The sequence below is a fragment of the uncultured Phycicoccus sp. genome, from assembly GCF_947495705.1.
GTDB lineage: Bacteria > Actinomycetota > Actinomycetes > Actinomycetales > Dermatophilaceae > Phycicoccus.
The window spans coordinates 112333-330845 of the sequence record NZ_CANLZR010000004.1; the positions used below are offsets into that span (position 1 = coordinate 112333).

188 protein-coding genes, 3 tRNA genes and 1 pseudogene (1 of these 192 running past the window's edge) are annotated in these 218513 nt (G+C 72.2%); 91 read left to right on the forward strand and 101 right to left on the reverse strand.

The features are described 5' to 3' along the window. Positions 1-209 carry the final stretch of a S8 family serine peptidase gene (locus tag Q0963_RS07635; RefSeq protein ID WP_299444817.1) on the forward strand. Its footprint begins 1252 nt before the window's first position, so 209 of the gene's 1461 nt are visible here — the last part of the coding sequence; its start codon lies beyond the left edge, outside the window; the stop codon is at positions 207-209. A gap of 68 nt (positions 210-277) precedes the next feature. Here the strand turns inward: Q0963_RS07635 and Q0963_RS07640 are convergent, their stop codons facing one another. The 4 genes from Q0963_RS07640 to Q0963_RS07655 all read right to left on the reverse strand — a co-directional run bounded on the left by Q0963_RS07640 (position 278) and on the right by Q0963_RS07655 (position 3923). After that, positions 278-697 carry a hypothetical protein gene (locus Q0963_RS07640; protein ID WP_299444818.1) on the reverse strand — a complete coding sequence of 140 codons (420 nt, stop codon included), beginning with the start codon at positions 695-697 and terminating at the stop codon, positions 278-280. Between the two features lie 85 nt (positions 698-782). Then, positions 783-1874, reverse strand: a complete 1092-nt coding sequence (locus Q0963_RS07645; protein ID WP_299444819.1) for an aromatic acid exporter family protein — start codon at positions 1872-1874, stop codon at positions 783-785. A gap of 66 nt (positions 1875-1940) precedes the next feature. Beyond that, positions 1941-2669 (reverse strand): methyltransferase domain-containing protein, encoded by a 729-nt coding sequence (locus Q0963_RS07650; RefSeq protein ID WP_367180038.1) that lies wholly within the window; start codon positions 2667-2669, stop codon positions 1941-1943. A 27-nt stretch (positions 2670-2696) separates the two neighbouring features. Then, complete coding sequence (locus Q0963_RS07655) at positions 2697-3923, reverse strand: MFS transporter (protein ID WP_299444820.1); 1227 nt, start codon at positions 3921-3923, stop codon at positions 2697-2699. A gap of 74 nt (positions 3924-3997) precedes the next feature. On the opposite strand from Q0963_RS07655, the gene Q0963_RS07660 reads away from it, so the two are divergent. Next, on the forward strand, positions 3998-4579 hold the full coding sequence (locus Q0963_RS07660; protein WP_299444821.1) for a CGNR zinc finger domain-containing protein: 582 nt from the start codon (positions 3998-4000) through the stop codon (positions 4577-4579). Positions 4580-4758: 179 nt separating this feature from the next. Beyond that, positions 4759-5871, forward strand: a complete 1113-nt coding sequence (mraY, locus tag Q0963_RS07665) for a phospho-N-acetylmuramoyl-pentapeptide-transferase (protein WP_299444822.1) — start codon at positions 4759-4761, stop codon at positions 5869-5871. Positions 5872-6001: 130 nt separating this feature from the next. Here mraY and dnaB read toward each other — a convergent pair whose 3' ends face one another. Together dnaB and Q0963_RS07675 are read right to left on the reverse strand one after the other, a co-directional pair. After that, positions 6002-7372, reverse strand: coding sequence for a replicative DNA helicase (gene dnaB, locus Q0963_RS07670; protein ID WP_299444823.1), 1371 nt, complete (start codon positions 7370-7372; stop codon positions 6002-6004). A gap of 421 nt (positions 7373-7793) precedes the next feature. Then, positions 7794-8069, reverse strand: a complete 276-nt coding sequence (locus Q0963_RS07675; RefSeq protein ID WP_299444824.1) for a DUF2277 domain-containing protein — start codon at positions 8067-8069, stop codon at positions 7794-7796. Positions 8070-8143: 74 nt separating this feature from the next. On the opposite strand from Q0963_RS07675, the gene Q0963_RS07680 reads away from it, so the two are divergent. The 3 genes from Q0963_RS07680 (at position 8144) to Q0963_RS07690 (ending at position 11547) form a co-directional block, all read left to right on the forward strand. Next, the gene (locus Q0963_RS07680) at positions 8144-9370 is read left to right on the forward strand and encodes an acetyl-CoA hydrolase/transferase family protein (RefSeq protein WP_299444825.1); all 1227 of its coding nucleotides are present in this window, start codon (positions 8144-8146) and stop codon (positions 9368-9370) included. A gap of 16 nt (positions 9371-9386) precedes the next feature. Continuing rightward, entirely contained in the window at positions 9387-10109 is a 723-nt protein-coding gene (locus Q0963_RS07685) for a DNA alkylation repair protein (RefSeq protein WP_299444826.1), read from the forward strand. 79 nt (positions 10110-10188) lie between these two features. Beyond that, positions 10189-11547 (forward strand): MATE family efflux transporter, encoded by a 1359-nt coding sequence (locus Q0963_RS07690; RefSeq protein WP_299444827.1) that lies wholly within the window; start codon positions 10189-10191, stop codon positions 11545-11547. A 106-nt stretch (positions 11548-11653) separates the two neighbouring features. On the opposite strand, the gene Q0963_RS07695 is transcribed toward Q0963_RS07690, so the two are convergent. Then, positions 11654-13180 (reverse strand): gamma-glutamyltransferase, encoded by a 1527-nt coding sequence (locus Q0963_RS07695; RefSeq protein WP_299444828.1) that lies wholly within the window; start codon positions 13178-13180, stop codon positions 11654-11656. Between the two features lie 73 nt (positions 13181-13253). On the opposite strand from Q0963_RS07695, the gene Q0963_RS07700 reads away from it, so the two are divergent. From Q0963_RS07700 to Q0963_RS07760, 13 genes are all read left to right on the forward strand, one after another. After that, a complete protein-coding gene (locus Q0963_RS07700) occupies positions 13254-14033 on the forward strand; it encodes an S-methyl-5'-thioinosine phosphorylase (protein ID WP_299444829.1) in 780 nt (259 codons plus the stop codon). Then, a complete protein-coding gene (locus Q0963_RS07705) occupies positions 14030-15388 on the forward strand; it encodes an amidohydrolase (RefSeq protein ID WP_299444830.1) in 1359 nt (452 codons plus the stop codon). The genes Q0963_RS07700 and Q0963_RS07705 overlap by 4 nt, the downstream gene beginning before the upstream one ends. Further along, positions 15385-15885: a cupin domain-containing protein gene (locus tag Q0963_RS07710; RefSeq protein ID WP_299444831.1), complete on the forward strand. Its 501-nt coding sequence runs from the start codon at positions 15385-15387 to the stop codon at positions 15883-15885. Before Q0963_RS07705 ends, Q0963_RS07710 begins: the two co-directional genes overlap by 4 nt. Beyond that, the gene (locus tag Q0963_RS07715; protein ID WP_299444832.1) at positions 15882-16640 is read left to right on the forward strand and encodes an SDR family NAD(P)-dependent oxidoreductase; all 759 of its coding nucleotides are present in this window, start codon (positions 15882-15884) and stop codon (positions 16638-16640) included. Before Q0963_RS07710 ends, Q0963_RS07715 begins: the two co-directional genes overlap by 4 nt. Before the next feature lie 115 nt (positions 16641-16755). Beyond that, positions 16756-17847, forward strand: a complete 1092-nt coding sequence (locus Q0963_RS07720; RefSeq protein ID WP_299444833.1) for a BMP family ABC transporter substrate-binding protein — start codon at positions 16756-16758, stop codon at positions 17845-17847. 194 nt (positions 17848-18041) lie between these two features. Next, positions 18042-19187, forward strand: coding sequence for an ABC transporter permease (locus Q0963_RS07725; RefSeq protein WP_299444834.1), 1146 nt, complete (start codon positions 18042-18044; stop codon positions 19185-19187). A 1-nt stretch (position 19188) separates the two neighbouring features. Beyond that, on the forward strand, positions 19189-20187 hold the full coding sequence (locus Q0963_RS07730; protein ID WP_299444835.1) for an ABC transporter permease: 999 nt from the start codon (positions 19189-19191) through the stop codon (positions 20185-20187). Then, on the forward strand, positions 20187-21824 hold the full coding sequence (locus Q0963_RS07735) for an ABC transporter ATP-binding protein (RefSeq protein ID WP_299444836.1): 1638 nt from the start codon (positions 20187-20189) through the stop codon (positions 21822-21824). The genes Q0963_RS07730 and Q0963_RS07735 overlap by 1 nt, the downstream gene beginning before the upstream one ends. A 180-nt stretch (positions 21825-22004) precedes the next feature. Further along, positions 22005-23162, forward strand: coding sequence for a ferredoxin reductase (locus Q0963_RS07740; RefSeq protein ID WP_299444837.1), 1158 nt, complete (start codon positions 22005-22007; stop codon positions 23160-23162). A gap of 61 nt (positions 23163-23223) precedes the next feature. Next, positions 23224-24516: an acyl-CoA desaturase gene (locus tag Q0963_RS07745; protein WP_299444838.1), complete on the forward strand. Its 1293-nt coding sequence runs from the start codon at positions 23224-23226 to the stop codon at positions 24514-24516. A gap of 193 nt (positions 24517-24709) precedes the next feature. Next, a complete protein-coding gene (locus Q0963_RS07750) occupies positions 24710-25195 on the forward strand; it encodes a CAP domain-containing protein (protein WP_299444839.1) in 486 nt (161 codons plus the stop codon). A 43-nt stretch (positions 25196-25238) separates the two neighbouring features. Then, positions 25239-25994 carry a sulfite exporter TauE/SafE family protein gene (locus Q0963_RS07755; RefSeq protein ID WP_299444840.1) on the forward strand — a complete coding sequence of 252 codons (756 nt, stop codon included), beginning with the start codon at positions 25239-25241 and terminating at the stop codon, positions 25992-25994. A 10-nt stretch (positions 25995-26004) separates the two neighbouring features. After that, positions 26005-27249 carry an NAD(P)/FAD-dependent oxidoreductase gene (locus Q0963_RS07760; protein ID WP_299444841.1) on the forward strand — a complete coding sequence of 415 codons (1245 nt, stop codon included), beginning with the start codon at positions 26005-26007 and terminating at the stop codon, positions 27247-27249. 1 nt (position 27250) lies between these two features. Here the strand turns inward: Q0963_RS07760 and Q0963_RS07765 are convergent, their stop codons facing one another. Next, the gene (locus Q0963_RS07765) at positions 27251-28294 is read right to left on the reverse strand and encodes a Gfo/Idh/MocA family protein (protein WP_299444842.1); all 1044 of its coding nucleotides are present in this window, start codon (positions 28292-28294) and stop codon (positions 27251-27253) included. A gap of 20 nt (positions 28295-28314) precedes the next feature. Beyond that, positions 28315-29382 (reverse strand): LacI family DNA-binding transcriptional regulator, encoded by a 1068-nt coding sequence (locus Q0963_RS07770; RefSeq protein WP_299444843.1) that lies wholly within the window; start codon positions 29380-29382, stop codon positions 28315-28317. 144 nt (positions 29383-29526) lie between these two features. Here Q0963_RS07770 and Q0963_RS07775 point away from each other — a divergent pair, with 144 nt between their 5' ends. Both Q0963_RS07775 and Q0963_RS07780 read left to right on the forward strand, forming a co-directional pair. After that, the gene (locus Q0963_RS07775) at positions 29527-30711 is read left to right on the forward strand and encodes a phytanoyl-CoA dioxygenase family protein (protein WP_299444844.1); all 1185 of its coding nucleotides are present in this window, start codon (positions 29527-29529) and stop codon (positions 30709-30711) included. 159 nt (positions 30712-30870) lie between these two features. After that, entirely contained in the window at positions 30871-31884 is a 1014-nt protein-coding gene (locus tag Q0963_RS07780) for a Gfo/Idh/MocA family oxidoreductase (protein WP_299444845.1), read from the forward strand. 25 nt (positions 31885-31909) lie between these two features. Here Q0963_RS07780 and Q0963_RS07785 read toward each other — a convergent pair whose 3' ends face one another. The 8 genes from Q0963_RS07785 to Q0963_RS07820 all read right to left on the reverse strand — a co-directional run bounded on the left by Q0963_RS07785 (position 31910) and on the right by Q0963_RS07820 (position 40514). After that, complete coding sequence (locus Q0963_RS07785; protein WP_299444846.1) at positions 31910-32953, reverse strand: LacI family DNA-binding transcriptional regulator; 1044 nt, start codon at positions 32951-32953, stop codon at positions 31910-31912. Continuing rightward, a complete protein-coding gene (iolD, locus tag Q0963_RS07790; protein ID WP_299444847.1) occupies positions 32953-34797 on the reverse strand; it encodes a 3D-(3,5/4)-trihydroxycyclohexane-1,2-dione acylhydrolase (decyclizing) in 1845 nt (614 codons plus the stop codon). The genes Q0963_RS07785 and iolD (Q0963_RS07790) overlap by 1 nt, the downstream gene beginning before the upstream one ends. Further along, a complete protein-coding gene (locus Q0963_RS07795) occupies positions 34794-35972 on the reverse strand; it encodes a Gfo/Idh/MocA family protein (RefSeq protein WP_299444848.1) in 1179 nt (392 codons plus the stop codon). The genes iolD (Q0963_RS07790) and Q0963_RS07795 overlap by 4 nt, the downstream gene beginning before the upstream one ends. Further along, positions 35969-36856, reverse strand: coding sequence for a 5-deoxy-glucuronate isomerase (gene iolB / locus Q0963_RS07800; RefSeq protein ID WP_299444849.1), 888 nt, complete (start codon positions 36854-36856; stop codon positions 35969-35971). Before iolB (Q0963_RS07800) ends, Q0963_RS07795 begins: the two co-directional genes overlap by 4 nt. Beyond that, entirely contained in the window at positions 36853-37797 is a 945-nt protein-coding gene (locus Q0963_RS07805) for a deoxyribose-phosphate aldolase (RefSeq protein WP_299444850.1), read from the reverse strand. Before Q0963_RS07805 ends, iolB (Q0963_RS07800) begins: the two co-directional genes overlap by 4 nt. Next, positions 37790-38770 carry a 5-dehydro-2-deoxygluconokinase gene (gene iolC / locus Q0963_RS07810; protein WP_299444851.1) on the reverse strand — a complete coding sequence of 327 codons (981 nt, stop codon included), beginning with the start codon at positions 38768-38770 and terminating at the stop codon, positions 37790-37792. The genes Q0963_RS07805 and iolC (Q0963_RS07810) overlap by 8 nt, the downstream gene beginning before the upstream one ends. After that, positions 38767-39669 carry a TIM barrel protein gene (locus Q0963_RS07815; RefSeq protein ID WP_299444852.1) on the reverse strand — a complete coding sequence of 301 codons (903 nt, stop codon included), beginning with the start codon at positions 39667-39669 and terminating at the stop codon, positions 38767-38769. The genes iolC (Q0963_RS07810) and Q0963_RS07815 overlap by 4 nt, the downstream gene beginning before the upstream one ends. Before the next feature lie 83 nt (positions 39670-39752). After that, positions 39753-40514 (reverse strand): TIM barrel protein, encoded by a 762-nt coding sequence (locus tag Q0963_RS07820; RefSeq protein WP_299445003.1) that lies wholly within the window; start codon positions 40512-40514, stop codon positions 39753-39755. Positions 40515-40667: 153 nt separating this feature from the next. On the opposite strand from Q0963_RS07820, the gene Q0963_RS07825 reads away from it, so the two are divergent. Beyond that, positions 40668-41759: a transaldolase family protein gene (locus Q0963_RS07825; protein ID WP_299444853.1), complete on the forward strand. Its 1092-nt coding sequence runs from the start codon at positions 40668-40670 to the stop codon at positions 41757-41759. A gap of 19 nt (positions 41760-41778) precedes the next feature. Next, complete coding sequence (locus Q0963_RS07830; RefSeq protein WP_299444854.1) at positions 41779-42663, forward strand: sugar phosphate isomerase/epimerase; 885 nt, start codon at positions 41779-41781, stop codon at positions 42661-42663. 64 nt (positions 42664-42727) lie between these two features. Here the strand turns inward: Q0963_RS07830 and Q0963_RS07835 are convergent, their stop codons facing one another. The 11 genes from Q0963_RS07835 to Q0963_RS07885 form a co-directional block, all read right to left on the reverse strand. Continuing rightward, positions 42728-44230 (reverse strand): CoA-acylating methylmalonate-semialdehyde dehydrogenase, encoded by a 1503-nt coding sequence (locus Q0963_RS07835; protein WP_299444855.1) that lies wholly within the window; start codon positions 44228-44230, stop codon positions 42728-42730. Positions 44231-44288: 58 nt separating this feature from the next. Beyond that, the gene (locus Q0963_RS07840; RefSeq protein WP_299444856.1) at positions 44289-45176 is read right to left on the reverse strand and encodes a sugar phosphate isomerase/epimerase; all 888 of its coding nucleotides are present in this window, start codon (positions 45174-45176) and stop codon (positions 44289-44291) included. Next, positions 45173-46201 carry a Gfo/Idh/MocA family protein gene (locus tag Q0963_RS07845; protein WP_299444857.1) on the reverse strand — a complete coding sequence of 343 codons (1029 nt, stop codon included), beginning with the start codon at positions 46199-46201 and terminating at the stop codon, positions 45173-45175. The genes Q0963_RS07840 and Q0963_RS07845 overlap by 4 nt, the downstream gene beginning before the upstream one ends. Further along, entirely contained in the window at positions 46198-47088 is an 891-nt protein-coding gene (locus Q0963_RS07850) for an ATP-binding cassette domain-containing protein (RefSeq protein WP_299444858.1), read from the reverse strand. Before Q0963_RS07850 ends, Q0963_RS07845 begins: the two co-directional genes overlap by 4 nt. Continuing rightward, positions 47085-48122 (reverse strand): ABC transporter permease, encoded by a 1038-nt coding sequence (locus tag Q0963_RS07855; RefSeq protein ID WP_299444859.1) that lies wholly within the window; start codon positions 48120-48122, stop codon positions 47085-47087. Before Q0963_RS07855 ends, Q0963_RS07850 begins: the two co-directional genes overlap by 4 nt. Before the next feature lie 6 nt (positions 48123-48128). Then, positions 48129-49124, reverse strand: coding sequence for a sugar ABC transporter substrate-binding protein (locus Q0963_RS07860; RefSeq protein WP_299444860.1), 996 nt, complete (start codon positions 49122-49124; stop codon positions 48129-48131). Between the two features lie 91 nt (positions 49125-49215). Continuing rightward, positions 49216-51201, reverse strand: a complete 1986-nt coding sequence (gene iolD / locus Q0963_RS07865) for a 3D-(3,5/4)-trihydroxycyclohexane-1,2-dione acylhydrolase (decyclizing) (RefSeq protein ID WP_299444861.1) — start codon at positions 51199-51201, stop codon at positions 49216-49218. Continuing rightward, a complete protein-coding gene (gene iolB / locus Q0963_RS07870; RefSeq protein WP_299444862.1) occupies positions 51198-52139 on the reverse strand; it encodes a 5-deoxy-glucuronate isomerase in 942 nt (313 codons plus the stop codon). Before iolB (Q0963_RS07870) ends, iolD (Q0963_RS07865) begins: the two co-directional genes overlap by 4 nt. Then, a complete protein-coding gene (locus Q0963_RS07875) occupies positions 52136-53026 on the reverse strand; it encodes a deoxyribose-phosphate aldolase (RefSeq protein WP_299444863.1) in 891 nt (296 codons plus the stop codon). Before Q0963_RS07875 ends, iolB (Q0963_RS07870) begins: the two co-directional genes overlap by 4 nt. Next, on the reverse strand, positions 53023-53988 hold the full coding sequence (gene iolC / locus Q0963_RS07880) for a 5-dehydro-2-deoxygluconokinase (protein WP_299444864.1): 966 nt from the start codon (positions 53986-53988) through the stop codon (positions 53023-53025). The genes Q0963_RS07875 and iolC (Q0963_RS07880) overlap by 4 nt, the downstream gene beginning before the upstream one ends. 2 nt (positions 53989-53990) lie before the next feature. Beyond that, positions 53991-55025, reverse strand: a complete 1035-nt coding sequence (locus Q0963_RS07885; protein ID WP_299444865.1) for a Gfo/Idh/MocA family oxidoreductase — start codon at positions 55023-55025, stop codon at positions 53991-53993. 160 nt (positions 55026-55185) lie between these two features. Between Q0963_RS07885 and Q0963_RS07890 the strand changes: the two genes are divergently transcribed. Then, the gene (locus tag Q0963_RS07890) at positions 55186-55926 is read left to right on the forward strand and encodes a GntR family transcriptional regulator (RefSeq protein ID WP_299444866.1); all 741 of its coding nucleotides are present in this window, start codon (positions 55186-55188) and stop codon (positions 55924-55926) included. A gap of 134 nt (positions 55927-56060) precedes the next feature. Here the strand turns inward: Q0963_RS07890 and Q0963_RS07895 are convergent, their stop codons facing one another. After that, a complete protein-coding gene (locus tag Q0963_RS07895) occupies positions 56061-56996 on the reverse strand; it encodes a TIM barrel protein (RefSeq protein WP_299444867.1) in 936 nt (311 codons plus the stop codon). A gap of 276 nt (positions 56997-57272) precedes the next feature. On the opposite strand from Q0963_RS07895, the gene Q0963_RS07900 reads away from it, so the two are divergent. From Q0963_RS07900 to Q0963_RS07915, 4 genes are all read left to right on the forward strand, one after another. Continuing rightward, positions 57273-58724: a lysine--tRNA ligase gene (locus tag Q0963_RS07900; RefSeq protein WP_299445004.1), complete on the forward strand. Its 1452-nt coding sequence runs from the start codon at positions 57273-57275 to the stop codon at positions 58722-58724. Positions 58725-58726: 2 nt separating this feature from the next. Further along, a complete protein-coding gene (locus Q0963_RS07905) occupies positions 58727-58921 on the forward strand; it encodes a lysyl-tRNA synthetase (protein ID WP_299444868.1) in 195 nt (64 codons plus the stop codon). Positions 58922-59061: 140 nt separating this feature from the next. Then, a complete protein-coding gene (locus Q0963_RS07910; RefSeq protein WP_299444869.1) occupies positions 59062-59388 on the forward strand; it encodes an Lsr2 family protein in 327 nt (108 codons plus the stop codon). Positions 59389-59447: 59 nt separating this feature from the next. Continuing rightward, on the forward strand, positions 59448-60053 hold the full coding sequence (locus Q0963_RS07915; protein ID WP_299444870.1) for a (2Fe-2S)-binding protein: 606 nt from the start codon (positions 59448-59450) through the stop codon (positions 60051-60053). Positions 60054-60184: 131 nt separating this feature from the next. Here the strand turns inward: Q0963_RS07915 and Q0963_RS07920 are convergent, their stop codons facing one another. The 3 genes from Q0963_RS07920 to ligD (Q0963_RS07930) all read right to left on the reverse strand — a co-directional run bounded on the left by Q0963_RS07920 (position 60185) and on the right by ligD (Q0963_RS07930) (position 62363). Further along, complete coding sequence (locus Q0963_RS07920) at positions 60185-60451, reverse strand: hypothetical protein (protein WP_299444871.1); 267 nt, start codon at positions 60449-60451, stop codon at positions 60185-60187. A gap of 87 nt (positions 60452-60538) precedes the next feature. Then, positions 60539-61417 carry a non-homologous end-joining DNA ligase gene (gene ligD, locus Q0963_RS07925; protein ID WP_299444872.1) on the reverse strand — a complete coding sequence of 293 codons (879 nt, stop codon included), beginning with the start codon at positions 61415-61417 and terminating at the stop codon, positions 60539-60541. Then, positions 61407-62363, reverse strand: coding sequence for a non-homologous end-joining DNA ligase (ligD, locus tag Q0963_RS07930; RefSeq protein ID WP_299444873.1), 957 nt, complete (start codon positions 62361-62363; stop codon positions 61407-61409). The genes ligD (Q0963_RS07925) and ligD (Q0963_RS07930) overlap by 11 nt, the downstream gene beginning before the upstream one ends. Positions 62364-62424: 61 nt before the next feature. Between ligD (Q0963_RS07930) and Q0963_RS07935 the strand changes: the two genes are divergently transcribed. From Q0963_RS07935 to Q0963_RS07945, 3 genes are all read left to right on the forward strand, one after another. Next, positions 62425-62997, forward strand: a complete 573-nt coding sequence (locus Q0963_RS07935; RefSeq protein ID WP_299444874.1) for an ATP-dependent endonuclease — start codon at positions 62425-62427, stop codon at positions 62995-62997. 126 nt (positions 62998-63123) lie between these two features. Next, positions 63124-64020, forward strand: a complete 897-nt coding sequence (locus Q0963_RS07940) for a Ku protein (protein ID WP_299445005.1) — start codon at positions 63124-63126, stop codon at positions 64018-64020. A 167-nt stretch (positions 64021-64187) separates the two neighbouring features. Next, positions 64188-66305, forward strand: a complete 2118-nt coding sequence (locus Q0963_RS07945) for a hypothetical protein (protein ID WP_299444875.1) — start codon at positions 64188-64190, stop codon at positions 66303-66305. A gap of 19 nt (positions 66306-66324) precedes the next feature. On the opposite strand, the gene Q0963_RS07950 is transcribed toward Q0963_RS07945, so the two are convergent. The 3 genes from Q0963_RS07950 to Q0963_RS07960 all read right to left on the reverse strand — a co-directional run bounded on the left by Q0963_RS07950 (position 66325) and on the right by Q0963_RS07960 (position 72165). Next, positions 66325-66846, reverse strand: a complete 522-nt coding sequence (locus Q0963_RS07950; RefSeq protein WP_299444876.1) for an amino-acid N-acetyltransferase — start codon at positions 66844-66846, stop codon at positions 66325-66327. 321 nt (positions 66847-67167) lie between these two features. Then, the gene (locus tag Q0963_RS07955; protein ID WP_299444877.1) at positions 67168-69687 is read right to left on the reverse strand and encodes an ATP-dependent Clp protease ATP-binding subunit; all 2520 of its coding nucleotides are present in this window, start codon (positions 69685-69687) and stop codon (positions 67168-67170) included. A gap of 219 nt (positions 69688-69906) precedes the next feature. Continuing rightward, a complete protein-coding gene (locus tag Q0963_RS07960) occupies positions 69907-72165 on the reverse strand; it encodes a fibronectin type III domain-containing protein (protein ID WP_299444878.1) in 2259 nt (752 codons plus the stop codon). 283 nt (positions 72166-72448) lie between these two features. Between Q0963_RS07960 and Q0963_RS07965 the strand changes: the two genes are divergently transcribed. Continuing rightward, positions 72449-73321, forward strand: a complete 873-nt coding sequence (locus Q0963_RS07965; RefSeq protein ID WP_299444879.1) for an LLM class flavin-dependent oxidoreductase — start codon at positions 72449-72451, stop codon at positions 73319-73321. 17 nt (positions 73322-73338) lie between these two features. Here Q0963_RS07965 and Q0963_RS07970 read toward each other — a convergent pair whose 3' ends face one another. From Q0963_RS07970 to Q0963_RS07980, 3 genes are all read right to left on the reverse strand, one after another. Continuing rightward, positions 73339-73833, reverse strand: a complete 495-nt coding sequence (locus Q0963_RS07970; RefSeq protein WP_299444880.1) for a hypothetical protein — start codon at positions 73831-73833, stop codon at positions 73339-73341. A 47-nt stretch (positions 73834-73880) separates the two neighbouring features. Continuing rightward, the gene (locus tag Q0963_RS07975; RefSeq protein ID WP_299444881.1) at positions 73881-74708 is read right to left on the reverse strand and encodes an Fpg/Nei family DNA glycosylase; all 828 of its coding nucleotides are present in this window, start codon (positions 74706-74708) and stop codon (positions 73881-73883) included. 70 nt (positions 74709-74778) lie between these two features. Then, on the reverse strand, positions 74779-75471 hold the full coding sequence (locus Q0963_RS07980; protein ID WP_299444882.1) for a DUF305 domain-containing protein: 693 nt from the start codon (positions 75469-75471) through the stop codon (positions 74779-74781). A gap of 183 nt (positions 75472-75654) precedes the next feature. Between Q0963_RS07980 and Q0963_RS07985 the strand changes: the two genes are divergently transcribed. Next, entirely contained in the window at positions 75655-77049 is a 1395-nt protein-coding gene (locus Q0963_RS07985) for an LVIVD repeat-containing protein (protein ID WP_299444883.1), read from the forward strand. 167 nt (positions 77050-77216) lie between these two features. Here the strand turns inward: Q0963_RS07985 and Q0963_RS07990 are convergent, their stop codons facing one another. The 11 genes from Q0963_RS07990 to Q0963_RS08040 form a co-directional block, all read right to left on the reverse strand. Further along, positions 77217-77825, reverse strand: a complete 609-nt coding sequence (locus tag Q0963_RS07990; protein ID WP_299444884.1) for a hypothetical protein — start codon at positions 77823-77825, stop codon at positions 77217-77219. Positions 77826-77865: 40 nt separating this feature from the next. Beyond that, positions 77866-78750 (reverse strand): A/G-specific adenine glycosylase, encoded by an 885-nt coding sequence (locus tag Q0963_RS07995; protein WP_299444885.1) that lies wholly within the window; start codon positions 78748-78750, stop codon positions 77866-77868. A 1-nt stretch (position 78751) separates the two neighbouring features. Next, on the reverse strand, positions 78752-79828 hold the full coding sequence (disA, locus tag Q0963_RS08000; RefSeq protein WP_299445006.1) for a DNA integrity scanning diadenylate cyclase DisA: 1077 nt from the start codon (positions 79826-79828) through the stop codon (positions 78752-78754). 158 nt (positions 79829-79986) lie between these two features. Then, positions 79987-81393: a DNA repair protein RadA gene (gene radA / locus Q0963_RS08005; RefSeq protein WP_299444886.1), complete on the reverse strand. Its 1407-nt coding sequence runs from the start codon at positions 81391-81393 to the stop codon at positions 79987-79989. A 175-nt stretch (positions 81394-81568) separates the two neighbouring features. After that, positions 81569-83305, reverse strand: coding sequence for a BCCT family transporter (locus Q0963_RS08010; protein ID WP_299444887.1), 1737 nt, complete (start codon positions 83303-83305; stop codon positions 81569-81571). Between the two features lie 325 nt (positions 83306-83630). Further along, positions 83631-84077, reverse strand: coding sequence for a 50S ribosomal protein L9 (gene rplI / locus Q0963_RS08015; protein ID WP_299444888.1), 447 nt, complete (start codon positions 84075-84077; stop codon positions 83631-83633). Between the two features lie 21 nt (positions 84078-84098). Beyond that, positions 84099-84335 carry a 30S ribosomal protein S18 gene (gene rpsR, locus Q0963_RS08020; RefSeq protein ID WP_030526145.1) on the reverse strand — a complete coding sequence of 79 codons (237 nt, stop codon included), beginning with the start codon at positions 84333-84335 and terminating at the stop codon, positions 84099-84101. A 111-nt stretch (positions 84336-84446) separates the two neighbouring features. Further along, positions 84447-85025: a single-stranded DNA-binding protein gene (locus Q0963_RS08025; RefSeq protein ID WP_299444889.1), complete on the reverse strand. Its 579-nt coding sequence runs from the start codon at positions 85023-85025 to the stop codon at positions 84447-84449. A gap of 46 nt (positions 85026-85071) precedes the next feature. Next, entirely contained in the window at positions 85072-85359 is a 288-nt protein-coding gene (rpsF, locus tag Q0963_RS08030; protein ID WP_299444890.1) for a 30S ribosomal protein S6, read from the reverse strand. Positions 85360-85389: 30 nt separating this feature from the next. Then, the gene (locus tag Q0963_RS08035) at positions 85390-86625 is read right to left on the reverse strand and encodes a hypothetical protein (RefSeq protein WP_299444891.1); all 1236 of its coding nucleotides are present in this window, start codon (positions 86623-86625) and stop codon (positions 85390-85392) included. Between the two features lie 136 nt (positions 86626-86761). Beyond that, the gene (locus tag Q0963_RS08040; protein ID WP_299444892.1) at positions 86762-88873 is read right to left on the reverse strand and encodes a transglycosylase domain-containing protein; all 2112 of its coding nucleotides are present in this window, start codon (positions 88871-88873) and stop codon (positions 86762-86764) included. 348 nt (positions 88874-89221) lie between these two features. Between Q0963_RS08040 and Q0963_RS08045 the strand changes: the two genes are divergently transcribed. Beyond that, positions 89222-89785 carry a PadR family transcriptional regulator gene (locus tag Q0963_RS08045; protein WP_299444893.1) on the forward strand — a complete coding sequence of 188 codons (564 nt, stop codon included), beginning with the start codon at positions 89222-89224 and terminating at the stop codon, positions 89783-89785. Between the two features lie 87 nt (positions 89786-89872). Continuing rightward, on the forward strand, positions 89873-90964 hold the full coding sequence (locus tag Q0963_RS08050; RefSeq protein ID WP_299444894.1) for an inositol-3-phosphate synthase: 1092 nt from the start codon (positions 89873-89875) through the stop codon (positions 90962-90964). Between the two features lie 256 nt (positions 90965-91220). Here the strand turns inward: Q0963_RS08050 and Q0963_RS08055 are convergent, their stop codons facing one another. From Q0963_RS08055 to Q0963_RS08085, 7 genes are all read right to left on the reverse strand, one after another. After that, positions 91221-93719 (reverse strand): transglutaminase domain-containing protein, encoded by a 2499-nt coding sequence (locus tag Q0963_RS08055; protein WP_299444895.1) that lies wholly within the window; start codon positions 93717-93719, stop codon positions 91221-91223. Next, positions 93716-95161, reverse strand: a complete 1446-nt coding sequence (locus Q0963_RS08060; RefSeq protein ID WP_299444896.1) for a DUF58 domain-containing protein — start codon at positions 95159-95161, stop codon at positions 93716-93718. The genes Q0963_RS08055 and Q0963_RS08060 overlap by 4 nt, the downstream gene beginning before the upstream one ends. Next, positions 95158-96129 carry a MoxR family ATPase gene (locus tag Q0963_RS08065; protein WP_299444897.1) on the reverse strand — a complete coding sequence of 324 codons (972 nt, stop codon included), beginning with the start codon at positions 96127-96129 and terminating at the stop codon, positions 95158-95160. The genes Q0963_RS08060 and Q0963_RS08065 overlap by 4 nt, the downstream gene beginning before the upstream one ends. A 37-nt stretch (positions 96130-96166) precedes the next feature. After that, positions 96167-102517, reverse strand: coding sequence for an Ig-like domain-containing protein (locus tag Q0963_RS08070; RefSeq protein WP_299444898.1), 6351 nt, complete (start codon positions 102515-102517; stop codon positions 96167-96169). A 137-nt stretch (positions 102518-102654) separates the two neighbouring features. Continuing rightward, entirely contained in the window at positions 102655-103356 is a 702-nt protein-coding gene (locus Q0963_RS08075; protein ID WP_299444899.1) for a hypothetical protein, read from the reverse strand. 22 nt (positions 103357-103378) lie between these two features. After that, complete coding sequence (locus Q0963_RS08080) at positions 103379-104830, reverse strand: serine/threonine-protein kinase (RefSeq protein ID WP_299444900.1); 1452 nt, start codon at positions 104828-104830, stop codon at positions 103379-103381. Next, positions 104827-106167: an FHA domain-containing protein gene (locus Q0963_RS08085; RefSeq protein ID WP_299444901.1), complete on the reverse strand. Its 1341-nt coding sequence runs from the start codon at positions 106165-106167 to the stop codon at positions 104827-104829. The genes Q0963_RS08080 and Q0963_RS08085 overlap by 4 nt, the downstream gene beginning before the upstream one ends. 185 nt (positions 106168-106352) lie before the next feature. Between Q0963_RS08085 and Q0963_RS08090 the strand changes: the two genes are divergently transcribed. Next, positions 106353-106913, forward strand: a complete 561-nt coding sequence (locus Q0963_RS08090; RefSeq protein WP_299444902.1) for a 2'-5' RNA ligase family protein — start codon at positions 106353-106355, stop codon at positions 106911-106913. Between the two features lie 31 nt (positions 106914-106944). On the opposite strand, the gene Q0963_RS08095 is transcribed toward Q0963_RS08090, so the two are convergent. From Q0963_RS08095 to Q0963_RS08105, 3 genes are all read right to left on the reverse strand, one after another. Continuing rightward, complete coding sequence (locus Q0963_RS08095; RefSeq protein ID WP_299444903.1) at positions 106945-107754, reverse strand: PP2C family serine/threonine-protein phosphatase; 810 nt, start codon at positions 107752-107754, stop codon at positions 106945-106947. Next, on the reverse strand, positions 107751-108227 hold the full coding sequence (locus tag Q0963_RS08100; protein WP_299444904.1) for a hypothetical protein: 477 nt from the start codon (positions 108225-108227) through the stop codon (positions 107751-107753). The genes Q0963_RS08095 and Q0963_RS08100 overlap by 4 nt, the downstream gene beginning before the upstream one ends. A 135-nt stretch (positions 108228-108362) precedes the next feature. Then, positions 108363-109829, reverse strand: coding sequence for a CCA tRNA nucleotidyltransferase (locus tag Q0963_RS08105; protein WP_299444905.1), 1467 nt, complete (start codon positions 109827-109829; stop codon positions 108363-108365). 133 nt (positions 109830-109962) lie between these two features. On the opposite strand from Q0963_RS08105, the gene Q0963_RS08110 reads away from it, so the two are divergent. The 7 genes from Q0963_RS08110 (at position 109963) to trxA (ending at position 117411) form a co-directional block, all read left to right on the forward strand. After that, positions 109963-110454: an NUDIX hydrolase gene (locus tag Q0963_RS08110; protein ID WP_299444906.1), complete on the forward strand. Its 492-nt coding sequence runs from the start codon at positions 109963-109965 to the stop codon at positions 110452-110454. Then, on the forward strand, positions 110451-112103 hold the full coding sequence (gene murJ, locus Q0963_RS08115; RefSeq protein WP_299444907.1) for a murein biosynthesis integral membrane protein MurJ: 1653 nt from the start codon (positions 110451-110453) through the stop codon (positions 112101-112103). The genes Q0963_RS08110 and murJ overlap by 4 nt, the downstream gene beginning before the upstream one ends. A 75-nt stretch (positions 112104-112178) precedes the next feature. Then, on the forward strand, positions 112179-114440 hold the full coding sequence (locus Q0963_RS08120; protein ID WP_299444908.1) for a protein kinase family protein: 2262 nt from the start codon (positions 112179-112181) through the stop codon (positions 114438-114440). A gap of 12 nt (positions 114441-114452) precedes the next feature. Next, positions 114453-115076, forward strand: coding sequence for an RNA polymerase sigma factor SigM (sigM, locus tag Q0963_RS08125; RefSeq protein WP_299444909.1), 624 nt, complete (start codon positions 114453-114455; stop codon positions 115074-115076). 73 nt (positions 115077-115149) lie between these two features. Then, positions 115150-115965 (forward strand): hypothetical protein, encoded by an 816-nt coding sequence (locus Q0963_RS08130; protein ID WP_299444910.1) that lies wholly within the window; start codon positions 115150-115152, stop codon positions 115963-115965. Between the two features lie 128 nt (positions 115966-116093). Beyond that, complete coding sequence (trxB, locus tag Q0963_RS08135; RefSeq protein ID WP_299444911.1) at positions 116094-117032, forward strand: thioredoxin-disulfide reductase; 939 nt, start codon at positions 116094-116096, stop codon at positions 117030-117032. A 52-nt stretch (positions 117033-117084) separates the two neighbouring features. Beyond that, positions 117085-117411, forward strand: coding sequence for a thioredoxin (gene trxA / locus Q0963_RS08140; protein WP_299444912.1), 327 nt, complete (start codon positions 117085-117087; stop codon positions 117409-117411). 244 nt (positions 117412-117655) lie between these two features. Here the strand turns inward: trxA and Q0963_RS08145 are convergent, their stop codons facing one another. From Q0963_RS08145 to rpmH, 8 genes are all read right to left on the reverse strand, one after another. Beyond that, a complete protein-coding gene (locus tag Q0963_RS08145; protein WP_299444913.1) occupies positions 117656-118702 on the reverse strand; it encodes a ParB/RepB/Spo0J family partition protein in 1047 nt (348 codons plus the stop codon). Further along, positions 118699-119760, reverse strand: a complete 1062-nt coding sequence (locus tag Q0963_RS08150; RefSeq protein ID WP_299444914.1) for a ParA family protein — start codon at positions 119758-119760, stop codon at positions 118699-118701. The genes Q0963_RS08145 and Q0963_RS08150 overlap by 4 nt, the downstream gene beginning before the upstream one ends. Before the next feature lie 575 nt (positions 119761-120335). Beyond that, positions 120336-121058 (reverse strand): 16S rRNA (guanine(527)-N(7))-methyltransferase RsmG, encoded by a 723-nt coding sequence (gene rsmG / locus Q0963_RS08155; protein WP_299444915.1) that lies wholly within the window; start codon positions 121056-121058, stop codon positions 120336-120338. Positions 121059-121095: 37 nt separating this feature from the next. After that, positions 121096-121839 (reverse strand): R3H domain-containing nucleic acid-binding protein, encoded by a 744-nt coding sequence (locus Q0963_RS08160; RefSeq protein WP_299444916.1) that lies wholly within the window; start codon positions 121837-121839, stop codon positions 121096-121098. A 48-nt stretch (positions 121840-121887) separates the two neighbouring features. Then, positions 121888-123057, reverse strand: coding sequence for a membrane protein insertase YidC (yidC, locus tag Q0963_RS08165; RefSeq protein WP_299444917.1), 1170 nt, complete (start codon positions 123055-123057; stop codon positions 121888-121890). Positions 123058-123116: 59 nt separating this feature from the next. Further along, entirely contained in the window at positions 123117-123437 is a 321-nt protein-coding gene (gene yidD / locus Q0963_RS08170) for a membrane protein insertion efficiency factor YidD (RefSeq protein ID WP_299444918.1), read from the reverse strand. Beyond that, positions 123434-123799, reverse strand: a complete 366-nt coding sequence (gene rnpA / locus Q0963_RS08175) for a ribonuclease P protein component (RefSeq protein WP_299444919.1) — start codon at positions 123797-123799, stop codon at positions 123434-123436. Before rnpA ends, yidD begins: the two co-directional genes overlap by 4 nt. 9 nt (positions 123800-123808) lie before the next feature. Then, positions 123809-123946 carry a 50S ribosomal protein L34 gene (gene rpmH / locus Q0963_RS08180; protein WP_010849920.1) on the reverse strand — a complete coding sequence of 46 codons (138 nt, stop codon included), beginning with the start codon at positions 123944-123946 and terminating at the stop codon, positions 123809-123811. A 373-nt stretch (positions 123947-124319) separates the two neighbouring features. Between rpmH and dnaA the strand changes: the two genes are divergently transcribed. The 9 genes and pseudogenes from dnaA (at position 124320) to Q0963_RS08225 (ending at position 134781) form a co-directional block, all read left to right on the forward strand. Further along, positions 124320-125849: a chromosomal replication initiator protein DnaA gene (gene dnaA / locus Q0963_RS08185; protein WP_299445007.1), complete on the forward strand. Its 1530-nt coding sequence runs from the start codon at positions 124320-124322 to the stop codon at positions 125847-125849. Positions 125850-126577: 728 nt separating this feature from the next. Beyond that, positions 126578-127711, forward strand: a complete 1134-nt coding sequence (gene dnaN, locus Q0963_RS08190) for a DNA polymerase III subunit beta (protein ID WP_299444920.1) — start codon at positions 126578-126580, stop codon at positions 127709-127711. An 80-nt stretch (positions 127712-127791) separates the two neighbouring features. Beyond that, a pseudogene (gene gnd / locus Q0963_RS08195) lies at positions 127792-128661 on the forward strand (phosphogluconate dehydrogenase (NAD(+)-dependent, decarboxylating)); the annotation flags it as partial. A 224-nt stretch (positions 128662-128885) separates the two neighbouring features. Next, positions 128886-130097: a DNA replication/repair protein RecF gene (recF, locus tag Q0963_RS08200; protein ID WP_299444922.1), complete on the forward strand. Its 1212-nt coding sequence runs from the start codon at positions 128886-128888 to the stop codon at positions 130095-130097. After that, entirely contained in the window at positions 130087-130641 is a 555-nt protein-coding gene (locus tag Q0963_RS08205) for a DUF721 domain-containing protein (RefSeq protein ID WP_299444923.1), read from the forward strand. Before recF ends, Q0963_RS08205 begins: the two co-directional genes overlap by 11 nt. Positions 130642-130714: 73 nt before the next feature. Further along, positions 130715-131188 (forward strand): nitroreductase family deazaflavin-dependent oxidoreductase, encoded by a 474-nt coding sequence (locus Q0963_RS08210; protein WP_299444924.1) that lies wholly within the window; start codon positions 130715-130717, stop codon positions 131186-131188. Between the two features lie 10 nt (positions 131189-131198). Further along, positions 131199-131999: an enoyl-CoA hydratase-related protein gene (locus Q0963_RS08215; protein ID WP_299444925.1), complete on the forward strand. Its 801-nt coding sequence runs from the start codon at positions 131199-131201 to the stop codon at positions 131997-131999. Continuing rightward, positions 131992-133272 carry a glycoside hydrolase family 32 protein gene (locus Q0963_RS08220; protein WP_299444926.1) on the forward strand — a complete coding sequence of 427 codons (1281 nt, stop codon included), beginning with the start codon at positions 131992-131994 and terminating at the stop codon, positions 133270-133272. The genes Q0963_RS08215 and Q0963_RS08220 overlap by 8 nt, the downstream gene beginning before the upstream one ends. Before the next feature lie 48 nt (positions 133273-133320). Further along, positions 133321-134781: a protealysin inhibitor emfourin gene (locus Q0963_RS08225; RefSeq protein ID WP_299444927.1), complete on the forward strand. Its 1461-nt coding sequence runs from the start codon at positions 133321-133323 to the stop codon at positions 134779-134781. A 21-nt stretch (positions 134782-134802) separates the two neighbouring features. Here Q0963_RS08225 and Q0963_RS08230 read toward each other — a convergent pair whose 3' ends face one another. Further along, on the reverse strand, positions 134803-135501 hold the full coding sequence (locus Q0963_RS08230) for a hypothetical protein (protein ID WP_299444928.1): 699 nt from the start codon (positions 135499-135501) through the stop codon (positions 134803-134805). Between the two features lie 301 nt (positions 135502-135802). Between Q0963_RS08230 and gyrB the strand changes: the two genes are divergently transcribed. From gyrB to Q0963_RS08265, 7 genes are all read left to right on the forward strand, one after another. After that, a complete protein-coding gene (gene gyrB, locus Q0963_RS08235; protein ID WP_299444929.1) occupies positions 135803-137887 on the forward strand; it encodes a DNA topoisomerase (ATP-hydrolyzing) subunit B in 2085 nt (694 codons plus the stop codon). A gap of 52 nt (positions 137888-137939) precedes the next feature. Further along, the gene (gene gyrA / locus Q0963_RS08240; protein ID WP_299444930.1) at positions 137940-140624 is read left to right on the forward strand and encodes a DNA gyrase subunit A; all 2685 of its coding nucleotides are present in this window, start codon (positions 137940-137942) and stop codon (positions 140622-140624) included. Next, positions 140621-141274 carry a DUF3566 domain-containing protein gene (locus tag Q0963_RS08245; protein WP_299444931.1) on the forward strand — a complete coding sequence of 218 codons (654 nt, stop codon included), beginning with the start codon at positions 140621-140623 and terminating at the stop codon, positions 141272-141274. The genes gyrA and Q0963_RS08245 overlap by 4 nt, the downstream gene beginning before the upstream one ends. A 95-nt stretch (positions 141275-141369) precedes the next feature. Then, positions 141370-141446 (forward strand) — tRNA-Ile (locus Q0963_RS08250). A 33-nt stretch (positions 141447-141479) separates the two neighbouring features. Then, on the forward strand, positions 141480-141602 hold the full coding sequence (locus Q0963_RS08255; RefSeq protein ID WP_299444932.1) for a DLW-39 family protein: 123 nt from the start codon (positions 141480-141482) through the stop codon (positions 141600-141602). A gap of 48 nt (positions 141603-141650) precedes the next feature. Then, positions 141651-141723: transfer RNA gene (locus Q0963_RS08260), tRNA-Ala, on the forward strand. A 348-nt stretch (positions 141724-142071) separates the two neighbouring features. Next, complete coding sequence (locus tag Q0963_RS08265; protein ID WP_299444933.1) at positions 142072-143328, forward strand: hypothetical protein; 1257 nt, start codon at positions 142072-142074, stop codon at positions 143326-143328. Between the two features lie 78 nt (positions 143329-143406). Here Q0963_RS08265 and Q0963_RS16555 read toward each other — a convergent pair whose 3' ends face one another. Both Q0963_RS16555 and Q0963_RS08275 read right to left on the reverse strand, forming a co-directional pair. Beyond that, complete coding sequence (locus Q0963_RS16555) at positions 143407-144276, reverse strand: DUF2971 domain-containing protein (protein ID WP_367180041.1); 870 nt, start codon at positions 144274-144276, stop codon at positions 143407-143409. Between the two features lie 252 nt (positions 144277-144528). After that, entirely contained in the window at positions 144529-145503 is a 975-nt protein-coding gene (locus Q0963_RS08275; protein WP_299444934.1) for a site-specific integrase, read from the reverse strand. A 599-nt stretch (positions 145504-146102) separates the two neighbouring features. On the opposite strand from Q0963_RS08275, the gene Q0963_RS08280 reads away from it, so the two are divergent. The 6 genes from Q0963_RS08280 (at position 146103) to Q0963_RS08305 (ending at position 150696) form a co-directional block, all read left to right on the forward strand. Continuing rightward, the gene (locus tag Q0963_RS08280; RefSeq protein WP_299444935.1) at positions 146103-146522 is read left to right on the forward strand and encodes a hypothetical protein; all 420 of its coding nucleotides are present in this window, start codon (positions 146103-146105) and stop codon (positions 146520-146522) included. A gap of 316 nt (positions 146523-146838) precedes the next feature. Continuing rightward, complete coding sequence (locus tag Q0963_RS08285) at positions 146839-148539, forward strand: AAA family ATPase (RefSeq protein ID WP_299444936.1); 1701 nt, start codon at positions 146839-146841, stop codon at positions 148537-148539. Beyond that, positions 148539-148991, forward strand: a complete 453-nt coding sequence (locus tag Q0963_RS08290) for a hypothetical protein (protein WP_299444937.1) — start codon at positions 148539-148541, stop codon at positions 148989-148991. Before Q0963_RS08285 ends, Q0963_RS08290 begins: the two co-directional genes overlap by 1 nt. Beyond that, positions 148988-149197 carry a DUF2997 domain-containing protein gene (locus tag Q0963_RS08295; RefSeq protein WP_299444938.1) on the forward strand — a complete coding sequence of 70 codons (210 nt, stop codon included), beginning with the start codon at positions 148988-148990 and terminating at the stop codon, positions 149195-149197. The genes Q0963_RS08290 and Q0963_RS08295 overlap by 4 nt, the downstream gene beginning before the upstream one ends. An 85-nt stretch (positions 149198-149282) precedes the next feature. Continuing rightward, positions 149283-150071 (forward strand): helix-hairpin-helix domain-containing protein, encoded by a 789-nt coding sequence (locus tag Q0963_RS08300; RefSeq protein WP_299444939.1) that lies wholly within the window; start codon positions 149283-149285, stop codon positions 150069-150071. Positions 150072-150075: 4 nt separating this feature from the next. After that, a complete protein-coding gene (locus Q0963_RS08305) occupies positions 150076-150696 on the forward strand; it encodes a 4Fe-4S single cluster domain-containing protein (protein ID WP_299445009.1) in 621 nt (206 codons plus the stop codon). 616 nt (positions 150697-151312) lie between these two features. Here the strand turns inward: Q0963_RS08305 and Q0963_RS08310 are convergent. The 6 genes from Q0963_RS08310 to Q0963_RS08335 form a co-directional block, all read right to left on the reverse strand. Further along, complete coding sequence (locus Q0963_RS08310; protein ID WP_299444940.1) at positions 151313-152182, reverse strand: hypothetical protein; 870 nt, start codon at positions 152180-152182, stop codon at positions 151313-151315. Positions 152183-152291: 109 nt separating this feature from the next. Beyond that, positions 152292-153197, reverse strand: a complete 906-nt coding sequence (locus Q0963_RS08315; protein WP_299444941.1) for a PD-(D/E)XK motif protein — start codon at positions 153195-153197, stop codon at positions 152292-152294. 161 nt (positions 153198-153358) lie between these two features. Further along, the gene (locus Q0963_RS08320; protein ID WP_299444942.1) at positions 153359-156046 is read right to left on the reverse strand and encodes a Z1 domain-containing protein; all 2688 of its coding nucleotides are present in this window, start codon (positions 156044-156046) and stop codon (positions 153359-153361) included. A gap of 115 nt (positions 156047-156161) precedes the next feature. Next, positions 156162-158318 (reverse strand): DUF262 domain-containing protein, encoded by a 2157-nt coding sequence (locus tag Q0963_RS08325; RefSeq protein ID WP_299444943.1) that lies wholly within the window; start codon positions 158316-158318, stop codon positions 156162-156164. A gap of 211 nt (positions 158319-158529) precedes the next feature. After that, positions 158530-160032 carry a DNA cytosine methyltransferase gene (locus tag Q0963_RS08330; RefSeq protein ID WP_299444944.1) on the reverse strand — a complete coding sequence of 501 codons (1503 nt, stop codon included), beginning with the start codon at positions 160030-160032 and terminating at the stop codon, positions 158530-158532. 64 nt (positions 160033-160096) lie between these two features. Continuing rightward, a complete protein-coding gene (locus Q0963_RS08335; protein ID WP_299444945.1) occupies positions 160097-160576 on the reverse strand; it encodes a very short patch repair endonuclease in 480 nt (159 codons plus the stop codon). Positions 160577-161164: 588 nt separating this feature from the next. Between Q0963_RS08335 and Q0963_RS08340 the strand changes: the two genes are divergently transcribed. From Q0963_RS08340 to Q0963_RS08350, 3 genes are all read left to right on the forward strand, one after another. Beyond that, positions 161165-163585, forward strand: a complete 2421-nt coding sequence (locus Q0963_RS08340; RefSeq protein WP_299444946.1) for a DNRLRE domain-containing protein — start codon at positions 161165-161167, stop codon at positions 163583-163585. Positions 163586-163691: 106 nt separating this feature from the next. Beyond that, positions 163692-165128, forward strand: a complete 1437-nt coding sequence (locus Q0963_RS08345; protein WP_299444947.1) for a sensor histidine kinase — start codon at positions 163692-163694, stop codon at positions 165126-165128. Then, positions 165125-165760, forward strand: a complete 636-nt coding sequence (locus tag Q0963_RS08350) for a response regulator transcription factor (protein WP_299444948.1) — start codon at positions 165125-165127, stop codon at positions 165758-165760. Before Q0963_RS08345 ends, Q0963_RS08350 begins: the two co-directional genes overlap by 4 nt. Here Q0963_RS08350 and Q0963_RS08355 read toward each other — a convergent pair. The 3 genes from Q0963_RS08355 to Q0963_RS08365 all read right to left on the reverse strand — a co-directional run bounded on the left by Q0963_RS08355 (position 165717) and on the right by Q0963_RS08365 (position 172103). Continuing rightward, positions 165717-166028, reverse strand: coding sequence for a DUF6907 domain-containing protein (locus Q0963_RS08355; RefSeq protein WP_299444949.1), 312 nt, complete (start codon positions 166026-166028; stop codon positions 165717-165719). The genes Q0963_RS08350 and Q0963_RS08355 overlap by 44 nt on opposite strands. 82 nt (positions 166029-166110) lie before the next feature. Then, positions 166111-170817, reverse strand: coding sequence for an OmpL47-type beta-barrel domain-containing protein (locus tag Q0963_RS08360; protein ID WP_299444950.1), 4707 nt, complete (start codon positions 170815-170817; stop codon positions 166111-166113). Positions 170818-171302: 485 nt separating this feature from the next. Next, entirely contained in the window at positions 171303-172103 is an 801-nt protein-coding gene (locus Q0963_RS08365; protein ID WP_299444951.1) for an alpha/beta fold hydrolase, read from the reverse strand. A 170-nt stretch (positions 172104-172273) separates the two neighbouring features. On the opposite strand from Q0963_RS08365, the gene Q0963_RS08370 reads away from it, so the two are divergent. Further along, a complete protein-coding gene (locus tag Q0963_RS08370) occupies positions 172274-172582 on the forward strand; it encodes a hypothetical protein (RefSeq protein ID WP_299444952.1) in 309 nt (102 codons plus the stop codon). A gap of 114 nt (positions 172583-172696) precedes the next feature. On the opposite strand, the gene Q0963_RS08375 is transcribed toward Q0963_RS08370, so the two are convergent. Beyond that, positions 172697-173638, reverse strand: a complete 942-nt coding sequence (locus tag Q0963_RS08375; protein WP_299444953.1) for a hypothetical protein — start codon at positions 173636-173638, stop codon at positions 172697-172699. 154 nt (positions 173639-173792) lie between these two features. On the opposite strand from Q0963_RS08375, the gene Q0963_RS08380 reads away from it, so the two are divergent. Together Q0963_RS08380 and Q0963_RS08385 are read left to right on the forward strand one after the other, a co-directional pair. Further along, entirely contained in the window at positions 173793-174311 is a 519-nt protein-coding gene (locus tag Q0963_RS08380) for a peptidylprolyl isomerase (protein ID WP_299444954.1), read from the forward strand. Positions 174312-174373: 62 nt separating this feature from the next. Then, positions 174374-175273 carry a rhomboid family intramembrane serine protease gene (locus tag Q0963_RS08385; RefSeq protein WP_299444955.1) on the forward strand — a complete coding sequence of 300 codons (900 nt, stop codon included), beginning with the start codon at positions 174374-174376 and terminating at the stop codon, positions 175271-175273. Positions 175274-175398: 125 nt separating this feature from the next. Here Q0963_RS08385 and Q0963_RS08390 read toward each other — a convergent pair whose 3' ends face one another. After that, positions 175399-175653, reverse strand: a complete 255-nt coding sequence (locus Q0963_RS08390; protein WP_299444956.1) for a cell division protein CrgA — start codon at positions 175651-175653, stop codon at positions 175399-175401. Between the two features lie 69 nt (positions 175654-175722). Between Q0963_RS08390 and Q0963_RS08395 the strand changes: the two genes are divergently transcribed. From Q0963_RS08395 to Q0963_RS08410, 4 genes are read left to right on the forward strand one after another with little or no spacing between them, the layout of a single operon-like run. After that, on the forward strand, positions 175723-176475 hold the full coding sequence (locus Q0963_RS08395) for a DUF881 domain-containing protein (RefSeq protein ID WP_299444957.1): 753 nt from the start codon (positions 175723-175725) through the stop codon (positions 176473-176475). A 4-nt stretch (positions 176476-176479) separates the two neighbouring features. Beyond that, positions 176480-177157 (forward strand): class E sortase, encoded by a 678-nt coding sequence (locus Q0963_RS08400; RefSeq protein ID WP_299444958.1) that lies wholly within the window; start codon positions 176480-176482, stop codon positions 177155-177157. Continuing rightward, positions 177157-177321, forward strand: coding sequence for a hypothetical protein (locus Q0963_RS08405; protein ID WP_299444959.1), 165 nt, complete (start codon positions 177157-177159; stop codon positions 177319-177321). Before Q0963_RS08400 ends, Q0963_RS08405 begins: the two co-directional genes overlap by 1 nt. A gap of 4 nt (positions 177322-177325) precedes the next feature. Continuing rightward, the gene (locus Q0963_RS08410) at positions 177326-177982 is read left to right on the forward strand and encodes an aminodeoxychorismate/anthranilate synthase component II (protein WP_299444960.1); all 657 of its coding nucleotides are present in this window, start codon (positions 177326-177328) and stop codon (positions 177980-177982) included. A 15-nt stretch (positions 177983-177997) separates the two neighbouring features. Here Q0963_RS08410 and pknB read toward each other — a convergent pair whose 3' ends face one another. Genes pknB through Q0963_RS08440 form a run of 6 tightly spaced genes read right to left on the reverse strand, consistent with a single transcriptional unit; the run spans position 177998 to position 185496 of the window. After that, positions 177998-179878, reverse strand: coding sequence for a Stk1 family PASTA domain-containing Ser/Thr kinase (pknB, locus tag Q0963_RS08415; RefSeq protein ID WP_299444961.1), 1881 nt, complete (start codon positions 179876-179878; stop codon positions 177998-178000). 12 nt (positions 179879-179890) lie between these two features. Next, entirely contained in the window at positions 179891-181345 is a 1455-nt protein-coding gene (locus tag Q0963_RS08420) for a penicillin-binding protein 2 (protein ID WP_299444962.1), read from the reverse strand. Further along, positions 181342-182724: an FtsW/RodA/SpoVE family cell cycle protein gene (locus Q0963_RS08425; protein ID WP_299444963.1), complete on the reverse strand. Its 1383-nt coding sequence runs from the start codon at positions 182722-182724 to the stop codon at positions 181342-181344. Before Q0963_RS08425 ends, Q0963_RS08420 begins: the two co-directional genes overlap by 4 nt. After that, positions 182721-184124: a PP2C family serine/threonine-protein phosphatase gene (locus tag Q0963_RS08430; protein ID WP_299444964.1), complete on the reverse strand. Its 1404-nt coding sequence runs from the start codon at positions 184122-184124 to the stop codon at positions 182721-182723. The genes Q0963_RS08425 and Q0963_RS08430 overlap by 4 nt, the downstream gene beginning before the upstream one ends. A gap of 3 nt (positions 184125-184127) precedes the next feature. Further along, a complete protein-coding gene (locus Q0963_RS08435) occupies positions 184128-184634 on the reverse strand; it encodes an FHA domain-containing protein (protein WP_299445010.1) in 507 nt (168 codons plus the stop codon). 10 nt (positions 184635-184644) lie between these two features. After that, complete coding sequence (locus Q0963_RS08440) at positions 184645-185496, reverse strand: DUF3662 and FHA domain-containing protein (protein WP_299444965.1); 852 nt, start codon at positions 185494-185496, stop codon at positions 184645-184647. 110 nt (positions 185497-185606) lie between these two features. Between Q0963_RS08440 and Q0963_RS08445 the strand changes: the two genes are divergently transcribed. The 3 genes from Q0963_RS08445 to Q0963_RS08455 all read left to right on the forward strand — a co-directional run bounded on the left by Q0963_RS08445 (position 185607) and on the right by Q0963_RS08455 (position 188283). Next, complete coding sequence (locus Q0963_RS08445) at positions 185607-186584, forward strand: pirin family protein (RefSeq protein WP_299444966.1); 978 nt, start codon at positions 185607-185609, stop codon at positions 186582-186584. Between the two features lie 87 nt (positions 186585-186671). Beyond that, positions 186672-186757 (forward strand) — tRNA-Leu (locus Q0963_RS08450). 116 nt (positions 186758-186873) lie between these two features. Then, entirely contained in the window at positions 186874-188283 is a 1410-nt protein-coding gene (locus Q0963_RS08455; protein WP_299444967.1) for a DNA polymerase IV, read from the forward strand. Positions 188284-188314: 31 nt separating this feature from the next. On the opposite strand, the gene Q0963_RS08460 is transcribed toward Q0963_RS08455, so the two are convergent. The 3 genes from Q0963_RS08460 to Q0963_RS08470 form a co-directional block, all read right to left on the reverse strand. Beyond that, on the reverse strand, positions 188315-188674 hold the full coding sequence (locus Q0963_RS08460) for a VOC family protein (RefSeq protein ID WP_299444968.1): 360 nt from the start codon (positions 188672-188674) through the stop codon (positions 188315-188317). A 47-nt stretch (positions 188675-188721) separates the two neighbouring features. Further along, the gene (locus tag Q0963_RS08465) at positions 188722-189201 is read right to left on the reverse strand and encodes a hypothetical protein (RefSeq protein ID WP_299444969.1); all 480 of its coding nucleotides are present in this window, start codon (positions 189199-189201) and stop codon (positions 188722-188724) included. 108 nt (positions 189202-189309) lie between these two features. Beyond that, positions 189310-190122, reverse strand: coding sequence for an alpha/beta fold hydrolase (locus tag Q0963_RS08470; protein WP_299444970.1), 813 nt, complete (start codon positions 190120-190122; stop codon positions 189310-189312). A gap of 49 nt (positions 190123-190171) precedes the next feature. Here Q0963_RS08470 and Q0963_RS08475 point away from each other — a divergent pair, with 49 nt between their 5' ends. From Q0963_RS08475 to bfr, 3 genes are all read left to right on the forward strand, one after another. Continuing rightward, positions 190172-191485 (forward strand): condensation domain-containing protein, encoded by a 1314-nt coding sequence (locus Q0963_RS08475; RefSeq protein ID WP_299444971.1) that lies wholly within the window; start codon positions 190172-190174, stop codon positions 191483-191485. Positions 191486-191557: 72 nt separating this feature from the next. Then, positions 191558-191833, forward strand: coding sequence for a bacterioferritin-associated ferredoxin (locus tag Q0963_RS08480; RefSeq protein WP_299444972.1), 276 nt, complete (start codon positions 191558-191560; stop codon positions 191831-191833). After that, a complete protein-coding gene (gene bfr, locus Q0963_RS08485) occupies positions 191820-192305 on the forward strand; it encodes a bacterioferritin (protein WP_299444973.1) in 486 nt (161 codons plus the stop codon). Before Q0963_RS08480 ends, bfr begins: the two co-directional genes overlap by 14 nt. Positions 192306-192366: 61 nt before the next feature. Here the strand turns inward: bfr and Q0963_RS08490 are convergent, their stop codons facing one another. From Q0963_RS08490 to egtB, 4 genes are all read right to left on the reverse strand, one after another. Beyond that, positions 192367-193152, reverse strand: coding sequence for a 2-oxo acid dehydrogenase subunit E2 (locus tag Q0963_RS08490; protein WP_299444974.1), 786 nt, complete (start codon positions 193150-193152; stop codon positions 192367-192369). Continuing rightward, on the reverse strand, positions 193149-193985 hold the full coding sequence (locus Q0963_RS08495; protein WP_299444975.1) for an SDR family oxidoreductase: 837 nt from the start codon (positions 193983-193985) through the stop codon (positions 193149-193151). The genes Q0963_RS08490 and Q0963_RS08495 overlap by 4 nt, the downstream gene beginning before the upstream one ends. Before the next feature lie 103 nt (positions 193986-194088). After that, positions 194089-195084 (reverse strand): L-histidine N(alpha)-methyltransferase, encoded by a 996-nt coding sequence (gene egtD, locus Q0963_RS08500; RefSeq protein WP_299444976.1) that lies wholly within the window; start codon positions 195082-195084, stop codon positions 194089-194091. Continuing rightward, entirely contained in the window at positions 195081-196385 is a 1305-nt protein-coding gene (egtB, locus tag Q0963_RS08505; protein WP_299444977.1) for an ergothioneine biosynthesis protein EgtB, read from the reverse strand. Before egtB ends, egtD begins: the two co-directional genes overlap by 4 nt. Positions 196386-196587: 202 nt before the next feature. Between egtB and Q0963_RS08510 the strand changes: the two genes are divergently transcribed. Next, the gene (locus tag Q0963_RS08510; RefSeq protein WP_299444978.1) at positions 196588-197622 is read left to right on the forward strand and encodes a thermonuclease family protein; all 1035 of its coding nucleotides are present in this window, start codon (positions 196588-196590) and stop codon (positions 197620-197622) included. Here the strand turns inward: Q0963_RS08510 and Q0963_RS08515 are convergent, their stop codons facing one another. From Q0963_RS08515 to Q0963_RS08530, 4 genes are all read right to left on the reverse strand, one after another. Further along, positions 197623-200433 (reverse strand): RNA helicase, encoded by a 2811-nt coding sequence (locus Q0963_RS08515; protein ID WP_299444979.1) that lies wholly within the window; start codon positions 200431-200433, stop codon positions 197623-197625. 43 nt (positions 200434-200476) lie between these two features. Beyond that, positions 200477-201133 (reverse strand): DUF2461 domain-containing protein, encoded by a 657-nt coding sequence (locus Q0963_RS08520; protein WP_299444980.1) that lies wholly within the window; start codon positions 201131-201133, stop codon positions 200477-200479. Beyond that, positions 201130-201558 carry a DUF1801 domain-containing protein gene (locus Q0963_RS08525; protein WP_299444981.1) on the reverse strand — a complete coding sequence of 143 codons (429 nt, stop codon included), beginning with the start codon at positions 201556-201558 and terminating at the stop codon, positions 201130-201132. The genes Q0963_RS08520 and Q0963_RS08525 overlap by 4 nt, the downstream gene beginning before the upstream one ends. 94 nt (positions 201559-201652) lie before the next feature. Beyond that, complete coding sequence (locus tag Q0963_RS08530) at positions 201653-203068, reverse strand: L,D-transpeptidase family protein (protein WP_299444982.1); 1416 nt, start codon at positions 203066-203068, stop codon at positions 201653-201655. A gap of 464 nt (positions 203069-203532) precedes the next feature. Between Q0963_RS08530 and Q0963_RS08535 the strand changes: the two genes are divergently transcribed. After that, entirely contained in the window at positions 203533-206862 is a 3330-nt protein-coding gene (locus Q0963_RS08535) for an ExeM/NucH family extracellular endonuclease (RefSeq protein WP_299444983.1), read from the forward strand. An 80-nt stretch (positions 206863-206942) separates the two neighbouring features. Here Q0963_RS08535 and Q0963_RS08540 read toward each other — a convergent pair whose 3' ends face one another. Both Q0963_RS08540 and Q0963_RS08545 read right to left on the reverse strand, forming a co-directional pair. After that, the gene (locus Q0963_RS08540; protein WP_299444984.1) at positions 206943-208415 is read right to left on the reverse strand and encodes a DEAD/DEAH box helicase; all 1473 of its coding nucleotides are present in this window, start codon (positions 208413-208415) and stop codon (positions 206943-206945) included. Positions 208416-208637: 222 nt separating this feature from the next. Then, the gene (locus Q0963_RS08545) at positions 208638-209588 is read right to left on the reverse strand and encodes an ROK family protein (RefSeq protein ID WP_299444985.1); all 951 of its coding nucleotides are present in this window, start codon (positions 209586-209588) and stop codon (positions 208638-208640) included. A 97-nt stretch (positions 209589-209685) separates the two neighbouring features. On the opposite strand from Q0963_RS08545, the gene Q0963_RS08550 reads away from it, so the two are divergent. From Q0963_RS08550 to Q0963_RS08565, 4 genes are all read left to right on the forward strand, one after another. Further along, positions 209686-210495: a DeoR/GlpR family DNA-binding transcription regulator gene (locus Q0963_RS08550; protein WP_299444986.1), complete on the forward strand. Its 810-nt coding sequence runs from the start codon at positions 209686-209688 to the stop codon at positions 210493-210495. 154 nt (positions 210496-210649) lie between these two features. Continuing rightward, complete coding sequence (locus Q0963_RS08555; protein WP_299444987.1) at positions 210650-212002, forward strand: extracellular solute-binding protein; 1353 nt, start codon at positions 210650-210652, stop codon at positions 212000-212002. Between the two features lies 1 nt (position 212003). Continuing rightward, positions 212004-212975 (forward strand): carbohydrate ABC transporter permease, encoded by a 972-nt coding sequence (locus Q0963_RS08560; RefSeq protein WP_299444988.1) that lies wholly within the window; start codon positions 212004-212006, stop codon positions 212973-212975. Next, positions 212972-213796, forward strand: a complete 825-nt coding sequence (locus tag Q0963_RS08565) for a carbohydrate ABC transporter permease (RefSeq protein WP_299444989.1) — start codon at positions 212972-212974, stop codon at positions 213794-213796. Before Q0963_RS08560 ends, Q0963_RS08565 begins: the two co-directional genes overlap by 4 nt. Here the strand turns inward: Q0963_RS08565 and Q0963_RS08570 are convergent. Continuing rightward, positions 213789-214496 (reverse strand): M50 family metallopeptidase, encoded by a 708-nt coding sequence (locus tag Q0963_RS08570; RefSeq protein WP_367180044.1) that lies wholly within the window; start codon positions 214494-214496, stop codon positions 213789-213791. The two genes, Q0963_RS08565 and Q0963_RS08570, sit on opposite strands and share 8 nt — an antisense overlap. A 74-nt stretch (positions 214497-214570) precedes the next feature. Between Q0963_RS08570 and Q0963_RS08575 the strand changes: the two genes are divergently transcribed. From Q0963_RS08575 to Q0963_RS08590, 4 genes are all read left to right on the forward strand, one after another. Further along, on the forward strand, positions 214571-215488 hold the full coding sequence (locus tag Q0963_RS08575; protein WP_299444991.1) for an N-acetylglucosamine-6-phosphate deacetylase: 918 nt from the start codon (positions 214571-214573) through the stop codon (positions 215486-215488). 63 nt (positions 215489-215551) lie between these two features. After that, positions 215552-216217, forward strand: coding sequence for an LON peptidase substrate-binding domain-containing protein (locus tag Q0963_RS08580; RefSeq protein ID WP_299444992.1), 666 nt, complete (start codon positions 215552-215554; stop codon positions 216215-216217). Between the two features lie 22 nt (positions 216218-216239). Next, the gene (locus Q0963_RS08585) at positions 216240-216521 is read left to right on the forward strand and encodes a MazG nucleotide pyrophosphohydrolase domain-containing protein (RefSeq protein ID WP_299444993.1); all 282 of its coding nucleotides are present in this window, start codon (positions 216240-216242) and stop codon (positions 216519-216521) included. Between the two features lie 456 nt (positions 216522-216977). Beyond that, a complete protein-coding gene (locus tag Q0963_RS08590) occupies positions 216978-217982 on the forward strand; it encodes a hypothetical protein (RefSeq protein WP_299444994.1) in 1005 nt (334 codons plus the stop codon). The last annotated feature ends 531 nt before the right edge of the window (positions 217983-218513 follow it).

Sequence of the window (218513 nt, forward strand, 5' to 3'; positions counted from 1 at the left end):
TGGCCGCCCCGCACATCGCGGGCATCGTCGCCCAGCTGTTCCAGGCGAACCCGAACGCGACCCCGGCGCAGGTCGAGTCGGCGCTGAAGCGGACGGCGCACAAGTACACCGACGGCGCGCCCTACGAGAGCGGGCCGCTCGGCACCACCTCGTTCGACAAGGGCTACGGCCTCGTCGACGTCGTGGCGGCCGCCGGCGCGCTCGGCTGAGCTCACCGCCGCACGCAGAACGCCCGGGCCGATCGGCCCGGGCGTTCTGCGTGTGCTGGGTCCGACGATCACTCGTAGTCGTGGGCCCACCCGTCGACGATCTTGTTGCCGTTCCCGTCGAACATGACGGCGTGGTAGTCGTGGGCTCCCGAACCGCGGTACCGGTAGACGTAGGACGAGTACTGACCGTCGACCTTGACGGTGGTGTCGGAGTTGCCGTTCCGGGTGCGGATGACGAGCTTCATGTACTTCTGAACGCTGCCGTACCCACCCCGGGCGTACAGGTACGCATTCCCGGCCTCGCTGAAGGTCGGCGCACAGATGGTCGCGACGACCTTGCCGCCGTGCGAGAAGCTGCGCTGGTAGTACGACGACCCGCTGATCTTGCTTGCACAGAAGTCGGCGGCATGCGCCGGCGACGACGCAGCGACCCCCATCCCCAGCGCCAGCGACAGGACGGCCGCTCCAGCGGCACGCGTGAGCTTCATGATGTCTCCCCCTCGATCTGCGGCGGACCCTCCGCCGCCGGGGACCACCGTAGGGCCGGACGCGCAGGGCTGCAGGTCGGGGACGTCAGGTGCGGATCGGCCGGGCCGAGGCCACGTCGTCGACGACCTCGACAATGGCCTGGAGGTCGGCGATGAGGGCGCCGTACAGGGGCCACATCAGGGCGGGCAGGTCGGACCGGGACAGGTCCGCGACGAGGGAGCGCAGGTCCTCGCGCGCCTCGGCCACGTCGGCGTCCGGGTCGGCGACACCGCGACCGACCCGAGCCAACAGGTCGACGTAGCGGTCCCGGAAGGTGTCGTCCCACTCCCGCGCATCCCGGCTGGCACCCCGCAGGTGCCGGGCGATGCTGCGCGCCTGCGCCACCCCGTCCTCGAGCCGCTCGAGGACCGCGGGATAGGCGTGCGGGGCGGTCTCGGGGTGTCGGCGACCGCGGAGGTTCCAGGCCCGGCTCTCCTGCGAGTGCCGCACGAGTGACCAGGCGTGGTCGAGGTCGGCGTCGATCGAGCGGGTCCGGGCGATCCAGTCGTCCTCGTCCTGCTCCGCCCAGGGGCGGCGCAGCTGGTCGGCGATGTCGACGAGCAGCCGCCCGAGTCGGCGGTCGACCGCGTCGACCTGCTCGCGGGCGCTCCGGTCGTCGAGCGGAGGCAGGACCACCGCATTGACGAGCAGGGCCACGGCGACGCCGACCACGGTGGCCAGCAACCGGTCCGGAATGGTGGCGAGCGCTGCCTGGTCCGACGTCTCGGAGCCCGTGGTGATGACGAACAGCGCCGTCGTCGCGATGGTGACGCCTTCGTCTCGCACCCAGGGGAGGCGGGCGAGGACCAGGCCGACGAGGAGGGCTGGGGCGAGCGCCCACGACGTCGTCCCGAGCAGCTGGACGACGCCGAGCGCGAGGACGACTCCCACGCCGACGGCGAGCACGGTTTCCGCGCCGCGCCGGACGGAGCGGCGCACCGTCGCATGGACCGTGAGCAGGGCGACCCAGGGCGCGAGGAACGCCTGCTCGAGGCCGAGGACGTCACGGGTCACGACCCAGGCGAGCACGGCGGCCACGACGGACTTGACCACCTGGAGGGCCTCGGTCTGCGTCACCGGCGAGGTCACGAACGCGGCGACACGTGACCAGGGCCTCCGGTCGGGGAGCATGCTCATCGCTCCAGTCAAGCCCACGACGCGCCCGCGGGCAGCCCTCGTGGGAGCCCTGGTCGGGTCAGCGGCTCAGCCCGGGACGCGCCACACCGACACGTGGGCCGTGCTGTCACCCGTGAACGGAGCGCCGTGCCAGTCCGCGGTCCGGCGCTCGAGCGTCATCCCGGCGAGGCGGGCCATGAGGTCGAGCTCCGCCGGCCAGACGTAGCGGTAGTGGTGCGCCAGGTAGCGGAAGGAGCCGTCGTCCTCGCGGGTGTAGTGGTGCGACACCGCCTCCTGGGTCTCGACGTCGTAGGTGTCGACGGCCACGTGGTCGGCGGAGAGGTCGAAGGGCACCGCGCTCTGCCCTGGGGGGGCGCCGCAGGGGCGGGACGCCCACCTCGACGACGAAGCGGCCCCCGGGAGCGAGGTGGCGGGCGGCGTTCGCGAAGCAGGCGACTGCTCGTCCTGGGTCCGCAGGTTGCCGATCGTGTTGTACACGAGGTAGACGAGAGCGAACCGGCCCGGTGCGACGGTCGTCGCCATGTCGCCGACGACGACGGGGAGGCCGGGCATCGTGACGTGGAGGCGGTCGACCATCGGCTGCGACAGCTCGATGCCCGCGACATCGACGCCCCGGGCCGCGAGCGGGATCGCGACCCGGCCGGTCCCGATGGCCAGCTCGAGCGCCCGCCCGTTCCCGGCCAGCTCGGCCAGGGTGTCGACGACCGGGTCGAGGACCTCGGGCCGGAACATCGCCGCGGACACCTCGTCGTAGCGGGCTGCCCTCGCGTCGTCCCACAGGTCGCTGCTCGTCATCGCTCCACTCTGGTCCCGGACTGCGCCTCACGCCAACGGGTTTCCGCTCGCCGCGGGCGTGCCCGCCCGCGGCCCGCTGCGTTCGAGGTGGGACCTGAGGGCCGGTTGGGCGAGCGCGAGGGCGAGGCTCGCCACGGCCAGCGTGGTCCACGCGGCGCCGGGCCCCCATCGGGCCAGCAGCTGGGTGCCCGCGAGCGGGGCGACGACGGCGGCCAGGCCCCAGCTGACTCCGTAGACGGCCAGGTACCGCCCTCGCGCATCGGGCGGCGCGACGGCGGCGACCAGCGCGTAGGCCCGGCCGAGGAGCACCGCGTCCCCGACGCTCCAGAGGACGGTCGTGACCGTGAAGACGAGGAGGGTGTCGGCGCGGGCATAGAGGAACAGCCCCGCGGCGACGAGCACGTAGCCGGCAGCCATGGCCGTGTGATGGTCGGCGCGGGCGAGGGCGCGCACGCGGGTGAGCAGGGGCTGCGCGGCGATGATGGTGGCGGCGGACGTCGTGAGCAGGATGCCCATGGCCGCTGGAGGCAGGCCCCGCGCCGTGAGCGTGAGCGGGAGGGCGATGGTGATCTGCAGGTAGATGACAGCGAACACCGTGCCGGCGGCGACGAGCGCGAGAAGCCCGGTGTCCGCCCACGGGCGCGCCGGTGCTGCGCCGCCGGTACCGACCCGCCGGGAGGCGTCGCGCCGTGGGAGCAGGAGCGTGACGGCGGCCGCGCACACGAGGCAGGTGGCCGCGTCGACGACGAAGAGCAGGCGCAGGTCCCAGCCGGCGACGAGCGCGGCCAGCAGTCCGGCCCCCATCCCGGCCGCTGCCATCGCGGCGGCGAGCAGGCCGTAGGCCTGGGTGTGCTGGGCGGGTGGGGTGCTGTCGGCGATGAGGGCCTGGCTCGGAGGCTCGTAGATCTCGAAGGCGAGACCGAGCAGGACGACCGCGACCGCCACCACGCCGAGGGTCGGCGCGGCGGCGACGAGGAGCTGGGCGGCAGCCGTGGCACCGAGACCACCCGCGATCGTGACCTTCGCGCCCAGGCGGTCGGCGAGGCGTCCACCGAACAGCCGTGAAGGGATGGTCGCCGCGCCGAACGCCGCGAAGAGGTAGCCGGCCTCGGCGACCGTCGCGCCGAACTCCTGCACCAGGGTCACCGCGAGGAAGGGCAGGGTGAACGCCCCGAGGCGGTTCGCCGCCCGGGCGAGCACCAGCGCCCACACCGTGGCGGGCAGGTCCCGGTAGGAGGGGGTCCCGGTCGGCATCGCGGCCCTTCGGTCGTCATCACTGGTAAACTTGCCGTAGGCAGTTACGACAGGTCGAGGCTACGGAGGAAACGGTGACCGGTCAAGGTGGCTTCGACAGTCACGTCCTGGCGCTCGTCGACGTCGCCGCCCGGCTCGTGAACGCCACGTCCCCCGGCGACGCGGGGGGTCACCCGGTCGCCGCCCCGACGGGAGACGCGCTGCGCAGCGCGGTCGCGGAGGCGCTCGGTGGCCCGGAGCGACGGACGCCCACGGTCACCGCGGCCCACGCAGACGCCCTGGCCGGCATCGCGCTCCGGCTGCGCGAGGTGTTCGACGCCGCAGCCGAGGGGCGCGTCGCGGATGCCGTCACGGTGCTCAACGACGTCATGGCGGCCACCGGGGCGCGCCCGCAGCTGGACCCGCTCCCCGACGGGGGCTGGCACGTCCACTTCCACGGCACGACGGACGACCTCGCCACCGGCTGGGCCGCAGGCTGCGCCGCCGGGCTCGCCCTGGCCGTCGGCAGCAACCTCGCCGGCCGCCTCGGGGTCTGCGCCGCGGACCGCTGTGACCGGGTCTACGTGGACGTCACGAAGAACTCCACGCGTCGGTTCTGCTCGACGGCCTGCCAGAACCGCACCAAGGCGGCCGCGTTCCGCGCTCGGCGGCACTGAGCATCCGGTCCCGGCGAGCCCGTGCGGTGCGGACCCGCCGAGCCGACTAGCCTGCATGGTCGGTGCGGAGCCGACATCGGCCCCGCACGGGGGACGGGTCTGCGGGGGACCGATCGTGCGGCCGTCCCCGGCGCGGTCCTGCACCGTGCCCCATCGAACGCCGTCGCCGAGGAGAGTCGATGCTCAACGTGATGCTCGCCGGCGGTTTCGCCATGGTCGTGGCACTGCTCGGGACGCCGCTGTTCATCCGGTTCCTGGTCCGCCGCGGCTACGGCCAGCCGATCCACGACGACCTCACCCTGCACCACGTCAAGCGTGGGAAGCCGACGATGGGCGGCGCCGTGATCATCGGTGCGGCGCTGCTCGGCTACCTCGGCTCGCACCTGGTCCTGTTCACCGTCGACGGCCGCGGTCTCGCGGGGGTCTCGAGCAGCCGGTTCTCCGTCGGCGCCCTGCTCGTCCTGTTCCTCCTCGTCGGGCTCGGGCTCGTGGGCTTCCTGGACGACTACACGAAGATCCGCAACGAGCGCAGCCTCGGCCTGACCTCCCGGCAGAAGCTCGCGGGTCAGGCCTTGGTGACCGTCGTCTTCGCCGCCCTCGCCTTGTGGGCCCCCGGCGGCGACGGCCGCGCCCCCGCCTCGACCGCGATCTCCTTCGTGCGCGACACGCGGCTGGACCTCGCCGTCGCCGGGCCCGTCCTGGGCGCGCTGCTGTTCCTGCTCTGGGCCAACATCCTCATCACCGGGGCCTCCAACGGGGTCAACATCACCGACGGCCTCGACGGGCTGGCGACCGGCGCCTCGGTCATGGTGTTCGGGGCGTACACGATGATCGGCCTCTGGCAGCACAACCAGAGCTGCGCCGTGGCGCCCGGCCCCAGCTGCTACCCGGTCGCGGACGCCCTCGACCTCGCCGTCGTGGCGGCCGCCGTCGCCGGGGCCTGCTTCGGCTTCCTCTGGTGGAACGCCTCCCCGGCCAGCATCATCATGGGCGACACGGGGTCGCTGGCCCTGGGCGCGGCGCTGGCCGGCCTGGCCATCCTGACCCGGACCGAGCTGCTCCTCGGGATCCTCGGCGGGCTGTTCGTCCTCATCACGCTGTCCGTCATCGTCCAGGTCGCCAGCTTCCGGCTCACCGGGAGGCGCGTGTTCCGGATCGCACCCGTCCACCACCACTTCGAGCTCGTCGGCTGGGCCGAGGTCACCATCGTCACGCGCTTCTGGATCGTCGCCGGGATCTGCGTCCTGGCCGGCCTGAGCCTCTTCTACGGCGAGTGGGTCGTCAGCCTGTAGCCGAGGCCACGTCCGCGCCGGCGCGGTGACTGCCGGGCCCTCGGGACTCGGCGGAAAGACGCCCGCCGGAGAGGCACGACGTCGGCTGCTTCGAGGGACGTCGGCACGTCACAGTGCGTGCCTCTCGACGTCAGAAGCCGCCGTCCTTGGCCATGTTGTTGAAGCGGGAGTAATGGCCCTGGAAGGCCAGGACGATGTCCTTGGTCGGGCCGTTACGGTGCTTGGCGACGATGACGTCGGCCTCGCCCTCGCGCTCGACGTCGCCGCGGTCGCGGTGCAGGAGGATGACGAGGTCGGCGTCCTGCTCGATGGAGCCGGACTCGCGCAGGTCGCTCATCTGGGGCCGCTTGTCGGTGCGCTGCTCGGGGCCACGGTTCAGCTGGCTGATCGCGATGACCGGCACCTCGAGCTCCTTGGCGAGCAGCTTCAGGGCCCGGGAGAACTCCGAGACCTCCTGCTGACGCGACTCGACCTTCTTGCCGCTCGTCATGAGCTGGAGGTAGTCGATGACGACGAGCTTGAGGTTGTGCTGCTGCTTCAGACGGCGGGCCTTCGCCCGGATCTCCATGAGGGACATGTTGGGGCTGTCGTCGATGAACAGCGGCGCGCTGGAGATCTTGCCCATGATCCGGGCGAGCTTGGTCCACTGGTCCTGGTTCTTCAGGCCGCGCCGCAGGTCCTGGAGCTGGATGGTCGCCTCGGCGGACAGGATGCGCATCGTGATCTCGGTGCGGCTCATCTCGAGCGAGAACACCGCCGCCGCCATGTTGTGCTTGATCGCGGCCGCCCGGACGATGTCGATGCCCAGAGTGGACTTGCCGACGGCCGGGCGCGCCGCGACGACGATCATCTGGCCCGGGTGCAGGCCGTGGGTGAGCTCGTCGAGCTCAAGGAACCCGGTGGGGACCCCGATGAGGTCGTCGGTGCGCCCGGAGGCGGCCTCGATCTCCTCCATCGTCTCGTTGAGCAGCTCGCCGAGGACGTGGTAGTCCTCGCCACCGCGCTGCTCGGCGACGCCGTACACCTCGGCCTGGGCCCGGTTGACGATGTCGGCGATGTCGCCCTCACCCTGGGCGTACCCCATCTGCACGATGCGCGTGCCGGCCTCGACGAGCCGCCGCAGGACCGCCCGCTCGTGGACGATCTCGGCGTAGAACCCGGCATTGGCGGCGGTGGGGACCGACTGGATGAGCTGGTGGAGGTAGGCCTGCCCGCCGACCCGGGCGAGGTCACCGCGCTTGGACAGCTCGTCGGCGACGGTGATGGCGTCGGCCGGCTCGCCGCGGCCGAAGAGGTCGAGGATCGCGTCGAAGATCGCCTCGTGCGCGGGCCGGTAGAAGTCGTGGGCCTTGCACTCCTCGAGACAGTCGGCGATGGCGTCCTTGTTCAGGAGCATCGAGCCGAGCACCGACTGCTCGGCGCCCAGGTCCTGCGGCGGGACGCGCTCGTCGTGCCGGTCCGAGGATCCCGAGAAGGCCGTGCTCAGCTCCGCGATGGACACGCGTCCAACCCCTCTCGATGGCTCCGGGTGAGCCGCGACCGACATCTGCGCGGACCGGTCCGGCCGACCGTGGCTTCAGCACACCACGACGCACCGACAACAGGCCGGACCGGGTCCGCCGAGTCACCGTAAGACCGGCAACCCGAGGGATCCAAGCCCGGGACGGCGCCATCGTCCGAACGGCTGGGGATGTCGTGTGGACAACCTGGGGAAAACGCCCGGAATCGTTGTGCACCGACGGTGGAGAACCCTGTGGACCACTCGGCCCGACCCGTCGCAAACACCTCCTGACCTGCGGTAATACCGTCCACCGCATGTGCACGCAAGAAACATCCGGGCGTGTTGCCGTCCACAGGCCGGATCGGCCGATCGGACCACGGCGGGGCCCTCGATGGGCCCCGCGGCGTGCCGGCGCGGGGGCTCAGCCGGTCCGGCCGTAGCGCTCCGCCGCCCGTGCCCGGGCCTTGGCCGCCTCGACCTCGCGGTCCTTCGGCGGGGCCGTCGTCACGAGGTGGTCCAGGAGGCGCGCGGTCGCCTGTGCGACCTCCTCGACGGCGCGGTCGAAGGCCTCGGCGTTCGCCTGCGACGGACGGGTCGACCCGCTGACCTTGCGCACGTACTGGAGCGCGGCGGCACGCACCTCGTCGGTCGTCGCGGGGGGCTCGAAGTTGTGGAGCTGGCGGATGTTGCGGCACATGCCATCCACGGTAGGCCGCCGCGCGGGTGAGCACCCTCTGACGAACACGGGCCTCGAGGGTGCACGATCAAGTCATGCGCATCGTGACTCTGGAACAGCTGGGTCGCCGGCTCGCCGCCCTCCCCGGCACACCGCGGGTCGTCGTCTCCGGCAACTCGGCGGTGCCGTGGGACGCGCTGCGGGTCCTCGACGAGTCGCGTGACGAGTACATCGTCCACGCCCTCAACGCCCCGCCCGGCATCCCGGACCGGCCCGGGGTCACCGCCGAGACCACCTTCGTCGGCGCGGGCATGCGGCGGCATCAAGGGCTGTCCTACGTGCCGTGCCGGCTCTCGCTCGTCCCCATCCTCTACGCCGGGCCGCTGCCGCCGGACGTCGTCATCGTCCACTGCGCCCCACCACAGGACGGGATGCTCTCCCTCGGGATCGAGGTCAACGTCCTGCCGGCCGCCATCGAGGCGTGCCGGGCCCGCTCCGGGCTCGTCGTCGCCGTCGTCAACGACCGGATGCCGTACACCGGCGGCGACGCGCTCGTCGACGTCAGCGCCGTCGACCTCGCCGTCGAGGTGTCGGGCCCCCTCCCGGTGCACGAGCCACCGCCCCCCGCCGACGACAGCCGGGCCATCGGCGAGCGGGTCGCGGCCCGGGTCGCGGACGGCGCGACCCTTCAGGCCGGGATCGGGGCCATCCCGGACGCCACCATCGCCGCGCTGCGCGACCGGCGCGGGCTGCGGGTGTGGACCGAGATGTTCTCCGACGGCGTCGTCGCGCTCGACCGGGCCGGCGCCCTCGACCCCGACCACCCGTTGACCACGTCCTTCCTCTTCGGCTCCGCCGACCTGTACGCCTGGGTCGACGGCAACCCGCGGGTCCGGATGGCCCGCACCGAGACGACGAACGACCCGGGGCTCATCGCCCGACAGCGCGCGATGACCTCGGTCAACACGGCGCTCGAGGTCGACCTCTTCGGCCAGGCCAACGCGTCCCGCATCGACGCCCGGATCCACTCCGGGTTCGGCGGCCAGACCGACTTCGTCGTCGGGGCCCTGCACTCCCCGGGTGGGCAGTCGTTCATCGCGCTGCGCTCCTGGCACCCCAAGGCCGACGTCTCGACCGTGGTGCCCCTGCTCGACGAGCCGGTGACGAGCGTGCAGCAGACCGCCGTCGTCACCGAACAGGGCGTCGCGGAGCTGTTCGGCTACGACCAGCGCGCCCAGTGCCGGCACCTCATCCGCGACGCCGCCCACCCCCGCGTCCGCGAGGAGCTGTGGGAGGAGGCGCGCGCGCTCGGGCTCGCCTGACCCGCGACCGGATCCGATGACGACGCAGCGCCGCCGCTCCGACCCGCCGCTGGCGGCGGCGATGCGGGCCGCGCTGACCGACGTGGGCGACCCCGACCGGGCGGTCGCGTACCAGCAGTACATGAAGTCGGCCCTGCCCTTCCGCGGTCTCGCCATGCCCGAGTTCCGGGCCCTGATGCGGCCGCTGCTCGCCGACCCCGGCCTCGCCCCGGCCGACCGCCCGGAGTGGGAGCGCACCGTGCGAGCGCTGTGGGACGACCCCGAGGTGCGCGACGAGCGCTACGCCGCCATCGCGGTGGCCGGCCACCGCGCCGCCCGGCCCTGGCAGGACCCCGACGCCCTGCCGCTGTACCGCTACCTCATCGAGACCGGCGCGTGGTGGGACCTCGTCGACGCCGTGGCGCCCCGCCTCGTCGGCCCGATCCTGCGCTCGTTCCCGGACACCGTCGCGCCCGTCATCCGCGCCTGGGCCGTCGACGACGACCTCTGGGTGCGGCGCGCGGCGATCATCGCCCAGCTGGGGCACCGGACGGACACCGACACCGCGCTGCTCTCCGACGTCCTGGGCGCCAACCTCGAGGGCTCGCTGCACGGCCGCGAGTTCTTCGTCCGCAAGGCCGTCGGGTGGGCGCTGCGGCAGTACGCGCGCACCGACCCCGAGTGGGTCGTGGCCTGGGTCGCAGCCCACGAGGACCGGCTGTCCGGGCTGTCCCGCCGCGAGGCGCTCAAGCACCTGTGAGCACCGGCGCGGGCACGACACGGGTATCGGCGGCGGGCGCACACGCGCTCCGGCCCGGCGCCGTGCGAGAGTGCTCCGCGTGGGCCAGCAGCCGTCGGTGAGCCAGCACCGCGAGGTGCTCCGGCTGGCCCTCCCGGCGTTCCTCGCGCTCGTCGCGGAGCCGCTGTTCCTTCTCGTCGACTCGGCCATCGTCGGCCGTCTCGGGGTCGCACCCCTGGCCGGGCTCGGCGTCGCGAGTGCCGTGCTCCTCACCGCCGCCAACATCTTCGTGTTCCTCGCGTACGGGACCACCTCGGTCGTGGCCCGTCAGCTCGGCGCCGGCTCGCGGGCGGGCGCGGTGGCCGCCGGCATCGACGGGACGTGGCTCGCCGTGGCCCTCGGGGTCGGCACCACCGCCGTCGTCGCCACCGCCGCGAGACCGCTCGCCGGGCTCTTCGGCGCCTCCCCGGAGGCGCTCGACCAGGCCACGACGTACCTGCGGATCTCGGCCTACGGCATCCCCGCGATGCTCGTCGTCCTCGCCACCACCGGCGTGCTCCGTGGGCTCCAGGACACCCGCACCCCGCTCGTCGCGGCGGTCGCCGGGTTCAGCGCGAACGCCGGGCTCAGCCTGTGGTTCGTCCACGGCCTCGGCTGGGGCATCGCCGGCTCCGCGTGGGGCACCGTCATCGCGCAGACCGGGATGGCGGCGGCGCTCGTCACCGTCCTGGTCCGCGAGGCCGGGCGCACCGAGGTGCCGCTGCGGGCGCACCCGGGCCGGGTGCTGTCGGCCGCGCGCGGCGGGGTGCCGCTGCTCGTGCGCACCCTCGCGCTGCGCGGCGTCCTCGTCCTCACGACGTGGGTCGCCGCCGGGCTCGGTGACGTGCCGCTCGCGTCGTACCAGGTGACCGCGACCATCTGGTCCTTCCTCACCTTCGCACTCGACGCCATCGCGATCGCGGCGCAGGCCATCACCGGGCGGTCCCTCGGCGCCGGGGATCTCGGCACGACCCGGGCCGCGACGAGCCTCATGGTGCGGTGGGGCGTGCTGTCCGGGATCGTGCTCGGGCTCGTCGTACTGCTCGTGCGGCCCTTCGTCGGGCCGTTCTTCACCCCGGACGCGGCGGTGCAGTCGGCGATCGCGGCGGGGCTGCTCGTCGTCGCGATCGGCCAGCCGCTCTCGGGCTTCGTGTTCGTCATCGACGGCGTCCTCATCGGCGCGGGGGACGGCGCGTGGCTCGCGCGGGCGATGGCGGTGACGCTGGTGTTCTACCTGCCGATCGCGCTCGGGCTGCACCTCGCCGGGGACTGGCTGCTGCAGGGCGGGACCACGAAGGGCCAGGCCGACGCCGTGACGTGGCTGTGGGTGGCGTTCACCCTGTTCATGGCGGTGCGCGGCACGTTGATGTGGATGCGGGTGCGCACCGACCGCTGGATGGTCACCGGCGCCACCCGCTGACAACCCCGACTTTTTAGGCTGGCGTCCGCCGACACGCCGTATCCGGGCGCTCAGAACCGGACGCCAGCCTGAAAAGTGCGGAAAGAGCGGGGAAAGGGGGTCGGGGTCAGGGGACGACGGCGACGGCGGCCTCGCGGCGGGGGTCGCCGGCGGCGAGCAGGCGCCCGTCCTCGTGCCGGAACGCGGCTCCGACCCCACCGAAGTACATCGACAGCGGCCCGTGGTCGTGCCCGGGGTACCCGGACGACCGGACCGTCGCCGCGATCCCGTCGTCCGACTCGTGCTCGACGACCGCCGCGCGGTCGGCGTCGAAGCGGATGTGGACGCGGGGCGCCTCGATGGCCGTGCGCAGGTCCGCCCCGTGCAAGCACCCCTGGCCGAGCACCTGCATCAGCGCTGTCGTGATCCGGTCGGCCCCCGGCGAGCCGATGGCCAGGACCCGGCCGTCGTCGGTGCGCCCCGTCGTCGGCGCCATGTTCGACGCGAGCCGGGTGCCCGGGGCCAGCGAGTGCAGCCCGAGCCGGTTCAGCTCGGGCTCCCCGAGGGCGTTGTTGAGGAGCATCCCGGTGCCCGGCACGGTGACCCCCGCGCCGTAGCCCGCCGACATCGTCACCGCGCACGCCAGCCCCTCGGAGTCCACGGCCGACACGTGCGCCGTGGACGCCGACGTCGGCAGCCCCGCCAGCCCCTGCCGGTCGACCGACGCGAGCAGCGCGTGCCCGGCCGCCTCGAGGTCCGTGGCGACGTCGTGCACCTCGAGCCGGTAGCGCAGCACGGCCTCCTGGACCGTGATGACGTCCGCCCAGTCGTAGTAGCCGCGCCGGGCCAGCTCGGCGAGCATCACCGCGAGCATCGGGCCACCTACGGACGGCGGCGGGTTGAACGCGAGGTCCCACGCACCGATGCGCCGGCGCACCGGGTCCCGCACGACGGGAACGTATGCCTCGACGTCGGCCACGGTGACGAGCCCGCCCCGTTCGGCCAGGTCGGCGACCATCGCCCGCCCGACCTCCCCGGTCGTGAGCACCGCCGCCCCCTCGCGCCCGACGAGGTCGAGCAGGTCCGCGAGCGGTCCGTTCGTGGCGGTCTCGCCGGCCCCCAGCGGCGAGCCGTCGGGCCGGGTGACGACGGCGTGCGCCTCGGGGTCGGTGCCGAAGAGCCGGTCGGCGACGAAGCCGAGGTACCGGGCGGCCGCTCCGCCGACGGGGTACCCGTGGCGGCACGCCAGCGCCGCGGGCGCGCACACGTCCGCCCAGGGCGCGACCCCGAACCGCCGCACGGCCTCGGCCCCCGCGAGCGCCGCGCCCGGCGTCGCGACCGAGCCGGGCCCGGCGAACATCGTCACCCCGCCGCCGTACTCGGTGAAGACCTCGCGGACCCCCCGCCCGAAGGCCTCGCGCGCCAGCCCCCGCCCGGGCATCTCGACGTTGCCGTCGACGACGACGGGCTCCTGGCCCACCGGCCACACCGACACGTAGGCGCCCCCGCCGAGCGAGACGATGCCCGGCTCGGTCGCCATCGCCGTCATCGCCGCGGTGATGGCGACGTCGACGGCGTTGCCCCCGGCCAGCGCCATCTCGCGGCCGGCCGCGAGCGACACCGGACCGGTCGCCGACAGCGCCACCTCACCCATAGGACCGATCCTGCCACCGCGACCTCGCGGTCCGCGTCGCCGCTCCACCTCGTGGCCGGTAGCGTTGGCGGGCATGACCCGCCCTCCCCTCGCCGTCGTGGCCGGTACCGGGTTCTACGACCTCGAGGCGCTGGAGGACCGGGTCGAGGAGACCGTCGACACGGTCTGGGGCCAGGCCCGCGTCACCCGCGGCACCTGGCACGGCCTGCCCGTCGTCTTCCTCACCCGGCACGGCGCCGGTCACTCCGTCCCGCCGCACCTGGTCAACTACCGCGCGAACGTCCGCGCGCTCGCCGATCTCGGGTGCGTCGACGTCGTCGCCGTCAACGTCACCGGCAGCATCGACCCCGACCTCGCGCCGGGCGACCTCGTCTGCCTCGACGACTTCCTCGACCTCACCCGGCAGCGGCCGCTGACGTTCTTCGACGGCTCCGGGCCCGAGGGCGTCGTCCACGTCGACGTGGGAGCGCCGTACACGCCCGAGCTGCGCACCGAGATCCTCGAGGCGGCCGCGTCGGTGGGGCAGCCGATGCGCGACGGCGGCGTGTACGCGGCGTTCGAAGGCCCCCGCTTCGAGACCGCCGCCGAGATCCGGCTCGCCCGCCTGGCCGGGGCCACCGTCGCCGGGATGACCGGCGTCCCCGAGGTCACCCTCGCGCGTGAGGCCGGGCTCCGCTACGCCGCCGTCTCGCTCGTCGTCAACCCCGCCACGGGCGTGGGCGACGCCGACGAGCCGATCACGATGGCCGAGATCGAGGCCGTCCTCGAACGGAGCCGGCACGCCGTGCTCGCGGTGCTCGACGAGCTCGTCCACACCCGCGCCACCTTCGCCGAGGAAGAGGAGGCCCCATGAGCCGCGTCGTCATCGAGCGCGCCGCCTACGTCGTCACCGTCGACGACGCCGACACGGTGCTGCGCGACACGACCGTCGTCGTCGAGGACGGCACCATCACCGAGCTGCGCGACGCCGCGGCCGGGCCGGTCGACGGCGACGAGGTGCTCGACGCGCGCGGCCGGCTCCTCATGCCGGGCCTGGTCAACCTGCACACCCACCTGCCGATGACCCTGCTGCGCGGGCTCGCCGAGGACGTCGACCTCCAGGGCTTCCTCACCCGGGTATGGGCCGCCGAGGGCGCCGTCATGGACCCCGACACCGTCGAGCTCGGCGCCACCCTCGGCGCCTTGGAGTCCCTGCTCGGCGGGTGCACGACCCAGCTCGACATGTACTTCCACCACGACGCCGCCCACCGCGGCGCGGTGGCGGCCGGGAGCCGGCACATCATCGGCCCCGTCTTCATGGACGGCCCCGGCCCGGACGGGCTGGAGTGGCAGCAGCGCATCGACCTCCTCCGGCAGTGGCGGGCCGGGCTGGACGACATCGGCGGCCCCTACGTGCCGGTGCCGGCGATGCCGCACGCGACGTACACGTGCTCCCCCGAGAGCCTCGCCGAGGTCGTCACCGTCCTGCGGGAGGTCACCGACGGGCCCGGGCCCGGGGCGCGCGGCCCGCTGCTCACGACCCACGTCTCCGAGAACGCCGCCGAGAACACCGACATCCGCGACCGGTACGACGCGACCCCCACCAGGATCCTCGCCGGGGCGGGCTGGCTCGACGGGCGCATGCCGTTCGTCGCCGGTCACGGGGTGCACCTGACCGGCGACGACCTCGAGCTGCTCGTCGGGGCCGGCGGCGCCGTCGCGCACTGCGCCGGCTCCAACCAGAAGCTCGCCAGCGGCGCCCTGCACTGGGACGAGTACCGCTCCGCCGGGGTGCGGCTCGGCATCGGGACCGACGGCTGCTCGTCGTCCAACGACCTGGACATGTGGCAGGCGATGCGCCAGGGCGCGCTGCTCGCGCGGCTCACCAGCGGACGCCCCGACGTCGCCAGCGCCCACGAGGTGCTGCGCGCCGCGACCGTCGACGGGGCACGGGCCCTCGGCCTCGGCGGGCTCATCGGCTCCGTCGAGGCCGGCAAGCGCGCCGACCTCGTGCTCGTCGACCTCGAGCGGCCCCACCTCACCCCGGTGCACGACGTGGCCGCGCTCCTGGTGTTCGCGGCCGGCCGGGCCGACGTCACCGACGTGCTCGTCGACGGCGACATCGTCGTCCGCGACGGCCGGAGCACCCGCCTCGACACCCCCGACCTGCTGGCCCGGGCCCGCGCCCGGGGCGCCGTCGCCGCGCGCGCGGCCGCGGAGGCGGTATGACCCGGCTGCCCGAGATCCCCGAGGTCGCGCCGCCCGACGAGAGCGCGGCCGAGGTCATCGACCGGCTCGGGATGGTCCCGATCCCCGAGGAGGGCGCCTGGTACGTCGCCGGCCCGCGCACCCAGGGCCTCAACGCCATCACCGTCCTGCTCACCAACGAGCCCGACGGCTTCTCGGCGATGCACCGGCTGACCATCGACGAGGGCTGGCAGTGGCTCGGTGGCGCCCCGGCCGCCCTGCTGCGGCTGCGGCCCGGTGGCTCCGGGGTCCTCAACTACGTGGGCGAGCAGCACGCCCAGATCCTCGTCCGGAAGAACACCTGGATGGGCGCGACGACGCTCGGGCACTGGACCCTCCTGGCGTGCTGGTGCGCCCCGGCGTTCCGGCCCGAGCACTTCGAGCTCGGCGACCGGGCCGAGCTCGTGGCGCAGTACCCGACGTTCACGACCGAGATCACGACCCTGACCCGCGACGAGCCCATGGGGCGGATGCGGTGACCGCCCTGGTCACCGGGGCCAGCGGCGGGCTCGGCCGGGCGGTCGTGCGCGCCCTCGCCGCGGCCGGCCACGACGTCGGCGTCCACTACCGCGGCGACCGGGACGGCGCCGCCACCGCGGTCGCCGAGGTCGAGGCCGCCGGCCGGCGCGCGGTCGCCCTGCACGCCGACCTCGACGTGCCACTGGACGACCCGGCCACCCTCGACGCCCGGTGCGTCGCGCTGCTCGACGGGTGCGCCGACGTGCTCGGGACCCCGGACGTCGTCGTCCTCAACGCGTTCCCGCAGCACCACGTCGCGTGGGCGGACCTCGACGCGGCCGCGTGGGACGCCTACCACCGGGGCGGGCTGCGGCCCACGGCGGTGCTGCTCCACGAGGCGGCCCGGCGGATGGGCCCCGGCGGCGTCGTCGTCGTCGTCGGGTCCATCGAAGGGCTCCGGGCGATGCCGACGCACGCGCCCTACGCCGTGGCCAAGGCCGCCCTGCACCACCTCGTCTCGGCGGCCGCACACGAGCTGGGAGGCCGGGGCGTCCGGGTCACGGGCGTGGTGCCGGGGCTCGTCGACCGCGCGGGCCTCGAGGACGCCTGGCCCGACGGCGTGGCCCGGTACCGGAGCGCCGCCGCGCTCGGCCGGCCGGTCACCCCCGAGGAGGTGGCCGGCGCCATCGCGTTCCTCGCCTCAGGGGTCGCATCCGGCATCACCGGCACCACCGTCACCGTCGACGCGGGCTGGTCCAGCTCCCCCGGCTGGTGACCACGGGGGGATCGTGTCGGTAACGACACCGCAACGAAGCCGAGCCGTGTCCGGCCCGAGGGGTTTTGGGCCTTAGCATCTGCACGTCTGACCCGCCCTCCCGAGGAGATCCTCCATGAAGTCCCCCCGTTACCTCGTCGCGGTTCCCGCGGCCCTCGCTCTGGCCCTCGCGGGCTGCGGCGGCAGCACCGGCACCACCGGCGGTGGCAGCACCGCGACCGGCTCGACTGATGCGGGCGCGCCCACCGACGACTCGAACTGCGGCGACGCCGAGGTGTTCTGCATCGGGCTCGTCACCGACACCGGCAAGGTCGACGACAAGTCGTTCAACCAGTCCGCCCACGAGGGCGCTCTCGCCGCCCAGGCCGAGACCAACGGCTTCTACAAGTACGTCGAGACCCAGGACCCCAAGGACTACGCGCCCAACATGGCGCAGTTCACGAACAAGAAGTACGACGTCGTCGTCACGGTCGGCTTCCTCATGACCGAGGCCACCGCCACCGCGGCCGCGGCCAGCCCGGACACGAAGTTCATCGGCGTCGACCAGTTCTTCGACCCCGAGGCCGTCACGGCCAAGAACGTCACCGGCATCCTCTTCCCCGAGGACCAGGCCGGCTACGGCGCGGGCTACCTCGCGGGCCTGATGACCAAGACGAACAAGCTCGGCCAGGTCCTCGGCCAGGAGATCCCGCCGGTGCAGAAGTTCGCCAAGGGCTTCGAGGCGGGCGCCAAGGCCGCCAACCCCGAAGTGACCGTCTCGACCGTCTACCACCCCGCCGGCGACAACGCCTTCAACGACCCGGTGTGGGGCGCGGGCGAGGCCAAGAAGATGCTCGCCCAGAAGGCCGACATCATCTTCGGCGCCGGCGGCAACACCGGCAACGGTGCGCTCCAGGAGGTCGCCAAGGCCTCCGGTGCGGGTGAGTCGCTCTTCTGCATCGGGGTCGACACCGACCAGTGGGACACCGTCCCGGCCGCACAGCCGTGCCTCATCACCTCGGCGATGAAGCTCATCACCGAGGGCGTCACCGACACGATCATCACGGCCAAGGACGGCGAGTTCGAGGGCCTGACCACGATGGGCGCGGCCGGCCTGGCGCCGTACCACGACTTCGAGGACAAGATCCCCGAGGACGTGAAGACCAAGGTCGCCGACATCGTCTCGCAGATGGAGGCCGGCACGCTCGAGACCGGCGTCACCCTCTGACGACGACGGTCACCGGTCGCCGCGCGTGACCAGCCGTCCCGAGGGGGCGGGCATCCCGCCCGGGGTGCCCGCCCTCTCGGCACGTCACGGCAGACATTGCCCATAGCGTTCCCCGCGAGCCAGCACCTGCCCACTTCCGCCCGTATGCGCCGACCCGCCACACTGTGGGCACCCGAGAGAGTCATTGGAGACCCATGTCCGACACGAAGACGGTGGAGCAGCCGCCGCCGGCCCCGGAGCAGGAGCCCTCGGTACCTCGTGACCGTGGCGGCATGCTCGCCTATCTCATAGGCCACCAGAGCGGCGTCGTCATCGTCGTGGCCCTCGTCATCTCCCTGCTCGTCGGCGCGGCCCTCATCCGCTACCAGGGCGTCAGCCCGTGGTTCGCGTACGAGACGCTGATCCGCGAGGCGCTCGTGTACGACGGGGCCTTCACCCGCACCCTCCAGAAGACCGCCCCGCTCGTCCTCACCGGGCTCGCGGTCGTGCTGCCGCTGCGGGTCGGGCTCTTCAACATCGGCGGCCAGGGCCAGTTCGCCACCGGCGCCATCTTCGGCGCCTGGGCGGCCTACGTCGCCGGCGGTGCGGGCTTCGCCGGTGCCGTTCTCGGCATGCTCGTCGGCATCGTCTGCGGCGCGGCCGTCGGGGTCCTCGTCGGCGTCCTCAAGGCCTGGCGCGGGGTGCACGAGGTCATCTCGACCATCATGCTCAACTACATCGTCGCCGGGATCACGTTCTGGCTCGTCGTCGGCCCGCTGCAGGCGGAGTCCTCCAAGACCAGCGGCATCCCGCAGACCGAGGCCATCCCGGAGGCAGCCCGGGTCGGGTCCGTCGCCGGCATCCCCATCGGCTTCCTCGTCGCGCTCGCCCTGGCCGTCCTCTGCTGGTGGATGCTGTCGCGCACGACGATGGGCTTCCGGCTCAACACCGTCGGCGCGAACAAGAGCGCCGCGGGCTACGCCGGCATCTCGATCCGCACGACCATCGTCCTCGTCATGGCGATGGGTGCCGGGCTGGCCGGCCTGGGCGGCGCGCTCGAGGCCGAGGGCACCCTGCACCGGTTCGAGCCGGCCATCGTCGGCACGCTCGGCTTCGACGGCATCACGATCGCCCTGCTCGCCCGGGCCAACCCGCTCGCGACGATCCCGGCGGCGTTCCTCGTCGGCATCCTGCGCACCGGCGCGGCGGGCCTGCAGTTCAACACCGGTATCGCCCCCGAGATCGTCGACGTCCTGCTCGCGATCATCCTGCTCATGGTGTCGATCCCGGTGCTCGGCAAGTGGCTGTTCCGCAGCCGGGCCGACAAGGTCAGTGTCGCGTCGACGAGCTGGGGGTCCTGACATGACTGCCTGGGTCGCCAAGAACCGCACCACCCTGGTCGTCGCCGCCGTCGTCATCGTCGCGGCCTACGTCTTCTACTACGCCAAGAACGACATCGCGCCGTCGATGTTCGGCGCCGCGTGGGGCTACGCCATCCCGCTGGTGCTCGCGGCGCTCGTCGGTGTCATCGGCGAGCGCTCCGGTGTCGTCAACATCGGCATCGAGGGGCAGATGCTGCTCGCGGCCTTCGCCGGCTTCTTCGCGGCGGCGTTCAGCGGCTCGATGATCGTCGGCATCCTCGCCGGTGTCGGCACCGGCCTGCTCGCCGGCGGGTTCCTCGCCTGGACCACCGTCCGCTGGCGGATGGACCAGATCATCGCCGGTGTCGTCCTCAACATCGTCGCCACGGGCCTCACCTCGTTCTACCTCGTGTCGGGCAAGATCCTGCCGGGGGTCATTCCCAACATCGAGGTGCCCGTCCTCTCCGCCATCCCGCTGATCGGCGACGTGTTCTTCAGCGGGCGCAGCGCCATCGCCCTCGTCGCGATCATCGCCGCCGTCACGGTCCACCTCGCGCTGTTCCACAGCCGGTGGGGGCTGCGCACCCGGGCGGTCGGCGAATACCCCTCGGCGGCCGACACCGCGGGGATCAACGTCGAGCGGCTGCGGCTCGTCAACGTCACCATCGCCGGGTCCCTCGCGGGGCTCGCCGGGGTGTACCTCTCGATGGACGCCTCGAGCTCGTTCGAGCGCGGGATGACCGCGGGCCGGGGCTTCCTCGCCCTCGCGATCATGATCATGGGGGCGTGGCGGCCACTGCGGGCCTTCGCCATGGCCCTGTTCTTCGGCTTCGTCAACGCCGTCGCCTCCCAGCTCCAGCAGACCGGTGGGGTGTCCATCCCGCCGCAGCTCACCGGCACCCTCCCCTACGTCGCGACCCTCGTCGTCCTCGCGGTCGCCGCGGGGCGGGTCAGAGCGCCGGGCGCCGTCGGACAGCCGTACGTGAAGAAGGACCAGTGATGAGCGACGCCACCCCGCACCCCGAGAGCCACTCGGACGCCTCCCGCGAGCACCTGGCGGAGGTCGCCACCACCGACGCCGCCCTCGAGCTGCCGCCGGAGCAGTCCGGCTTCGGCGAGGGCGTCATCGGCGAGGTCCTCCTCGACATCAACGGCCTGTCCAAGAGCTTCGGCTCGGTCCACGCCAACCGCGACATCACGCTCAACGTGCACCGTGGCGAGATCGTCGCGCTGCTCGGTGAGAACGGGGCCGGCAAGTCGACCCTGGTCAACCAGATCTTCGGGCTCATCACCCCCGACTCCGGCACCGTCTCGATCAAGGGCGACACGACCCCGATCAAGGACCCGCGCGACGCCATCCACCGCGGCATCGGCATGGTGCACCAGCACTTCCAGCTGGTGCCCGTCATGACGGTGGCCGAGAACATGATGCTCGGGCACGAGACGACGCGGGCCGGGGTCGTCCTCGACCTCGACAGCGCGCGGCGGATGGTGCGCGAGCTGTCCAAGAAGCACGGTCTGGTCGTCGACCCCGACATCGAGGTCGACGACCTCCCCGTCGGCACCCAGCAGCGGGTCGAGATCCTCAAGGCGCTCTCGCGCCGGGTCGACCTCCTCATCCTCGACGAGCCGACCGCCGTGCTCACGCCCCAGGAGACCGACGAGCTGCTCGGGGTCATGCGCGAGCTCGCGAACTCCGGGACCTCGATCGTCTTCATCACCCACAAGCTGCGCGAGGTCCTCGCGGTCTCGGACCGGGTGTACGTGCTGCGGCAGGGCGCGGTCGTCGGCGAGGTCGCCACCAAGGACACCGACGCCACCGGGCTCGCGACGATGATGGTCGGCCGCGAGGTCGTCCTGTCCATCGACAAGACCGAGGCCACCCCCGGCGAGACGGTGCTCGAGATCGAGGACCTGCACGTCAAGGACGACCGCGGTCTGGGCGCCGTCAACGGGTTCACCCTGTCGGTGCGGGCCGGCGAGATCGTCGGCGTCGCCGGCGTCGAGGGCAACGGCCAGCGCGAGCTCGTCGAGTCCCTCGCCGGGATGCGCAAGATCGTCTCCGGCCGGATGGAGCTCGGCGACGTCGACCTCACCAAGGCCAACCCGCACCGCACCCACCACGCGGGCGTCGGGCACATCCCCGAGGACCGCGAGAAGCACGGGCTCGTCAGCTCCTACTCGATCGCCGACAACCTCGTCCTCAACGAGTTCGACCAGCCCCCGTACGCGAAGTCCGGGGTGCGCCAGTTCGAGGCCATCCGGGCCAACGCCGAGAAGCTGCGCGAGGAGTTCGACATCCGGTCCTCGGGCGTCCTGCAGTCGGCCGGGTCACTCTCGGGCGGCAACAAGCAGAAGGTCGTCGTCGCCCGCGAGATGTCCTTCACCCCGAAGCTGCTCATGGCCGCCCAGCCGACCCGCGGGGTCGACGTCGGGTCCATCGAGTTCATCCACCGCCGCATCGTCGAGGCCCGCGACGCGGGGGCCGGGGTGCTCCTGGTCTCGGCCGAGCTCGACGAGATCCTGTCCCTCTCGGACCGGATCGCCGTCGTCCACGGCGGTGCGGTCGTTGCCGAGATGGACGCCAAGGACGCCGACCGGACCGAGATCGGCCGCCTCATGGCCGGCGACCACTGACCTCCCTCCCCCCGTCTTTCCCCGACTTTTCAGGCTCCGGCCCGCGCGACACGCCGCTCCGACGGCGTTCCGCGCGGACGCCAGCCTGAAAAGTCGGGAGACCACGGGGTGGCTGATGGCTTCCTGAGAAGACAACCTACGGTGTCGTAACTTACGCGAACGTAGGTTACGCTGGCGTACATGTCAGCACCGAGCATCGACCGAGCGACCCCCACGGGTGCCACCCGGCCGCGCCTCGGGGCGCACGCCCCCGGCCCGTTGGGCGGCATCGTCCGCAGCGCGCGCAAGGTGGCCGAGGCCCTGGCCACCCCACTCGTGCCCGCCGACTACCTCGACCTTCTCGACCCGATGCGCACCGGCGCCGACCTGCGCGGCCGCATCGTCGAGGTCCGCCCCGAGACCGCCGACGCGGCCACGGTGGTCATCCGTCCGGGCCGCGGCTGGGCCGGCCACATCCCCGGCCAGTACATCCGGATCGGCGTCGACATCGACGGCGTCCGGCACTGGCGCGCCTACAGCCTCACCCACCGCGCCGACGGCTCGCCCGCAGCCGGCATCCCCGCCGGCTGCATCGCCATCACGACCAAGGCGATCCCCGACGGCACGGTCAGCACCCACCTCGTGCGCTCCGCCGCCCCCGGCACCCTGGTCATGCTCGACCAGGCCACCGGCGACTTCACCCTGACCAGCCCCGCCCCCGCCAAGGTCCTCTTCCTCACCGCGGGCAGCGGCATCACCCCGGTCATCGGCATGCTGCGAAACCACCTCGCCGAGCTGGACGACGTCGCCCACGTGCACTGCGCCCCGAGCAAGCAGGACGTCATCTTCGCCGGCGAGCTCGCCGAGCACCACGCGGCCGGCCGGCTCGCCCTGAGCCTCAACCTCGACGACGTCCACGGCGTCCTCGACCTGGCCCGGCTCGACACCCTCGTCCCGGACTGGCAGGCGCGCGAGACGTGGCTGTGCGGGCCCACCGCCCTGCTCGACGCCGCCGAGAAGCACTGGGCGAACGCCGGGATCCCCGAGCGTCTGCACGTCGAGCGCTTCCGGCCCAGCGTCGTCGAGCCCGGCGAGGGCGGCACGGTCACGTTCCGCAGCACCGGCCGCGTCGTCGAGGCCGACGGCGCCACCGCCATCCTCGACGCCGGCGAGGACGCCGGCGTGATCATGCCCAGCGGCTGCCGGATGGGCATCTGCTTCGGCTGCGTCGTGCCGATGCGCGCCGGCGCCATCCGCGACCTGCGCACCGGCGAGGTCACCGTTCACGAGTCCGACGAGCCCCTCCCCGTCCAGACCTGCGTCAACGCCGTCGCGGGCTCCTGCGAGATCGACCTCTGACCCGCACCCGCTGCCCCACCCGACCCCTGACCGCCGACTGCGCGAGAACGGAAGGACCCTCATGACCCTCGCCCCCGAGCGCCACGCCTCCACCAAGCCCCAGGGCATCAACCCCCGACTGCGCGTCGCCAGCGACGCGCCCCGCCCGCAGCGCCCCGCGCTGAAGAAGTCCGGCCGCCCCAACCCGGCCGCGCACCTCTCGCCGGACCAGATCGAGACGATCGGCCACGAGCTGGACGCGCTGCGCAAGGAGGTCATGGACTCCCGCGGTGCGCGCGACGCCGCGTACATCCGCAAGGTGATCGCGGTCCAGCGCTACCTCGAGATGGGCAGCCGCGCCGTCCTCCTCTTCAGCAACGTCAAGGTGCGCGGCGTCCGCCCGGCCTGGTGGATCGGCACCGCCGGTCTCTCGGTGGCCAAGATCCTCGAGAACATGGAGATCGGCCACAACGTCATGCACGGCCAGTGGGACTGGATGCGTGACCCGAAGATCCACTCGACGGCCTGGGAGTGGGACAACGCCTCCCCCGCGAGCCAGTGGAAGCACAGCCACAACGAGATCCACCACACCTTCACGAACGTGCTGGGTCGCGACAACGACCTCGGCTACGGGATCCTGCGCGTCGACGAGGACCAGCGCTGGAGCCTGTTCTCGCTCTTCCAGCCGATCTGGCACGTGGGCAACGCGCTGCTCTTCGAGTACTCGATCGCGGCGTACGACCTCGAGCTCGGCGGGTACCTCGCGAAGAAGGACCGGATGAGCGAGGAGCAGAAGGCCGAGTTCCGCAAGAACCGGGACGAGGTCCTCGCCAAGATCAAGCGGCAGGCGACCAAGGACTACGTCGTGCATCCGGCGATGTCGGCGGTCACCGGCTCGGCCCGCACGACGCTCACCGCGAACATCGTGGCCAACCTCGTGCGCAACGTCTGGACGAACACGGTCATCATCTGCGGGCACTTCCCGCCCGGGATCGCCACCTTCGAGAAGACCTCGATCGAGGGCGAGACCCGTGGCGAGTGGTACCTGCGCCAGATGCTCGGCTCGGGCAACATCAGCGGGTCCAAGGCCATGCACACGATGACCGGCAACCTCAGCCACCAGATCGAGCACCACCTGTTCCCGGACATGCCGAGCAACCGGTACGCCGAGATCGCGCCGCGGATCCAGGACCTCATGGAGCGCAACGACCTCCCCTACGTCACCGGGTCGCTGTGGAAGCAGGCCGGGTCGGTGTACTGGAAGGTCGTCCAGCTCTCGCTGCCGAACAAGGTCGAGGGCCGGCGACGCCGCGACATCGTGCGTCTCGAGCTGACCAAGGCCTGGCGCAAGAAGAAGCGCGCCCTGCGCGGCTGAGCGACGAGCACGCCTCACCGACCCCGACCGGCCACCGCCGGTCGGGGTCGGTCGTTCGGCCACCGCACGGCGCTCCGGTCGCGGCCGTCGGCAGCGTCGTGTCATCCTCATCGGGACGCGAGCCCCGGCGCGTCGCCCCTGCCCTCCCCGTGACCGTCCCCTGCCCGGCCACGGCCCAGCCCGAGGTGGTCCCATGCCGCTCCCCGTCCGCACCCTGCTCGCGCGTGCCGCCCTGACCGCCATGGTCGCCGCACCCCTCGGCCTCAGCGCTGCCACGTCGGCCAACGCCGCGCACTCCGGGATGGCGGCCGAGGTGATCACCCGGGTCAACGCCGAGCGCAAGAAGGTCGGCTGCTCCCCGCTGCGGGCCAGCGAGGCGCTGCGCAAGGCCGCCCAGTTCCACAGCTACGACATGCGGACGAAGAACTACTTCAGCCACACCTCCAAGGACGGCCGGACCCCGTTCGACCGGATGCGGGCCCAGGGCTACCGCTACGGGTCGGCCGAGAACATCGCGGCCGGGCAGCGCACCGCCCAGGCCGTCGTCAGCGCCTGGATGAAGAGCACCGGCCACCGCAAGAACATCCTCAACTGCGCGAACAAGGCGATCGGCGTCGGGGTCTCCTCGGGCAGCGGGACGTACTCCATCTACTGGACCCAGGACTTCGGCCGGGTCTGAGCAGCCCCGACGCGCAGCGCCGCGCAGGCCGTAGCCTTCGCGGGTGCTCGACCTCTTCGGCGGGACCGTCGCCGGCCTGGCCCTCATGGGCGCGGCTGCGATGGTCATCGGCTACTCCAAGACTGCGCTCGGTGGCCTGGCGGTCGTCTCGGTCGCGATCTTCGCCACCGTGCTCCCGGCGAAGCAGTCCACGGCGGCCATCCTCGCGGTGCTCATCGTCGGTGACCTCGTCGCCGTCTGGCACTACCGGCACGACGCCGACTGGGCCCTGATCCGGCGGCTGTTGCCCGCGGTCGTGCCCGGCCTGGCCGTCGGGTCCCTCTTCCTCGGCCTCGTCGGTGACGAGACGCTCCGCCGCTCGATCGGCGGCGTCCTGCTCGTCCTCCTCCTGCTCCAGCTGTGGGTGCGGTGGCGGGCGGCCGGCGTGGCGAACGACAACCACCAGCATCCCGCCGCCGCGTGGGGCGCCGGGACCGCCGCCGGCTTCGCGACGATGACCGCCAACGCCGCCGGCCCCGTCATGACGCTGTACCTGTCGGCCTCGGGCATCGACAAGCGCCGGTTCGTCGGCACCAACGCCTGGTTCTTCCTCGTCGTCAACCTCGTCAAGGTGCCGTTCTCGGTCGGGCTCGGGCTGCTCCACCTCGACGACGCCGCCCGGGCCGGCCTGCTCGCGCCGCTCGTGCTGCTCGGCGGCCTCCTCGGCTACGCGACGGTGCGGCGGATCAGCCAGCGCGGGTTCGACGTCGCCGTGCTCGCCGCCTCGGCCGTCGCCGCCGCCGCGCTGCTCCTCGGATAGGTTCGACCCGATGGAGTCACCGCGGTACGTAGTCGTCGGGGGAGGCCCGGCGGCCGCCTCCGCGGCTCGGCGCTTCGCCGAGGCGGGGCAGTCCGTCGCGGTCCTCACCGCCGAGCCGCTGCCGCCCTACGACCGCACGGTGCTGAGCGAGGGGGCCCTCGCCGACCCGCCGGCCCCGATCCCCACGCTCTGGCCCGACGACGCGCCCTGGCGGGACCACGTGTTCGTGCGCACCCGGACCCGCGTCGAGTCCCTCGACCCCGACGGCCGCACCCTGACCACCGACGACGGGACGACGTGGGCCTTCGAGGCGGTCGTCCTCGCCACCGGGGCGGAGCCACGTCGTCTCGTCGTGCCCGGAGCCGACGGGCCGGGGGTGCACCATCTGCGGGACGCCGAGGACGCCACCGCGCTGTCGGCGGCGCTCGCGTCGACGCAGCGCCTCGTGGTCGTCGGCGGCGGGGTCATCGGGCTCGAGGTCGCCGCCGCCGCCGTGCAGCGGGGCGTCGCGGTCGACGTCGTCGAGGCCGGCCCGCGCGTGCTCGGGCGGGGCGTGCCGGCCCCGGTCGCCGCCTGGCTCGCCCGAGTGCACGCCGAGCACGGCGTCCGGATCCACGCCGGGCGGACACCCCAGGAGGTGCTGCGCGAAGACGGGCTCGTCACCGGGATGCACCTGTCCGACGGCACCGTGCTGCCCGCCGACACCGTCGTCGTCGGCATCGGCATCACCCCGCGCACGGCGCTGGCGGAGGCCGCCGGGCTCTCCGTGGACGACGGCATCGTCGTCGACCCGTCGATGCGCACGAGCCACCCGGCGGTCCTGGCCGCGGGTGACGCCGTCCGGATGGTCGGCGGGCACGGGGAGCGCGGGGTCCGGCTCGAGTCCTACACCGCGGCCGGGCGGCAGGGCGAGGTCGCGGCCGCGGTCGCGATGGGCGGCACGGAGTCGTTCGACGACGTGCCCTGGAGCTGGTCGGACCAGTACGACGCGACGATGCAGGCCATGGGGGTCCCGCCGCCCGAGGCCCGCGAGGTCGTCGTCGGCGGGCCGGACTCCCCTGTCGTCCTGTCCTTCGACGGGGACCGGCTCGTCGGCGTGTGCGGGGTGGCCCACGGCCCGGGCGTGGCCCGGCCCGTGCGTGCCGCCGCGGGCGCGATCGCCGCGGCCGCTGCCGTCGACGTCGAGGCCGCGCTGGCGGCGGGGGCCGACCTCGGCGCGCTCGCGAGGGTCCTGCGCGACGCCGGCCGCCGCTGAGTCAGCGGTCGCGCTCGGCCCTGGCCTCGTCGAAGTCCAGCCCGGTGGCGGCCCGGATCCGGTCCATGACCTCGAGGGTGGCGACGGTGTCGGCCCAGGGCCGCAGCGGCGAGCCGGTGTGGCCGTCGGCGATACGGCGGGCCGTCTCGGCCGCCTCGAAATGCAGCGCCTCGTGCTCGACCATCGGCTCGGTCCAGGACAGCGTCGGGCCCGAGCGCTGGTGCAGCGACATCGGGCCCGGGAGGTAGTACCGGGTACCGAGGTCGAGCCGGCCCTCGGTGCCGATGATGCTCCCGGTCGTCGCGCTGTCCGCGAGGATCGAGGTGTGCAGCGACCCGATCGCTCCCGCGGCGGTGCGCAGGGCGACGGCCAGCTGCCCGTTGACCCCAGACGGCGCCGGCGTCGCCACCGCGGTCACCTCGTCGGGCTCCCCGAGCACCCAGGTCGCGAAGGTCGCCGCGTAGGTGCCGAGGTCGAGGAGGGGCCCGCCCGCGAGGTCGGCACGGGTGATCCGGTGCGGGGGGTCGAAGCGCTCCCCCATGTCGGCCTGGGCGATGACGACGTCGCCGAGCACGCCGTCGGCGAGCACCTGCCGGACGACGTCGAACTTCGGCAGGAAGAGCGTCCACATCGCCTCCATGCAGAAGACGCCGGCCCGGGCGGCGGCGTCACCGATGGCCCGGGCCTCGTCGGCGTCGAGCCCGACCGGCTTCTCGACGAGGACGTGCTTGCCCGCCTCGATGGCGAGCAGGGCGTGCGGCAGGTGGTGGTTGTGCGGGGTCGTGACGTAGACGACGTCGACGTCCGGGTCGGCCACGAGGGCCTCGTACGAGCCGTGCGCGACGGGCGCCTCCCAGGCCTCGGCGGCCCGGCGGGCGCTGTCCGTCGTCCGGGAGCCCACGGCGTGGACCACCTGGCGGGTGTTGGCCCGCAGGGACCGGACGAAGGTGTCGGCGATCCACCCGGTGCCGAGCACGCCCCACCGCAGCGCGGGTGCCTCCGCGGAGTCGGGGGTGCGCGGCGTGGGGAGCGACGTCATCGGCATGGCAGCCACGCTAGGGCATCTCAGGACGTCCGCACCGGGGCGTCTCGCTCGCCCCGCAGCCGGGGCGGGATGTTCCACGGCGTGACCACCTGGGGCGCCGACGGCGCGTCGGTGGGGGCGCCGGGCAGCAGGCGGTGCGCCCGCAGCAGCTGGGTGAGGGCCGCTCGCAGGTCGGCCCGCAGGTCGTGGTGGAGCACCGCGGTGAGGGTGCCGTCACGTAGCAGGGCGAGGTTGTCGGCATCGAGGTCGTGCCCGACGAACGGCACCGGGTCCCGGCCAGCGGCGGCCAGGGCCCGGGCGATGCCCGCGTTGCCGCCGCCCATCGAGTAGACGCCGCACACCTCGACGCCCCGGCCGACCAGCTGCGCGACGAGCGCCTCGTTGGCGGCGTCGTCACCGTGGACGTCGGCGATCTCCTCGACCGCACGACCCGGGTCTTCGACGGCCAGCCGCTCCCGGAAGCCGGCCCAGCGCTCCTGCTCGCCGAGGAAGGCCCGGTGGCTCAGCCCCGCGAGGACGACGCCGGGTCGTCCCCGTGCGAGCCGGGCCAGGAGGTAGGCGGCGGTCGCCCCGGCGGCCGCGTTGTCGAGGCCCACGTACGCCACCCGCCCCGACCCGCTGACGTCGGTGACGAGGGTGACCGCCGGGATGCCGCGCTGGTGGGCCCGCTGCACCGCCGCGGCGACGACGGGGTCGTCGGGGGCCTTGAGGACGAGCCCGTGGCTCACCCGCCCCGCGGCACCGAGCCCGTCGACGACGCGGGCGAGCTCGGCGGGGGTCGCCCCCTCGCCGAGGCGGAAACGGGCTCGCGCCGTGGCCGGTCGTGCCGAGGCCAGCGCCTCCTCCGTCGCCTCCGTCACCGCGTCGCGGAAGCGCCGGGGCGCATCGACGACGACGTCGACGAGGAGCGTGCGCCGCGACAGCCGCACCTGGGTCTGCTGCCGTTCGAGCTCGAGCACGGCGGCCTCGACGGCCCGCACGGCCCGAGCGCTCACCCCGGGGCGGCCGTGCAGGACCCGGTCGACCGTGGCGGGCGAGACCCCGGCCTGCTCGGCGACGTCGACGACGCGGTGGCTGCGGCGGACCATCCGCCCATCCTCGGCCACGACCGGGCGCCGACACCATGACTGCTGAGGTGTTTCTGAGGTGTTTGCCGGCTTCCGCCGGACCCGCGGGGGGCGCAGGCTGGAGAGCAAACGGCAACGACGCCACCGCCAGCACAGGAGCACCCGATGACCGCGACGAGCACGCCCACCACCGCCCCCGGCTTCCGGCGCCGCGAGGACTGCCGCCTCGAGGACCTCGTCCGGGTGCTGCAGGACCGGACCGACCCGGCCCGCCACCCCCACGCGGCCGGCATCGACCAGGGCGTCCCGCGGTACGAGGCGGCCACGCTGCGCCCCGCCCTCGAGGACCCGGCTCTCGCCGACGTGATCCGTGCCGAGCTCGCCGACGCCCTCGCCGAGGGCCCCGGCATCGTCGTCCTCGCGGGAGCCTTCGACCCCGACGTCGTGGCCCGGGCGACGGCGGCCTTCGAGGACGTCATCGCCCGGGAGAAGGCCTCCGGGCAGATGGCCGGCGACCACTTCGCCAGCCCCGGCGCCAACGACCGGGTGTGGAACGCCCTCGAGAAGCTCGCCGTCGCCGACCCCCAGGCGTTCGTCGCCTACTACGCCAACGACATGCTGGCGCTCGCCGCCGAGGCCTGGCTCGGCCCCGCCTACCAGGTCACCTCCCAGGTCAACGTCGTCAACCCGGGCGGCAAGGGCCAGACCGTGCACCGCGACTACCACCTGGGCTTCCAGTCGCCGGAGGTCACCGGGCGCTACCCCGGGCGCGTGCACGACGTGTCCCCCCTGCTCACCCTCCAGGGCGCCGTCGCGCACTGCGACATGCCCGTGGAGTCCGGCCCGACGTTGTACCTGCCGCACAGCCAGAAGTACTCCCACGGCTATCTCGCCTACTGGCTGCCCGAGTTCCAGGACTACTTCGTCGACCACCACGTGCAGCTGCCGCTGCGCACCGGCGACGCGGTGTTCTTCAACCCCGCCCTGTTCCACGCCGCCGGGTCCAACCACACCGCCGACGTGCGCCGGATGGCCAACCTGCTCCAGATCTCCTCGGCGTTCGGGCGGGCGATGGAGACCGTCGACCGCGACCGCATCGTGCGGCTCGTCTACCCCGCGCTGCTCGCCGCCCGGGCGGCCGGGATGCCGGAGGCGGACCAGCACCGCGTGGTCGCCGCGGCGGCAGAGGGCTACGCCTTCCCGACCAACCTCGACCGCGACACCCCCGTCGACGGGATGACCCCGGCGAGCCAGGCGGACGTCGTCCGCGTCGCCCTCGCCCAGGGCCGCACGCCGGAGTCGCTCGCGACGCACCTCGACGCCGTCGCGCACGCGAAGCTCAGCCACTGACCCCCGCTGCTGTTTCCCGACTTTTCATGCTCCGGTCCGCAGACACGCCGCGACACGCGGGTCGGGCGCGGACGCCAGCATGAAAAGTCGGGGAGTGTTTGTCAGGACATTAGGCTGATAGTCTCTGCTCGACCACGGACCAGAAGGGTGTCACCTCGGATGCGCATCGGACTCATCGGACTCGGCCGGATCGGCGCCTTCCACGCCGACACGCTCGCGGCGCTGGACCGCGTCGACCAGCTCGTCGTCACCGACCCGGTCGCCGCCGCGCTCGACGGCGTGACGAGCAGGATCGCCAAGGCCACCGCCGTCGACTCCCCGCAGGCCCTGCTCGACTCCGGGATCGACGGCGTCGTCATCGCCGCCGCCACGAGTGCGCACGCCGAGCTGCTGCTCGCGGCGGTGGAGCGCGGCATCCCGACGTTCTGCGAGAAGCCGATCGCCGGCTCGGCGGACGAGGCGGTCGCCATCCGGGACCGGCTCCGCGACTCCGACGTCCCCGTCCAGATCGGCTACCCGCGGCGTTTCGACCCCGCCTTCGTCGCCGCCCGCGACGCCGTCCGGTCCGGAGCACTCGGGCGGGTGCACACGGTGCGCTCGACCACCCTCGACCCGGCCCCGCCGCCGGCCGCCTACCTCGCCGTCTCGGGTGGCATGTTCCGCGACTGCGCCGTCCACGACTTCGACGCCGTCCGCTGGGTGACCGGCCAGGAGGCCGTCGAGGTCTACGCCGTCGGCGCCGTCGACCCGGACGCCCCCGCCGAGCTCTATGCCGACAACGGCGACTGGTCGAGCGCGTCGACGCTCATCACCCTCAGCGACGGCACGATCGGGGTCGTGAGCAACACCCGGACCAACGCCCGCGGGTACGACGTGCGCCTCGAGGTCCACGGCGTCGACGACTCCGTCGCCGCGGGTCTCGACGACGGCCTGCCGCTGCGCTCCACGGAGCCCGGTGCCACCTGGCCGGCCGGCCCGCCGCACACCTTCTTCATGGACCGCCTCACCGAGGCGTTCCGCCGGGAGCTCACGACGTTCTGTGCGGTCGCGGCCCACGAGGTCGCGTCACCCTGCACCGTCGAGGACGCGATGGGCACCACCTGGATCGCGGAGGCCGCCACCCGGTCGGCCACCGAGGGGCGCCCCGTCCGGATCGACGAGGTCGCCCGCTGACCCGAACCCGGTCGGTGGGCGGGGCTCAGGCCCCGACCGGGGGTGCGGTGGTGCGGCGCTCGACGAGGGCGGGCCGCAGCAGGGCATGGGCCTCGGCCGGTGCCTCGCCGTCGAGCAGACCGCACAGGTGCGCCGCTGCCCGCATGCCCAGCTCCGCCAGGGGCTGGCCCACCGTCGTGAGCCCGATGGGCCGCATGCCCGCGAGCGCGGTGCCGTCGTAGCCGACGACCGAGACGTCCCCGGGCACGGCGAGCCCGGCATCGGCCACGGCCGCGAGCGCGCCCATCGCGGCGAGGTCGTTGACCACGAACAGCGCCGTCGGCGGGACGTCGGCGCCCAACGCGGCACGGGCGCCGCGGTAGCCGCCCTCGTCACTGAAGGACCCGGGCACGACGGCGGCGAGGTCGCCGAGGCCGTGACGGCGCATGGCCTCCAGGTACCCGCGGCGCCGGTCGTCGGCGACGGCGCTGGCCCCGCCGTCGATGTGGACGATGCGCCGGTGCCCGAGACCGACGAGGTGGTCGACGGCGAGCCCGGCCCCGAGGACGTCGTCGTTGCTGATCGACCCCAGGTGCGGGACCCCTCGGGGGGCGCTGCCGAGCACGACGGCCGGGCAGTCCGCCGAGACCGCCTCCTCCGCGCCGTGCGGCAGCCGGTGGCCGACGGCGAGTATGCCCTCGACGCGGAACTCGAGCAGCTTCTCGAGCTCGGCCCGCTCGGCCGCGGCGTCCTCGCCGCCGACGACGACGATGGTGCGGTAGTCGCGGCGGCGCGCCTCCGCCTGCACGGCGTCGAGCACGTCCGCGGTCATCGGGTTGTGCAGGTCGAGCACGAAGACCCCGATGGTGCGGGTCCGCCGGGCCACCAGGGCGTGCGCGGCGGCGTTGCGCCGGTACCCGATCTCCTCGGCGGCCGCGAGGATGAGCTCGCGGGTCTCGGGCGCGACCCGGGGCGCGTTCTGCAGGGCGAGCGACACCAGCGACTTCGAGACCCCGGCCCGGGCCGCGACGTCGCGGATCGTCGGCCGGCTCGGGCGCTCGAGGCCGGTGTCACCCCCGGCCTGCGACATCACGTGCCTCGGCGCTGGGTGGCGACGCCCGCCTCGTGGGCGGCCCGGGCCTCGCGGACGCCCGCGAGCTCGCTCACCTCGGGCACGCCGACCTGCCAGAACAGCCCACCCTCGGTCCAGTCGGACTCCCGGACGTCGACGACGACGACGCTCGTGCGGTCGTGGCCACGGGCCTGCTCGATCGCGGCTTCGAGCTCGGGGATGGAGGACGCCCGCGTCGCGTAGGCACCCAGCGATGCCGCGTGGGCGACGAAGTCGACCCGGACGTCGCTGTTCGGGCCGCGCGCGTCACGGAGCATGTTGTTGTACGAGTTGCCGCCCTGGTTGCGCTGGAGCCGCTCGATGACGGCGAAGCCCGCGTTGTCGCAGACGATGAGGATGAACTTCTTGCCCGACAGCACCGAGGAGTAGATCTCGCTGTTGAGCATGAGGTAGGACCCGTCGCCGACGAGGCACAGCACCTCGCCCTCGGTCCGCGCGAACGCGGCACCCCAGGCGCCGGCCGTCTCGTAGCCCATGCACGAGAAGCCGTACTCGCAGTCGAAGCTCGCGACGGACTTGCTGAGCCAGTTGACGTTGAGCTCGCCCGGCAGCCCGCCCGCGGCGGTCATCACGTAGTCCTCGGGGGCGGCCGTGCGGTGCAGGGCCCCGATGATCTGCGCGTAGCTGAGCGGCAGCGCGCCGTCGTCGGCGATGCGGCCGGCGACGAACTCCTCCAGCCGGGTGCGCAGCTCGCTGCCGCGGTCGGTCCAGGCCTGCGGGGCGGCCCAGTCGCCGAGCAGCGACGACAGCTCGCCGAGGCTCTCGCGCGCGTCCCCGACGACGGGCGTCGAGAGGTGCTTCGTCGCGTCGAAGCGCGCCGTGTTGAGGGCCACGATGCGGGCGTCGTCGTCGAACAGGGTCCAGGACCCGGTGACGAAGTCGTTGAGCCGGGTGCCGACGGCGAGGACGACGTCGGCCGCCGCGCAGGCCTCGTTGGGCTCGGCCGCACCGGTGACCCCGACCGGCCCGGCGTACCTCGGGTGGTCCGCGACGAGCGAGGACTTGCCGGCGACGGTCTCGACGACGGGGATGCCGTGCCGCAGCGCGAAGTCGGCCAGCTCGGCCTCGGCGAGGGAGTAGTGGACCCCGCCCCCGGCGACGATCACCGGCCGCTCGGCCGCGCGCAGTGCGGCAGCCGCCCGCTCGAGCTCCTCGCGGTCGGCCCGCGGCCGCGGCACGCGGTGGACGACCGGCTCGAAGAAGCTCTCCGGGTAGTCGAACGCGGTGGCCGCGATGTCCTGGGGCAGCCCGAGGAACGCGGGCCCGCAGTCGGCGGGGTCGAGCAGGGTGCGGGTCACCTGCGGCAGCGAGCTGAGCAGCTGCGCGGGGTGGGTGATCCGGTCCCAGTAGCGCACGACGGGGCGGAAGCTGTCGTTGACGGTGGTGCTGGGGTCCCCGAAGTGCTCGACCTGCTGGAGCACGGGGTCGGGCAGCCGCGAGGTGAACGCGTCGCCGGAGATGAAGAGGGCCGGGATGCGGTTCGACATGGCGACGCCGGCCGCGGTGACCATGTTCGTCGCGCCGGGCCCGATCGAGCTGGTCGCGACCATGACCTGGCGGCGCCGGGTGGCCTTGCCGAAGGCGACGGCAGCGAGCCCCATGCCCTCCTCGGTCTGGCCGCGCCAGACCGGGAGCTCGTCGCGGTGCTGCTCGAGCGCGTGGCCGAGGCTCGTGACGTTGCCGTGCCCGAAGATCGCGAAGACGCCGGGGTACAGCGGGACCTCGTGGCCGTCGACCTCGGTGCGCTGGGCGACGAGGTAGCGCACGAGGGCCTCGGCGGTGGTGATGCGGACGGTGCTCATCGGCTCGTCTCCTTCAGGTCCTGCACGGTCTGCCAGCCCCGCGACTCCCACGAGTCGATGAGGGCCTGCTGCACGCTGACGACGTCGACGGCCTCGGCGAACCCCGGGTTGAACGTCGCGCCGGTGGCGAGCGCCTCGAGGAAGGCGAAGTCCTGGATGGTGATGAGGTCCTCGAACCCGATGCTGTTGGCCTTGCCGGGGACGAAGGCGCCGTGGAACGGGAAGCGCTCACCGCCGAAGACCGTCGTGTAGCCGGAGTTCGGGGAGTCGGTGACCGCGTAGTACTGCAGCTCGTTGATCCGCTCGTGGTTCCAGATGAGCGAGCCCTTGGTCCCGTAGATCTCGAAGGCGTTCTGGCTCTCGGGGCCGACGACGGTGCGGCTGGCCTCGAAGGTGCCGGTGGCCCCGGCCTCGAAGCGGCAGAGCATCGAGGCGAAGTCCTCGTTCTCGACCTCCCCGGTCGGGTCCTGAGGGCTGCCGACGCCGTAGTGGCTGGCCGCGCCGGTGGGCAGGGGGCGGCGCGGGATCGTCGTGTTCTTCATGCCGACGACCTCGGTGATCGGCCCGACGAGGAACTGGGCCATCGCCACCGAGTGGCTGAGGATGTCGGAGGTCACGCCGTAGCCGGCCTGGTCGAGGAAGAACCGCCAGGTGAGCAGGCCCATGGGGTCGCTGCCGTACATCGACAGGAAGCGCCCGCGGTAGTGGGTGATCTCGCCGAGCGCGCCGTTGGCGATGAGCTCGCGGGCGTGCAGGACGAGCGGGGACCAGATGTAGCAGTAGCCGACCCCGGTGGCGACGCCGGCCGCCTGCGCGTGCCCGAGGGCGGCGACGGCGTGCTCGGGCTTGCCGCCGATCGGCTTCTCGCTGAACACCGCCTTCCCGGCGGCCGTCGCGGCCTCGATCATCGGCAGGTGCAGCATGTTGGGCGCGGTGATCCAGACGGCGTCCACGTCCGGCGCGGTGACGGCCTCGCGCCAGTCCTCCACCGCCCGCTCGAAGCCGAAGTCCGAGGTCGCCTGGCGACGGCGGTCGGCGACGGGGTCGGCGCACACGACGAGGTGCGGGTCGAAGGAGCGCTCGGGGAAGTGGCTCGGGATGCGCCGGGCCGAGCGGGAGTGGGCCTGGCCCATCCAGCCGAGCCCGAGCACGGCGATGCCGATGCGCGGCTTCATCGGGCCACCCGCCCTGCGGCGGAGGTCATCGGGAGACGGGGGTCCAGGCCCTGCTCGGCCCAGGCCTCGCGGATCCAGTGGTGGTCCGGGTCGTCGCAGAACGCCATGGTGCGGTCCTCGGCGGGGCCGGCGAGCACGTTGAGGAAGTACATCGGGTACTCCGGCTGGGCGGTCGAGGGTCCGTGGTAGCCCTCGGGGACGAGGTAGACGTCGCCGTCGAGGACGGTGACCGTCTCGTCGGAGGACCCGTCGACGGTGTAGACGCGGAACAGGCCCTGCCCGTGCGGGTGGCCGTGCGGCTCGTCGAGGCGTCCCATCCGGAAGTAGTAGATCTCCTCGTTCGTGGGCGCGCAGTCGCCGATGCCGTCGTGCCGGTGCGGGGGCCACGACGAGACGTTGCCGCCGGGGGTCAGCACCTCGCAGACGTTGATCTTGTGTGCGCCGGTGAACGAGTCGGGCGTCGCGATGTTCGTGACCTGGCGCGAGGCCCGGCCACCGCCGCGGACCTCCACCGGCACGTCCTCGGCCGCGGTCACGTGCACCGGGAAGCGCTCGGTCGCCCGGGCCGTGCACAGCGCGACCTCGCCGGAGGCGGCCGTGATCTCGACGGTGGACCCCACCGGCAGGTAGATCCAGTCCGAGACGGCCGCGAAGACGCCGGTGCGCCCGCGCAGGGTGTGGGTCTCGCCGTCGACGGTGACCCGCACGTCGGTGGCCGACAGCGGCACGAGAACGCCCTCGACGCCGTCGAGCACGCGGCCGGCGGCGCCGGCGGCGAGGTCGAACACCTCGAGCCCGCTGTAGGCCCAGCCGGCCTGTTCGGGGGTGACGGTGACGAGGGTGTCGGCGGCGGCCAGGGCGCCGGCGCGGTGGTGGTTGCTCACGGGAGGGGCTCCTCGAGGGACGGGGTGGTCTGGTGGGCTGCGGGGTGGACGAGCGCGCCGGCACGGTCGACGGCGTCGCGCACGGTGAGCACCTCGGGGTAGAGCAGGGCGCGTCCGGGGACGAGGCCGCGGATGTTCGGGACCCGTAGGGCCAGCTCCCAGCCGGAGAAGACCTGCTCGTGGTCGCGGCCGGCGTCGCCGCCGAGCAGCAGGATGGGGCAGGTCGTGGCGGCCGCGACCCTCGCGGGGTCCACGGTGGCGGGGATCTTGAGCCAGGTGTAGGCGGACGAGGAGCCGAGGCCGCTGGCGATGGCGACCATCCGGACGAGGGCGTCCTCCGACGGGTCGAGCTCGACCCCGCCGTCGGCGCGGGCGCGGTACGGCAGCGGTTCGACCAGGGCCATGACCCCGGCGTCGGCCAGGGCCGTCGTGATGCGGGCGACGGTCTCGAGCGTGCGCGGCACGCCGGGGTCGGTCGGCGCGATGCGCAGCAGGGTCTTGCCGCCGTCGAGGCCGAGGGACACGACGTGCTCGACGTCGTAGGCGGTGACCCGGTCGTCGAGCTCCCAGTGGGCCCCGGCGATGCCGCCCCGGTTCATCGTGCCGACGGCGAGCCGGCCGTCGAGGGCGCCGAGGAGGGCGAGCTCCTCGAGGACGTCGGCACTGCCGAGCACCCCGTCGACCCGGGGGTCGGCCAGCCCGGTGACGAGCCGGTCCAGCAGCGAGTGACGGTCGGCGGCGGCCATCGGGTCGGAGCCGATGGCGAGCTTGCCGCGGGAGGTGTGGTCGGCGGCGAGCAGCAGCATCCGGCCGTCCTCGCCCACGAGCGGCCGGCGCCGCCGGTCCGCGAGCGCCCGTGCGAGCCGCCCGGGCTCGCGCACCCGCGCGTCGACGAGGGCCCGGTAGTCGGCGGCGCTGACGGCGTGGTCGTGCTCAGCCATCGGTGGCCACCTCCGCCGGCGCCTGCTCGGCGCCTGCCACGAAGGCCTCCAGCTCGGGCAGCGTCGGCATCGCGTCGGCGCACGTGAGCCGGGAGGTGACCAGGGCGCCGGCGCCGCTGGCGAGCCGCCCGGTCCGGGCCAGCGACCAGCCGCCGACCAGCCCAGCGGCGAGTGCCCCGCCGAAGGCGTCGCCCGCGCCGGACCCGCAGCGCGGGGTGATCGGGACGGGGTCGATGACGACCCGCTCGTCGGCGGTGGCGAGCAGGACGCCGTCGGCGCCCATCTTCACGACGGCGAGGCTCACCCCGCGCGCGAGCAGCGCGTCGGCGGCCGCGTGTGGCTCGGAGGACCCGACGGCCATCGCGCACTCGCTGCGGTTCCCGACGACGACGCTCGAGAGCTCGATGGCCCGGGCGGCGGCCGCCGTGGCTTCCGCGGGGTCGGACCAGAGGCTCGGGCGCAGGTCGAGGTCGAGCACGGTGTGCGGGCGGCGACCGCGCTGCTCGAGCCAGGACATCGCGGTCCGGGCCGTCGCCCCCGCCGCCAGGGTGGCGCCGCTGGTCCACAGGACCCGCGCGGACGCGATGGTGTCGGCGTCCACCGCGTCGGCCTCGATCCTGGTGTCGGGTGCGTCCGCCGCGCGCAGGAAGGTGATCGTCGGCTCGGCGGGGTCCTCGAGCGCGACGAGCACGACCGGGGTGCGGCCGTCCGGGCGGACGGTGACGTAGCGGGTGTCGACGCCGAGCGCCGCCAGCTTGGCGAGGGTGTACTCGCCGAGCGGGTCGGCGCCGACGGCGGTCACGACCGCCGAGCGCAGGCCGAGCCGGGCGGCCGCGACGGCGACGTTGCTCGGGCTGCCGCCGATCGACTTCACGAAGGTCTGCGGCTCCAGGAAGGAGGCGCCCGGCTCCTGCGCGTAGAGGTCGACGCTGATCCGGCCGAGCGCGAGCAGGTCGAGGGCGCCGGCCGTCATGCGTCCTGCTCGAGCAGGGGGGCGACGACCTCGCGGAGGTAGCGCATCGACTCGCGGACCCCGGTGACCGGGCCGTCGCCCTCACCGGGCAGGGTGCCGGTGATGGCGGTGTCCTGCTCGATGACGTACCAGCCCTGGTAGCCGGCTCCCTCGAGCGTGCGGACGACGTCGGCGAGGGCGAGGTCGCCCTGCCCGAGCGCCGGGAACAGGCCGGCCTGCACGCCCTCCATGATCGAGGTCGAGCGGTCGAGCAGGGCCGGGACGAGGTCCATCCGCACGTCCTTGAGGTGGACGTGGCCCACCCGGTCGGCGGCCTGGCGGGCGAACTCCACGGGGTCGGTGCCGCCGATGGCGAGGTGACCGGTGTCGAGGCACCAGTTGACGTCGCAGTCCTGGAGGACCCGCTCGACGTCGCCCGAGGTCTCGACCACGGTCTGCACGTGCGGGTGGAGGACCTGTTGGAGGCCGGCGTCGGCGCAGATGGCGTCCACCTCGCCGAGCATCCGGACGAGGTGGGCATGCTCGTCGCGGTCCAGCGGCCGCGGGACGGACCAGCCGTCGTCCATGACCGGGCAGGAGACGAACGTCGTGGCGCCGGCCTTGCTGAACAGGTCGGCGACGGCGCGGGTGTGGGCCAGTGCGTCTTCCCGGCGGGCGGGGTCGTGCAGCACCAGCGGGGTGAAGCCACCGAGCAGGGACATGCCGTGGCCGTCGAGCACGCCGCGGATGTCCTCGGGGGCGGTGGGAAGGAACCCGGGCGCGCCGTACTCCGTGGCGGTGATGCCCAGGTCCGTCATCTCGGTGAGGACCCGGTCGGTGGGGAGCATGTGGCCCCAGCCCGGGACCTCACAGATACCCCAGGAGATGGGGGCGGACGCGATGCGGTCGAGAAAGGCCACGGGAGGACTCCGATGTCTGCTGGAACGGTCCAGCAATGTTCGCACATGCTCGCCCGCTTGTGCAAGACCCGTGCGGCAGGCCCTCAGCCGTCGACGGTGAAGGCCTCCCGGAAGGCGCGGACCGCTGCGGTCGGGTCGCCACTGGCGAAGGCCTCCATCCCGATCGTGCCGGTGTAGCCCATGGCGGCGAGCGCACGCGCGATCGCGGGGTAGGCGATCTCGCCGGACCCGGGCTCACACCGCCCCGGCACGTCGGCCACCTGGATCTCGCCGAGGTACGGCAGCGCCCGCCGGCACAGCTCGATGAGGTTCCCCTCCCCGATCTGCGCGTGGTAGAGGTCGAGCATCATCCGCAGGTGCGGGCTGTCGACGGCCGCGACGAGCGCCAGGCAGTCCTCGGCCCGCGCGAACGGCACCCCGGGGTGGTCGACCGCGAGGTTGAGGTTCTCGAGGACGAACTGCACCCCGTGCCGCTCCCCCAGCTCGGCGACGCGGGCCAGCGTGTCGCGGGCAGCGAGCCACATCGCGCCGGTGACCTCCTGGACCGGGACGACCGGGAGCCCCTCGCCGTCGAGCCCGGTGCCGTGCAGGTTGAGCCGGGGGATCCCGAGGCGCTGCGCGACGGGGATCGACTCCTCGGCGGTGGCGAGCAGGTCGGCGACGGCGACCGGGTCGACGAGCCCGCCGCGGACGTAGCCGGTCATGGACGAGAACACGGCGCCCTCGTCGCGCAGGGCCACGAGGGCCTCGATGTCGTGCCGGGTCCAGTCCCAGATCTCGACCTGCACGTCGAGAGCGGTGAGCCGGCGGATCCGCTCGGTGATCGGCAGGTCGGTGAAGACCATCTCGGAGCAGACGGCCAGGGTGAACGGGCCCTGGGACCCGCGGTGCTGCGGCACGGCAGCCTCCTTCTCGCTCGAGGGACCGGACCGTTCCCCCTCCTGCATTTGTCGGCTAGTCTATATGTAAGGACATTAGATCAGGCTAGGAGATGACCCATGGTGGACACCACCGAGGCGAGGACCCACGTCGGTTCGCCGCTGCACACGATGACGCAGACGACGCCGACGGCCCTGTGGAACGACAGCGCCGACCCGGCCGAGCTGCGCACCGCCATCGCGTGGGGGGCGGTCGGTGCCACGTGCAACCCCGTCATCGCCCTGGCCGCCATCCGTGCCGACCAGCGGCGCTGGGAGACCCGCATCGCCGAGATCGCCGCCGAGCGCCCGACGGCCGGCGAGTCCGAGATCGGGTGGCGCGTCGTCGAGGAGGTCTCCCTGGAGGCCGCGCGGCTCCTCGAGCCGGCCTTCGCCGAGCACCGTGGACGCAACGGGCGGCTCTCGATGCAGACCGACCCCCGGCTGCGGCGCTCCGCGTCGGCGCTGGCCGACCAGGCCGAGTACTTCGCCTCGCTCGCCCCGAACATCATCGTCAAGATCCCTGCCACGGCGGTCGGAGTGGAGGCCATCGAGGAGGCCACGTACCGCGGCGTCAACATCAACGTGACCGTCTCGTTCTCGGTGCCCCAGGCGATGGCCGCCGGCCACGCGATCGAGCGCGGGCTGCGACGCCGTGAGGACGACGGCCTCGATGTCTCGGGCATCGGCCCTGTCGTCACGATCATGGTCGGCCGGCTCGACGACTGGCTCAAGGAGGTCGTGGCCCGCGACGGCCTCGACATCGACCCCGGGCACCTGGAGTGGGCCGGCGTCGCCGCCGTCAAGCGCGCCTACCGGCTGTTCCAGGAGCACGGGCTGCGCGCGCGGGTCCTGGCCGCCGCGTACCGCAACCAGCTCCAGTGGACCGAGCTCGTCGGGGGCGACCTCGTCCTGTCCCCGCCGTTCGGGTGGCAGCAGAAGTTCCAGGCGTCGGGGATCGAGCCGACCTCGCGCATCGACGTCCCGGTCGACACGGAGATCATCTCCTCGCTCGAGCGGATCACCGACTTCCGCCGGGCCTACGAGCCCGACGGCATGACCCCGAGCGAGTTCGACGACTTCGGCGCCACCCGCAAGACGCTGCGGCAGTTCCTCGCCGCGGACGAGGAGCTCGACCAGCTCGTCCGCGACGTCATCACCCCGGCGCCGTGACCGCCACCGGGAGCTGACCGTGCCGGACCACCCGACGCCGGCGACGGCACCGGGGGACGAGCTGCTCGCCACCTGCTGGAGCTCGGCGGGCGACGCCGCCTCGGACCGGGTGGACCTGCGCAGCCCGATCCCCCTGCGCGAGCGGGTCGAGGCCGCGGCAGCGGCGGGGTTCACCGGGTTCGGCCTGCTGTCCGCCGACCTGCCGGCTGCTGTGGCCCGCTACGGGCTCCCCGGCATCCGCACCCTCCTCGCCGACCACGGCATCGTGCACCTCGAGCTCGAGGGGATCCCGGACTGGTGGGACGACGGCCCCCGGCGCGCGGCGTCCGACCGGGTCCGCACCCTGATGCTCGAGGCCGCCGAGGCCCTGGGCGCCCGGCACCTCAAGGTGACCCCCGACGGCGAGGACCGCCCGTGGGACCGTGGGCTCTGGGCCGCCCGGTTCGCCGAGCTCGCCGCCCAGGCCGAGGGAGTGGGAGCCCGGCTGGGGATCGAGTTCTTCCCCTGGTCGAACATCGGCTCGCTCGCCGAGGCTCTGCGGCTCGTCGAGGACGCGGGCCACGCGGCCGGGGGCGTCGTCATCGACGCCTGGCACGTCGCCCGCGCCGGCACCCCGGTGTCGGACCTCGCGTCCGTGCCGCTGCACCGCATCGTCGGGGTCGAGCTCGACGACGCCGACGAGCACGTGGTCGGGACGCTCTTCGAGGACACCGTGCATCGCCGCCGGTACTGCGGCGAGGGCTCGTTCGACCTTCCCGGCATGGTCGCGGCCCTCCGGGCCACCGGCTGGGACGGCCCCTGGGGCGTCGAGATCCTGTCCGACGAGCACCGCGCGCTGCCGGTGCGCAGTGCGCTGGACCGGGCGGCCCGCACTGCCCGCGCGGTCATCGCCCCCGCTCGCTGAGAGACTCCCGGACCGAGGTCGGGCCGAGTCAAGCAGCACCCCCGACCCGGTACCGGGCGGGACCTCAGGCGTTCTGCGGGAACCCGAGCTCGATGCCGCCGTGGCTCGGGTCGAGCCAGCGCGAGGTGACGACCTTGCCGCGGGTGAAGAAGTGCACACCCTCCATGCCGTGCGCGTGGGTGTCGCCGAAGAGGCTGTTCTTCCACCCGCCGAACGAGTAGTACGCCATCGGGACCGGGATCGGCACGTTGATGCCGACCATGCCGACCTCGACCTCGTTCTGGAACCGCCGGGCGGCGCCGCCGTCGTTGGTGAAGATCGCGGTGCCGTTGCCGTACGGGTTGGCGTTGATGAGGGCGAGCGCCTCGTCGTAGGTCTTGGCCCGCACGACCGACAGCACGGGACCGAAGATCTCGTCGCGGTACACCGACATGTCCTCGGTGACGTTGTCGAAGAGCGTCGGCCGCAGGAAGTACCCCTCGCCGTCGGCGTCGACGTCACCCTCACGGCCGTCGACGACGAGCGTCGCGCCGTCCTCGACCCCGGAGTCCAGGTACGAGGCCACCTTGTCGCGGTGCTGCTTCGTGACGAGCGGGCCCATGTCGCAACCGCGGGTGCCGTCGCCGGTGACGAGCTTGCCCATCCGGTCCTTGATCTTCTCGACGAGCTCGTCGGCGATCGGCTCGACCGCGACGAGGGCCGAGATCGCCATGCACCGTTCGCCGGCCGAGCCGAAGCCGGCGTTGACGGCCGCGTCGGCGGCGAGGTCGAGGTCGGCGTCGGGCAGGACGATCATGTGGTTCTTCGCGCCACCGAGCGCCTGCACGCGCTTGCCGTGCGCGGTCCCGGTCTCGTAGACGTACTTCGCGATCGGGGTGGACCCGACGAACGACACCGACTTGACGTCGGGGTGGGTGAGCAGCGCGTCGACGGCCTCCTTGTCGCCGTTGACGACGTTCATGACGCCGTCCGGCAGCCCGGCCTCGGTCCACAGCTTCGCGATGGCGATGGCCGCCGAGGGGTCCTTCTCGGACGGCTTGAGGACCACCGCGTTGCCGGTGGCGATGGCGACCGGCACGAACCACAGCGGCACCATGGCCGGGAAGTTGAACGGGCTGATGACGGCGACGACGCCGAGGCTCTGGCGGATCGAGTACACGTCGACCTTGGTCGAGGCGTTCTCGGTGAAGCCGCCCTTGAGCAGGTGCGGGATGCCGCACGCGAACTCGGCGACCTCGAGGCCGCGGGTCACCTCGCCGACGGCGTCCGAGAGGACCTTGCCGTGCTCCGCCGTGATGAGCGCCGCGATCTCCTCCTTGCGCTCGTCGAGCAGCTGGCGGAACTTGAAGAGGACCTGGGTGCGCTTGGTCAGCGAGACGTTGCCCCACTCCTGCGCCCACGCCGCCTTCGCGGTGGCCACGACCTCGCCGACGAGGTCGGCCGAGGCGAGGTCGAGCTCGCCGGTCTGCGCGCCCGTGGCCGGGTTGTAGACGGGGCTCGTACGCTCGGCGGTGCCCTCCCAGGCCTTGCCGGCGACGAGGTGGGTGATACGGCTGGGGCTGCTCATCGTACTCCTCCAGGAACTATATGTTCTGACATACTAACATGTGAGTCCGGGCGGCGCCTCAGCGCGGGGACTCCAGCGTCGGTGACGTGGCCCACGTCGACAGGTACTCGTCGATGGTGGCACGCATGAAGCGGCTCGACTCGTGCGCGCGGTCCTCCCACGCGAAGACGCACGACGTGAGGATCCCGTCGAAGCCGTTGCGCTCGAGTGCGGCGAAGAACGCCCCGAAGTCGACCTCGCCCTGGCCGATGTCGAGGTGCTGGTGCACGGTCACCTGCGACCCCGGGGGGTTGACGATGTAGCGCAGCCCCGAGGAGGCCGTGTGGTCGAAGCAGTCGGCGAGGTGGCACATCGTCGTCAGCGCCCCGGCCTTGTCGAGGATCCCGTCGACGTCGTTGCCCTGGTGGAAGGTGTGCGGCGTGCAGTAGAGGAACGAGACGTTCGCGGAGTTGATCGCGCGGACGAGGTCGACCGCCCGCTTGCCGTCCTCCTCGAAGTCGTCGGGGTGCGGTTCGAGGACGAGCCGGATCCCCTCCTTCTCGAACTCGGGCAGCAGCTCCTCCAGCGAGCGCCAGAACTGGGCCTCGCAGACGTCCCGCTCGCGCGGGTTGCCGTTGAACTCGGTGTTCATCGTGTCGACCCCGAGCAGCGAGGCGATCCGGATGGCCCGCTTCCAGTAGCGGACCGCGGCCTGCCGGGCATCCTCGTCAGGGCCCGACCACCGGTAGAGCGGCAGGATGGACGCGACGCCGACGCCGGCACCGTCGAGCGCGCTGCGGAAGGCCCGCACCCCGGCGTCGTCGACCCGCGGGTGGGTGAAGAACGGGGCGAAGTCCTCGCGCGGCGACAGCTCGATCCACTCGTAGCCCAGGTCGGCGACGACCCCGGGCAGGGTCGTCAGGGTCGTGACCTCGCGGAGCATGTAGGGGTCCAGGGCGATCTTCATCCCGCCCCCTCCCGGTCCGCGAGCCGCACGGCCACCGGTTCCCCGGACACCAGCGACTCCATCCCGGCCTCGCAGACGACCGTGGCGGCGTACCCGTCCCAGGTCGTGGGGCCGACGACCACGCCGCGGCGCGAGGCGTCGGCCCAGGCCTGGAGCTCGCGGTCGTAGGCGAGCGCGAACCGGTCCCGGAAGTCGGCCGGGATGCTGCCGCCCCAGGCGCCGTCGTCGCCGCCGGCGGCGGTCGTGTAGAGATCGGCCCACGGCCGGCCCGCCATCGCGGAGCCGCGCTCGCACACCGCCTCGCACCGGACCTCGTAGCCGACCTGGTTCTTGACGAACACCTCGTTCGTCACGACGGCTCCGCCGGCCATGCGGAAGACCGACACCTGGGGGTCCACGACCCCCTCGGCCGCGGCCGAGGTGGGGGTCGGGGAGTAGACGGTGATCTCGGTGATCTCCTCGCCGAAGACGAACCGCGCGACGTCGACCTCGTGGACGAGGCTGTCCCGCACGATCATCTCGGAGCGGAACGAGGCGGGGACGTCCTTGTTCCGGTGCGTGTTGTGCAGCACGAGGAGACGGCCGAGCCGGCCCGAGTCGACGAGCGTCTTCAGCCGTACGTACTCGGGGTCGAAGCGCCGCATGAACCCGAGCTGGACGAGCGGGCGACCGCCCGACTGCTCGGCCCGGACCAGGCGCAGCGAGGACTCGCCGTCCATCGTCAGCGGCTTCTCGCAGAGGGTCGGCTTGCCGTGCTCGAGGCAGGCGAGGACCTGCTCCTCGTGGACGAAACCGGGCGAGGCGATGACGACCGCGTCGACGTCGCCGTCCGCGACGAGCGCGAGCGGGTCGGCGACGGCGCGCACCCCCTCGTACCGCTCGGCGAGGGCCCCGGCCCGGGCGGTGTCCGGGTCGGACACCGCCACGAGCCGGGCGCCGGAGGTGCGGTGGGCGATCCGCTCGGCGTGGTCCGCACCCATCATGCCGACGCCGATGACGCCGACGCGCAGGTCACTGTCGGTCACTGCCGCTCCTCGTGGTCCGGCGCAGCCGCCGGCTCGCGGTCGAAGACGGCCCCACGCTCGACCTCGTGCCCCTCGACGACCTTGCCGGGGTCGGCCCCGGCCAGCTCGTGGCTCAGCTCGTCGAGCTCCTGGCCGCCGGCCATCTCACCGGTCAGCTGCTCGAGGGTGAGCTCGTCGCGGTGCGCGTCGAGGGCGACCCGGCCGAGCTTGAGGATGATGAAGTGGTTCCCGACCAGGTAGGCGTGGTGCGGGTTGTGGGTGATGAAGATGACCCCGAGCCCGGCATCGCGGGCCTTGACGATGTACTTGAGCACGACGCCGGACTGCTTGACGCCCAGGGCGGCCGTCGGCTCGTCGAGGATGATGACCTTGGCACCGAAGTAGATGGCCCGGGCGATGGCGATGACCTGCCGCTGGCCACCCGAGAGGCTGCCGACCGGCCGGTCGAGGTCGGGGATCTCGATCCCCATCTTCGTCAGCTCCTCGCCGGCGACGCGCTTCATCGTCGGGATGTCGAGGAAGGGGCCCTTGCGGACCTCGTTGCCGAGGAAGAAGTTGCGCCAGACCGCCATGAGCGGAGCCAGTGCCAGATCCTGGTAGACAGTGGCGATGCCCATGGCCTGGGCCACGCGCGGCGAGTTGAACTGCCGGACCACGCCGTTGACCTTCATCGAGCCCTCGGTGTACTCGTGCAGCCCCGAGATGATCTTGATGAGGGTCGACTTGCCGGCGCCGTTGTCGCCGAGGACGCACGTGACCTCGCCCTGGCGGACGTTGATGTTGACCCCGCGCAGCGCGTGGACGTTGCCGTAGCTCTTCCCGCAGTTCTCCAGCTCGAGGACCGGGCGGTCGCCCGTGGGGGCGACGGTCTCTTCGACGGTGCTCATCGGCCCTCCGCCTTCCGCTTGACGTACATGTTGACGAGCACCGAGGAGATGAGCATGACCCCGAGGAAGGTCTTGAACCAGTCGGGGTTCCAGCCGGCGTAGGTGATGCCGAGCTGGGTCATGCCGAAGATCAGTGCTCCGACCGCCGCACCGACGATCGAGCCGTAGCCGCCGGTGAGGAGGCAGCCGCCGATGACGGCCGCGATGATGTAGATGAACTCGTTGCCGACGCCCTGCCCGGACTGGAGGTTGTTGTACTCGAAGAGCAGGTGCATCCCGAGCAGCCAGGCCCCGAAGCCCACGCCCATGAAGAGGGCGATCTTCGTGACGACGACGGGGACACCGACGGCGCGTGCGGCCGCCGAGTCACCGCCGACGGCGAAGATCCAGTTCCCGTACCTCGAGCGCAGCAGGAGCACCGCGGCGACGACGGTGAGCAGGAACCAGTAGATGACGGGGATCTTCACCTCGACCGGCCCGAGGGTCAGCGACGAGGCGAAGACCGCCTTGGCGCTGTCGAAGCCGTCGAGGTCGTTGAGCGAGTTCGACGAGACCCCGCCCGCGATGACCCGGGTCATCGCGAGGTTCACGCCTTGGAGCACGAAGAACGTGCCGAGGGTGACGAGGAAGCTCGGGAGGCCTGTCTTGTGGAGCAGCCAGCCGTTGAAGGCGCCGATCGCCAGGGACATCAGCAGGGCGACGCCGACGCCCGCCCACACGTTGAGCCCGAAGTACCAGGCCGTGTGGGCGGCGGTCAGGCCGGAGGTCGTCACGGCCACACCCGCCGACAGGTCGAACTCCCCGCCGATCATGAGCAGCGCGACGACGACGGCCATGATGCCGATGGTCGAGGAGCCGTAGAGGATCGTGCCGACGTTCCCGACACTGCGGAACGCGGGGGCCACCGCGAAGAAGAGCGCCGCGACGGCGATAGCCCCGATGAGGGCTCCCACCTCGGGACGCGCGAGGACGGTGGAGGCCGCCGAGCGAGTTCCGACGCGGTCGTCGGCGGGTGTGGTCGTGACAGTGGACATCTCAGGTCACCGCGTTCCGTTGGCCGCGAACTCGCTGACGGCGTCGATGTTGGAGGCGTCGATGAAGGACGGGCCGGTCGCGACGTTGCTGCCGCCGCCGAGGGTGTTGCCGTTGGTCTTGTAGAGCCACAGCGAGTCGACGGCGAGGTAGCCCTGCAGGTACGGCTGCTGGTCGATCGCGAAGTCCACGTCCCCGTCCTTGATGGCCGCGACGAGCTCCTTGTTCGTGTCGAACGTCCCGATCTTGGCCGAGCTGCCGGCGCCACTGACGGACTTCACGGCGTCGAGGGCGAACTGGGCGCCGAGGGTGAGCACGTAGTCGATGCTCTTGTCCTCGGTGAGCTTGGCCTGGATGGAGGTCGTGACGGCCGAGTCGTCGCGCCCGTTGACGTAGAGCCGCTGGACGTTGGCCCCCTCGGCGCCCTCGGTGACACCGTCGCAGCGGTCCTCGAGCTGCTGCTGGCCCTGCTCCTGGATGACGCAGACGATGTTCTTGCCGCCCTCGTCGACGATCTTCTTGCCCGCGCCGATGCCGGCCTCCTTCTCGCCCTGGCCGAAGTAGCCGAGCGCACCGAGCTCGATGGCGTCGTTGCCGCCCGCGTTGAACATCGTCACGGGGATGCCGGCGGCCACGGCGGCCTTGATGGCACCGCCCAGGGCGCCGGTGTTCGGGTCGGTCACGGCGATGCCGTCGACCTTCTTGTCGATCGCGGCCTGGATGAGCTGGGCCTGCTTCGTCGCGTCCGGGTCGTTGGAGTACTCGAGCTTGACGTTGTCCTTGGCCGCGGCGGCCTCGGCGCCCTTGCGGATGATGTCCCAGAAGGTGTCTCCGGGAGCCTGGTGGGTGATCATCGCGACGGTCATCTCGGGGGTGTCGGCCTTACCACCGGCGGCACCACCGTCACCGGAGGTGTCGCGGCCTCCGGAGGAGGAGCACGCCGCGAGCGACAGGGCCGCGGCGAGGGAGACGGCGACGATCACCGTGGGCTTCTTGCGGATCATGTGGGTTCTGCCTTTCGAACATCACCGCTTCGGTGAAGCGGTGTCCTGTGGAGGGGTGGAGGGGGTGGTGGCGAGCTGGACGCCGGTCGGGTCAGGGACGGAGCCTCCTCCTCCCCCGCCGGCCGGCGACCGGGACGGATGTGGGTGCTGTGAGTGGTCGTTGGGTCGCCTTGTGGCGGGTGTAGGCCTTGTGGGCCCGGGTGGTCGAGGCCAGGTCGCTGACCTCGCTGACGGGGACGTCCCACCAGCTGTCGCTGTCGGGGGCGTGGACGAGGGGGTCGGTTTCGACGTGGATGACGACGGGGCCGCCGTCCTGGGGCCAGGCCCGGGCCTCGGCGATCGCGGCGTCGAGCTCGCTGCGGGAGTGGACCTCGATGACGTGGCAGCCGAGGCTGCGGGCGTTGGCGGCGAGGTCGACGGGCAGCAGACCGCCGTCGAGGCGGTGGCTCCCGGTGCCCCGCATCCGGTACGACGTGCCGAAGCGCTGCGAGCCGAGGCTCTCGGAGAGCGATCCGATCGAGTGGAAGCCGTGGTTCTGGACGAGGACGACGACGACCTTGACCCGCTCCTGGACGGCGGTGACGAGCTCGGTCGGCATCATGAGGTAGCCGCCGTCCCCGACCATCGCGAACACCTCGCGGCTCGGGTCGGCCAGCTTGATGCCGATCGACGCGGGGACCTCGTAGCCCATGCAGGAGTAGCCGTACTCGACGTGGTACGCCTTGCGGTCGCGGACCCGCCACAGCTTGTGGAGGTCGCCGGGCATCGAGCCCGCGGCGCAGAGCACGACGTCGCGGGGGTCGGTCTGCTCGTTGACCGCACCGAGGACCTGGCCCTGGGTGAGCAGGCCCGGTGCGAGGCGCTTGGTGACCGACCGCGGCGGGTCGTAGGTGGCCTCGACGAGACCGTCCCACTCCTTCCACAGGGTGGCCTGCCGGCGGCGGTAGCCCGACGTCACGGACCAGCCGTTCAGGGCCGTGGTGAGGGCGGTCAGCGCCTCGCGGGCGTCGGCGACGACGGACAGCCCGCTGTGCTTGCCGGCGTCGAACGCGGCGATGTTGAGGTTGACGAAGCGGACCCCGTCGGCCTGGAACGCGGTGCGGGACGCGGTCGTGAAGTCGCTGAAGCGGGTCCCGATGCCGAGAACGACGTCGGCCTCGCGGGCGATGGTGTTCGCCGCGGTGGTGCCCGTGGAGCCGACGGCACCCAGCTGCTGCGGGTGGCCGTGGGGCAGCGAGCCCTTCCCGGCCTGCGCCTCGCCGACGGGGATGCCGGTGGCCTCGCAGAAGGCCCGCAGCGCCTCCTCGGCGCCGGAGTAGTGCACGCCACCCCCAGCCACGATCATCGGGCGCTTCGCCGAGCGGATGACGGCGGCGGCGGCCTCGATGCGCCCGGACTCCGGCACCGGGCGGGCGACGTGCCAGGTGCGCTCGGCGAACAGCTCCAGCGGCCAGTCGAACGCCTCGGCCTGGACGTCCTGCGGCAGTGACACGGTCACCGCACCGGTCTCGGCCGGGTCGGTGAGGACGCGCATCGCGCCGAGCAGGGCCGACGGCAGCTGCTCGGGCCGGGTCACCTCGTCGAAGAACTTCGACAGCGGGCGGAAGGCGTCGTTGACCGTGACGTCGCCGGCCCACGGCAGCTCCAGCTCCTGGAGCACCGGGGCGGAGACGCGGGTCGCGAAGGTGCCGCTGGGCAGGAGCAGGACCGGCAGGCGGTTGATCGTGGCGAGTGCGGCGCCGGTGAGCATGTTCGTCGAGCCGGGGCCCACCGAGGCGGTGCACGCCCAGGTCTGGAGTCGGTCCTTCTGCCGCGCGTACGCCACCGAGGTGTGCACCATCGCCTGCTCGTTGCGGGCCAGGACGTACGGCAGGCCGGGCGCCTCGCCGGCGTCGGTGGCGCGGACCTCCTCCTGGAGCAGCGCCTGGCCGATCCCGGCGACGTTGCCGTGGCCGAAGATGCCGAAGCATCCCGCGAAGAGGCGCCGGCGCTCGCCGTCGCGCTCGGTCCACTGCTGCGCGAGGAAGCGCACGGTGGCCTGGGCGACGGTCAGCCGCACGGTGCCGGACGGGCTCATCGGGCGTCTCCTACGGGGAGTCGGGGGTCGACGGGCTGGTCGGCCCAGCGCTCGCGGACCCAGGCGTGGGCCGGGTCGTCGCAGATCCGCCAGGCCCGCTCGGGACCGGGACCGGCCATGACGTTGAGGTAGTAGAGGTCGGCGTCGGGCGCGGCGGTCGCCGGGCCGTGCCAGCCGTGCGGGACGAGGACGACGTCGCCGGTCCGGACCTCGGCGAGCACGTCGAGCGGTCGCTCGGCGGAGGACCCGTAGACGCGCTGGTAGCCGACGGGGTCGGTCCCCCGCTCGTCGATGGAGCGCGCCTCGAAGTAGTAGATCTCCTCCAGCTCGGTCTCGGCTCCGTCGCGGTGCTCGTCGTGCTTGTGCGGCGGCCACGAGCTCCAGTTGCCGGCCGGGGTGATGACCTCGCAGACCAGGACGGAGTCCGCGTCCAGGACGTCCGGCAGGCCGAACGAGCGGACCTCGCGCGAGGCCGTCCCGGCGCCGCGCAGCTCGACCGGGACCTCCCGGGCCGCGATGTGCCGGAACGGCTTGGGCTCGTCCGCCTTCCGGGCCGTCGAGCCCGCGAGCGCCACCCGGGCGTGGCCGTCGGCCTCGCCAGTGACGGTGACCTCGCTTCCACGACCGGCGTAGGCGACGTCGGTGGCGCCGGCGAACACCGAGTCACGACCGGCGAGACGGACCTCGTGGCGCGTGCCGTCGGCCTCGACGACGGCGACCCGCACCGCACCGGCGAGCGGGACGACGAGGACCTCGTGGTCGCCGAGCGCGACGGTGCGCGAGTCGGTGCCGGCGAGCGTGGCCACGTGGAGGCGGGTGTGCTCCCAGCCGGGGTGCGTGGCGTCGACGGCGACGTCCCAGCCGTCACCGCCGGCGCTGCCGAGGGGCAGGACCCAGTGCGCGTTGTCACGCCCGGTCCCGGACGTGCGGGCGGTCATCGCGACCCTCCGTGGACGAGCTCGGCGGCGATGTCGACCGCGGCCGCGACGTCGCCGCCGGGCGGGTAGAGCAGGGCGCGGCCGACGACGAGCCCGCGCACGGCGGGGATGTCGAGGGCCCGGCCCCACGCGGCGTATGTGTCGTGCGGGTCACCCTGGGGGTCCCCACCGAGGAGCAGCGTGGGCAGCGTCGTCGCGTCCATCACCCGGGGGAGGTCGTCGACGACGGGCAGCTTGAGCCAGGTGTGGGCGCTGGAGGCCCCGAGGCCTGCCGCGACGTGGATCGAGCGGATCGTCGAGTCGGGGTCGAGGAGGTTGCGGACCCGGCCGTCCTCGACGACCGACCAGAACGGCTCGACCATCGCCATGAGCCCGCGGGCGGCGAGCTCGGTGACGGCGCGGGCACTGGCCTCGAGCGTGGCGGCGGTCCCCGGGTCCGCGAGAGCCACCCGGGTGAGCATCTTGCCGCCGTCGAGCCCACGGGCGGCGATCTCGGCGGCGGTGTACCCGGTGAAGCGGTCGTCGAGCTCGAACGTCGCGCCCTGGAGGCCGCCCCGGTTCATCGAGCCGATGACGACCTTGTCCTCGAGGGCGCCCATGAGGAGCAGGTCGTCGAGCACGTCGGCGGTGCCGAGGACCCCGTCGACGCCCGGGCGGGACACAGCGGCGGCCAGCCGGTCGAGGAGGTCCGAGCGGCTCGCCATCGCCATCGCGTCGTCGCGGACCCCGAGGGCACCGCGGGCCGGGTGGTCGGCGGCCACCACGAGGAGGCGTCCGTCCTCGCGCAGGATCGGGCGGCGCGAGCGGGCCGCCCAGCCCTGCTCGACGGCGTGCGGGGTCCGGGCGCGGACCTCGGTCAGCTGCGCGGGGCGCACGGCGGTCGTCACGCCATCCCCCGCTCGGCCAGGGCCGCCTCGACCTCGTAGGTCGTCGGCATGGCCGTGGAGCACTCGAGGCGCGAGGCGACGATCGCCCCCGCGACGTTCGCGAACTCGATGGCGCGGCGCAGGTCCCAGCCGGCGAGGAGGCCGTGCACGAGGGCCCCGCCGAACGCGTCGCCCGCGCCGAGGCCGTTGACGACGGTGACGGGGAACGGCTCCACCTCGACCCGCTCGTCGGGGGTCACGGCGAGGACGCCCTTGGGTCCCTGCTTGACGACAGCGAGGTCGAGGCCGCGCTCGAGGAGGGCGTCGGCGGCGCGGTGCGGGTCGGTCTCGCCGACCGCCACCTCGCACTCCTCCCGGTTGCCCACGGCGACGGTCACGTGCTCGAGGGCCTTGCCGACCTGCTCGCTCGCCTCGGCGGGGTCGGCCCAGAACATCGGCCGGTAGTCGAGGTCGAGGACGGTGTGCGCACGCCGGGCGCGGGCCTCCCAGGCCGCGAAGTGCGTGCCGCGCGAGGGCTCCTGCGACAGGCCGGTGACCGTGGCCCAGAAGACCCGGGCGTCGCGGACGGCGTCGAGCGGGACGTCGCCGGGGGTGAGGAGCAGGTCCGGCGCGGAGGGGTATCGGTAGAAGTACAGCGGGAAGTCGTCGGGCGGGAAGACCTCGCAGAAGGTGACCGGCGTGGGCGGTCCGTCGCCCTCGAGGACCGAGATGTAGCGCGGGTCGACGCCGAGACGGGCCGCCTCACGTCGCACGTAGCGGCCGAACGGGTCGTCCCCGACCTTCGTGACGAGGGCGACGTTGCGTCCGTGCCGGGCGGCGGCGACGGCGACGTTGGTCGCGCTGCCCCCGAGGAACTTCCGGAAGGTGTGCACGTCGGCCAGCCCCACCCCGTGCTCGAGGGGGTAGACGTCGACCCCGGTGCGGCCGATGGCGACGACGTCGTGGGCGGGGGTGGGCGTCATCGTCACGCGTCCTGGGTCACGGGCACGGAGGCCGGCACGGTGGGGATCTCGGACATCGCGACGGGCCGGCGCTCGGCCCGGGAGAGCTCGCAGGCCTCGGCGATGCGGAACGCCTCGAGGGCGTCGCGGGCGGTGCACGGGCTGGGGACGCGGCCGGCGGCGACGTCGAAGAACGCGGTGAGCTCGGCGACGTAGGCGGGGCGGAACCGCTCCATGAACGACCAGTGCTGCGGGCCGCGGGGGAAGTCGACGCCCGGCTCGGCCGACCGGAGCGCCAGCGAGTCGTCGAGGCCGACGGCGATCGCGCCGTCCTCGCCCATGACCTCCATCCGCACGTCGTGTCCGCCGCCGGAGTAGCGGGTGGCCGTCGCGGTGACGAGGGTGCCGTCGTCGAGAGTGAGGATCGCGGCGGCGGTGTCGACGTCCCCGGCCGCGCCGAAGAACGAGGCGCCGGTGTTCTCACCGGTGGCATACACGGTGGCGACCTCGCGCCCGGTCACGAACCGGATGATGTCGAAGTCGTGGACGGAGCAGTCGCGGAACAGGCCGCCGCTCGTGGGGATGTAGCCCGGGTGGGGCGGGGCCTGGTCGTGGGTCAGGGCCCGGATGGCGTGGATCTTCCCGAGCTCGCCCGAGGCCACGGCCGCCCGCGCCCGGCGGTACCCCTCGTCGAAGCGCCGCTGGAAGCCGATGTGGACCGGGGCCTCGCTCGCCTCGGCGAGGCGGGTCAGCTCGAGGGTCTCCTCGAGGGTGGCGGCCAGCGGCTTCTCGCAGAAGGTCGGCACGCCGGCGGCGAGGCCCGCCCGCAGCAGTGGGGCGTGGCCCGGCGTGGCGGTTGTGATGACGAACCCGTCGAGGTCGGCGGCGAGCAGGGTGTCGACGTCCGGCGCCACCTCGAGCCCGAGCTCGGCGGCCACTGACCGGGCGAGCGCGGGGTCGGCGTCGGTGACGACGACGGCCTCCACCGCGTCGAGCCCGATGAGGGTCTCGGCGTGGAAGGCGCCGATCCGCCCCACTCCAGCCAGGCCGATCCGCATCCGCACTCCTTCGTGTCGGGCACTCGCCGTGCGAGCGCCACTGGTGGCGGACCCACTCTCGCCCGAGGGAAGACACCATGTCAAGAGTTTGTCCTTACATTCTGATATGAGGACCTCAGGAACGTCGGATTTCCTCACCCTCTGCTCTACAGTTCTGCTCGTGGACCCGCAACTGGTGAGTGTCGAGATCGACCGGGACTCCCCGGTGCCGCTGTACCACCAGCTGTCGGAGCAGCTGAGCGCCGCGATCTCGGACGGTCGGCTCCAGCCGGGTGACGCCTTCGAGAACGAGGTGGCCCTGGCCCAGCGTCTCGGCCTGTCCCGTCCGACGGTGCGGCGCGCCATCCAGGAGATGGTCGACCAGGGGCTGCTCGTGCGCCGCCGCGGCCTCGGCACCCACGTCGCGAACCGCAAGGTGCACCGGCGGGCCGAGCTGACGAGCCTCTGGGACGACCTGCGGCGGGCAGGCCGGCACCCGAGCACCACGATCGTGCGGTTCGAGACCGTCGTCGACGAGCGGGCCGCCTCGGCCCTCGACCTCGACCCCGACACGCCCCTGCTGCTCGTCGTGCGGGTGCGCACGGCCGATGACGACCCCGTCGCCTACATGCACAACTGGCTGCCGCCGCAGTACTCCGACATCAGCGAGGCCGAGCTCGAGGAGACCGGCCTCTACGCGGCGCTGCGCGCCCGCGGGGTGCGCCCCGTCGTCGCCCGGCAGACCTTCGGGGCCCGGATGCCGACGAGCGCGGAGCGCAAGCACCTCGGCATCCGCGGCCAGCACCCGGTGCTGACGATGACCCGGATGGCGTTCGACGCCGCCGGCCGCGCCGTCGAGTTCGGCGACCACTGCTACCGGGCAGAGGACTACTCCATCGACATCATGGTCGACGAGCGCTGACCCCTCCCCCTGCTTCCCGACTTTTCATGCCAGCGTCCGCGGGACACGCCGCCTGAGCGGCGTGCCGCGCGGACCGCGGCATGAAAAGTCGGGGTAGGGCGGGGTCAGGAGAGTCGGGGTCAGGAGAGTCGGGGTCAGGGGAGGCCGAGGCCTAGCGAGGCGAGGTACTCGCGGGTCCGGACGGCGATGGGCAGCGGCTGGTCCTTCGGGCAGCCGTACATGTCCTGCTCGCAGACGACGTACAGCTCCTTGTCGAGGTCGGCGAGCGCCTCGATGAGGTCGCGCATGTCCGGCAGGCCCGCCGGGGGCGCGACGGAGACACCGGCGTGGACCGCCTTGACGAACGGCCAGTCCTCGTCGTGCGCCTGCTGGACCAGCGCCTGGTCCATGGCCTTGATGTGCACGTACGAGATGCGCTCGGGGTACTTGCGGCACAGCTCCATCGGGTCGCCGGCGCCGTAGACGATGTGCCCGGTGTCGAGGCAGAAGCCCACGTACTCGGGGTCGGTGGCCTCGAAGATCCGGTCGATGTCCGCCGGGGTCTCGATGTGGCTATCACCGTGCGGGTGCAGCACCATCTTCAGGCCGTAGTCCTCCTTCATGATCCGGCCCAGGCGGTCGGCGTTGCGGACGTAGAGGTTCCAGGCGTCCGTCGTGAGGACCTTGTCGTCGATGTACGCGCCGGTCTTCTCGTCGCGGAACATCGGGGGCAGGTGGACGACGTACTCGGCGCCGACGGCGGCGTGCGTCTCACCGATCGCACGGAAGAGCGTCTCGGTATCGGCCCAGGCCTCCTCCTTGTGCAGGATGCCCCAGCCGGTGCCGGCGACGACCCGGAAGCCCCGGGCGTCCATCTCGGCCTTGAGCCGGGCCGGGTCGGTCGGGAAGTAGCCGAAGGGGCCGGTCTCCATGACCGAGAAGCCGGCCTCCGCCATCTCGTCGAGGGCGACGCCCCAGTCGATCTGCTTCTCGTCCTGCGGGAACCAGACCCCCCACTGGTCGGGGCACACCCCGAGCGTGAGCTTCGAGTAGCGCGGGTCGGTGGTGTTGCGGGCCTTGGACTCGGGCACGGCGGGGTCCTTTCACGGACGTGCGACAGCAAATGTCAGGTCATACTGTCATAGCCGGGACGCAGATCCCAGGGTCAGGACGAGCCGACCCGGTTTCCCCACTTTTCATGCCCGCGTCCGCGGGACACCCCGCCGGAACGGCGGGTCGCGCGGACGCCAGCATGAGAAGTCGGGGAGGGGTGGACGGTGACGCCGGGCCCTCGGCACCTCGTAGGCTTGACCCTCGTGACCGATGCACCCGCCCCGCCCGTCGCCGAGGCCGACGTCCCCGAGCAGATGCGCGTGCGCCGTGAGAAGCGCGACCGCATCCTCGCCGGTGGCGCGCAGGCGTACCCGGTGTCGGTCCCCCGCACCCACTCCCTCGCCGAGGTCCGCGACGGCTGGGGGCACCTCGAGCAGGGCGAGGAGACCCAGGACGTCGTCGGGGTCGCCGGCCGCGTGGTCTTCATCCGCAACACCGGCAAGCTGGCGTTCGCGACGCTCCAGGAGGGGGTCGGCACCCGGCTCCAGGTGATGCTCAGCCTCGCCGAGGTCGGCGAGGACCGGCTCGCCGCCTGGAAGAGCGATGTCGACCTCGGCGACCACGTCGCCGTCGAGGGCCGGGTCATCAGCTCGCGCCGCGGTGAGCTGTCGGTCATGGCGACCGGATGGGGCATGGCGAGCAAGGCCCTGCGCCCCCTGCCGGTGCTGCACAAGGAGCTGTCGGAGGAGTCCCGGGTCCGGCAGCGCTACGCCGACCTCGTCGTGCGCCAGGAGGCGCGCGACATGGTCCGCACCAAGGCGACGGCGCTGCGCGCCATCCGCGGGGTCCTCGAGGGCCAGGACTACGTCGAGGTCGAGACCCCGGTGATCCAGACCGTCCACGGCGGGGCCGCCGCCCGGCCGTTCCGCACCCACATGAACGCCTTCGACCACCCGATGGTCCTGCGCATCGCCCTCGAGCTCAATCTCAAGAAGGCCGTCGTCGGCGGGGTCGACCGGGTGTACGAGATGGGCCGGATCTTCCGTAACGAGGGTGTCGACGCGACGCACTCCCCTGAGTTCACGATGCTCGAGGCCTATCAGGCCTGGGGCGACCAGCGCACGATCGGCGCCCTGATGCGCGACCTCTACCTCGGGGTCGCCGACGCTCTCGGCTCCCGCCAGGTCGAGACCCCGGCGGGCACGGTGGACCTCGACGGCGAGTGGCGGTGGCTGCCCGTGTACGACGCCGTCAGCGAGGTCGTCGGCGAGACCGTGACGCTGGAGACGCCGAAGGAGACGCTGCTCGGGTACGCCGAGCGGCACGGCGTCGAGGTCGACCCGGCACTGGAGAAGGACAAGATCTTCCTCGAGCTGCTCGGCGAGCTCGTCGAGCCTCGCCTTCTGCAGCCGACCTTCCTGTGCGACTACCCCGCCATCGCCCAGCCGCTGGCCCGCCCGCACCGCGACACCCCGGGCCTCATCGAGGCCTGGGACCTCATCATCGGCGGAGTCGAGCGGGGCACCGGCTTCTCCGAGCTCGTCGACCCCGTCATCCAGCGGAAGGTCCTCACCGACCAGTCCCTGCGCGCCGCCGGCGGCGACCCCGAGGCGATGCAGCTGGACGAGGACTTCCTGCGCGCCCTGGAGTACGGCGCCCCGCCGATGGGCGGGCTGGGGCTCGGCGTCGACCGGCTCGTCATGTTCTTCACCGGGGCGAACATCCGCGAGACCATCCTGTTCCCGCACCTGAAGCCGGAGGCCTGAGCATGGACGCCCTCCTCCCCTATGTGGCCGCCCTCGTCCCGACGATCGTCGTCGCCGCGTTCTTCTACGCGATCATCAAGCGGATGATCGAGGGCGACCGGCGTGAGCGGCTGGCGCAGCGGCGCTTCGAGAAGGGTGCGGACGGGCACGAGAATGCCGGCGACAATGGGCCCGAGACGCCCACTGCCGACGACTGACGTCGCATCTGCGGAGGATTCCGCACGAGATTCCGCAATCCTGCTCTTTACTCCGCCTTTACCTTGCCTATACGCTCTTCATACCCCGATGGTGCATCCTCGATGTGCTCCCACGAAAACCCACCCCGAAGGACACCCAGATGGCCAAGAAGGTGCAGGTCCTGCTCGTCGACGACGTCGACAAGGAGTCGGCCGCCGATGAGACCGTGACGTTCGCCCTCGACGGCGTGAGCTACGAGATCGACCTCACGGCGGAGAACGCCGCCAAGCTGCGCGACTCCCTCGCGCTGTGGATCGGGCACGCCGAGCGCACCGGCGGCCGGCGCACCTCCAGGGCCTCCGGGCGTGGCGGCCGTCGTGACGTCGGCGCCATCCGCGAGTGGGCCCGCGCCAACGGGTACGACATCAGCGATCGCGGCCGCATCTCCACCGAGGTCCAGGAGGCCTACGAGAAGGCCAACTCCTGACCCCCGGACACCCGTCCGACGCGGCGGCGGCTCCCGACCCCGGGGCCGCCGCCGCGCGCATGTCCGCGCAGCAGGCCTGGCTGCACTTCAGCGCCGGCGGCCCACCGCTGCCGCACCGCCTGGACACCGAACCCGAAGCCTGGCAACGGGGCCTGTCCCGGCTCCACGCCCGCTGGTACGACGGGACAGCGCCCCCCGGCGTCGCCGCCGTCTTCGTCCTCCAGTGGCTGCTCCAGCTGCCGGCTCACACCGCGGCGCATGCAGCCGCCGCAGGGCCGTGGCGGGCTGCGGACCTCGCCGACCTCACCTTCACCGTCGGCTCCACCCTCGTCCCCACCGCCGTCCGGCTCGCCCGGATCGTGCCGGACCCCCGCGACGTGGACAGCCGGCTCGACGAGGCGGAACGCGACTACCGCGCCGTGGCGGCACCCCTTGCCGACCGGTACCCGGCGCTCGTCCCGCTCGGGCCGCGGACCCGGCACGCCCTCGTCGACGACATGTGGGCTGCGGCCCGCCAGGAGGCCGAGACCGTCCTCGGACGCGCCCGGGCCGGCGTCCTCGAGCGGGCCTCGTGCTGCCTCATCTACGCCCTCCCCGGCTGCGTCGAATGCGCCGGCTGCCCACGGAACCGTAGCGAATCCGGACCGGGCCGAAAGGCACGCTGACCACCGCGAGGATCGTCCAGACGGTCCCGGGAAATGCCGTGGGAATGGTCGCGGCGCACGATTCCGAAGGCGTCGGACCCGCCGGTGCCGGTGCCGGCGATATGCGGGGTGCGTTCTCGGCGGGCCACCACTCAGCCGGTGTCGTCGCGGACCCACCGGCCGTCATCCCACCGGTGGACGACCGCCCGGACCCCCGTCGACGTCGAGGCCGGGAGGGCCGTCGGGGAGCGGGCGGTGACGACCGGGCGGGGGCGGTCGTCGACGATCCCCGCGGCGGCCGCGGTGGCCGCGGGCAGCGCGACGGTCCCGACGAGCGCGACGGCGGCGGCGGACGTCACCGCCCCGGCGACGCGCCGAACGGTGAGGCGGGCGGATCGGGTGCGGCTGGTCCTGGTCATGGATCCAGCGTCGCGCGCGGACGGATGACCGGCCTGTGCGGCCGCTGTGCGGTGGGTGTGCCGCCCCTGCCCGGGCAGCTATGGCAGCTACGGCAGGTCGGCGATCAGGTCCCCGTGCTCCGCGAGGCGGTCGAGGACGTCGTCGAACATCAGCTGGGTCAGGGCGGCCGGGTCCTGCGCGCCGGCCTCCACCTCGGCCCACGTCCGGGGGGCGGCGACGTGGGGCAGCTCGCGACCGCGCAGCGAGTAGGGACTGATCGTCGTCTTCGCCGCGACGTTCTGGCTCCAGTCGAGGAACACCTTGCCCGGACGCAGGCTCTTCGTCATCTTCCAGAGGATCAGGCCCGGGTGCTTCTTCGTCAGCTCCTGGGCGAGCTGCTGCGCGAGGTCGCGGACCTCCTCGGACGTGAGGTCACCTCCGAGCCCCGCGTACAGCTGCATGCCCTTGCTGCCGGAGGTGACGGGGTAGAGGTCCAGCCCGAGCCGGTCGAGCCGGTCGCGGACGATGAGGGCGACCTGGGCGCACTCGTGGAGTCCCGCGGGCTTTCCCGGGTCGAGGTCGATGACGAGCCGGTTCGGGTTCTCGGGGTCGCCCTCCTCGTCCACCGTCCACTGGGGCACGTGCAGCTCGAGGGAGTTGAGGTTGACGAGGTAGGTCAGCTCGGCGACCCCGGTGACGAGCGGGTAGGTGACGTCGTCGACGGGCACCCTCGGCAGCCAGGACGGCGCCCCCGACGGCAGGTTCTTCTCGAAGAACTGCTGGTCCTCGACCCCGTGGGGCCAGCGGACCCGGGTGACCGGCCGCCCGGCGAGATGCGGCAGCAGGACGTCCGCCACGCGGGCGTAGTAGTCGAGCACCTCACCCTTGGTGGTCTCGGTGGCGGGGTACATCACCTTGTCGAGGCTCGTCAGCCGGAGCCGGCGCCCCGCCACCTCGACCCTCGTGACCTGGGGGTCAGCCGCCATCGCCGACCTCCTGCAGATCCTCGGGCGTGAGGTCGTGGCGGACCCCCAGGTAGCTCGGCTGGCGCAGCCGGTGGGCGGCCGTCAGCTGCAGGGTGCGCACCTCCACGACGACGCGCGGCTCGACCCACGTCGTCCCGGAGGCGTCGACTCGCGGCACCTCGTCGGAGAACGGGGACCCCTGCCGCCCGGCACCACGCAACCGGCGGAGCAGCGCCACACCGGCCGAGCCGGCGAGCCCGGACCCGACCCGCCCTGCGTACCGCCACCCTCCGTCGCCGTCGGGAAGCCCAACGAGGACGGCCCCGAGCCGGTCACCCGACGACGCCCCGGACCCCGCCTCGGGTCGCCATCCCCCGACCACGACCGAGTACGTCCGGCGATGCGCCACCTTGCGCCAGTCCGCCGACCGCCGACCCGGGGTGTACGCCGCGCTGCGGCGCTTGCTCACGACGCCTTCGAGTCCCTGCTCGCCGGTGACCCGCAGCAGCACGTCCCCGTCGTCGTGGACCTCCGGCACCTGCCACGACCGACCGTCGAGCTCGAGCTTCTCGAGGAGCGCCCGGCGCGCGCTCCACGGCTGCCCGGTGAGGTCCTGACCGAAGAGCCGCAGGAGGTCGAACACCATGAGCGTCACGGGCCGGCTGCGCGCGAGCCGCTCGGCCCGGCGCCGTTCCCCCACGTGCATCCGCTCGGTCAGGGCGTGGAAGCTCGGCAGGCCGTCGTCGAGCGCGACGACCTCGCCGTCGAGCAGCAGGTCGTCGTAGGTGTCGGCGAGCGCGTCGAGCTCGGGGAAGGCGGCCGTGACGTCCCGCTCGGTCCGCGAGGTGACGGTGACCCGGCCACCCCGGACGTCGACGAGCACGCGCATGCCGTCCCACTTGACCTCGTGCACCCACTGCGGGCCGTGCGGCGGGGCGTCCGCGGCGGTCGCGAGCATCGGGCGCATGGCTCCATCCTGCCGCCTCGAGCGGCTGACGCGTCGGCGATCGCTCGGCTAGCGTCACGGCATGACTGCCGCGGAGCCGGCACCTCGGCCGGGGCCCCCTGTGGTGCTCGTCGAGGGCGAGAGCGACGCCGTCGTCGTCCGGGTCGTGCTCGCTGCACGCGGGACCGAGGCCGAGGTACGGGCGATGGGCGGGGTCACGAACCTCGCCCGCCACCTCGAGGACCTCGGCGGGCCCGGCCCCGACGTGCTCGTCCTCGTCGACGCGGGTGAGGTGCGGTTCGCGGCCGGCGCCCTGCGCCGGCACGGCGTCCGCGCCGAGACCACCGAGGAGCTCACGTGGCACGGGGTCTTCGCGTGCGAGCGTGACCTGGAGGACGTGCTCATCGGGGCGGTCGGACCCACGGTCGTCGTCGACGTGCTCGCGGGGATGGCCGAGCTGGCGGGGTTCCGGACGTTCGCGCAGATGCCGCAGTGGCGGGACCAGCCGGTCGCCGACCAGCTGCACCGGTTCGCGGGAGCCGGCTCCGGCCGCAAGGCGCGGCTCGCCGCCCGTCTCGCGGAGCGACTCGACCCGTGGGACCTGCCCCCGCCCCTGGACGCCCTCGTGCAGGCGGTCGAGGGCGCGGCCCGCTGACAGCCCGGACCGTCTCCGGCGGTCCGGGCGTGAGGCGCACCGGGACTCCCGCCGGACCGGGCATGGCGCCTACGCTGGGATGACGCCGCGCCGACCCGGCGCGCCGACGCAAAGGACGTGACCACGATGCGTGCGATCTGGAAGGGCGCGGTCTCCTTCGGCCTCGTCAACGTGCCCGTGCGGCTGTACTCCGCCACCGAGAACCACGACGTCCAGTTCCGCCAGGTCCACCGCGAGGACGGCGGCCGCATCAAGTACAAGCGCACCTGCTCCATCGACGGCGAGGAGGTCAGCTACGACGACATCGCCAAGGGGTACGAGACCGAGGACGGCGACATGGTCGTCCTCACCGACGAGGACTTCGCCGACCTGCCGAGCAAGACGTCCAAGGAGATCGGCGTCACGAAGTTCGTGCCCGCCGACCAGATCGACCCGATGTGGCTCGACAAGTCGTACTACCTCGAGCCCGACAAGTCGGCGACCAAGCCGTACGTCCTGCTCCGCGACGCGCTCGAGAAGGAGAAGCGGATGGCCATCGTCACGGTGTCCATCCGGACCCGGATGACGATGGCGGTCCTGCGGGTACGCGACGGCGTCATCGTCATGCAGACGATGCTGTGGCCCGACGAGGTCCGAGCCGCCGACTTCGCCCACGTCGACGAGGAGCAGCAGGCCACGAAGCAGGAGATGGACATGGCGAAGATGCTCATCGACCAGCTCGCCGGCGACTACGACCCCAGCGAGTACGAGGACGACTACGCGATCGCGGTCAAGGAGCTCGTCCGCGCCAAGGTCGAGGGCGGCGAGGTGCAGGTGGCCGCCGCCGAGGAGGAGGAGTCCGGCGAGGTGGTCGACCTGCTCGCGGCCCTGTCGCGCTCGGTCGAGAAGGCCAAGGCGAGCCGGGGCGAGGCGCCCTCGTCCGGCTCGGAGCGGGGCACCGCGAAGAAGACGGCCAAGAAGGCGACGGCCAAGAAGAGCGCGAGCAAGAAGGCGGAGAAGAAGACGGAGAAGAAGGCGAGCTGAGCAGGGGTCGTCCGGGCGGGAGTTGCTGCGCCCGACCGCGACCCGCTCCGCGCGTCGCGCGCACTCGCCCGTCCGGGCGGGGAGTTCGGGTTACGCTCCGCCGTGCCAGTGCTTAGCATCGAGTCACGACCAGGACCGGTGGGCCGGGCGAGGCACACGGAGGAACCATGACCACGAGGCTGCGCCGGGTGCTGGGCCTGGCCCTCGCGGCCGGGGTCGCCGCGGCCTCCGCCGTCGGTGGCGCCGCCTCGGCGGTGGCCTCCGAGGAGGGTCTCACCGTTCAGGCGAGCAGCCGGTACGTCGTCGGGGCGAAGTCCGAGGTCGTCCGCGCGACGATGACCCTCGACCTGCGCAACGTCAGCCCCGACCGTGAGGGCGACGGTGGCGTGTACACGTACTACTTCGACGCCTACGCCGTCCCGATCCCCACCAGCTCGGAGCGCGTCGTGGCCAGGAGCGAAGGGTCGACCCTGCCGGTCTCGGTGCGGGCCACCGACGACCCCAGCACCTCCCTGGCCCGCATCTCCTTCCCCAACCTCACCTACGGCGACCGCCGTCGCATCGAGCTCACCTTCGACATCGTCGGCGAGGCGGCCCGCTCGGCGGACCAGACCCGGGTGGGCCCGGGCTACGCCACGTTCGTCGCCTACGGGCCCGGCGACGAGGGGCGCAACACCGTGCAGGTGGTCGCGCCGGCCGATATGACGTTCACGAGCACCGTCGACCTGTACGACAGCGGCGGCTCCGGGGACACCTCCACCTACACCGCCACCGAGAACACCTTCGAGGGCGGACTGTGGTCGGTCGTGTCGCTGCGCGACCCGAGCCAGACCAGCGAGCGCGTCGTCGACGTCGGTGACCTCTCGTTCGTTCTCGAGAGCTTCCCCGACGACGACCAGTGGGCCGCGTTCGTCGCGGACACCGTCACCGACGGCCTCCCCACGCTCGTGGACCTCGTCGACAACCCGTGGCCCGGCGGGCTGCAGCGCATCCGCGAGGACGCCGCGCCGTCGCTGCGGGGTTTCGACGGCTGGTTCGACCCGACGGGGGACGAGATCGTCGTCGGCGAGCAGCTCGACGACGACCTCATCTTCCACGAGCTGTCCCACGCATGGGTCTCCGGCGACCGATTCGACGAACGGTGGCTGTTCGAGGGTCTCGCCCAGGCCATCGCCGAGCGGGCGGTGAAGGCCACCGGGGGCACGCCCGCGCAGCGTGCCTCGGTGGCGCGCTCGGCCGACGGCGCCGTCGCGCTCAACGCGTGGGAGGGTGACGCCGGCGACCGCTCGGGCGATGTCGACTCCTACGCCTACCCCGCCTCCTACCAGGTGATGACGACCCTGCTGGGTGGCCTGGACGACGACGAGTTCGCCGGGGTGGTGGGAGCCGGCATCCGGGGTGAGCGCGCCTACGACCCGGCGGGCACCGTCACCCCGAGCGCGGGGCGCACGTCGTGGTCGGACTGGCTGGACCTGGTCCAGACCCGGGGCGGAGTCGAGGACGCGCCGGACGTGTTCGTGGAGTGGGTGCTCACCCCCGAGCAGGAGGACCAGCTGGCGGCCAGGGAGCGGGAGCGCGCCGGGTACGAGCAGGTCGACACCGCCGACGGGGCCTGGCTGCCACCCGAGGGTCTGCGCGACGCGCTGTCCTCGTGGGACTTCGAGCGCGCCGGCTCGGTCAGGGCGGCCGTGGCCGATCTCGGCGACGATGCCCGTGCCGTCCAGCAGGCCGCCGAGCGCACCGGCCTCGACGTCCCCGACCGGGTGCGGCTGTCGTACGAGCGGGCCAGCCTCGAGGACGACTACGCCGCGCTCACGACGTCGCTGCCCGCGGCCGCCGACGCCATCACGGCGGTCGGTGCGGCCCGCCGTGCCGCCGACGCCGCCGACGACCCCTTCACCGACCTCGGGGCCACCGTCCTCGGGGTCGAGGACCGGGCCGACCGGGCCGAGGTGCTGCTCGACGGCGGTGAGGTCGCGGAGGCACGAGCCGCCGCTCAGGACGCCACCGACCGGGCCGGCTGGGCCCTGGCCCTCGGGCTCGGCCTGCCGCTGGCCGGCCTGCTCCTTCTCGTCGGCGGTGGCTGGTTCGGTGTGCTCGCGGTCCGCCGTCGGGCGGCGCCCGCACCGCGGCGGTCGCGGCACTCCAGTGGCCCGGGGGTGGCACCGGGCGAGGCGGCCGGCTCCGAGCAGCCACACGCCGAGGAGGACGAGCCCGAGGACGAGACCGAGGACCAGACCGAGGACGAGGCGTCGCGCGAGGCGACCGCCCGGCGACCGTCCTGAGGCCGGGGGTCGGCCCGGCTCAGAGCACCCGGAGCATCCTGGTGTTGCCGAGCGTGTTCGGCTTGACCCGCTCGAGGTCGAGGAACTCCGCCACGCCCTCGTCGTAGGACCGCAGCAGCTCGGCGTACACCTGGGGGTCGACCGCCTGGCCCTCGATGGGCTCGAAACCGTGCCGCTCGAAGAACCGGGTCTCGAAGGTCAGACAGAACAGCCGCGACAGCCCCAGCTCCCGGGCCCGGTCGACGAGACGCTGGAGGATCGCCGCCCCGACGCCCCGGCCGAGCACCGACCGGTCGACCGCCAGGGTCCGCACCTCCCCGAGGTCCTCCCACAGCACGTGCATCGCCCCGCAGCCGACGATCCGACCGTCCAGCTCGGCGACGACGAAGTCCGCGACCGACTCGTAGTAGGCGACGGCCTCCTTCTGCAGGAGGACGCGGGCCTCGGCGAGCGGGGCGACGAGGCCTCGGATGGCCCGGACGTCCGCGGGGCGGGCGGGCCGGACGACGGGGGTCAGCGGGCGGGGATCGGGCGTCGACACGTCGGCAGCGTAGTGGGGTCCGCCGCAGCGGCGACACCGAGGACCGGGCATGGGTGCGGCCCGCCACCGCAGGGGTGGTGGCGGGCCGCTGCAAGAGGCCCCGGAGGCCCTTGCACAAACAAGTGTGCGTGATGTCGGCGTTTGATGGGGTAAAGGAAACGTCAAGTTTTGTTCAGGGACTCCGGTCCGCACGAGATTGATGATCCACGCTCGATGAATTCGGGCTGAAACAAAAGCGTCAGCTTTCAACGACCTTTGTCGCCGACAAACGTCGACGGCCCCCGACCATGCGGTCGGGGGCCGTCGACGAGTGGAGAAACGTCAGCTCTCGGTGGCGTCCGCCGCCACGACCGGGAGCTCGATGCCCCGGCTGTGCGGCGTCCCCGTGAAGGTGAACGTGTCGTCCTTGGTCTCGCCGGTGGCGTCGACCGCGACGATCTCGCCGGACTTCAGCTCGCCGAAGAGGATCTTCTCCGAGAGGACGTCCTCGATCTCCCGCTGGATCGTGCGCCGCAGCGGGCGCGCGCCGAGGACGGGGTCGTAGCCCTTCGTCGCGAGGAGGTTCCGCGCGGCGGGGGTGAGCTCCATGCCCATGTCCTTGTCCTTGAGCCGCTTGTCGAGCTTGGCGATCTCGAGGTCGACGATCTGGACGATCTCGCTCTGGCTCAGCTGCGGGAAGACGATGGTGTCGTCCACGCGGTTGAGGAACTCCGGGCGGAAGTGCTGCTTCAGCTCGTCGATGACCTTGTTCTTCATCCGGTCGTAGTCCGACCGGGTGTCGGGGCCGGCCGAGAAGCCGAGCGTGCCCTTGGAGATGTCCCGGGTGCCGAGGTTGGTCGTCATGATGATGACCGTGTTCTTGAAGTCGACCATGCGGCCCTGGGAATCGGTGAGGCGACCGTCCTCGAGCACCTGGAGAAGGCTGTTGAAGATCTCCGGGTGCGCCTTTTCGACCTCGTCGAAGAGGACGACGCTGAACGGCTTGCGGCGCACCTTCTCGGTGAGCTGCCCGCCCTCTTCGTACCCGACGTAGCCGGGGGGCGAGCCGAACAGGCGCGAGACGGTGTGCTTCTCGCTGTACTCGGACATGTCGAGCTGGATGAGGCTGTCCTCGTCGCCGAAGAGGAACTCGGCGAGCGTCTTGGCCAGCTCGGTCTTCCCGACGCCGGTGGGGCCGGCGAAGATGAACGAGCCACCGGGACGGCGCGGGTCCTTCAAGCCGGCCCGGGTACGCCGGATCGCCTGCGAGAGCGACTTGATGGCCTCGTCCATGCCCACGACGCGCTTGTGCAGCTCGTCCTCCATGTGGAGCAGCCGGCTCGACTCCTCCTCGGTGAGCTTGAAGACCGGGATGCCGGTCGAGGCGGCGAGGACCTCGGCGATGAGCTCCTCGTCGACCTCGGCGATGACGTCCATGTCGCCGGACTTCCACTCGGCCTCGCGCTTGGCCTTCTCGCTGCGGAGGTTCTTCTCGTCGTCGCGCAGGCGGGCGGCCTTCTCGAAGTCCTGGCCGTCGATGGCCGACTCCTTCTCACGGACGACGGCCGCGATCTTCTCGTCGAACTCGCGCAGGTCCGGCGGTGCGGTCATCCGGCGGATCCGCAACCGGGCGCCCGCCTCGTCGATGAGGTCGATCGCCTTGTCCGGGAGGAACCGGTCGTTGACATAGCGGTCGGCCATGTTGGCGGCGGCGACGAGGGCGGCATCGGTGATGGACACCCGGTGGTGCGCCTCGTAGCGGTCGCGCAGGCCCTTGAGGATCTCGATGGCGTGCGCCAGCGTCGGCTCGGCCACCTGGATCGGCTGGAAGCGGCGCTCGAGGGCCGCGTCCTTCTCGATGTGCTTGCGGTACTCGTCGAGCGTCGTCGCCCCGATGACCTGCAGCTCACCGCGGGCGAGCATCGGCTTGAGGATGCTCGCGGCGTCGATGGCGCCCTCGGCCGCGCCGGCCCCGACGAGGGTGTGGATCTCGTCGATGAACAGCACGATGTCGCCGCGAGTGCGGATCTCCTTGAGGACCTTCTTCAGCCGCTCCTCGAAGTCACCGCGGTAGCGGCTGCCGGCGACGAGCGCGCCGAGGTCGAGGGTGTACAGCTGCTTGTCCTTGAGCGTCTCGGGCACCTCGCCCTTGACGATGTCCTGGGCCAGCCCCTCGACGACGGCGGTCTTGCCGACCCCGGGCTCCCCGATGAGGACCGGGTTGTTCTTCGTGCGGCGGGACAGCACCTGCATGACCCGCTCGATCTCCTTCTCGCGCCCGATCACCGGGTCGAGCTTGCCCTCGCGGGCGGCCTGGGTGAGGTTGCGCCCGAACTGGTCGAGGACGAGGGAGCCCGCGGGCGTGCCCTCGGCGGGGCCGCCCTGGGCCGCGCCGGCACCGGCGGCGGCGCCCTCCTTGCCACCCTGGTAGCCCGAGATGAGCTGGATGACCTGCTGGCGCACGCGGGAGAGGTCGGCGCCGAGCTTGACGAGCACCTGGGCCGCGACGCCCTCACCCTCGCGGATGAGGCCGAGCAGGATGTGCTCGGTGCCGATGTAGTTGTGCCCGAGCTGGAGGGCCTCGCGCAGGCTCAGCTCGAGGACCTTCTTGGCGCGGGGCGTGAACGGGATGTGCCCGGTCGGGGCCTGCTGGCCCTGGCCGATGATCTCCTGCACCTGCTCGCGGACTGCCTCGAGGCTGATGCCGAGGCTCTCGAGGGCCTTGCTCGCCACGCCCTCACCCTCGTGGATGAGGCCGAGCAGGATGTGCTCGGTCCCGATGTAGTTGTGGTTGAGCCCCCTGGCCTCCTCCTGTGCGAGGACGACCACCCGGCGGGCGCGGTCGGTGAACCGTTCGAACATGGTGCTACTCCTGACGTCGAGTCCCCTCGATGCTAGTCGCGCCACCTGGGGGCGGTGCCGCCACCGCTCAAGAAGCGGCACGCGGGCGCGTCGACGTACTGGTCAACGCCTACCCAGGTCTGCGGTGTTCCGCCCACCCGGCGCGTTCGCCGAGGGCGGACAGGGACGCGCGCGACGCCCCCGGTCCGGGTGCACCGGGCCAGGGGCGTCGCGTGTGGGTCAGGCCGAGAGCCGCTCGAGGCGCCCGCGCACGAGGACCAGCCCGACACCGAGACCGATCGCGAGGAGGGCGAGGGTGGCGAGCGCCTGCAGCGCGCCGCTCACCCCGGTGGCCGCGAGGGCGACCGGCACGACGGGCAGGGCGGTCACGGCTCGCTCGTCCCCGAGAAGGACGAAGGTGCCGTCCCGGCCGAGGCCGAAGCGCAGGACACCCTGGACGGCCCCGCCGTCGAAGGCGTTCCCGTCGGCGATGAGCCGGTGCTCTCCGCTCTCGAGGGTGCGCGGCAGGACCGCGTCGATCCGGGCCGTGCCGTCAGCGGCGACCTCGACGGTCCCGAGGATCTGCGGGGTCGAGCGGACCGTCAGGGTGAGGGTGCTCCCCGGCTGGAGACCGGAGCCGACCGCCGAGACCGGCGCACCGGCGACCCGGTCGCCGATGGACGCGTCGATCCCGGCCGCGACGTCGGTGTCGACGTCGGCGATCTCGACCGTGCGGCTCGCCGAGCCCGGGTTGGTCAGCCGGTCGCCGTCGGCGTCCGCCGTGACGACGCACGGTCCCGCAGCGAGGGCCACGAGCTCGTCACCGTCGAACGCGCAGGCGCCGGAGGCCGCGAGGGTGACCGGGAGGTCGAACTCGGAGGAACCCGTGACGCCGGTGGTCGGCGCCCCGAGGGTCGGGGCGTCGAAGGCGTCGATCGAGACGACCTGGTCACGCAGCGCGACCTCCTCGGTGCCCACGACCGACTCGGCGGCCGCGGTGTGGTCGTCTCCGGGCTGGGCGGCGGTCACCGTGCAGCCCCCGACATCGGTGACGGTGAGCAGCCCGTTCTCGACGGTGCAGGCTCCGTCACCCGTGAGGGCGACCGGCAGCCCGACCGAGGACGCTGCGGTGAGCTGGACGGGGTCCTGACCGTAGACCAGGGGCGGCAGCGGTGCGAGGACGAGCGACTGCGAGCGCTTGCCCACCTCCGCGGTGGCGACACCCTCCCCGGCCAGGGTCTCCTCGTCACCGGCGGACCGGCCGGTGACGGTGCACGTGCCGACGTCGACGAGGTGGAGCATCGTCCCGTCCCGGACCACGCACGCGCCGTCGGCGGCGAAGGTGACCGGTAGCCCGGCGCTCGAGGTGGCTGACAGCTCGACCGGCGTCCCGGCGTACACGAGGTCCTCGGGCAGTGCCCCGACGGTGACCGTCTGGGCGCGCTTGGCGACGACGACGTCGCCGGAGGCCGCGGACGGGGCGGTCCCGCGCGTGCCGGCGTACTCCGCGGCGTAGGCGTAGGAGCCGACGCCGCGCACGATGTCGGTGAGGACGTCGGTGCCGTCGTCGCCGAGCCGCAGGGTGTGCGCCACGCCGTCGAAGGTGAGGTGGACGGTGCCACCGGTCACGCCGGAGACGGCGACCCGGAGCGCGAACGGCTCGCCGCTGGTCGGCTCGGCGGGCTCGATCGTGACCGTCGTCGAGGTGACCGCCAGCGGAGTGGCCGTCACGGCGTCGGATGCGGGTGAGGAACCGAGGATGTTCTCGGCGGTGACGACGAACTCGTACTCCGTCCCGTTCCTCAGCCCCACGACGTCCATCGACGTCACGGGCGGGGTCCCCCGGACGCTGCCGCAGTCGGACCGGGCGTCTCCGACGGGACCGCAGGAGACGGTGTACGACGTGACGCCACCCGCGGTGTCACTCGGGGCGGTCCACGACAGGGCGGCCGCGCCGTCCTGCGCCTGCGCGGCGACGGCGCGCGGAGCCGACGGCACCCGGGTCGAGAAGGTGAGGTTCACGGTGCCGCGGGAGTACGTCGAGAAGCCGCCCAGACCGATCTCGTACCGCACGCCGGCCTGCAGCGTGACCCTGAGCGCGGCGTCGAGCCCGTACGAGTCGTCGTTCTGGGTGACGAGGCTGCCGCTGCGCCACACCTCGAGGGTGTTGTCCCACCCGCCGGGGCTCAGTGACGTCGCCCGCATGTAGACGGACACGGTCTCAGCCGGCACCCACGAGTACCACGCGACGTTGTTCCAGGACTGCCCGTCGGTGCCCCGGGGCGTCGTCATGTGCGCGTTGCTCGCGACGAACGAGGAGTCCAGGTCGGCGACGGGCAGCGGCACCGCGGTGGTGCGGGTCGCCCCGCCGGGGGTGTTGGCGTGGGCTGCGGTCGCGGGGATCACGAGACCCAGCGCGACAAGGAGGACGGCGAGCACCGGACGCAGGGCCCGGGTGAGACGGACCCGCGCAGCGCGCGCGGGCAGGGGGAAGGGCATCGAGGCTCCTGGGTCGGGTTCACGAGAGTCGTCGTGACCGAGGAGCAGCCGGGGGCGCGGTGCACTCGGCTCGCCGATCCCCCCGTTGCGGCCCGCTCCCGGTCCGACATCGCAGGACACTAGGGCCGACCACCCCGGACGGGCTCCTGCTCAGGCGGATTGGCCGCCGTGTCGCAGAGAACTCGGCCGAACGGACGAGTCGCGACCGACGGGTGGTCGGGGTCAGCGGGTGAAACCACCCGGAAGTGCGGGTCTACCCCCGGGCCGCGGGCACACTGGGCCGATGACCACGCTCGGCACGATCTTCCACCCCGGGCTCGAGCCCGAAGCCCTCCTGCCCTTCGCGCGCTCCGCCGAGGACGCCGGGCTCGACCAGCTGTGGGTCTGGGAGGACTGCTTCCGTGAGGGCGGCATCGCGTCCGCCGCGTCCGCCCTCGGCGCCACGGCGCGCATCCGGGTCGGCATCGGCGTCCTCCCGGTGCCGTTGCGGAACGTCGCACTCACCGCGATGGAGCTCGCGACCCTCGAGCGCATCCACCCCGGGCGGCTCGTAGCGGGCATCGGGCACGGGGTCCAGGGCTGGATGGACCAGGTCGGTGCGCGCCCGCGGTCCCCGCTCACCCTGCTGCGCGAGTACACCGAGGCGTTGCAGCGGCTCCTCGCCGGGGAGACCGTGACGACGGCGGGCGAGTACGTCCGGCTCGACGACGTCCGGCTGTCCTGGCCGCCGCACTCCCCGCTCGCCCTGCACCTCGCGGGTGAGGGGCCCCGCACCCTCGACCTCGTCGGCGCCCTCGGGGACGGGCTCGTCGTCCCCGGTGGCTACACCCCCGAGCGGCTGCGGTCCGTCGTGCAGCGGGTGGCGGACGCCGCGGCGACGGCCGGAAGACCCCGGCCGGAGGTCACGACGTTCCTGCCCTGCGCGTTCGGCGCGGACGGCGAGCAGCGGATCGCCGAGCACCGGCTCCGGCTCGACGTCCCGGCGGACGCGCCGGCCACCGAGGTGTGGGGCGACCCGCAGCGGGTCGCCGAGGGGGTCCTCGCCTACGCCGCCGCCGGGGCCGACGCCGTCGCGCTGCTGCCTGTCGGGGACGCGGACCTGCCGGCGTTCACGGCCGCGGCCGGAGCGGTCAGGGTGGCGCTGGACGCGCACTGACCCGACGTGCAGGCGGCTCAGCCCGGGTGGACCTCGTCGGACACGACGGTGACCCGCAGGACGACCTCGGAGCCGCGCCGGGACTCCAGGAGCACCGGCATCCCGGGGCGGGTGCGGTCGAACCAGTAGGTGTCGACCGCGTCGCCGTCGCTGACGGTGTACCGGAAGCAGTCGAGGTCGCCGAGGGGATGGTCGAGGCGGGCTCGTTGCACCGTCGACCGCTCCCGGGGGAACGAGGCGTGCGCCTGGAGCGAGCGCCACGTCGACCGGTCGCGGCCCGTCTCCGGGCCGGGCCTCCCGTCGGCCCCGAGCGGGGCCCGGACCTGGGTCGTCCCCCTCGCATCCCCGCCGACGAAGGTGACGGTGCGCGTCTGCGGAGGCTGCCCGGCCGGCTCGACCCGGAGAACGATGGTCCGCCCGTCGGGGCAGCCCCGGCGGATCTCCTCGGCGGTGAACGGGGTCGGCAGGTGCCCCGGCTCGACGAGGTGCGCGTCGGCGCCGCGGATCGTCACGGGTCCCTGCCTACCAGTCGCCGGGTACCGGTGTCACGGAGTTGGGGTCAACGACGCCGCTGGCAGTTCCCGCACCAGAACAGGTTGCGCCCCGCGACGACCCGGGTCCGGATCCTCGACCCGCACCGCTCGCACGGCTGCCCGTCCCTCCGGTAGACGTACGACGTCCGCTCCTGAAGACGCGGGACCTCGCCACGGCCCAGCGCCGCCTCGACGGCGAGGACCTGCTCCTCGACGGTGACGATGCGCCCGGTCGCCACCCCCAGCGGCATCAGCCGGACCAGGTCGTCCCACACGAGCCGCCACGACGCCGGGCGGAGCCGACGGCCCTCGGTCATCGGCGAGAGCCGGTGCCGGAAGAGCACCTCGGACCGGTAGACGTTGCCGACGCCGGCGAGCACCGCCTGGTCCATGAGCAGCTCGCCGACGGTCCGTGCCGACCGCGAGATCCGCCGCCAGGCGAGGTCGGGGTCGGCGTCCGGGCGCAGGGGGTCGGGACCGAGCCGGGCGAGGACCGCGGCGACCTCGTCCGGGGTGACGACGGCGCACAGGTTGGGGCCGCGCAGGTCCGCGACGTGCTCGGGGGTCGCGAGGCGCATCCGCACCTGGCCGACGACGGGCACCTCGGCCGTCCAGGGCCGCTCGTCGATGGTGAAGGTGCCGATGAGCCCGAGGTGGACGTGGACCCACAGCTCGCCGTCCACCTCGAGGAACAGGTGCTTGCCGCGGGAGGTCGCGCCGAGGAACGGGCGGCCGCTGACGCGGGCCGCGCCCTCGGCGAAGCGCCCCTGCGGGCTCGTCACCTCGGGGGCGGTGCCGGCGAAGGCGGCGTGCAGGTCGCGCGCGAGCGCGTAGAGCGTGTGTCCCTCGGGCATGCCTCGCATTCTGCGACATGCCGCGGTCGCGGCAGCGGTGCGGGCTCCCGGCTGCGTGGTGGGGGCGCGCTCAGGTGAGGCGTTCGAGCATGTCGTTCATCTGCCCGATCTGCTTGGACTGGGTGGCGGTGATCTCGGCGGCGAGCTCCTCGACCCGCTCGTCCGCAGCCCCCTTGGCGTGCTCGTCGACCATCGTCAGCGCCCCCTCGTGGTGGGCGATCATGAGCGCGAGGAAGAGCCGGTCGACGTCAGACCCGCGGGCCTGGGCCAGGTGCGCGAGCTGGGTCTCGGAGGCCATCCCCGGCATCCCCGCGTGGGCACCGTGGTCGGCGAGGCGCGGGTTGGCCGCCTCGGGGGGCACGTCCTGGCCGCGCGCCTCGAGCCACCCCGCCATCGCCGCGATCTCCGGGCCCTGCTCGTCGCGGATCCGCGAAGCCAGGCTGGCGACCTGAGTGTCCGAGAACCGATTCCCGGCGGTGTCGACCATCACGATGGCCTGCGCGTGGTGGGCGATCATGTCCTGGAGGAAACGGGTGTCCTCCGGGGAGGCGCTGGCGCTGACGACGGGCGTGGCCGCGGGGCCCGTGAGCGTCGTGTTGGGCTCGCCCGGGCTGCCCGGCTGCAGGACGGGGACGCTGCCGGCGCTGGCCGTGACCGCCGGCGCCGCGTCGCCGCCGCTGCACCCGGTGAGGAGGGCGGCGACCCCGGCCACGAGCGCGGCGCCCGCACGGCGGCGTCGGGTCGAGGGTCGGTGGATCGGCACGGCGCCACTGTATGACGCGGAACCGGAGCCCTCGACACCACGTGGCAGGCGCGATCGTTCCTTGCCATTTCTTTACTCACGCCGGGGTCCATCGAGCGCGTCGGCACGGCATTGTGAGCCGGACCCTCCCGAGGACGCTGGACCGCATGGGGCTCCGGCGCCTCCCCAGAGGAAGGGGTGGGTATGTCACGTTTCCGACGCATCGCGGCCATCACCGCGGGAGCAGTCGTGGCCTTGGGCGGCGGGGTGAGCGCGGCGGCCGCCGGTGACGGGCTGGGCCTGTCGGGCACCGACCTCGCCCCGGACCAGGTCGGTCACAGCAAGAACATCGAGCATCTCGCGAACGTCCCGCACGTCGGGCCGTTCACGGGCCAGTTCGGCACCGACATCGCCTTCCAGGGCGACCGGGCCTACGTCGGGAACTACCAGGGCTTCATCATCTACGACATCTCGGACCCTGCGGCTCCGAAGACCCTGAGCCAGGTCAACTGCCCGGGGTCGCAGAACGACGTGACCGTCTCGGGTGACCTGCTGTACCTGTCGACGGACAGCTCGCGCAGCGACTCCTCGTGCGCGTCGACGACCCAGTCGGTGACGCTCAAGAACTCGTGGGAGGGCATCAAGATCTTCGATGTCTCCGACCCGACCGCGCCGCGGTACGTCAAGGCCGTCGAGACCGCGTGCGGCTCGCACACCAACACCCTCGTGCCGGCCGGGGACACCGACTACATCTACGTGTCCAGCTACTCCCCGCGCGCGGACTACCCGGACTGCCAGCCCCCGCACGACGCCATCTCGATCATCGAGGTCGACAAGGACGCCCCGGAGACGGCCTCGGTCATCGCCGCCCCCAACCTGTTCCCCGACGGCGGCAACCCCGGCGGCACCGACTCCGAGGGTCACCGGTACTCGGCGACCACCGGTTGCCACGACATCACCGCCTACCCCGCGAAGAAGATCGCCGCGGGCGCCTGCATGGGCGACGGCGTCATCCTCGACATCTCGGACCCGGCCGCCCCGTCGGTCATCGAGCGGGTCACCGACACCGAGAACTTCGCGTTCTGGCACTCGGCGACGTTCAACCAGAAGGGCACCAAGGTCGTCTTCACCGACGAGCTCGGCGGCGGCGGCGCGGCGACGTGCAACGCCGACATCGGCCCGACGCGTGGGGCCAACGCCATCTACGAGCTGTCCAAGAGCAACGAGCTGACCTTCGCGTCGTACTTCAAGATCCCGCGGCACCAGTTCGACTCCGAGAACTGCGTCGCGCACAACGGGTCGATCGTGCCGGTCAAGGGCCGTGACGTCATGGTCCAGTCCTGGTACCAGGGCGGGGTCTCGCTGTGGGACTTCACCGACACCGAGAACCCGCGCGAGCTCGGCTGGTTCGAGCGCGGCCCGCTGGCTCCGGCCAACGTCGGTGGCACGTGGTCGGCGTACTACTACAACGGTCACGTCTACAGCTCGGACATCCAGAAGGGCTTCGACGTCCTCAAGCTCAACGAGCCCAGCCTCAAGAAGGCGGCGGACGTCCGGCTCGACGAGCTGAACCCGCAGTCCCAGCCGCTCTACCGCTGACCGGCCGCTCGACCGCTGACCGGCCGAGCACACCGACGACGGCCCGTCCCCCTTGATGGGGGGCGGGCCGTCGTCCTGCGCCGTCCCCACATCGACCAATAGGTCACGCCAGGTACACCCCACCCGTCCCCGTATCGACCAATAGGTCACGCCAGGTACGCCGGAGGTCAGGAACCGGCAGGGACGTCACCATCAGGCCGGACGACGGTGACGGTGTCGCCCGGACGGATCCGCCCGGCCGCGACCACGCGTGCATTGAGACCCCGGAGCCGCAGCGGCCGCCCCACGGGGCCGTTGACGAAACGCATGGCGTCGGCTCCGAAGCGTTCGACGAACTTCGCGCATCCCGTGTGCGGCTGCTCGGTGACCTCGATGATCGGGCCGCGGCGCTCGGGCTCGCCGAACACGAGCCGGCTGCCCGCCGGCAGGTTCTCGTGCGAGAGATCGAGGTCGACGTACAGCTGGTCACCGGCGAGGGCCTGCTGGTCGCGGCCCGACGCGAGCAGCCCCACCATCCGAGCGCTCATGACGTTGAGCTGCATGTCGGGGTGGGGACGGCCGTCCGGGGTGCGCTTGCTGCCTCGGACGGCCCAGGTGTCCCCCACGAGACCGGCGGCCGCGTCCAGCTCGCCCTCGGCCAGCACCTCGCGCGCGCCCAGCGCAGGCCGGCGGACCACGAGGTCGAGCGTGCCGACGTCGTGCGGAGCAGCGAGCAGGTGCGGCAGGCAGGCAGTGAGCTCGGCAACGGTGCGGTGCGCACCGGCGGTCGGGGTCACGGTTCGAGTATGTCGGCTGCGAGCCGGGAGCACGTGCTGGTCACACCGGCAGGCGGAGGTGACCGACTCCGGCGGGCTCGACGAGACCGTCCTCGACGAGCGAGGCGATGCACCGGTCGACCTGCTCTGGGTCGTCGGCGACCTGCTCGAGGACGGCCCGCGGCACCGGGTCAGCGCTCTCGCGGAGGGCCTGCACCACCGCGCCGCGGACCTGACGGTCGGTGCCGTGCCAGGCCTGGCCACGCCGGGGCGGTCCCGCATCGGCGGGGCTGCCCGCCGCCACCCAGGCACAGAGGTCGACGAGCGGGCACGCCTCACAGCGTGGCCCGCGCGCCCGGCACACCAGCGCCCCCAGCTCCATGACCGCGACGTTCCAGACGCTCGCCGCCTCAGCGTCCTCGGGAACGACGGACGCCGCGAGCCTGCCCTCCGCTGCGGTGAGCGCCGGCGCCGCCTGGGCGCGCCCCTGCAGCGCACGGACCAGGACCCGTCGCACGTTGGTGTCGACGACCACCGTCCGCTGCCCGTGCGCGAACGCCGCGACCGCGGCCGCCGTGTAGGCCCCGACGCCCGGCAGCTCGCGCAACGCCTCCTCGTCCCGGGGCACCTCGCCGCCATGCCGCTCGACCAGGGCCGCGGCGGCCCCGTGCAGCCGCAGCGCCCGCCGCGGATAGCCCAGGCGGCCCCACGCCCGCACGACCTCCCCGGGGGACTCGGCGGCCAGCGCAGCGGGCGTCGGCCAGCGCCGCAGCCACTCCCGCCAGACCGGCTCGACCCTGCCGACCGGTGTCTGCTGCGACATGACCTCGGAGACGAAGACACCCCACGGGGTGCAGGACGGGTCGCGCCACGGCAGCGGGCGCGCGTGCTCGGCGTACCAGGAGAGCACCCGGTCGTGCAGGACCGGGACCGCGACCGCGCTCACCTCAGACGTAGCGCTCGAGGATGCTGGTCTCGGCGAGCCGCGACAGGCCCTCGCGCACGAGGCGCGCCCGGCCCTCGCCGACCCCGTCGACGTCCATGAGGTCGTCGACGTTCGCTGCGAGGAGCTTCTGCAGCGACCCGAAGTGGACGACGAGCCGCTCGACGATGGCGCCGGGCAGGCGCGGGACCTTCGACAGCAGACGGTGCCCGAGCGGGCTCACCGACGAGTCGAGGGAGTCCCCGACCACGGTGAAGCCCATCGCCTTGGCGCCGGCTGCCGGGTCGAGCAGCTCGGTGCTGTCGATGTCGGTGAGGTTGGCGACGGCCTGGGCGTGTGAGTACCCGGCCTTGGTCTCGGGGAGGTAGTCGCGGATGACGAGCCCCAGGTCGTCGGACAGGCCCCCGGTGAGCTCCTCGAGCTGGAGGCTGAGCAGACGCCCGTCGGTGCCCAGCTGGACGACGTACTCGGCGATCTCGTCCTTGATCCGGCGCACCATCTCGAGGCGCTGGAGGACGTTCGCGACGTCACGGACGGTGACGAGATCCTCGATCTCGAGGGCGGAGAGGGTGCCGGTGACCTCGTCGAGCCGGGACTTGTAGCGCTCGAGGGTCTGCAGCGCCTGGTTGGCCCGAGACAGGATGGCGCTGGAGTCCTCGAGGACCACCCGCCGACCCGCCACGTAGAGCTGGATGATCCGCATCGACTGGCTCACCGACACGACCGGCAGGCCCGTCTGGATCGCGACCCGCTCAGCCGTCCGGTGCCGCGTCCCGGACTCCATCGTCTCGATCCCGGCGTCGGGCAGCAGCTGGGTGGCGGCGCGCAGGATGCGCGTGACGTCACGGTCGACGACGACCCCGCCGTCCATCTTCGCGAGCTCGCGCAGGCGGGTGGCCGAGAACTCGATGTCGAGGCGGAAGCCACCGGTGGCGATCTGCTCGATGACACGGTCGTGGCCGAGCACGATGAGGGCGCCGGTGCGGCCGCGCAGGATCCGCTCGAGCCCGTCGCGCAGCTCGGTGCCGGGGGCGACGGCGGCGAGGGTGGCGCGCAGGATGTCGTCGTCGCTCTGCGGCACGCTCACTCCACATCCCTTCGCCGGTTCGGGCCCGCCACGCACGGCGGAATGCCGGAACGGTCACGCGGAATCCTAACCGGCGCCGGGTCACGGGGAGGTCTCGTTTCGACGTGCCCCCACGGCGGATGCCCGGCGGGCACGCTCGCCCGGTCGGGAGGTCAGGCGACCGGCACCGCGTGCAGGCCTCGCAGGACCGCCTCGGAGACCGTGCCGACCTCGAGGACGGAGATGGTGTCGGGCACCGGCCCGGCGCCGAGGACACCCGGCGGGACGATGGCCCGGGTGAAGCCGAGCCGCGCCGCCTCGGCGAGACGGCGGTGCGCGCCGGTGCAGGGGCGCACCTCGCCGGCGAGCCCGACCTCGCCGAAGGCGACCGTGCCGCCCGGCAGCGGCCGGTCGGTGATGGCACCGGCGAGCGCGAGGGTGACGGCGAGGTCGGCGGCGGGCTCGGTGAGCCGGACACCGCCGACCGTCGACAGGTAGGCGTCACTCCCCCCGATCGGCGCCTCCGCCCGCTTGTCGAGCACGGCGAGCACCATGTTGACGCGGGCGGTGTCGAGGCCGCTCGTGGCGCGGCGGGGGGTGGCGAGGGTGGACCGGGTGACGAGGGCCTGCACCTCGGTGACGAGCGGGCGACGGCCCTCGAGTGTCACCGTGACGCAGGTGCCCGGGACCGCGGCGGTGCGGCCGGACAGGAAGAGCCCGCTGGGGTCGGCGAGCCCGACGATGCCGACGTCGGAGAGGTCGAAGCAGCCGACTTCGTCGGTGGGGCCGAACCGGTTCTTGACGGCCCGGACGAGCCGCAGCCGCGAGTGTCGGTCACCCTCGAACTGGACGACGACGTCGACGAGATGCTCGAGCACCCGAGGCCCAGCGATCGAGCCGTCCTTCGTGACGTGCCCGACGAGGAGGACGGCGATACCGCGGGCCTTCGCGACCTGGATGAGCGAGGCCGCGACCTCGCGGACCTGGGCGACGTTGCCGGCCGAGCCCTCGACGTCACCGCTGGAGATGGTCTGCACCGAGTCGACGACGAGCAGCTCGGGCTGCACCTGGTCGACCTGCCCCAGCACCGTGGCGAGGTCGGTCTCGCTCGCGAGGTAGAGCGTGCGGGCCATCGCCTCGATCCGCTCGGCCCGGGAACGGACCTGAGCCGAGGACTCCTCGCCGCTGACGTAGAGAACGCGACGCTCGCCGTGCTCGCCGGAGCGGGCCGCCCGCCCCGCGACGTCGAGCAGGAGCGTGGACTTGCCGATGCCGGGCTCGCCCGCGACGAGGACGACGGCCCCCGGGACGAGGCCACCGCCGAGGACGCGGTCGAACTCCGGGACGCCGGTGGGACGGGCGACCGCCCGGGTGACGTCGACCTCGCCGATGGGCACCGCGGGCCGCTCGACGGCCCCCGCCGCGGTGGTGCGGGTGGTGACGGCGCCGGCCTCGGCGACCGAGCCCCAGGCCTGACATTCGCCGCACCGGCCGACCCACTTGGCCGTCTGCCACCCGCACTCGGAGCAGCGGAAGGCCGCCTGCCCGCGGGCCCCGCGTCGTGTCGTCGTCCCAGCCATGGCGCCACCGTAGGCGTCGCCCCCGACAGCACGTCCGACCGCCGCGCGGTGGGGAGGGCCGCGGTGCGCCCGGGCTCCCCTGCCGGGCGCGCCCCCACCGGGCCCTGACGGCCGGAGGCCCCACCGACGGGCGTCGGTGGGGCCTCCGGCTGCCCAGCGGGCAGGAGCGGTTCGGTCAGGGACCGGTCGGCACCTCACGGGTCTCGGCCGGGTCCGGGGTGGCGGCCCTGCGGGACCTCGGCGACCCGTTGCCGCTCACCTCCTCGCGCAGGCCGGGGGTGCGCGCGATGTGGCCGGCCACCTCGTCGGCGAGCAGCCGCCGCTCGGCGCGCTCGAGGCGGCCGTGCTCGCGGAGCAGGGCCCGGGTCGTGGCGAACACCATGCCGATCATCACGAGACTGAACGGCAGCGCGAGGAGGATCGCCGCCGTCTGGAGGGCGCTGAGCCCACCACCGCCCGCGAGCAGCAGCGCAGCGGCCACCGCGCCCTCGAGGGTCGCCCACAGCACCCGGCTCCAGACCGGGGGCTCCGGGTTGCCGCCGCTGGCGAGCATGTCGACGACGAATGAGCCGGAGTCCGAGCTCGTGACGAAGAAGATGACGACGAGCACGATGGCGACGACGCTGAGCAGCCCGGACAGCGGGAAGCCGTCGAGCAGCTGGAACAGCGCGCCCTCGGTGTCGACGGCGCCCTCCGGCCCGATGAGGCCGCCCTCGCCGAAGATCTCGCGGTGGATGGCGGAGCCACCGAAGACGGCGAACCACAGGAACGTCACGAGGGTCGGCACGAGGAGGACGCCGGCGACGAACTCCCGGACGGTCCGGCCGCGGGAGATGCGGGCGATGAAGACACCGACGAAGGGTGCCCAGCTCATCCACCAGCCCCAGTAGAACGTCGTCCAGCCCGAGAGCCATGCGGTCCCGTCGGACCCCTCGAAGGAGAGGGTCTGGAACGAGAGGCGGAAGAAGTTCGACACGTAGCTGCCGACCGACGACACGAAGTCGCCGAGCAGGAAGACGGTCGGGCCCAGGATCAGCACGGCGAGCATCAGCGCGCCCGCGAGGCCCATGTTGACGTTCGAGAGGAACTTGATGCCCTTGTCGAGGCCGGTGACGACCGAGACCGTCGCCATCGCGGTGATGCCGATGACGAGCAGGACGAGCAGCCCGGTGCCGGCGGTGCCGACGGCGCCGAGGAACTCCAGCCCGGCACCGACCTGGGTCACGCCGAAGCCGAGGGAGGTCGCGACGCCGAAGACCGTGCCGACGACGGCGATGACGTCGATGGTGTCACCGAGCCACCCCTTGACCCGGTCGCCGAGCAGGGGCTCCAGGGCCCACCGGATCGACACCGGACGGCCCTTGCGGTGGATCGCGTACGCCATCGCCAGGCCGACGATGACGTAGATGCCCCACGCGTGCAGACCCCAGTGCAGGTACGTCACGTCGGTGGCGACGCGGGCCGCCTCGGCCGGGGTGTCCCCGGTGCCCGGCGGCGGCGCGGCGAAGTGGTTGAGCGGCTCGGCGACGCCCCAGAACACGAGGCCGATGCCCATCCCGGCCGCGAAGAGCATCGCGAACCAGGTCCGCAACCCGAACTCCGGCGCCTCCTCGTCGCGGCCGAGGACGATGCGACCCATCGGCGACACCGCGATCCACAGCGCGAACGCGACGAAGCCGCTGACGATGAGGATGTAGTACCAACCGAGGTCACCGACGACGGTGCCGTTCAAGGTGGAGAAGAGGTCGCCCATCGCGCCCGGCGCGGCGAGCGCGAGGACGACGAACGTGACGATGATGCCGAGCGCGGGCCAGAAGACCCGGGGGCAGGTGACGCGCCGGCCGCTGCGTGCCGGGGCGGGCGGCAGGTCCGCGTCGGTGACGCTGGACTCGGGGTGGTCTGAGACGGACACGTTCATGCTCCTCTGTGAGGGGGCGGTTGGGACGTCGCTCAGCCTTCGACCGTAACCGCCCTCGGCGTGTCGCGCCAGCCCCCGCGCCCCGCGAGCGCCTCAACGCGGCCCAGGTCGTAAGGAATTCCCCCGTGACACAGGCGCGTCCGGGACTGAGTCACAAGAGCGTCACGAAGCCACGCTCGCGGGGAAGGACCCCCCGTGCGGTCCGATGAGTCGGACGAGCGCGCGCCTGCGGCTCAGCCTGTTCGCGCCGGATCTACGCATGACGGGGACACACGAGGGCCCCGGACCGTGACGGTCCGGGGCCCTCGTGGTGGCTGCGTCAGCCGGCGACGACGTCGAGGGCGACGGTGGCCTGGACCTCCGGGTGGAGGCGGACGAGCGCGGTGTGCGAGCCGGTCGAGCGGATCGGGGTGGGGACCTCGATCTTGCGACGGTCGAGCTCGGGGCCGCCGCCGTCCTTGACGGCCGCGGCGATGTCGGCGGTCGAGACGGCGCCGAAGAGGCGACCGCTGCTGCCGGCGTGCGCCGTGACCTTGACCGGGGAGGACTCGAGGTTGCCCTTGATGGACTGCGCTTCCTCGAGCGTCTTCACGGCGCGGGTCTCACGACCCTTGGCGATCGCGTCGACCTGCTTCTGGCCGCCCTTGGTCCACTGCGTCGCGAGGTTGCGACGGAAGAGGAAGTTGCGGGCGTAGCCGTCCTTGACGTCGACGACGTCACCGGCGGTACCGAGGCCGGTGACCTCGTGGGTGAGGATGACCTTCATCGTTCTGGCTCCTTCGGCGGGTCAGCGGGACGAGCTCGAGTACGGCAGGAGCGCCATCTCGCGAGCGTTCTTGACCGCGTTGGCGATGAGGCGCTGCTCCTGGACGGAGACGCCGGTCACGCGCCGGGCGCGGATCTTGCCACGGTCGGAGATGAACTTGCGCAGGAGCGCAACGTCCTTGTAGTCGATGTTCTCGACCTTCGCCGCCTTGAGCGGGTTGGCCTTCTTCTTCGGCTTGCGAATGGCGGGCTTGGCCATCGTGGTGCTCTCCTTCTGCCGGGGCGTCCCCGGCGGATGAGCCCTGGTCTCCCAGGGATGGTGTCTGGATCGTTCAGTGGGGTGCCGTCACGGACCGGGAGGTCGTGACGATCAGAAAGGGGGCTCGTCGTAGCTCGGCGCCTGACCCCAGCCGCCGCCGCCCTGCTGACCACCTTGGGGCTGCTGCTGCGGGGCCTGCTGGCTACCGCCCCAGCCGCCGCCCTGCTGCCCGCCACCCTGCGGGGGAGCGGAGCCGCCGGTGGCCCACGGGTCGTTCTGCTGCTGGCCGCCGCCGCCGCCGAAACCGCCGCCGCCGGAGCCGCCGCGCTCGGCCTTGGTGACCTTCGCGGAGGCGTACCGCAGCGAGGGGCCGACCTCGTCGACCTCGAGCTCGACGACGGTGCGCTTCTCGCCCTCCTTGGTCTCGTACGAGCGCGACTTCAGCCGCCCCGACACGATGACCCGGGTGCCTCGGTGGAGGGACTCGGCCACGTTCTCGGCCGCGTCACGCCAGATGGAGCAGCGCATGAAGAGGGTCTCGCCGTCCTTCCACTCGTTCGACTGACGGTCGAACTGGCGCGGAGTGGACGCGACGGTGAAGTTGGCGACCGCTGCGCCGGAGGGCGTGAAGCGGAGCTCGGGGTCGGCGGTGAGGTTGCCGATGATGGTGATGACGGTGTCGCCTGCCATGACGAGTGTCCCTTCTGGGGTAGGTCGTGGACCGGTGACTGCGGGCTCAGGCGCCGGGGCGCATGAGCTTGGTCCGCATGACCGACTCGTTGAGGCCGAGCTGACGGTCCAGCTCCTTGGCCGTGGCCGGCTCGGCGGTGAAGTTGACGACGGCGTAGATGCCCTCGGGCTTCTTCTTGATCTCGTAAGCGAGCCGGCGGCGGCCCCAGACGTCGATCGTGTCGACGGTGCCACCATCGGTCGTCACGACGCCGAGGAACTTCTCCAGCGAGGGCTGGACGGTCCGGTCGTCGAGCTCGGGGTCGAGGATGACCATGAGTTCGTACTGACGCATGCGTTAACCCGCCTCCTTCGGTCTGAGCGGTCACGGTCCTTCCGTGACAGGAGGGTATGCACTGCCGCCCACAGCGCCCCGGGCTTCGTCCACAGGGCGCACGGTGGGCAACCGCTGAAGCGTACCCGCCCGTGGCGGATCCCCCCAACTCGCGCGCGCCCACACGACCCAGCCGAGCCGGGTCACCGCGAGGACCCGTAACGCCAGCGCGGTGGCGTACCAGCCGGCCGGCAGCCCGTGCGCGGCGTCGGTCTGGGCCGAGACCCACCCGAACCAGGCCACGAGGTGAACCGCCTCGGCGCCCGCCCAGACCAGGTGATCGCGCCACGGCACCCCGGCGAGCGCGACGAACGGCACGAGCCACAGCGCCGCCGTGACGGGCGCGGACGGTGCCGTGACGAGCGCGGCGACCAGGCCGACGAGCGCGACCCCTGCGGCCGGCGGCGCGGGCCGGCGCGAGGCCAGGACGACGACGAGAGCGGCGGCGAGCAGGAGCCCGAGGACGGAGATCGCCGCGACCGGACCGGGTCCCAGCGGGTGCAGCGCGAGCTCGGGCACGTAGAGCAGCGAGCCGGGACCGGCGCCCCCGGTCCACCAGGCGCGCAGCGGCCGGACGAGGGTCCCGAGGTCGAGCGCCGCTACCGGCCCCACGACCAGGAGGGTCGTGACGGCGACCGAGGTGAGGAGCCGCCGCACGGCGCGGGGAACCTCGGCTGGCGGGACGACGGCCAGGGCGAGGACGACGAGGAGTGCCTGCGGCCCCCCGAGCAGGGCGAGACCCAGCAGGACTCCGGCGAGCTCGGGGCGGTGCCGGGACCAGGCCCACACGGCGACGACGGCCAGCGCCACCGGGACGAGGTCGGTCGAGAGGAGCACGCTGAGTGCCAGCACCGGCGACAGCGCGAGCGCCACCGGGTCGGCATCGGGCGCCCCCCGGACGGTGCCGACGACCACGACGAGCCCGGCGAGGATGACCGCGGCGAGCACGGTCCACAGGACGAGGACCCAGCGCTGCTCGCCGATGCCGGCGCCGGGGGCCAGGGTTGCGAGTCCCGTCGCCACGACCCCGCGCAGGACCGGCAGGTCGAGGGGCGCCGCACCGGTGAGGTAGGCCCACACCCCGCGGCCGGCGTCGTCCTCGACGAGCGAGGCGAGCAGCGGCGACGCGCACTGCCGCCACACGGGCGCGCGGCCCTCCCAGCCGTGGTCGGCGCAGGAGGCCTGGCGCAGCGCTGCGACGACCAGCGGCAGGCCGAGGAGCAGCACGACCGGCGCTAACCGACCCAGGCCGGTCGCCCGGCTGCGCGCCCGGGCGCCCCGCGGCCCCCCGAGGGCCGTCAGCAGACCCTCGGGGAGCCGCACCCGGGGTCCGGGGGACGCGAGCACGGTGAAGGCGTGCGGCTCAGTCGGGCGGCGGCGACCCGGCGGCCGACGGGCTCCCGCTCGACGACGGCTTGGGCGACCGGCTGGGACCGGGCAGTGTGATCGTCGAGGAGGGGGACTCGGTCGGGCTCGGCGGGGCGCTGGTCGTCGGCGGGGCGCTCGTCGTGGTCGGCGGGGCGCTCGTCGTCGACGGCGGGGCCGAGGACGTGGGCGGCGCGGTGGTCGACGGCGGCGCGGCGTCCTCGTTGATGAACGCAGGCTCCGGGAACTCCTGCACCTCGGTGCCCTCGAGCGCCGCCTTCATGTACGCCGTCCAGATCCGGACCGGGAACGTGCCGCCGGTGATGCTGCCGGCGGTCTCGAGGTCCGTCATGGCCAGCTCGTCGCCGGTCTCGGGGTCGGAGCGGTACATCCCGACGGCGGTCGCCAACTGCGGCACGTACCCGTCGAACCAGGCGGACCGGAAGTTCTCGGAGGTGCCGGTCTTGCCCGCGGCGGGCCGGTCGAGGTTCTCGCCGACGTAGCGCGCCGTCCCGCCGTTGACGGGCTCCTGCATCGCGTCGATGACGTCGCTCATGAGGTCCTCGTCGAAGACCCGCTTGGTCGTCGGCTCGGCCGTGATCGTCGGCAGGCCCTCGTCGAGGAACTTGACCTCCTTGACGAGGTACGGGTCGGAGCGGACACCCTGCGCGGCGATCGTCGCGTAGGCGTTGGCCATGTCCATGACCGTCACGTAGTCGGTGCCGAGCACGTCGGCGACGACGGGCTCGAGCTTGGAGCGGATGCCCGCGTCCTCGGCCGCCTTCATCGTGTTCTCGGCCCCGACGTCGATGTTGACCCTCGCGTAGACGGTGTTCACGGAGTGACCCGTCGCGGTGAGCATGTCGATGTTGCCGAACTGCTCGTCCCCGAAGTTCTTGACCCGGCCCTGCTTCAGCTCGGGGGTCAGCCCGTTGGGGTCGGCGAACTCCTCGAAGAACTGGGGGCTCGCGCCGTTGTACCGGGTCTTGGTGCTCACGTCACCGGACTGCAGGGCGGCGATGAGGGTGAAGATCTTGAACGTCGAGCCCGCCTGCATCTTCGCCTGGGTGGCGTCGTTGAGCGGGCGCTCGGCGAAGTCGTCGCCGCCGTAGAGGGCGACGACCGCGCCGTCCCCGGGGAGGATCGAGACGAGGCCGGCGTGGATCTCGGGCTCGTCCTGCGGGCGCTCCTCGCGGACGGCGATGTTCGCGTCGTACTGCTTGTCCTTGTCGATGGTGGACACCACCCGCAGGCCACCGCGCTGGATGTCGGAGTCGGTGAGCTGGTGCTTGCTCACGAGCTCCTGCTTCACGAGGTCGACGATGTACCCGTTGGTCCCGCCCAGCGCGCGCGGCTTGTAGGCGCGGGGCTCCACGAAGGTCGCGTCGGCGCGCTCCGCGGAGGACAGCCAGCCCTGGTCCACCATCGCGTCGAGGATGTAGGCGCTGCGGCTCTCGGCGTTCTTCAGCTGCTCGTCGCCGAGCTGCGGGTCGTAGAGCGACGGACCGCGGATCACCGACGCCAGCAGGGCGGACTCGGCGGCGGTGAGGTCCTTCGCGGACTTGTCGAAGTACGCCTTCGACGCGGTCTCGATCCCGTAGGCACCGCGGCCGTAGTAGATCGTGTTGAGGTAGTTCTCGAGGATCTCGTCCTTGGACTGCTGCTTGTCGATCTTCAGCGAGATGAGGATCTCGCGGGCCTTGCGGGTGATCGTCCGGTCCTGGGTGAGGAAGTAGTTCTTCACGTACTGCTGGGTGATCGTCGACCCGCCCTGCGTCGCCTGCCCGCCCTTGACAGCCACCCAGACGGCCCGGGCGATGCCGGTGGGGCTGATGCCGTTGTTCTGGTAGAAGTCCCGGTCCTCGGCCGCGAGGATCGCGTGCTGCATGTGCTCGGAGATCTCCGACAGCGGCACCGACTCGCGGTTCCCGCCGTCGTCCGAGAGCCGGGCCAGCTCGGTCTTGCCGTCGCTGTAGTAGACGATGCTCGCCTGGGCCCGCACCATCTGGTTCGGCGCCGGGATGTCGGTCATCGCGTAGGCGATGCCGACCCCGATGAGGCCGAGGACGAACGCCACCAGCGCGCCCCAGAGCCCGCGTCTCGCCCACACCCGCCGCCGCGACGGTCGGGACGCGGCACCGCGCGCCGCAGGACGGGTCCGGGACGCACCGGCTCCTGCGGTCGATCGGCTGCCGCGGGCCTTCTTGGCCTCGGCACGGTTACGTGGCTGTCGCTCGCTCATGGGCCTTCGGGGGATCGGGGCACGAGAAAAGGGGCGCTGACCACGCCCACTGCCCGAGTATGACGGGCGTTCCTGGGAAATCCCGCATTGAGCGACCGGGCTCCTCGGCGCCCACAGGTTGGTGCCGATGTATCGCACCGATATATCCGTGCTAACGTCGAGGTGACAAGGTCCGAGTTTGTCACCCGGACGAACCGCGTACGAGAGGAGCCCGCTGTGGTCAGCCGCCGCTCCCAGCTCCTGGAGTTCGCCGTTCTCGGGCTCCTCCACGAGGGGCCCACCCACGGGTACGACCTGCGCCGCCGCCTCAACACGGCACTGGGGCCGTTCCGTGCCCTGTCCTACGGGACGCTCTACCCGGCGCTGAAGTCGCTGCTCGGCCGCGGGCTCATCGCCGAGGCGGCCGACCCCGTCCACTCCGGCAAGCGGCCGCGCGTCGTCTACGAGCTGACCGCCACCGGCAAGGAGCACTTCGCCGACCTCGTGGCCCGCACCGACGCCACCGCCTACGAGGACGACGGCTTCGACGTGCGGTTCGCCTTCTTCGCGCGGACCGAGCACGATGTGCGGCTGCGCATCCTCGAAGGCCGCCGCTCCCGCCTCGAGGAGAACCTCGAGCGGGTCCGCGAGCAGTCCGTCCGGGGCCGCGAGCGGCTCGATGCCTACACCTCGGCCCTGCAGCAGCACGGCGAGGAGACTGCCGAGCGCGAGGTCCGGTGGCTCACCGAGCTCATCGACACCGAGCGCCGTCACCCCACCGACCCCGGCCCCCAGCCGTAGGTGCTCCGCCGCTCGGCCCCCCGACGTCGGCACCTCCCCCGTCCCCGTCCCCCGTCCACCCCCGCAGCACTTCCGTAGGAGAAAGTCATGGGTTCCATCCGAGTCGCCGTCGTCGGCGTCGGCAACTGCGCGTCCTCGCTCGTCCAGGGCGTCCACTACTACCGGGACGCTGACCCGTCCGCGACCGTGCCCGGCCTCATGCACGTCCGCTTCGGTGACTACCACGTCAGCGACGTCGAGTTCGTCGCCGCCTTCGACGTCGACGACAAGAAGGTCGGCAAGGACCTCGCCGAGGCCATCGACGCCTCCGAGAACAACACGATCAAGATCGCGGACGTCCCCACGACCGGCGTCACCGTGCAGCGCGGCCACACCCTCGACGGCCTCGGCAAGTACTACCGCCAGACCATCGACGAGTCCGGCGCCGAGCCGGTCGACATCGTCGCCGCGCTCAAGGACGCCGAGGTCGACGTCCTGGTCTCCTACCTCCCGGTGGGGTCGGAGCAGGCCGACAAGTTCTACGCCCAGTGCGCCATCGACGCCGGCGTGGCCTTCGTCAACGCCCTCCCCGTCTTCATCGCCTCCGACCCGGAGTGGGCCGCCAAGTTCGAGGCCGCCGGCGTCCCCGTCATCGGCGACGACATCAAGAGCCAGGTCGGCGCGACCATCACGCACCGGGTCATGGCCAAGCTCTTCGAGGACCGCGGCGTGCAGCTGGACCGCACGTACCAGCTCAACGTCGGCGGCAACATGGACTTCAAGAACATGCTCGAGCGCGAGCGCCTCGAGTCCAAGAAGATCTCGAAGACCCAGGCCGTCACGTCCAACCTCACCGGCTCGCTCGCCGGCAAGACCGAGGACCGCAACGTCCACATCGGCCCGTCGGACTACGTCGCGTGGCTCGACGACCGCAAGTGGGCCTACGTCCGCCTCGAGGGTCGCGCGTTCGGAGACGTGCCGCTGAACCTCGAGTACAAGCTCGAGGTCTGGGACTCCCCCAACTCGGCCGGCATCATCATCGACGCCATCCGCGCGGCGAAGATCGCCAAGGACCGCGGGGTCGGCGGCGCGCTGCTGTCGGCGTCCTCCTACCTCATGAAGTCCCCGCCGGAGCAGCGCCCCGACGACCTCGGCCGCGCGCGGCTCGAGGCGTTCATCGCGGGCGACGAGGAGCGCTGACGCGTCGTCACCCCGCAGTGACGGTCGTCATCGCGACCGGTACCGCGTAGCACGCACGGTGGAGCGGGCGGCATCCCACGCAGGGGTGCCGCCCGCTCCGTCGTGTCAGGGGCCCCCGGACGTTCGTGTACCCACCTCGACCAGTAGGTCACGCCGCGTTCGGGGCGGGGCGTACCTGACGTGACCTATTGGTCGATGTGCGGACGGCGGGTGCGTACCTGGCGTGACCTATTGGTCGATGGGGGGACGGGGACGGTCAGGCGGGGGACGGGACCTGCCGGCGGCGCCACCGGCGGGCGGCGGGCGCGGTGCGCTCCCGCGCGACGAGGAGCGGCCGTGGGTCGGCGTCCGAGCGCAGCCGGGTCCACCGGCCGACCCGCGAGCGCAGCGTCGAGCGGGCCGCCTCGGCCCGAGCGTGCAGCGCCGCGCTCGTCGCGGGGTCGCCGTCACCGGGACCGAACACGACCGCGTCGATCGCGACAGCGACCGAGACCACGGAGACCACACCCTCGGGCGGCCGGGCGAACCGGCCGACCTCACCCGGGGCGGCCGTGCCGGTGATCGCCTCGACGACGGCCCCGTCGACCGCCCACGCCTGCTCCCGACGTGTCATGCCTCGCGGCACGGCGACACCGAGCGAGCGGGTCTCGGCGACCAGGTCCCGCCACACCCATGCGGCCCGCTCCGGTACCGGCCCGTGCGACGCGTGGCGCCGGCGCCGGCGCGCCTTGAGCCACCGCAGCACCAGGACGTACAGCGCCGCGAGGAGCAGCGGGACGAGCACCGCGAACACGAGGATCTTGAGCCACAGCGGCCAGGCCGCGACGTCGAACGGGCTCTTCTTGCGCTTCGTGACGTCGGTGGCGTTCTGCGCCTGGTCCGGGCCCTGGAGCACCGACGGCGGGCTGACCCCGGCCGGGGGCGGCACCTGGGCGCCCACCTGCTGCTCCTCGGTGCGCAGCTGCTGCTCGCTCGGGGTCTTGTCGCGGCTCGGCACGAACGTGTCCCAGCCGAGCGGGAACCACGAGCCGTCGCCGAGGCGGACCTCGACCCAGGCGTGCACGTCCTTGCCGCGCACCTCGCCGCCCGCCTCCGGCACGGCCCCCATGACGACGCGGGACGGGATGCCGAGGCGCTGCCCGACGAGCGCGAGCGTGGCCGCGTACTGCTCGTCGTTGCCCGCCAGCTTGCTCGACCCGACGAACCGGGTGAGCCGCGACATGGCGTGCCCGGGCAGGTACACCTTCTCGAAGCTGTTGGGGGTGCCGCCGTCGGTGTACGTGCCCTCGGTGCGCATCGCGGTCGCGAACGCCCGCAGCTTGGCCCAGGAACCGCCCTCGGCGCGGCTCGTCCAGGCATCGATCCGCGAGTCGAGGAAGTCGACGTCGACGCCGGCCGAGGCGCCCGAGGCGACGTCGAGGTCCTCGGGCAGCTCGGCGGCGGGCGCGGCCGGCACGAGGGCGCTCATCCGGTAGGTCTCCCCCCCGACGAGCCCGGCGGGGACGAGCGCGGTGGCGGTGTCGGTGTTGAGCCAGAGGGCGCCGGCGAGGTCGTCGGCCCGCGGCCCGTCGAACTCGATGCGCGTCGGCGCGCCCACCGTCGGCAGCCAGGTGCCCCGGTACCCGCCGTCGGGCACCGCGACCTCGACCTCGACCGGGGTGCCCCGGCCGGACGCGGCGATCCGGGAGCCCACCTGCTGGAAGGGCACCCCGTCGGCGCTCCGGTCGGCGGCGCCCCAGACGAGCCCGTCGTACCGGTCGAGCGTCGCGAAGCGGACGACCTGACCCTGCGGCAGGCCGCGGACCCGGAGCACGACCTCGTCGTACAGGTCGGCCTCGTTCGGCTCGGTGTACTGCCGGTAGCCGGGCAGCGGGCTCGGGAACTGCGACACGTCGAACGGGGGCACGAGCGCGGTCCGCACGACCTCCCGCCGCTCGGCCGCGGCGTACCCGGGCAGGAGGGGGCCGGCGAAGAACCCGCCGAGGAGCGCGACGACCGCCAGGCCGGCGCCGGTGAGGACCCGGGCGCGGGCACCGGCCCCGTTCTGGATCGGCGCCCGGGTCCGGTGCGACCGGACGACGAGCCAGCCGACGAGCACCGCGGCGAACCCGACCCCCTGGACCAGCACGGCGGCCGGCTCCAGGGTGCCGAGGGCGATGGAGGCCGCGAGCAGGCCGAGCGGGGCGAGCGCGCTGAGCGGCACACTCGCCCACCGCCGGGCCACGCCCAGGGTCAGCGCACCCCCGAGCAGGCCGGCGAGCCACGGCAGCGCCAGGACCGGGCCGCGCGCGTCGACCGGCGGCAGCAGGGTGAGCCACTGCTTCCACCCGGTGACCGCCCACGTCGCGAGATCGGCGAACGTCTGCGGCGTCGGGACGACACCGGCGACCAGGGAGTCACGAACCGCCAGCGGCCCACCGAGCAGCAGGTACCCGGCGACCAGGACGAGGAACGTCGTGAGCGCCATCCACCGGAACGCGGCAGCCAGGTGCCCGACGGCCAGCCCGAGGACGAGCCCGGCCCACGCGGCCACGACCCACTCGACGCCGAGGAACCCGGTGCGCAGCCCGAGCAGGGCGATGCTCACGAGGACCGCGGCGAACGCGAGGTCGACGAGCGCGTCCCGGTCGGGCACGGCCCGGCGCAGCACGCTGGGCGCGCCGGGGTCGCGGGGCGCCCGCCGGGCACCCCCGCGCAGCGCGGTCGCGAGGCTCGGCGGGGCCTGCGCCGCCGGCCCGCCGGCGGGCCCGCTCATGCCAGCGCCCCGGAGAACAGGACGCGCCGCACGTCGGTGAGCTCGCGGACGTGGAGGATGACGATGGAGCCCAGGCGCCGCACCCCCACCGGCACGTCGGCGTCGACGACGAGCGCGACGCGCACCACCTCGGGCTCGAACTGGTCCAGGGTGCGCTGCACCTGGATGAACGGCCGGTCGACGCCGGTGACGAGCACCGCGACGCTCGCGTCCGGGGCGAGCCCGGCGGCCTGCCCGACCGAGGCGTACAGGTCGAGCGGCCCGACGTCGGCACGCGCGAGCGCGTCGAGGGTGAGCGGGGCGGTGGTGCGGGACGCGGTCTCGCCGTGGCAGACGACCGTGGTGTCCTGCTCGTCGAGGATCGAGCGCAGGGCAAGCGACGCCGCGCAGGAGATGGCCACCTCGACGTCGTCCTCGCCGCCGGTGTAGACCTCCGGGCTCGTGTCGACGACCACCGCGAGGTGGGACCGGCGGGTGTCGAGGAACTGGCGCACGAGGAGGCGGTCGTGCTTGGCGGAGGAGCGCCAGTGGATGTAGCGACGGTCGTCGCCGGGCTGGTACTCGCGCAGTGCGTGGAACGCGAGGTCGGACATCGACAGATCCGGCGTCACCTGGCCCTCGAGGTCGCGCAGCAGGCCGGCGCCGAGGCTCTCGAGCGAGATGGTGCGGGGGTGCACGACGAGCTCGGTGCGCTCGGTCCAAGCGACGGTGCGTCGGACGAGCCCGAGGGGGTCGCCGTGCACGGTCGTCGCGGGCCCGACGGGGACGACGCCGCGGGCGCCGGTCGGTACGACGAACAGCTCCTCGTGGGTGCGGCCCGCACCGAGCGACGGGAGCGTGAACCGCGCTGCGGTCCGCCCGACGGGCAGCTCGAGGAGCAGCGGCATCGTCCCGCGCGCCGACTCGTTCCGCACCGTCACCCGGCCGGTCGCGGGGTCCCCCACGGTGACCCGGCTCGGCTCGACCTCGGCCCGGATCCGCAGCTTCGCCCGGCCGACGGCGAGCAGGACGCACGCGAGGACGAGGACGAGGCAGGTGGCGGCCACCATCGACAGCTCGAGCCAGGCGTACCGGGCGGTCATCCACCACGCGAGGAGCCCGACGGCCAGCACCGTCCAGCCGAGCGGGGACACCCAGCGCAGGATGTCGAGCACCGGGCGCCACACCGGTCGGGTCTGCTGCGCGAGAGGGCGGATCCGGCTGCCGGTGAGGACGAGGATGCGGGCCCCGGTGTCGGTGAGCGCGGTCGGCACCTGGACCCGCGGCAGCGTGATGGTGCGGGTCTCGCCGTCGGCCCTGCTGCGGCGACGCGGGGGCTGCCCGGGGGCCCCAGCGGCGACGGGGCGCGCGGCAGGCGCCTCCGCCCGCGGGGCGGGGGGAGGGGTCAGGCCGGAGCGACGGACGGTCGACTCGGCCTCGTCGGGCGGACCCACCGTGCTCATGCCGGGACGCGCTCCGTGGGGGGCGACACCTCGGCGAGGATCTGGTCGATGACCTGCGGGGTGGTGATGCCCGCGAACTGCGCCTCGGCGGTGACGAGCAGCCGATGGTTGAGCACCGGCTGGGCGAGCAGCTTGATGTCGTCGGGGACCACGTGGTCCCGGCCCTGGCTGATGGCCCAGGTCTTCGCGCAGCGGACGAACGCGAGGCACCCGCGCACCGACAGCCCGAGCCGGACGCTCACGTGCCGCCGGGTCTCCTCGGCCAGCCGGGAGACGTAGTCGAGGATCGCGGTGTCGACGTGCACCTCGTCGGCGAGCTCGGCCATGTCCGACACGACCTGGGAGGTGACGACCGGCTCGAGCCCGCGGGTCCGGTCGCGCACCTTCGCGTCGCGCAGCACCCGCACGGTCGCCTCGTGGTCGGGGTAGCCGAGCGTCGTCTTCATGAGGAACCGGTCGAGCTGGGCCTCGGGCAGCCGGTACGTGCCCGCCTGCTCGATGGGGTTCTGGGTCGCGATGACCATGAACGGCTCGCCGACGCTGTGCCGGGTGCGGTCGACGGTGACGTGCCCCTCCTCCATCACCTCCAGCAGCGCCGACTGGGTCTTCGGCGAGGCGCGGTTGATCTCGTCGGCGAGGACGATGGTCGCGAAGATCGGGCCCTGGTGGAACTCGAACTGCTTGGTGTTCGGGTCGTAGATCGTCACCCCGGTGACGTCGCTCGGCAGCAGGTCGGGCGTGAACTGGATGCGCGAGTTCGAGCCCTTGACCGTGCCGGCCATCGCCCGCGCGAGCTGGGTCTTGCCCGTGCCCGGGAAGTCCTCGAGGAGCAGGTGCCCCTCGGACAGCATGCACGTCAGGGCGAGGCGGATGACGTGCTCCTTGCCGAGCACCGCCTTGTCGACGTTGGCGACCATGGCGGTGAAGGTCTGGGCGAACCAGGCGGCCTGGTCGGTCGTGACGGTCATGCGAGAGGTGTCCTTCCGTGGGGCTGATGGGCGGGGGCTAGCCCCAGTTGGTGCTGCCGGAGTGCGACCCCGACCCGTTGAAGAGGCGGACGGTGACGGTGCCGACGTTGTTGCCGTACAGGCACCGGCCCGGCCAGGTGTAGCCGTTGCCGCCCGGCCCGACGGTGAGCTTGGAGCTCGAGACGAACCCGCCGGCGTTCGTGCTGCGACACTCGACGCTCCACACCGACCCGCCGGGGAAGTCGCGGATGTCGAAGAGCACCTCGGGGCAGCCCGGGCTGTAGCTGCACGAGCCTTGGCCGTTGGGGTCGACGTAGCGCTGCTGGCTCTTGCGGACGTTGTAGACCTCCGGGGGCGGGTTGGGCACGGTGACGCTGCGGTACGCCGTCCAGCCCGACCAGCCCGCGGCCGAGTGCGCCCGCACCCGCAGCTGGTAGGTGCCGGGGCCGCGGTTGATCGACTCGGAGGTCTTGTTGCCGCCGAAGGTGCCGTTGACCGCGCCGTCGAGCTGGACCTGGTCGACGTTGCGGCCGTTCTCGGGCAGGTTCCACGTCCACGTCACGGTGTCGCCGTTGCGCGACCCGGTGAATGCGGTCGGGGTCAGGGTGTCGCCGTACGGGGTCGCGCCGTCGCTGACCCGGTTGGACTCGTTGCCGCCGGAGTTGACCGTCCACACGGTGACCGTCCGCGGGGTCGTCGGGCTCGTCTGGAACGGCCCCACGGTGAAGGTGACCTGCGACCCGGCGGCGCACCCGCACGTGTGCGTCCCGTTCTGGCCGTCGCTGGCGCGCCACCGGACGGCGGTGAAGCTGCCGGCCCGCGGCTGCCCGACCGAGACCGTCACCTCGATGCGCTTGTTGCTCGCCGGCGTCGTCGCGCGCACCGTCGGCGTCGACGGGATGCCGTTGGAGGTGAACGAGGACGAGTTGCTGCGCGGCGACTCCAGCCCGGCACCGTTGGTGAGCGTCGCGGTGTACCGGTAGGTGCGCCCGTCGTACGGGATGACGACCTTGGCGCTGCGCACGTCGGGCGCGGTGTCGGTGACCTTGGTCCAGGCCCCCGAGTCCACCGACTGGTAGAGGGTGTACCTCGTCGTCGGCGGGCCGTTGGGCGTGCCCTGCTCCCAGGTGACGGTGAGCGTGGCCGAGTCCTGCGCCGGGCCCGGCCCGCTGGCGGCGATGCCGGGGGCGGCGAGCGCGGGCGGGGTGCCGGCCGACTGCATCGTGACGGCCGGGCCGAACGGCCCCGCGCCCAGCTCGTTCCAGGCCTGGACCTGCACGTCCTGCTCGGCCATGTTGTCGAGGCCGGTCACCGTCGCCTGCCGGGTCGGCGCGGCGACGTCCTGGGTCTTGGTCTGCCCGGTGCTCGAGATGAGCCGCACGACGTACTTGCGCAGCGCGCTGCCCTCGTTGACCGGCTCCTCCCAGACGATGGTGAGCGAGCCGTCGCCGCGGGAGACCATGCGCACACCGGTGACCTGCTCGGGCAGCCGGTCCGGGCGCACCGCCGGTGTCGGCGCCGAGGGCTCACCCTCGCCGACGCCGTTGACCGCCGCGACGGTGAAGCGGTAGTCCTGCCCGTTCGTCAGGCCGGTGACGGTGCACGGGGACGCCGTGCACGTCGTGCTGCCCGACGAGCCCCCCGTCCAGCGGACGACGTAGGAGGTGACGACCGACCCGCCGTCGTACGCGGGGGGCAGCCAGGACACCCGAGCCTGGCCGCCCGAGTCGCGGTCCGCGACCGCGGCCACCTGCCGGGGGACCGACGGGCGGCCGAGCATCGTGACGGTGATCCGGCCCGGGGCCTGCCGGCCGGGGCCGTCACTGACGACGATGCCCACCTGGGCGGTCTGGGACGGCTCGGTCCCCACGGCGAGCGTCACCGAGCAGCCCGACGCCGACGCCGTGAGGCCGGAGCCGGACTCGACGGCGGCGGAGGTGACGGTGCAGCGCGGCTCGGGCAGGGGCGAGTCGAGGTACGGGCGGATGTCGACGGTGCGCGACTGCCCCTCCTCGAGCCCCGACACGTCGATGGGCCGCACGCTCGCCGGCGGCAGCGGGCTGTCGTCGTCCCCCGTGGCGTCCGCGGCGCGGCCGACGACCCGCACGGCGATCGTCGACGGCTCGTCGAGGCCGGGCGAGGTGACCGAGAGCGACCCCTGGGAGGTGGAGGCGTCGGGGCCGGCCCGCAGCGTCAGGGTGCGGTTGCCGGGCCCGTCGACGGTGAGGTCGACGTCCGGCTCCTCCTGCCACCGGGTCTCGAACTGCACGTCGTCCAGGGTCATCCCGACGGGCAGCCAGGCGTGACAGAAGGTCGGGATGTCGACGACGCGCTCGAGCCCGCCGGCGGTGACGGTGACCGCGCCGTCGGGGCAGCGCAGGAGCGGGACCTTCGGGCCGATCTGCACCGGGACCGACACGTACGCCGTGCCGTAGTCGGTCTGGTCGACCGCGTCCTGGTCGGTGACCTCGAGCATGACCGCGGCCGGGCCGACGTACCCGTTCGAGGAGGTCAGCTCCAGGGTCCGCTGGTCGGTGAGCGACACCGACAGGTGCTCGGCGGGTGAGGCCGACAGCGTCTCGGCGGTCGTGACCGACACGACCCGGCCCCGCGGGGACCTGACGTAGTCGTTGACCGGGACCGTCCTCGTCGAGTCCGGGTCCATCTCGACGAGCGAGCCGGCGACGACGAACGGCTGGCCGTTGGCGCCCGTGGGGACGTGGATCAGCGCCATCGCCTGGGCGCCGTCCTCGTCCTCGATGACGTACGGCACCGAGTGCGGGTGGTCGAGGATCTGCACCCGGACCTGGTTCGTCGCGGGGTCGTAGGCGGCGTCCGGGGACAGGACCTCGACGATCCGCAGGGTCTCGGGGTCGGAGTCGACGTCGGTGTCGTTGGCGAGCGCGTCGACGAGGGTGCCGGTCTCCCCCGGCTTGGGCGCCGCGACGTCGTCGTTGGCGACCGGAGGGTTGACGTAGCCCGGCACCGGACGGACCAGGATGCTGGCCCGCGAGGGGTCGAAGAGGCCGTCGCTGATGCCGTAGACCAGCTGGTGCAGCGCGGTGACGTCCTCGGGGACCTTCGTCGTCACGGTGTGGTCCTCGTCGACCGGCCACCGCTCCAGGGTGGCGGCGTCGTTGAGCGACTCGGTGTCGACCTCGACGACATCGCCGCGGGCGATGAGGTCGTTGACGAGGGGCCGGATCGTCACGGTCTTGCCCGGGGCGGCGAACACCTCGTCGGGCACCGCCACCGGCGGCTGGGCGTCGCCGGGCTGGACGACCCCGACCCGCACGAACGCACGGCTCGTCGCGCCGAAGCGGTCGTTGACCTCGTAGGTGATGACCTCGGTCCCCGCCGCGAGCGGGTAGGCCTCGTAGCGGATCGTCGTCGGCCCGATCGCGACGACCCGGCCGAAGGTGAGGTCGACGGGCCCGCCGTCGGCCCCCACCACCCCGGCGACCGAGACCGAGTCGCCGTCGGGGTCGACGCCGAAGGTCGGGATCGTCATCGTGATGGGATCGCCGGCGGTGACGGTGGCGGTGAAGGTGCGGGCCACGGGCGACTGGTTGATGCGCTGCGCGGTGGGCAGCGGGGTGACCTGCACCCGGACCCGGGCGGACTGCGCGCGCTCCTTGCTGCCCTCGGCGTACGCCGCGTACTCGATGGTGACGAACGACGACGCCGTGAGGCCCCGGGCCTCCGGCACGTAGCGGACGACGTTGCCGGAGGCGAAGGCCCGTTGCGCGCGACCCTTGCTCACGACCTTGACGCTGGCGGGGTCGAGCCGCAGCGGGATGCCGTCGGCCATCGTGTCGTTGTCGAGCACCGGGATCGAGACGGTGTCGCCCTCCCGGACGGTGGCCTCGTCGTCGACGACGATGGGCAGCGCGTCGGTGAGGGCACCCTGCTGCAGCACCGACACCTGGCCGGTGACGCGCTGCGTCCCGTCGCTCACCGTGTAGCGCACGACACCGCGCCGGCCCTGCTCGCCTGCCGGTGCGGGCTCACGGGCCTCGAGCCGGACCCACCGCCCCTGGTAGATCGAGGGCTGGATCCAGGAGGCGTCCTCGTCCGACTCCACCGACGCCGTCACGAGGACGTCGCCGCGCGGGGAGTAGTCATTGGCCAGCACGTCGACCATGGCGGGGGCCTGGTCGTGCAGGGTCGCGGTGTCGGGCACCGACACCGGCGGCGCCCCCTCGGGCGGGGCGACGAGGTCGACCCGGATGCGACCCGGTGCCGCGCCCGCGCCGGTGACCGCCGAGTACGACAGGTCGTAGGTGCCCGGGGTCGCCCCGGTGACCGTCACCGCGCCGGTGGCGAGGTCGGTGTCGACCTGGAGCGGGCCGACGGGACGCACCTCGCTGCGCAGCGTCAGCACCGCGTCGGGCTCGCCGGGGTCGGCCCCGGCGATGTCGTTGCCGAGCGGCTCGACCTGCAGGGGCTTGCCGACGACGCCGCGCACGGCGTCGGGCTGGGTCCGCGGGGCCACGAACTTGCTCTCGCCGTCGGTGCCGATGACCTGGGCGTTGACCGTGCCCTTCGTCGTGCCGCCACGGCCGTCCGTGACGACGTAGGCGACGGCCTGGCGGCCCACCTCGAGCGGAGCGGTGAGGGTCACCCGGCCGGCGCCGTCGATGACACTGCCCTCGCGGTCGGCCCGGGCGGCGAGGACGTCGTTCTCGGGGTCCCGCCAGTCGGCGAGCACCGGCACCGACAGGCGCTTGCCGGCGATGACGGGGTAGGCCTGCTGGGCCAGCGCCGCGCCCTGCCGCAGCCGCGGGGACCCGTTGACCTCGTCCCCGACGATGCGCACCGACACCGTCGCGGACTCCTTGGACACCGCCTTGCCGTTGTTCACCTTGTACGTGAACTGGAACTGCTGGTTCTCGGTGCCTTCGGGGACCGAGACGTCCACGGCCTGCCCGTCCGAGCTCACCGTCGCCGCCACCCCGCGCAGCGAGGGCGCGCTGACGTCGCGCTGGTCGATCGCGAGGACGGACCCGGCCACGTCGGTGTCGTTGTCGAGGACGTGCAGCTTGCTCGTGCGACCCGGGCGGACCGTCAGGGCGTCGGGCACGGCCTTCGGCGGCTGCTGGAGGCTCGCCTCGTCGAGGAGGTTCTCGTCCTTCTTCTCGTTGTCGTCGTCCTGGCGGGTCGGCGGCGTCAACGCGTCCCAGTTGTCGATCTTCGTCGGCTTGTCCTCGAGGTCCCACACCCCGCCGTTGTCGAGGTCGTTGAGGACGAGCAGCCCGCGGTTGACCCGGAAGGCGACGCCGTCCCGGGTCGGTTCCTCGCCGTCCGCCGGGAGCGTGGCCGTCGGCTGGTCGTCGACCCGGCCGCAGTTGGCGCCGTAGAAGACCCGGTTCTGCTCGGCCCACGCGGCATGGAGGCAGCCGTCGAGGACGACCGGCCGGGTGATGAGGGTCGCTCCCGGCACCCGGTTCACCTGCTCGCCGACGACGACGCCGCCCGGGGCCGCGTCACCGCCGAGCGGCACCCGCGCCGCCCGGGACGTCGACGCCACGACGACGGAGCCGGCCTCGGGCCCCGGCACCTGGAGGGCCGCGAGCCGTTCGCCGTCGACGGTGACCTGCGCGTCGGTGCCGTCCGGGCGTCCCGCCGTGTAGACCGTGTCGGTCTCGGCGTCGTAGGCGACCCAGTCGGCGCCGACCGCGGTGATGTCGGGCAGGTCGCTGCGCAGGGCCGTCTCGACGACGACCGGGGCGGCGAACCCCTGCGGCGTCGGCGCGATGGAGGTGACGGTGCCCTCCGCGCCCGAGACGACGTGGATCACCCCGTCGAGACCGACCGTCAGGGCCCCGTCGCCGCCGACCTCCGCGACCGGCTCGGCGCCGACGGCGAGGCCCGGGAAGCTGTCGGTGCCGGCCTCGGGGTCCACCCGCTCGGCGTACACCGTGCCCTTGGCCGGGTCGAGCATCGCGAGGGTGCCGCCGCGCAGGTCGACCGGTCGCGGCACGAAGCGCCCGCGGCCACCGGGAGCGGCGGGCACGGTGGCGGCCGGGTCGCCGGCGGTCGAGGTCCGCACGTCGATCGGGAGGAGCTCGCCGGTGGCGGTGCCGAGGCCGAGGACGACCGCGCCGTCCTGGAGCACGTCGAGACCGCCACCGGCTCCGGCGTCGGTGGCGACGCCGGTGTCGAGCTGGCCGATCGGGACGTTGGCCCGGGCGAACTTCGCCTGGGCGCCCGAGCTCACCCACACCCCGGCGTCGTGGAGGTCCGCCTCGTGCACGGTGGTGCCGTCACTGGCGACGGCGGCGTAGCCCAACCCGGCGGCGACGAGCACGACGGTGAGCGCGCTGGCGGTGCGCCGCCGCGCGGCGTTCCTCGCCGCGCGGACGCGCGGAGCAGCAGCCCGGCTCACGTCCCACTCCTTGCTCGTCGGTCACCCACGGGGTGATCGGCCCCCCACGTCATCGGTCCCCGCGCCCAGGGTAGGCGACGGGCCCGGCCCAGGTGCCGGGATGGGGCGGGGAGCACTCCCCGCCAGCCGGTCGCTCGCTACGGCACAGCGGGCAGGAGGACGAGGTCGGCCTCGGTGACCATCCGGGTCGAGAGCGCGTGCTCGACGAGGCGCGCCTTTCGGTTGCTCGCGAGCTTCCCCGGCCCGCCGTGCAGCCCGCGGGTGCCGGCGTCGGCCAGCTTCTGGCACACGTTGTCGAGCTTGCGGTTGAACTTCGTGACGGTCCAGCCGAGCCGGGCGGCCGCGTCCGCCGACGACGGGATGTGGCCGCCGCCCGCATAGGTCGTGCGCAGGAAGCTCTCGCAGAGCGCGAGAACGAGCAGCTTCTGGTCCGGGGTCATCGAGACCCGACCCACCGTCGTCTCGGCGGCGCCGTCCTCGGGTGCGAGCTCGGCGGCGGTCTCGACGGACACGAAGGGGGTGTCGGTGACGGCGAGGTCGAAGTCGTAGGTGGTCGGACCCGCGGTGAACCAGACCGTGAACGCCTCGAGGGCCAGGGGGATCCGCGCGCCCGGCGACAGCCAGGCCTGGAACAGCCCCTTGGTGTCGGCGACGGTCGCCGTCAGCGTGGACCCGACGTTCGTCAGCCACCACAGCCCGTGCTCGTGGTGCACCTGGAGGAACACCCGGTGCAGGTACGGGTTGTCGTCGATCTCGACGTCGGCGACCCGCCCGATCGTCAGCGGGCGGTCGTCCGGCGCGACGAACTCCTCGCCGCAGAACTCCACGGTCACGCCCATGGCGCGGTCCTTCCTCCTGGGGTCACCGGGCGGCCTCGCACCGGATCGGGGACCGGGGCGAGGTGATCCCGGACTCGCGGGACACCGTCACCTGGGCGCAGACCGTCGACCCCGGGGCGGCCCGTACCCGGTACGAGCTGTCGTCCCGCACCGTGACGACCTCGGCCCCGGCGAGCTCGGCCTCGGAGTCGCCCACCCGCAGCTGGTAGAAGTCGCCGCTCTCGGCGCCGACGTAGTTCCACGAGAACGTCACCGCACCGGCGGCGGCGCGGGCGTCGATGGCGGGCTGCTCGGGGTAGTCGACGACCCGGCTGGGCGGGGCGGTGCGGGTCACCGTCCCCTGCGCGGGCGCGGGTGGCGGTTCCTCCTCGCCCCGGCCGACCGCCCAGACGACGACCGCGACGGTGACCGCGACGAGCCCGGCGAGGACCCCGAGCACGACCCCGCCGCTGATCGTCGGCGGCTGGTCCGCCGCGTCCTCCTCGGCCGGGCCGGCGGGGGCCGGGGCCGGCGCCGCGGCGGGCAGGGCCACGGCGCGCACGCTCGTGCGGTCGGCGTCATCCGCGCCGCGGCCGGCGGGCAGCTCGCTGACGGCGGTGTTGCCCGTCTCGTCGAGCACGACCACCGGGGTGGTCGCCAGGCGCTGCTCGCGCTCGACGGCCTGGAGTCCCCGCGCCAGCTCGAGGGCGGTGCGCGGACGGGCCTCCGGGCTCTTGGCCATCGCATGGGCGAGGAGGCGCTCGAGCGAGAGGGGGACGTCGGCCCGCCCGGTCGTCGGGACCGGGGTCGCCCGGATCCGCGGCATCAGCGCGTAGGCGGAGTTGTCGCCCCCCGGCTGCTCGAACGGCGAGCGCCCCACCAGCAGGTGCCACAGCGTGGCGCCCAGCGAGTACACGTCGCTGCGGGCGTCGCCGTTGGACTGGCCGTAGAGGACCTCGGGGGCCGACCACGGGACCGAGACGCCGACGTCCTCGTCGACGTCCTCCGCGTGACCGCCGCGCCCGGCGATCCCGAAGTCGGTGAGCCCCGGCTGGCCGTACTGGCTGACGAGGACGTTCGCCGGCTTGATGTCGCGGTGGATGATGCCCGCGCGGTGCGCGGTCTCGACGGCGCTCGCGAGCTGGATCCCGGTGCGCAGGACCTCCTCGACCCCGAGGCGTTCGGCCTTGGCCCGCTGCGCGAGGTTCGGCGGCGGGTAGTACTTCATGACGAGGTACGCGCCGCCGTCCCCGGTCTGCTCGGACCGGAAGACCTGGACGATGTACGGGTGGTCGGCGAGCTGGGCCATCGTGGTGGCCTCGTCGACGAACTGGCGCCGGATCGCGGCGGTCAGCCCCTGCCGCTTCAGCACCTTGACCGCGACGTTCATCCGCGGCGACTGCTGCTCGTACAGGTACACGTCGGCGTACCCGCCCGAGCCGAGCGGGCGCACGAACTCCAGCCCGGGGATGTCCGGGGCAGAGCCATCGATCATGCGTCGACCTCGTAGGTGAGCGAGACCTCGTCGGCGAGGGTGATGACGGCCCCCGGCTCGATGCCCTGGTCCTCCGTGGGGCGCAGGCGCACGGGCTCCTCACCGGGCAAGGTGACGGTGGTCCCGTTCGTCGAGCCGAGGTCGCGCACCAGGACGTGCCAGCCCTCGAGGACCACCTCGGCGTGGTTGCGGCTGATGTCGCGGTCGACGCTGCCGACCCGGATCAGGTGCGGGCGCTGGCTCGGTGCCAGCTCCTCGTTGACCCGTGGCGCGCGCCCGAGCAGGACCCCGCGGTCGAGCGTCACGACACCGCCGGTCGAGATGCGCAGGACCCCGAGGGCCGGGCGCGGGATCGGGACGGGCTGCTGGGGCGGGATCGCGCGCCCGCAGCCGCGGCAGTGCCCGGCGTGCGGCGGTGAGTGATGGCCGGCCGGGCAGAGGACGGCCAGGACGACCGGCCGGTCGAGATCCTCGTCGTTGCGCGGCAGCGACGCCCGGGCGGTCGTGACCTCGACCGGAGCCGGCTCGGCGGGTGTCTCGGTGGCCGCCGGCTCCGGGGGCGCCGCCTCGGTGACGTCCGGCACTGCGGGCTGCTCCTCCGGAACGGGCGCGGCGGCCGGCTCGCCGTCGGGCGCTCCGGGTTCCGTGGCCGGGAGCGCGGCGGTGGCCGGAGCCGCGGGCGCCGGCGCGGCCGGGTGCGCCGCGGCACCACCCGCGCGCCGCCACGGCACGGAGTCGATGAGGGCACTGTCCGGGGCGGGGCCGGGCGGGACCCGGTCGGCCGGGCTGGCGCCGGGGCTCTCTGCGGGCGGGGGCAGGGTGAGGTCGGCCGGCGGGACGGCGGGCGTGCCCTGCTCCGGCGTCGGCGTCGGCTCCGGGACCGGCGCAGGGTCGGGGTCCGGGTCGGGCTCGGGCGCGGCCGCTGCGGGAACGGCGGCAGCAGAAGTGCCCAGACGGGCCGGGCGACGCCAGCCCCGCGCGACGACGGGCTCGGGCTCCGGGGCCGCGAGGGTGATCTCGGCCCCGGGGTCGGGGACGTCGACGTCGGCCCAGGGCTCGCGCTCCTCGGCGGCCAGGACCCGGCCGTCCTTCAGCTCGACGCGCACCACCCCCCGCAGGATGGCGCGCACGGCCGGGCCGTCGGTCGCCACGACGCCGAACGCGGGCAGGACGAGCAGCCCGCGGGAGCAGAGCAGGTCGAGGAACGGCACGAGCCCCTCGGCCGCGGCAGCCGTCAGGGCGTCGACGTGCCGCTCGGCCACCTCGACGACCGCGCTGATGCCGGGCCCGCTGATCTCGACGAAGCCGTCGGGCACCGACGTACGGACCGCGGTCACAGGGGCTCCTCACGGGCTCGAACGGGCGGGGGCGAAACAGCCATCAGCGTAATGGGGTGGGCGTCTCGGGTTCCGGGAGTCGGCGAACCCGTCGCCGTCATACGGTGTCCGCGCATCCTGCCCATCGAAGCGCCCTCGAGGTGCGACGATGTCCGCGACCACCCCGCCCGACCCAGGAGGACCCCGTGCACGTGTCCGTCGCGATCCTCCCCCCCGAGCGGATCCGCACCGACATCGCCGAACTCGTCGGGAGCGTCCTCGGGGGCGACCCGGAGCTCGAACGGGTCACGGCCGACGCGATGCGGCTGCGGCTCTTCGGGCTGGGCAACCTCACCCGCCTCGACGTGGACGCCCTGTGCGAGAACCTCGCCCGGCAGATCAGCGAGATCGGGGTGCGCCCGCGGATCCACCTCGCCGGGGTCTGGGCGCTCGAGGACAGCGCGGACCCGAGCATCGCGCTGCACGTCGCCGGCGACACCGCCGGGGTGGTCACGCTGGCCAACGCACTGCCGCCCCTCGTCATGGCCCACGGCTTCTTCGTGGACCGCCGGCTCTTCGTGCCCCGGGTCACCGTGGCCCGGGTCACCGACGCGACCTCGGTCAAGGTCCTCGAACGGCTCGTCAAGGCCCTCGAGGGCTACCGGAGCCCGGAGTGGGAGGTGGACGCGGTCGACGTCATCAGCCCTGTCCGCCGCGACGGCACCGGGGCCTTCGAGACCGTCTACTCCCTGGCGACCTCGCGCTGACACGGGGCGTCCGCGCACCCCGCCGGCGCCCTCAGGGTCTGGCGAGGCCGGCCCGGGGCTGGGTGTCGCCGTCGGCGTCGTCGTCCCCGGCCGCGACGGCGACGACGACGACCGAGACGTTGTCGTGGCCACCGGCCCGCACCGCCGCCGCGACGAGCGCGTCGGCCGCGCGCTGCGGGTCCGGGTTCTCGCGGGTGAGCAGCATGATGTCGCGGTCGTCGAGCTCCCCCGAGAGCCCGTCGCTGCACACGACGAACGTCTCGCCCGGGGTGGGAGCCAGGACCCACACGTCCGGCTCGGGGCCGGGGTCGGTCCCCAGCGAGCGGGTGATGACGTGACGCAGGGGGTGGCTCGACACCTCGGACGGCTCGAGCAGCCCCGCGTCGACCAGCTCCCGGACCTCCGAGTGGTCCCGGGTGACCTGGTGCATCCGGTTCTCGGCCACGCGGTAGACGCGGGAGTCCCCGACGTTGAACACGACCCAGTGCTCGCGGCCCCCGGCGTCGACGACCGTGACCCCCGTCGCCGTCGTCCCCATGCCCCGCAGCTCGGGATGGTCGGCCTGGGCCCGCAGGATGCGCCGGTTGGCCTCGCGCAGGGCCTCGGCGACGTCGTCGGGGCGGGAGGCCGGGTGGTCCTCGAGCTCGGTGAGCACCTCGACGGCGATCCGCGAGGCGACCTCGCCCGCCGCGTGCCCGCCCATCCCGTCGGCGACCGCGAACACCCGCGCCCCGGCGACGAGGCTGTCCTCGTTGTGCTCGCGCACCCGGCCGACGTGGGTGGCCCCCGCGGCGCGCACGAGCAGCGAGCTGCCGCGCAGGACCCGCCCGGCGCGGGTCATCCGCGCACCTCCTCGACGACGAGGGACTCCAGGACCGCCTGGAGCGCGTCGTAGTCGGCGTCCAGCCCCGCACCGCGCGCCCGGCCCACGGCCAGGACGTGGCGGCTCACGACGTCCGTGGGGTCCAGGGTGGTGGCGAGGTGGACCTCGACGACGGGCGTGCCGTCCTCGTCCCACGAGACGTTGCGGGCGTGCCACTCGCGACCGCCGATCTCGACGACGAACGGCTCCTCCACCTGGCCCGCTCCCCCGGCCACCTGCGACGTCGAGTCCTCCACGAGCACAGCGCTGCCGAGTGCGGGGTCGCCCGTGAGGTGTCGGACGGCGATCTCGACGGCGTCCCCGCCGGCCCCGGACCCGGCGGCCCGGAGCAGGGCGTCACCGGACGGCTGCGGCTGCCAGCCGTCGGGGATCTCGAGCCGCACGGCGGGCGCGGGTGGAGCGCTCGGGCCCGGGTGGGTGACAACGGGCATGTGCGGCTCCCCCTTCGACGACAGCGGTTCGCACGAGCCTAGACGGGCGGTGGGCGCCGCCCCCATGGGGAGCACTCCCCGTCCGGTCCGGACCCCGGACCCGGTGGCCGGGGCCCAGGGTCCGCGGGTGACCGGTCAGGTGCCGGACTCGGGCTGGTCCGCCCACCAGGCGAGGAGGCGCTCCCGGGCCATGTCCTTGCCGACCGGCCCGTCGTCGGTGCGCACCTGCAGGAGGTACTTGTAGGCGCGGCCGAGCACCGGGCCGGGCCGGATCCCGAGCACCTCGGCGATCTCGTTGCCGTCGAGCTCGGGCCGCAGCGCCTTGAACTCCTCGGCCTCCAGGAGCCGCTCGATGCGGCCCTCGAGGTCGTCGTAGGCCGCGCCGAGCCGGCGGGCCTTCTTGACGTTGCGGGTCGTGCAGTCGGCGCGGGTCAGCCGGTGCAGACGCGGCAGGAGGTCGCCGGCGTCGGTGATGTACCGGCGCACGGCGGAGTCGGTCCACTGGCCCTCGCCGTAGCCGTGGAAGCGCAGATGCAGCTCGACGAGACGGGCCACCTGGCGGGTCGTCTCCTTGTCGAAGCGCAGGGCCTTCATCCGCTTCGCCGCGAGCTTGGCGCCGACGACCTCGTGGTGGTGGAACGAGACCCCGCCGCCGTCCTCGAAGCGCCGGGTGGCGGGCTTGCCGATGTCGTGGAGCAGCGCGGCGAGACGCAGCACGAGGTCGGGGCCCGGGACCGACTCCGGCGGCCCCCCGGGCGGGCCCTCGAGGTCGATGGCCTGCTCGAGGACGATCATCGAGTGGTCGTAGACGTCCTTGTGCCGGTGGTGCTCGTCCACCTCGAGCTGGAGCGCCGGCAGCTCGGGCAGGACGACCGCCGCCAGGCCGGAGGCGACGAGCAGCTCGAGGCCGGCCCGGGGGTGCGGGGCCAGCAGCAGCTTGGTCAGCTCGTCCCTGACCCGTTCGGCGGAGACCCGCTCGATGGAGCCGGCGAGGTCCCGCATCGCCTCGAGCACGCCGGCGTCGGGCACGAACCCGAGCTGGGCGACGAAGCGGGCGGCCCGCATCATCCGCAGCGGGTCGTCACCGAAGGACACCTCGGGCGTCGTGGGGGTCCGCAGGATGCGGGCCTGGAGGTCCTGGAGGCCGCCGTTGGGGTCGACGAAGGTCAGGTCGGGCAGCCGCAGCGCCATGGCGTTGCACGCGAAGTCCCGCCGCACGAGGTCGTCCTCGAGGGAGTCGCCGAACGCGACGGCCGGCTTGCGGGTCACCCCGTCGTAGGCGTCGGCGCGGTAGGTGGTGACCTCGACGACGTCGTCGCCCCGCCGGGCCCCGATGGTGCCGAACGCCCGGCCCATGTCCCACGTGGCCGACCCCCAGGCCGCGAGGATCGCCTCGGTGTCGTCGGGGCGCGCCGACGTCGCGAGGTCGAGGTCGGTCGCGGGCCGGCCGAGGAAGGCGTCGCGGACGGGCCCCCCGACGAGGGCGAGCTCGTGGCCGGCCGCGGCGAAGCGCTGCCCGAGGTCGGTGAGCACAGGCAGGGCCGGCGCGAGGTGTGCGACGGCCTGCCGCAGTAGGGCGGCCGGGGGCTGGCGGGTGGACACGAGGGACAAGCCTAGGTGCTGGCGTCCGACCCGCCGTACGTCCCGCCCGGGGCCCGGGCGAGCGGCGGCGAGCCCGTGCGCGTCGTGCCCCGGTCGACGGTTTCGGGGGCACCCGGGTCGTTACAGTGACCAGATGAGCCACGCCGCCGCCGATCCCACCGGGGCGCCCGTGCGGCGGCTCCCGGCGGTCGAGGAGCGCAGCGCGGGCGGCGTCGTCGTCGACGTCCACGAGGGGCAGGCGCGGATCGCCGTCATCGCCCGTCGCAACCGGGCCGGCCGCGTCGAGTGGTGCCTCCCGAAGGGTCACATCGAGGGCGAGGAGACCCTGCCCGAGACGGCCGTCCGCGAGGTGGCCGAGGAGACCGGCATCGAGGGCCGGGTCCTCATCGAGCTCGGCACCATCGACTACTGGTTCGCCGCCGGCGACCGGCGCATCCACAAGTACGTGCACCACTACCTCCTCGAGGCCACCGGCGGCTGCCTGACCATCGAGAACGACCCCGACCACGAGGCCATCGACGTCGCGTGGTTCCTCCTCAGCGAGGCCCACCGGCACCTCACCTTCCCCAACGAGCGCCGGATCGCCCGGCTCGCCTGGCAGCGGTTGGCCGGGGACGCCGGGTGAGCCCGCCGGCCCAGAGCATCGGACGCTCCGGGGCGGTGATGGCGGCGGGGACGCTCGCCAGCCGCGTCGCGGGGATGCTCCGCGCCTCCCTGCTCGCGTCGGTCATCGGCGCCTCCGGCCTGGCCGCCGAGGCGTTCACCGTCGCGAACACCCTCCCGAACAGCCTCTACCTGCTGCTGGCGGGCGGCACGCTCAACGCGGTCCTCGTGCCGCAGATCATCCGGGCCCGGACCCGCCCCGACGCCGGTGAGGACTTCGTCAACCGGCTGCTCACCGCCGCGATCGCGCTCTTCGTGCTCTCGTCGGTCGTGCTGACCGCGCTCGCCCCGCTCCTCGTGCGGCTCTACTTCGACACCGGCGACGCCCAGGCGCTGCAGCTCGCGACGGTGTTCGCGTTCATCTGCATCCCGCAGGTCCTCTTCTACGGGCTGTACACGATCTTCGGGCAGGTGCTCAACGCCAACGGCCGGTTCGCCGCCTTCACGTGGGCCCCGCTCGTCGCCAACGTCGTCGCCGTCGGCGGGCTCCTGTGGTTCCGCGGCGAGGGGCTGCCGCTGCGCGCCGACCCCGGCGCGTGGACGCCGCGGATGATCGGGATCCTCGCCGGGACCGCGACGCTCTCGATCGCGCTGCAGGCCGCGGCCCTCGTGGTCCCGCTGCGCCGGATGGGCTTCCGCTACCGGCCCCGGTGGGGGCTGCGCGGCCACGGCTTCGAGGGCGTCTCGGATGTCGCGAAGTGGAGCTTCGGCTCGATCGTCATCGTCCAGATCGGGTACCTGGTGACGACCAAGGTCCTCACGAACGCCGCGAGCGAGGCCGACCGGATCGGGCTCACCGGCGCCGCCGGCATCGCCGCGTTCAACCCGGCGCAGCTGCTCATGATGCTGCCGCACGGGCTCGTCACGGTCTCACTCGTCACGGCGCTCTACACCCAGCTGTCGGAGGCGGCCAGCCGCGGGGACCACGCGACGGTCATGCGCCACCACGAGCAGGGCCTGCGGATCCCGGCCGCGCTGCTGCTGCCCGTCGTGGCCCTGGTGCTGGCCACGGTGCCACTCGTCACGGCCACGTTCTTCTTCGACAACCCGCTCACCGACACCGAGGCCATCGCGGCCGTGCTCGTCGGGCTGTTCGGCGGCATCATCCCGCTCGGCTGGGTCTACCTCAACGACCGGGTGTTCTACGCCCAGCAGCAGACCTTCTGGTCGTTCCGCACGCAGTTCGTCGTGACGAGCATCTCGATCACCGTGGCGCTCGGGGCCGCCCAGCTCTCGCCGGCGTGGACCGGGACGGTCCTGGCCTTCGGGCAGACCTTCGCCTACGTCGTCGGGGCCGCGGTGGGTTGGGCGGTGCTGCGCCGGCAGCACGGTCGCATCGGGCTGCGCGGCGCGGCCTCGGTCTACCTGCGGATCGGCGTGCCGGCGGCCGTGACCGCCGTCGCGCTCGGTCTCGCCATCCGCTGGCTGTTCCCGGACTTCGGCGTCGACCGCGGCGTCGGGGCGCTGGTGGACGGCGCCGTGATCCTCGGTGTCGCGGGGGTCGTGCAGGTCGTCGTCACCTGGGGTGTGGCGCACCTGCTCGGGGTCCGGGAGATCGCCCGCCTCCTCGATCCGCTCACCCGGCGGGTGCGCGGACTCCGTCGTCGCTGAGGCACCCCCTACGATGGACGGACCCCACCGAGTGACCGGTGGGGCAGCCGTGACGGACGACCGGAAGGAGCCGCGGTGAAGGGTGTGGGACCCGGCACCGTCCTCGGCGGGCGCTACACGGTGCATCGCCGCATCGCCCAGGACCGGGGCACCGAACGGTGGACCGCCGACGACACGACGCTCGGGCGCCAGGTGTCGATCCTCGTCGTCCCGCTCGAGGACCACCGCACCGCCTCGTTCGTCGACGCCGCCCGGCGCGCCTCCTCGGTGTCCCACGCGGTGCTCGTGCGCATCCTCGACGTCGGCCAGGACGACGACGTCGCCTTCGTCGTCGAGGAGGTCCTCGACGACGCCCGCAGCCTCGCCCAGATCGTCACCGACGGGGGTATCCCCGGCGACGAGGTCCGCCGCATCACCGGGGAGGTCGCCGCTGCGCTGGAGTCCGCCCGCCAGCGGGGCATGCACCACCTCGACCTCACCCCCGACGACGTCCTGCGGACCCCCGACGGCGAGGTCCGTCTCAGAGGCATCGAGATCGCCGGCATCCGGGCCGGCGAGGACGCCCTCGACCCCGAGGAGGCGGCCCGCCGCGACGCCGTCGGCGTCGTCGCCCTCGCCTATGCCGGGCTCACCGGCCTGTGGCCGCTCGGGGCCGGCGGCTCCGGGCTCGGGCCTGCTCCGCGGGTCCCGGCCGGGGTGGCGGCCCCCTCCGAGATCGCGGCCGGGGTGCCGCGCGACATCGACGCCATCTGCCGGCTGACGCTCAACGACGACCAGGGCCCCACGACCCCCGGCGACTACGCCCGCCAGGTCGCGCCCTGGCCCTCCCGGCAGGTCGTCGGCCGCCCCGTCGTCCCCGCCATCGCGCAGGCCGAACCGGTCGAGGAAGCCCCGCCGGCCGAGCCGAAAGAGCCCGCCGCTGCCGCCACGGCGGCCGTCGCCGCGCCGCCGGCCCCCGAGGAATCCGAGGAGGCCGAGGGGCAGGTGGCCGAGCCGTCCACCGCCGACGACGGCCTCGCGTCCACCGCGACGCTCCCGGTCATCGCGGCCGGCGGCCCGCCCCCCGCAGCCGCCCCGCCCGCCGCCGAACCGGCCGACCGCACCGACCCGGGCGTGGACGCACCCGCACCTGCGCGACCCGACGCTCCGGCGTGGCTCGCCGCTGGCGACGACCCCTTCGAGACGGCGGCGGTGACGCCCGCAGCGGGTGCGGCGGGCATCGCGGCCGCGGCAGCGGCGTCGTCGGGCGCCGGGCCCGCGGTCGACGAGCCGCCCGCCCGGCGCTCCTGGTTCGGCGGCGCCGCCGGGCCGGGCGTCGACGAGGGGCTGTGGAGCAGCGACTCCGGCTCCGCGGAGGACGACGACGACGGCTGGGACGACACGGCCTGGGGCTCGGGCGACTGGGACGACGAGCGTGAGCCGGCGGCCGTGGCCCGCGCCGACGACCGCGGCGCCGGGTCGGACGACGACGAGGACGGCCACGACGGCCACGACGGCCACGACGCCCGCGGGCAGGCGGCCGCCGCGGGGGCTGCCGTGGCGGAGGCGTTCGGCACCGTCAGCACCCGGGTCTCCGGGTTCGCGCGGCGCGCCGTCGACAAGGTCACCGAGCTCAGCCCCGACACCGAGCGCATCCCGCGCGAGTTCGACGACGAGGCCCCGGCGGCGCTCGTGCCCGCCGAGCCGCTGACCCGCGACGAGTCCAAGCTGGCCATCGGCATCGTCGCGGCCTTCCTCGTGCTCGCGCTCGTCATCGGCATCTGGGGCGTCATGCAGATCGGGTCGCGCACCGACCTCGGCCTCGACGGCCCTGCCGGGACCCCCGCCGGCTCGGCCTCCCCGACCGGGTCGCCCGAGGCCACCGGAGGCGAGGGCGAGGGCGAGGGTGAAGGCGGCGGAGCCGCCGAGCCGCTGGCGATCCTCAAGGTCGAGGCCTACGACCCTCAGGGCGACGGCGCCGAGAACAACAGCCTCACCCCTAAGACCTACGACGGCGACACCTCCACCGGCTGGAACTCCGAGAACTACCGCACCGACCCGTTCGGCGGGCTCAAGAAGGGCCTCGGGCTCATCGTCGACCTCGGGCCGAACAAGAAGCCCCAGGAAGTCCAGCTCGACATTCCCAAGAATGTCGACCTCGAGGTGTGGGTCGGCCCGGACGCCTCCCTCGACGGCGCGACGAAGATCGGCGAGAAGACCGACAGCAAGGGCGGCCTGGATTTCGCGGTTCCCGACGACGTGAGCGGTCAATACATCATCATCTGGTACACCGGCCTCCACCCCGACGAGGACGGCAAGCGCCGGGCGTGGCTCAACGAGGTCGTCGTCACCGGCTGATCGGGAGGCCGCGTGCCCACGGAGAACCGCGACGCGGGTGCGCTCGACGCGCTCGCAGACCTCGACGATGCCGCGCTGCTGGCTCGGCACGTCCGCGGTGGTGACGACGGGGCCGCGTTCGGCGAGCTGTTCCGCCGCCACCGGGACCGCATGTACGCGGTCGCGATCCGCACCACCGGCCAGCGCGAGCTGGCCGCCGACGCGGTCCAGGAGGCGTTCGTCTCGGCCTTCCGGCGCGCCGACGCCTTCCGTGGCGAGGCGGCCGTCACCACCTGGCTCCACCGGATCGTCGTCAACGCCTGCCTGGACCGGCTGCGGCGCGAGAAGAACGCGACCGTCCGCCGCGCGGGCGACGTCGCCGACATCGACCTCCCCGACCGGCACGACCACCACGCGGCCACGGAGACCGCGATCGTCGTCCGGGACGCCCTCGCGCGCCTCCCCGAGGCCCAGCGGCTGGCCCTGGTCCTGGTCGACATGCAGGGGCTGTCGGTGGCCGAGGCCGCGGCCGTCCTCGACGTCGCCGAGGGAACCGTGAAGTCGCGGTGCTTCCGCGGTCGTGAGGCCCTGGCCCGGATCCTGAGGCCGCCCTCAGCCACAGGTCCCGGCCCGGCGGAACCACAGGAGGCCACATGACGTCACACCCTCGACCGGACCCGCACCCCAGGCCCCGGTCCTTCCCCGCCCGTGGCCACCGTCGGAGCAGCTCGTGAATCACCCCCACGACGACACCGACCCGACCGAGCTCGATCCCACCGGGATGCGTGCCCTGCTCGGGAGCCTGCCCGACCCCGCCCCCATGCCCGCCGACCTCGTCGAGCGCATCGAGGCGGCTCTCGCGGAGGAGGCCCGCCGCGGCAACGGCTGGGCCGTCCCCGAGTGCCCGCCCGAGCTCCGGGCCGCGACACCGGACGCCCCGGCCGGCGTCGTCCCCCTGCGCCGCCGCCCCGTCTGGCGGGGGCTCGGCGCGGCGGCCGCCGTCGTCGGCGTCCTGGGCCTCGGTGGGCTCATCCTCGAGACCGCGAGCCCCGGGGGCCTCCAGGCCGCCCTCGGCGTCGCGGACGACCTGGCGGGTGGAGGCACCGTCTCGGGTGCCGAGTCCGACGGCGCGGTTGGCGGGTCCGACGGGTCCGGCAGCCGTGGCGCCCCGGCCCGACTGCTCGCCGCCGACCCCGACCTGCGGGTGCACGTCCTCGACGGCGGCTCGGTCATCTCCTCCGCCGAGCTCGCGGACGCCGCCCGCCAGGTTCCGGTGGCTCCGGGCAAGGCGGCACCGGCGGCCCCCGCAGACGAGGGGGTCTCGGGCGCCCCGGTGGCGACGGCCGAGGGCGCCCGGGCCTGCGCGACCGGGCTCGGGGTGCCACGCGGGGATGCCGTCGTCGTCGAGCTCGTCGTCGTCGACGGTCGGCCGGCCGCGCTCGTCGTCGCGACCTCTCCCAGCGGCGCGCGCACGGCCTGGGCGGCCCTGCGCACCTGTGCGCCGGGCGACCCCGGGGCGCTCGCGGGGCCGGTTCCGGTGGGCTGACGCGACCCGTCGCCAACCGGTCGCACCCCCACCGGCGGGGCGGCACCCGCCCGGGAACATCGCGGCCCTAGGATCGGTTGACGACAACACCGCATATAGCGGTCATCATCTGCTTCCACCACCACAGGATGTGTTCCGTGACCTCTGACGTCCGCAACGTCATCATCATCGGCTCCGGCCCGGCCGGTTGGACCGCTGCCGTGTACGCGGCGCGGGCGAACCTGGAGCCGCTGATCATCGAGGGTGCGGTCACCGCCGGTGGCGCCCTGATGAACACGACCGAGGTCGAGAACTTCCCCGGCTTCCGGGACGGCATCATGGGCCCGGACCTCATGGAGAACATGCGGGCCCAGGCCGAGCGGTTCGGCACCGAGATCGTCACCGACGACGTCGAGCACGTCGAGCTCGAGGGCGACATCAAGCTCGTGCGCGACTCCGCCGGCAACGAGTACCGGGCGCGCGCCGTGATCCTCGCGATGGGCTCGGCCTACCGCGAGCTGGGCCTGCCCGACGAGAAGCGCCTCTCCGGTCACGGCGTCTCCTGGTGCGCGACCTGCGACGGGTTCTTCTTCCGCGACCAGGACATCGTCGTCGTCGGCGGCGGGGACTCCGCGATGGAGGAGGCGACGTTCCTCACCAAGTTCGCGAAGTCGGTCACCGTCATCGTCCGCCGCGACGAGCTGCGGGCCAGCGCGATCATGGCCGAGCGGGCCATGGCCAACGACAAGATCCACTTCCGCTGGAACAGCGCCGTCGAGGCGATCCACGGCGAGAGCAAGCTCACCGGGGTCACCCTGCGCGACACCGTCACCGGCGAGACCAGCGAGCTCGCGGTCACCGGCCTGTTCATCGCCATCGGGCACGACCCCCGCAACGAGCTCGTCAAGGGCCAGGTCGACCTCGACGCCGACGGCTACGTGCTCACCGAGGGCCGCACCTCCAAGACCAACCTCCCCGGCGTCTTCGCCTCCGGCGACCTCGTCGACCACACCTACCGGCAGGCCATCACGGCCGCCGGCTCCGGCTGCGCCGCCGCCCTCGACGCCGAACGCTTCCTCGCCCACTGACCGGGCCTCGCACCTCCACCCCGGCCCGCACGGGCCACGAAAGGAACTCCCCATGGCAGACGTCACGACGACCTCGGACGCCACCTTCGACGCCGACGTCATCAAGAGCGACAAGCCGGTGCTCGTCGACTTCTGGGCTCCCTGGTGCGGCCCGTGCCGTGCCGTGGCCCCCGTGCTCGAGGAGATCGCGCGCGACCACGGCGACAAGGTCTCGGTCGTCAAGCTGAACACCGACGAGAACCCGCAGATCACCGGCAAGCTCGGTATCACGAGCATCCCGACGATGCACGTTTACCTCGGCGGCGAGATCGTCAAGACGATCATCGGCGCCCGGCCCAAGCCGGTGCTGCTCCGCGAGCTCGAGCCGTTCCTCGGCTGAGGCTCACCCGACGTTCTGTCGAGCGCCGACAGGCCCGGACCCTCGTGGTCCGGGCCTGTTGGCGTCCGGCGTCAGTTTGTTTCTGGCGCAACGTGTTTCAGACACCCCTGGGCCGTTCGACGCGGTGCCGATCCCGCGATGTTTCACGTGGAACGTCGTGCCCCAGCCCCGCCCGGTGCCAACAGACGCACGGAGCCGACGGGGTGCTGGACCCCGTCGGCTCCGTGCTGGCCGTCGACTCGCGTCAGGGCTGCTCGCGGAGGCGCATCACGTCGAGGATGCGGTTCAGGTCCTCCACCGACGCGAACTCCACGGTGAGCCGCCCCTTCTTCTGACCGAGCGCGATGCGGACGCGCGTCTCGAGCCGGTCCGACAGGTCGGAGGCGAGCTCGTCGAGCTGGGGCCGGCGCCCGCCGGCCCGCGGTGCGGTCCGCCGGGTGGACGCGGGGGTGTCGTCGTCCCCCATCGCCACGATCTCCTCGACCGTGCGGACCGACATGCCCTCCGCCACGATGCGCTGGGCCAGGCGTTCCATGGCGGCGGCGTCCGGGACCGCCAGCAGGGCCCGGGCATGCCCGGCGCTCAGCACGCCGGCTGCGACGCGGCGCGCCACGGGCGGGGGCAGGCGCAGGAGACGCAGCGTGTTGGAGATCTGCGGTCGGGACCGCCCGATCCGACCGGCCAGCTGCTCCTGGGTACAGCCGAAGTCGTCGAGGAGCTGCTGGTACGCGGCGGCCTCCTCCAACGGGTTGAGCTCGCTGCGGTGGAGGTTCTCCAGGAGCGCGTCGCGCAGGAGGTCGTCCTCGTCCGTCGACCGGACGATGGCCGGCACGGTCTCCCGGCCTGCCGCCCGCGACGCCCGCCAGCGCCGCTCGCCCATGATGAGCTCGTAGCGCACCACACTGTCCGGGCCGGCGTCGGGAGCGGGACGCACGACGATCGGCTGCAGCACACCGATCTCACGGATCGAGTACACGAGCTCGGCGAGGGCCTCCTCGTCGAAGACGGTGCGCGGCTGCTTGGGGTTCGGGCGGATGGCGTCGAGCGGGATCTCGGCGAACTCCGCTCCCGGCACCGGCTGCAGCGCGACGTCGGCCTCCGGGGCCGGCGCCGTGAGGGTCGCCGTGCCGTTGCGGCTCCCGTTGCCGGCAGCAGCGACGTCGGGGACGTCCTCCCTGGTCACCCCCTGCTCGCGCTCCTTGAAGAAGACGTCGACGGGTCGGTCGGTGGCCGGGGTGCTCGGGATGAGAGCGCCCAGGCCGCGGCCGAGGGCGCGGCGCTTCTCGCTCATGCAGACTCCTCCGTGGTCGTGCGGGCCACTCCGCGCTCGGCGAGCTCGACGGCCGCCTCGAGGTAGGACAGGGCACCACTGCTGTTCGGGTCGTAGGTGATGACGGTCTGCCCGTGGCTGGGCGCCTCCGAGATCCGGACCGACCGCGGCACGGTGGCCTTCAGGGTCTGGTCGGCGAAGTGCGTGCGCACCTCGTCGGCCACCTGGGCGGACAGCCGCGTGCGCGCGTCGTACATCGTCAGCAGGATCGTCGAGACGTGCAGGGCCGGGTTGAGGTGGCTGCGGATCATCTCGATGTTGTTGAGGAGCTGCGAGAGCCCCTCGAGCGCGTAGTACTCGCACTGGATCGGGATGAACACCTCGCTCGCGGCGACGAAGGCGTTGACCGTGAGCAGTCCGAGGCTCGGCGGGCAGTCGACGAGCACGTAGTCGAGGGCGTCCCCCGACGCGGTCCGCGTCTCCACATACGCCGCGATCGCCTTCTGGAGCCGGGTCTCGCGTGCCACGAGCGACACGAGCTCGATCTCCGCGCCCGCCAGGTCGATGGTCGCGGGCGCACAAAGGAGGTTGGGGAGGTCCGGGCACGCCTGCACGACCTCGCTGATGTCCTGCCCCTCGACGAGGACGTCGTAGACGCTCGGGACCTCCGCGTGGTGGTCGATGCCGAGCGCGGTACTGGCGTTGCCCTGCGGGTCGAGGTCGACGACGAGCACCGTGCTGCCGGCCTGGGCCAGCGCGGCCGCGATGTTCACCGTGGTCGTCGTCTTCCCGACCCCGCCCTTCTGGTTGGCGACGGTGAGGACCCGGGTGCGCGGTGGTCGCGGCACCGACCGCCCGGTGAGGGTGATGCGCTTGCGCGCGTCCGCGGCCGCCGCCTGGGCCAGCGGGGTGAAGGAGTCGGCTGCTGGGATGGATGCGGCGATGGCTGCACGCTCCTCGCTGTCGTCGGTGGTCTGGGGGGCGGCCGGCGGCGCGGTGGTCGCCGCACCCTCCGGGGCCGTCGAGTGGGCCGTGACGGGCCCCTCCGTTGCGACGTCCGTCAGGTCGCTCTCCGACACCGCCGGGGAGCCGTTGGGGGCCGACTCGAGCGGCGACTGCCACGGGCGCTCGGACGATGTTTCACGTGAAACGGTGGCGGGCCAGCCGAGCGCGCTCGCCGGCTGCCCCTCTGGACGAGGAAACCCCAACCCTGCCGCCACGGACTGCTCCCCCACCGGGTTGGGCGCTGCGTCCACTTCGTACCTCCTCCTGAACCGGCCCCCATCCAACAGCACAGATCGGCGACACGCCAAGCGGACGCACCCCTGTGGACAACGTGTGCATTCTCGCGTCTCCCCTCGCCGACACGCCGTGGCCGTTTCACGTGAAACCCGCGAAACGGCGCGGATTAGGGGGCAAGGGTGATAGGGGAAGGCCTTGGGGACGGCGGAAGCGCCCGGGGGATAACCTGTGGACAACTTCCGGGGGTGGCTCCCCCGGCGACCCCTGGCGTCTTACCCCTCGGGCCTGATTCGGGTCTGCGGTCGGACGCGTTTCACGTGAAACATCTGTCGCGTCGCGGGGTGCGGCGACATTCCCGTTCTGCCCTGAGGGGGCATTCTCGAGCGGGGTTTCACCCCCGCTCCGCCGTGGCTCAGGAGCGACGCGAGCGGCCGCTGGCGCTGCCCGGCCGGCGGCGGCCCGCCGACGCACCCGCGGCCGGCCGGCGTCCTCCTCGGCGGGGCGCGGTCTGCTCGAACACGAGATCCACGGTCAGCACCGGCTCGTCGAGCACAGCGCTCCCGTGACCGGTGACCGTCGCCGAGACCAGTCCGAGCTTGGTCAGGGCCGGTCGGTCGGCCTCGAGCTCGTCCGAGGCGCTGCGTCCCTTCATCGCGACGAGCGTGCCCCCCGGCTCGAGGAGCGGGGTGCACCACCGGGCGAGCTTGTCGAGCCGGGCCACCGCGCGGGCCGTCACCCAGGGGGCTGACAGTGACCCCGCCAGGTCCTCGGCACGCCCGCGGTGGACGGTGACCGTCTCGAGGCGGAGCTGCTCCACGACCCCCGTGAGCCAGGTCGTCCTGCGCTCCATGGGCTCGACGAGGTGGATCTCCAGGTCGGGCCGCGCGATCGCGAGGGCGAGTCCTGGCAGACCTGCCCCGGCGCCGACGTCGACGAGACGCGCGCCCTCCGGGAAGGCGTCCTCGATGACGGCACAGTTGAGGATGTGCCGATCCCACAGCCGCGGCACCTCCCGCGGACCGATGAGTCCGTGACTGACCCCGGTGTCCGCCAGGACCGTGGCGAACCGTTCGGCGAGCACGAGCCGGTCGCCGAACACAGCGGCCGCACCCTCAGGTGCGGCCGCTGGTGTCATCGGGGCGTCCCCCTCATGTTTCACGTGAAACGGGCCCTCACGCCGACGGGCTGATGACGACGTACCGGCGGGGCTCGCTGCCCTCGGACTCGGAGACGAGGCCGGACGCGAGCACCTCGTCATGGACGACCTTGCGCTCGAAGGCCGTCATCGGGGACAGCGACTTCGCTTCGCCCGACTCCTTCACCTCGGCGACGGCCTCCTTCGCGAGGGCGACCAGGGCGGCCCGCCGCTCCGCGCGGTGGCCGGCGACGTCGAGCATGAGGCGGCTGCGCTCACCCGTTTCGGACTGCACGGCGAGCCGGGTCAGCTCCTGGAGCGCCTCGAGCACCTGGCCGTCGGGCCCGACGAGGCGCCGGGGCACCCGCCCGTCCTCGCTGTCGACGATGGCCACCGCGGCCCGGTCGCCGTCGATGTCGACATCGAGGTCACCGTCGAGGTCGCAGATGTCGAGGAGGTTCTCGAGAAAGTCGGCCGCCACCTCACCCTCGCGCACGAGCTGCGCCTTGCGACCACCCGGACGACGGGACCCCTCCTCGCCGTCCTCGCCGTCCTCGCGGTCCTCGGTCGCTTCGGTGGTCTCGGTGTTCTCGTCGGCATCCTTCGCGGCGGCCTCGCCCGTGCCCTCGCCCGCCTCGGGCTCGGCGTCGGTCGGGGCCTCAGCCGAGTGCGAACCGGCCTCGTCGAGGGACGCCGAGTCCGACGGCTCGCTCGTCTCGGTGGGCTCGTCCGTGCTGTCGGCCGAGACGGGCTCGGTCTCCTCGATGCGCTGGTCGCTCATGGGACTCTCCAGGTCTGTCGTGATGGTGCAGGTCAACGGGGCGGTGGGTCAGGACCCGGGCGTCGAGCGCTGGCCCTGGGGGTTCCGCTTCTTCTTCTTCTTGCCCGAGCCGGGGCCCTTCGGCGGCGTCGTGCCGCTGCCCTTGGGGGCGGCCGCGGGGGCATCAGCGGCCTTCGGCCCGTCCGTAGCCGGGGCGGCCGGGGACGCTGCGCCGTCGCCGGCCGCCGTCGCGTCCGACGCCGCGGAGTCGCCCGCGGGCTTCGCGCCCTTGGCGCCCTTGGCCCGCTTCTTCGACTTGGGCTGGACCCGCTGGCCGGTCTGCGGCACCTCGGGCTCCTCGGCCTCGGTGGCGGCCACGGCACCCGGGATCGGCTTGCCCTTGCGCTTCAGGCGCTCGTGATAGGCCCGCTCGGCCGCCGACCCGGGGGCCGGCATCCGGCGGATGACGTAGAACTGCTGGGTCATCGACCACACGTTCGTCGTGAACCAGTAGATGAGGACACCGATCGGGAAGTTGACCCCGGACACGGCGAAGATGACGGGGAAGATGTAGAGCAGCATCTTCTGCTGCTTCGCGAACGGGCTGTCCAGCGCCGACTGCGGCATGTTCTTCGTCATCAGCTGCTTCTGCGTGAGGAACGTCGTCGCAGACATGAGGATGACGAGGATGACGGTGACGATCTGGGTCGAGAGCCCGTCAGCGCCGAGGAAGGTGTCCGACAGCTGCGCGCCGAACAGGGACGCCGACTCCGCCTGGGCGGCCACCGTCTTGGACAACGGCCCGATCGGCTCCGTGGAGCCGGCGGCGACCTCGTCGAGGCCGTTGAGCACCCGGAAGAGGCCGAAGAAGAACGGCGACTGCACGAGGATCGGCAGGCACGAGCTGAACGGGTTCGTGCCCTCCTTCTTGTACAGGCTCATCGTCTCCTGGGTCATCGCCTGGCGTGACTCGGGGTCGGTCTTGCCCTTGTACTTCTTCTGGATCTTCTGGATCTCGGGCTGGATCATCTGCAGCTTGCGCGAGGCCTTGATCTGCTTCACGAAGAGCGGGATCATCGCCGCGCGCATGACGAGGACGAGCCCGACGATGGACAGCGTCCAGGTCCAGCCGGAGGCCTCGGGCATCCCGATCCCGGTGAGCAGCTCGTGGAAGCTGAACATGATCCAGGCCACGAGCCACTCGATGGGGCTCAGGATGCTGTTGAACAGATCGACCATGATGTCCTTCGACGGGCCGGCCGAGGCCGGCAGGTGATGTCACCGGTGGTGACGTGAGGTCAAGGCTGGGACGCGTCCGAGGTGGTCCCGGATCCGGCATACGGTTTCGGCCCGGTCGTCCCCGGCACGGGGCGGCCCGTCACCGGGTCACGGTCGGGGACGTGGTCGACCCCCCCAGGGGTCCACGGGTGGCAGCGGAGCAGCCGAGCCGCGGCCATCCACGTCCCCCGCAGGGGTCCGAACCGCTCGAGCGAGGTGACGGCGTAGGCCGAGCACGACGGGTAGTAGCGGCAGGTCGGCGGGCGCAGCGGGCTGATGAAGCGCTGGTAGAGGCGGATGAGCCAGAGCACCGGCGTGACGAGCACTCGCCCGGGACTCATCTGGTGACCTCGATCTTTCCAATTACCCTGTGCAGCAACGGTTTCAGCGCTGACTCAAGCTCTGCCGACGTGGCCGTGGCAGCGGCCGGGTTGGCTCGCACGACTAGGTCGGCACCGGCCGGCAGGTCGGCCAGCTGTCCGGCCACGACGGCGCGGAGCCGGCGCTTGACCCGGGTGCGCACGACGGCCCCACCGACAGCCTTGGACACGACGAAACCGACCCGCGGCGGGGATCCCGCTCGCGCGTCGGTCCGGGTGGCGTGCACCACGAGGAGTCGTGAGCCGGCGCGAACACTGCTGCGGCCTCGGACCGCCGACGTGAAGTCCGACCGCTGCCGCAGTCGGTTCGGCGCCGGCAGCACCGAACGGCCTCAGGCCGAGAGCTCGGCGCGGCCCTTACGACGCCGGGCGGCGAGGATGGCGCGGCCGGCGCGGGTGCGCATCCGCAGACGGAAGCCGTGCGTCTTGGCCCGGCGGCGGTTGTTCGGCTGGAAGGTCCGCTTGCTCACGATGATCTCTTTCGCACTGTTCGGGCCGGTTGGCCCAGGTGGTCAGGGGTGCCTGGTCGGCGGTCATCGGAGGCCCGGGACGTGTAGATCGCGCGGCACGGACGGGCGAAAACCGCCGACAACAGACCGCATCAAGGTACCGGAGCCACCGGCCGCCGACCAAACCCGCGGATCGGCTGCGCACGATGCCCGGGAACCCTCTACCATCGCACGGAGCATCGACCGGCCGCGGTAACGACACACGAGGTGTCGTCGCCCTATGTCGTTCCCACAACCTGTGGACAATGGTGTGGATGACCCACACCCGCTCGGTGCCTGTGCACCGTCGACGAGCGCACACGGACAGAACGGGGACGACGTGCCGGACACGATGATGGCCCAGCTGTGGAGCGCCACGCTCGACGCACTCGACGAGGACGGCATTCCGATCCAGTCGCGGGCCTTCCTGAGCCTCGCGCGCCTCGTCGGGCTCCTCGACGACACGGCCCTGATCGCCGTCCCGAACGACTTCACCAAGGACATGGTCGAGACCCGGCTCCGGGAGCCGGTCACCCAGACCCTCAGCGCCCGGCTCGGTCGTGAGGTGCGCCTGGCCGTCACCGTCGACCCCTCGCTCGGTGACGTCCAGCCCGAAGCCACGGACCTGCCGGGCCCCGACGGCACCACGGACGGCACCACCGAGGCCCATGACCAGCGGGCCGCCGACCGCCGCCAGCAGATCCACGACCTCGAGCTCGACGACGACGCCGACGGCCACGGGCCGGGCGCGGGCCACGACGGCTCGTCGTCCGACGCCGCCCGGTCGGGGCTGGTCGAGGTGCCCGGCATGCGCCGGCCGCGCCCCGGCACCGCCGTCCCCGAGCAGGTCGAGCTGACCCGCCTCAACCCCAAGTACACGTTCGACACCTTCGTCATCGGCGCCTCCAACCGGTTCGCCCACGCGGCCGCCGTCGCGGTGGCCGAGGCGCCGGCCAAGGCGTACAACCCGCTCTTCGTCTACGGCGACTCCGGGCTGGGCAAGACCCACCTTCTGCACGCCATCGGCCATTACGCCCGCGCGCTCTTCCCCAACGTCAAGGTGCGCTACGTGAACTCCGAGGAGTTCACCAACGACTTCATCAACAGCATCCGCGACGACAAGGCCGCCAACTTCCAGCGCCGGTACCGCGACGTCGACGTGCTGCTCATCGACGACATCCAGTTCCTCCAGGGCAAGGTCCAGACCCAGGAGGAGTTCTTCCACACGTTCAACACCCTCCACAACGCGAGCAAGCAGGTCGTCATCACCAGCGACGTCCCGCCGAAGCTGCTCACCGGCTTCGAGGCACGGATGCGCAGCCGGTTCGAGATGGGGCTGCTCACCGACGTCCAGCCGCCCGACCTCGAGACCCGGATCGCCATCCTGCGCAAGAAGGCGATCCAGGAGCGGCTCAGCGTCCCCGACGACGTCCACGAGTTCATCGCCTCGCGGATCTCGACGAACATCCGCGAGCTCGAGGGGGCCCTGATCCGGGTCACGGCGTTCGCGAGCCTCAACCGCCAGCCGGTCGACATGAGCCTCGCCGAGATCGTGCTGCGCGACCTCATCCCCGACGACTCCATGAGCCAGGTGACGCCGGCGACGATCATCGCCCAGACCGCCGCCTACTTCGGGCTGACCATCGAGGACCTCCAGGGCCAGTCCCGCAGCCGGGTCCTCGTCACCGCCCGCCAGATCGCGATGTACCTGTGCCGCGAGCTCACCGACATGTCGCTGCCCAAGATCGGCCAGCAGTTCGGCGGCCGCGACCACACGACGGTCATGCACGCCGACAAGAAGATCCGCCAGCTGATGGCCGAGCGCCGCGCGATCTACAACCAGGTGACCGAGCTGACGAACCGGATCAAGCAGCAGTCCCGCTGACCCGTTCCACCCCTCCCGTCACACCGGGTCCGGAGACCGCCGGGTGGTCGTCCACAGGCGGAACCTTCGACAGTCCACCGGTCGTCCCCAGGTTGTCCACAAGCCTGGTGCGCCGGAGTCCGTGCGCCACGGCCCTCTCACCCCGCACGGCTCAGCACGTGGGTGACGCGTCGAACCTGTCGGCCAAGGTTAGACAGTGGCTGTCCACGTCTGGGCACAAGCCTGTGGACAACTCCACTGTCACCCGGCCTCGGATGCCCCCGGGACGACCCCGTTGTCCACAGGGGCTGTGGACGAGTGTGGACAAGGGCCCTCGCGCGGTGGACGACAGGCCACGCACCGGTGGACCGGGTGTGAACGCGCGTCGGCCGTTCCCAGGCCGGCCGCGTCGTCCACCGCTGCGTCCCCGGTCCGTCCACACCCACGCCACGCTGCCTGACCTGGGTCGACGGTGCTCCGTCCACAGCGTCCACAGCACCTATGACAACGATGAGACCTATCTAGATATCGATCCACCCCGATCACGACCCTGCTGGTGCCCCGGCCCGAACCGGCCCCGGGGAGCCGGTCGTCCGTTCCCTGCCAACCGGTACCGCCGCCCGGTGCGGTGCACTAGTGTCGTCCTCCCGTCCGACTCGGGACCGCCTCGGCGTGTCAGGGGACGGGGGTTTGCACCACACAGCACGACTTGGTTGGCGCGCGCAGACGCGCCGGATAGGGCGGTATCCGTGAAGTTCCGCGTCGAGCGCGACGTCCTGGCCGAGGCGGTCACCTGGGTGGCCCGCGGGCTGCCGGCCCGCCCCCCGGTCCCGGTCCTGGCCGGCATCCTGCTCGAGGCAGCGGACGACGGCACCCTCACCCTCAGCGCGTTCGACTACGAGGTCTCGGCCCGGGTCACCGTCGCCGCCGACGTCATGGAGTCCGGCACGGTGCTCGTGCTCGGCCGCCTGCTCGCCGACATCTCGCGCAACCTGCCCGACCGCCCGATCGACGTCGTCACCGAGGGCAGCAAGGTCCAGGTCACGTGCGGGGCGTCCCGGTTCAGCCTGCTCATGATGCCCTCGGACGACTACCCGACCCTGCCCTCGAGCCCCGAGCCCACCGGCTCGGTCGACGGGCACCTCTTCACCCAGGCCGTCGCCCAGGTCTCGGTCGCGGCCGATCGCGGCGACACCCTGCCGATCCTCACCGGGGTGCGGGTCGAGGTCAACGGCGACACGATGACCCTGCTCGCCACCGACCGGTACCGGCTCGCGATGCGCGAGCTGCACTGGAACCCCACGGTCACCGACACCAACCACGTCGTCCTCATCCCGGCGCGCACCCTGTCCGAGACCGCCCGCAGCCTCGGCGCCAGCGGCTCGATCGACGTCGCGCTCGGCGCCACCGCCGGCGGCGATGGGCTCGCGGGCTTCGAGGCCGGGCGCCGCCGCACGACGACCCGCCTCCTGGACGGTGAGTACCCCAAGGTCTCCTCGATCTTCCCGACGAGCTCCGACACCGACGCGGTCGTCAAGACCTCCGAGCTCGTCGAGGCCGTCAAGCGCGTCGCCCTCGTCGCCGAGCGCAACACCCCGGTCCGGCTGCGGTTCAGCGACGGCCAGGTCGCCATCGAGGCCGGCACCGGCGACGACGCCCAGGCGTCCGAGGCCGTCGAGTGCACGCTCACCGGCCCCGAGATCGAGATCGCGTTCAACCCCACCTACCTGCTCGACGGGCTCGGGCAGGTCGGCACCGACTGGTCGCGCATCTCGTTCACCCAGGCCTCCCGGCCCGCGGTGCTGTCGGGGCAGCCCGAGCAGGACGGCGAGGCCGACACCTCGTACCGGTACGTCCTCATGCCGGTCCGCTACGCCTCCTGACGACCGGGCACGCCCGAGCCGCCGCCGCGGCCGCCCAGTAGCCTGCTGACCGCGCACGTACTTCCGACGACGCACACGAGGAGCACCGGATGCAGCTGGGACTGGTCGGCCTGGGGAAGATGGGCGGCAACATGCGCGAGCGGCTCCGCCGCGCGGGCCACGAGGTGGTCGGGTACGACCGCAACAAGGCCGTCTCGGACGCCTCGAGCCTCGCCGACATGGTCGCCCGGCTCGACGCCCCCCGCGTGGTGTGGGTGATGGTCCCGCACGGGCCGCCCACCCGCGACACGGTCCTGGCCCTCGCGGACCTCCTCGACAAGGGCGACCTCGTCATCGACGGCGGCAACAGCAAGTGGACCGACGACGTCGAGAACGAGAAGGTGCTCAAGGCGGCCGGGGTCGGCTACGTCGACTGTGGCGTCTCCGGCGGCATCTGGGGTCTCGAGAACGGCTACGGCCTGATGGCCGGCGGCACGAAGGCGAACGTCCGCCGCGCGATGCCGATCTTCGACGCGCTGCGCCCCGAGGGCCCCCGCGACGAGGGCTTCGTCCACGCCGGCAAGGTCGGCGCGGGCCACTACACGAAGATGGTGCACAACGGCATCGAGTACGGGCTCATGGCCGCGTACGCCGAGGGCTACGAGCTGCTCATGCGCAAGGACATCGTCGACGACGTGCCGGGGGCGTTCAAGGCCTGGAGCCGCGGCACCGTCGTGCGGTCCTGGCTGCTGGACCTCATGGTCGACGCCCTCGAGGAGGACCCGACCCTCGAGAAGGTCTCGGACTACACCTCCGACTCCGGCGAGGGCCGGTGGACCGTCGAGGAGGCCATCGAGCTCGCGGTGCCGATGCCCGTCATCAGCGCCTCGCTCTTCGCCCGGTTCGCCTCGCGGCAGAAGGTCTCCCCGACGATGCAGGCCGTCGCCGCGCTGCGGGGTCAGTTCGGCGGGCACCAGGTGATGACTGTCGCCGAGGGCGAGGCGCTGCGGGACGAGAACGCCACCGGCCCCGAGACCGCGGCCGCCGCGTCCCGTGCCGCCGCCCGCAAGGAGAAGAAGCCGACGAAGAAGACGGCCGCGAAGAAGTCCGCCGAGGCCACGACCGCCGGCCCCGCCTCGCCGGGCCGCTCCGGGCCCCCGCGCAAGCGCCCCGCCAAGAAGGGCTGAGCGGGCCGGTGCACGTCCGGCACCTGTCGGTCGCCGACTTCCGCAGCTACACGACGGCAGAGCTGCCGCTCGAGCCCGGCGTGACGACCCTCGTCGGCCTCAACGGCCAGGGCAAGACCAACCTCGTCGAGGCGATCGGGTACCTCGCCTCGCTGTCGAGCCACAGGGTCGCCACCGACGCCCCGCTCGTGCGGTTCGGCGCGGAACGGGCCGTCGTCCGCGGGGCCGTCATGAGCAACGGCCGCGAGACGATGGTCGAGCTCGAGATCACGCCGGGGCGGGCCAACCGGGCGCGGCTCAACCGGTCGCCGGTGCGTCCACGCGACGTCCTGGGGTCGCTACGGACGGTGCTGTTCGCGCCGGAGGACCTCGCGCTCGTCAAGGGGGACCCCGGCGAGCGCCGCCGGTTCCTCGACGACCTGCTCGTGGCGCGGCAGCCGCGCTGGTCGGGGGTGCGCCAGGAGTACGACCGCATCGTCAAGCAGCGCAGCGCCCTGCTGAAGTCGGCCCAGCCCTACCTGTCGCGGCGGGCCCGGGGTCGCCGGCCGCGGCCCGGGGCGGAGTCGGTCGACGCCTCGGCGGAGGCGTCGGCGCTGCACACCCTCGACATCTGGGACACCCAGCTCGCCGGGGTCGGGTCCCAGCTGCTGTACGCCCGGCTGCGGCTGCTTCGCGACCTCGGGCCGTACCTCGCGAAGGCCTACGACGAGGTGAGCAACGGCCAGTCCGACGCGCGGGTCGCGTACCGGTCGTCCCTGCGCGAGGAAACGGCCGAGCGGCTGGCCGCCGGCGAGGTGCCCGAGGTGGAGGAGCTGCACGCGCAGGTCCTGGCCTCCCTCGCGGCGGTCCGGGACCAGGAGGTGGAGCGCGGGGTGTGCCTCGTCGGTCCGCACCGCGACGACGTCGTCCTCACCCTCGGCGAGCTGCCCGCGAAGGGGTACGCGAGCCACGGGGAGTCCTGGTCGTTCGCCCTCGGCCTGCGGCTCGCGGCGTTCCAGCTGCTGCGCACCGACCTCGGCGACGACCCGGTGCTCGTCCTGGACGACGTGTTCGCCGAGCTGGACTCCGGGCGGCGCGAGCGGCTGGCCGCGATGGTCGCCGACGCCGAGCAGGTGCTGGTCACCGCGGCCGTCCCCGAGGACGTGCCGGCGGCCCTGGCCGGCCGGACGTACCGGGTGACGCTCGGCGAGGTCGACGTGGGGACCCCCGATGTCCCCTGACCCCGACCTCCCCGAGCCACAGCAGGACGCGACCCCCGCCGACCCGCCGTCGGACGACGAGGGCCTCGCCGCCGCCGAGGCCCTCGCGCGGGCCCGGGCGGCCGCCCGGGCCAGGGGCCTGCGCCCCGGCCTGAAGCCCCGCCGCCGGCAGCGCGACCTGCCCGGGGACAAGAAGCGCGACGGCGGCCGCGACCCCCAGCTGCTCGGCGACCAGCTGGACCGGTTCGTCGCCGAGCGGGGCTGGGCCGCCGAGGTCGCCGTCGGCTCGGTCATCGGGCGGTGGCCCTCGATCGTCGGCCCCGACGTGGCCGCGCACTCGCACCCGACCGACTTCGCCGACGGCATCCTCACCGTGCGCGCGGACTCCACCGCGTGGGCGACCCAGCTGCGGCTCCTGGAGTCCTCGCTGATGACCCGACTCGCGCAGGACGTCGGGGAGGGCACGGTGACCGAGCTGCGGATCGTCGGTCCGAGCGCCCCCACGTGGTCGCGCGGGTTCCGTCGGGCCCAGGACGGCCGGGGCCCCCGCGACACCTACGGGTGACGGTCTGTTGGACGCGGGGACGGTGCGGTCGCAGACTGGACGGGAGGCCCGTCCACCACCGACCGGCGGCGTGATGACCGTGACCAGGTACCGCTACGTCCCACCGCGGGGTGCCGACCGCGTCGTCAACGGCGCGGTCCGGTGGCTGACGGACCGGGGCGTCAGCATCCTCGGCACGCGGGTCCTGACCGTGCGCGGGCGCCGGTCCGGGATGCCGCGCCGGACCCCGGTGAACGTGCTGACGATCGACGGCGCCCGCTACCTCGTCGCACCGCGGGGCGTCACGGAGTGGGTCCGCAACGTCCGCGCCTCCGGGGGCGGCGAGCTCCGGGTGGGTCGGCGCCGCGAGACCGTCGCGCTCGTCGAGCTCCCGGACGCCGAACGCATCATGGTGCTGCGCCGGTACCTGCGCCGCTGGGGCTGGGAGGTCGGCCGGTTCGTCGACGGACTCACCAAGGACTCCTCGGACGCCGACCTCGCGGCCGCGGCGCCCGACTTCCCGGTCTTCCGGATCGAGTCCGCGGGCTGGCACGGGCGGCGCGGCTAGGGTCGGGGCCGTGAGCGACGACGCGACGCAGCCCGGCCCCGACACCCCCCTCGTCCGCCGCGAGGACGACGACCGGATCGCGGTCCTCACCCTGGACTCGCCGCACAACCGCAACGCGCTGTCGCGCCGGCTCGTCGCCGAGCTCACCGGCCACCTCGACGACCTCGCCGCCGACGAGGGGATCCACGGCGTGCTGCTCCGCTCGTCGCACCGGGTCTTCTGCGCCGGCGCCGACCTCAAGGAGGCGGCCACCGTCGACATGGTCGAGGCGGCGCGCGGCATCATCGGCGTCCAGCGGCGGCTCGCCGTGCTGCCGGTGCCCGTCGTCATCCGGCTCGACGGGCCGGTGCGGGCCGGGGGCCTGGGTCTGGTCGCCAGCGCGGACGTCGTCGTCTGCCGCGACGACGTGACGTTCGCGCTCACCGAGGTCCGGCTCGGGCTGGCCGCCGCCGTCATCTCGATCCCGCTGCGGCACCGGCTCACTGCGCGGGCCGCCGCCGACTGGTTCCTCACCGGCCGCGCCGTCACCGCCGCCGAGGCCCGCGCCGGGGGCCTGGTCACCCAGGTCGTCGACGAGGCGGGCATCGACGAGGCCGTCGCGGCCGTCCTGGACGACCTGCGAGCCGGAGCACGGCAGGGGCTGACCGCCGCCAAGCGGCTCCTCGGGGCCGACCTCGTCGCCGCGTTCGACGCCGACGGGGAGGCGATGGCGCGGCTGTCGGGTGAGCTCTTCCACTCCGCCGTCGCCCAGGAGCGGATGGCCGCCGCGCTGTCCCGGGGCGGCGCCGCGACCCCGTCGCGCCATGGCTGACGCCGCCCCGGCCCCCCGGCCGCTCGTCCACCTGACCCCGGAGACGGGGTGGGTCAACGACCCGCTCGGCCTGACCTGGAGCGGCGGGCGCTGGCACCTGTTCACCCAGTTCGTCCCGGACCAGGTCGAGTGGGCGGCGACGTGCCACTGGGCCCATGCCGTCAGCGACGACCTGCTCCGCTGGAGCCACCGCCCGGTCGCCCTGGCCCCCGGCGACGGGGACGGCGGGGTGTGGTCGGGCAGCGTCGTCCTGCCCCGCGACACCGCAGACGACGAGCCGGGTCCGCAGCTGTACTACACGGCGGTCGACGTCGAGGACGTCACCGTGGGCCGGGTCCGGGTCGCGACCCCGGTCGACGACTCCTGGGACCGCTGGGCCAAGGGGCCCGTCGTCGCCCAGTTGCCGCAGGGAGTGGAGGTCGACGCCTTCCGCGACCCGTTCGTCCTGCACGACGGGACGACGTGGCGGATGGTCCTCGGCGGCGGCCTGACCGACGGCACCGCCGTGGCGTTCACCTGGACCTCCCCGGACCGTCGCGAGTGGACCTTCGCCGGCGAGCTCGTGCGCCGGGCCACGACCGAGCGCGACCCGGTCTGGACCGGCGCCGGCTGGGAGTGCCCGGTGCTCGTGCCGCTCGACGGACGCTGGGTGCTCGTCGTGTCGGTCTGGGAGCCGGGCGCCCTGCACTGGGTCGGCTACGGCGTCGGTGACCTCGTCGACGGGCGGTTCGTCGCGACGGCGTGGGGCCGCCTCGGCTACGGGCCGTCGTACTACGCGTCGTCGACCTTCCGCGACCGGGAGGGCCGGCCCGGGCTCATCCACTGGCTGCGGGGTGTCGAGGACCCCGGCGGCCGGTGGGCCGGCGCCGCCAGCGTCCCGCAGGTCCTCACCCTGCGGGGGAACCGGCTGGTCGCCCGGCCCCATCCGGTCGCCACCGGCGGCAGCGTCGTCGGCACCGCGCACGAGGGGGCGCCGGTCGCGGTCCCGGAGGCGGCCTGGCTCACGTGGAGCCGGGGCTCCGCGCTGACCCTCACCGCCGGCGGCGTCCCGCTGCTGCGGCTCTCCCGGGAGGGCGACATCCTCGTCGTCGCCGATGACGCGCGGCACTTCGTCCCGCTGGACGGCGGGGACGAGGTCGGCATCCTCGTCGACCGGCTCGTCGTCGAGGTCTTCACCGACGGGGGCATCCTCGCCGTGCCGGTACCCCCGGCCGCCGACCTCGCCGTTGAGCCGACCGGGCCGGGACAGGTCGTGGTGCGCCAGGTCGGCTGACCGTGCGCACCGGTCGCGGCTGTCGGAGGCCGGGGGCATCGTGGGGGCATGACCTCCTCCGCAGCCCCCGCCCGGCCGCCGGCCCCGCACTGCACGATCGTGCCGCCCTACCTGCTGGCCGCGCTCGCGGCCTCGGGCGACCCGCGGGTCGCCGAGCCGGCGGTCGCCACGCTGCGGGTCGACGACCTCATCCGGCGCGGGCGGGTCACCGCCGAGCTGCGCCCCGGGCGGTCCGGCCCGCAGCCCGCGCTCGAGCCGGGCACCGGCGAGGGGCCGCAGCGCACCGTCTACGACGCCCAGCAGGGCACGAGCCTGCCCGGCACCGAGGTCCGTGGCGAGGGCGACCCGGCCACCGGCGACGAGGCCGTCAGCCAGGCCTACGACGGTCTCGGCGACACGTGGGCGCTGTGGCGGCAGGCGTACGGCCGCAGCTCCCTCGACGACAAGGGCCTGCCCCTCGTCGCGACGGTGCACTACGGGCGCGACTACGACAACGCCTTCTGGGACGGCCGTCAGATGGTGTTCGGCGACGGCGACGGCGTCGTCTTCCTCGGGTTCACCCGCAGCCTCGACGTCATCGGCCACGAGCTCGCCCACGGCGTCACCCAGTACACCTCCGGGCTCAACTACCAGGGCCAGTCCGGGGCGCTCAACGAGTCGGTGTCCGACGTGTTCGGGGTCCTCGTCAAGCAGCACGTCCTCGGCCAGAGCGCCGACCAGGCCGACTGGCTCGTCGGCGCCGAGCTGCTCGCGCCCGGGGTGCAGGGCATCGCCCTGCGGTCGATGGCCGCGCCCGGCACCGCGTACGACGACCCCCGCCTGGGCCGCGACCCGCAGCCCGCGCACATGCGCGACTACGTGTCGATGTCCGAGGACAACGGCGGTGTGCACGTGAACTCCGGCATCCCGAACAAGGCGTTCCACGACCTCGCCGTGGCGCTCGGCGGCAACGCCTGGGAGGTGCCCGGCCAGATCTGGTACGACACGATCGTCGGCGAGATCCGCGCCGACTGCGACTTCGTCACCTTCGCCGGGCTCACCCACGCGGCCGCGCGTGCCCGGTACGGCGACGGGTCCCGCGAGGCCGAGGCGGTGGCCGCGGCGTGGGCCGGGGTCGGGCTCGCGCTCGACGGCGCACCGGCCGGGGACGACGCGGGGGAGGTCGAGCCGCAGGTGCCCGAGACTCCGCAGGTGCCGCAGGCCCCCACCCCGGGCACCGAGGTCACCGTCCGGCGCACCGGCGGGATCGCCGGCATCGTCCGCGAGCGCACCGTGCCGCTGGCCGAGCTCCCCGACGCCGACAGCCACCAGTGGCGCACGCTGCTCGAGCAGGGCCGGCTGCGCCGCATCGCCGAGGCCGCCGACGACGCGTCCCGCACCCGGCCCGACGCGTTCTGCTACGGCGTCTCGTGCGCCCAGCCGGTGCTCGACGTCCAGCTCCCCGAGCCCGCGCTCACCGACGAGGTGCGCGACCTGCTCGAGCGCACGCTCAGCCCCGGCGGCGCGTAGGCGGGCACCGTCGCTCGGGCGTCAGGACCCGGTCAGCGTGGAGCGCAGCACCTGCTCCACGCGCTCGGCCTGCTCGGCGTCCCCGTGCGAGACGGTGATGAGCGCGACCCCACCCGGGCCCTTGACCCCCAGCTGGCGGCCGTACGCGGTCGTGCCGGCCACGTCGAGGCGGTAGACGGTGACGCGGCCCGGCCCCAGCGGCGTCGTCACGTCCAGCACGTCCTGCACGTCGGCGCCGATCGTCGTCAGGCCCGTGCGCATCTGCTCGGCGCTCGGCACCTCCTCGACGGGCGAGAGCTGCACGTTGATGTTCGGGGCGAAGTCCGCGGTCGGCGGCCCGAAGACCCCGAGGTCGGTGTTGCTCGCGGCGGCTCGGAACTGGCCGGCCGTGAGGTTCATGCCGTCGGCCGCCGCCTCCAGCTCGTCTGCGTCGGCCTGTTCGAGCAGGTCGGTGAAGTCGACGACCTCCCACGACTCGGGGACCGCGAAACGGATCCGGGCGCGGCCCGCCTCGACGACCGTCGTCCCGGCCGGTGCGCTCGCCGGCGCCTGGCCGGGCCCGTCCGGGGCGGACGGTGCCGCCGCCGAGGCCGCCGCTGAGGAGCCGGTCGAGGCGGGTCCGTCCGAGCCGAACCGGGCGACGAGACCGCACCCCGACAGCGCCAGCACGGCCGCGGTCGCAGCCGCCGTCCCGGCCGCCGGACGCCTCATCCACCCCATGCGCCGACGGTAGCCGAGCCGCCCGCGCGGCACCCCGGGTTCGGGGCGGATCGGCGGTCGGCGCCCCGTCGCGGGGAAGGGCGGTCAGGGCCGCTGGGGGGCCCGTCCGCGTGTGGGGAGTCGTCGGGCACCGGGAACCGGCCGGAAAATGCCCGCCACGGGCCTCCCAGCGGGTGATGCGTCCCATCTGACCGGTAGACTGGAGGCCGACACCGCGCCCCGGGTGAGTTCGCACCCGCGGGCGCGCGCCATGTGCCGTCCCGACCGTCGCGTCGGGCCGGCCCATCCTCGAAGGAGACCCGTGGCCGACCAGCCCGACCAGACCCCCGACGTGCCCGTGCAGCCCCCGGTCCCGGTGGCCGAGGGTCCCGCGTACGACGCGGGGTCCATCACGGTGCTCGAGGGCCTCGAGGCCGTCCGCAAGCGCCCCGGCATGTACATCGGCTCCACCGGCGAGCGCGGTCTGCACCACCTCGTCTGGGAGATCGTCGACAACGCCGTCGACGAGGCCCTCGCCGGGTACGCCGACACCATCGACGTCACCCTCATGGAGGACGGCGCCGTCCGGGTCAAGGACAACGGCCGCGGCATCCCCACCGACATCCACCCCACCGAGGGCGTCAGCGCCGTCGAGCTCGTCCTCACCCAGCTGCACGCCGGCGGCAAGTTCGGCGGCGGCGGCTACAAGGTGTCCGGCGGTCTGCACGGCGTCGGGTCCTCGGTGGTCAACGCCCTGTCCACCCGCCTCGACGTGTGCGTCCGGCAGAAGGGCTACGCCCACCGGATGAGCTTCCAGGGCGGGGTCGCGGTCAAGCCGCTCACCCGTGAGGAAGAGACCGACCGCACCGGCACGACCATCACGTTCTGGGCCAGCGAGGACATCTTCGAGACCACCCACTACGACTACGAGACGCTGCGCTCGCGCTTCCAGCAGTACGCCTTCCTCAACAAGGGGCTCACCATCACCCTCGTCGACGAGCGGGTGCCCGACGCCCCCGCCGCCGACGTCGACCTCGACGCGATCGACGAGGTCGAGCAGGTCGAGTCCACCGACGACGCCTCCGGCGAGACCCGCACGACGACCGCGAAGAAGGTCAGCTACCGCTACGACGACGGGCTCGTCGACTACGTCAACCACCTCAACGCGTCCAAGCGCACCGAGCCGGTGCACCCCGACGTCATCTCGATCGAGGTCGAGGACACCGAGCGGGCGCTGTCCCTCGAGCTCGCGATGCAGTGGACCACCTCGTACAGCGAGTCCGTCCACACCTACGCGAACACCATCAACACCCACGAGGGCGGCACCCACGAAGAGGGCTTCCGCGCGGCGCTGACCAAGCTGGTCAACGACTTCGCGCGCAAGCAGAACCAGCTCAAGGACAAGGACGACAACCTCACCGGCGACGACGCCCGCGAGGGCCTGACCGCCGTCATCTCCGTCAAGCTCGGCGAGCCCCAGTTCGAGGGCCAGACCAAGACCAAGCTCGGCAACTCCGAGGTCAAGGGCTTCGTCCAGCGCGCGATGACCGAGTCCTTCGGCGCGTGGCTCGACAGCCACCCGAACGAGGGCCGCGAGATCGTCCGCAAGGCGATCCAGGCGGCCACCGCCCGGCTCGCCGCGCGCAAGGCCCGCGAGGCCACCCGCAAGCGGGTGCTCGAGTCCGGCGGCCTGCCCGGCAAGCTGCGCGACTGCCAGGCCAAGGACCCGGCCGTCTCCGAGGTGTTCATCGTCGAGGGTGACTCCGCCGGCGGCTCCGCGGTCCGCGGCCGCAACCCGTACGCGCAGGCGATCCTCCCGATCCGCGGCAAGATCCTCAACGTCGAGCGGGCCCGCCTCGACAAGGCCCTGGCCAACCAGGAGGTCCAGGCGCTCATCTCGGCGTTCGGCACCGGCATCGGCGAGGACTTCGACCTCGAGAAGGCCAGGTACCACAAGATCGTGCTGATGGCCGACGCCGACGTCGACGGCATGCACATCCGCACCCTGCTGCTCACCCTGCTGTTCCGGTTCATGAAGCCGCTCATCGAGGCCGGGTACGTCTACCTCGCCCAGCCGCCGCTGTACCGGCTCAAGTGGTCCAACGCCCCGCACGAGTTCGCGTTCACCGACCGCGAGCGCGACGCCCTGGTCGCCGAGGGGCAGAGCAAGGGCCGCCGGCTGCCGAAGGACAACCCGATCCAGCGGTACAAGGGTCTCGGCGAGATGGACTACCAGGAGCTGTGGGAGACCACGATGGACCCCGACCAGCGGGTCCTGCTCCAGGTCACCCTCGACGACGCCGCCGCCGCCGACGAGATCTTCTCGGTCCTCATGGGCGAGGACGTCGAGTCCCGACGCTCGTTCATCCAGCGCAACGCCCGCGACGTCCGCTTCCTCGACATCTGAGGCTCCGGCCCGCACGCCCGTCCCACCGCACGACCACTGACGAAGGACCCCGATGACCGAGCAGCCGCCCGTCGAGACCGACCGCACGGAGCCGATCGACCTCAACGCCGAGATGCAGCGGTCGTACATCGAGTACGCGATGAGCGTCATCGTGAGCCGCGCGCTCCCCGACGTCCGCGACGGCCTCAAGCCGGTGCACCGCCGCGTGCTCTACGCGATGTACGACGGCGGGTACCGCCCCGACCGCGGCTTCAACAAGTGCAGCCGCGTCGTCGGCGACGTCATGGGCCAGTACCACCCGCACGGCGACAGCGCCATCTACGACGCCCTCGTCCGGCTCGTCCAGGACTGGTCGCTGCGCTACCCGCTCGTCCAGGGCCAGGGCAACTTCGGCTCCCCCGGTGACGACCCGGCCGCCGCGCCGCGGTACACCGAGTGCCGCATGGCGCCGCTGTCGATGGAGATGGTCCGCGACATCGAGCAGGAGACCGTCGACTTCAAGCCGAACTACGACGGCAAGACCCTCGAGCCCGAGGTCCTGCCCAGCCGCTTCCCCAACCTCCTCGTCAACGGCAGCTCCGGCATCGCCGTCGGCATGGCCACCCAGATCCCGCCGCACAACCTGCGCGAGGTCGCGGCCGCCGCCGAATGGGTGCTGCGCCACCCCGACGCCTCCCGCGAGGAGATGCTCGACGCGGTGATGCGCGAGATCCCCGGCCCGGACTTCCCCACCGGTGCGCTCATCATGGGCCACCAGGGCATCGAGGACGCGTACCGCACCGGCCGCGGCTCGGTCATCATGCGGGCGGTCGTCGAGGTCGAGGAGATCCAGGGCCGGCAGTGCCTCGTCGTCACCGAGCTGCCGTACCAGGTCAACCCCGACAGCCTCGCCCAGAAGATCGCCGAGCACGTCAAGGACGGCCGGCTCGGCGGCATCGCCGACATCCGCGACGAGACCTCGGGCCGCACCGGCCAGCGCCTCGTCATCGTGCTGCGCCGTGACGCCGTCGCGAAGGTCGTGCTCAACAACCTCTACAAGCACACCCAGCTGCAGACCTCGTTCGGCGCGAACATGCTCGCGCTCGTCGACGGGGTGCCGCGCACGCTGCCGATCGACGCGTTCATCCGGCACTGGGTCGACCACCAGATCGAGGTCATCCGCCGGCGCACCGAGTACCGGCTGCGCAAGGCGGAGGAGGAGATCCACATCCTCCGCGGCTACCTCAAGGCGCTCGACCTGCTCGACGAGGTCATCGCGCTCATCCGTCGCTCCCCCACCGTCGAGGAGGCCCGCGCCGGGCTCATCGCGCTGCTCGAGATCGACGAGATCCAGGCCAGCGCGATCCTCAACCTCCAGCTGCGCCGGCTCGCGGCCCTGGAGCGGCAGAAGATCATCGACGACCACGACAAGCTGCAGACCCAGATCGAGGACTTCACCGACATCCTCGCCCGCCCCCAGCGGCAGCGGGACATCGTCTCGGACGAGCTCGGCGCGATCGTCGAGAAGTTCGGCGACGAGCGGCGGACGACGATCATGCCGGGCGACGGCGACATGTCGATGGAGGACCTCATCCCCGAGGAGGACGTCGTCGTCACGATCACCCGGGGCGGCTACGCCAAGCGCACCCGGGTCGACGCGTACCGCTCGCAGCGCCGTGGCGGCAAGGGCGTGCGGGGCGCGTCGCTGCGCGGCGAGGACATGGTGTCGCACTTCTTCACGACCACCTCGCACCACTGGCTGCTGTTCTTCACCAACCTCGGCCGGGTGTACCGGGCCAAGACGTACGAGCTTCCGGACGCCGGGCGCGACTCCAAGGGCCAGCACGTCGCCAACGTCATGGCGTTCCAGCCCGGCGAGGAGATCGCCCAGGTGCTCGCCATCCGCACGTACGCCGATGCGCCGTACCTCGTCCTCGCGACCCGCAACGGCCTCGTGAAGAAGACCCGGCTCGCCGAGTACGACAGCCCCCGCACCGGTGGCCTCATCGCGGTCAACCTCCGCGACGGGGACGAGCTGGTCGGGGTCGGGCTCGTGGAGTCCGACGACGACCTGCTGCTCGTCTCCCGCAAGGGGCAGTCGGTGCGCTTCCACGCCGACGACGCGACGCTGCGCCCGATGGGCCGGGCCACCTCCGGGGTCACCGGCATGAAGTTCAAGGACGCCGACTCGCTGCTGTCGATGTCGGTGGTCACCGCCGGCACCGACCCCGACGTCTTCGTCGTCTTCGAGTCCGGGCTCGCGAAGCGCTCCAAGGTCCACGACTGGACGGTCAAGGGTCGGGCCATCTACGGCGTCGCCGTCGCGAAGCTGTCCGAGAAGGGCGGCGACCTGGTCGGCGCGCTGACCGTCGACGAGAACGACGAGGTGCTCGTCGTGTTCGAGCGCGGCAACATCGTCCGCTCGCGGGTCGACGAGGTGCGCCTCACCGGCCGCAACACGATGGGCGTCCAGTTCGCCAAGCCCGGCAAGAACGACGCGATCGTCGCGGTCACCCGCAACCCCGAGAAGGAGGTCGAGGAGGCCGTGGAGGCCGCCGAGGCCGAGGCCGAGGCAGCGGGCGACGCGGACGCGTCGGCGCAGGTCACGGGTGAGGTCGTCGTGGGCGAGGTCGTCGAGCAGTCCGGTGACGAGTCGGTCACGAGCGCTGAGACCCCGGGGGCCGAAGTGGCCGACGTGACGCCGGATGCCGTACCGTCGGACGACGACGAGTCCGACGCCGCAGGAGGCCGTGAGTGAGCACCGCAGACCACGCGGGGCGCCCGGTGCGCTCCTCGACGCCTCCCCGGCGCAGCCCGTCGCAGGGCGCCGACTCCGGGCGTTCGGGATCCGGGTCCGGCCCTGGCCGCGAGGGCGGGACCGTCCGTCGTGAGGCTGCTCCGTCCGGCCCGGCGCCGGCCCGTGACGCCTCGCAGCGCACGGCGGCCCTGCCGGCCAAGGGCCCCGCGGCCGGGCCCGTCCAGGAGGGTCCGGGCGGCCCGGTGCAGCGCCCGGCCGGTGCCGCCGGCGCTCCCCGTCGCATCTCGGCCCGGCGTGTGCGCCTGACCGTCTCGCGGATCGACCCGTGGTCGGCGATGAAGATGTCGTTCCTGCTGTCGGTGGCCCTCGGCATCGCGCTCGTCGTCATGACGGTCGTGCTGTGGACCGTCCTCGACGCGATGGGCGTCTTCGACCAGGTCAACGGCGTCGTCGGGCAGGTCATCCAGGACGACGGGCAGACGTTCGACATCCTCGACTTCGTCGGCTTCACCCGCGTGGTGTCGCTGTCGATCGTCATCGGGGTCGTCGACGTCATCCTGTTCACCGCCATCGCGACGCTCGCGGCGTTCCTCTACAACGTCTCGAGCGCCCTCGTCGGCGGTGTCAGCCTCACCCTCACCGACGACTGACCCGCGGCGCTCGCCCGTTTTGGGCGAGGTGGGTCGGGTGAGGTAATCTCGTGCACCGCGCCCTCCTCGACGGGGGGCGCCGCCGGTCGGCGAACGGGCCTATAGCTCAGACGGTTAGAGCGCTTCCCTGATAAGGAAGAGGCCACAGGTTCAAGTCCTGTTAGGCCCACCACCGACCCCTTCCCCCTCCAGGTAGGTGTTGTTCGTGAAGAAGCTCCTCGTCCTCCTCGCGTCGGCTGTCGGCGCGCTCGCGATCACGAAGCAGATCAAGGACAAGCAGGCCGAGAACCGGCTCTGGGCCGAGGCCACCGACTCGCCCCGCAGCTGATCCACCTGGTGCTGTGCGCCCGCGGGCAGCCGCGGGCCGGCGCACCCAGGGGCCATGGCGCAATTGGTAGCGCACCTGCTTTGCAAGCAGGGGGTTAGGGGTTCGAGTCCCCTTGGCTCCACCGCAGGTCAGAGGCCCTTTCCGCTCGTCGGGAGCGGCCTCTGACGCGTCTGTACCCCAGAGAAGTACTGCAGTGGGTCACGTACCGAGCCGGGAATGGAGCGCGCCGGCCTGAAGGCATCACCGGTCCATCCCCTTCTCCGGCGGGGTGGCAGCGGGAGCCAACCTTGCCTGGTCCCTGACCCAGCCTGGTCGAGGCGGGCATACGATCGCAAACGGGGGTCTCCACAGCTGCTTGACGGCACCGTCCCGCTGTATCAATCGCCGGAGGAGATGACGGGGCCGACGACTTGTGTGCAGAACTGCATGAAGTTGAGGCCCACCAGCGCCGATGCCGTAACCTCGGTCAATGTCGAAGCCAAACAGTGGCGCTCAAGAACCGGACGGCCGAGTTGGGTGGCGACTGGGCTGGCTGCTGGCGCTCATTGCCATCCTTACTCTGGTCGTGGGCGCAATCTTCTTCTTGCTCTTCGCGGCTTTAGTATCGGGGCCCAAGTGGGAGATTCTGCGGGACCCCAGACTGGTCCAGCTCTCTTCGGCCGAGCTGTACGACGTGACCCGGTCCACCTTGGCGGCGACGGGTCTCGTTGGCGCCGGCGTTGCTGGTGGCCTGGCCTTCCGGAGGCAAAGGACCAAGGAACTCGAGCATGTCCTAGCGGTCGCGCAGCATCGGCTCGGCAGCGACGAGAACGAGCGTTCCAAAGCGAGCGCACTCAGGCAGAGATTTGCGGACGCTGTCGACCACCTGGGTAGACCTGAGGCGGCCGTTCGCATTGCGGGCGTCTACGCCTTGGGACAGACGGCGGACGATTGGCTCGTGGCGGGCTCCCAACCCGGTGCCCAATCGTGCGTGGATGTCCTCTGTGCGTACTTGCGGATGCCTGAACACTCGCTCTCGGACGGATCCGTCGATCCAGCCGACGTCGAGGTTCGGGAAGCGGTGGCGCTTACCTTGGCTCGGCGCCTCAGCGCAAAGGCTAAGCACTCGTGGTCGCCACTTCACTACGATCTCAACGGGGCGGTGTTCACCTCGGGCCGATTTCTCTTCGAGGAGTCGAAATTCACAGGGTCCTTCACCATGACGGGCGCCCGGGTGCAGGGAAGCGCGCAGTTGATCTTCAGGAAGTGTCGCTTCGAGGGAGGGACGCACTTTGGCGAATTGACCGTCGGCAAGTCCGGCTTCGTTTGGTTCGAAAACGTCGAGTTCGTGGGCAGGGGAGGATTTAGGCAGCTACGGGTGGACGGAGGGAGCTTTGGGATAGTGAACAGTCACTTTGCACCTGGATCGGCAGCGCGGTTCACCCGCATGCGACTGAAGTCCGGCGTAGCCCGCTTCACGGGCACCCGCTTTGAGTCCCGCGTTACCGATTTCACGCATCTACAGTTGGATGGCGGTTGGTTGACGTTTAGGGAGGCGACTGTCCTAGCGGGAACTCTGAATCTCGATGACGCGGAGCGCCTCGCAGACCGAGAAGTCGCCAACTTCGAGCGCTTCCACTGCACCCCACAGGTGACCGTGCGTGGGAATCAAACTCTTTTGAAGGAGCGGGCCCCGGTGCCCAACCGACTTTCATTCGAGCCCCGGTGGATCTGGCGTCCTATGTAGTCTTAGAAACTGGACTCGTGTCGAACTATTCTCACGCACAGAATATGGCTTCGCATTAGGCAATGAACGGCGATTTTCTCAGCTAGGGCGGCCCTCGAAAGCCTGAAGATTAGGAAGTCCGTCGGTCCATCTGCACAGGAACATCTCTGGAGCAGCAGTACCCATCTCAGATCGTATTCCGCTCGCAACCAGCTGAGGGGAGGCATGTGCGTCACCAAAGACCACGCCTCTGAGGCATGCGCCGATGGGGAAGGACAGGGGTTTGTCCATCTCGATCTCTGAAAGGCTAAGGTCGATAGTGGCTAGACGAACCTCCATCTCGTCTGACCAGTCGGTGTTCTTGAGCATGTGTAGATCTGAGATGGTATAACGCTGGTCAAGAAAGTTCTCGAGCGCGTCATCCAACGCTGACTGATCTGCGAAGCTCCCAGCGAGTCCAATGGTTATAGGCACGTCCGCGTAACGGACCCGCCCCCAAGTCGTGTAGCGGCCAAGGCGAGCAGGCATGTTTCTCACGGCCTCCATGAGCGCCGCCGTCTCGAGCACTAAGCAGACTCCACGGTGAGAATCGGCGTAGTGGGCCCACATCGCCGCCCTGGCCCATCCGCGATGGAAGAGAAATCGCTCGGACTCTTCGGTAGTGGGGCGTCGGTCTTCTGTGAGCGAAAGCAACCTGGCGGAACGGCGCAGGACACTATCGACATGGAGCATGAGTGCCTCTGTGTGGTATGACCCTGAAGCACGCAGTTCACCCCGCGGCACCCATTGCCTAGCCTCTCGTGGATCGTTCATCTGCGACCAGGCGTTCATTCGCAGAGCGCGGCTCTGAATGGTATGGAGGAGCCCGTCTGGCGCTAGGTATCGGAACAGATACGCCGGTAGAGCCTCGTCATGCGGAGAATTCGCTGGCTCTCTTGGGTCGCTCAACCAGTCATAGAGGTTGCTCATACTCCAAGATACTGAGGAGCACACTGATCCACCTACGGCCCATCATCGATGCGGCAGGGCATCTGTGCTTCTCCCGCCACTCGAGCGCAGACGGCACCTCTCCATCAAACGGCTCCCTGCCCGAACCTATTCGGTAGCCGAGAAGTCGACCGCTGACCTCCGGCCCAGTTCAAAGCAGCGCAGGGTCGTACGACCAGCAACTTGGAGTGGGGGCGAATCGCGTCGGGACCGACGGGGGGAGGTGACTTGCGCTCAAGTCGCCAACTCCTGACCGAGGCTCTTCAGTGCCTCTCGGGTCGACGTCGACGAGACCTGTGAGTAGATCTCCATCGTGAGCGCGATGCGGCTGTGCCTGAGTACGGCGATGGCCACCCGCGGGTGGACATCGAGTGCGACGAGGAGGCTCGCGCAAGTCCGCCAAGTTGAGTGAATGGGGACGACCAACACGCCGGCCTCGGCGGCCCTGAGCTTGAAGTCGCGGTGGAAATTGCGTGGGTCCACCGGATCGCCGAGCCGGCTCGTGAAGACCAAGCCGCAGTCGCCCCACATGTCGCCGGCCGCGAGCTGCCGCCTAGCCTCCTCGACACGATGCCGCTCGAGTGCGCTGACCGCGATCTCCGGCAGCGGTAGCGGCGCATCCGAGGACGGGGTCTTCGTGTGGCGCCGGAGCAGCGAGTGGTCGACCCGCTGAACCTGCCACGCGATGAGCGCCTCGCCCTGCTCGAGGTCGACGTCCTCCCATGCCAACCCGAGCATCTCCCCGCGCCGCAGCCCGAGGGTGAGCAGCGGGACGTACCCGGCGTACAACGGATCACCATCCGCGCGCGCCGACTCGAGGAACCGCCGCGCCTCGTCGACGGTCCACACCGGCATCTTCTTCGACCGCGGCATGGATACGCGTACCAGCGCGGCAACGTTGCGGAAGACGAGCCCTTCGCGCATCGCCTGGGTCAGCGCACCGCGCAGGACTCGCCACGCCTGGTGGACCGTCCAGTCCGACGCGACCTCATGGCAGTGCGCGCCGAGGGCACAGCACTGCGGCTCCGGCCGCGCGGCATCCTTGCCCTGGGAGCAGCACTGACACCGCACGCGCAGCCCGTTGACCCACACTTGGACGTCGCGGACCATCAGCTTGTCGAGCTTGCCGTCGCCGAGATCCGGGACGATATACAGCCGCGAGAACATCTCGTAGTTCGGGGTGGTGGCCGGCGACAGGTTCGGCCGCACCGTCTCCTAGCCGTTCACCTCGAAGACCCTGTTCCCGTTCGAGTCCTCGATCCAGAAGTCGTCTCCGATCGCGAAGATCTTCTCGCATCTGGAACGTGGGTCCGTCGAGTCCGTGGTGTCGCAGTCCCATCACGCCTGTCCCTTCACCGACGAGCGCATGTCACGCGGCCTGCGCCACCATCGAGTAGTGCTCCTCGCGGGTGCAGCCGCGAGGCGCGAACTCCTCAGAGCGGGGCGCACCCAGGCATGAAGACCACAGCCCTGCAGTGGTGTTCACCTCCAGGGCCTCCGGCAATGTTGCTGCCCGGCTAGGTGAGTGTCCGCTGCAATGCTTTGGTGCCACACCCCTATGAATCGATCTGGAGATGCGGAACCCGATTCTCAAGACCAAGGCGGTGTCCCCCGGACGCGCAGGCAGGAAGGTCGGCGTAGGAGGACCAGGAGGCGTGCCCATTGCGGGTCACGCGCGGTGAGGCGCAGCGACCCCTACTATTGGTCTGGGAGCAGAGAGGGGCGCCATGGCCGACCAATCCGCGGCCTCGTCAGCCTTGCTTCAGAGCCGCTCGTGGAGAACCCGGCACAGTGCTTGGCTGCTAGCCGTGATACTTGGCTTCGGGTTCGTCTCGTTCGTCGGCTTCTTGTACTGCGCGCTTCGGGTTCGGTCTAGGAAGTGGTGGTTCCGGGCAGGCGTCACCTTCGCTGTGACGGTGCCCGGCTGGCTTGTTGTGAGCGTGTTCGAGTCGACTGAAGAACAGCGCGGCGACATGCTTCGAGTCGTTCCCGAGGACTACCTGATCATCCTCTGGATCGTGCTGACCGGATACGGACTAGTCGTGAACCGCGACTACCTCAGGTGGCGCGCGGCACTGCAGGCAGGTCAGCACGGCAGTTCGCGTCCCGCTGCTCCCCAGGGTGCTGGATTGGCCCCGCCACCTGTCGGCCGGGTCGATGCACCGCCAGTTGGTCCGCCGCCTTCGACGCCACCGTTTGATCCGGGCGGCCGTGTCATCGACCTCTAGTGTTGCGCCCGGTCCCCGGAACCAAACCGGGCATTGACTCGTCCTACGGCGCCAAGGTCGGGTCGAGGGGGCAGGAGGTCGGCTGGATGCCGCACTCACCTGGCTGCGCGTGCAACGACGGGAATGTCGGCAGGTGCCATACAATGACGCGAATTGGGCCTTGCACACGAATGCCCGGTGGGATGCGGATGCGCCGCGGAGCGGCCGAACTACACAAGCAGACGGACTTGGCCATGGGTGGGACGCGGAGCAGGCATCATGGGCGGTGCCCAGCCGGCAGTTCGCCGGACAGCCAGGTCGGTGGAGGAGATCCTTGATGGCCCCACATGCCCAGATGTCGTTTCAGGACAACCTGGCGCAGTTGCTGAGGGCCAGGTTCCCTGTGCTCTACATCGAGTCCTTCGAGGAAGCTCGGGTGCTGGGTGAGATCAATGCCGTCGCCTCCAACGTCGAGCTATCGCGAACTGTGCGCCCGGTCCACGTTTGGAGTGTCACGCGCGGTTTCACGGAGCCCGGCGGATCCGCTGCAGCCGGAACCGTCGAGCCCGCTCAGGCGCTGGACTGGGTGCTCCGCAACGATCAGCCTGGCGTGTTCATCTTCGTAGACCTGCACGCCCACCTGGGGGATGACCGGCGTCCCGCCGACCCGAACGTGTTGCGCCGACTGAGGGAGGTCGCACACGCTTTCCAGTCGGGCCCGGCACCTCGAACCCTGATCATCCTCGCGCCGCTGCTGCGAATTCCGCCGGAACTCGAGAAGGACATCACGCTTCTCGACTTCCCACTTCCGACCGAGGCGGAGATCCGAACCGTCCTGGACCAGATGATCGACGCCAACACCGCTAACAACTCGCGCTTGCGTATCGAAGTCGACAACATCGGCCGTGAGCGGCTTGCGAAGGCCGCCCTTGGCCTGACCCTGAATGAGGCTTCAAATGCGTTCGCGCGAGCCATGGTGAACGACGGCGTTCTGTCCGACGACGACGTCCACGTCGTGATGGAGGAGAAAAAGCAGACGGTTCGCAAGGGAGGGATTCTCGAGTTCGTCGACGCGGACGTGGACCTCGATGCCGTTGGCGGCCTCCAGAATCTGAAGAGGTGGCTGGCGAAGCGCAACAACTCATGGCTCGACGAGGCAGCCGCCTACGGGATCCCGGCCCCAAAGGGGGTCCTGATGACCGGAGTGCCGGGCTGTGGCAAGTCTTTGACCGCCAAGGCGATCGCGGCGGGATGGGAGCTCCCGCTGCTCCGACTCGACGTCGGCAAGGTCTTTGCAGGTGTGGTCGGTTCGAGCGAGCAGAACATGCGCTCCGCAATCAGGACGGCTGAGGCCGCCTCGCCCTGCATCTTGTGGCTCGATGAGATCGAGAAGGGGTTCTCCGGAATCGGAGGTTCTGGGGACTCCGGAACCTCGACGCGGGTTTTCGGGTCGTTCCTGACGTGGATGCAGGAGAAGACCGCCACCGTCTTCGTCATCGCCACAGCAAACAAGGTGGACGGACTTCCGCCCGAGTTTCTGCGCAAGGGGCGCTTCGACGAGATCTTCTTCGTGGACCTACCCACGGACCCCGAGCGACGCGACATCTGGCGACTCCATCTCAACAAGAAGCTGGCCAGGTCGCAGGCCGGAGGGCTTCCTGTCACCGAGGCCCTGCTCTTCCAGCTTTCGGACGTCACCGAAGGATTCGCCGGAGCGGAGATCGAGCAGTTGGTTGTCGCGGGGATGTTCGATGCATTCTCGGAGCGTCGCGCGGTCACGTACGAGGACCTGATCCGGGCTGTCCGCAACATGGTTCCCCTCAGCCAGACCCAGGCTGAACAGATTGCTGCCGTTCGTGCGTGGGCGGCAGACCGCGCCGTTGCGGCGACTGCCCCGGAGGACATGTCGGGGTACACGACAGCAGTTCCGACACCCGCAGGGCGCCCGAGTCCGGGAGGCACGCAGAGCGACGGGCACATCTCGCCGCCGCTGCCCGCGGAGGGGCTGTCTAGGGGCGGCAGGATGGTCGACTTCTGATGAGCGTCTCCATTGTCCTCGTCCCGCTGGCGATCGCAGCAGTCGCTTCGTGGCGGGCCTCGCGGTCCGAGACCGACCCTCAGGGTCGGACCTATTGCCAAGTCGGCACCCGCATGCGGGACATGACGTTGCTTGCGGCGGCACTCGCCGAAACCCGCGCGGCAGTCACCGCCGAGGGTGAGATGCTGGTGGCCGACTGGTCAGGTGTCCGAGCGGAGTTCTCGCGTGATGCGAACGGCATTTGGCAGGCGAACTTCACAGGCGACGTTGACGAAGCAAGGGCCGTCGGCATCGTCAGCGCGATCGATCAGGCGTACGGCCTCCAGGTCCAGCGCGCGGTCGTCGAGAAGCTGAAGCGCCGCGCTCCAGGCGCAGGCATGTCGGTGGTTTCCGAACGTACTGAGGACGATGCGTCAATGACACTCATCCTCGAAGTGGGGGAACGCCCATGAGCGAGCAAATCATCGTCCGGATTCGCCCCGACGGGACTATTCAGGCCGAGACCAAAGGCATCAAAGGACCCAAGTGCCTCGCTAGCCTTGACCTCCTCGAGCAGTTACTCGACGCGGAAGTCGAGTCGAGCGCCTTCACAGACGAATACACGCAAACCGAAGCAGCGAGCAAGAATGAGATCGACGATGAACTATCCCAACGCTAGTCCGAGCCCAGCGAACCCGCTGGCAGACAAGAGCTGGCGCTTGCGCCACAGCGCCTGGCTTCTTGCCCCCATCCTAGGTTGCGGAATGCTCTCTTTCGTTGGCTTCGTCTATGTCGCCATCCGCGTCCAGACCAAGAAGTTCTGGATTGCTGCCACCGTCGGCTGCGTGGGCTCTGCAGCCGTGTGGATCATCATGGCGCTGGCTGGTGACCTTCAGGAGTCCAGTCAGGCAGCTGGCACGGCCGACGGCACGAGCACGACGAGCGATCTCGGTGCGGGTGTGGCTGTGGCGGTCTGGGCCGGACTCCTGGTGTACGCGGTGGTGCTGAACCGCGACTACCTGCGCTGGCGGGCCGGCCGGTCCGAGTCAAACGCCTGGTACAACCAGCCGGTGGGGAACGCTGCCGGCACGAACGTGGCGTACGTCGCACCGCCGTCGCAGGCACCAGATTTCCTTGGGATCGACCAGAACGACTACTTCGCGACACCGGCCCAGCCAAAGGCCCAGCCTCCGTCGGCACCAAAGCCGCCCGCGCCGTGGCGGCCAGCAACACCCGTCCCGCCGGTCGCTCAGGCTCCTACCGCAGGCCCTGCTGGTCCCGTCGATGTGAACACCGCAACTGCGGCGACGCTGGCATCGAGCCTGGGAATCGATCCTTCCCTTGCCGCTCGGGTTGTGGCCATCAGGGATAGTCGCGGCGGGTACGCGACGCTGGACGAGTTGGTCACGACCGCTGGACTTCAACCACATGAGCTCCTCAAGTTCAGCGGCAGGGTCACGTTGGGACAGGCCGAGCGCTCCACATCCCCCCAGACCTCGACGCCGCCGACGCCGAACAAGGACCGTCCCGGTGGGCGAATCATTGATATCTGACGTCGTGATCCGAGTCGCAGATGTCGTCCCCACGACAACTGCCGAAGGCCCCGGGCGGCGCTATGCAATCTGGGTCCAAGGCTGCACGATCCGCTGTGATGGCTGCTTCAACCCGCACATGTGGTCCAAGACCGGCGGCGCCCTTAGATCCGTGGGTGAGCTGTTGGCACGGATCGAGGCGGTCGATGTCGAAGGGATTACCCTGCTCGGCGGCGAGCCATTCGAACAAGGGCATGCGCTGAGTGTTCTGGGCGAGGCAGTTCAACGGCGAGGACTCTCGGTCATGACGTTCACCGGATACGACTACGACCACCTAACTGGTAGAGATGCACCCGACGAAGCCCAGGCACTGCTCGGCGCTACCGACCTGCTGGTGACCGGGCCCTACGTCGCGGAAAGCCCGGACTTGGTTCGCCCATGGGTGGGGTCGACCAACCAGGAGTTCCACTTCCTCACCGAGCGCTACGGCCATCTCCAGGAGCATCTCGTCGACCTGCGAGACCGCGTTGAAGTCCGGGTTGCGCCCGATGGCGCAGTGGCAGTGAACGGCTGGGCAGGTGTCGCTCAGCTCGACGATCTCCTGGAAGACCTGGGCCGACCAGTCGGTCGGGGGCGAGTTCGGTAGTCTTCCATCAGGCAACGCGGCGGGTGAGTTGACCAGTACCTCAGGACTTTGCCGGTGATAACCGGGCGACTGTCGACCCACTCAGCCACCGCGAGCTCGACGATGTGCACAAGCGCCACGCCTAGGACCTACTGCGGGGGTCACCAATTGGCAGACCTGCTTCCGATCTTCATTCTGGATCGTCATGGAGTGAATATTGAACCGGGCGTTCTAGATAGGAGTCTCCGCCCGGCTGCCGGTGCCGCCAAGTTGGAGGCGTGGGCGGTGCTCAAGCGCCTCTGCCGATGGGAACAAGAGGTCGGCCGGCCGCTTCTAAGTGAGCGCGCTCGCGCCGCCCGGGGACCAGATTGAGGCGAGCCCTGGAGATCGCCCGGGACACCGTGTGGACCCTTCTTCCGTGGGGATTCCGGCTAGGTAGGGATCGAAGTGGGCACCCACCCGGGTGAGCGCGCGGACTTCACCGGGCGAGCGGAGAGCGGGGCCCCGAGCCCCGAGCCCCGACTCCAGGTCGGTCGGTCGGTGAGCATCCCAGAATATTCAGGCAGAAAGGTCGGGACAGGGACGTCTTGTCGCTGCCCTTCGGGAGAGCAACCGCAGCTCGAGCGGAGCGGCCGGTCTACGACCGAGGTTCGGGTGATTCACATCGGTTGCTTGTGAACCGATCCAATTGCTGTGCAAGCGAATCCCGCGCCTCGTTGGTCACGGAAGGAAGCCCCTCGGTGTAACGGCGGCTGACTACCTTGGCGTCGAGAGGGCGCCCTGCCGAGATGTCATCGAGCGCACGTCTTACCGTGGCGAGCCGGCTTCTTCGCGTGGCGAAGAACCGTTCGCTGGTCACGAACCAGTTGAGGAGTTCGGTGTCCACAGGCATGGGCAGGGAGGCCGGCTCCGGCAGCAGCGCCCATGCCGCCTCGACGATCGGTTCCAGGTCGGGGTTGACGGGGGCTGATCGGTATACCTGCCACGAGACGCTCTGGAGAGTGCGTTGTACCAGCCCACCCTCACGATCCGTGAGCTTGGCAACTTGACCTGGCAGCCACACCAGGTTCGGTACGAACGAGTTCAGTAGTGGGCGGCGGCTGGCCAGTGCCCCAGCATCCGTACACGTGCGCCACACGTGGGCCGCGACGAACTCGGTGGCCATCCTTCGACCATTGAGGTGCGGCTGGCGAGACGCCCGGATGGCCAGCGAACGCGGGAGTGCCTTGACCAGCGAGTTGTCGTCGCGGAAGTACCCCTGTGGGTTGGGCGCACCCCACTGATCCGGTCGGCCAGCCCCTGCCCGGCAAGTTGGATCTCGAACCACCCAGGGCAGGAGAACGGGGAACTGGGCGTAGGCGTCAAGCGGCAACCACACGCCCATTGAGACCAGCATGAGCTGGGGGACGTGACCATAGGCCGCGTCATCGTCGGCGAAGAGGTCTAGGAGGAATCGGTAGAGAAGGTCGTCGCCGTGGACAACCTTGGGATTCGGCGGCAACGTCATCTCCGATCCGTCGGGTATGCCTCGAAAGGTAGTGCAGTTGAAGGGAATCCGCGCTGCGCCGTGCACTCCCCTCACATGCGTAGGCGCCCGACAACGCAGTGGCCCCGGCCTAGTTGCTGATGGCCAGCACGTGAGCGGCTGCCTCGGCGAGGCCGGTGGTGGGGTTCAGTGAGCCGTTCACCTGCAGGGGCAGACGGATTCGGTAGCTCACGGACTCCGGGACCAAGTCCATGCCTGCCAGGACGTCGCTGCGTGGGAGGCGGATTCGGGAGTCGGTCATGTCGTACAGCCGCGCGAACGACGTCGTAAACGGCCGTCTGAACTCAGGCGCGATCTCCGGAGAGTCATGCTCGTATCCACGCCCGGCCGATCCCGCATAGCCACTGATCCGGCCGAGGAACTCCGCTCGGTCTCCGGCACTCAGAGTGCTGATCAAGTTCGACACGATCTTGTGCAGTGTGAACCCCATCGGTTGATCGTTGGGTAGCCAGACCAACCCGACACTCAGCAGGAAGAGACCGGTCTCCTGCACTCCCCCCACGGGATTTCCGAGCTCGACCTGGTGGGGGGCCTGAATGTGATGTACCGATGCGGCCTTCGTGGTGGTCTTGACTTCCACACCTATCGAGCCGAGCTGGAGGTCCCTACTCGACCGCCGGTGTCCGGCCCACGACTGCATAAGTGTCCGAGGTGCGGCTTCAGGATCCGCGCGAGTCAGGGCATCTAAGAAGAGCAGCTCACCGCACAGACCTAGGAGTGCATCAGCGTCAACCGACGCACCGGTGAGTGCGAGGTCGATGATCTCCTCGCTCCTACTGAAGGCACCCGGCACGCTGTCATCAACGTTGTTCAGTTGCAGTTCCGCGCAGATGAACGCGGCCACGCGATCGAAGTGTGGCTCGTTCGGCAACAGCAGCCGATTGGCGCTCAGGCCCTCGCCATCAACCGTGGCCCACTCGTGGTGCTCAAGATGCTTCGCGACGCCCGGCCGTGAGGCTTGGAGGGGTTCACCCACCAGGAACACTTCTATGGCCCCACTTGAGGACCGGGCGAACCCGAGGGCGCGGCTGGCAGAAGTCCATTCCACATCCCGGGAATCCGCAGCTGATGCGGGAACGCTTGCGGCAACTCGCTCCCGGAGTTCCTCGTAGATCGCGTCTCTTGAGTGCCCGTTAGTCACGGTAGGTCCTCTGTGGGGACGGCGGAGACTTGGTCTGGGCCGCCGAGGGGTAAGGACAGTCCGACTGCCAACGAGAACGACTTATTCTTGTGAGCGATCGGGTGGAAGAGCACGAGCCCAGGCTCGCCTGGGGGACGTGCCGAGCCCCAGGATCCCCGTACCGGCACGGGTTCGCCTCGGGCGAAGTAGTCGATGTACTCGTCGCCGGGATACCGCTCAGACGCCTCAGCGTCCGATACATGCGTGCCTGCCGACCCCCGAGAGCCCCAGGTGTCGCGGAGGGCACCGGTGGCGGTGACCTCCCGCTCCATTGTCCTCACTGGGTGGCCAAGGTTCGCCAGTGGGCCGCTGGCGACGTGCGGGCCCCGGCCAAAGCGGAGCGCGACCCGGAAGTGGGGTCGAGCGGCCGCCCTCTGCTGGAGATCCACAAGGCTCCAGGGACCGAATGGCGGGTCTGTCGTCACGAGCCCTGGGGCGCGCCTGGACAGCGCGGCCGACCAGGCGCGCAGGTACGCGGCTATCGCGTATGGGGAATTGCTGCCAAGGTCGATCCCATCGGGCACAAACGGGGCCCGGTAGAGCGGGTACTCGGAGTCTTGTGCGGTCAGCCCAAGATGGTTGGCGAGCGACTGCCAGCGCTTTGAGTCACGTCCGGAGGTTCCGGGCCCGTGGTCTCGGTAGGTGAGGCTGTCTAGGAGCTCCGCGGTCCCAAGGAGATCTAGGTCCTCGCGCAGGATGAGCCCAAGGTCGCGGCCATCCTTCGCCGACACCACGTCGTATCCCCGCAGTAGAAGGTCAGCGACGACCTCAGCGTTGTTGGAGTCGGACTCGGGAGTGTTCATGTGCCGAATGAACGGGGTCGCCTCCGGCCAGATGGCCACAGGGGTGACGTTGGCGATCTTGCCGGTTGCAGCGAAGTTGTAGCCTTGCAGGACACTCACGGCCTTGGAAGGCCCACCTGGCTGGTTCATGGCGGCCATGATGTCTCTCCGCAATGCCTCGTCGGCCTCGTGGTAGGCACTGAACAGCTCCAGCTGCCCGGGCGTGAGGAAGACCCTGCAGAGCTCGATGAAGCTGCCTCGATAGCCGAACCAACGTTGCATCTGCATCTGGGTGTCCGCGAGCGGCGTATCGCTGTGTCGGGTGAACAGCGTGGCTGTAAGACCTTCGAGCGTGAGCCCCCGGGCCATCACGTTTCCAGAGACGAAGATCGTCGAGTGGTTGGGAGGCGGCCCCCAGCTACCTCCGACCAGGCTCGGCTCGAAATCCGGTCTGTCGTCCGCGGTCTCGTCGCTGTTTATGACCGCCAACTGGGTGCCGGGCACCACCTCTTGAAGGAGGAGCCGGCGGATCTCGTCCCAGTCGTCGATTCCCGGAACACGGGCCTCGTCAGGGAGGGAGAGTGCCGTGTAGCAGCGGTGTGCAGCGTCTGCGAACTCCCGCATCCAGCCCTGCCACTTCTCAGGCTCATCATCGATCTGAGCCTGAATGCCCTCCACTGACAGCTCGCGTTGACCCGCGTCGATACGGGCGCGCGCTTCCCGGCGGTCCGATCCGTCCGACCACGCGAGAACCTGTGCGGCGACGTCGAAGTGGTCGTCCTTGGCCGAGGAGGGGTGGATCAGCATCGACCCCGGTGCCGCGAAGGAGGACAGTGCTTCAGCCTGGGTACCGAAACGATGCTCTCGTGCCGAGTAGGGACCGATTCGCTCAGGGGCGCGCCAGAGGCGCACGGCGGAGCCGACGAGGAAGGCCCGTAGCGCGTTCCCAAACACCTCCTCCGGCGGGTCCTCGGTGCGGCATAGGGGCACCGAACTGAGGGATCGGTAGAACATGTCGCCGCCCGTGTACCAGGACCTGAGCCCGGCGGCGTCGGTGTACGACGGCGACCGTGGCACTATCTCTCCGCGGGGTCCGGGGGTGCGCAGACTGATTGCGAAGTCACGTGGCGCTAGGGGGTTCGAGGCGTCTTGAAGGAAGTTGGCCTGCGGGGTGGCGGTATAGGCGATGTACGTGGCGTAGAGGTTCGCCTGGCTGGTTTCGCCGGGGGAAGTACGTGCCTCCCAAAGGTCTGCGATCCGTCGGGGAACCTGTTTGGTGTCTGCCAGGGACACGCCGGTTCGGGCCTCGGTCACAGCGTCCAGGATGGATGAGTCGTCTGCCTCATCGTCAATCACGAGAATGTGGAAAGGGTCCCCCCGTTGTGCGGCTGCGGGAAAGACGGACTTGCGGAGGGTCGCGGCCATACGCTCCAGGTGGAACACGTTCTTCATGACCACCGCGACGATAGGCAGGCGCCCGGACACTGCCTTTCGGCCGAGCGGACCGGTCAGGGCGTAGAGGGTGGCGAGGTCCGGAGCCTGCTGTCCACGGTTCAGGACAGCTCGGTTAGGCACGAACACCCGTCTGGACCACGGTTGATCGAGGGTATCGAGTTGGGACACCAAGCGCTCGAACGTCTGCTGCCAGAGTGCCGTTCGCGTGCCGGCAAGAACCACGACGGCGTCGACCTTCGCGTCGAGAGCCTTGGCGATCACGGCGAGCATCGACGCGGTCTTTCCAGACTGAACCGCTCCCATAACCACACCGCTGCGCTCGCGTGAAGCGGGCCACGAGCCACTGCCAGGCGAGCCCACTCCGAACACGCCCTCGTCGATGATGAACTGCGCATCGTCGTCGATCACCTTGAGGCTCGTGGGTGAGATCCCGTGAGCCGTCAGTTGTTTGGAGTAGCTGGACCACCAACCAACTGGGCCCTCACCGATCGGCGTAACCAGATGTGTGACGCCGAATGGTGAGCTACTGGTGCTCATCTGCCGTAGGTGCGAGGCCCATGAGCGCTTGGAGGCCTGAAGACCCGTAGCGACTGGCGATGCCGCCATCGGCCTCATCCGGGGCGACCCCGAGAATGTCGAGCAGCTCGGTCACAACCTCGGCGATGAACTTCCACTGCTCTCGTGTCTGAGTCTTGGCGGGGCGTCTCCAGTCCGCAGACCGTTCGCTGATGGCTCCGAGAGACTCCTCAAGACGTTGTTCGAACTTCTCCTCCAGCACGACTGCGGCGGCGCTGAAGGCGATGAGCGTGGCCACCAGCTGCAGCTCCTGCCACTTCGACTTGCTCTGGGCGTTCTTGAACGCTGGTGACCAGATGTCGTCGGGGATAACCGCGTGGGCATCGAGCGCGCGGTCCAACAGACGCATCGCGTCTCGAACGCGGTCCGAGTTGCGTAGCGGATCCGACGCATCGTCGTCGATCCGCTTCAAGAGGGCGTTGACCTGGGCTGCGGTGGAACGGGTGGGTGCTTTGCCGTCGCTGAAGAGGAGGGCAGCCGCGACCCAAGAGAGCAGCTTCGTGCGCTTGTAGCCCGCCTTGCCGAAGCCGTAGCTGTCCAGTACCTCAGGTGTTGAGGCGAGTTCATCCCAGATCTCGGAGAGGAATGGAGCGACTGTATCGACCTCTTCGGAGTCTCCGGCGGTCACGAGGAGGGCTCGCATGAAGTCGAGGTTGTGGTAGAGGGCGTTGCGGATCTCCTCCGCGTTCAGATGCTTGCCCTGCTTGTTGTAGAGGCTGAAGACCTCGTGAATCTGGTCGCTTGTGACGGTCTCGTAGACGATCACAGGGACGCGGTACTTGGAGTTGGGCTTCTCGAAGAGCGAGCTCACGGGACGGGGCTCGCCCACGACGTCAATCGTTTTGTCGCGGATCTCGCAGAAGTAGCGACCCTTGAGGTGGTCGAGACCAGACAGCGGCTTGACGTCACCGGTCCTGAGCGGAAACGGGAAGTAGTACTCCCTTGCCACTCCTGCCGTGAGGGTCTGAGACTCATTTGCACGCCACAGCTTCTTGAACTGCGGATAGTCAGTCTGAAAAACCTGGACCAGGCCGGCGTGCCCCCAGGCCTCCTCCTTCTCTCGCACTAGATCGAGGGCACGAGGATGACGGCCGACGAAGCGAAGGATCGAGGTCAAGCGCTGCTTGCCATCAACCGTCTCGTACATGACCCGCTGAGAATGGGTGCGCTGCAAGAGGATCACCGAAGGCAGCGGGATACCTCGAAGGATGGACTCAATGAGCTGCTGAGCGGTCGTGGTGGGCCAGACGTCAGCCCGCTGGTAGGACGGGCTGAGGCTCAGCTCTCCGTCCTCCGCGTAGCCGACGAACTCCGACACCGGCCATGTGTTGGCCACTGCCTTGATCGGGCCGCTGCTTTCGTTGTCCTGCTCCTCGTCGACCTCACCCCAGGCAGCGAGCCAAGCCTGCGTCGCGCTTGCCCTGGTGGCTCCACCTTCGGCCTCAGACTCGAGGATCTCCTCGAAGTGCTGTCGGAGCTCGAGGGCGCGCTCGATCCTTCCTGCCAGCCTCGGCAGAACGAGTGACTCGTCGGCGGTGGCGGGCTCTCCCAGGCCTGTGGCGAGGCTGATCATGAACGACTCGGGGGCGGTCTCGTCCAGATTGTTCTCAAGGCGAAGCCATCCTTGAACCTGGACAAGGCTAGATCGCCAGGTGCCGCTCGAGAACGACACTGCCTCGGGCTCGATCTCTGTGGTCGGCTCAAACTCGGTGGGCGTCGGGCCCGTTCGAGACAGGCTCGCGATGCCCTCGGAGATGTTCTGCCTGATCTCACTGAGGTCATCCACTGCTAGCTCGTCTCCTAGTGGTTCGTTCGAGTACATCGGATCTGTGCGGGGACGATCCTGCGATCCGTCGGTGAGCAGGCGCCCGGCGCCCTCCAGCAGCCGATTGAGGCCGGTCAGGGTGATGGTGTCACCTCGCGAATAGCACTCTGCATCCCAGGTCGCGCCAACCGCCGCAGCGATCCGTCGGCCGCATTCCACCTTTCCTGGTGTCTCGGTGAGGTCCAGGCCGACCGCCCTGCCCATGGCCTCGAGAGCCGACCGCTTCTCTTTGCTGCCGGGCCCCAGCGGTTCTGCGGGTTGTCGGCCGAGTGAGTACATGCGCGCAACTGCCTCAGCCTTGGAGGTAGCGCCTTCGTAACCCACCTGCGCTTGACCCTTCGACGTCTCGTCCGCTCGTGACTGGTCGCGAGCATTGCAACAGTCCCCTTGGGAACAGTAACAAGGTGCGTCCCCTCGGCCCGCGATTTCCGTGGAGGCTGTCACAGATGGTCGCGGCTGCGCTCAAGCCCTTGGGGGTCGGGGCCCGTCCTTAGGCCGACATGGGCGTATCGAGAGACTGCGACGAGCCCGCCAGCTCCGCAGCCAACGCGGCCGGCGACAGCGAATCGGTCAGCGGGCTTTCGACAGCTTGGAGCACGCTCTCGACCAACGACTGCGGAAGGTCGCTTCGGTTCTGCGCGACGTGAGTACGGAACACGTGCCACGCAGCTCCAACCGCGACCCCGTTGCCAACCTGCCTGTACGACGCGGAGTCCGGCTGGCCGCCGAATGCGAAAGAACGGGGCAGGCCTTGCAGGCGGGCGGCCTCGTGAGGTGTGAGGCGGCGAAGCCGGCTGCCCAGCACGGACGTTTGGGTGATGGCCACGAGCGCTGGCAGGTATGTCGGCGCCTTTACCCGGATACCCGAGGGCCTGAAGTGCATGACGGTATCCCTGAGTGTGAGGGCGTTCTGCGCCTGCCACTCGAGCTTGCGACGCGACGGTGGGAAGCTGCGGAAGTCCTTGTTGGCGCTGAACCAGTCGTCGATCACCTCCCGGTGGTCGTCATAGAACTGTGCGTTCTTCTCGAGGATGTCTGACTTCCACTTTGGGTGAGCCGCGTGCTTCAGGTCTCGAATCGACCGGCGCGACCACCGCCACTCGTCAGCCCACAGGGGGAACCCCGGCAATCGCGTCCCCGTCGTTGCCCACATCCGTTTCACTAGGTCATCCCAGGCAGCAACCCAACGAAGCTCGTCCGTGGTGAGGCGGTACCTCTCGACATCCGCGATCGCCACATCGTCATCAAGGATCCACTCGACATCCCAGTCGTGGACGTTCCAGCCTGCGACCCCGCCTCGAACCACAGTTGGCGCCACGTCGACTTCGGCCATTGCTCGTTGCGGGCCCACGAAGGTGCCGAGTATGAAGACGCGGTCCCGGATTTGGGGGGTGCCTCCAAGGGACGGCGGGAGGAAGTGAGGGGAGAACACTGAGGGTGTTGACGAGACTCTGTAACCGATCTCTCGCAACGTCTGAATGATGACGTCCCACTCGTGCGTGTGACGTGGCCCCGCAATATTTCTGACGTTCTCGAGCAGGACAACAGCGGGCCTACGGTCCTCAAGAATGCGGGCGATGTTCCAGAAGAGCGTTCCTCGTGCCTCGTCCATGCCGCGCTGGTAGCCGGATTTCGAGAAGGGCTGGCACGGAAAGCCAGCAGCAAGCACGTCGTGGGGCGGAACGTCGACTGGACCGTGGTCGGGAGTCGCCAAAGTGATGTCGGTGTTGACGACAGGGCGGCGCGACTCGGGCAGCGGTTCCACCCAGTTGCGGAGGTAGGTCTGCCGCGCCTTCTGGTCGATCTCCGAAACGTAGACGCACTGTCCGCCGGCGTGGTCGAGCATGGCGTGGAAGCCGCCGATGCCGGCGAACAGATCTGCGTACCTGAACGCTGCAGAGTCCTTCGCCATGGCAGCAAGCTTAGCTGAAGCGACAGCTAAATCAAGCTCCCGCGCGGACTGGTTGAAGTGGAGTGGCAGGGCGTCGTTCATTGGAGGGGAGTCCTCTGGTCGTGCGCATCCCGCAGGGTCGACTCGATGCGCTAGGGGCGAAGGATCACCCCGCAGGAGGTACTCCATCAACAGGGTCCGACAGGCTGGGGAAACCATCTCGTCGGTCACCTTCCTGTGGATCCATCACGTCGCGGGCCACGGCATCCGGGTCGCGACGGACTTGGCACTCCCACACCCTCACCACGCACCATCCGTGATCTTGTGCCAGCTGCGTGGACCGGCGGTCGCGCTCGGCGTTACGGCGCATCTTGTCGGCCCAGAGCTCCGCGTTGGGCCCGGCCCAAGGCGTCTTGCGGCCGTGCTCGGGGCAGCCGTGCCAGAAACAGCCGTCCACGAAGACGGCGATATGTCGGGACGGCAGGACGAAGTCCGGGGTGCAGCCCTTCGCGATCTGCCGATGGAGCCTGAACCGCCCGCCGGCCGAATGCACCGCTTGGCGAAGCAGGACCTCAGGAGCCGTGTTGACCTTCCGTCGCCCGGCGAGGTGCGCGCCCGCCTTCGTGCTGACCCACCGCTCCGCCACGGCTCCAATCTACGTCGGCAGTACCCCAGATTCGTACCCCAGAAGAGTACGGCAGTGAGGGCCGAAATCGACGCGATCGGGTGCCTCACAGCGCCCTGACCTGCACTTATGCACCCCCTCACGGACTCCATTCGGGGATTTTGCAAGCAGGGGGTCAGCGCTTGGCAGCCCGGCTCCAATGCAGGTAAGGGGACTCGAGCCGCTGGGGGCTAGTCCGACCCCGGCGGCGACGCGAGGCCGCGACGCGTCGCACCTGAGAGGGCTCTGAGTCGCGTTCTCCCGACTTCACGAACACACCGCGCCCTGACCCACTACCTTTTGGCGCGAGTCGCAACAGGGGCGACGAATGACGTCGACCGCATCGAGGCCCCCATGCGCATCCCCCACCCCCGTTCTGTACTCGCCGCGTCCGAGGCCCTAAGGGCCCGCAGACACCCGGGTCGCCACGCCCGCGCGCAGGCGAGGAACAGACACGGGGCGGGAGTCGCCCAACCGTGGGCGCACCGCGGCCAGCACCACCACGGCGGGCACCGCGGCTCCTCGCGGCCGCCGTCGAAGCGGCCGTCCTACGTCGTCGGCCTCGGCGCCGTGGTCCTCGCCCTGCTCGCCCCGGTCATCGTGACCGCGAGCTCCCAGGCCGCCGGGGCGGAGCTCACCACGGTCATCGCCACCGACGCCGACGCCGTCGTCGACTCGGCGCGCCCCACGAAGAACTACGGCGCGTCCAGGCTCCTTCGCATTGACGGCTCGCCCGTCGTGCGCACCTACCTGCGCTTCTCGGTCGGAGCGCTGAGCGGCGAGGTCGTCAAGGCCGAGCTCCTCGTCTCGACCAAGTCCGCCACCACCAGCTCCACCTCGGTGGCGCTGTCGTCGGCGGCCTGGGCCGAGCGCACCCTGACGTACCAGAACGCCCCGCAGCCGGGGGCGTCGTTCGCGACGGCAGCACCGGTGAAGGCCGGCGGCACTCTGACGGCCGACGTGACGTCCGCGGTCCAGCAACCCGGAACGGTGGGGTTCGTCCTGACGACCCCCTCCTCGACCAACGTCGCCATGCACAGCAGGGAGTCGTCGGCCGCGGCCCCGGCCCAGCTGCGGCTCACCGTGAAGCAGGCGCCGACCTCGACCCCGACCCCGACCGCGACGACGAGCGCCATGGCATCGCCCACCCCCACCGGCTCGGCCACCCCGACCCCGACCCCGACTGGCCAGGGCCCCATCCGCGCCACCTTCTACTACCCGTGGTTCCCCGAGGCGTGGAAGCAGCAGGGCTTCGACCCGTTCACCCGGTACGTCCCCAGCGCCGGCTGGTACGACTCATCGGCGCCGGCGCTCATCGACCAGCACATCGACAGCATGGTCTACGCCGGGATGGACGCCGGGATCGCCTCCTGGTGGGGTCAGGGGTCGCGGACCGACACCCGGATCGGCGCGCTCCTGTCACGAGCGGCGGGCAAGCCGTTCACGTGGGCGCTCTACTACGAGCGGGAAGGCTCCAGCGACCCCTCGGCCAGCACCATCGCCGCCGACCTGGCGTACGTGAAGGCCAACTACGCGACCAACCCGGCGTACCTGAAGGTCGGCGGCAAGCCGGTCATCTTCGTGTACGCCGACCCCGGTGACGGCTGCGGCATGGCCGACCGCTGGGCCGCGGGCAACGCCTCGGCCGGCTTCCATGTCGTGCTCAAGAACTTCTCGGGCTACGCGACGTGCGCCTCCCAGCCGGGCGACTGGCACCAGTACGCCCCGGCCAACGCGACGCAGGTCTCGACGACCTCCTACTCGGTCTCGCCCGGCTTCTGGCGACCCGACGAGAGCGCGCGCCTCGTGCGTGACCCCGCCCGCTTCGCAAGCAACGTCGCGGCGATGGTCGCCTCGGGCAAGCGCTGGCAGCTGGTCACGACGTGGAACGAGTGGGGCGAGGGCACCTCCGTGGAGTCCGCGACGCAGTGGGCCACCTCGTCGGGCCATGGGACCTACGCCGACATCCTGCACCGGGCGCTCGTGGGCACTGGCAGCACGCCGACCCCCACCCCGACCCCAACGACCTCAGCGACCCCGACCGCCTCGGCCACCCCGACGCCGACCCCCACCCCGTCGACCACACCCACCGGCGGTGCGCTCGTGGCCGCGGTCGGCGACATCGCGTGCAGCTCGACCTCGTCGAGCTTCAAGGGCGGCCTGGGCACGTCCACCTCGTGCCGCCAGCAGGCGGTGGCCGACCTCCTCGCCGGCCGCGACGTCTCGGCCTTCCTGCCGCTCGGCGACATCCAGTACGAGTGCGGCGACCTCGCCGAGTTCCGGGCGAGCTACGACCTCGCGTGGGGCCGGTACATGGACATCACCCGCCCGGTCGTGGGCAACCACGAGTACGGCACGTCCTGCGGTCGCAACGAGGCCTCGGGGTACTTCACCTACTTCGGCGACCGCGCCGGCCCGGCGGGCAAGGGGTGGTACTCCTACGACATCGGGGACTGGCACCTCATCGCCCTCAACAGCCAGTGCCACTACGGGACCACCGGCGTGCTGGTGGGCGGCTGCTCCACCTCGAGCGCGCAGTACGCCTGGCTCCAGCAGGACCTGGCGGCGCATCCGAACCGGTGCACCATCGCCTACTGGCACGAGCCGCGCTGGTCGTCGGGCAAGCACGGGAACGCCCAGTCGATGAGCGACATCTGGAACCTGCTCGTGACCAGTGGCGCCGAGCTGGCGCTGGCCGGGCACAACCACAGCTACGAGCGCTTCGAGCCGCTCGGGACCGCACCCAAGGACACCTCCTCGAGCGTCCAGCAGCCGACCCCGGACCCTAACGGCATGCGCCAGTTCGTCGTCGGCACGGGCGGGAAGACCCACTACGACTTCACCGCCCCGATGCTCACCGGCGAGACGGTGCGCAACGGTGACACCTTCGGCGTCCTGTTCCTCACCCTCGGGGACGGGACCTACTCGTGGGAGTTCGTGCCCGAGGCCGGCAAGACCTTCACCGACTCCGGGTCGGCCACCTGCCGCTAGGCCCGCGGGTTCGTCCGCCATCGCTGCTGGTCAGCGGGGTGTCCACCGGGACTGAATTCGGCCACTCCGGCCTCGGAACGACGCCCTGCTCCCTACACTCACGAGGGTGCAGGGGCAAGCGGTACGCGGGGTGACGGGGCGCCCGGCTGCCCGGCACCCGGCCCCGGCGATGACCCTGGCGGGCTGGGCGGTCGGCCTGACGACCACCGTGCTGGTCCTGGGCGCCACCCCGCTGGTGCCGACGTACCGGAACGCGGCGCTGCACATCGTCCTCGACACTGCGGACACCTGTGTAGCACTCCTCGTCGCCTACCTGCTCCTCGGCCGGTTCGGCCGCAGCCGGCGCCTCCAGGACCTGCTCCTCGCCGAGGCGCTCCTGCTTCTCGCCCTGTCCGGGCTGGGGATCGCCCTCCTGGAGTTCGTCTCCGGCTACACCCCGGGCACCGTCGACGTCTGGTTCTCGGTCGGGCTGCGCAGCGTGGCCGGCGTGCTCGTGCTGCTGGCCGCCCTGGCTCGCGACCGGGTCGTCGAGGGCTGGACCCAGCGCTCCTTCCTGGTTCCCTGGGCCGTCGCCGGGGCGGCGCTCGCGATGCTGTGGGGAGCTCGCGGCCAGCTGCCCGTCGCCGTCGTCGAGCAGACGACCGAGGGGCAGCGTCCGCTGCTCACCGAGCAGCCCCTGGTCTTCACCGCCTGGTCCGTGGCGGCCGCCTGCTTCCTCATGGCCTCGGTCATCTTCACCCAGCAGGTCGTCCGCGACCGCCTCGACGAGAGCGACCAGCTCCTCATGTGGGCCGGGCCCGCTTTCGCGCTCGCGGGCTTCGCCCGGATCAGCTACACGCTCTTCCCGTCCCTCTACAGCGAGTGGGTGCACACCGGCGACCTGCTGCGCACGGCCTCGTACGTCATCCTCCTCATCGGGGCCACGCGCGAGATCCGCCAGTACTGGACCGCACAGGCCGACATTGCCGTCCTCGAGGACCGCCGCCGCCTCGCCCGCGAGCTGCACGACGGTGTTGTGCAGGAGCTCGGCTACATCCGCATCGTCACCGACGGGCTGCGCACCATCCCCGATGCGACCCGGCAGGGCCTGCTGGAGTCGTGCGACCGGGCCCTGGACGAGGCGCGCGCCGCCGTCGACGCCCTCGGCCGGAGCCCGGACGAGCCCCTCGGGCTGGTGCTGCACCGCGCCGCCAGGCAGGTGGCCGAACGGTACGACGCCACCCTCGAGGTCGACCTCGACCCCACGATCACCGTCGGGGCCGCCCACCGGCACGCACTCGTGCGGATCACCCGCGAGGCGGTGTCCAACGCCATCCGGCACGGGCGGGTCACCTGCGTCCGGCTGCACCTGGCCAGGGACAGTGACGGCCGGTGCCGCCTGCGCGTCGCCGACGCCGGGCAGGGCTTCGACCCGGCCGCCGCCCCCGGCACGTCGACCGGGTTCGGGCTGACGAGCATGTCCGACCGCGCGGCCGGTCTCCAGGGCACCGTGGACATCCGGTCGCAACCGGGCCAGGGGACGACCGTGGAGGTGACGTGGTGACGACCCGCGTCGTCATGGCCGACGACCACGCGCGGATGCGGGCGACGGTCAGGCAGGCGCTCGAGGACGGCGGTTGCGAGGTGGTCGCCGAGGGCGCCACCGCCGCCGAGGCGGTCGCCCTGTCCATCGAGCACGAGCCGGATGTGGCCCTGCTCGACATCCACATGCCCGGCGGGGGCATCCGTGCGGCAGCGGAGATCTACCGCGCCCTGCCGGAGGTGGCCGTCGTCATGCTCACCCAGTCCGTCGACGAGGACGACCTCTTCGACGCGCTGCGGGCCGGTGCCTCGGGGTACCTGCTCAAGGACGCCGACCCGGCCACCCTGTGCGACTCGCTGCGCTCGGTGCTTGCCGGCGACGGCGCGCTCTCGCCCCGCCTCGTCGCCCGGGTCCTCGACGAGTTCCGGGCACCGAGCAAGCGCCGCCTCGGGCGGAAGTCTCCGGCGGCCGGGCGGCTCAGCGCCCGCGAATGGGAGGTCATGCAGCTGCTCGGGCAGGGCCTGACCACCGAGGACGTCGCCTCGCGGCTCTTCCTCTCACCGACGACGATCCGGGTGCACATCTCGACAGTGCTCAAGAAGCTGCGGGTCACCGACCGCGAGAGTGCGCTGCGGCTCCTGCGCGGGGACTGACGGCGCTCCCCGCCTCGACGAGGCGCGCGACCACCGCGCTCAGCGCGTCCGCTTCGTCGAGCGTGAACTCTCGCTCGCCGACGATGACGTACGGCCCGTCGCTCGGGGTCGACCCGTGGGCCGCCGTCATGCACAGGCGGACCGGTGTCTCCCGCACGTAGACGGTGACGCCGAGGTGGAGCCGGTCCTCCTCGCCCTGCAGCGTCCCGTGGGTGATCCGGCACCAGGCCGGGCACGGGTCCCCGGCGGCAGCCGGCCGTTCCATCATCTGCTGCTTCTCTCGGCCTCGAAGGTGGAGAGGCGGTCCCACGCCCTGCACGTGGGACCGCCCCTCCGTCACCCGCCGACGATCAGCGGGTGCCGATGTTGACGTAGTAGGTCTGACCGTCGTCGAGGGTCACACCCACCCGCCAGTAGTTGCCGCCGGCGTTGCCCGTCTTCCAGTTGTAGATGTACTGGCCGCTGTCGTAGCGGTAGGTGCTGCCGCTGTCGGCGCTCTCGGTGTACACCGACTCAATCACCGGCGCACTCATCGAGCTGCCCTTGACGGGCGTCAGCCAGACGGGGGCGGTGGTCGCCTGGACGACGGTGCCGTCGGCCCTCTTCAGCTGCAGCTTGGCGGGGACCGTGCTGCCGGCCTTGAAGATGCTCGTCGACGCGGCGACCTGGTGGGCGGTGTCGTTGATCGGCTGGAGGAACCCGTCGAACCGGTAGATGACCCGGTAGGTCCCCGTCAGCTCCCTGGAGTTGCCGGCCTTGTCGGTCGCCGTCGCCGTGTAGGTGAAGGTGCCGACCCCGTTGGCCTTGCCGCCGGTGGTCATGACGGTGCACGAGGCCAGCCCGGAGAAGGCGTCCGTGGCCGTGCAGGTGGCGGCCGGGACGGACCCCAGCGTGTAGGTCGCACCGTTGACGTTGACGTCGGCCGTCGTGAGGGTCGGCTTCTCCTGGTCGATGCGGATGTCGGCGACTTCCGCCGTCGCCGTGTTGCCGGCCTTGTCCGTCGCGGTGCCGGACGCCGTGTTCGTACCGTTGGCGGTGAGCACCACCGGGTCCGGGCACGTGGCGACCCCGGAGAGGGCGTCGGTGCAGGTGAAGGTCACGGTGACGGGGCCGCTGTACCAGCCGCTGGCGGTCAGCGTGCCGGCCGTGACCTTCCCACTGATCGTGGGACGGGTCTTGTCGAGCTTGACCGTGACGCTGTCGGTGCCCGTGTTGCCGGCGGTGTCCTTTGCGGTGCCGGTGACGACCTTGCCCGGCGTCTCGGTGGAGACGGTGACCGGGGCGGTAACCGAGCCGGGAGCGACACCCGAGCCCTTGTCGTCGTCCTTGGCCGAGAAGGTGACCGTGACGTCGCTGTTGTTCCACTTGTCGGCGTTGGGCGCCGGCGAGAGGGTGTGGCTCACCGCGGGGGCGATGTTGTCCCACTTCAGGGTCACCTTGTTGACCTGCTCGGTATTGCCTGCCCGGTCGACGGCCCAGTACTCGACCGTCCCCGCGCCGCTGCCGTTGAGCGGAACGCTGACGGTTGCGGTGGAGCCGGCGACGACCTGCGTGGTGCCGTTGTCGACGCGGTACTGGATCTCTTTGACCCCCGACAGGCCGGCCTGGTCCGTCGCGGTGAGCACCACGTCGGCGGTGTCGCCTGTGCACCACTCGTTGACGGCGGTGCATGTGTTGTTGGCGGTGGTCTGCGGCGCGGTGCCGTCGATGTTGATGCCGCCGACGGTCGCCGGCGCGCTGAGGTTACCAGCGCGGTCGGTGGCTCGATCGCTGGTCACCGACTGGCCGGCGCCGTCATCCTCGAGCATCTTGCTCGTGGGGCAGCTGGCCACGCCGCTGAGGGCGTCGGCGCACCGGAAGTCCACGATGACCTTGCCGGAGTACCAGTTCGCCGCGTTCGGCTCCGTGGTCGGGGCTCCCGTGACGACGGGCGCGGTGCGGTCGATCTTGAGGCCGGTCACCGTCGCGGGGAGGCTGGTGTTGCCGGCCTTGTCCCTGATGGTGACCGGGCCGGCGGTGAGGTCGTCGCCCTCTCCGGTGACGGTGGTCTTCGCCGGCTGGGTGGCCGGGTCGATGCCCGACAGCCCGTCGTCGCCCCTCCAGGTGACGGTGACGTCGCCGTTGTACCAGCCGGCACCGTTGGCCGCATCCCGGACGCCGGTGAGGGTGGGCCTGGTCTGGTCGAGGTTGACCGGGCCGAACCGGGTGCTGTTCCGGTTGCCGGCGATGTCCATGGCGTCGCCGGTGACGTACTGGCCCGCGCCGTCGTTGGACAGGGTGGTGTCCCCGGCGCAGCCGGCGAGGCTGTCGGACGGGCCGGAGCCCGTGTCGGTGCAGGTGAACTTCACATCGACCGGGGTGTTGAACCAGCCGTGCTCGTTGGCCGAACGAGGCGTGCCGTCGGCGTTCACCGTGGCGCCGGTGATGGTCGGCGGGACCGTGTCGATGTTGATGCCGAAGGTCTCCTTCGCCTCGACGTTGCCGGCGAGGTCGGTGCTCCAGTACGTCACCTGGTGCGGGCCGTCGGAGAGGTCCCTGGTGAACGGCTGGCCGTACGTCTGCCGCTCGCCGTCGTCGATGACGTAGTAGGTGGCCGCGACCCCGGAGCGGGCGTCATACGCGTCGAAGGCGAACGGGATGCCGCTCGTCACGAACCAGCCGCTGGCCGGCGAGATGGGGTTGACGCGGGTGGTCACCGGCGCGCTGCCGTCGACCTTGAGGACGACCGGCGCGCCCGCGACCTCGAGGTTGCCCGCGCGGTCCCGGCTCCAGAACGCCACGGTGTACTCGCCGTCCGCGGTCAGCTCGACCGGGCCGCTGTAGGTCTTGGCGTCGCCGCCGTTGACGGTGTACCAGGTGCGGTCGACGCCGGACAGGCCGTCGGTCGGGGTGAGGGTGACCGTGGCGCTGCCGCGGTACCAGCCGTTGCTCTGGGCGCCGGTGACGTCCGACAGGGTCGTCGGAGCGGTGCGGTCGATCGTGATGCCGGCGACGGTCGTGGTCGTCGTGTTGCCGGCGACGTCGCTGCAGCTCGCGGTGGCGGAGAGGTTCTTCCCCTCGCCCTCGACGACGCTCGCGGCGGGCTGGCCGGCGGGGCCGGACAGGGCGTCGGTGCACTCCCACGTGACGGTCACGTCGCCGGTGTGCCACCCCGAGGCGAAAGACCCGGTGAGCGACGGTGCGGTCTTGTCGACGTTGATGCCCGAGACGCCTGCCGAGGCGGTGTTGCCGGCGGCGTCCGTCACGCTGGAGCTTGCCTCCTGGTTCCGGCCCTCACCGAGGACGGCGGCGGCCTTGGGGCTGCCGGCGATGCCGGACAGGGCGTCCGAGGCGGTGTACTCGACCCGGACGTCGTCCTTGTACCAGTCGGCCGCGTTCTTCGCACCGACGGCGGTGGCACTGATCGTGGGCGCGGTCTTGTCGATCCGGACGGACGCGGTGTCCGTCGCGGTGTTGCCCGCGCCGTCGGTGGCCGTGCCCTGCACGGTGTGCGCGCCCTCGGCGGTCTTGGTGACCGGGTCGGTGCAGCTCGCGACCCCCGAGCCGCCCTGGTCGGCGCAGGTGAACGTCACCGTGACGTCGCCGTTGGTCCAGGTGCCGTCGGTGTAGGACGCGGGGTCGAACGCGTGGCCGATGGTCGGGGCCGTCTTGTCGATGCGGACGGTGGCCGTCTGCGGCGCCTCGGCGTTGCCCGCCTTGTCGGTGCTGGAGTACGTGACGGTGTGGACGCCCTCGGTCTCGAGGAGGACGCTCGTCCCGGTCCGCGGGGTGCCGCCGTCGACGGTGTAGGTGGTCGAGGCCACGCCGGAGAGGTTGTCGGTGGGCAGCAGGGTCAGGGTGACGTTCCCGTTCGACCACTGGTTGGACGTGCCGGTGATCCCGGTCGTGGGGGCGGTGCGGTCGATCTTGACGGCCGGCGAGCTCGTCGCCGTCGTCGACAGGCCGGCGCCGTTGGTCACCGCCGTGGTGCTCGTGAGGCCGGTGCCCTCGCCCGCGATCGTCGTGTTGGCGGGGGGCGTCGGGATGCCCGACTCGGGGTCGGAGGCCGTCCACCGGATGGTGACGTCGCCGCGGTACCAGCCGTCGCCGTTCGGCTGGGTCGTGGGCGCTCCCGAGAGAAGGGGGGCGGTGGTGTCGCCGGCGGGGGCCGTCGACGTCGCGGTGTTCGTGTTGCCTGCGCGGTCGGTGGCCGTGCCGGTCACGGTGACACCGGGCTGCACGGTCCTGGAGTTCGTGGTCGAGCCGTCGGCGAGGCACGAGGCGATGCCGGAGTGGGTGTCGTTGCAGGTGAACGCAACCGTGGTCGATCCGTCGGCGTTCTTCGTCTGGGCTGCCGTGATGGTCGGTTTCGTCTTGTCGACGCGGACCGTCACCGCGCCTGCTGCGCCGGTGTTGCCGAGGCGGTCGGCCTGAGCCGGGGCGGTCAGGTTCGCGATGCCGTTGGCGTTGACGGTGTCGGTCTTGAACGGTTGTGCCGCAGCGACGCCGGACCCCGTGTCGGTCGCGGTCCACCGGACGGTGACGTCGGTGTTGTTCCACCCGGCGCCGTTGGGGGCGGGTGTGAGTGTGGACGACACGACCGGCCCGGTGTTGTCGAGTACGTACGACGCCTGGCCTGTGCTCGAGGGGCCGGTGCACTTGCCCTGATTGTTGACGTCTCTCGACGCTGTGACCGTGAACGCCCGGGTTCCGTCGCCGGCCGGGGCCGTGAGCGTGAACGTCCAGGTCGTCTTCGCGGTCGGAGAGCTTTGCGTTGGCAGGTTCGCGGCGCCCGTGACCTCGACGCACTGGGTGTCGTTGCTCGTGCCGACGGTGAGGGTCAGCACCGCACCCTGCTTCGCGTAGAGCGTGCCCCCGACGTTCACCGTCCCCGCACCCCCGCTGAAGCTCGCGCTCGTGACCGACACGGCGTGCGCCGGGGTGAGGCCGACACCGCCGAGAAGGGCGGTCGCGGCGGCGGCGGTGACGGCGAGCAGCCGGCGCCCGCGGGTCATCGTGCCCCGCTCGACGGGCCGGGCGTGGCGCGCCGACGGCGCGGTGTTCTGACGAAACAACATGGGGTCCCCTGCGCGTAAGTCCTGGTGCACGCCCTGCGCGGCACGCCCCCGACCGTAGGGAGACCCATTCCACCTGCGCCAGCCCCTTGCGCGTTCAACCACCTGAACGCCCGGGCGGCCCCTGCTCACAACGGCGTTCAACATCCTGAACGCCGCCACCGACTAGTCCGGTCGAGCCATTTCGCCGGTCGCTGACCCCCGCTAGCCTCATCGCCATCGTTCCGTCGCTGTCCCGTCGGAATGTGTTCCCGGTCGATGCCTGGGCTGTCGCGAACTGTTGGCGCGAGCCACGGTTCAGCGGTCCTGTCGACGACCGGAACCGGCGTGCCGCCCTCGGGCGCACGCCGGGGCGTGGGCGTCCGGTCCAGCAGGGGTACCGGAGGTCCAGCTCCGGGCAGACGCCGACGCCGGCTGGGTCCTTACGGGGGGCGGCCGGCGTCGGTGCGTCCCGCCCCAGCTCACGGAGCTCGCGCAACGACCAGCGCCTAGCGCGTGTGGCGGTCGATGAAGTCGAGCACCAGCGGGTGTGCCGGGTCGATGAGGTGGCCCCCGGCGGCGGCCCCGTGTTCGGCCCGCGGAAGAGCCGCGGCGAGGCGATCGACGACCGCGCGCAACGGCTCCGGGGAGTCCTGCGCGGCGACGAGCAGCGTGGGGACCTTGATGGCGCCGAGGGTCGCGTCGTCCGGTGCCCAGGGGTCTGCGCTGAGATCCAGCCCCTGCCCGCGGAGCTCGGCGAGAACCGCAGGACCCGCTGCGACCATCACGGCCCGGACCTCCCCCGGGAGGGAGTCCCACCCCGCCTGCCCCAGCGCCTCGACGAAGACCGCCTCCCCGGCGCGGGACGCGTCCGCTGCGACGGCGGCGACGACCCGCTCACGGAGCTCAGCCCCCCAATGCCGGGCGGCCGGGTGCACGGGAAACACCGCCGGCTCCAGGAGCACCAGGCCGCGCACAAGGCCCGGGTGCTGCTGCGCGAGGCGGAGGGCCACCAGCCCGCCGGTGCTCCGCCCCACGACCAGGGCGGGGGTCGCCGTGAGGGCGTGCAGCAGCGCTGCGGCGTCGGCCACGTGGTCGTCGAGGTCGAGGCGTGCCCCCGGCGCCGGCGGGTCGCTGCCCGGGAAGCCACGACGGTCGTAGACGATGCACCGTCCGTGCTCGGCCAGCCGGGCGGCGGCGTCCAGCCACAGCGCGGAAGAGCTGGGTGTCCCATGGATCCCGAGGATCGCGGGGCCTTCGCCGCGCGACTCGTAGTGCAGCCCGGCACCGTTGACCAGGGCGGTCGGCATACCTCGAGGGTAGGCCGGTGCGCTGCCCTGGCCCACCCCTCGACGGTCCGGCCAGCACGGCAATTCCGGCATTGTGAATAGCCCCCTTGGGCTATGGCCAGCCCTGTTGTCCCACCCCTAGATTCGCACCGCGTCCCCCACTCCGAGCAGGGGCGTTGAAAGGAGTGGACATGTCAGCACGACGCGTCGCCATCGCGACGTTCGCCACCGCAGCACTCGCGGTCACCGCCGCCGGCCCCGCCTTCGCGGGTGAGGTCAACGGCAACGGCAAGGAACTCCCCCTCAAGGGGAACTCGATCTGCAAGTACTCCGGGCTCAACGACGAGATCAACGAGGAGGAGCCGACCCGCACCCAGTCGTACGGGACCTTCCTCGTCCTCATCAAGAAGTCCATGGGCGTCAGCCCGCAGGTCGTGAAGAACGGGATCCTCCCGTCGCCCGGTGACGCGTGCAACCCGACGAAGGGCTTCCACGAGTAGCGCGGCCCAGCCGGGGCCGGCCGCGAGCCGGCAGCACGACGCCGGCCGCTCCCCGTGGGGAACGGCCGGCGTCGTGACGTCCGACGGCGGTGCGGGCCGGGGCCCGCGCGCCGGTCAGTTCTTGTCGGAGCCCTCGTCCAGGTGCGGCGTCGACAGGTCGGAGGACTCGGACGTGCCCGTGGTCGACGGCACGTCGGAGTCGCCGGCGCCCGCGTCGTTCCACGTCGCGGTGCCCTTGTCGGCCTCGGCGCCCGAGGCGGCCTTGGCCTCCTGCACCTTCGTCGCGGCGGCGCCCTTGGCCTCGGCGGCCTTCTCGGACGCCTTCTCCTTCAGCTCGCCGGCCTTCGCGGTGGCGGCGACCTTGGCCTCGGTGGCCTTGGCCTTCGCGGCGTCGACGGTGTCGCTGACCTTCGTGGCAGCGGCGCTCGGCGGGGTGTAGGAGCCGGCGCTCGCCCACGGGTCGGGACGCTCGGCGCTCTTCTTGTACGCGTACGCGGCGGCACCCGCGGCGACGACGCCGAGCAGCAGCACCAGGCCGCCCTTGCCCTTCTTCCGCTTGACCCGCGCGTCCCCCTTGAGGACGGCGTAGGCGTCGGGCGCCCGGTCGGCGGCCTCGGCAGCCTGCTCCTTGGCGGTGGCGGCGCCGGCGAGGATCGCGGCGACGGCCGTGGCGATCTTCGGGACGACCTCCTCGACGAAGGTGTCGCGGGCGTGCTCGACCTTGGGGGCCAGGGTCTCGGCCGCCTCCTGGGCGCGCTCGCGAGCCATGTCGGCGGCATCACGAGCCGAGCCGGCGTAGTCGTGGGCCTTGACCCGCGCGGTGCCGGCGGCGTCCCGGGCCGACCCGGCGTAGTCGTGGGCACGCCCACGGGCCAGGTCGTAGTCCTTGGCGGCCTGCTTCGCGGCCTGCTTGCGGGCCTTCTTGCCGCGGCGGCGCAGCTCGTCGGCAGCGTCGGCGGCCCGGTCAGCGGCGTCGTACGCGCTGCCGCTCACGCGGCCCGCGGCCTCCGCGGCGGCATCCCGGGCCTGGTCGGTCCTGCTCTTGTTACGGAACACATGTCCTCCTTGGCTGGACGTCTTCAGCCCCTATCCTGCCCTGTTTCCCCAGATCGGGGCACATCAGGTGCCCGCGGATGGTCACCGCCCCGGCGCCCGCCCGAGAACCCCGCCGCCACAGGCGCGTCGAGGTCCCCGTGAGAGGATCGGGGGCATGAAGGCAACCCTCCACACGAACCATGGCCCCATCGTCGTCGAGCTCTTCCCGAACGAGGCGCCCAAGACCGTCGCCAACTTCACGGGCCTCGCCACCGGCGAGAAGGAGTACAAGGACGACGCGGGCCGCACCAACCCGACGAAGTTCTACGACGGCCTCGTCATGCACCGGATCATCCCGAACTTCATGATCCAGGGCGGCTGCCCGCTCGGCAAGGGCATGGGCGGGCCCGGCTACAACTTCGACGACGAGATCCACCCGGACAAGCAGTTCGACCGCCCCTACATCCTCGCCATGGCCAACGCCGGCACCCGGATGGGCAAGGGCACCAACGGCTCCCAGTTCTTCATCACCGTCGCGCCCACCACCTGGCTCAACGGCAAGCACACGATCTTCGGCGAGGTCGCCGACGCCGCCAGCCGCGCGGTCGTCGACACCATCGCCGGCGTCCCCACCGGCGCCCAGGACAAGCCGGTCGAGGACGTCGTCATCGAGCGCGTCGAGATCGAGGACTGACCCTCCCCGTGGCACGGCGCGGCCCCGGCCGCCCGCGCCCCTGACCCCGAGGACGACCCGACGTGGCCGAGCAGAGCCCGATCCCGCCGACGGACGAGCAGGTCCCGGTGTGCCCCCGGCACCCCGACCGCGAGTCCTACGTGCGCTGCCAGCGCTGTCGCCGCCCGGCCTGCCCGGAGTGCCAGCGCCCCGCGGCGGTCGGCATCCAGTGCGTCGACTGCGTCCGCGAAGGCTCGAAGACGGTGCGCCAGGGGCGCACCGTCTTCGGCGGGTCAGTCACCGACGGTCGCCCCACGGTGTCGCTGACGATCATCGGCATCTGCGCCGTCGTGTTCCTCCTGCAGCTCACGGTCTCGGGGATGACCGGGCGCATCGCGTTCGTGCCGGCCGTCGGTGAGAGCCAGCCGTGGCGGTTCCTCACGTCGGCGTTCGCGCACAGCCCCGGCAACCTCCTGCACATCGGCTTCAACATGTACGCCCTGTGGTTCATGGGCCAGTACCTCGAGCCGATGCTCGGCCGCGCCCGCTTCATCGCGCTGTACCTGCTGAGCGCGCTCGGTGGCTCCGTCGCGTTCCTGCTCCTCGTGCCGGCGCGCAGCTACGCCGAGGCCCTCGCCGGGCAGGGCGGCAGCTGGTGGGGCGGCGCCGTCGGGGCCTCCGGCGCAGTGTTCGGGCTGTTCGGCGCCTACCTCGTGCTCCAGCGGCGGCTCGGGCGCTCCGCGGCCGGCATGTACGTCGTCATCGGCATCAACGCCGTCTTCGGGTTCGTCTACCCCGGCATCGCGTGGCAGGCGCACCTCGGCGGCTTCCTCGTCGGGGCGGGCGCGGCGGCCATCGTTGCGTACCTCGGCCGGTCGCGCGGGCCGCTGGAGCCGCCCGACCGTCGCGTCCACTGGCTCGGGCTGGCCGGCATCGCGGTGCTGCTCGTCGCCCTCACCGTGCTGCGGTACGCCACCGTCTGAGCCCTCCACCCGCGCCCCGGGATCATCCACAGCTGTGGATTACACGGCTGTCATTCGTCCCCAGTGTGGACAGCGCCTGTGGATAACTCCGCGGCGGCGGTGTCAGATCCTGACGCGACTGAGGGTCAACGCCAGCGGGTCGTCATCATGAAGCCGGTCAGCATGAAGCCGAAGCCGACACCGAGGTTCCAGCGGCCGAGCTGCGGCACCGGGTACTGGTTGACCCCGGAGACGTAGAAGGTCACGACCCAGAGCAGCCCGATGATCATGAGCCCGAGCATCACGGGGACGAACCACCGCGGGTTGGGGCCCTGCGCGGCCGCAGGGGTGCGGTTCGGCGGGGTGTAGCTGGGCTTCGATCGCCCCTTGGACTCGGGCACGGGAACTCCTCCGGTTCTTTCAGCGTCGTGCCCTAGCGTAAGGGCACTCATGGGATTGGAGGTTGGCCGGTGGCCGGTACGCATGCTGGGCAGGTCCGTCGACCCTCGCCGTGGCCGTGGCTCGTCCCGGTCGCGGCGCTCGTCGCCGGTGCCCTGTTCGCCTCCAGCGTGCGCGCGTCCGGGGGCGAGAACCTCCGCACCGACTACGGCCGCCTGCCCGACCTCATCCGCGACCAGACCCGGGTCAACGCCGAGCGCGCCCGCGAGATCGACGACCTCCAGGCCCAGGTCGATAAGGCGACCGCCGCGCTCGCGCCCGGCGACATCCAGACCCAGCGGATCGAGCGTGAGGCCACCGAGGTCGCCCCGGTCGCCGGCCGCACCGAGGTCGTCGGCCCGGCGCTGCGGGTGAGCCTCAGCGACGCCAAGCTCGACGGCGGCGAGGTGCCCGTCGGGGGCGACCCCGACGACTACGTCATCCACCAGCAGGACGTCCAGGCCGTCGTCAACGCCATGTGGGCCGGCGGCGCCGAGGCGATGATGCTCCAGGACCAGCGCGTCGTCTCGACCAGCGCGGTCCGCTGCGTCGGCAACACCCTGATCCTCCAGGGCCGGGTCTACTCCCCGCCGTACGTCATCACCGCGATCGGCGACGTCGACCGGATGCAGACCACCCTCGACACCGACCCCTCCGTCGACATCCTGCGTCAGTGGTCGGTCCGGGTCGGGCTCGGCTACTCCGTCGAGGCCCTCGGCGAGCAGACCTTCCCCGCCTACTCCGGCAGCATCTCGCTCGACCACGCCGTCGTCGCGGAGTCGTGACCGCGTGATCCGTCGAGTCGTCGGCTGGGCCGGCGAGCTGCTCATCACTGCCGGCGTCGTCGTCCTGCTCTTCGTGGCCTGGCAACTGTGGTGGACCGACGTCGTCGCCGACCGCAAGCAGGACCAGCTGGTCCAGGCCCTCGTGGACGACTTCGCCGACGGCGACCCGACGGTGGGCGGCGACGCCTTCCCCGACCTCGGCGAGGACGAGGCGTTCGCCGTCATCCGGGTCCCCCGGTTCGGCCCCGACTACGCCCGCCCGGTCATCGAGGGCGTCGAGCTGCCCGTGCTCGCCCTCGGCGTCGGCCACTACTCCGAGACGGCCGGGCCCGGTGAGGTCGGCAACTTCGCGATCGCCGGGCACCGCACGACGTACGGGCGGCCGTTCCACGAGATCGACACCCTGCGCGAGGGCGACCGGGTAATTGTCGAGACCCAGGCGACGGTGTACGTCTACGAGGTCACGGCCTCGGAGATCGTCCGGCCGTGGCAGACCGAGGTCATCGCGCCGGTGCCCGACCAGCCCGGCGAGCAGCCCGAGGAGCGCATCATCACGCTGACGTCCTGCCACCCCAAGTACAGCGCCACGGAGCGCTACATCACGCACGGGCGGCTCGCCGAGACCATCCCGCGGGAGCAGTGGCGGCTCGAGGACTGGACCGACGTCGCGGGGAGGCCCTGATGTACGCCGCGCTGTGGCGGGTGCTGCCGGGGCCGCGGTGGGCCAAGGCCGTCCAGAGCGCCCTGCTCGTGGCGGTCGTGGTCGCCGTGCTGTTCCAGTGGGGGTTCCCCGCGGTGGCCGAGGTCCTGCCGTTCAACGACAACACGGTCGGCGGTGCACCATAGGGGCATGACCCGGGTCCTCGTCGTCGACAACTACGACAGCTTCGTCTTCACGATCGTCGGCTACCTCGAGCAGCTCGGCGCCGACTGCGAGGTCGTCCGCAACGACGCCGTCACCCCGGCCGACGGAGCCGACTTCGACGGCGTGCTCGTCTCCCCCGGCCCCGGGACGCCCGAAGAGGCCGGCGTCTCGATGGCGATGATCGAGGCCTGCGCCGAGCGCGAGCAGCCGATGCTCGGGGTGTGCCTCGGCCACCAGGCGCTGGGCGTCGTCATGGGCGGAACCGTGGGGCGGGCACCCGAGCTGCTGCATGGCAAGACCTCGCGGGTCCACCACGACGGCACCGGCGTCCTGGCCGGCCTCCCCGACCCGTTCACGGCGACGCGCTACCACTCGCTGACGATCGACCCGGCCAGCATGCCCGAGACGCTGCTGCCCAACGGGCGCACCGAGTCCGGGATCGTGATGGCCGTCCGGCACGCGACGCTGCCGCTGCACGGCGTCCAGTTCCACCCGGAGTCGGTGCTCACCGAGGGTGGCCACCGGATGCTCGCCAACTGGCTGCTGCTCGCCGGGATGCCCGACGCTCTGGAGCGCTCGGCCGGGCTGTCGCCGCTCGTCCACGACGCGGCCGGGGTGGCCCGGGCCGTCGCCGCCGACTGACGGCGCCGCGGCGGGTCAGTCGCCAGTGGCCGACGGGCTCGGACTACCTGACGGCGACGGCGAGGGGGACTCGGTGGGCGAGGGCGTCACCGTCGTCGGGGTGACGGTGGGCGCCTCCTTCTGGGCGATGACGATCTTGACCGTGCTGCCGGTGTCGACCTTCTCCTTGCCCTTCGGGTCCTGCGAGATGACGGTGCCCTCGTCGGCGTCCCCGGTCTGCTGGTACTCGGTCTCTACCGTGAGGTTGGCGTCGGCCAGCTCGCGCTGCGCCTCGTTCTGCGACATCCCGACGACGTTCGGCACCTCGACCTGGCCGGTGCCCACCTCGAGGGCGATCCGGGTGCCCGGCTTGACGTCGGTGCCGCTCGCGGGGTCGCTGGAGATGACCTCGTCCTCGGCGGCGTCGGGGTCGTCGACGTCGGTCACCTCCCCCACAGCGAGCCCGAGGTCGTCGAGCAGCTGGGTCGCCTCGTCGAGCGAGCGGCCGCGCAGGTCCGGGACCTGGACGTTGTCGGGCCCGCCCGAGACGGTGATGCGCACCGTCGAGTTCCGCGGAGCCTGGACCCCGCCCTCGGGGGTCTGCGAGATCACCTGGCCCTCGGGCACCTCGTCGTCGGCGGCCACGACGGCGTCCACCGTGAACCCGGCGCGGGCGAGGTTGACCTCGGCGGTCTGCCGCGGCTGACCGACGACGCTGGGCACCGCGACGGTGGGGACCTCGTCGGTGCCGAAGTAGTTGACCAGCCCGAACGCCAGCAGCCCGAGCGCGGCGAGCACGGCCACGGCGAGGGCGACGTACGCGCCGCGCCCCCGTCGCGGCTCGTCGTCGTACAGCGGGTGCTCGCTGGTGTCCGGCGGGGGAGGCGGGACGGGCGCCTCGGGCATCTGGTAGGCCGCCGTCTGGTCGGCCGCCGCGGCGGCGGCCGCCAGGTCGTTGCGGGGCAGCGCCTGGGTGGCCTCGGCGCCCAGCACCGTGCCGGCGGCGGCCGCACCCGCGAGGCCGGCGGCAGAGGCGCGGGCGGCGGCGCTCACGGGCCGGCCGAGGCGCACGGCCTGCAGGTCGGTACGGAACTCGGCGGCGTCCTGGTACCGGGCCTCGCGCGGCTTCTCGAGGGCGTGCAGGACGACGGCGTCGAGGTCGGGCGGCACGTCCTCGGCGAACCGCGACGGAGGCACCGGTGCCTCGCCGACGTGCTGGTAGGCGATGGCGACGGGGCTGTCGCCGAGGAACGGGGGCCGGCCGGTGACGAGCTCGAAGAGCATGCACCCGGCCGAGTACAGGTCGGAGCGGGCGTCCACCGACTGCCCCTGGGCCTGCTCGGGCGAGAGGTACTGCGCCGTCCCGATGACCGCCGAGGTGGCGGTGACGGTGGCGTTCGCGTCGGCCATGGCCCGGGCGATGCCGAAGTCCATGACCTTGATCGACCCGTCGTCGGCGACCATGACGTTCGCCGGCTTGATGTCGCGGTGGACGATGCCCTGCCGGTGGCTGTAGGCGAGGGCGTCCAGGACGCTCTCGGTGACCCGGATCGCCTCGGTGGGGTCGAGCTGCTTCTCCTCGGTGAGCACCTCGCGCAGGGTCCGGCCGTCGACGTACTCCATGACGATGTACGGGATGTTGATCGTCGAGCCGCCGGACTCGGTGTAGGCGTGGTCCTCGCCGTGGTCGTACACGGCGACGATCGAGGCGTGGTTGAGGCTGGCCGCCGACTGCGCCTCGCGCTGGAAGCGGTGGATGAAGGTCTTGTCGCGCGCGAGGTCGCTGCGGAGCATCTTGATGGCGATCGGACGCCCGAGACGGGTGTCGAACCCCTTGTGCACCTCGGCCATGCCGCCGCGTCCGAGGAGCTCACCCACCTCGTACCGGCCCCCGAGCAGCGTCGGGACCTCAGCCATGTCGTGCACTCCTCATCGCGTCAACCGGGCTTCCATGACCTGCCGCGCGATCGGCGCGGCGACCGAGCCCCCACTCGTCTCGGTGTTGGCGATCCCGCCGTCCTCGACGATGACCGCGACCGCGATCTCCGGGTCGTCGGCCGGAGCGAAGGAGATGAACCACGCGTGCGCGCGCCGGCCCTCCCCGTGCTCCGCCGTCCCCGTCTTGCCGGCCACCTGCACGCCGGGGATCTGGGCGCGCCGCCCGGTGCCCTCCTCGACGGTCGCGACGAGCATGTCGGTGAGCTGCCCGGCGACCTCGGAGTCGACGGCCTGCGACAGCTCGGTCGGCTCGGCCGAGTCGATGACCGACAGGTCCGAGCCGATGACCGACTGCACGAGGTAGGGCTGCATGACGACGCCGTCGTTGGCGACCCCGGCAGCGACCATCGCCATCTGCATCGGGGTGGTGCGCACGTCGAACTGGCCGACCGAGGACTGGGCGAGCTGCGGGGCGTTCAGCTCGGCGGGGACCGAGCTGGGCGTGACCCGCATCGGCACCGCCGGGGAGTCCCCGAACCCGAACTTCGCGGCCTGGTCACGCAGCTTGTCGGCGCCGATCTTCATGCCCAGCTCGCCGAACGCCGGGTTGCACGAGACGACCATCGCCTGCTTGAGCGTGACCTCGTTCGTGGGGCTGCACGGCACGTTGCCGTTGTTCGGCAGGGTGGCGTCGGTGAGCGGCAGGTCGAGGGCCGCCCCGCCGGGAAGCACCGAGTCGGAGGTGTACTCGCCGTCCGAGAGCGCCGCCGCCGCGACGACGACCTTGAAGACCGACCCGGGCGGGTAGAGGTCGCCCCCGATGGCCCGGTTGACGAGCGGCCGGTCCTCGTCCTCGGTCAGCTTCTGGTAGTTCGCGTCGAGCTCGCCCAGGTCGTGCCCGGCCACCGTGTTGGGGTCGAAGGTCGGGTGGCTGACCATGGCGAGGATGGCCCCGGTCTTGGGGTCGAGCGCCACCACCGCGCCGCGCGCGTCACCGAGCGCCGCGTCCGCGGCCTTCTGCACGGCCGGGTCCAAGGTCGTCTCGATGGTGGCTCCCTGGGCACGCCGGCCGGTGAACAGGTCGGACACCCGGCGGTAGAACAGCTTGTCGCTGGAGCCTGAGAGCAGCGCGTCCTCGGCCTGCTCGAGGCCGCCGACGGCGCCGTAGAACGAGTAGAAGCCGGTGACGTGGGCGTACCGGCCGTCCTCGGGGTACTCGCGCTGGAACTTGAACTCGTCGTCGGTGGGCACCGACGTGGCGACCGGGGTCTGCCCGACGAGGATCTCGCCGCGCTCGCGGGCGTACGTGGCGAGCAGGGTGCGGCGGTTGTCGGCGCGGGCGTTGAGGTCGGCCGCGAAGACGTACTGGATGAGCGTCGTCGACACGAGCAGCGAGGCGAAGAGCATGCCGACGATGAAGGAGAGCCGGCGGATGGGGGCGTTCACCGCAGCTTCACCACCTGGGTCTGGGCGTCGCCGACGGCGCTGGCGTCCTTCTCGTCGGGCAGGGGCCGCCGCGCGTGGTCCGAGATGCGCAGGAGGATCGCGAGCAGCGTCCAGTTGGCGAGCAGCGAGGACCCGCCCGAGGACAGGAACGGCGCCGTGAGACCGGTGAGCGGGATGACCCGGGTGACCCCGCCGACGACGACGAAGCACTGGAGCGCGAGCGAGAACGACAGCCCCGCGGCCAGCAGCTTGCCGAACCCGTCCCGGGTGCCGAGCGAGGTGCGCAGGCCGCGCTCGACGAGCAGCACGTACAGCATGAGGATGGCGAAGAGCCCGATGAGCCCGAGCTCCTCGCCGAAGCTGGGGATGATGAAGTCCGACTCCGCGAGGTAGGTGAGGTCGGGCCGTCCGCGGCCGATGCCGGTGCCGACCATGCCGCCCGCGGCCATGCCCATGAGGCCCTTGGCCAGCTGGTCGGAGGTCTGCAGCGCCTCGGAGCTGAACGTGTCGAGCCACAGCAGGACCCGGGTCTGGACGTGGCCGAAGATGAGGAACGCCACGTACGCGCCGGCGACGAACAGGCTGAGGCCGATCGCGATCCACGACACCCGTTCGGTGGCGATGTAGAGCATCGCGACGAAGAGGCCGAAGAACAGCAGCGAGGACCCGAGGTCACGCTCGAACACGAGCACCGCCAGGCTCGCCACCCAGGCGAGGAGGATGGGCCCGAGGTCGCGGGCCCGGGGCAGGGTCAGCCCCAGCACCTTGCGGCCGGCCACCGACAGGGCGTCGCGGGTCTGCACCAGGTACCCCGCGAAGAACACCGCGAGCAGCAGCTTGGCGACCTCGCCGGGCTGGAACGACAGCGGCCCGATCCGGATCCAGATGCGCGAGCCGAACTCGGCGTTGCCGATGACGGGCATGAGCGGCAGCAGGAGCAGCACGAAGCCGCCGACGCCGGCGATGTAGGTGTAGCGGCGCAGCAGGCGGTGGTCGCGCACCACGATGAGGACGACGGTGGCGATGCCGACGGCCAGCGCGCTCCACATGAGCTGGCGCAGCGCGACGCCCTCGGTGATGTCGCGGCCGCGGGCGATGTCGATGCGGTGGATCATGACGAGCCCGAGCCCGTTGAGCAGCGTGACGATCGGCAGCAGCAGCGGGTCGGCGTACTTCGCCCGCCAGCGCAGGACGACGTGGAAGGCGAGCGCCACTCCGAGGTAGCCGACGCCGAGGGCGGCCAGGCCCGGCGGCACGGTGCCGGTGGTGGCGATGCCGAGGTTGACGTAGGCGAGCCCGACGATACCGACCGCCCCGAGCAGGAGGATCAGCTCGGTCGTGCGGCCGCTGCGCGGCGCGAGGGAGGAGACGATGCTCATACCGGCGGCGGGATGGTCGGGCTCGACCGGGGGCCGGGCAGGGTGACGGTGGCCGACGGGCTGGGCAGCGTGGGCAGCCCCGTGGAGGTCGGCGAGGCGGTGGACGTCGGGGAGGGGGTCGGGGTGGGCTCGACCCAGGTCGGCGGCACGGTGCGGCACGGGTCGCCCTGCGACTTGGCGTACCGGCAGGCGGCGGCCTGGACGCGCAGCTCGGAGACGCGGACCTCGGCGTCCTCGAGGCTGGAGGCCTGGATGCCCGCCTCGATGCTCTGCTGGTAGCTGGTGGGCAGGTCCTCGACGTCGATGGTCGTCGAGTACTCCGGCGACGACAGGGACACCCAGCCGAGGGTCTGGTCGACGCCCCGGAACACCGTGACGACGCCGTCCTGCGCGCCGAGGTAGTACTGCTGCTGCGACCACGCGTAGGCGGCGTACGACCCGCCCGCCAGGACGACGAGGGCGACGACGGCCGCGGCCGCGAGGCGCAGCACGGTGCCGCCCCGGCCGCGGGGGCCCTCCTCGGCGAGGGTCAGCCCCTCGTCGTCCCCTTCGGTGGCGGACTTGGCGAGCGCTGCGGCCTTCGCGGCGGGCGTGACGGGGATCGGGCGGGTGCCGGTGGTGCGGGCCGCGGCGGCGCCGACGACCTGCGGCTGGGTGGGTGGGGCGTGCGAGCGGGCGACGTCGACGAGGTCACCGACGACGACCGTGACGTTGTCGGGAGCGCCGGCGCGCAGGGCGAGCGCGACGAGCCGGTCGGCGCACTCGCCGGGGTCCTTCGTGCTCGTCAGCACCTCGTCGATGGTGTCGCGGGCGACGTAGTCGGTGAGGCCGTCGGAGGCGATGAGGTAGCGGTCGCCGACCTTGCCCTGGCGGACGACGAGGTCGGGCTCGTCGTCGTCGGCACCGGTGAGCACCCGGGTGACGAGGGAGCGCTGCGGGTGGGTCTTGGCCTCGTCGGCGGTGATGCGTCCCTCGTCGACGAGGTTCTGGACGAACGAGTGGTCCTTGGTGACCTGGGTGACCGTGCCGTCCCGGACGAGGAAGGCGCGCGAGTCGCCGATGTGCGCCAGGGTGATGCTCTCGCCGGTGCGGAGCATCGCGATGAGGGTCGTCCCCATCCCGTCGAGCTTGGGGTCGTCCTGGACCCGGTCGCCGATCTCGGCGTTCGCGCGGTGGATGCGCGAGAGCAGGGCGCTGCTGGCCTCCCGTGCCGAAAGCGACTCGCCGTCGAGGTCGACGAGCGCGGCCACGACCGTCGAGCTGGCGACGTCACCGCCGGCGTGCCCGCCCATGCCGTCGGCCATGGCGAGCAGGTGGGGGCCGGCGTAGCCCGAGTCCTCGTTGTTGGACCGGACCATGCCGACGTCCGAGCGGGCCGCGTAGTGGAAGGCGAAGGGCATCGGCTACCTCTGCAGCTCGAGCATCGTCTGCCCGATCCGGAGGACGCTGCCGGCCGCCACTTCGCGCGGCTCGGTGAGGCGTGTGGCCCCGAGGTAGGTGCCGTTGGTGGAGCGCAGGTCCTCGACCATCCACGTGCCGTCGTCGCTCTGGAAGATGCGGGCGTGCCGGCCGGAGGCGTAGTCGTCGTCGAGGACGAGGGCGCACTCGGGGCTGCGCCCGATGAGGGTGCCCGCCGGGCGCAGCGGCAGCGTCGTCCCGGACAGCGCGCCGGCGGTGACGACGAGCCGGGTCGGGCCCTTGCGGGCGGGCTTGGGTGCCTTGGGGGCGCGCCCGCGGCGGCCCTCGCCCGGCGGCGGCGCCGGGGTGCCCCGCGCGGGGGTGGGGGTCGCCCGGCGGTTGACGCGGGTGCCGTAGAGGTCGCCGCGCAGGACTCCGACGACGGCGAAGACGAAGACCCAGAGCAGGATCAGGAGCCCGAGCCGGAGCACGGTGAGGGTCAGCTCGCTCAGCATCGGAGGGTCACCGCCGGCCCGCGCGGAACGTGATCGAGGTGCGTCCCACCGTGATCCGGTCGCCGTCCTCGAGGTGGGTGCTCGTGATGCGCTCGCCGTTGACGAAGGTGCCGTTGGTCGACCCGAGGTCACGCACGCTCGTGACGAAGTGCGGGCCGTCGGTGGTCACCCGGATCTCGCTGTGCCGGCGCGAGATGCCCGGGTCGTCGAGGATGATGTCGGCGCTGTCGTCGCGGCCGAGGATGGTCATCGCGCCCATAAGGGGGTAGCGCTCGCCGTCGACGTCGAGCCAGGGCCGGTCGGCCGGGTTGACCCGACGCTTCGGCGGCGGGGCCGCCGCCGCTTCGCGGGCGGCGTGCGGGCGGGTGGGCTCGTCGTCGTCCTCACCGGCGGCGGCGGCCGGGCCGGCTGCGGGGCCGACGGCAGCGGCGGGGTCCGGGGACGAGGGCCGGATGGCGCGCTCCTGGCCGGTCAGGCCGGTGGCGCGGGGCCGGGACGCCTTGGAGGGACGGAGCCGGAACACGCCGGTCTCGAGGTCGTCGTGCTCCTCGAAGACGATGTCGAACGGGCCGGCCGGCTGGTAGTGCTGCCCCTCGCAGTGCTCCTCGGCTGCGGCCACGAGATCCATCTCGACCGAGCGCATGTCGGGCGAGATGCGGTCGAAGTCGCCGGGGCTCAGCTCGATGACGAAGACGTTGGGGACGATCGCCCGCCCGGAGGACGTGACCGCGCGGTCGTCCATCGCGCGGCGGATGTTGCTGGCGATCTCGACGGGGTGCACGGCCGAGCGCAGGTGTCGGGCGAAGGTGCCCTGGACGGCGCGTTCGATCCCCGCCTCGAGGCGGTCGAGCAGACCCATGTCGCACCTCCTCCTACGGTCGTCGGTTGCAGGCGTCGGTAGAGCCTATCTGCCGAGCCTGCCCGCTTCCTGGACGGCGTGCGGTGCAGGTGGATGCGTACCGTGGGGCCATGGTGGAGCCGGTGCTCGTTCTCCGTCCCCGCGAGGTGCCGTTGGGTGGTCCGCGGGCCATGACCGTGCGGCGGACGCTGCCGACGCGCGGGCGGTCGTTCGTCGGCGCCTGGTGCTTCCTCGACCACTACGGGCCCGACGACGTCACGCGGACCGGGGGGATGGACGTCCCGCCGCACCCGCACTGCGCGCTGGCCACGGTGTCGTGGCTGTTCAGCGGCGAGGTGGAGCATCGCGACTCGCTCGGGACGGTGGCGACGGTGCGCCCCGGCGAGGTCAACCTCATGACCGCCGGGCGGGGCATCTCGCACTCCGAGGTGTCGACCGGGGCCACGACGGTGCTGCACGGCGCGCAGCTGTGGGTGGTGCTGCCCCAGGCCGCGGCCGACGTCGAGCCGCGGTTCGAACACCACGTGCCGCCCACCATCGACCCGGCGCCCGGGGTGGAGGCGCAGGTGTTCGTCGGGTCGCTGTGGGGCTCGGCCTCGCCGGTGCGGGTGGAGTCGGCGCTGTTGGGCGCCGAGGTGCGGCTCGCGCGGGGCGCCACGGTGGCGCTGCCGGTCGACGAGGCGTTCGAGGTGGGGGTACTGGTCGACTCCGGGTCGGTGACGGTGGATGGGACGCCGGTCGCGGCGGCGGAGCTGGCGGTGGTCGAGGCCGGCCGGGCGACCGGGCTGGTGCTGGAGGCGGGGCCGGAGGGTGCGCGGGTGCTCGTCCTCGGGGGCGAGCCGTTCACCGAGGAGATCGTCATGTGGTGGAACTTCATCGGGCGGGACCACGAGGAGGTCGCCGCGGCCCGGGCGGCATGGGAGGCCGGCGCGTCGGGCGATGCCTCGGGCCGGTTCGGGCGGGTCGACGGGTACGTCGGTCCCGTCGCTCGTATCCCCGCGCCGGCGCTGCCGGGGGTGCGGCTCAAGCCTCGAAGCAACCGGTCGCCCTCGCGCGACCTCGCGGCGGAGCCCCCGCCGATGTCCTGAACTGCGCGGCGCTCCGGCCTCGCCGACCCCGGCTTTGGTCGATCGGGGGTGCATCGGGCACACTAAGACGGCTCATCCGAGCACCACGCGCAAGTGGCGGAACGGCAGACGCGCTGGCTTCAGGTGCCAGTGTCCGAAAGGGCGTGGGGGTTCAAATCCCCCCTTGCGCACCACAGGAACCCCCCGGACCCCGGTCCGGGGGGTTCCGTGTGTTCGGGAGTCCGTTGGTCCGGAGGCGACACCGTCGCCGGTTCGGGTCCGGGCGGGTGGCGCGGGAGAGACTGGGGGCGTGCGTGCGCGGCCGGTGATCCTCCACCTCGACCTCGACGCGTTCTTCACCGCTGTCGAGCAGCTGCACAAGCCGTCCCTGCGCGGCAAGCCGGTCGTCGTCGGGGGCGTGGGCGGGCGAGGGGTCGTCGCGACGGCGTCGTACGAGGCCCGCGTGTTCGGGGTGCACTCGGCGATGCCGACCGCCGAGGCCCGGCGTCGCTGCCCGAACGCGGCCTACCTCGGCCCGCGCTTCGAGGCGTACCGCGACTGCTCGGTCCGGGTGATGGACCTGGCGCGCGAGCTGACACCGCTGCTCGAGCAGGTCTCGATCGACGAGGCCTACCTCGACCTCGGGCCGACCCACCCGGACGCGGACGTCGCCACGGTCACCGACCTCGCCGAGGGGCTGCGGGCCCGGGTCCGGGAGGCGACCGGGCTCACCGTCTCGATCGGAGCCGGGACGAGCAAGCTCGTCGCGAAGATCCACTCCGACCTCGCCAAGCCCGACGGGCTTCTCGTCGTCCCCGCCGGTGAGGAGGCCGAGCGCCTCGCCCCGATGTCGGTGCGCGCCATCCCGGGGGTCGGGCCGGCGACCGCCGCCCGCCTGGCCGCGAACGGGGTGACGACGGTGGGCCGGCTGGCCGCGCTCGGGCTGGACGAGGCCGTGGCACTCCTGGGGCGAGCGCACGGGACGCAGCTGCACGCCTTCGCCCACGGCCTCGACGACCGGGAGGTCGTGACCGAGCGCGCCGCGAAGTCGGTGTCGGCGGAGACCACCTTCGACGTCGACGTCACCGACCGGGTGCGCCTCGGCCGGCACCTGCGCGAGCTCGCAGACCGGGTGGGGACGCGGCTGCGCCAGGACGGGCTGTCCGGCCGGACCGTGGTGCTCAAGGTGCGGCGGCACGACTTCAGCACCCTGACCCGGTCGACGACCCTCGACCAGCCGACCGATGACGTCGCCACCGTCGTGCGTCACGCGGAACGGCTGCTCGGCGGGCTCGACGTCGCCGACGGGCTGCGGCTCATCGGGGTGGGCGTCTCGGGCCTCAGCCTCTACACCCAGCCGGACCTGCTCGACGGCCTGCTCGACCTGCCGGACGCGCCGCCGCCGGGGCCCTCATCAGCGGAGCCGTTCGACCGCCCGGATGCCGGCGGGGGCGAGGCCCCGGCTGCGCCCGAGCCCGACGGCACTCCGCTGCCCGAGCCGGCGCCTGCTCCGGGGCGGCCCCGCTGGCGCCCGGGCCAGGACGTCGAGCACACCGAGCACGGCCACGGCTGGGTGCAGGGCAGCGGGGTCGGGCGGGTCACCATCCGGTTCGAGGGCCCGCACACCGATGTCGGCCGCATCCGGACCTTCCCCGACGACGACCCCGACCTGACCCCCGCGGATCCACCGATCTGGGACCCCGCGGGCTCGGGCGGCTGACGCGGCTGACGCGGCCGGGGCGCAACAGCCGCTAGACGTGCTCCACGACGCACAGCTCGTTGCCCTCGGGGTCCTGCAGCACCAGCCACCGCACACCCGCGGCCTCGACCAGGTGCTCGTCCCAGTCACCCAGCCGGGTGGCGCCCAGCGCCTCGAGCCGGGTGACCCGCTCGCGTGGGTCGGGCGGGTGCACGTCGAGGTGTACGCGGTTCTTGCCGACCTTGTGCTCCGGCACCTGCTGGAGCAGGAGCGTCGGCGACGCCTCCCCGCCGCGGGCCACGAGGGCCGCGTACCCGGGCGGGGAGTCGACGTGCCGGTAGTCCAACGCTGCCTCCCAGAACGGGATCAGCGCTGCGGGGTCGAGGCAGTCGATGACGATCGAGATGCGCACGGTTACCGACTCTGCCACGTGCCGGACCACCCGTGCGGGTCAGCGCGTCAGCGCGAGACCTGGGTGGAGTAGCAGGCCCACATCGTCTGCGCCGTGTGGCCGTCGGTCTTGCCGGTCACCTTGTGGCAGGCCACGTCGCGATCGGGGTTGGTGGGGTCGGACCCGCCGTGCTGCACCCAGTTGCCGTAGAACCCGCCGCCGCGCCGGATCGCGCCCGCGTAGTAGGCGTAGTAGTCGCGGTCGTGCAGCGCGCCGATGGCGACGCCGGTCCACACGGTCTTGCCGACGTAGCCGTTCTTGTGCACGTTGCGGACGCACAGCGTCGTGCCGCGGGTCTCGTACTCCCAGATCTGAACGGTGCTGATGATCGTCCCGGCGCCGTTGCGGATGTGCTCGGAGCCGATGATCGAGCCCTGGCACGACGCGTACGTCGTCGTGTTCGTGTCGGCGCTCGCCGACGGTGCGGCCGCGACGATCGCGGCGACGGCAGCGGCTCCTGCGAGCACGCCGGACATGGTCTTCCTCATGGGTTTCCCCCCGTTGATGTCAGGACCGGTCCCGGTCCGCGGCGCTCTCCCCGCGCCGCGGGCCGAGTCTGTCAGGTCGGCCGCGCCGCTGCATCCGGAGCGACCGTCCTACCCGACGGGTCTCGGCTCCTCGCCCCGGGGGCGGACGTGGGTGGACACGTGATCGGCGAACAGGCCGGGCCAGGCCATGATCCCGTAGGGCGTGCGCGCGACCACGAGGCGGCTGTCGTCGATCAGCTCGTGGAGCAGGGCTGCGGTGCTCAGTGGGTGGGTCGGATCCTCGCTCCACGCGAGGACGAGGGTCGGGACATCGATGGTGCGGATCGCCTCGGGGTCGGGCAGGTCTGTCGACGCCGCACCACGGAGCACCGATGGCAGCAGGCTCTCGGCAACCGACGGCTCGGTGAGCGGGGCATCGGCGAGGGCCGGCGGGCCGATCGTCGACTCCGCCTGTGCGACGAACGCGGCGAGGCCCTCGCGCTCGACGAGCTCGGCGCCGGCCAGGTAGGTCGCGGCCTGGGGGCGCCGGGTGGTCCACGCGGTCGGCGGCACGACGAGGGTCAGGCTCGCGAAGCGGCCGGGGTCGCGGACCGCCGCGTGCAGGAGCGTGCCGGTGCCCATCGACGGGCCCGCGCCGTGGACCCGCTCACCCGGTGCGACGTGGTCGAGCAGCGCGAGCAGGTCGTCGGCGAGCCGGTGCCACTGGTAGCCGGCGGGGTGGCGGTCACCGGTGGAGCGGCCGTGGCCACGCGCGTCGTAGCGCAGCACCCGGTGGTCCCGTAGCGACCGGCCGAGGTCGAGCCCGATCCGCTCGTCGCGCTCGCGGCACGAGGTGAGGCCGTGCAGCTGGACCACGAGCGGGCCGGAGTCACCCTCGACGTCGTAGTCGAGGGTCGCGTCGCCGAGTTCGAGCGTGGGCACGCCGCCTCCAGGGGAACCGTCGTCGGGGATGGCCCTAGAGTACGGCGGCATGCGCCTCACGAACGTCGCGCAGATGACGCTGCCGACGGGACGGCTGCGCAGTCTCGAGGTCCGCGCCGTGCCCCAGCGGGCCGAGCGGCTGCCGGTCTCGTTCGACCAGGCCCGTCATGTGGGTGAGGGCGACCGGCCCGGGTCGTGGATGGCCATCGCCGTCCGGTTGCCCCTGCCGGTGATCGACCAGGACGTCGCGGCCGCGTGGGCCGCCGTCTGCGCCCGGCACGGGACGCTGCGGACCGTGTTCGAGCGGGCCGGAGGCGGCGAGGTGGCGCTGCACGACGCCGATCTGACCGTCGGGCCGTGGGTCGAGCACGACGTCGGCGACCGGGCGACCCGCGACGTGGTGCGGGAGGTTCTGGACGGGGCCTGCCGCCCGTTCGCCTCGCCGGCCCACCGGCTGTGCCTCGTCGAGCCCGCCCCGGAGGCCGACGACCCGCGCCCGGCCGTCCTCCTCGCTGCCGATCACGCCCACGTCGACCTGTGGAGCCTCGTCGTCCTCGTGCGCGACCTCGTGGCCTGCATCGACGACGTGCGCCGGGGCGCCGAGCCGGGAGGGCGGCTGCCGCCGTCCCCGGCGTTCGCCGACCACACCGCCGCGCTCCGGGCCCGACCGCCCGCGCCCGGCCACGTACGCCGGCGGTGGGCGGACATCCTCGAGGCCGAGGGCGGTGTCATGCCGCTGTTCCCGCTGCCCCTCGGCGACGTGTCGGCGCCGACGCCCGAGGTGGTCGAGGTCCGTGACGTCCTCGACGCCGACGGTGCCGCCCGGTTCGCCGACGTCGCGCACGGCCGTGGGGTCCGGATGATCGCCCTCGCGATGTCCGTGCTGACCCGGGCGACCCGGGAGGTGGCCGGGGCTCCGTTGCGGGCGGTCTTCCCCGTGCACAGCCGGTACGAGGACCGGTGGCACGACGCCGTCGGCTGGTTCATCACCAACGCCGTCATCGAGTCCTACGACACCGACCCGCGGACGTGCGCGGCCGCGGTCAGGGAGGCGCTCGGCCTCGGCTCCTGGCCCCTGGCTCCGATCCTGGCCCCGTGGGGCGGGATGCCCCAGGCCCCCGGGATGTTCGCGGTGTCCTGGCTCGACACGAGGCGGCTACCGGTGCACCTCGACCCCGCCCTCGACGTCCAGTACGTGTCAGCGGCCACCCGGACCGACGGCGTCATGGTCTGGTTCGTCGTCAACGACTCCGGGCTCCACCTGCGGTGCCGCTACCCCGGGACCCCGCAGGCGCGGGCCAACGTCGGCGCCTGGCTCGACGCCGTCGAGGGCGGGCTGGTCGCGGCGGCCGAGGGCCGGTGAGCCTGACCAGTCCAGCCTGTGGAGCATTAGGTAAGGCTGCCCTTGGTATGGTGAGGTTTACCTGACTCGCAGATGGGCTGCGACGCGGAACGGAGGTGCGCGGTGATCGTCTGTCACTGCATGGTCGTCAACGACACGGCCATCACCGACGCCGTCGACGCCGGCGCCACGACGCTCGCGGAGGTGTGCCGCTCCACCGGGGCCGGGACGGACTGCGGCGGCTGCGTCTTCTCGGTCAAGGCGATCGTCTGCAACCATGACGTCTTCCGCGCGCGCACGATGGACGACCTGAGGGCGCTCGCCACCGACGTCAGCCTCGACGAGGAGCCCATCCGTGCAGCCAGTTGACCGCCGTGTCGTCGACCTCTTCAACGAGGCCCTGACGTTCGAGCTCACCGTGACCAACACGTACTTCCTGCACGCCCGGATGCTCGACAACTGGGGCTTCGTGCGGCTCGGCAAGGTCTTCTACGACCTCTCGATCGACGAGATGAAGGACGCCGACGCCATCATCAACCGGATCCTCTTCTTCGAGGGCCACCCGAACGTGCAGAAGCTCGGTGCCATCACGATCGGCGAGGACGCGCACGAGATGCTGCGCCTGGCGCACACCAGCGAGCTCGCGGCCATCGCCCAGTTCAACGCCGCCGCCCAGGAGTGCCACGACCTCGGCGACCACGGCTCGGCCGCCATCTTCGAGGAGATGGTGCGCGACGAGGAGAAGCACGCCGACTGGTTCGAGTCTCAGCTCGACGCCATCGACCGGATCAGCGTCCAGCAGTACCTCGCCCAGCAGATGGAGCCCGGCTCCGCACCCTGAGCCTGCGCGCTCGCGGGACCGCGACCCCCGGGGGCCGCGCCCGGCGGCCGCCGGGCGGCGCTCAGCCGTCGAGCAGCTCGGGCCGGGCCAGGTGCTCGACGACGATCTGCTGCAGCCGGCCCGCGTGGGCGCCGTCGATGATCCGGTGGTCCGCCGTCGCGACGAGCACCACCGTCGGGCGGACGACCACCTCACCGCCCACCGCGACGGGCCGGTCGCGGATCGCGCCGATCGCGAGGTACACCGCGGCCCGCGCGAACGGTGCGGGCGCGAGGTAGGCCTCGTCGAGGCCGAGGGTGCCGACGTTGGAGACGAACGCCGTGCCGAGCGGCCGCCCCGGCTGGCCGAACGCCGGGGTGTTCAGGCCCCCGACGAGCAGGCTCGCGGTACTCAGCACCGGCCGCATCGCCCACCAGGGGGCGATCCGGACGAGCGCGGAGGTGCGGCGATGGTGCCGGTCCTCGTCCGCTCGCAGCAAGGCGGCGGCCGACGCGACCCGCTGGGCGACCTCGGTGCTCGACAGCCGGTCGGCGTCCTCGACGCGGACGGGGCCGAGGTCCTCACCGTTCTCGATGTCCACCGCGAACGAGACCGTGCAGCCCTCGACGGGCACGATCCGGCCGAAGACGACGCGGGCCCGGGCCTCGGGGACGGCGCGCATGGCCCGGCCGAGCGCCGCGCCGACGAGGTGGGTCAGGGTCACCCGCACCCCCGTCGACCGGCGGAGGTGCTCGATGTGCGCGAGGGCCGCGGTGACGTCGACCTCCGTGCGGGCGTGGATGCGACCCTCGACCGGCGCGCGCCACGTGGCGGCGGCGATCTTGCGCCGGACGCTGCGCCCGCTCATGCGGCGGGCCCCGGCGCGGGGTCGACGCTGCGCGCCGGCGCGGACCCCTGGGCCGGCATACCGGCCAGGACGCCGCGCACGAGCTGACGAGGCAGCCCCGCGACAGCGGCAAGGGGTGCGGCCCGGCGCGGCAGCCTGACCACCGGCCGACCGGCCTCGACGGCGTCGAGCACGGCGGCGGCCACGACGCCGGGGTCGAGGTCGCGCAGGGCGCGGAGCCGGTAGACCCGGGCGAACGAGCCACCCGCCGCCGAGTGCCGGCGGGCCCGGTCCATCATCGCGGACTCGACCGGGCCGAGCTCGGCGACGGTGGTACCCACTCCGGTGCGGCGCAGCTCGAGCCGCAGCCCAGCGGCGGCGTGGGTGAGCCCGGCCTTCGTGGCCCCGTACACGGCCAGCCCGGGGAAGCTCGCGACCCCGGCGAGCGAGGAGACCAGAACGACGTGGCCGTGCCCGCGGGCGATCATGCCGGGCAGGACGAGGCGGGTCAGCGCGAGCGGCGCCGTGAGGTTGAGCGCCACGGTGCGCTCGACGTCGCCGGGCTCGAGCTCGTCGAGGCGCCCGACGGTCTCGACCGCGGCGTTGTGCACGATGGCGTCGACGGGCCCGGAGCCGGCCTCCGCTCGGGCGATGACGTCCTCGAGGGCGCTCGCCTGGGTGAGATCGGCCGGGAGGGGTCGCACGCCGAGGCGGCGCGCGAGATCGTCGAGCGGCCCGGCCGACCGTGCCACGACGGTGACCCGCGCCCCGCGGGCCACGAGCTGCTCGGTGAGCCGCCGGCCGATGGTGCCGGTGGCTCCGGTGAGCAGGACGTGGCGGTCGGCGAGGAGCATCCGCCCAGTCTGGGCTGCCGGGCCCGGCGGCCCGGCATCGGGTGGCCCCGCGTGTCGAAGGTTGGTCCCACCCGGGGAGCCGGGCACCGGCGCGCCCCTCGGGTCAGGTGCGTCGGGCGAGGGTGACCGCGAAGTCGCCGGCCGGGTCGGTCCACGTCTCGGTGACGGCGAAGCCGGCCTCTGCCAGCTCGGCCCCGATGCCGTCGATGCTGAACTTGGTGGAGATCTCGACGCACAGCTCCTCGCCGGTGGCGAGCTCGACGACGAGGTCGGCCCCGGGCACCGTGACCACCTGCGGCTCCTCGGCCCGCAGGCGCATGTCTACGCGCTGCATTCGCGCGTCCCACAGCGGGGCGTAGCTGAACGCCCCCTGGTCGAAGTCGGCGCCGAGCTCGCGGTTGACCACGGTGAGGCAGTTGCGGATGAACCTCTCGGTGACCCCCGCCGAGTCGTCGTACGCCGCGACGAGGCGATCGACGTCCTTGACGAGGTCGGTGCCGAGCAGGAGCCACTCGCCGGGCTCGAGGGAGTCGGCGAGGGCCCCGAGGAACGCCGCCCGCTCCTCGAGGTAGAAGTTGCCGATGGTGCTGCCGAGGAAGGCGACGAGCCGGCGGTCACCGCGGGGGAGGTCGCCCAGGTGCAGGGTGAAGTCGCCGACGACCGCCTCGACGGCCAGGCCCGGGTACCGCCGGCTCAGCGTGGCGGCCGCGCCGCGCAGGGTGGCGTCCGAGACGTCGACCGGCACGAAGCGGTGCAGCGGCTCGTGCGGGCGCTCCGGCGAGCGGAAGGCGTCGAGCAGCGTGCGGGTCTTGTCGCTGGTGCCGCTGCCGAGCTCGACGAGGGTGCTCGCGTCGCACGCCGCCGCGATGTCGGCGGCATGCTCGACGAGGATCGAGCGCTCGGCCTCGGTCGGGTAGTACTCCGGGAGCCGGGTGATCTCGTCGAACAGGCCGGCGCCGACGTCGTCGTAGAGCCACTTCGGCGGCAGCCGGCGCGGCCGGCCGCCCAGCCCGCGGCGGACGTCGTCGACGAGGGAGCCGCTGGCCCAGTCGGGGTCGAGGAGCACCTCGACCCGGGGCTCGACCTCGCGGCGGCTCATGAGAGCCCCTGGGGTGCACCGCCGTCGGCGAGGCGGACGCCGGAGAGCGCCCACCGCGACGCGTGCGGGAAGAAGTTGCGGTACGTGGCGCGGGCGTGGCCGGGCGGGGTGAGCGCGCAGCCGCCGCGGAGCACCATCTGGTTGGACATGAACTTGCCGTTGTACTCGCCGATGGCGCCCTCGGGCGGGTGGAACCCCGGGTATGCGTGGTACGCCGACGACGTCCACTCCCAGCAGTCGCCGTAGACCTGGCGGAGCCGGTGCTCGCCGCCGGCGGCCGGCGCCGGTGCCGGGTGGTAGTGCTCGAGGTCGGCGAGGTTGCCCCCGGAGTGCGCGGCGTCGGCCTGGCCGTCGGCGACGACGGCGTGCTCCCACTCGGCCTCGCTGGGGAGGCGCTTGCCGGCCCAGGTGGCGTAGGCCTCGGTCTCGTAGAAGCTGACGTGCGCGACGGGCAGCCCGGGGTTGACCGGCCAGGTGCCGTGCAGGGTGTGCTCGAGCCAGACCCCGTCGTGGTCGGTCCAGTAGAACGGGGCGCGCCAGCCGTCGGCGGTGACCTTGGCCCAGCCGTCGGACAGCCAGAACTCGGGCCGGCGGTAGCCGCCGTCGGCCATGAACTCGAGCCATTCGCCGTTCGTGACGAGCCGGTCGGCGATGCGGTACGGCTCGAGCCACTGGCGGTGCCGCGGCAGCTCGTTGTCGAAGGAGAAGGCCCCGCCCTCGTGGCCGATCTCGACGAGGCCGCCCTCGACGTCGACGAACGTCATGGCGTCGGGCTCGCAGTGCGCCCGGCGCGCCCCGCCGTACGCGGGCTCGAGCGGGTTGCGCGACAGCACGTGCTTGATGTCCATGAGCAGCAGCTCCTGGTGCTGCTGCTCATGGTGGAACCCCAGCTCGATGGTCGAGGCGAGCTTCTGCAGGGTGCCGTCGTCGAGGGTGGCGACGAGGTCGCGCATCCGGTCGTCGACGTTGTCCCGGTACTCGCCGACGTCGTGGGCGCCGGGGCGGGTGATGAGACCCCGGTCGGGGCGGGAGTAGCGGGGCCCGAGGCTCTCGTAGTAGCTGTTGAAGAGGAACCAGTACTTGTCCTGGTACGGCGCGAAGTGCTGCTCGTGCTCGGCGAGGACGAAGGTCTCGAAGAACCACGTGACGTGCGCCCGGTGCCATTTCGTGGGTGACACGTCGGGCATCGACTGGACGGTCTGGTCCTCGGGGGACAGCGGGGCGGCGAGGCGCTCGGTGTGGGAGCGCACCTCGTCGAAGCGGGTGGTCAGGCTCGTGGCGTCCCACATCGTCGTGCTCATGCCGGAGTCCTCTCGTCGGGCGTTCGTCGGCCGGCTGTGCCGTCCATCTTTACCCAACCTGCCGACAGGGCAAGCCCCAGCGGACGAGGTTCATCGATCCTCGCGAGGGTCGGGATCTCGGCGCTCCGGGGACATCCGTCGATCACGGTTCCGGATGCACAGCAGCCGCTAGGGTCGCGGAGGCACCGAAGGAGGGGATCCCATGGCCGATGCGGACGCACGGTGGTACCCGGACCCCGACCGGCCGGGCTCGATGCGGTTATGGGACGGCAACAGGTGGACCGACCATCGCCACACGCCGGCCGGGTCGTCGCGCAGCAGGGTGTGGGGCGTCCCGATCGGTGCGTTGCTCGCCGTGGTGGCGGTGCTGGCTCTCGTCGTCAACGGGACCGTCGCGCTGGCGATGGTGGGTGTCGCGCTGGGCGGCTCCGCCGACGGCGGGCAGCGGAGTGCGGCCTCCGCGTCCGTCGACAGCGGCGAGCCCGCGCGGCAGCCCTCGGCCGGCGCTTCCTCCGCCCGCGCGACCCCCACCGCCTCCTCGACCCCCGCCCCGCGCCCATCGGCCTCGCGCTCCTCCTCCCCGTCGCCCACGCGATCCCCGGCGTCGACCTCCGGTGCCCTCGTCGCGGTGGCGGGGATCGTCGACGGCGACACGATCAAGGTCCGGATCGGTGGCACCACCCAGCGCGTGCGGGTCATCGGGATCGACACCCCCGAGCTCAGGAACGACGAGTGCTACGCCCAGCAGGCGGCGAGCAAGATGCAGAGCCTGGTCCAGGGCAAGCAGGTGGCTCTGGAGCGCGACCCGACGCAGTCGAACCGCGACCGCTACGACCGCCTGCTGCGGCATGTCGCGCTCGCCGACGGCCGCCGCGTCGCGGAGATCCTCCTCGCCGGCGGGTTCGGCGAGGAGTACACGTACGACAAGCCCTACTCGCGCCAGCAGCAGTACCGCGCCGCGGAGGCGGACGCCAGGAACGCGGGGCGGGGCATCTGGAGCGGTGGCTGTCGTGCGGCGGCGGCTCCGCCCCCGGCGCCGGCCCCGACGAGGACTCCGGCGAAGGACACCTCGTCGTGCACGATCAAGGGGAACATCGCCAGTGACGGCGAGAGGATCTACCACGTCCCGGGGCAGCGCCACTACGAGCAGACGCGGATCGACCTCGGCAAGGGCGAGCGCTGGTTCTGCTCGGAGAGCGAGGCGGTCTCGGCCGGCTGGCGACGGGCCAAGGTCTAGTCAGGAGGTCGGGGCGAACCCGGTGACCGTGAGCGCCGGCTCGCCCGCCTCGTCGGTCGCGGCGAGGTCGAGCTCGGCGGTGATCCGCCAGTCGTGGTCGCCCTCGGGGTCGTCGAGGATCTGGGTGACGAGCCACTGCCCGTCGCCCTCCTCGATGCGGAACAGCGCGGGCCCCCTCGCCGCCGGGCCGGTCTCGACCCGGTCGTACTCGGTGAGGTACTCCGCGGCCGCGTCCTGCCAGGCCTCGGCGGTGAGGCCGCCGTCCAACGCCGCCAGCGCCTGCCACCGGCCGAGCGACAGCAGCTCGACGCGCCGGAACATGCTCTGGCGCACCATGACCCGCAGCGCGCGGGGGTTGGCCGACAGCGCCCGACCCTCGCCGGGGGCCCGCACGGCGGTGTCCGGGGCGTCGGTCGGGTGGGTCAGTGACTCCCACTCGTCGAGCAGGCTGGAGTCGGTGTGCCGCACGACCTCGCCGAGCCACTCGACGAGGTCGTCGAGCTCCTCGGTGCGCGCGGACATCGGCACCGTCGAGCGCAGCGCCCGGTACGCGTCGGTGAGGTAGCGCAGGACGACGCCTTCGGCGCGGGAGAGCTTGTGGTGGGCCACGAACTCGCCGAAGCCCATCGCGCGCTCGAACATCTCCCGGACGACGGATTTGGGTGACAGGTCGCGCGGGTCGACCCACGGGTGGGTCTGCCGGTAGGTGCGCAGCGACTGCTCGAGCAGGTCGGCCAGCGGGCGGGGCCAGGTGACGTCCTCGAGCGCCTCCATCCGCTCCTCGTACTCGAGCCCGTCGGCCTTCATCGCCGCCACGGCCTCGCCGCGTGCCTCGAACTGCTGCGCCATGAGCACGGGCCGCGGGTCGTCGAGGGTCGCCTCGATGACGCTGACGACGTCGAGCGCGTAGCCGGGGGCCTCGGCGTCCAGCAGCTCGAGCGCGGCGAGGGCGAACGCCGACAGCGGCTGGTTGAGCGCGAACCCCTCGTGCAGGTCCATCGCGACCTGGAACGGACCCTCGTCGTAGCGGCGGCCGTCACAGCGGACGAACCGCTCGAGCGGCGAGCGGGGCGCAGGCGGCTGAGCATCGGCCGGTGCGCCGTCAGCGGGGTCGTCCCCGGCCTTGCCCGTCGGGCCGCCCTCGCGCTCGACCGGGGCCGGGGGCGCCGGCGGGGCCAGCCCGGCGGCGGCCAGGGCTTCGCCCAGCGCGCCCAGACCTCCCGCGGGCTCGGTGGGCGGCTCGGCCTCGGGCTCGGGGTCCGGCGCGGCACCGGCCGGCGGGGTCTCGGGCTCCGGCGGCAGCCAGTCCTCGGCGGACGACCCGTCGTCGGGCTCGACGACGCCCGAGCGCACGAGCGACCCGAGCACCTGCACGGACCGCTCGACCAGCGCCTCGCGGCGGGCGTCGTCCTCGTGGTTGTCCAGGACGAGGGTGTACAGGGCCTCCTGCTGGCCCTCCCACTGGTCGAGGACGTTGAGCACCATCGCGTGGGTCACGCGCATCTTCGACGTCAGAGGCTCCGGGACGGCGGTGACGAGCTTGTCGTACGTCGACTGCGCGTACGTCAACACCCCGTCCGGCGGCTTCTTCCGGACGATCCGCCGTTCCTTCTTCGGGTCCCCGCCGGCCTTGGCCATCGCCTTGGAGTTCTCGATGACGTGGTCGGGCGCCTGGACGACGACGTAGCCGACGGTGTCGAAGCCGGCCCGCCCGGCCCGGCCTGCGATCTGGTGGAACTCGCGGGCGCGCAGGATCCGCTGCTTGCGGCCGTCGTACTTCGTCAGCGACGTGAGGAGCACGGTGCGGATCGGGACGTTGATGCCGACGCCCAGGGTGTCGGTGCCGCAGATGACGGCGAGCAGCCCGGCCTGCGCGAGCGTCTCGACGAGCCGCCGGTACTTCGGCAGCATCCCGGCGTGGTGCACCCCGATGCCGTGCAGGACGAGCCGGCGCAGCGTCTGCCCGAAACCCTTGCCGAAGCGGAACCCGCCGACAGCCTCCTTGATGGCGGCCTTGCGCGCGGCCGAGACGATGTCGACGCTGGCCAGCGCCTGGGCCTGCTCGACCGCCCCCGACTGGGTGAACGACACGACGTACACCGGCGCCCGGTCGTCGCGCAACAGCAGCTCGATGGTCTCGTGGACGGCGGTGAGGACCCACTCGAACTCCAGCGGCACGGGCCGCTCCACCCCGGTGACGGCGACGACGTCGCGGCCCGAGCGGCGCTGCAGGTCGCGCTCGAGGTCGGTCGTGTCGCCGAGGGTCGCGGACATGAGCAGCATCTGGGTGTCCGGCAGCAGCAGCAGCGGCACCTGCCACGCCCAGCCGCGGTCCGGTTCGCCGTAGAAGTGGAACTCGTCCATGACGACGAGGCCGATGTCGGAGGCGTCCCGCTCACGCAGGGCGTGGTTGGCGAGGACCTCGGCGGTCGCGCAGATGACCGGGGCGCCGGGGTTGACGGCGGCGTCGCCGGTGAGCATCCCGACGTTCTCGGCACCGAAGGTCTCGACGAGGGCGAAGAACTTCTCGCTGACCAGGGCCTTGATCGGGGCGGTGTACCAGGAGCGGCGGCCGGTGGCGAGGGCCTGCGCGTGGGCCGCGACGGCGACGAGCGACTTGCCGGAGCCCGTGGGGGTCGCGAGGACGACGTGGGCGTCCTCGGCGAGGGCGAGGACCGCCTCCTCCTGCGCCGGGTAGAGCGCGAAGCCGCGTTCCCCGGCCCACTCGACGAAGACGTCCAACGCGGCGTCGGCACCGATCCCCGGGGAGCCGGCGGCGGCGCCGGTGCGGAGGCGGTCGGTGAGCGTCATCGCGGTCGAGTCTCCCCTACGCCCGCGGCGACGGCCGCACGGGTCAGCGCCCGGCCGGGGCCGCGCTGGATCCGACGTGCTCGGTGAGCCACTCGACGAGCGGCCGCACGGCCCGCCAGTCGGCGCGGACCCGCTCGAGCACCTCGGGCGTCGGCAGCCACGGCGGGGACCCGTGCTGCCGGGTCGCGACGAGATGCTTGTGCCGCATCAGCTCCAGGCGCGGGTGGTCGGCGGGGACGCCGCGCGGGCGCGTGGCGACGCGCTCGCCGCCGAGCTCGAAGCCGTCGGCGGGGAGCCGGCCGACGATCTGCTCGAGCCGGGCGCCGGAGGCCGGCGCGTCGACGGCGGCGCGGTAGTCGGCGGTCTGCGCCGGCCCCGTCGGGTAGAAGCCACCGCCGGTGAGCAGGCCGGCCGCGGACACCTGGACGTACCAGCCGACCCCGGGGGCGGTGCCGGCGAGGGCGCCCTGATGGTCCTTGTACGGCGACTTGTCCTTGCTGAAGCGGATGTCGCGATGCGGGCGGTAGAGCCGGGCCTCCGCGAACTCGTCGGCCAGCGCGTCGACGAGCGTCTCCATCGGCCCCCGCACCGACTGCTCCCAGCGCTCGCGGTTGGCCTGCCACCAGGCGCGGGTGTTCTCGACGGCGAGGTCGTCGTAGAAGTCGAGGGCGTCGACCGGGATGCCCTGCGTGACCGTCACGGCCCGGGTTGGTGGTTCGTGGCCCAGGCGCGCGTGACGAGCTCGCGCAGGACGCCCGCGTCGACGTCGGCGAGGCGCTTGAGGTACAGGCAGCCCTTGCCGGTGGTGTGCGGGCCGAGCCGGCCGAGCAGGTCGTCGTTGGACCCGTAGTAGGTGAGCCCGTACAGCGTCAGCGCGGCCTTGCGGGGCGCCAGCCCGACGGCGAACCACTCCCGGTCCTTGCCGTCGGCGGTGCGGTAGGGCTGCCGGCCGAAGCCCACGACGGAGGTGCCCCACATCCGCGGCTCGGCCCCGGTGACGTCACGCATCAGCGCGAGCACCTGCTGGGCGTCGGCTCGTCGCTTCTCGTCGGGCACCGCCGCGAGGTAGTCGTCGACATCACCGTCGGACGGGACGGTGCTGCGGTCGCTGTGCTCGGTCGCCATGGGGAGCCTCCTGCTCATCGCGTGCCTCCACCGTAGGCCGCGCGGCCGACACCCGTCACCGGCCGGCGGTCCGCGGGCGGCGCCCGGGGTCGGCTCAGTAGTGCGAGGCGACCGGCGTGCCCATCGGGGCGAAGTCGTAGACCCACTTGGCCACCGGCACCGGCAGGTTGATGCAGCCGTGCGACGCGGCGTACCCGAACGAGTCGCGCCACGGCGCACCGTGCAGGGCGAACCCGCGGTGGAAGAAGGCGGACCACGGGACGTCGGGGGTCTCGTACCTCGTGCCGTCGGCGTTGTTGCCGCGCATCGTCATCAGGGGGTTCTTGGTGTAGACCCGGAAGACGCCCGTGATGGTGGGCGTCTCGGCGGCCCCGCTGACCATCGAGATCGGCCCGTACACCGGCGTGGCACCGATGTACGCGGTCATCGTGTGCCTCGAGAGGTTGACGTCGATCCACTTCTCGCCGTCGGCGGCCGGGTAGGCGAGCTTCTCGGCGCCGACCGCGACGGTGCGGCTCGTCCAGGCGGCGGGGACGGTGTCGTAGGTGAAGGTGCCGCTGTACTTCTTCCCGTCCGTCAGAGCGGCGACCGCGGCCTTGGCGACGGCGGGGGCGTTGGACACCGTGCGGCCGTCGTGGGCCTGGGTCACGACACTGAGCACGGCACCGGCGGCGCTGACGTTGCGCAGCCCGGCCACCGGCTCGGTCTTCAGGGACGCCGCGAGGCCGTCGACCCAGGTGCGGACCTTCACGCGGTCGACGGTGGGGGCGCCGGCCGCACCGTCGGCGGTCGGGATCGTGACCCACGACGCCTTCGCCTTCGCGGAGGCCGTGTGCTTCTCGGCGCCGTCCGAGACCGTCACGCTGCGCTGGACGATGGAGTTCGCGGCGGCGGCGATGCGCTCGGCGGCCGCGGTGGTCACGGCCGGGTCGGTCTCGACGAACCGGACGGTGGCGGTGGCCGGGGTCAGGTCACGGGCGGCGGCGGCCACGACGTCCTGGAGGCTGGCGGGGTCGACGGTGTGACCGGCCACGGCGGGCGTGACCTCGAAGGAGGTCTTCTTCGAGGTGAGCGCCACCGTCGCGTTCCGTCCGACCTTGCCCGCGTCCTCGACGAGCGCCGCGGTCACTGCGTCGACGGCTACGGGGTCGCTGCTGACGACGGCGTCGACGTCGCGCGAGGAGACCAACGAGGTCGCGTAGGAGGACCACCGGCTGTTGGCGGCGAAGATCGCGTCGACGGTGGCGTCGACGTCCACCGTGTAGCCGAGGTCGGTGAGGCGCTGGGAACGGCTCGTGTCGCCGGTGCGCACGTCAACCCTGAGGTCGGCCGCTCGTTGGCGCACGGACGCGGTGACCTCGTCGCGGGTCATCCCGGCGACCGACACCCCGGCCACGCTGCTGCCCGGCAGGGCGTGGTCCTGGAAGTGGGCCGCATACGCGGTGCCCACCCCGCCCAGGAGCATCGGCACGGTGACCGCGGCAGTGAGCAGCACGCTGCGCGTCTTCATGGTGATCGGTGAGCCCTCTCCAGCGAGCCGGTGCCGTCCCCCGGCGCCCGATCAATGATGGGGCCGCGACCCGTGGATGCGCACGCGCCGACACGAGAGTGAGACGAGACTGTGACCCGGAGGGCCCGCGAGCCGGTGCTGCCCGGGTTCCCATCGGCGCGGTCCGGGGCCATGATCGGAGGGTGCCCCGGGCCGACGATGTCCCGGGGCACGCATCCTGCCGCCCCGCCTGACCGCGTCCACGCGAGCAGCTGCGCGAGGGACGACGCAGCCAGCGCGACCCCGAGCCTCGACAGGGTTTCCGCCCGCGCCCTGGCAGGTCCGCACAGTTCGACGACCGTTCACGGATCGGCTCCCGGGAGGGGTCGACGCTGTCGCCGGCCGGTGTTACGTTCACCGCGCATGTGCGCGGGTCGAGGCTCCGATGACAGGTCGGCGTTCCCCGCAGGACCTCTGGAGGATGCATGAACCGCACGCCGTTGCGTCGACTCGTGGGGAGGGTCGCCGTCGGCGCCCTCGCCCTGGCCGCCCCCGTCGCGCTGACGCCCGCCCCCGCGTCGGCCGCCGCCCCCACCGACCTGTTCCTCTCCGAGTACGTCGAGGGCAGCAGCTTCAACAAGGCCCTCGAGATCTACAACGGCACTGGTGCGAGCGTGGACCTCGCCGGTGGCGGCTACAACGTCCAGGTGTTCTTCAACGGGGCCACGACGACGACCGCCGTCATCAACCTCACCGGCGCCGTGGCGCCCGGCGATGTCCGCGTCGTCGCCCACCCCTCGGCATCGGCGACGGTCCTCGCGCAGGCTGACCAGACCAGCGGCAACGTCAACTACAACGGCGACGACGCCGTCGTCCTGCGCAAGGGCACCACAGTGCTGGACGTCATCGGGCAGGTGGGCTTCCGCCCCTTGACCGAGTGGGGCTCCGGCCTGACGAGCACTTCCGACAACACGCTGCGCCGCAAGGCGACCGTCTGCGCCGGCGACACCAATGGCGCCGACACGTTCGACCCGGCAGCCGAGTGGGACGGTTTCGCCGTCGACACCTTCGACGGGCTCGGCGCGCACACCGCGAACTGCGGCGCGGTCGAGGACGAGGCTCCCTCGGTCGTTTCGGTCACGCCGGCCGACGGCGGGTCCGCCACAACCGCGCAGTCGCCGGTCGTCACCTTCAGTGAGGGCGTCGCCCTCGCCGCGGATGCCGTGTCCCTCAGCTGCACCACCTCCGGTGACGTCGACGTCGCCGTCACCGGCGGCCCCACCGAGTTCACCGTCGACCCCGTCAGCGACCTCGCCGACGGTGAGACCTGCACCCTGACCGTCGCGGCCGCCGGAGTCACCGACCTCGACACCAACGACCCGCCCAACACGATGGCGGCCGACTTCTCCAGCACCTTCGGCGTCACGGGCGCCTGCTCGGCCGGCTACACCCCGATCTACGACATCCAGGGCAGCGGCGCCGCAGCCGCGGTCACCGGGGCCGTCGCGACCAAGGGCGTCGTCGTCGCCGACTACGAGGGCCCCTCCCCGGCGCTGCGCGGCTTCTACCTCCAGGACCTCCAGGGTGACGGCGACGCCGCCACCTCCGACGGCATCTTCGTCTTCAACGGCAGCAACGACTCGGTCTCCGAGGGCGACATCGTGCGCGTCTCCGGCAGCGCCGGCGAGTTCCAAGGCCAGACCCAGATCTCGACCGTGACCGCGATCGACGAGTGCGGCACCGGGGCCGTCGCGGCCACCGAGGTCACCCTCCCCATGGCGAGCGCCACCGACTTCGAGAAGTACGAGGGCATGCTCGTCGCGATGCCGCAGACCCTGTCGGTGACCGAGCACTTCCAGCTCGGCCGCTTCGCCCAGGTCACCGTGTCCTCCGGCGGCCGGCTCCAGCAGCCGACGAACGTCGTCGCCCCGGGCGCCGCGGCCAACGCCCTCCAGGCGCAGAACAACCTCAACCGCCTCATCATCGACGACACCCTGCAGAACCAGAACCCGGACCCGATCATCTGGGGCCGCGGCGGCCAGCCGCTGTCGGCCGAGAACACCCTGCGCGGTGGCGACACCGTCACCGACGCGACCGGCGTCATGACGTACACCTGGGGCGGGCATTTCATCAGCCCGAACAACTGGCGGCTGCGCCCGCTCGCGCAGGACGCTGCGGGCATCACCTTCGAGGCGGCCAACCCGCGCCCCGCCGCCCCCGAGGCGGTCGGCGGTGACGTCCGCGTCGTCGGGATGAACCTGCTCAACTACTTCAACACCCTCGACAACGCCCCGAACGCGTGCCGGGGCGGCGTCAGCGGCCCCCCGACGGGCTGCCGCGGCGCCAACACGGCCCAGGAGCTCGAGCGTCAGACGGCCAAGACGGTGGCCGCCATCGCCAAGCTCGACGCCGACGTCATCGGCGTCAACGAGGTCGAGAACGACGGCTACGGCGCCGACAGCGCGCTGCAGACCCTCGTCGACGCGGTCAACGCCGAGGTCGGCGCCGGCACCTACGCCGTCCTCGACGTCGACGCCCGTACCGGCCAGGTCGACGCGCTCGGCTCCGACGCCATCAAGGTCGGCGCCATCTACCGCCCGGCGGCCGTCAGCCCGGTCGGCGACACCGCCGCGCTCAACAGCGTGGAGTTCGTCAACGGTGGGGACGCCTCACCGAAGAACCGCCCGTCGCTGGCCCAGGCGTGGAAGGTCAACGACACCGGCGGTGTCTTCGTCACCGATGTCAACCACCTCAAGTCGAAGGGCTCGGCCTGCGAGACCCCCGACACCGGCGACGGGCAGGGCAACTGCTCGGTCGTGCGCACCAACGCGGTCCGCACGCTCCTGGAGTGGCTCGACACCGACCCGACCGGCACCGGCGACCAGGACATCCTGCTCGTCGGCGACTACAACTCGTACGCGATGGAGACCCCGATGCGGACCCTCGAGGAGGGTGGCTTCACCAACCTCGTCCGCGAGTTCCTCGGCGAGGACGCCTACTCCTACGTCTTCGACGGGCAGTGGGGCTCGCTCGACCACGCGCTCGGGTCGGAGTCGATCCTCGACCAGGTCACCGGGGTCACGGACTACCACATCAACTCGGACGAGCCCTCGGTCCTGGACTACAACACGAACTTCAAGTCGGCGGGCCAGATCGAGTCACTCTTCGCACCGGACGAGTTCCGGGTCTCCGACCACGACCCGGTGCTCGTCGGGCTGCGGCCGAACTCCCCGCCGGTGGTCGACGCGTCCTTCGACGAGGCGATCGTGCCGTGCGGGCCGGGCAACGCCTCGCTCACGGTCGGCATCGACGAGCGCGACGCCGCCGACACCCACACGGTGACGGTCGACTGGGGCGACGGGTCCGAGCCCACGACCCAGGAGGTCGCCGCCGGCACGGGTTCGGTGAGCATCGGCCACACCTATGCCGACGCCGGCCGCTACGAGGCGACGGTCTCCGTCGTCGACAGCCACGGCCACGAGGTGACCAGCGAGGCCGACGTCGCCGTCGCGTACGACAGCGCCGGGTTCGAGGGCCCGCTGAGCAAGGACGGCAAGAGCATCAAGAAGGGCTCGACCCTGCCGGTGAAGATCGCGTTCGCCGACTGCGACGGCACGGTCCCGACCGACCTGGACCCGACGCTCACGGTGACCCGTGGCGGCACCACCGCGCTCACCGCGACGATGGCGCTGGTCGACGGCGTGTGGCAGTACAACCTGCGGACCGGCGACCTGCCGGGCACGGGGACGTTCACGGCAACCGTCACGGTCCCGGGGACGGGGCAGACGCACGCGGTGACGTTCAGCCTGCGCTGACCTGCGACGAGGCCCCCGGGTCGTGGCACCTGCCACGACCCGGGGGCCTCGTCATGTCGCCTGGTGATGCAGCCCGCGGGTCAGCGGGAGCGCTGCGGCCGGGTGCCCTCGGAGAAGGTCGCCGCCGACCGCACCGAGGTGCCGGAGCCGGAGCCGGGGCCCCGCCCGCCACGTCGACCGGAGCCGCCGGCACCGCTGCCCGAACCGCGGCGCGGCTGGGCCGGACCGCTGCCGGAGCGACCCTCGCTGCGCGGTCCGCGCGAACGGCGCGGGCCGCCTGCACGGGGGGCGCCACCGGCCGCGGCCTGGCCGCGGCCGCCACTGCGGCGACCGCCGCCACCCTGACCGGAGGACTCCGGACGCGCGCCGACGAAGGCGCCCTCGAGGGCCCGCACGCCCGGGGCGAGCTCGCTGAGCACCGGGTGCTCGGCGTGCGCACGGGTGATGGTCGGCTTGATGCCGGCCTTGCGGGTCAGGTCGCGCACGTCGCGGACCTGCTCGTCGGTCATCAGGGTGACCACGGTGCCCGACGCGCCGGCGCGGGCCGTGCGCCCGGAGCGGTGCAGGTACGCCTTGTGCTCGACCGGCGGGTCGGCGTGGATGACGAGGTTGACGTCGTCGACGTGGATGCCGCGGGCCGCGATGTCGGTCGCGACGAGGGTCTTGGCAGCGCCACTGTGGAAGGCGTCCATCATCCGGGTGCGGGCACCCTGGCTGAGGTTGCCGTGCAGCTCGACCGCCGGGACCCCGGCGTCGTTGAGCTGGCGGGCGATCCGCTTGGCCCGGTGCTTGGTCCGGGTGAACACGATGGTGCGGCCCGGGGCCGAGGTGAGGTCGAGCAGCACCGGCAGGTGCGCCGTGGACGAGATGTGCAGGACGTGGTGCGACATGGCGGCGACCGGCGACTGCGCCGAGTCGGCCTCGTGGGTCACCGGCTGCTGGAGGTAGCGCTTCGCGAGGACGCCGATGCCGGCGTCGAGGGTGGCGGAGAACAGCATCCGCTGCCCGTTCGGCGGGGTGGCGTCGAGCAGGCGGCGGACCTGGGGCAGGAAGCCGAGGTCGGCCATGTGGTCGGCCTCGTCGATGACGGTGACCTCGACGCCGGACAGGGACACGTGGCCCTGGCCGATGAGGTCCTCGAGCCGGCCCGGGCAGGCGACGACGATGTCGACGCCGCGACGCAGCGCCGAGACCTGCGGGCCCTGGCCGACGCCGCCGAAGACGGTGCGGGAGGTGAGTCCGAGCCCGGCCGCCAGCGGGGCCATCGCCTCGTCGATCTGGGTGGCGAGCTCGCGGGTCGGAGCGAGGATGAGGGCGCGCGGGCGCTTCGGGGTGCGCGGCTTGCCGCTCGTTGCGAGCCGGGCGAGCAGGGGCAGGAGGAACGCGACCGTCTTGCCGGAGCCGGTGCGTCCCCGGCCGAGCACGTCCCGGCCCGCGAGGGCGTCGGGCAGCGTGGCGGCCTGGATGGGGGTGGGCGTCGTGATCCCGCCGGAGGCGAGGACGTCGACGAGGACGGTGGGCACGCCGAGCGCGCCGAAGGTGTCAGTGGACACGGAGAGGACTCCAAGTGGTGGGGTGTCGACGCGGCAGCACTGCCGTCGGCGACATCGGGTGGATGTTCTGCCGGGCGGGGCTCTTGGGGCCGCGGCGCCGTGCGGACCAGGTCCGGCACGAAGGCATCGACATCAAAGAAGAAGGGCCCGAGGCAGAACTGGGCGGGCCACTGCGTCCATCCTACGGGCATTCTGGGGCGCCGGTGACCATTCGGGTCTGCGTCAACCGGATTGCTGGCTGAACGAGGCGTCCGGGAGGTGCGCCGCGCCGATGGCGCCGGACCACTCCCCGAGCCCGGACCGGACGACGTCGACGCCGTCGGGGTCGGGCAGGCGCTCGGCCAGCGCGACGTGGAGGGGGTCGAGCAGGACCGGCCCGGCCTCGGCCATCCCGCCGCCGATGACGACGAGCCGCGTCCCGGCGGTCGCGACGACCGGGGCGATGGCGCCGGCGAGGGCCGCGATGGCCTCGGCCCACACCTCCTGGGCGAGGGGGTCCCCCGCGGCCACGGCCTCCGCCACGGTGCGGGCGTCGCCCTCGCGGCCGGCGGCCCGCCAGCGCTTCCCCACCGCCGTCGCCCCGGCGACGGCCTCCAGGCAGCCGCGTCCACCGCAGCCACACACTGGGCCGTTGGGGGCGACCCGCACATGCCCGAGCTCACCGGTCCACGTCGTGCCACGCACCACCCGGCCCGCCGTCATGAGGGCAGCGGCTAGGCCGGTGCCCAGGGGGACGAAAAGGACGTCGGCGACGCCGACGGCCGCCCCGAGCAGGTGCTCCCCCAGCAGGCCCGCCCGGACGTCGTGGCCGAGCACGACCCGGGCGTCAACGTGCCCGGCGAGCACCGCGGGCACGTCGAGGTCTCGCCAGCCGAGGTTGGCCGACCACGCGGCGCGCCCCTGCTCCTCGTCGACGAGCCCGGGGACGACGACGCCGACCCGCTCGGGGACGGTTTGGGCCGGCAGGTCTGCGGCCGTCATCAGCCTGGCGAGGACGCCGGCGACGGTCGGGCCCATCGTCGAGGCGACGTCGGACGGAGTGGGCTCCAGGTGCCGGGCGCGCACCGTCCCTCCGTCGAGGACGACGGCCTTGATGCGCGTGCCGCCGATGTCGACGCCGACCCGCAGGCGACGGAGGTCGCGGTCGGCGGCGACCGGGCCGGAGAGCGACACGGGCTCCCTTTCTCGACATGCGCGATAACGACGGATTCGGGGGTCGATCGAGCATAGACGCACTGTCCGCGCGCACCGCCGCGTCTACGATGCCGGGATGGACGCCGACGCTGACGCGGCCCGCACCCCGGCCGGCCGGTGGGCGGCGGTGCTCGACCTCCTCGCGACGCAGGGGCGGCTGTCGGTGTCGGAGACCGCCGCCCAGCTCGGCGTCTCGGAGGCGACCGTCCGACGCGACTTCGCCGAGCTCGCCCGGCGCCAGCTCGTCACGCGCCACCACGGCGGTGTCGTGGCCACGTCCGTCGCCTACGAGCTGCCGTACCGCTACCGCTCGAGCCAGGGCGACGACGGCCTCGAGCGGGTCGCGGCCCGGGCGGCCGCCCTGGTGCGGCGAGGGGACGTCGTCGTCCTCAACGGAGGGACGACGACGACGGCGACGGCCCGGGCTCTGACCGCGCGGGAGGATCTGGCCGGCGACGGCACCGCGCAGGCCTTCACCGTCGTGACGAACGCCCTGAACATCGCCGCCGAGGTCGTCCTGCGACCGCACGTCCAGTGTGTGTCGCTCGGCGGGGTCGCCCGCCCGGAGTCCTACGAGGTCAGCGGCCCGCTGGCGGCCCAGATCGTGGCCCAGCTGTGGTTCGACATCGCGATCGTCGGGGTCGACGGGCTGTCCGCGGCCGAGGGCGCCACCTGCCGGTACGAGGACGAGGCCGCGATCGTCCGGGCGATGATCGAGCGGTCGCGCCGCGTCGTCGTCGTCGCGGCGGGCGCGAAGCTGGGCCGGCGCACCTTCGCGGCGATCTGCCCGGCCGAGCGCGTCGACCGCCTCGTCACGACGGCACCCGACGACGACGAGCAGGTCAGCGAGCTGCGGGCGGCCGGCGTGGAGGTCGACTGCGTCTGAGTCCCGGGCTCCGCTGACGTCGCCTGCACCGGAAGCCCCGCACGCCCGTCCCAGATGCCACGGTGGTCGCACGCAAGGCCCTGGGGGCGGAGCGGTTGCGCGTTTGTGATCAACACTTGCTTGACCCGATCACATACGAGCGTCACCCTGTACTGTGACCGACGGATGGCCCGCCGGCGTCACCACCGACGTCGACGACACCGATGGCACCCATGCCGGCACGGCCGGCTTCTCGACGAGGAGAACGATGAGCACGACGCGACGACACACGATGCTGGCCGGGGTCGTGGCCACGGGGGCCCTGGTCCTCACGGCCTGCGGCGGGGGCACCGGCGCCGGCCAGGCCGAGGGCGGCGGGGACGACGCAGAGAAGGTGACGACCATCAGCCTCATGGCCGCCGAGTACTCCAAGGACAACACCAAGGCGTTCTGGGACGCCTTCGCGCAGGAGTACAACAGCAAGTACGGCTACACCCTCGACGTCAACGTCGTGAGCTGGGACAACATCGACCAGCAGTCCTCGACGATGATCCAGAACAACCAGCCGCCGGACATCCTCAACCTCAACGCGTACGCGAGCTACGCCAAGGACGGGCTGCTCTACGACTCCGACCAGGTGCTGCCGTCGGAGGTCAAGTCCGACATCCTCCCGACCTTCGTCCAGTACGGCACCTACGAGGGCAAGTTCTACGGGTTCCCCGACCTCAGCAGCGCCCGCGCGCTGTTCTACAACGAGGACCTCTTCGAGAAGGCCGGCGTCAGCGGGCCCCCGACGACGTGGGACGAGCTGGCCGAGGCCGCGAAGAAGGTCAAGGACGCCACCGGCGACGTCGGCTACGCGATGCCGCTCGGGCCCGAGGAGTCCCAGGGCGAGTTCTCGATGTGGCTGTTCAACAACGGCGGCGACTGGAAGTCCGACGGCACCTGGGCCATCAACTCCGACGCGAACGTCGAGACGCTGACCTTCATGAACAAGCTGGCCGACGACGGCCTCACCCAGAACAACCCGGCGCGCACCAACCGCGCCGACGCCTTCGACCTCTTCAAGTCGGGCAAGGCGGGCATGGTCGTCGGGTTCTCCCCGCTGGCCGGGGCCCTCGACGAGGACGGCTCCGTCAAGTACGGCGTCGCGCCATTCCCGACCAACGACGGCTCCGAGAGCAAGACCTTCGGTGTCACGGACTACCTCATGGCGTTCAAGAAGCCGGGCAACGAGGACGCGGTCAAGGCGTTCTACGAGCTCTACTACTCGAAGGAGCAGATCAACACCTTCATCGAGAAGGAGGGCTTCCTCCCGGTGACGCAGTCCGGGCTCGAGTACTTCCAGAAGGACCCGAAGCTCGCGGTCTACCTCGAGACCCTGCCGAACGCGCGGCTCACCCCGACCGACGACCCGACGTGGGACAAGGTCAAGCTCGCCGTCCAGCAGAACCTCGGCGCGGCGATGTCGGGTGACCCCCAGGAGACGCTCGACAAGCTGCAGCAGACCGCCGAGTCGCAGGGCTGACATGACGACCACCGACGACGTCTCGGCGCCGTCGGCCCGGTCGACCACCGGGGCGCCGCCCGCGCGTAGGCGCAGGCGGCGCTCCGGGGTCGGGCAGGTCAGCGGTCCGATCGCCCTGCTGTGGCTCGCCCCGGCGGTCGCGCTCATCGTCGGGGTGGTCATGTTCCCCGCCGTCATGCTATTCCGGGCCTCGCGCTCGGAGTACTCGATCACCGGGCTCTACCGGGGCAGCGCCGGCTGGGACAACTACGCGAAGGTCCTGAGCTACCCCGACCTGCCGGTCGTCCTGAAGAACACCGTCGTGTGGGTGTTCGTCGTCGTCGGCCTGACCATCGTCATCTCGCTCGCCCTCGCCCAGCTGCTCGTCAAGGACTTCCCCGGACGTCGCTACGTCCGGTGGGCCGTCATCGTCCCCTGGGCCGCCTCGCTCGTCATCACGAGCCAGCTGTTCGTCCTGCTGTATGACTACAACTACGGGCTCGTCAACCACGTGCTGACGACGCTGAACATCATCGACACCCCCATCTCGTTCCTCGGCGACGACCGGTTCACGATGGCGTCGATGATCGTCGTCGGTGTCTTCGTGTCGCTGCCGTTCACGATCTTCGTGTTCATCGCGGGCCTCAACGCCATCCCGGAGGACGTCATGGAGGCGGCGGAGGTCGACGGCGCGTCGCCCTGGCAGCGGTGGCGCCAGATCACCCTTCCGCTGCTGCGGCCCGCCCTGCTCATCGCGACCGTGCTGAACACCATCTACGTGTTCAACAGCTTCCCGATCATCTACACCCTCAACGACCGCAACCCCGGGTTCACCCACGACACCCTCATCACCTTCATGTACAAGCTCGCCTTCAAGAGCCAGGAGAAGGACATCGGGATGTCCGCAGCGACCGGCATCATCAACGTCCTCGTGATCCTCGTCGTCGTGCTCGTCTACCTCAAGGTCGTCAACTGGCGGGAGGAGACGAAATGACCAAGACCCGCCGGCCCCGGCTCGTCACGTTCACGGCGGCGGTCGTCGCCCTCGTCTTCCTCGCGCCCTACGTCGTCATGGTGCTCGACAGCCTCCGCACGAGCACCGACGTCAAGACGACCCCGCCGTCGTTCCTGCCGCGGGTGTGGCAGTGGGACACGTACCTCACGGTGATGTCCGACGGCCGGTTCCCGTACTGGCTGCTCACCTCGGTCATCGTCTCGCTCGGGGCGACCGCGGTCGTCGTCCTCGTCGCGATCCCCGCGGCCTTCATGACGGCCCGGCACCGCTTCCCCGGGCGGGGGATCTTCCTGCTCGTCGTCCTCATCACCCAGATGTTCGCGCCGACGTCGCTGGTCGTCGGCCTGTACCGGCAGTTCTTCGAGCTGAACATGATCAACACGTACGGGGCGCTCATCATCACGAACGCCGCCTTCAACCTCGCGTTCGCGGTGTGGATCCTGCACGGGTTCTTCTCCTCGATCCCGCTCGAGGTCGAGGAGGCGGCGGCGCTGGACGGGGTCGGCCGGCTCGGGATGCTGCGCCGGATCATGCTGCCGCTGACCCTGCCGGGGCTCGTCACCGCGACGATCTTCACGTTCATCGCGGCGTGGAACGAGTACGTCGTCGCGCTGACCCTGATGATCGACGACGAAAAGAAGCCGCTCACCGTGGGCTTCCGCTCGTACGTGACGGGCTACGAGCAGAACTGGGACCAGCTGTTCGCCGCGTCCGTCATCGCCGTCGTCCCGGTCGTCATCCTCTTCGCGTTCATCGAGAAGCACCTCGTCGGAGGGCTCACGGCCGGCTCGGTCAAGTAGCGCCGGCGGCGCGGGCCGCCAGGACGACGTCGGCGACGAGCCAGGTCGCGGCGGCGCAGACGACCGCGAAGGTCACCAGCCACAGGGCGCCCGGGACCCGGGTCAGCCGGGCGAGGACCGCTGCGTCGCTGCCCCCGTCCCGGCTCGCCGTGACCGCGCCGAGGTGCCGCCAGGCGCCGACGACGAGGACGATCCCGACGCCGACGAGGACCTGCGCCCGGGCGAGCTGGGTGCCGTCCCACCAGAGCCAGGCCGTCGCCCCGCCGACCGCGAGCACGACGACGGCGGTGAGCACCGAGCGGGCCCGGACGAGGGCGGCAACCAGGACGACGACGACGGCCGCCAGGACGGCGCCGCCCCAGCCGTGCGCCCCGAGCCACACCGCCGCCGCTCCGGCCACCGCCGGCGCCGGGTAGCCGGCCCACGTCGTCGCGACCCGGCCGAACCCGCGCGGCGGGCCGACCGTCACGGCATGCCCGGACATGTCGCCGCGCAGCACGAACCCGGTGAACCGGCGGCCGGCGACGATGCCGACGGCCGCGTGGCCGAGCTCGTGGACGAGGGTGACTCCGAGCCGCAGCACCGACCAGAGGGGCCGCACCCCGACGACGACGACCGCCGCGCCGAGGACCACGAGCAGCGGGGTCCCCGACAGCACGACGTCACCGGCCGGCCGGACCCGGTCCCACACCTCGTCCATGACATCCACGAGCACCGGACCGTAGCCCGGCGACCTGTGCGGCGTGCCACCGGGAGGGGGTAGCGTCGGTCGGCGTGAGCGGGCTCGTCGACATCCACTGCCACGGGGCGGTGGGCTCCGAGTTCGGCGGTCCCGGCAGCCGGGACGCCGCCGCGCACCACGCCCAGGCCGGGGTCGGGACCCTCGTCGCGAGCCTCGTGTCCGCCCCGGCGCCGGCCCTCGAGGAGCAGGTGCGAGCCCTCGTCCCCCTCGTCGCCGACGGGACCTTGGCGGGCATCCACCTCGAGGGGCCCTTCCTCGCCGAGTCCCGGCGCGGCGCGCACGACCCCCGCGCCCTCGCCGCGCCCGACCCGGCGCTCGTCGACCGGCTCGCCGAGGTCGCGGCCCTGGCCGGCGCACCGGACGCGCTGGTGCAGCTGACGTTCGCGCCCGAGCTCCCGGGCGCCGACGCCCTCGTCCGGGCCCTCGTCGAGCACGGCATCCGGCCCTCCGTCGGGCACACCGCCGCCGACGCCGCGACGACGGCTCGCGCGCTGGCCGACATCGCCGACCTGCAGGGCGCGCCGGCGCTCGTCACGCACCTGTTCAACGGGATGCCGCCGCTGCACCACCGGGCGGGTGGGCCGGTCGCCGCCGCGCTCGCGGCGGCGGCCCGCGGCGAGGCGATCGTCGAGCTCATCGCCGACGGCGTGCACGTCGCCCCCGAGGTGGTCCGGATGGTGTTCGAGACCGTGGGCCCCGACGCGGTCGCTCTCGTCTCCGATGCCATGGCGGCCACCGGGCTCGGTGACGGCCGCTACCCCCTGGGGAGCCTCGAGGTCGTCGTCGAGGGCGGTACCGCCCGCACCACCGACACCGGCTCGATCGCGGGGAGCACCTCCACGCTCGCCGACTGCGTGCGATGGGCGGTCGAGGTGGCGGGGGTCCCCGCGGACGACGCCCGGACGGCCGCCACCACGACGCCCGCCCGCGCGCTCGGGCTGACGCGCTGACGCCAACGGCCGGCTCGGCACGTGGGCCCTGGGCAGGGGTGCCCGGCGTGCCTAGAGTGAGGTGTGCCCGCGCTGCCGCTCTTCCCGCTCGGCGGTGTCCTCCTGCCCGGCGCGCGGCTCCCGCTCCAGCTCTTCGAGCCGCGGTACCTCGTCCTGGCCCAGCGCCTCGCCGCTGCCCCGCCGGACGAGCGGCAGTTCGGGGTCGTGCTCATCCGCCAGGGCCACGAGGTCGGGGACGGCGCGGTCCGGGACCTGCACGCGGTGGGGTGCGAGGCGCGGGTCGACGCCATGGCCCTCGCGGACACGGGGTCGGGCACCGTCGTCCAGCTCGTCGCCCGCGGCGCCCGCCGGTTCCGGCTCGACGGCGTCGACGAGGCCGCCGACACGCCGTTCACGACCGCCGAGGTCACCTGGCTCGACGAGCCGGACGCCACCGCGGACGCCGAGGGGGCGGCGCTGACGGCACGGGTCCTCGCAGCCCACGAGCGGTACCTGCGCACGATCGGTGCGTCGGCCGACCCGGTCGAAGCGGCCCCCCGCGACGTCGCGTACCGGGTCGTCGAACGGATGGTGCTCGACCCGGTCGACCGGCAGCGGGTGCTGGAGGGCGCCGACGCCGCGACCCGGCTGCGGACCGTCCTGACGCTGCTGTCCCGCGAGACCGCCATCGTCGGCCGCTTCGGGGCACTCCCCACGCCACCGGACCCCGGGGGCGCCGCCCTGAACTGAACCGTCCCGGTAGGTTGCGGTCATGGACCTCGGCCACCTCCAGCGGGTCATCGAGCGCACCTACGGCGACCGGGACCGCGCGCGTGGCGTGCCGAGCACGGTGGCGTGGCTCGCCGAGGAGGTCGGTGAGCTGGCCCAGGCGGTCCGCAAGGGGACGCACGCGGACCGCGAGCACGAGTTCGCGGACGTCGTGGCGTGGGTCGCGTCCCTCGCGAACCAGACCGGGGTCGACCTCGACGCGGCCCTCGCCCGCTACGCGGACGGGTGCCCCAAGTGTGGGGAATCCCCCTGCCGCTGCGCCTGACCCGGCTCGGTCGGCGAGGGCCGAGGCGGTGTGACCCGCCCGAGGGTTGCGCGTCGGGCAAGCAGGGCCCGGGAGTCCCGCCGTCGGCAGGCGGTGTGGGCCGAGGCGGGAGGCCCCCGCGGGGCGGGCCCGACCTGCTGCGGCCCGCCCCCGCCGACCCGATCCCTTGCGAGCGCTCTGCGCGCCACTGAATCCTGTTTGGGCGCAACGGGTTTGGGCGGCATGCGTCTGGCGGCGCGATCGTGTCGGGGCCGGGTGGCCGGCCGGTCGTGGGCCGGAGCTCGGGCCCGCGCGACCTGTCCGGCGGCAATGACCGCCCGTGCGCCGGCAATTGCGCGAGTCGGCCCGGAAAGGCGTCGGGGCAGCCAGTTTTGTCGATTTCATTGCCGCGGTCGGCCGCCCTGTGCTTTCGTAAGAGGGCTTCGTATCGAGGGAACCCAGGGGAAAGGCTCTCGCATGAGCAGGCACGCGCATTGGTGGCGACCCGTCCGGGTCGTGATCGGTGCCGCCGTCATGGGGTTCTGCTGGTTCCTCCTCACGCCGTCCTCCGCCCAGGCCGACACCGGCTCGACGGGGTTGCTGGGCGCCACCACCTCGGTCGTCACCAAGGCCGTCGACACCTCGACCTCGAAGGTCGCGACGACGACGAAGGCGGCCACCGACACCGGCGCGGCAACCGTCGCCAAGACCGTCACCGCGGTGGCGTCCACCACGGCGGACACCCCGGTCGCCGAGCCCGTGAAGGCCACGGCCACGACGGTCGACACCGTGGTCAAGACGTCCACGACGACGGTGAACACGGTCGTCACGACCACGAAGACGCAGGTCAACACCACCGTCGAGCAGACGACGAAGGTCGTCTCCGGCACCGTCGCGAAGGTCACCGAGTCGGTCGAGACCGTGACCCGCCCGGTCGAGGACATCGTCGGGTCCCTCGACGAGGTCACCCGTCCAGTCGAGGACGTCGTCGGGTCCCTCGACGAGGTCACCCGCCCGGTCGGGGACCTGGTCGCCGGTGGAACCGACCGCACGAACCGTGCCGACCCCGCGGATGTCGCCGTGACGACCCCGGCGATCGCCGCGGCGAACAGCGTCATCGGCGACCACGTCGCCGGGCTCCGGGCACAGCGCGCCGAGCTGGCAGAGGCCGCCATGGCCGCGGCCGCCGCGCCGGCTGCGGTCACGACCGCCGCACGTTCCCTGGTCACCGCCGTCGTCACGATGGCGACCGCGCGTCCTGGCTGGCCCGCTCTCCCGGCCCAGCCGCTGCCCTATCTCGCGTCCGCGTTCGTCGTGGCCGCGGTGGGCTCCTCCTTCTCCGGGCGCGGTTCACTGTCGCCCGTCGATGCAGTCCTCCCCGCTGTCAGCCAGCTGCCGGTCACGGCCGCTGACACGATGCGGTCGCTGGCCGCACGGGCCCTTCCCGGCCCGGTTCTCATTCCCGGCACCTGCCCCGATTGATCCTGCCGCTGCGCCCTGTTTTCTGACGGGCGCACGCGATATCCCGTGGTGTTTCGCGGGTCTTCCGGATCACGGCAGGAAAGGGTATTGATTTCCATGACTACTTTCGTTCGCCGCGGGCCCCACGCGGGCCTCGGCCTCAGAGGCGGCGTCGTCTTCTCCGCCTGGGCGTGGGCCGACGAGTTCACCGCAGTGGTCTACGGCTCCCCCGCGGACCTGCCGAGCGATGCCACCTCGTCCGGTCCGGTCCCGCAGGCTCCTCTCTCGTCTGAGCCTGCGAGAACCGCGAAGGACACGACGGATGTGCGCCACCGCGTACTCCAGCTCCTCGTCGCCGCGGCAGTGGTCCTGATCCACCGCCGCCCCGCGACCGCCCACGCGGCGTGAGCGGCGGTCCGGGCGCGCTGGCGCCCGGACCAGCCACACACCGCACCCCAAGAACGGGCGGTGTCGAACGGGTCCCTGCAACCCGTTCGGCGCCGCCGGGGGTCGGCCTCGGTGAGGGCGGTGTCGGACGGGTCCCTGCAACCC

Bases quoted from the DNA above. Each gene is read 5' to 3' on its own strand.
- ligD (WP_299444873.1), bottom strand. From the start codon at position 62,363: ATGCGCCCGATGCTCGCGACCGCCGCGGACGCCCCGCCGCACGGCCCG.
- Q0963_RS08100 (WP_299444904.1), bottom strand. From the start codon at position 108,227: ATGCCCGTTGTCACCCACCCGGGCCCGAGCGCTCCACCCGCGCCCGCC.
- Q0963_RS07960 (WP_299444878.1), bottom strand. From the start codon at position 72,165: ATGCCCTTCCCCCTGCCCGCGCGCGCTGCGCGGGTCCGTCTCACCCGG.
- Q0963_RS08290 (WP_299444937.1), top strand. From the start codon at position 148,539: ATGAGCGTCTCCATTGTCCTCGTCCCGCTGGCGATCGCAGCAGTCGCT.
- Q0963_RS07640 (WP_299444818.1), bottom strand. From the start codon at position 697: ATGAAGCTCACGCGTGCCGCTGGAGCGGCCGTCCTGTCGCTGGCGCTG.
- Q0963_RS08330 (WP_299444944.1), bottom strand. From the start codon at position 160,032: ATGAACGACGCCCTGCCACTCCACTTCAACCAGTCCGCGCGGGAGCTT.
- Q0963_RS16555 (WP_367180041.1), bottom strand. From the start codon at position 144,276: ATGAGCAACCTCTATGACTGGTTGAGCGACCCAAGAGAGCCAGCGAAT.
- Q0963_RS07820 (WP_299445003.1), bottom strand. From the start codon at position 40,514: ATGGTCTTCACCGACCTGCCGATCACCGAGCGGATCCGCCGGCTCACC.
- Q0963_RS08145 (WP_299444913.1), bottom strand. From the start codon at position 118,702: ATGAGCGAGAAGCGCCGCGCCCTCGGCCGCGGCCTGGGCGCTCTCATC.
- Q0963_RS07735 (WP_299444836.1), top strand. From the start codon at position 20,187: ATGAGCGACGCCACCCCGCACCCCGAGAGCCACTCGGACGCCTCCCGC.
- Q0963_RS07825 (WP_299444853.1), top strand. From the start codon at position 40,668: ATGGTGGACACCACCGAGGCGAGGACCCACGTCGGTTCGCCGCTGCAC.
- egtB (WP_299444977.1), bottom strand. From the start codon at position 196,385: ATGAGCACGACGATGTGGGACGCCACGAGCCTGACCACCCGCTTCGAC.
- yidC (WP_299444917.1), bottom strand. From the start codon at position 123,057: ATGGTCGATCTGTTCAACAGCATCCTGAGCCCCATCGAGTGGCTCGTG.
- Q0963_RS08535 (WP_299444983.1), top strand. From the start codon at position 203,533: ATGAACCGCACGCCGTTGCGTCGACTCGTGGGGAGGGTCGCCGTCGGC.
- Q0963_RS07740 (WP_299444837.1), top strand. From the start codon at position 22,005: ATGTCAGCACCGAGCATCGACCGAGCGACCCCCACGGGTGCCACCCGG.
- Q0963_RS08025 (WP_299444889.1), bottom strand. From the start codon at position 85,025: ATGGCAGGCGACACCGTCATCACCATCATCGGCAACCTCACCGCCGAC.
- Q0963_RS08295 (WP_299444938.1), top strand. From the start codon at position 148,988: ATGAGCGAGCAAATCATCGTCCGGATTCGCCCCGACGGGACTATTCAG.
- Q0963_RS08370 (WP_299444952.1), top strand. From the start codon at position 172,274: ATGTCAGCACGACGCGTCGCCATCGCGACGTTCGCCACCGCAGCACTC.
- Q0963_RS08285 (WP_299444936.1), top strand. From the start codon at position 146,839: ATGGCCCCACATGCCCAGATGTCGTTTCAGGACAACCTGGCGCAGTTG.
- Q0963_RS08220 (WP_299444926.1), top strand. From the start codon at position 131,992: ATGGCTGACGCCGCCCCGGCCCCCCGGCCGCTCGTCCACCTGACCCCG.
- Q0963_RS07900 (WP_299445004.1), top strand. From the start codon at position 57,273: ATGCGCGTGCGCCGTGAGAAGCGCGACCGCATCCTCGCCGGTGGCGCG.
- Q0963_RS08560 (WP_299444988.1), top strand. From the start codon at position 212,004: ATGACGACCACCGACGACGTCTCGGCGCCGTCGGCCCGGTCGACCACC.
- radA (WP_299444886.1), bottom strand. From the start codon at position 81,393: ATGGCTGGGACGACGACACGACGCGGGGCCCGCGGGCAGGCGGCCTTC.
- Q0963_RS07920 (WP_299444871.1), bottom strand. From the start codon at position 60,451: ATGACCAGGACCAGCCGCACCCGATCCGCCCGCCTCACCGTTCGGCGC.
- Q0963_RS07770 (WP_299444843.1), bottom strand. From the start codon at position 29,382: ATGGTCCGCCGCAGCCACCGCGTCGTCGACGTCGCCGAGCAGGCCGGG.
- Q0963_RS07780 (WP_299444845.1), top strand. From the start codon at position 30,871: ATGCGCATCGGACTCATCGGACTCGGCCGGATCGGCGCCTTCCACGCC.
- Q0963_RS07805 (WP_299444850.1), bottom strand. From the start codon at position 37,797: ATGGCTGAGCACGACCACGCCGTCAGCGCCGCCGACTACCGGGCCCTC.
- Q0963_RS08380 (WP_299444954.1), top strand. From the start codon at position 173,793: ATGAAGGCAACCCTCCACACGAACCATGGCCCCATCGTCGTCGAGCTC.
- Q0963_RS07785 (WP_299444846.1), bottom strand. From the start codon at position 32,953: ATGTCGCAGGCCGGGGGTGACACCGGCCTCGAGCGCCCGAGCCGGCCG.
- Q0963_RS07850 (WP_299444858.1), bottom strand. From the start codon at position 47,088: ATGAGCACCGTCGAAGAGACCGTCGCCCCCACGGGCGACCGCCCGGTC.
- rpsR (WP_030526145.1), bottom strand. From the start codon at position 84,335: ATGGCCAAGCCCGCCATTCGCAAGCCGAAGAAGAAGGCCAACCCGCTC.
- Q0963_RS07745 (WP_299444838.1), top strand. From the start codon at position 23,224: ATGACCCTCGCCCCCGAGCGCCACGCCTCCACCAAGCCCCAGGGCATC.
- Q0963_RS08570 (WP_367180044.1), bottom strand. From the start codon at position 214,496: ATGGACGAGGTGTGGGACCGGGTCCGGCCGGCCGGTGACGTCGTGCTG.
- mraY (WP_299444822.1), top strand. From the start codon at position 4,759: ATGCTCAACGTGATGCTCGCCGGCGGTTTCGCCATGGTCGTGGCACTG.
- Q0963_RS08445 (WP_299444966.1), top strand. From the start codon at position 185,607: ATGGTGGAGCCGGTGCTCGTTCTCCGTCCCCGCGAGGTGCCGTTGGGT.
- Q0963_RS07645 (WP_299444819.1), bottom strand. From the start codon at position 1,874: ATGAGCATGCTCCCCGACCGGAGGCCCTGGTCACGTGTCGCCGCGTTC.
- Q0963_RS07705 (WP_299444830.1), top strand. From the start codon at position 14,030: ATGAGCCGCGTCGTCATCGAGCGCGCCGCCTACGTCGTCACCGTCGAC.
- trxB (WP_299444911.1), top strand. From the start codon at position 116,094: ATGTGTTCCGTGACCTCTGACGTCCGCAACGTCATCATCATCGGCTCC.
- Q0963_RS08425 (WP_299444963.1), bottom strand. From the start codon at position 182,724: ATGAGCATCGTCTCCTCCCTCGCGCCGCGCAGCGGCCGCACGACCGAG.
- Q0963_RS07965 (WP_299444879.1), top strand. From the start codon at position 72,449: ATGACCACGCTCGGCACGATCTTCCACCCCGGGCTCGAGCCCGAAGCC.
- trxA (WP_299444912.1), top strand. From the start codon at position 117,085: ATGGCAGACGTCACGACGACCTCGGACGCCACCTTCGACGCCGACGTC.
- Q0963_RS07935 (WP_299444874.1), top strand. From the start codon at position 62,425: ATGACTGCCGCGGAGCCGGCACCTCGGCCGGGGCCCCCTGTGGTGCTC.
- rpsF (WP_299444890.1), bottom strand. From the start codon at position 85,359: ATGCGTCAGTACGAACTCATGGTCATCCTCGACCCCGAGCTCGACGAC.
- Q0963_RS08205 (WP_299444923.1), top strand. From the start codon at position 130,087: ATGTCCCCTGACCCCGACCTCCCCGAGCCACAGCAGGACGCGACCCCC.
- Q0963_RS08365 (WP_299444951.1), bottom strand. From the start codon at position 172,103: ATGCCGACCGCCCTGGTCAACGGTGCCGGGCTGCACTACGAGTCGCGC.
- dnaA (WP_299445007.1), top strand. From the start codon at position 124,320: ATGGCCCAGCTGTGGAGCGCCACGCTCGACGCACTCGACGAGGACGGC.
- Q0963_RS08080 (WP_299444900.1), bottom strand. From the start codon at position 104,830: ATGATCGATGGCTCTGCCCCGGACATCCCCGGGCTGGAGTTCGTGCGC.
- Q0963_RS07695 (WP_299444828.1), bottom strand. From the start codon at position 13,180: ATGGGTGAGGTGGCGCTGTCGGCGACCGGTCCGGTGTCGCTCGCGGCC.
- Q0963_RS08510 (WP_299444978.1), top strand. From the start codon at position 196,588: ATGGCCGATGCGGACGCACGGTGGTACCCGGACCCCGACCGGCCGGGC.
- Q0963_RS07855 (WP_299444859.1), bottom strand. From the start codon at position 48,122: ATGTCCACTGTCACGACCACACCCGCCGACGACCGCGTCGGAACTCGC.
- Q0963_RS07835 (WP_299444855.1), bottom strand. From the start codon at position 44,230: ATGAGCAGCCCCAGCCGTATCACCCACCTCGTCGCCGGCAAGGCCTGG.
- Q0963_RS07945 (WP_299444875.1), top strand. From the start codon at position 64,188: ATGACCACGAGGCTGCGCCGGGTGCTGGGCCTGGCCCTCGCGGCCGGG.
- Q0963_RS07775 (WP_299444844.1), top strand. From the start codon at position 29,527: ATGACCGCGACGAGCACGCCCACCACCGCCCCCGGCTTCCGGCGCCGC.
- gyrA (WP_299444930.1), top strand. From the start codon at position 137,940: ATGACCGAGCAGCCGCCCGTCGAGACCGACCGCACGGAGCCGATCGAC.
- Q0963_RS08160 (WP_299444916.1), bottom strand. From the start codon at position 121,839: ATGAGCGACCAGCGCATCGAGGAGACCGAGCCCGTCTCGGCCGACAGC.
- Q0963_RS08225 (WP_299444927.1), top strand. From the start codon at position 133,321: ATGACCTCCTCCGCAGCCCCCGCCCGGCCGCCGGCCCCGCACTGCACG.
- iolC (WP_299444851.1), bottom strand. From the start codon at position 38,770: ATGACGGCCGGCGCCCTCGACCTGCTCGCGCTCGGCCGGATCAGCGTC.
- Q0963_RS07700 (WP_299444829.1), top strand. From the start codon at position 13,254: ATGACCCGCCCTCCCCTCGCCGTCGTGGCCGGTACCGGGTTCTACGAC.
- yidD (WP_299444918.1), bottom strand. From the start codon at position 123,437: ATGAGTCCCGGGCGAGTGCTCGTCACGCCGGTGCTCTGGCTCATCCGC.
- Q0963_RS07730 (WP_299444835.1), top strand. From the start codon at position 19,189: ATGACTGCCTGGGTCGCCAAGAACCGCACCACCCTGGTCGTCGCCGCC.
- iolB (WP_299444862.1), bottom strand. From the start codon at position 52,139: ATGACCGCCCGCACGTCCGGGACCGGGCGTGACAACGCGCACTGGGTC.
- Q0963_RS08465 (WP_299444969.1), bottom strand. From the start codon at position 189,201: ATGAGGAAGACCATGTCCGGCGTGCTCGCAGGAGCCGCTGCCGTCGCC.
- Q0963_RS07955 (WP_299444877.1), bottom strand. From the start codon at position 69,687: ATGTTCGAACGGTTCACCGACCGCGCCCGCCGGGTGGTCGTCCTCGCA.
- Q0963_RS08230 (WP_299444928.1), bottom strand. From the start codon at position 135,501: ATGGGGTGGATGAGGCGTCCGGCGGCCGGGACGGCGGCTGCGACCGCG.
- Q0963_RS08440 (WP_299444965.1), bottom strand. From the start codon at position 185,496: ATGGGTCTGCTCGACCGCCTCGAGGCGGGGATCGAACGCGCCGTCCAG.
- Q0963_RS08310 (WP_299444940.1), bottom strand. From the start codon at position 152,182: ATGACGTTGCCGCCGAATCCCAAGGTTGTCCACGGCGACGACCTTCTC.
- Q0963_RS08055 (WP_299444895.1), bottom strand. From the start codon at position 93,719: ATGAGCGGGCCCGCCGGCGGGCCGGCGGCGCAGGCCCCGCCGAGCCTC.
- Q0963_RS08475 (WP_299444971.1), top strand. From the start codon at position 190,172: ATGCGCCTCACGAACGTCGCGCAGATGACGCTGCCGACGGGACGGCTG.
- Q0963_RS08265 (WP_299444933.1), top strand. From the start codon at position 142,072: ATGTCGAAGCCAAACAGTGGCGCTCAAGAACCGGACGGCCGAGTTGGG.
- Q0963_RS08075 (WP_299444899.1), bottom strand. From the start codon at position 103,356: ATGGGCGTGACCGTGGAGTTCTGCGGCGAGGAGTTCGTCGCGCCGGAC.
- Q0963_RS08480 (WP_299444972.1), top strand. From the start codon at position 191,558: ATGGGCTGCGACGCGGAACGGAGGTGCGCGGTGATCGTCTGTCACTGC.
- Q0963_RS08060 (WP_299444896.1), bottom strand. From the start codon at position 95,161: ATGAGCACGGTGGGTCCGCCCGACGAGGCCGAGTCGACCGTCCGTCGC.
- Q0963_RS08095 (WP_299444903.1), bottom strand. From the start codon at position 107,754: ATGACCCGCGCCGGGCGGGTCCTGCGCGGCAGCTCGCTGCTCGTGCGC.
- Q0963_RS07765 (WP_299444842.1), bottom strand. From the start codon at position 28,294: ATGCCGATGACGTCGCTCCCCACGCCGCGCACCCCCGACTCCGCGGAG.
- Q0963_RS08525 (WP_299444981.1), bottom strand. From the start codon at position 201,558: ATGGCGACCGAGCACAGCGACCGCAGCACCGTCCCGTCCGACGGTGAT.
- rplI (WP_299444888.1), bottom strand. From the start codon at position 84,077: ATGAAGGTCATCCTCACCCACGAGGTCACCGGCCTCGGTACCGCCGGT.
- Q0963_RS08300 (WP_299444939.1), top strand. From the start codon at position 149,283: ATGCTCTCTTTCGTTGGCTTCGTCTATGTCGCCATCCGCGTCCAGACC.
- rsmG (WP_299444915.1), bottom strand. From the start codon at position 121,058: ATGACACCAGCGGCCGCACCTGAGGGTGCGGCCGCTGTGTTCGGCGAC.
- Q0963_RS08495 (WP_299444975.1), bottom strand. From the start codon at position 193,985: ATGCTCCTCGCCGACCGCCACGTCCTGCTCACCGGAGCCACCGGCACC.
- Q0963_RS07650 (WP_367180038.1), bottom strand. From the start codon at position 2,669: ATGACGAGCAGCGACCTGTGGGACGACGCGAGGGCAGCCCGCTACGAC.
- Q0963_RS07860 (WP_299444860.1), bottom strand. From the start codon at position 49,124: ATGATCCGCAAGAAGCCCACGGTGATCGTCGCCGTCTCCCTCGCCGCG.
- iolD (WP_299444861.1), bottom strand. From the start codon at position 51,201: ATGAGCCCGTCCGGCACCGTGCGGCTGACCGTCGCCCAGGCCACCGTG.
- Q0963_RS08110 (WP_299444906.1), top strand. From the start codon at position 109,963: ATGAGCCACGCCGCCGCCGATCCCACCGGGGCGCCCGTGCGGCGGCTC.
- Q0963_RS07885 (WP_299444865.1), bottom strand. From the start codon at position 55,025: ATGCGGATCGGCCTGGCTGGAGTGGGGCGGATCGGCGCCTTCCACGCC.
- Q0963_RS07985 (WP_299444883.1), top strand. From the start codon at position 75,655: ATGTCACGTTTCCGACGCATCGCGGCCATCACCGCGGGAGCAGTCGTG.
- Q0963_RS08585 (WP_299444993.1), top strand. From the start codon at position 216,240: ATGGACCTCGGCCACCTCCAGCGGGTCATCGAGCGCACCTACGGCGAC.
- Q0963_RS08515 (WP_299444979.1), bottom strand. From the start codon at position 200,433: ATGACGCTCACCGACCGCCTCCGCACCGGCGCCGCCGCCGGCTCCCCG.
- Q0963_RS07910 (WP_299444869.1), top strand. From the start codon at position 59,062: ATGGCCAAGAAGGTGCAGGTCCTGCTCGTCGACGACGTCGACAAGGAG.
- Q0963_RS08355 (WP_299444949.1), bottom strand. From the start codon at position 166,028: ATGATGGAACGGCCGGCTGCCGCCGGGGACCCGTGCCCGGCCTGGTGC.
- Q0963_RS08430 (WP_299444964.1), bottom strand. From the start codon at position 184,124: ATGCCCTTCGCCTTCCACTACGCGGCCCGCTCGGACGTCGGCATGGTC.
- Q0963_RS08490 (WP_299444974.1), bottom strand. From the start codon at position 193,152: ATGAGCGGGCGCAGCGTCCGGCGCAAGATCGCCGCCGCCACGTGGCGC.
- Q0963_RS08550 (WP_299444986.1), top strand. From the start codon at position 209,686: ATGGACGCCGACGCTGACGCGGCCCGCACCCCGGCCGGCCGGTGGGCG.
- Q0963_RS08590 (WP_299444994.1), top strand. From the start codon at position 216,978: ATGAGCAGGCACGCGCATTGGTGGCGACCCGTCCGGGTCGTGATCGGT.
- Q0963_RS08405 (WP_299444959.1), top strand. From the start codon at position 177,157: ATGTACGCCGCGCTGTGGCGGGTGCTGCCGGGGCCGCGGTGGGCCAAG.
- Q0963_RS08410 (WP_299444960.1), top strand. From the start codon at position 177,326: ATGACCCGGGTCCTCGTCGTCGACAACTACGACAGCTTCGTCTTCACG.
- Q0963_RS07795 (WP_299444848.1), bottom strand. From the start codon at position 35,972: ATGAAGCCGCGCATCGGCATCGCCGTGCTCGGGCTCGGCTGGATGGGC.
- Q0963_RS08065 (WP_299444897.1), bottom strand. From the start codon at position 96,129: ATGACCGTCACGACCGACCAGGCCGCCTGGTTCGCCCAGACCTTCACC.
- Q0963_RS07905 (WP_299444868.1), top strand. From the start codon at position 58,727: ATGGACGCCCTCCTCCCCTATGTGGCCGCCCTCGTCCCGACGATCGTC.
- Q0963_RS07840 (WP_299444856.1), bottom strand. From the start codon at position 45,176: ATGAAGATCGCCCTGGACCCCTACATGCTCCGCGAGGTCACGACCCTG.
- ligD (WP_299444872.1), bottom strand. From the start codon at position 61,417: ATGGCGGCTGACCCCCAGGTCACGAGGGTCGAGGTGGCGGGGCGCCGG.
- Q0963_RS07655 (WP_299444820.1), bottom strand. From the start codon at position 3,923: ATGCCGACCGGGACCCCCTCCTACCGGGACCTGCCCGCCACGGTGTGG.
- pknB (WP_299444961.1), bottom strand. From the start codon at position 179,878: ATGGCTGAGGTCCCGACGCTGCTCGGGGGCCGGTACGAGGTGGGTGAG.
- Q0963_RS08325 (WP_299444943.1), bottom strand. From the start codon at position 158,318: ATGTACTCACTCGGCCGACAACCCGCAGAACCGCTGGGGCCCGGCAGC.
- Q0963_RS07680 (WP_299444825.1), top strand. From the start codon at position 8,144: ATGCGCATCGTGACTCTGGAACAGCTGGGTCGCCGGCTCGCCGCCCTC.
- Q0963_RS07940 (WP_299445005.1), top strand. From the start codon at position 63,124: ATGCGTGCGATCTGGAAGGGCGCGGTCTCCTTCGGCCTCGTCAACGTG.
- Q0963_RS07760 (WP_299444841.1), top strand. From the start codon at position 26,005: ATGGAGTCACCGCGGTACGTAGTCGTCGGGGGAGGCCCGGCGGCCGCC.
- Q0963_RS07975 (WP_299444881.1), bottom strand. From the start codon at position 74,708: ATGCCCGAGGGACACACGCTCTACGCGCTCGCGCGCGACCTGCACGCC.
- egtD (WP_299444976.1), bottom strand. From the start codon at position 195,084: ATGAGCCGCCGCGAGGTCGAGCCCCGGGTCGAGGTGCTCCTCGACCCC.
- Q0963_RS08360 (WP_299444950.1), bottom strand. From the start codon at position 170,817: ATGTTGTTTCGTCAGAACACCGCGCCGTCGGCGCGCCACGCCCGGCCC.
- Q0963_RS08210 (WP_299444924.1), top strand. From the start codon at position 130,715: ATGACCGTGACCAGGTACCGCTACGTCCCACCGCGGGGTGCCGACCGC.
- Q0963_RS07725 (WP_299444834.1), top strand. From the start codon at position 18,042: ATGTCCGACACGAAGACGGTGGAGCAGCCGCCGCCGGCCCCGGAGCAG.
- Q0963_RS07750 (WP_299444839.1), top strand. From the start codon at position 24,710: ATGCCGCTCCCCGTCCGCACCCTGCTCGCGCGTGCCGCCCTGACCGCC.
- iolD (WP_299444847.1), bottom strand. From the start codon at position 34,797: ATGAGCACCGTCCGCATCACCACCGCCGAGGCCCTCGTGCGCTACCTC.
- iolC (WP_299444864.1), bottom strand. From the start codon at position 53,988: ATGACGCCCACCCCCGCCCACGACGTCGTCGCCATCGGCCGCACCGGG.
- Q0963_RS07720 (WP_299444833.1), top strand. From the start codon at position 16,756: ATGAAGTCCCCCCGTTACCTCGTCGCGGTTCCCGCGGCCCTCGCTCTG.
- Q0963_RS07710 (WP_299444831.1), top strand. From the start codon at position 15,385: ATGACCCGGCTGCCCGAGATCCCCGAGGTCGCGCCGCCCGACGAGAGC.
- Q0963_RS08530 (WP_299444982.1), bottom strand. From the start codon at position 203,068: ATGAAGACGCGCAGCGTGCTGCTCACTGCCGCGGTCACCGTGCCGATG.
- Q0963_RS07915 (WP_299444870.1), top strand. From the start codon at position 59,448: ATGTCCGCGCAGCAGGCCTGGCTGCACTTCAGCGCCGGCGGCCCACCG.
- Q0963_RS07685 (WP_299444826.1), top strand. From the start codon at position 9,387: ATGACGACGCAGCGCCGCCGCTCCGACCCGCCGCTGGCGGCGGCGATG.
- Q0963_RS08050 (WP_299444894.1), top strand. From the start codon at position 89,873: ATGGGTTCCATCCGAGTCGCCGTCGTCGGCGTCGGCAACTGCGCGTCC.
- Q0963_RS07675 (WP_299444824.1), bottom strand. From the start codon at position 8,069: ATGTGCCGCAACATCCGCCAGCTCCACAACTTCGAGCCCCCCGCGACG.
- Q0963_RS08565 (WP_299444989.1), top strand. From the start codon at position 212,972: ATGACCAAGACCCGCCGGCCCCGGCTCGTCACGTTCACGGCGGCGGTC.